Below are 230,686 nucleotides of genomic sequence, written 5' to 3' on the forward strand. Positions count from 1 at the left end.
AGCCAAGTTCCACCTTTGCCACATCCTTCAGATAGAGGGTCTCACCCGTCGTCTTGCTGGTCAAGATGATGTTCTCATACTCGGGAACCGTGCTCAGACGACCCTTGTAACGCAAGGTATACTCGTATGCCATATCGCTCTGCTCGCCGAGGGAACCTGGCGCGGCCTCGATATTCTGCGTTGCCAGTGCGGCCGTTACATCGGTGGGAATGAGGCCGTGCTGCTTCATCTTATCCGGCTGAAGCCAGATACGCATGGAATAGTTGGCAGTGGAAGGACTCATGACATCGCCCACACCGTTAATACGCTTGATGGCCGGAACGATGTTGATGTTGTTATAGTTGGTCAGGAACTGGGCGTCGTAGCGGCCGTCATCCGTGGTCAAGGAGTACATGACCACATTGGAAGTCTGGCGCTTCATCACGGTTACGCCCACCTGGTTAACCTCCGAAGGCAGCAGAGCCTGGGCCTGTGATACACGGTTCTGCACATTCACGGCTGCCATATTCGGGTCGGAGCCCTGCTTGAAATAGACCGTAATCATGGCCATGCCAGAGTTTGTGGCGGTGGAAGTCATGTAGGTCATGTTCTCCACGCCGTTGATACTCTCCTCCAACGGGGTTACCACGGAGTTCATCACCGTCCTGGCATCCGCTCCCTGATAGAAAGTCTGCACCGAAATGGTAGGAGGCGCAATGTCCGGATACTGCTCGATAGGCAGTGATATCAGTCCGATTGTGCCCAGCAGGACGAAGAACACGGAGATCACCGTCGACAATACCGGGCGTCTTATGAATCTTGAAAATGTCATATTTCTTATATTATATAATGTCTATGCCTGTTGCCGCACGGGCAACTTGCCAAGCTTTACTTGCCCATGGCCTTGGCGAAATCGCCGGCATTGTCCTGAGCCTGCCCGAGTTTCTCGGCTTCCTCTATCTTTTTCAGATACTGTTCCTCGGTGATCGGCTTGATTTCCATGCCGTCGGAAAGCTTCGTGATACCCTTGGTAACGATGCGGTCGCCCACGCTCAGCCCGCCGGTAACGATGTAGCTCTTGCCGTCGTTCTGCGGACTCACCTTGATTTCAGTATACTTCACCTTGTTGTCCTTGCCGACGAGATAGACAAACACCTTGTCCTGAACCTCTGAGGTGGCCTCCTGAGGAATGACGATGGCACTGCTCCTGACATTCGGCACGATAATCTGACCGGCACCGCCGCTCTTCAACAGCTTCTCCGGATTGGCAAAATGGGCAATGACAGAGTAAGCGCCCGTCGTCGCGTCGATGACCCCGCTTATCTTGACCACCTTTCCCGGATGGCTGTAGACCGTTCCGTCGGCCAGCTGGAGCTTGACCGCAGGCATGGCATTGATAGCCGCGGCCGAACTTCCCGAGTTGCGGGTCATCTGCAGAATCTCGCCTTCACTCATCGAGAAGAACACCTCCATGCTGGAGATATTGGATACGGTAGTCAGCGCGTTGGAAGCGCTCACCAGTGTTCCAACCTTATAGGGAAGGCTGCCCACGACTCCGGCAGCAGGACTCTTGACAGTGCACCAGCTCAAGGTCTCGCAGGCGGAAGCCAAGGCTGCCTGGGTCTGGGACACCGAAGCCTGAGCCGTGGCATAGCTGTTCTTCGCCGTGGAAAGCTCATATTCACCGATTATCTTTTGCTCATAGAGCGACTGATTGTTCTCATAGGTCAGCTTAGCCGTGTTGGCCTGTGCCCGAGCTGTATTCAGGGCAGCCTGCGCCTGGCGCACGGCAGCCTGATAAGTCTCGCTGTCGATGGTGAACATCACCTGCCCCGCGCTGACGGTTTGCCCCTCGTGCACATAGACTTTCGTGATAAATCCCGAAACCTTCGGACGCACCTCCACATCCTGAATACCCCGGATGGTTGCCGGATAAGTGATTTGCGTAGCGGCACTCTGCGAACCGATGGTGCGCACGGCAAACTCATTGTCGCCAAAACCAGGAGCTCCGCTGCCACCACTACACGAGATGATGAAGGCAGCAACAGAAACTACCAACAAAATACTTTTAATTTTCATACCTATATTTATTTATATAACTGACAAAAAAAACAAGTCTCAAAACTCCGGGGAAGCTGAAAACTTTTTAAAAAGGACAAGTTTTTAACGGGTGCAAATATAGCAATTATAATAAAAGGATGCAAACATATAAAGATACATTTAACAATCTTTATGCAAAGTAGGGTGAATTCGAGGAGGACAGCTTGACCAAAATCAAGCCGCTAAAGGCAGGAAAGCAGAAAAGCAGCAACGAACTGACCGACCCGGAAAAACAACCCTCCGTCCACGGTCTTACGGCTGCCGAAACGACACTCCGAGGCCTAAAGGAAAGTTACAGGCAGTGTGTAAGCCGATTACAAGCGGCGTGTAAACCAATTACAAACTGCGTGTAATCGCGTTACAAACAGCGTGTAACATGCTCCTTTGCCATATCAAGGATTCCCGGCAAGCCCCATTTCCCCGGCCTTTTGTATCAAAAGCCGCATCAAAGGGTCGCGTTCGTTGGCCACTTTATTGTCGAGCACCGCGTCTTTGAGACACTGTTTCAGTATCCCAACCTCCCTCGAAGGCCGCAGATGAAACATCTCCATGATCTCATTTCCATCTATACAGGGTTGTAGGAGACGCTTGTAATCTTTCTCCTCAAGCTCCTTCAACTTGGCGCGAACCATCTTGAAGTTGTTCAGGAAACGCTGTTTTCGCACCTCGTTCTTCGAGGTGATGTCAGCCTCGCACAGCAACATAAGATCTTCGATGTCGTCGCCGGCGTCGTTCATGAGCCTGCGCACGGCACTGTCTGTTACCTCCTCGTCGGATATGGCGATAGGGCGCATGTGCAGGTCCACGAGCTTCTGCACATATTTCATCTTGCTGTCCATGGGCAGTTTGAGGCGGCGGAATATCTGTGGAATCATCTTCGCCCCGATGAAATTATGGTTATGGAAGGTCCATCCGGCAATAGGATCCCAGCGTTTAGACCTCGGCTTGCCGATGTCATGAAATATAGCTGCCCAGCGGAGCCAGATATTATCAGAATGAGCAGCCACATTGTCCGCCACCTCCAGCGTGTGGTAAAAATTGTTCTTATGCCCCCGGCCGTTTCTTTTTTCCACCAAATCGAGGGCCGAAAGCTCGGGAAGGATGATCTGAAGAATGCCCGAACGATGCAAGTCGACAAACCCCTTACTGGGCTTGCGACAGGATATAATCTTGTTTAGTTCTCCAGCTATTCGCTCTCCACTGACAATCTTGATTCTTTCAGCATTGCGCAAGAGGGCTTCGAAGGTCTCATCGTCGATAAAGAAGTTTAGCTGCGCGGCGAATCTGATGCAGCGGAGCATGCGCAGGGGGTCGTCTGAGAAAGTGATATCGGGGTCGAGCGGCGTACGGATAATGCCGTCTTCCAGATCATAGACACCATCGAAAGGATCTATAAGTTCACCGAAACGATCGGTATTCAGGCACACTGCAAGGGCATTGATGGTGAAGTCGCGGCGATTCTGGTCGTCCTCCAGCGTTCCATCCTCCACATGCGGCTTGCGGCTGTCATGGCTGTAGCTCTCTTTCCGGGCACCCACGAATTCCACCTCCAAGTCCCTGGACTTCACCTGAGCGGTGCCGAAATTCCGGAAGACGGAGAGGTGAGCTTTCTTCCCGAGCATCTTCTTCAGCTCGTCGGCCACCGCTATCCCACTGCCTACCACCACGACATCGATGTCGCCGGACGGCCTTTCGAGGAACAAATCCCTCACATATCCTCCTACGACATAGCACTCCATATGCAGTTTGTCGGCAGCCTGACTAATCTTGTGGAATATATCCTGATCGAGCAATTGTGCCAGTTCGGCATCTGAAAGATTTCTCATTCTTATCGGGAGTTTGGCTGCAAAGTTACTCATTTTTCCTGAAAATCAGGAAGCGAGGGTTGATATTTTGAGCGAGAAAGATGTTTTCACGAGTTTTTTTCGTAATTTTGCAACCTATATGAGACAACTATTTTTCGCGCTGTTACTGGCAAGTCTGCTCGTAGCTTGCAGGCAATCAGAGGATAAGAGGGCACAGCCCCTCATGCAAGAAATCGAGCGCCTCTACGAGGAGGGCAACTACCAGACTGCCCTCGACTCAATCCGGAAGTTGAGAACCGACTTCCCTGGAGCCGTGGAGAGCCGCCGGAAAGCTCTCGGGCTGTGGCAGGAAGCCTCACTGAAGCTCGCCCAGCAGGACATTGCCCGCACCGACTCCGCCCTGCAGGCGGTAACTGTCCTGTATAATCAGGCCAAGACCCTCCGCGAACGCAATTTCATCGGCATCAAGAAAGACTCGCTGCAAATACGCTACGACGCGCTCTGCGGCACGGTGAGGGTCATCCATCGCCGCCAGCAGGAGACCGCAGAAAAGAAAATCAAGAAATAGTCCGCCCGGCGAGGCGGCAATTCTCACCAAGCCTCAGGACCGCTTCCGAAAGACGGAGAGAGCGTTTTTCATATTTGAAAAGTGGGAAAAAAGGATGAAAAAAAGCCAAATATTCGGTCGCGGAGATTCGTTTCTCACATATTTTATATAATTTTGCAATGATTATGGCAAACGAGAAAACAGACCAGGAATTTAAGAGCGTGATGCGGGAATGCCGGTCGCTCTTCGAGAAAAAGCTCCACGATTATGGGGCTTCGTGGCGCATCCTGCGCCCCTCGTCGCTCACCGACCAGCTATTCATCAAGGCCAAGCGCATCCGCTCGCTTGAGCTCCAGAAAGAGTCGCTGGTGGGAGAAGGCATCCGGCCAGAGTTCATAGCCCTCATCAACTACGGCATCGTGGGGCTCATCCAACTCGAGAAAGGCTTTGTCGACGCCGTGGACATGACCTCCGAGGAGGCTCTGGCGCTCTACGACCGGCATGCACGGGAAGCCTACGAACTGATGCTGAAGAAGAATCACGACTATGGAGAAGCGTGGCGCGACATGCGGGTGAGCTCGTATACCGACTTCATTCTCACCAAGGTAGAACGCGTGAAGGAGATAGAAGACCTGCAGGGACAGACTCTCGTGAGCGAGGGCATCGACGCCAATTATATGGACATCATCAATTACTCTGTGTTCGGAGCCATCAAGCTGAAGGAGAGTGAATAGGCTGAAGACGATACTGACCAATGTGTGCCGCCTGGTGCTTGCCCTGACCTTCATCTTCTCGGGATATGTAAAGGCCATCGACCCGCTGGGCACCCAATACAAGATTCAAGACTATCTCGAAGCCATGGGGCTTGTGGGCGCACTCCCCGACTGGGGTGCGCTCGGCATATCGGTGGCTCTGGCAGCCTTGGAATTCTGTCTGGGCATATTCGTGCTCTTCAATATCCGTCGCCGTGCTACCTCAAGGGTAATGCTCGCCTTCATGGTGGTCATGACCCTGATAACGGTCTGGGGCGCCATCTGGAACCCCGTGAAAGACTGCGGCTGTTTCGGCGATGCCATTAAACTCACCAACACAGAGACTCTCCTGAAGAACCTCGTGCTCCTGGCGTGCGCCGCCGTGATATTCACATGGCCGCTGCGCATGACAAGGTTTATCTCCGAGAGCAACCAATGGATCGTCATCAACTTCACGATACTCTATATCCTACTGTCGAGCGCCTACAGCCTCTATAAGCTGCCGCGATTCGATTTCCGTCCCTACCACATCGGGGCAAGCATCAAACAGGGAATGGAAATCCCCAAAGGAGCGGCATCGCCGCGGTTTGAGACCACCTTTCTGATGAGGAAAGACGGCAAGACAAGGGAGTTTACGCTTGAAAACTACCCTGATTCCACCTGGGAATTCATAGATTCCAAGACCGTGCAAACGGCAGAAGGCTACACGCCGCCCATCCACGACTTTTCCATTCAGGAATATCAGAGCGGAAAGGATATCACCCAGAAGGTGCTCAACGACAAGGGATATACCTTCCTGCTCATATCACCCCATCTGGAAAATGCCGACGACACCAACTTCGGCGATATCGACCAACTCTACGAATACGCGCAGGAACAGGGCATTCCGTTCTATTGTCTGACAGCAAGCGACAAGGATGCCATGCAACGGTGGATTGACCTGACAGGAGCCGAATACCCTTTCTGTATCACAGACGAGACCACGCTGAAAACCATCATACGGAGCAATCCGGGACTGCTGCTGCTGAAAGACGGTACCGTCATCAACAAGTGGAGCCACAACTTCCTGCCAAAGAACAGCGAACTGACCACCCCACTGCAGCAGTCAAGCATCGGACAGATGCCCCGGGATGCCGTCGCGGAAAAGATTGCCAAAGTGTTCCTGTGGTTTGTCCTGCCACTCCTGCTGCTGACATTTGCCGACCGCATGTGGGCTTGGAGCAAGTGGATACGCAAGAAACAAGAGAAACTGAAACATGATATATCAACTTTAACAAAAGAAAAAAATGAGAAAGAAAATTGTAGCCGGTAACTGGAAGATGAACAAGAACCTCCAGGAAGGCGTCGCTCTGGCAAAAGAGCTTACGGAAGTAGTTAAGAATCCTAACTGCGGAGTCATCATCTGCACACCCTTCATTCATCTTGCCAGCGTGGCAGACATCGTGAAAGGCAGCCCCATCGAACTGGGTGCGGAGAACTGCGCGGACAAGGCAAGCGGTGCTTATACGGGTGAGGTATCCGCAGAAATGGTGAAGTCTACAGGTGCGGAATATGTCATCCTCGGCCACTCAGAGCGCCGCGAGTATTATAAAGAGACTCCGGCCATCCTCAAAGGGAAAGTGGAACTGGCGCTGGCAAACGGCCTGAAGGTCATCTTCTGCATCGGAGAGTCGCTCGCACAGCGTGAGGCCAACGAGCAGAATGCCGTCGTAAAGGCAGAGCTTAAGGGCTCAGTATTCCATCTCACGGCAGAGCAGTGGAAGAACATCGTGATTGCTTACGAGCCCATCTGGGCCATCGGTACCGGTAAGACGGCAACAGCCGAGCAAGCAGAAGAAATCCACGCCTACATCCGCTCTTGCGTAGCAGAGGTGTACGGAGCTGAAGTTGCCGACGGCACAACCATTCTCTATGGCGGCAGCTGCAAGGCAAGCAATGCGCCCGAACTGTTTTCAAAGCCTGATATTGACGGCGGCTTAATTGGCGGTGCTTCGCTGAAAGCAGCCGACTTCAAAGGTATCATCGATGCCTGGAATAAATAAAGCAATATCAAGAGCCCGCTGCTTCCCGTGCTAAAACGGGAAGCACGGGCCTATTTTCCTAACTACGACAAGATGAAACATTTCGTCATATTATTAATATGTATCATATGCTCAGCGGCTGCCGCCGACGCACAGACCTATCTTGACCATCTCCGACAGAAGAACAAGGGACAGGGAACTGTAACGGTTATCCAGAGCAAGGAGATCGACGAATTAGTGAACGGCAGCCAGACGAAAGTGAATCAGGATGTAAAGACCGGCGAGAAGCCGGACACGAAGAAAATAGAGGGAACCCCAGCTGTCGCAACAAACAAGAAAGAGGAACCCAAAGAAGAAGACCATACAACGGAAAAGCTCCACGAAAAGGAAGCTCTCATTCCTCCCAGAAAGATAGAAGGAAAGGAGGGCGAGACGGAACTTGCCACCGTCGACATGCGCAAGAAGGTGATGCTCAAGAGCTATAAGGTTACCGGATACAGGGTCCAGGCCTTTGCCGGAGGCAACACCCGTGCCGATCGCCAGATGGCAGAAGGTATCCGGACTGCCATCAAAACAAAGTTCCCCGACCAGCCCGTATATGTACATTTCTATTCTCCCAGATGGATATGCCGCGTAGGAAACTACCGCAGTTACGAGCAAGCCAGCTGGATGTTGAAGGAAATCCAGAAGATGGGATATAAGGCGGCCACCATCGTCAAGGGCAAGATTACCGTCCAGTATTAACTATGAACCCAGAAACAGAACTGCGCGAGGGACTCGAGGAACTCGCCGCTCATTATAGAGATATCCTCCGCCTGCTCGGAGAAGACGCGACCCGTGAAGGATTGGAGAAAACTCCCATGCGCGTGGCAAAGGCCATGCAAATCCTCACCCGCGGCTATACGCAAGACCCCAAGAAGGTTCTCACCGACGCGCTCTTTAAGGAAGAGTACAGCCAGATGGTCATCGTGAAAGACATAGACTTCTTCTCCATGTGCGAACACCACATGTTGCCATTCTATGGAAAGGCACATGTTGCCTATATTCCCAATGGATACATCACGGGGTTGAGCAAGGTTGTCCGGGTTGTCGACATCTTCAGCCACCGGCTTCAGGTACAGGAGCGGATGACGCAGCAAATCAAGGACTGCATCCAAGAGACCCTGAAGCCTCTCGGGGTGATGGTGGTCATCGAGGCAAAGCACATGTGCATGCAGATGCGCGGCGTGGAGAAGCAGAACTCCATCACGACAACGAGCGACTTCAGCGGTGCCTTTAATCAGGCCAAGACCCGCGAGGAGTTCATGAACCTACTGCGGGGAGAGTCCAAGAGAATCTAAGGAAAGCCACCGCGGGAGAATGTCTAATGATATAAAAAAATAAGATATGAAGTTCATTTCATGGAATGTAAACGGCTTGCGGGCCTGTGTGGGAAAAGGATTTAAGGAGAGTTTCGAAGCCTTGGACGCAGATTTCTTCTGCCTTCAGGAAACCAAGATGCAGGCCGGACAGCTCGACCTGCAGTTTCCCGGATATGAGTCTTATTGGAACTATGCCGACAAGAAAGGCTATTCCGGCACTGCCATCTACACCCGCCACAAGCCCCTGGGCGTAACCTGCGGCATCGGTATCGACCAGCACGACCACGAGGGACGCGTCATCACACTGGAGATGCCCGAGTTCTATTTAGTTACGGTCTACACACCCAACTCTCAGGACGAGTTGCGCCGACTGGACTACCGCATGCAATGGGAGACCGACTTCCAGAACTTTCTCCACAAACTGGACGAGAAAAAGCCGGTGATTGTCTGCGGAGACATGAATGTAGCTCATGAGGAAATCGACATCAAGAACCCCAAGAGCAATCGTCGCAACGCCGGATTCACCGACGAGGAGCGCGAAAAGATGACCACCATCCTGAACAATGGCTTCATCGACACCTTCCGCACGCTGCATCCGGAGCAGGTAACCTATTCTTGGTGGAGCTATCGCTTCCATGCCCGTGAAAAGAACGCGGGCTGGCGCATCGACTACTTCCTGACATCAGAACGCCTGAGAGACAAGATTTCAGAGGCCAGAATTCATACAGACATCTTCGGAAGCGACCATTGCCCCGTAGAATTAGACATGAGATAGAGCCATCTCCCCTCACACAGGGGAGAAGGGCCTACCGGCTATCCTGACACCTGCCGCGGTCCGTTCATCATGAAAAAATAAGGAGGGCAGCTCTCGCGAGTTGCCCTCTTCTCCATTAAGATTAGTAGTTATATTATTGTAAGAGAGATCTGATTTCTGAAACCGGGCGCTTCTCCATCTGCCCGTCCTTGCCGGTTATGACGAAATAATCGTGCTTCGACTGGCCGTTGGCAAACTCTATGACCGCAATGCTGCCGTCGTTCATCTGAACCGTAAAGTGCCCCTGGCGCTTTCCATTCACATACTTGCCGTGAACTTTCTGCATGCCGTCAGGATAATAGGTGGTAACCTCGCCTTCGAAAATCGTATTGTTATCATTGCCGAGGTCTACGAAATTGTAACCCCCTTCGGCCTTCAGAGTCCCATTCAGATAGAAGTCCTGGAAGACATCACGCTTGTTGGCGCCCGTACCCTGGGTCATGAGGAGGCGATAATAGTCGGCCTCACTGCGCCCGGAGACGCTCATCTTGTCAGCGGAATAATAAATTGTGTCAGAAGCAATTACTGCATCCGGACTCACATGCTTGCGGCCGTAGCTTGCCACGGTCATCAAAGCCATCATTGAAAATAGAATAATCTTCTTCATTTTATACAGTACTTTAGGTTTTTATCTTTATTTTCGGCTGCAAAGATATACATTTTATTTCATACGACAAAAACTCATTAACAATATTTTATAAGTTTTTTTTATCTATAAGAACCTTTAAAACACAAAGATTGCCTAAGATCTTAAACCTATATATACCGCCCGCAAAACTGACAAAAAGAAATATTGATAGCAAAAACAGGGGATAAAACGCCTAAAAAATAACATATTGACACTTCTTTTCAGCAAAACATTGTCTTTGCGACAACCAACAGAAGCCTTTTCTGCAACTCGTGGTTTGTAAACATTTATACAAATCTCAATGTTCTTAATATAACAATTTGCAAAGCATTTAGCAAGGCAACACATTACTTTAGCTTACACTTTGAGAAGTGAAAGCCTTGTCTTACTTATCAAAGAAAAAAACTATTGACTTATCAGAAGGTCGGCCAGGGTTGTCCCCTGAGCAAAAATATCCAAATCCACCTCTGTCTTGATACCATTGATATAGCCTTGGTCGGTATGCTGCCAGATATTATGCTCTCCTGCTCCTTCCACCATGGGCTCCTCTCCATTATAGCGGGCAAGAAAGATATTGAAATGGTTGAAACGCGGGGCGAGCCACTCATTATAGAACTTGGCATAACTGTAGATTATCGGGTAAACACCGTAGTGCTTCTTGACATACCAGCAGAACAAGGCCAGACTGTCCTGAAGGGCTTTCTTCCCCCACCCTTTCACGCCTTCAGGCTCCACATCTATCATCGGGCGCAGCTTCTGCTCCTTGGGCTTCACATGCCGCCTGAAGTGGGAAAACTGGTCGGTGATGGCGCTTGAGGAGGTCAGATAGTGATACGAACCCACATTCAGACCCACCAAATTGGCCTCCCGGATATTCCGCTCATACATGGAGTCAAGATGGGTGGAGCCCTCCGTCGCCTTGACATAGACAAACTGGATGGCCGTGTCTTGCGCCACCGCCATCCAGTCGATGATGCCCTGATGATGAGAGACATCGATGCCGTCGTATCGCTGTTCTATAAACTCGCGCCTCTCCACCTGACCGCCCACCAGGAAATGAGCGGCCTCGTCATTGAACAATAGCACCACCGCTAAAAAGACGAAGAAAACGGCGGCCACGCCCGCAAGAAGCCATCCAAACGCCTTTTTGCGCCGTGAGTGGCGGTGGTGATGATGGTGATGTCTATGTGCCATAACCGTTATTCCAATCGAAAGCCCAAGGGCAGGTCCAGGATCGTGGCCACCGGCTCGCCCCTTTGCTCACCCGGAATCCACTTCGGCATGAGTTTTACCACGCGCACAGCTTCCCGGTCAAGTGCCGGGTCTACGGGAGAGACCACCTTCACATTCCCCACTTCGCCGGTCTTGCTAATCACGAATTCCACCATCACCGTGCCGCCCACCTTCCGGGCAGCCACCTCGGCCGGATAGTTCACATTCGCCTTGAGAAACTTTGCAAGTCCATCAGCGCCTCCCCTGAACTCCGGGGCCTTGTCCACCTTATTATATATAGGCTCTCCCTGCCACAGCGAATCCTCGCGAATCGTCGACATCGGCCCTGGGGGAGCCTCCTTTTCCAGAATGCCGCGAGCCTCCCTGGTAAGCAGCGAGCGATAATCTTTCACGCTGAGGCGTGTGGTAAACGGCAGATATTCCTCCTCCGTCATATACAGCATGTCGAAACAGAAGTCGCTGTCCGCCAGATATCCGTCAAGGAAAGTTATCCCCAGCATGTCGTCGCCGAAGTCAATAGAGGCGTTGCGTGCCAGCTCGAGGAGCATGCCCGCCCCGTAATAGCCGTTCTCAAGGCGTTGCGTTCTAATCAGGTCTTTCATCCTCAGCACTCGCTGCTGCTGCAGGTCGTAGGTGATATAGTGCCTCACCGTGTCTCCCCTCTGTGTCGAGAGCCTCTCCGGAGTACACCGATAGCTCAGCTCATAGGAGATGTAGCGGTTCGCAAGATGCCCCTTCTGCCTCAGGCTCACCTCCACATAACAGAACTTCCGGTCGTCGGGAATGGTCTTGAACTGCTGCACTACGGGGTCTCCGAAGCGCTGCAGGAAAGCCGCATAGCTTTTCTCGAAACCGCTGAACTCGCCTTGCGACCCGAAGAGCATACCGGCTAAATAGGCCTGCAGGTTCTTTACATGGAAACCGTCTACATATTCCGGCCACTCCAGGTCTACATCGATGACATTCATTTCCTCTCCTCTATGATAGAAGAAATGGTCTTTCTGATAGCGAATACAGCTGTTCTTGGGCGCGGCATGGGCGTTTGCGGCCATCAGCAGCAAGGCCATGAGCAGAAGTTTCTTCATCGGCGCTCCTCCAAGTCCATGGCTCCCGTGAAGCGAATGCCATCGCGCTCGTGGGCATACACCACGATAGAGGCGCTCCCATTGGCAAACAGCTCGATGTTATAGACAAACTCATCCTCCTCGTTGCGTGCCTTTATCTGCACCTGATAACTGCCTTTCTTGCCCTTGGCCACCTGATAATCGGTCGCCAGAGCCGTGAAGTTCAGCCCCTTGCCACCGCCGTAGGGCACATTGTAGGCACGGCCGAAATAAGGCAGATACGAAATCAGGGTGTCGCCGTGCAGGGTGAGCGCATAGTTGGGAGTAAGCTGTTTCACCGGACCGCGCATCGGCTGCATGTAGTTCACATGAATCGTGAAATGACGGTCGTTGAGGTTCGCTGCCAGCTGCTGCTGTTCGCGGGCTTCCTTCGCGGCTTTCTCCTCGGGCGTCAGGCGCATGGTGGAGCAGGCAGCCACGGCCAGCGCCATAAGGGTCAGTAATATAAGTTTCTTCATCTTACCTCTGTTTTTACGGGCTAATTTACGATTTTTATTTCATACTTGCAATAGTTGTATGTTTTTTTAACCTTGGTTCCGCCAGTCAGCCATCAAGACCGTTACTGAGAAAGAGGGCTTCCCGTCTGACAAAATCGGCGATTTCGTCCGACGATTTCGGCGATTTCGTCAGACAATCTCGGCGAAATTGTCATTCAGGAGATGGCTTCCGGGATTACAGGAGTTTCAGGCGGAGACTGTTCAGAACGACGCTGACGCTGGAGAATGCCATCAATGCCGACGCCCACATGGGCGTAATCTGGAAGTCGACGCCGAAAAGACGAAGCACGCCTGCCGCCAACGGGATGCACACAAGATTGTAGATAAACGCCCAGAAAAGATTCTCCCAGATCATCCTGACGGTTTTCTTAGAGAGGCGGACGGCCTCCGGGATGCTCCTGAGGTCGTCGCCCATCAAGGTAACCTGCGCCACATCCATAGCGACATCCGTTCCCCGGCCCATGGCGATACTGACATCGGCAAGGGCGAGAGCCTGCGTGTCGTTGATCCCATCACCCACCATGGCCACCTTTCTGCCCTCGGCTTGGAGCGTGCGCACGAGATTCTCCTTGTCCTGAGGCAAGGCCTCGCTCTGATAACGGCTGATTCCGGCCTGTCCGGCCCAATACTTTGCCGCCGCTTCCTTGTCGCCACTCATCATATAGACCTCAATGCCCGCATCCTGTAAGGCAGCCATGGCCTCACGGGCATGCGGTTTCAGCGTCTCGCGCTCTTCAAGAGGCAGGTCGTCGGCCTTGGTGAAGTCGATGTTCCGGTTAGGCACCGTGAGGGTGCCGGTTTTATCTACGACCACGGCATCCACCGCTCTCAGGCTTTCCAAAGCCGTCGCGTCCTTGATGAGTACCTGCTTCTCCGCGGCCTTTCCGATACCTACCATCAGGGCCGTCGGCGTGGCCAGTCCCATGGCACAGGGACAGGCTATGACCAGAACGGCGACCGACGAAAGAATGGCATGCGGCAATCCGGCATTTCCGCCGACAGCCCACCAGAGCAGGAATGTGAGCAAAGCAACCCCCGCAACCGATGGCACGAACACCAAGGCCACCTTGTCCACGGCACGCTGCACAGGAGCCTTAGAGCCCTGAGCCTGCTGCACGATGCGGATGATATGGGCAAGAGCGGTATTCTCGCCTATCTGACGGGCCCGAAAACGAAACTTGCCCTGTGAGGGAATAGTTCCCGCCATGACCTTCGAGCCCTTCCTCTTCTCGGCGGGAGTCGGTTCGCCGGTTATCATACTCTCGTCGACATAGGCGGCGTCCTCGGTCATAAAGCTTGTTGCCCATATCACCTCGCCGTCCACGGGAACCTTCTCGCCGGGGCCGACCTCAAGCACATCGCCGACCTCTATGGTTGAAATCGGCACCTCCTCCACCTTGTCGTCAACCACGATGTGTGCCGTCTTCGGGGCCAATCCCATCAGCTGGCGGATGGAAGAGGCCGTTCCGTTCTTGGCCTTTTCCTCGATCAGGCGCCCGGTCAGCACAAAAGTGATGATCATGATGCTGGCATCGAAGTAAGTGTGCCATTCTATCCCACGGGCACTCCACGCCTCGTCGCCGAAGAATGTGTTGAACGCGCTGAAAAGAAAGGCTATCGCCGTAGACAGGGCCACTAAGGTGTCCATGTTAGCTGAGCCATGACGAATCTGCCTCCAGGCCGAAAGATAGAAGTCGCGCCCACAATAGAAAAGGTTCGCAAGTGAGAGAAGGAGCGAACACTGATTGGCAACATCTCTGTCTCCAAGCCGTATCCACTCCATGGAAACGGACATCACGAGAAGGGCGATGGCCCATGAGAAAAGCGTCTTTCGCCGCAGAAGCTGATACTCGCGGCGCTCTATCTCGACCGCAGAACGGTCGGATTCTATCACAAGGTCATAGCCAATGCCGTTGATTTCCTTTTTCATGGTCTCCAGGGAAATCGTCTCCGGATCGTAGTCCACCAACGCCGAGCGGCCGGGGAGAGAGACGGAGGCCTCCCTGATACCCTCCAGCGAGTTGAGCTTCCTCTCCACATTGGCGGAACAGGAAGCGCAGGCCATACCGATAACGGGAATCGTCTTCTTCATCTTCTACAGCTCCATTTCGTAACGACCGCTCGCCTCCACGGCAGTCTTAATTGTCTCGGGATTCACGATAGGCGCATCGTATTCCACGGTAACATTCTTATTCTCGAGGCTCGCCTCGGCGGAAACCACGCCACTCAATGCCCTTATCGCGCTTTCTACATTGGCCTTGCAATGCACGCACTTCATTCCGTTTACGGTAAATACATTCTTTTCCATCATCTTTCTACTTTAAATTCCTGCCGCAAAGATAATGGAAAATCGGGAGATAAACATTACAGAATTCCGGATAAAGATTATAACTTTTTGCCGGACCACGACCTCCCTAAACCTTGTCAAGCGGCTTCCGGGGCTTACTTTTCAACGCCTTGAACCGTGAAGGGGTCATTCCCGTAACGCTCTTGAACTGGCTCGACAGGTAGGCCACACTCGAATAATTCATCTGAAAGGCAATCTGAGTGAGCGAAAGTTCATCATAGAAAATGAGTTCTTTCACTCTTTCAATGCGCTGCTCGATATAATAACGCTCAATGGTCTTTCCTACAAACTCACTGAAAAGCCGACTCAAGCCACTGTAGTCGCAATGGAGTTCATTCGAAAGATAGTCGCTCAGATTCACGGAAGACTGGTTGTCGCGATAATGCACAAGCCGGATGATGGCACTCCTGATTTGTTCTATCATCTGCTGATGCCTGTCATCGAGCAACTCAAAACCCATCGCGGCGAGGTCGGAAGCCAAACGGTCGTGCATGAGGACATTGACTTCTCCCTCTATACGGACCATTCCAAGCTCTATATCCACCGGCGTAAGACCCGCGTCGCGCAGTATCTTGCCGACGGCCATCTTGCATCGGTCGCACACCATATTCTTTATATACAGGGTCGTTTGCATCGTGCTCTACAAATGTTAAAGTTTCACGGGATAACTTACCACCAGCTCCGTGAAGTCGGCCTTCGTCAGATGGGCCTTTACATTGATGCCCACCGTCAGATTACGAAGTGCCTGAAGGCTGTAATGAAGCCCGACATGTTCATAGTAAGGCTTCTCCAAAGCCTTTGCGCTCGTTCCCATCTCACGATACAGATAATAGCCCAACGCCATATCCAACGAGAAATTGTGATAGAAAACGGCGTGCTTGGCCGACAATCCGAAAGACCAAGGGCTGTGCCTGACGCCCGCGGCGGCATCCATTTCAGCTATATGAGCGGAATAAGTCCCATAAAAAAAGTCGGCGCCAATACCGCTTGCCCACCTACGGGCATATCTATACATCAAGTCGGCCCGCACGGAATAGGCCGTATAGACATGGAATCTGGAACGGCGATAATCCGCCTCCTGCGGAGAGGTCTGGAACTGGGTGCGCTGCCAGTCTTCGTCCAAAGTCTTAGCTCCCACACCAAGCGTGAGATTCATGTACCAATACTTTCGAAAGCAGGGGTTGTACCTGATTCCATGATCAAGCAGTTTCCCGTAATAAGGATAATACACCAAGGCTAACGACGGACCCAGATAATTGGCTCCTTTATTCGGCCGATTGAGTGCCCCATTGCTATGATGGAAGAATTCCATGCCGACCTTCAGCCCCCACTTTTGCGCTATCCGATAGGTGGCATGGAGACCCGCTCCAAAATAAATCAGCCACCTCGAACCGATAAATTCATCGTCGGCATTGTCGCCAAGGGCATACTTACGATGTGCATAAGCCAGCCCAAAGGATAGCGTATAGTCGGTTTCCCAATGACCAGTCCGGAAGAATGGCCGTGCAAAAGAACCATAGACACTGAGAATATTGCCCAGACGGGACTCGTAGTCTACAGGCTCCAACATGCCCCATTCCTGATTCTCTCCACGGTGCATGGTAACTCGGTTGATGCCATATTTCATTCCCAGGCTTAATGTCGGATATCCATAATCAGCCGCATAGGCATCGCTGTCTGTGGGAAGTGAGACATGCAGAAGCTGTCCCTCTAATGAAAATGAGTGTTTCCGTTTAAGCCACATGCGCACATAGCGGTCTAATCCCACCACGGTGGTGGGCTGTATGCTCACGCTCCCACCCCAACGGGATGCCGTATCTCTCTCTTCTGCATATATCGGTAATCCCACGAAAAGAAGGAACACGAGTGCAATGCGCATGCTACAAATATCAATTAATGTGTCGCAGAATGACTAAATTCCAACAAAATCTGAACGATACGCTCGGCAGAACGGCCGTCCCAACGGTCGGGGATGGCACTTTTCTTCCAATGATCAGCCACCATGTCAGCAACGGCAGCTCCCAATTTGTCGGCATCTTCGCCCACAAGAACATTCGAACCAATCTTGACCGTCTCGATATGCTCCGTGTAGCTGTTCAGCGTAATACAGGGAACGGAATTAAAGGTTGCCTCTTCCGCCACATTCCCGGAATCCGTAATGATGCCTTTTGCGTTAGCAGTCAGATAGCCAAACTCCAGATAACCAAGGGGAGCTATCAAATGGAAGTTGGGGGCTTTGACGCGAAGCGCCCGTACCGCGGCCTCCACTTGTCCCCGTAATGGGGCGACAATGGGCATACCATGGGCATTGGCTGTCAGACTTTCCAGCATTCTCCGCAGGTTGTCTGTATCTGTAATCAACGCCTTCCGGTTTAAGGTAAAGACCAGATAGCCCCTTTCTTTCAGGTTCAAGGCATCGAATGCAAGCGGTTTCTTCAAACGATTGTAATTGAAACGAAGGGTATCCATGAGGATATTGCCCACAAGATAAATCTTGGAAAGCTCCGCCCCTTCACGGGTAGCGATGCTCTGGCTGCCCATCCCTGCCGTGAACAGCAAGTCGGAAAGTCCGTCTATCACCAAGCGGTTGATCTCCTTTGGCATCTTGATATCGAAACTTCTCGTTCCCGCAACCAAATGTGCCAACAATATTCCCTGCTTCTTGGTAACGATTGCAGCTGCCATCGTGGATGCCAAATCATCTACGACAATCACAGCATCCGTGGGATTTTGCCGGAGATAGAGCTCAAACGCGGACATCACTTGCCCCGTGAGCTCATTCAAATTTCCGCATTCCACGCCCAAGAATACATCCGGACGACGAATCCGGAGGTCTTCAAACAAGGATGGCTCAAGGGTGGAATCATCAGGGGTGCCAGTATATACCAGCTTGAAGTCTATATTTCTTCCCTGCTCCTTAGCCTTGTCAATAGCTCGAATAATGGGAGCCACCTTCATAAAATTAGGGCGCGCTCCCGCCACAATACATATATTCATCCCGCTACAACCTACTCTCCCTTGAAGAGTTCCTTAATACCGCCAATTGAGCCCATCAGGTTGCTTGCTTCATAAGGCAGGAATACGGTCTTGGTCTTGTCGCCTTGGGCAACTTGATTCAACATTTGAATATACTTCTGTGCCAACAAATAGTTTGCAGGATTGGTGCTCTGGCCCACGGCCTCCGTAATCTTCTGGATGGCAACAGCCTCGGCCTCGGCCTTACGGATACGGGCCGTAGCCTCACCTTCAGCCTTCAGAATAGATTGCTGCTTGTTGGCTTCCGCACGATTGATCGTAGCGGCCTTATCGCCTTCCGACTGAAGAATCTGCGCCTGCTTTTCTCCTTCACTGGTCAAGATGGTTGCACGCTTGTTTCGCTCTGCCTGCATCTGCTTCTCCATCGCCGTAAGAACACTCTCAGGAGGAATAATATCCTGAAGCTCGACACGGTTTACCTTGATGCCCCATTTATTTGTGGCATCATCAAGGACACCGCGAAGTTTTGTATTAATGGTGTCTCTGGAAGTCAGCGTCTGGTCAAGCTCCATCTCACCGATGATATTACGAAGGGTAGTTTGGGTTAACTTCTCAATGGCATTCGGCAAATTATTGATTTCATACACGGCCTTAAACGGGTCTACAATCTGGAAATAAAGCAATGCATTGATCTGCATCTGGATGTTATCCTTGGTAATTACATTCTGACGATCAAAATCGTATACCTGTTCCCGAAGGTCAATGGAATTGCTGTAGACATAGCGCCCACGATTCAAGGCAACAATTGACTTTGGTTTATCAATAATCGGAATGATAATATTGATACCAGGCTTGAGGGTCGCATAATATTTTCCAAGGCGTTCGATAATCTTGGTTTCCGACTGTGGAATAATAACTACAGACATCTTGACAAAGATAATTGCCAAGACTACAATGGCTACTAAAGCATAAGTTGCAATCATGATTCTATATGGTTTAAAGTTTTTCTACTGTTATAATAATACTGTCGCGAGCAACCACCCTTACCTTTTCGCCCTCATCTATGCCGTCCACCCCATGGGCAACAGCCTTCCACTCATCCCCGTCTATGCGGACATAGCCACTCGAGCCGACTCCTATCTTCTCTATGACAACCCCGATCCTGCCTATCAAGGCATCGGCATTGCTCAGGCGTTCTCTGTGCTTACCATGCAAATATTTTACCAACGAGGGCCTCACAAAGAGAATGGATAATACTGAAAAAACAGCAAAAACTAAGACTTGGGCCCAGAATGGAATTCCCAGAATTGTTGAAAACGCAGCACAAAGCGCACCGATTGCAAAGCTGGTAACGAAGAAATCACCGGAGCTTAGTTCCAGAATCAAACATATCGTGGCGATGATGGTCCATAACAACCATAGATTTTCCGACAGGTATTGTATCATTATTGTATATTTAATCTGTTGATTTCTGTCGGTAAAGATAAGTAAATTTTCTGAAACGGCAAAAGATTGTCTGCGAATTTTGAAATCATCCGGCTTTCAGGAAAATATTCACTTCTCTACTGTAAAAAACCGCCCGAGACACAAGGCCTCAGCATAAGCTGCCCCATGAACAGCCGGATTATTTATTCAGGTTTGCCACGGGATTCGCATATATGCCCAAGAAGAAATCCTTGAGCACATCCGGCTCGCTAATGTCGTAATCATTCAGGCGCTGCATATACTTCACGAAAGTTCGCTTTTCTTCCTCCGTATAAAAGTTCTTGTATGTAGTCTGCCCATATCGGAGATCATGCGCGATGTAGTTATTGGGATAGAGCCGGTAGGCAGAATTAATGCGATCGTCAAGTAACTGGGCTACATGCTTATGATACTCATTATTCGTGCAACTGTCAAATTGCATAAGATCTTCTTCCGTTAACTCTTTGCACAAAGTAAAATTCACTTGACCTTTATACTGGACTATACCTGTCAGGATGCTGTTCAGGTCTTCTCCCGGTTTCTTAATATATCTCGCGTATCGACTTTCATACAATTCAATGGCTTTCAATATATCACAACTCTCCCGCTCGTAGCTCACGCTTACCGGAACTATATGCAACTCACTGAGAGCCTTGATTTTGTCTTCCGGTTTACTCATGCAGAACATCTTGATGATGCCTTGGTCTGTCCTGTCGTTCCCATCTTTCGTTCGGCCGTTCCTCTGAGCTATCCAGACACTCTGCTTCTTATTAAGGAGGGTATAGCGGATATAATCACTAAGATGCCTTGACGACATATAGAAATCCTTCATCTTCCCACCTCGCTCAACACGAAACATCTTATTCGACCTGCCAATATCCGTAATCAAGCCAGGACTCATCAGATTAGCCCCAAATGTTATCTCTGTTGTGTCTCTCCCGTTTTCCACCAGCAGATACTGCAAAATGGAAGCATCCAACATGATATCACGGTGATTGCTAACGAATAAATACTGTTCCGCCGGATCCAGCTGTTCAAAACCACTATAAGTAAGCTGTGTTATCGAACGCTTTACAACTTGCTCGTTTACCGGGAGCATCACCTTCACCTGAAATTCACGGATGGTCTTAAGCGATAAGACCATTTGCTTTACATCGTCTAAATCGCGAGTTGGAAATATCCAGGAGGCTAATAGTGGGAAGGCATCACTTGCTACGATTCGCCGCATTGCCGCAGGAATTTCCTCGTCCCAGTAAGGTCTGATATCATCAAAATCCATCATATCTATGCGCAAAATTAGGAATTCTAAAGGAGATATACAAGTTTATTCCGCTTTTTAATGAATAATTTCCTTCAACCAACGAAGAAATAACCTCTTCCAAGAGATAGCAGATGTCGAGGTTCTTCTCGCATTCACACCGAATCCATGTCCTCCCGTCTTAAACTGGTGATAAAAATGGGGCTTGTTATTTACGGCAAGGGCACTATCCATCAATTCTGAATTATGCTTCTTGACAATCGGGTCGTCTTCACAATTTATCAAGAATACCGGACATGTAATCCTGTCTGCATGCTTTTCCATGGATAGAGAATCGCAAATTTTCCTGTCCTTCCATCTTCTTTCACCTAATAATCCTCTTCGGGAACGACGATGAACATCAGGATGAGACAGGGTTACCACAGGATAAATGGCAGCCACAAAATCGGGTGCGATGTCCTTGGCGGTATATTCCGCAGCATTCAGAACAAGATGCCCACCTGCAGAAAATCCCATTGCTCCTACACTTCGATGACCTTTAGAGCGAACCATTTTCAATGTTTTTTCTAAAGCCCTTATTTGATCTGGATATTGATTCCCACGAAAAAAATATCGTGTATGCCATGCATATGCCGCCCAGCCTGCGGTCGGATAGTAAAGTACATAGGCAGCGATACCATTTTCTTTTAGCCACTCTGCCACTTCTGTGCCTTCATACTTCTTACTCAGCCAGCAATAACTTCCCCCAGGACATATAACCACTGCTGTCTTTACGGGCTTTTCCGGTAAGAATTCCAAGACTTTCTGGGAGTTCCCCGATTCACTGAGAAAGAAAAGAAGTAATAAAACAATATATCTACCCCCCATTATTATAACCGTTAATCTTATTCACAATTGTATGAAGGCCCACGACAGCCTCTGCGGTATTAATCGCCGTCAGGGGGACTCCACAGAAACCATGCAGGTTCACATTCTGACCGGTCATATAAAGATTGTGTACTTTCGTATATACGGAAACCTGACTTTCCGCTATGTTGTTGCAATCTTTATGAAGACCATAGAGAGCCCCCTCGGGTTCATTGTAGAAATCACGAATTGTTAAAGGTGAAGACGCAAAGACCCTCTCGCACTTAGCCCGGAAACCAGAATACAGCAATTCCATCTTGTCAAGGATTTTTTCTATATGCTCACGCTTCCATTCCTCATATTCCTTAGAACGATGACCTGTTGTCGTGCCCGCCCATTTTTCACAGGCAGAATATGGCATTATAGAATTAATAATCATCTTGCTGGCATAGGCTCCTTGATTTTTCTCACATGGAGTAATATACATGAAACCACGAGGAAAGGTTTTTGAATCATATCTGTCATAATGCCATACCATGCCATAGTCGTTCTGATAATAACATGTGTGATTTATATAAGGGAAGACTTTGGGCTTGAAAATCACATAGACGCAAAATGAACTGTAGCTGTTAGGAGCTTCATTTATCCTGTTCCTATATGCCTTCGGAAACGCCTTAGAGTCGGTCAACTTCAACAAGGCGGAAGGATGAATGGCCGCAATATATCTATCTGCAACATAGAGTTTTCCTTTCCGCGTGTGAACGGCTTTCAACATCCTGTCTTCTATGTCGATCCGCACGACAGGATCTCCCCCGATTACCTTCCCTCCATTTGATTCTATAATCCCTTTTAAGGCCTCGGCCATCTGTTGACTATTACCGACAAAGCGACTGGGGCCATTAATATAAAGTACATTTATCAAAGCGTGGATATATGTTGGGGTATGGCCTTCATACCCCCCGAACATAGGATTCATATATGAAAGGAGGTCGCGAAGCTTCTGATGATGGATATAATGAGCCACAAACTTGTCAGCAGGCCACATGAATTCCTCCCGATGAGCATAGAGATAAGAGTCTCCTGAGCGTAGATAGAAGAAGTCTATTTCATCAACAATTCCATATAAAGCCTCAACATAGGCACGAATACCTTCTGCTTCTTCGGGAAATTCCTGCTGGAAATATGCAATGAAGTTTTCCTTTCCTTCCGGAACGCGATAGGTCTTGCCATCCGAAAGATAGGTAATCTGATCCATGCAATCATGATCGACATCCCGAAGACTTATCTTATCCATAATACCAAGATAATTACACAACTTATAAATAGAGCCACCCTTGCGTATTCCACCTAAGAGATGCATGCCCGTTTCAAAGCCTGTCCCCTTTCGATAGAAAGTCTGCAGCCCTCCTCCTATTTGTGCATTCTTCTCTAAAACAACAACCTCACAGCCCTCCTTCGAGAGTAAGGCACCCGTAAAGAGACCTCCCAAACCACCACCTATGATAACAATCTTATCCATTCACAACCTGATTAAATATCTCTTCACTAGTCAGAAGCTCTCCACAGGTAACCATCGTGCCGACAAGAACACCCAATATTCCATGAGAGTTTATATTCTGCCCGGTCAATAAAAGATTTGGAATTCTTGTGCGATGGTGTACCCTTGCCATAGGACCGAGATTAATATCCTTGGCTATTCCATACATAGAACCGCCTTCGGTACCCGTATAATCATAATAGGTGAGCGGCGTACTGGTATAATATTCATCTACAGACTCCCTCAAACCCGGAAACTCTTTTGCCACATTCTGTATCAGCCGTAACGCATGATGACGCTTGAATTCTTCATAATCCGCCCCCCTCTTGCCAACTTCCGTTCCCTTCCATTGCTCTACATCAGTCATGCGCATATACGAAAGAATGACTCCACTCCGCGCATACTGCTGATTTTCCTCATCGCAGAAGTGCATATAGAGATAGCCCTTAGGCCAGTCTTGCGGTGTATAGTTCTCGCAATTCCATGGTGTCTCTTGGTTATAGCTATAGAAATTATAATTCATATAGGGCACTTTATTTTCCTTGAAACGGAGATAAACGGAGAAACCACCAATGGTATTAGGAAGTCTCCCGATACGCTTTCGATACACCGGACGCAATAAAGGGGAGTCTACCATTTCAACGGTTCGTGCCGGATGGGTATCGGAAATCACGATATCAGCATCGTAATAGCTCCCATCCATACAGGTTACCCCTGTCGCACGGGTGGCATCACAATCTATTCTGACAACCTTCTTGTGCGTGAACACCCGTGCTCCATATTTAGAAAGTGTCCTTAGCAGTGATTTTGCGATATTGTCGCTGCCGCCAACTACGCGATAGGCACTCTGATTATAGAAGTCCATAACAAACGCATAGGTCGAAAAGGGCGTCTTATCTCTTTCTGCGGCATAGAGCGGAAGATTACCGACCACAACCTTTTGGAGGATTGGATCCGTTATCGTTTCTTCCACAACATCATTGATACTGCGCAGTTGATATTGGGTGTCTATGGCCGCATCTGTCTCCGTGTGCTTCAAGGAATGGAGGGAAGATGCACTCGCAACATGCTCTATAATTTCCCATAGACGCTCTAAATTATCTCTTTGGGAAGGGAAAGAGCTAGCCAGCCGGTCTATAAACCCTTCTTTTCCTGATGCGAAGGAATATTTCTTGCCATTCAAAGATATCACCTCATAGCCTGCGGGGTTCAGCTGAGATAGTTTTACTTCAACCTCCAGATAGTGAAGAAGTCGCTGCAAGGTCTGCCCTTCCGAGGCCGAGCCTATAAAATGCATCCCCGTCTCAAACTTTGCTCCTTTACGGGTAAAGCATTGCAGGCATCCGCCCACTTGCGCGTCTTGCTCCAGAACCATAACATCATATCCGTTCTTCGCGAGAACCACTCCACAAGAGAGCCCCCCCAGCCCGCTCCCCACAATAACCACTTTCTTCATAAACCTTTCATTTTATAATAGTCGCGAAGCCTATAGAACCGGCCTAAGTATTCTGGAGTTTCTATTCTTTCTCGTATCTTGGCATAGTGCTCCTGATAATGGTGTCGCATCTTACGGGTAAATTCCCGAATTGACGCATTGCTTTCAAGCTCGCTCCCGTCATAATTATCCAAACGAACACGCTTTCCCACCTCTATATAAGCTTCTCCTTCGCGCAACATGAAATCCTTCTTGGGAAGTGCATAGCCCTGCCCATGGATATACATGGGCAAGATATCAGCCTGCAGTTCATGAGCCAGATAGAAGGCTCCCTTATGAAAACGCTTGATAGTGCAGTCCTCGCTACGAGTAGCCTCGGGATAGATCACGATGCTATACCCCTTTGCATAAAGTTCTCTAAGCCGAGGCATATTTGCCTCCAGACCGGCATCCACAGGCAAAAAGTCGCCATGATGAAGTACAGAGCCATAGAAAGGATTGTTCCAAGTCCAACTGTTTGTCATGATAATCATCTTCGGAGTAAACTGCAACAAACTCAATATGTCGAAGTGGCTCTGATGATTACAGATCACGATAGCAGGCTTTTCAAAGGTCTCTCCCACTAAATTATTGCTCTTGAATCTTACCCCGGGAATGACTTTCATCATAAACTTCACCGTCTTCTGGATGATTTTATGATAAAGATCATGTTTTTTCTCCGTATTCTTTCCGATATGAAAACGCAACCATGTATACGGCAGGGCGAACAAAAACATGAAAACAAGAAACATCAGGAGCGTCCAAGTTGAATACAACAGCCGTTTTAATGTATATGGCAAGGGGCGTGTTATGAAAGTCTCGTGCTTCATACATCTGTCTTTGCTGCTTGCCCGTGTCATCCATCGGAACACCAGAGGAGGCAGGAAGTAAGCCATAAACACGACGGTGGCCATTCCTATGACCGTAACCGCTCCCAAAGAACGCAACGCGGGATGGCGAGCAAATATCAGGCACCCGATTCCGATGAACATCAAAACAGCTGAAAATACCACGGAATTCTTATAAGAGGCCAACCTCTTCTTCCCCGTCGTATATTCATAAACCAGCCCCTCTGTGATGAATATGGTGTAGTCATCGCCCTGACCGAAAATGAAAGTGGCGAGAATAATATTCACGATATTGAACTGGATGCCCAAAAGCTGCATCAAACCAAGAATCCAAATCCACGAAACGGCCAGGGGGAGAAATGCCATCAGCGACAATTCTATCCTCCCGAAGGAAATCCAAAGGAAAAAGAAAACCACGAATCCACAAACGAATCCCACATAATTAAAAGAGTCGTTGAGCACCTTCACTAACTGGTTCCCAATATCCTTGCCGCTAAAAGCCAAATCGACGGATCTCTTGACGCTGTCTTCTGGAGCGCCATAGACATAGTCCACGATCTTCACGCTGCCTTTATCTCTGATCATGAAATTCGATTCCGTCAACCCGAGAATAGGTTCAAAATAGGAAATGGGTTTAGGCAAGAACTTTGTCTGCAGCTGGTCCGTGAAAGGCTTAAAGGCTTCCTCCGAGAAACCTTGCGCCTTGCATGCCGCCCGAAACGCCGTAAGCAGCGAGTCCGACTTGTAGTCTATAAACAGACCCCAGTCTGTCAGCGTTTCTGTTTGCTCTCGGTAGGGCATGAGACCACCTATGCCCACGATCGTTCCCTTCGGATTCGAGATGCTCAACTCTCTCATCGTCGCCCGATTCTTTTGCAGTGCCTCCTCCAGATTACGACCTTCCGTAACCACATAGACGGGCGCTTCCTTTACGGACGACATCAGAAGCTTCATGTCTTCCCGCTGATTCTCAGTCATGTAATTAATATGCTGTAAATCCGAATCAAACGAAGTATGGAGTGAGAAGTATCCCAATACGAGGGTGATAACGGTTAAAAGGACTGTAAATAGCGGCTTCCTGCCCTGTAAAAGGCCGCTTTTCAGCTCTCTCTTAGCGGCTTTTTTCAACGGCCTTCCGTTCTTCGCATAAAGCGGGAGGAATATCAAGACGAAAAGGATGGTTCCCGTAAGCATCAGGGCCCCGAACAATCCGAGGTCGCGCATGGCCCGTGCATCCAGCCATATCAGGCAGAGAAAAGCGGCAACAGTGGTGATGTTTCCGATGAGTAATGGCGGAATCATCTCCCTAAGAGCCTCTCTGCGGTCATAAACCTCACGGATATGGTCCAGGAAATGCAAGGGATAGTTCACCGCGATGCCGATAATCACAGAGCCGATTCCCAATACGATGATCGATACCGACTCATGGAAGAGCGACATCCCGGCAAGGGCAAACAACCACCCAAACGCCAACGACACACCGATCCACAAAATATCCGATAGACGCCGATAATGTCTTACCAGAAGCAGAAGAATCAACACGCCCGCGACCGATACCGCGATGAGGGCATCGCTCTTGATTTGCCGGGCATTGGTAACCGCGATCAACGGAGCGCCAATAGCCGAGACACGGAGTGTGGGATATTCTTTTTCCGCCTTTACGATGATACTGTCCAGCGTTGCCGCCAATAGTTCATTCTGATGGGTCTCACTGGAACCGTAAGTGGAATCGAAGGTGAGCATCGAGTGTTGCCCATCCTTCGTGAATATATAACCATCTATCAGCTGAAAGCCATTGTTTTGGCCTAATCCCTGAAGCCGCCGTATCACAGGCATATAGAGAAGCAGAGGGTCGTATTTAAGCATCTGCGTCAGATCCCTTCCCATCGGCATCAGCAGCAGATTGCGATTGCGCTGCATCTGAGTCATTACATAATCAGGCTGCCGCAACAGCGAATCAATGCGCTCATAGTCCTCGTCTCTCAGGAAATAGGGAATGTTCTGATAGATAAATTTCATCAGTTTCTCTATCTTCTCGTCATCAACCCTTACCTGTAAATGGCTGACTCCCTCCTGCTTAGAAAGTTCCCGCCCTACAAAATCCATTGCCATTTCAAGCGAATCTTCATTTGCGGCAGTCCCCTTTGCTCTCGGCGTGAACAGGACAGCAATCCTGTTCTGCGACGAGGTGTGCTCGTAAATCGCCTGAAACTTCTCATTTTGCTCGCTTTGAGGTAGGAATTTTGCAATATCTTCCTCATAATGCACTCCAGAAGCAAGCGCTATAAAGAAGGCGAAAAGCAGTATAAGAAAAGCCGAGGCGACAACCTTATGAGTGCTCAGGAAATCATATATCGACAAGAAAAGCTTCGTCATCCGTGGATTCTCCTTATAAATTTAAGGGGCAAATAATAACAGATGGCCCCCGTCGTGAGGACTATGTTGAGCAGGGTGATGCGTGCGAAATCCCAGAAAGGACGGAAATGGCTCACCCGCTCGGCCTTCGGAGGATAATAGACCCGTATCGGGATATTCCGCACCTCGATGCCTTTCCATGCCGAATAGACCAGGAATTCGAGTTCCGACTCATATCGCGAGGTGATGATCCAACGGGGATTCATTCGGGTGATCGGGTACAGACGGTATCCGCTTTGAGTATCCCCAAGACGCAAACCCGTCTGAAGATTGAACCAGAAATTAGAAAACTTATTGGCAAAACTACTGCCTCGCCGCATATTGTCAGGGTTCAATTCTCTTGCCCCTACCAGTAATGCGCCTTTATGAAGCCTATAAGCCTCCAGGAAAAGAGGAATGTCCTCGGGGAAGTGCTGCCCGTCGGAATCTATGGTAATGGCATATTCATATCCCAGTTCGACCGCTTTCCGGAATCCCTGTCGAAGCGCATGGCCCTTTCCCCTATTCTTCGCATATTCCACCAAACCGACCTCTATTCCCGATTCCAGTATTCTCTGGCGCGTATCGTCAGTACACCCGTCATTCACGACGATGATATTACGGGTTATCCTCTCTATACGCCGCAAGACATCGACAATGGTTCCCGCATTGTTGAATGTAGGAACTATCACGCAGATATGCTCTTTGTCCATCCTGTCTTGCAGTTCGTTCATGCCTTTCTAAATATCAATGAAAACTTGGTGTATATCTTTCCCGAATTCAAAATGGTGCCCCTTGCCCTCACTTCCGGTCCATCTTGAGCAATGTCTTGAAAGATAACATCCACCTTCGGGTCGTCTATCGGAGAGATGGGATTGACAAATTTCAGGTTCTTCACTTCCCGGAGAGACAGGGACTGCCGTGTCCTTCGCTCCAGGAGCTCACCCAGTATCTTAATGATGCACACTCCGGGCGTAATAGGTTTCCCGGGGAAGTGAGCCTTGTAGATTACATGCTCCGGACAGAAGGCTATCGACACGAGACGGTCTTCTTCCCTTTTGATCTGATACATCTCATCAAGCAGTCTCATCGGCGATAAGTTGTTTGGATGTTCGACAATGTAATCTTGATGTTATCTCCATTATTTGAAATCATCTCAACCTGCTGCACCCTGCGTTCCTGCTGATTGAAATGCAATCTGACAGACTTGAACATCTTCCTGAAATCAGGCTTCAGAGGGGTCAGCCAGGCTATCCACTCACTTCCGGAGACATACATTTCCACTGCAAAATTCCGCCCGTTGCCAAGACTCTTGCCCGAAACGCTGTTCATCATCATCTCCACGATGTTCTGATACATCTTGTTGTTGCTGATGTCTATGCTGTGCGTCTTGCCACCGCTCTTTGTCGTTACCTTCCCTTTGTCTATGGAAAAGGTATAGTGCGTGGGGCTCGTGTATTGCCAGACAAGGCTCCCCGGAGCCGTAAACGACATCCTGCCCTTTGCCGTGGCCTTGTCTTCCAGGAACGACAATTCGCTCACCTGCGTGAAGTCGCACTGTATGGTATGAATCTTTGTAGAAGTCTGATTGATGGTCGCAATCATCTGCCGCTTCTGTTTCTCCGTTGCCTTCTTCAGGCGCTGGGCATTTGCCTTCTGGCAGAAACTTACCGCCAGGAATGCAATCATCAGATATTTTATCAGTTTCATCTTGTTCGTTTTTGCTTATTTAGCGACAAATAGACAACCCAGCATGATCAATAAGACTCCCAGCCAGCGACTTGCGGGAATGGTTTCCTGAAAGAAAAGCATGGCGGCAAACATCCCGAAGACATAACTCAGAGAAATCATGGGATAGGCCATCGAGAACGGAAAGTTCTTGATGATATACATCCATAGCACCGTGGCGGCGGCATAACACAGGCCGCAGCCTAACCACCACCAGTTGGTCAGTTGGCTCTGGAAAAAGCCCCAGGTCCATGAGAAGGCCCCCATCTTATTGAGTGCGAACTTCAGGAGAACCTGTCCTCCACACAGGAGGATGGACTGAAGGACGGATGTGAGTATCAGTCGCATAGCCTAACGGTTTCTATTTTTGCGGTATCTTCCGCTCCTTTCCGATGGGAAATCCGCACATTCACAAGCTCACAGAGCGGACTTTCACCCCGCTCCGTGGACAGCATGACGGCCACACTGCGGTCAAGAGTCCCGTCGACCGCCATCCCGACCTCCTCCATCTTTCTCCGCAACAAAGGAGTTATGGCGTCATTTGCGGTTACGAGGGCAGACTTTATCCTGCCCAGTCTAAGCTGGATGAAAGCATCGAGAAGGGCACTTTCGAAGGACACTCGCCCTTGGCTGTAGGTCGAGTTGTAGCCATGATTCCGTGTATAGATGCCGATGAGGGAAGCCACGGAGTTGTGCGTGCAGAGCATAAACTGGGTGGGCATGCTCATGTCCTCGTCTTCCCGCACGAGCCCGTCCAGTATATTTTCCGTCTCCTCGATACTTCCGAGAGCCGTCCCATTAATGATTGCGTCAGGATGAGAAATCCCACTGTCCCGCAGACACTTAAGAGCCGTAACCAGGGCACGCTTCAACAGCTTGCCATATCGGCGTGTCTTCAGCGGACTGATATAGTCGCGATATTCCTCTTCGGGAACATCCCTGACCACTGCCAACACATAGACCCTATTCTCCATACGCCCCGATAACGATTGAGGAGTCGTTACCTCCAAATCCAAAACTATTGCAAAGCACATTCCGAAGCGGTTGGTCGAGGGAACCGCCCATATAGGGAGTCAGGCATTCGGCATCCGCGGTCGCGAATCCTTGGTTCCGCGGAATGAACTGGTGCCCCAAGGCCAACAGACAGAAAACGGCCTCTATGCTTCCCGATGCGCTCGTGGTATGTCCCGTCAAGCCTTTCGTTGACGAAACCGGAGGCAGCTCCTGCCCGAAAATCCGCCTCAATGCTGCAGTCTCGCTGGCATCGTTATTAGGAGTTCCCGTACCATGCGCATTCACATACTGAATTTCCGAGGGGGCAAGGTCTGCCTCCTCTAATGCTTCCTCCATAGCCCGAAAGGCACCCTCGCCCTCGGGTGAGGAGGCCGTCTGATGGAAGGCATCGCAGGCGTTTCCCGTTCCCTTAAGCTCCCCTATCGGGCGCACGCCCCGCTTCTGGGCAGACGCCTCGCTCTCAAGAACGAGATAGGCCGCTCCTTCACCCAGGTTCAATCCCGCCCGGGTGGCATCGAAAGGACGGCAGGGGGCCTCGTCGAGAATCATGAGCGACTTGAAACCGTTGAGATGGAAACGGGAAAGGGCTTCCGTACCACCGACAACCACGATGTCGCGAAACCCTGCCTCTATGAGCCGCGCACCATAGATGGCGGCATTCAGAGCCGAGCTGCAAGCCGTGGATAGGGTAGAAGTGAAATCGAAACATCCGAAATAGTCGGCTATGAGGTTGGTGTTGCTTCCGCAGTCGTGCCCTCCGAGAATGTCTCTTGACAACCTGTCGGGATAAGCCTCCTCGGTTATGTCCATACCAGCAACGGTAGTTCCTGAAATCAGAGCCAGATCCCGCCGGTTGAGCTGAGCCGCGGCCAAAGCCTCTCTCAGGGCAAGAATGCCCAGCAGGGCCGTTCGTGAATATGCTCTTTTGCCGGATATGCCGAGCATACGGCCCATTTCCCCGTTGCCCATCTTCACCTCGCCCACAGGAAATTCCTTGTGGCCCGTCTTCAGATATTGCACGGAGGAGATGCCCGAATGCCCTTCCAAAAGGGCATCGAGACACTCCTGGCTATTGTTTCCGATGGCCGAGACAACGCCTGTTCCCGTGATAAGAATCCGCTTCTTCAATGTTTATTTCTTACGGTTTGCCTTTACATAGTCGGCCATCACATGGATGCTCTTGAAAATCTCCTTGCCAGCCTTGGGATCCTTGATTCTTATACCGTAGTCTTTCTCCAGCAAGACGATGAGCTCAAGGGCGTCGATGGAGTCGAGCCCGATGCCCTCTTCGCCGAAGAGAGGCGCGTCGTCGTCAACATCCTCCGGCCTGATCTCCTCAAGGTTCAATGCCTTGAGAATCTTCGTTTTAAGTTCTTCTTGTAATTCCATATTCTTGTCTTTACTTTGATCTATATTTAGCAACTTTCTGAAAAGCCGCCTTTCAATTTCCTTTCAACGGCTTCTTGTCTGACAAAATCGGCGAGATTGAAGGACGAAATCGGCGAAATTGAAGGACAAAATCGGCGATTTTGTCAAGCCGCCGACAGCCTCTTACTTTTCCGCCAAATACATCTCCGCCTCGAAGGCGTGCTCTCCCGGATAGTCCACCCATCCCCAAAGGGCACTCTGCGTGGACTGATCCGCGAACGATTCACCGACCATCCGCTCCATCAGCACAAGGTCTTTCTCAGGCAGCACATAGAAACTCGACTCGCCGCAATAGCCGTTACGGAGGCAGATTTCGCCCGTTACGATATTTGCCAGCGTGTAGACGAAGAGGGCCGGACTTGGATAGTAACCGCCCGCGGCATCTATCGTCTCTTGATATTGTCGGTCGGTCTTCAGCGAGCCTCCACTGTTGAACAGGATGACAGCCCTGTCTTCCCGGAGCTCCCCTTCCCGCACATGGCCGCTTCCGTCGAAACTTCTGTCGCCTTCAGCCTGCAACAGCAGGTCGGAAGCTACGAAGCCCAGCTGACAAAGGGCGTCCATCTTATGGAACTTGGGGTATCCCTTGATCCGCGTCTGATAGGCATTCTTCAAGAGGGAAAGGCCTTCGCCCTCCACCTTGACCAGCTTCCCGTCGAGCATGAGCTCCCGAGGAGTGATGCGGATATGGTGGAGCAACCTCATAGCATTCCTCCTTTCCTGAAAAGCATGGCCGCATTACTGCCCCCGAAGCCGGATATGAGCTTGACGAACGCCTGCTTGTCCGTGGGACGGTTGTCCCTGGAGATATTCACCCCGCACGACACGCCCATCTCCTCAAACCCCTTCGTGCCCAACACGGTGCGGTCGTCTATGGCACGCATCGTGAGAATCGTCTCGAGGATTCCTGCCGCGCCCATCGTGTGGCCGTAGTATCCTTTCAGTGAGTTGACGGGGACCTCGGAAAGCCGCGCCCGCTTCAAGGCCATCGCTTCCATCTCGTCGTTATACAAAGTGGAAGTCCCGTGGGCATTCACGAGGGCTAACTCTTCTTTTTCGCAGTATTCCATGACCTGTCTCAAAGCTCTGAAACATCCTTCCGCTGTCTTCGAGGGATTGGAGATATGGAAGGCGTCGTTGCGCACGGCACCGGCCTCCGCCAGCCAGGACTCTCCTTCCGGGGCCTCCGGGAGCCTGCCGTATATAAGCGTTGCGCCGGCCTCTCCGAGATTGAGCCCGCACCGATCGATGTCGAACGGACGGCAGGGCTCCTGAGAAACTGCCTTGAGCGACTGGAAGCCCGATATGATGAAGCGCGACTGGACATCAGTTCCCGACACGACAACCGTGTCGTAACGGCCACTCTCGATAGCCCGCAGGGCGGCAATCTGTGCGCTAACGCCCGAGATGCAGGCGTTGCTAGCCACCACGGGCGCATTCTCGTTATGGAAATATCGGCTCACCTGCCGGGCCGCATTGCCTAATTCCAGAGCCTTCCGCAAATCCCTCTCCCGGAGAGACGGGGCTCTTGAGTCGAGCAACTCTACATTCCCCTTTGTAGTGGACACGACAAACAATACCCTTGGAGAAGATGCGTCGATATCCGTCTGGGAAAGGGCTTGGGCAATGGAGTGGATCAGCAACCGCTCGAATCGGGTATATTCGCCTTCCAGCGAGAGATCCTCCCACTGGGAATCCGTGAACAACGAGGCACAGAAAGGCTCGGGAAGACCCCAAAGCCCTTCGTATCTGGCGAGGCGGGAATCACCCTTCTTCACGGCCAGATAGTTTTCCTCCGTCGTCATTCCCAAAGGAGAGATGATGTTATCGGCTATCTTTCCTATCATTCAACAACCTTCCATTTCTTCTTCCAAGCCTCATAGAAAGGCGGGTTTTCCCACAGCAACCGGTAGTCGCGGTCGAGAAAGACCTGCACGCTGCGGCCTGTAGCTATCAGCGACTTATCCTCCGTATCATAAATCTCATAGTTGAAGATAATCTTCGCGGCCTCCGTAGGCTCATAGGAGATGTCTATCCGCGGACGCATCCGGTAGCGCAGGGGCTTCTTATACTGAAAGTTCAGCTCCACGAGAGGGGCATAGCATCCGGCATTGAAGATCGTCATGTAGTCCAACCCGTAGTTCGCGCCAAAGGCCTCACGGGCATCTTCGAAGTAAAGAGGATAGGATCCATGCCACACAAAATCCATGGAATCGACTTCGCTGAACCTTATTTCAAACTCCTTGCTTGCCTTCAACTCGCTCATTGCATCACCTCCTCCGCCAGGGCTATCTTCATTTCCGCCGTCGTAATCATCTTGTCGCCCACTTTCACGATGGCATTTACCAGCGTAAGATCCATAATCTGCTCGACGATTTCTATGGATGTCTCGAGCACATCGCCTACTTTTGGCGTGCTAAAGACCTTCATTCCGCGAATGGCACCTATGAAGCCGATCTGAATGGCACGCTTCAGAATATACTTGTTGACATACCCCAGCCGTGCCGCACATGTCTGCGCCACATTCTCGGCAAGGGCACAAGCGTCCAGGCGGCCCTCCTCGATGAAGAGATTATCTTGCCTGACGGCAAACCGAGTGCAGGTCTTCTTTTCATCGAAGTGCGTCAGCTTGTCCACCATCACAAAGGGTTCTTGTTGCGGGAGCAGCTCATGGATGTCTATATCGTTCAAGTCTGTCATACCGTTTTAATTCTCGTCCCAGAATTCATAGTAGTTGAACCACTGGGTCGGATAATTCTCTATCGTTCTTTCCAGATTCGTCGCATACTGGCGCGCGAGGCTCTCGGAGCGTTCCTTGAGGGTCGGTCCGTCGGCCTTCAGCTGCCGGATATAGATGTGATACTTTCTGGCACTCTCTTTCATCACATGAATTGTAATGACGGGAACTTCCCGCTGGGCAGCAATGGAAAAGGGTCCCAAAGGCAACCTTGCCTCCTTTCCGAAGAGCCGGCACTCCACATAGCGGGGACTTCCGAAGATTCTGTCGGCGGGAATGCTGACTGATTCCCCGTCGGCCAGCGCATTGCTCATGGCAAAAAGATGGCTCATGTCTTCCTGAATAGGAATCATCCGGATATTGTTCTGCGTGAGAATGCGCTTCCGGTTTTGCATAACTGTCTGCGCTTCACCGCCATAGACGAGCGCATTAAAACGCTTCGTCTTCGCCACGAGCATATATCCCGCCGCCTCATAATTACCGATGTGGGCACTCAGGATGACAAATCCTTCCTTTCCTGCCGCCAGACGCTGATAGAGGTCGTCGTTCTCAATCTCGAAATCAAACTTTCCTCCTCCATAGATATAAAACCTATCAATAATCACCTGAGCAAATCTGCAATGGTTGATGTAGGTATTCCTGAATGCCCTCAACGGTTTCTGCCCCAGCCTCCTGCGGAAGAAGTGGTACATCGAGATATACCCTTTGTGGGCAAAGAGCATACAGAATGGAATGACGAAAACGGCAGCTCCCGCATAGACCACTCGCAACGGGAGGATGCGCAGGCTATGGATGAGCCAGCGGTGCATCCATGTCATCCCGGCCGTGTTGCCCTTCCATTCTCTTTCCGGCATATTATTGATTTCCCACTTTACTTTCTATATAGTCGCAGAACTGGCCGAGCGTCTTCACTCCTGCCATCTCCTCGGGCTTGATCTTGAAGCCGAACTTCTTCTCTACGATCACCACGATGTCTACGAAGTCGAGTGAATCGATGCCCAGATCGTCCTTCAGCTGAGCTTCGGGAGCAATCTTTTCTTCATCGATCTCAAGGTCGTCGATGAGGAATTCGCGTACTTTTTCTTCTATTTCCTGTCTTGTCATAATTCTTTTTACTGATTGATTTCGCTTTATCTTAGTTTCTTTATCTCCAGAATGGAATGCCCCTGGCCAAGGTCGTCATGGATTTTCACTACCTGCAACCCGGCCTTTTCTACAATCCGCATCAAGTCCTCACTATGATACATCTTGCTGTTGCCATTGGCTATAGCTGTGAAATAGAGGCTTGTCTGCGTCAGGCAGAAAGCCGCCGGCTCAAAACGCTGGCGATCCCAAAGGGTTTCCATGATATAAAGAGTCGTCTTCCCGTTCATGACCTCGGCAGTCCGCACGAGGATGCTCTCTATCTCTTCCTCCGCAAAACAATCCAGGAACTGGCTCATCCAGATGGCATCATAATGCTTGTCGGCAGGAAACCGGTTGTCGCGGTCGAGCATATTGATGGCAAAGCCGTCAATACGGTCAGCACCCGGCTTGCCCTCCGTGGCCTCTCGCATCAACTCCAACTGCTGCGGAAGATCCATGATGGTAACCCTCACATCAGCGTCGTGCTCCACACACCACAGTGCCCAGCGCCCCGTATTGCCGCCCACATCGAGCAGGGTCTTCGGCTTTTGGGCAAACACGATACGCAACGCCTCCTCAAAAGAGCTGTCGCTGTAGAAATGGTCGAAAGCAAACCAACTGCTTCGGGCGTCCTCCGGCAATCGGGAAAGCCCTTCGTAGACCGTAGCCCAATTGCCAAAGTGCTCCAGTCCGATGGGTTTCCCCGCTTTCAAGGCTTCTTCGAGACGGAACATTCCCTCATAGTTGACATCATGATTGAAGTTGAGATTCACACGGGTAGCAGGGTCGTTGAGCAGGAACCAGCCCGTCTTGGAGAGGGAAAAACGATTCGTAGCGGGGTCGACAAGCACCGTGCCTATCGTAAGGGATGCCTCCAAGAGACACTTTGACGCATAGACCGAACAGCCCACACGCTCTGCGATCTCCTCGATTGTCAGTTGATCGTCGCGGAGCCTATCGAGAATGCCCCACTTGAGCATGACTCTCGAGACCTCGAAAACGATCGGGCCGAAGGCTATGAACTCTGCCGCCCGTTGTGCATCACGGGCAGACAGCGTCTCCTTGGTATATTTCTCTTGCAGAGATTCGGATAGGTTCATCTCTTACCTTCCCGTCATCACCTTCAACAGCAGCTTTCCCAACTTCTTGCCGGAGGAGCGGAAACCATCGCCCCAAAGGTTGGACATGGAGCCGAATACACCGCCGTCACCGTCAACTTTGAAACTGGCAACCTCCTTGCCGGTAGCGGTTTCGCGAACGATACACTTCACAAGCTGATTTCCCTTCTTGTCAATAGCCAGAGGGGCTATCACCAATGTATATTTCAATTCGGGCTCCTGGGTGAGGTAAATGCGCTTCTTGTTCAGTTTGCTGTTAGCCTCCGGGAGCATATCCTCACGCAAACGGGGCTGCAATTCTTCGGCAAGCTCTTTCTCCGCGTCATAGTCCGGCTGCTCCGAGTTGCGGTATTTCACCCATGCGGCCCTATCCATATCACAGATTTTCAGCCGGCTCCAGTCTTCAACAACATTCAGTCTCGACTGTCCTTTCAATACATCCAGACTGCCTTTTACTTCCTGTGCGCCCATCGTAAGAGTTACGAACAAGGCCGCCATTATCATCATATACTTCTTCATATCTATCCCTATTTTTGCTTTTGAGCAAATTCCAAAATCAACTGTGCCATCTTCTTATAGGTAAGTCCACGACGACGGGTCTCTGAACTTGCCACCTCAAAGGCACGAGTAGCTACTCCACGCAGCTTGCTAATTTCAAAAACACAGACCGTTTTCCCTGTTTTCTGGTCGATGACATCCACTGTTCCACTCACTTCGCAGGCACCTGTCTTGCGGGAAAAGGTGGGAACGAACATGGCTACAGCCGTACTTCCAAGGTCTAATTTATCAACATGCACGATCACTTTATAGTCGGCCGTACCGCTTTTAACAAGTGTGATGCTCTTCTTGCTCTCGTCGTTCCAGCGCTCCATAAAATAGTTATCTTCTGTCTCCTGGCACTCCTGGGGCCAGTCCTTTACATTTTTCTCACCCCGGTCGGCCAGATATTTCTGTAAAGGTTTCCCCTCACAGATCGTATTCGTGTAATCGAAGGTGAAGACCGCCGTTTTCCCTGGCTGATTCAATACCGTGGGATCACCACTCTTCAGGGTAACCTCCTTGTTCTTGGCACTTGCCGTCATGACCGACAACAGCATGACCGACATAAATAAAACAACTTTCTTCATAGTTTTCAATGCTTAATTTTATACTTGTAATGATGTTAAACTTTCTTGATAATCAACGCCGAGTTGGTGCCTCCGAAACCGAAGCTGTTGCTGAGAACGGTGCTGAGCTCGGCCTCACGGGTCGTCGTGGCGAGACGCAGGGGCTCGCTGTACTCGTCGGGATTACGGAAGTTGATGTTCGGCGCAATGAAGTTGTTCTGCATCATAAGGACGCTATAGACCACCTCCGAGGCACCGGCCATCCAGCATTCATGACCTGTCATTCCCTTCGTAGACGATATCCAGGCATGCTTGCCACGGAAAAGCCGGTCGAGGGCGATGGCCTCAAACATGTCGCCCTGATGCGTACTCGTTGCATGGGCGTTGATATAGTCAATGTCGTCAGCCTCTACTCCCGCCATCTGCATGGCCCGGCTCATGGCGATCACGCTGCCGTCGTCGGAAGGCTGGCTGATTCCGCCTCCGTTGGAAGAAAACCCGTAGCCCGCCACCTCGGCCAGGATCGGAGCTCCGCGCCTGACCGCACTCTCATATTCCTCAAGCATCACGGCCGCCGCGCCACCGCTCGGCACCAGCCCGTCGCGGTCTCTGTCGAACGGGCGGGACGCCTTCTCGGGCTCGTCCATGCGCTTGCTGAAAGCATTGAGGGCATCGAACGACGCCATGCTATAGAAGTTTGTCTCTTGGGCACCGCCGCAAAGCACCCTGTCTTGAAGGCCTTGCTTGATGAGCAGGAATCCCAGGCCGATGGAATGGCTGCCGCTGGCACAGGCGCTGCTGACCGAGAAATTCACCCCCCTAAGATGGAAGATGGCACTCAGGTTCATGTTCACCGTCGAGTTCATTGCCTGAAAGATGTAGCCCGAACCGAGGAGTTGCGTGTCGTGTTTCTCGGCCATGATGTTGGCCGCCTCTATCACCGGCTTCGCCGAAGAGTCGTTGCCGAAAATCACGCCGACCTCATTTTTCGCCAAGAAATCCTCGTCGATGCCGGCCTGGCCGAAAGCTTCCCTTGCAGCCATGAAGGCATACTCGCCCTCCTCCGGCAGTCCTATGCGCTCCCGGCGGGGAAGCAATCCCTTCAGGACGGGTTGTTCCACAAGCCCGGTAAGTGCCGACTGATAGCCGTATTCGATACGCTTTTCCTCGATTCCGATGCCGCATTTCCCCTCTCGCAGAGACTGCGCTACGGTTTCCTTATTTGTTCCCAGACACGACCAGATGCCCATGCCGGTTATCACTACTCGTCTTTCCATTGTCTAATTCATAATTCTTGACGCACTCCGCGCCATAAGAAATCATTAAGTATATAAGCCGCCATTTATCTGGATGACCTGCCCCGTGATGTATCCGGCCCTCTCGCTCGCGAGGAATCCCGCCAGCGCGGCCACCTCTCCGGGGGTGCCGAAGCGCCCCATGGGCACAAGCCTGTTGAGCTCCGCCTTGTCCAAATCTGCCGTCATATCGGTATCGATAAATCCCGGAGCGATGGCGTTCACCGTAACCTTTCGCTTCGCCACCTCCTGGGCCAGGGCCTTGGTGGCCCCGATGAGGGCTGCCTTGGCGGCACTATAGTTAGTCTGGCCCGGCAATCCCTTGATTCCGGAGAGCGAGGCAATGTTGATGATGCGCCCCCCGCGATGCGTGAGCATGTTCTTAAGCAGTCGGCGGGTGATGAGGAAGAAGCCGTTGAGCGGCGTGCGGAGCACCTCTTCCCATTCCTCGTTCTGCATGAAAATGAGCAGGTTGTCTCTGCGAATGCCGGCATTGTTCACCAGCACGGATACATAGTCCTCCGGATGGCGGCCTTCCCAGTCGGCAAGCGCCTGCTCCGTAACGGCGGCATCGGAGACATCAAACCGCAAGAGTTCAGCGTGGCCGCCGGCCGCGCCAATCTCCTCCGCCGTCTGGAGAGCCGCCGCGTCGTCGCGGCGATAGTTAATCACGACGGGCAGCCCCATCGACGCCAGTTCTTGGGCGATGGCTTTCCCGATGCCTCGGGAGCCTCCGGTTACGAGAGCATATTTCATGATCGTTTCCAATTTTGAATGCAAAAATACGAAAGTTTTATGAAATTCAAGAAGATTTCCTGGTATTATTTATATGCGCACCACGCATGGAAAGAAAAAGCCACATGAAAATGAGCGTGTTACCAAAGTGTGAAAACACGATTCCCCGGGAGGCCCCGAAACAGGTCTTCCCCTAAGGGGCCCGGCATCCAAGCGATGTCCCAAAAGTAAGACAGGAACAGAAAACCCGCTTGTTTTTTAACACAAAACAGCCGCCCGGGGACACCGAAACAGGTTCTGAAATTGAGGAAAACAAGCCCCAAAAGCCTTGTCTTCATCCCCTTTTTCAACAAAAGGTAGCTTTCCGCAGAATGGATAACAACCTTTTGCGCTGCTTTTAACGGCTAAAAGTCGTGCTTTTGGCCGCCTTTTGCAGACCTTTTGGCCGCCTTTTACCGATCGCAGAGCCAACGACGGAAAACGGCATTATTGCATTTCCCTGGGAATCAAGTGTTTACGCTCTTTCTCAAAAACCGAATATTTTACCCACTTTCAGGACTGTCAGAAAACTTGAAGAGAATTCCGGTATGAAATTTTAACAATAGAATGTTCTAAAAGTAAGATTTTCAAGCCGTCCCAGGAATGACTCTCCTGCCATGGGCCGTCCGTGTTTCCTCTTATTTTTCCTTAATTTCTTATGCAATCACAGAAAATATAAGTAACTTTGCCGAAATATTTTTAAGAAAATGATGGCAAGAAAAAGCTTTCTCTCTATATTGTTCTGCCTGACTGTATTGACCGCCCAGGCACAAACCACCTATGTGAAAGGGCAGGTGAAAGACAAGTCGGACGGTACGCTCTTGCAGCGCGCTAGCGTGAAATACCAAGGCAGCCACGGCTCCGTCCTCACCGATGAGCTCGGCAACTTCCGAATCACAAAGGAAGAAGGAAGAACCCTTCAGATTACTTGCGTGGGCTATAAGACCAAACTGGTGAGGGTCTCTCACGGAACGGAATTTATAGAAGCCCGCATGGAGAGCGACTCCAAGACCCTGAGCGAAGTGAGGGTGAAAGCCAAAAGGCGCAAGTACAGCCGAAAGGACAACCCCGCCGTGGAACTGATGAGGCGTGTCATCGCAAAGAAAAAACATAACAGGCTCGAGACGCACGACTATTATCGCTACGACAAGTACCAGAAGATTACTTTTGCGGTGAATGATATTGACAGAATCAAACACGACACCACACGGGTGCGCTGGTATACTGACCAGATAGAAATCTCTCCCCTGAACGACAAGAAAGTGATGCCCCTGACTGTAGACGAAACCATCTCTACCCGTCTGTTTCGCAAGAATCCGGAGAAGTCGCAGGACATTATCAAGGGCAAGAGAACCAAGGGCGTAAACACGATTTTCCAAACCGGAGAGATGGCAAACAGCATGCTGAAAGAGATGTTCAAGGATGTTGACATCTACGACGACTTCATCATGCTTCTGCAACATGAGTTTACCAGCCCCATCGGGCGCACCGCCATCAGCTTCTATCGCTTCTCCATCATGGACACGGTAACCGTAGACAACGACAGCTGCTATCATCTCCTCTTCTATCCGAACAATCATCAGGACTTCGGATTTCAAGGTGAACTGTGGGTGATGAAAGACTCATCGCTGCATGTGAGACGGTGCAAACTCCAAATTCCGAACAAGAGCGAGGTTAACTATGTGCGCAACATGCATATATTGCAGGAGTATCAGCCCGCACGAAACGGCGAATGGTGCCTCTCGCAAGACGACATGTGGGCCGAATTCCGCATGTATGATTTCCTGCCCGATGTGCTCGTAACGCGAAACACCCGCATCACCGATTACGACTTCACGGCATTCAATGACAAGGAGTTTCGCGGCAAGGCGAAAGAGTATACCTACTCCATGGCCAAGCAAAGAGACGAGAGCTTCTGGGAACAGAACCGCAAGACCGACCTCTCGAAGGGAGAACAGAACATGGACGGATTCGTAAATCGCATGCTCAAGACCCGGCATTTCGGGTGGGTCATGCTCGGATTGCGGGCCCTGATAGAGAACTTTGTGGAGACCAGCAAGAAAGGAGAGAAAAGCAAGTTCGACATCGGACCTGTCAATACGATTGCCTCCTATAACTTCGTCGACGGCCTCCGGCTGCGTGCAAGCGGACGGACAATGGCCGCATTGAATCCACACCTCTTCTGGAGCGGCTATGGGGCATACGGCCTGAAGTCCAAGAATTTCTATTACAGCTCGACCCTCACCTATTCTCTTAACAGGAAAGAGAACTCGCCCTTTGAGTTTCCCAAACGAAACATAGAAATAGGAAGCGAGAAAGATGTAATGTCGCCATCGGACAAATTCATACATAACAACAAGGATAACATGTTTATGGCCGTCCGTGCCAAGGATGTCCGTGAGATGTATTTCTATAACCGGCAGAGCATAAAGTTCGACTACGAGGCACGCTGGGGATTCCGCGTGAACCTCGGATTGAAGACGGAGAGCAACCAAGTGGCCGCCGACCTGCACTTTGCCCCCGTCAACGGGGCCGAGGAGGTGAGGAAGTTCCGCACGACGGAGCTCACCTTCGGCATTGGATACTGTGCCAATACGGCTTTCGTGAACACAAAGCAAAACCGCTTTGCCATCAACTATGACAAGCCCGACATCAGCATCCAGCACACCACGGGATTCAAGCATTTCCTCGGAGGGAACTACAGTCTTAACCTCACGGAGGCCAGCCTGTACAAGCGTCAGTGGCTGGGAAGCTGGGGACATGTGGACATGCTCTTGAAGACCGGCGCACAATGGAACAAGGTGCCGTATCCTCTACTGATCATGCCGCCTGTAAACCTCTCCTACTTCAATCACGACGAGACTTTCTCACTGATGAACAATATGGAGTTCCTGAACGACCGCTATGCTTTCTGGAGCATTGCATGGGACATGAACGGTAAACTGTTTAACCGCATTCCGCTGCTCCACTATCTCAAGTTCCGCGAATTTATTGCCGTCAAGGGAATGTGGGGGCATCTCACAAATAAGAACAATCCCCTTGAGCGCAGCAGCGATCCGATGCTCTTCAAATTCCCCACAAGAACCCGGATGATGAGCAACCAGCCTTATTGGGAGGCTATTGTCGGCATTCACAACATCTTGCGCATGTTCGGCATAGAGTATGTCAGAAGGCTCACCTACATCAACCACAGCGACATAGACAAGTGGGGCATCCGCTTCCACTTTACCATGGCTTTCTAAGCAGCCGGATCATACAAATATAGACGGGCTGATTCCTTTTTAGCGAAATCAACCCGTCTATATTTGCTCGATACCCGAATATTCCCCTAAAACAAGAGAACATACAGCAAATGGGCCACGATCGCAGCGGCAAGTCCGCCAAATGTATGCGAGATAATGGCCTTGGAGGTAAGCTCGCGATAACCCAGGGAGTCGAGCATCGCCGTATGGGTGCTCAAGAATCCGCTCCAGCACATGCCTATGGCGGTGAACACGGCGACGGCATTGCCGTCTATCCAACCCTGCCGGACAAAGTTGGGCACTAACCCTAAAGCGGCTCCTACGGCTCCTAACGCAGTGATCGGGAATGCTATCTGATGGGGGTCGGTAAACCCGAACAACCAGTTGAACAGCCAGTCGACCTTATTGGCCAGCCACGGCAGGAACTCCACGCCCTGATAGGCTGCGCCCGTAAACTGCCCGTGCGCATCAGGCCCGAAGGTGAGCACCATCACCAAGGTCGATATGATCAACACTCCCGGGATGATGGCCACGCCGATTTCCACGCCTCCCCTGCCGCCGTCAAGCAGTGCGTTCAGCGTACGAAGGAAGACCGACTTCTGCCTCCCTGACTTCTCTTCCAAAGAACCATCGACGGCATCCGCCTCTATAGCGGCCTCAGTCTTATAGTCCGGGTATGCCTTAACGATGAAATGCTGCATCAGGCGAGTAGACACGATACAGCCGAAAATTGCTCCTACCAAGCCTACCAAGGGCTCCAGGCCGAATCCCTGACTTGCCATGAAAATCATGACAATAAGCCCCATGCCAAACGCCGTCCCGAAATTAGTGAGGGATATATACTGATATTTCTTGAAGAAACTGCCGAAATGCTTGTCGTGGGCCAAGGATATAATCGCCGGGTTATCACTCAGGAATGTCATCACCGCACCCAACGCGGCAACACCCGGCAGATGGAACAACGGCTTCATCAAAGGCCGGAGCAGCCTTTCCAGCAGGTCTACCACGCCAAATTCCACAAAGAGCTTGCCCAGCGCACCCGTTATCACGCAGATACCCATCAGATAGAAGACGGTATTCAACAACAAATCGTGTGCCGTGTGCATAATGGTGTTCAGCATGTTGGCAGCTCCCATTTTGGCACCGATAGAAAAGAAAATCACAAGAACCGCACCTAAACATATAAGCGCAGACATCATCTTTGAATGAGTATTTTTCATCTTGCAACAAGGTTTTTAGTCATCAGATACTTATAACGAGACAAATTTACTGCTAATTCCTGAAACCCACAAGTATATTCATCCAAATTTCAGACCCGAAACGCAATTATCTCAAATAAGCAAGAATCTCTGAGAACCGATGGATCCTGCATAACTTGGAATGCTCATACTCGTCTACCACCTCGTGTTGCCACACCGCGTCAAAGGGTATATACATGGCATTGCCCCCCAATTCCAATACCGGAGCAATATCGCTCTTGAAGGAGTTTCCCACCATGAGCATTTCTTCCAACTCCACACCGTGCCTGACACAAAGCTTCTGATAACTTTCAGGTGTTTTATCAGACACTACTACGACATCATCAAAATACGGCAGAAGGCCAGAACGACGGAGCTTGTTTTCCTGATCGAGAATCTCGCCTTTGGTGAAAACCGCCAACCGGTACCTACGCAGGTCATGAAGCCCTTTGATTGTATCCTCTACTTCCTCCAATGGAGTCCCCGGGAGCTCCAGCAAGGTTTTCCCCAATTCAATGATTCCCGCCATCTCTGAGGCGGAAATCCTATGATGAGAATACTCTATGGCATTCTCCATGAGCGAGATGGTAAATGCCTTGCAGCCATAACCTAACAAGGACATGTTGCGGGTTTCAACATCAAAAAGAGCCTCACAAGGAGCCGACTGCCCTTCTGATCGATAGGGTTCCAGAATCCCGACATATTCTTTTTCTACCTTGTCAAAGTGGTTCTGGCAATCCCACAGGGTATCGTCGGCATCAAAAGCCACGAGTTTGATATATCTAAAGTCTATCATTTACTCATTCCTATCTATTGGAAAAAAAGATAGATGCCCGACAAGAAGCACCTATCCTTTTATTTTCCGATATTCAACCATTCCTGATTAAATGGCTAAAAACAATCCATTTATATTGCTACTGATATCCAGTTGTAAACGCCGCTGCAGACACCGAAGAGGATGACACCTGCCGTACAGATGGCAAGAGCCAACTTGGTTGACACGGCACTTTCAAATGCGGGCAACGGGTTATCGCTGTGCTTAATGAACATTGCCTTCACGATGAGCAGATAGTAGTAGAGAGAGATAACCGTATTAATCAACGCGATGAATACAGTGGCATAAGCCAGGGCGCCAACCGTTGTGGTGATTTCCGCTCCCTTTACAGCTGCCATGAACACGAAGAACTTAGAGAACATCCCGGCGAAAGGAGGAATACCTCCCAGAGAGAACAATGCCAAAGTCATCAAGAAGGCCAAGCGGGGATTGGTCTTATAAAACCCATTATAGCTATCAATCTCCACCGTCCCGTTATTATGCTCCTCAACGGAACTGATAATGGTGAAGACTGCCAGATTGGCAACGACATAGACCAATACATAATAAGACAGGGCTACCGTGCTCATCGTGTTGTCGCCGATAACGGCCAACATGATATATCCGGCCTGAGAGATTGAGCTGAAAGCCATGAAGCGTTTCAGATCACTCTGATGAATGGCAAAGAGGTTGGCAATCGTGATGGAAAGGACAACTACGATCATAAGCATGTACTGCCAATAAACCGTCATGGGGGCAAATACTTTCATCAAGATCGCACACAATGCAAATGCCGCGGCACCCTTGGAAACTACAGAAAGATAACCCGTAACGGTAGTAGGAGCCCCCTGATAGGTATCTGCTGTCCAGAAATGGAACGGTACCAAGGAAATCTTAAAGGCAAGTCCACTGAAGAAGAACACCATTCCGATGATTGTCAAGGGCGTTGCCGTAATCTGCATTGCCACATCATCGAAATAAAGAGTACCTACCGCACCATAAACAAAACTGATACCATAGAGCATCACGCCACTTGAGAATGTAGCTGTAAGGATAAACTTTGCGCCGGCCTCGGCGGAATGATGGCGATACTTATCAAGTGCCACAAGGCACGCCATCGGCACGGAAGCCAGTTCAAGTCCCAAGAAGAACAGAATGAAGTGATTGGCACTTATCATCATGTTCATACCAAGGAGTGTTGAAATCACAAGCATATAGAACTCACCCTCCTTGAATGTAGTATCCGGACGCTGTAACCACTCACGAGCCTGGATGAGCACAATAAGAGTACCCAGGGCCAGGATGGTCTTGACAACCCCGATAATCTCATTGGTAACATACATTCCTTCAAATGCGGAGACCTCTGCCGTCGGGAATATATTAATAACAAGATGGGCAGCCATCAACAATACAACAAGCGCATTGAAGAACGGCCGGGACTGGTCGGGAATGTTCCCGGCATTCTCTGCATTCGCCAAGAGGGGCTTGCGAGCAGTCATGAAGTCTGCAATGAAGACAATCACCAAGATAACAACCAATGTTACCTCGGGAACCATATTTAGAAATTGCGAGTAATTCATCGTTTCAAAACTTAAAATATTATTTCATTTACAGGCTTGCAACTGTTGCGAATTGACTAATATGCTCCATAAGAGGACCAACGGCATCATAGATAACCTCCTGTGCCCAGAAAGGCGCAAGACCAAGACCCGCAACACAGAAAATCAATCCCGCAACGGCAATCCGCTCATCCCAAGATGCATCGCGAAGCTTCAAGAACTCGGGGTTGGGAATCCTTTGATACAAGATCTTACCGCAGACACGAAGGATATAAACAGCCGTGATCACAATAGAAGTACAAGCTGCAATCGTAGCTACACGATGGAATGTGTCTGCATTCTCGAACGAACCCACGAAAATACTCATCTCGGCAATGAATCCCGAGAAACCCGGCAGCCCAAGATTGGCCAGACCTGCTATCATATAAGCTACGCCCAAGAATGGGACGACCTTCATCAAACCACCGAGATAGCGCACATCACGAGTTCCCGCACGATGATAGATCATTCCGATAACAGCAAAGAAAAGAGCCGTCATCAAACCATGGGAAAGCATCTGAAGAATAGCACCGGTAATGGCTGCCTGGGTCATCATAAGAAGAGCAAAAAGCACCATACCACAGTGAGAAACCGAAGAATAAGCATTGATATACTTTAAATCGGTCTGTACACACGCAGAAAGAGCGCCATAAACCACCGAGATGGTTGTCAGCACAAGGAATACGGGAGCCCAGGTATCAAGTGCCTCTGGCATCAAATACATGGCGATGCGGAAACAGCCATAACCTCCCAGCTTCATAAGTACACCTGCATGGAGCATAGACACTGCCGTAGGGGCACTGGCATGACCATCAGGCGACCATGTGTGGAACGGGAAAAGAGCTCCTAGAACTCCAAACCCGATGAACACAAACGGGAAGAATGTCTTCTGCACGACCACTGGAATATTGGCCATAGCGGCAATCTCATTTACATTCATGGTGGTAGCACCACTTCCAAAATAAATCGCGAGAATGCCGATGATGAGAAGGGCAGAACCACCCATCAGCATCAAAGTGAGCTTCATCGCCGAATACTCTTTGGCACCAGTACCCCAAACGCCAATGAGCAAGTACATGGGAATCAGGGCTACCTCGTAGAACATGAACATTGTGAACATGTCCGTAGAGATAAAGAAGCCAAACACACCCGAACTCAACAGCGTAAACCAAAGGAAAAACTCCTTATGGTTGGGAATCACCTGCCAAGAGGCGAAAGTGCCTGTAAACACAATAATAGCAGAGAGCAGTATCATCACAACCGAGATACCATCTACCCCTACACTATATGCGATATTGAGTGGAGCAAACCAAGGTATACTATATGTAAAGAGCATAGGATCGGTGTTGCCTGCATGACGCATCTGAATAAAAGCAACGGTAAGATAGATTGCCAGCATGAGCAACACACTGGAACCCGCCACCATCACGCCACGAACCTGATTTAAATTACGGGCCAGCCAAAGGCCAACCAACATCAGGACGGGAATTACTACAAATAATGTTAGTATACTCATCTTTTATAAAATACAAAGTAAGATTAATGTTAAGGCAACACTACCAGTGAGGAACCATACGGCATACTGGCGAACATCGCCACTCTGCCAAGGACGAATCGTCTCACCAGCCTCCTGGGTGCTCCAAGCCAAGAAGTTCATAGCACCATCAACAACATGACGGTCAAACCAGGCAATCGGCTTAGAGAACAAAGCAAATATTATCCTATGCGTAAAGAACTGCCAAGCGTCATCAACATAGAAACGGTTCAAGGCTGCCTTGTGCAAGCGAGGCAACTTTAGAGCAAGGGTATCGGCAAGAGGAGTCTTCTTGGGGGCATACATATAAGTAGCAAGGGCTATCCCGATAATAGCAACTATAATACTTGTAGTTGCTACTTGGGTATCCAGATGAATGTGATAAGCCTCACCCGTTGCGGATACAAAGCTGCCAAACGAGCCCCATGGATTCAACATCCAGCCTGCTATGATAGACACAACAGAAAGGAACACCAAAGGTCCCCACATAATGAACGGGACTTCACTCGGGCGGCGACGATTCTCTGGATCCAGCTCATAGTAAGACTGTCCCCAGAATATCACATAGTAGAGACGGAACATATAGAATGCGGTCATACCAGCAACCAAAGTCATGAAGTAACCCATAAATGGCGAGAACTGGAAGCATGCCGTAATAATCTCATCCTTTGAGAAAAATCCCGCGAATGGAGGAATGCCAGAGATGGCAAGACACCCTATAAGGAAGCAGATGTTAGTTATAGGCATATACTTATGAAGGCCACCCATATATTCCTTGGAATTTGAACCAATGATTACGATGATAGCACCAGAGCAAAGGAACAAAAGGGCCTTGAACATTGCATGAGTAAACAAATGGAACATTCCTGCCATGTAGCCTAATCCGCCTTCATGATTATCAAGGGCTGTGCAGACGCCAAGAGCAACCAGCATATAGGCTATCTGTGAAATAGTAGAGAATGCCAAACCGCGTTTGATATCACGCTGACAGCAAGCAACAGCAGCGGCATAAAATGCCGTGAACGCGGCGATATAGGCTACCCAGTGCAATGCATTAGGAGCATATTGAACCCAGATTGGGAACAAACTGGCAACCTGATAAACACCTGCGACAACCATCGTAGCCGCATGAATCAAGGCAGATACTGGAGTAGGACCTTCCATTGCGTCCGGCAACCAAATATGCAATGGGAACATCGCAGATTTACCAGCGCCACCAATAAACATAAAGAACAGCGCTGTCGGCAAAATCCACGCTGCACCTGGTAACTGACCAGCCAAAGCGGCATCAGCTGTAAGATCATAGTTGAATGTTCCTACATAGAAGCTGTAGAAAAGAATGCCTATCAAAAAGAACAAATCGGCGAAACGAGTAACTATGAAAGCCTTCTTAGAGGCATGGACTGCCTCATGCTTTGGATAGTAGAATCCTATCAGCAAATAAGAGCAGACACCCACAAGCTCCCAGAACAGGTACATCTGGAATATGTTAGTTGCTACAACCAAGCCAAGCATGGACATTGTGAAAAGGGAGAGGAAAGCGTAGAACCGCTGAAAACCTTTCTCATAACCTTCAAACTTATAGTTCTCATCGCGTTCTGCCATATAACCGAAAGAGTAGATGTGAACCATAAAGCTAACCGTAGTAATGACGATAAGCATCATCACACTGATAGGCGTGAGACGGAAACCGACATTAAAGGTCAGCAATTCCGTGAACTTCAGCCAGGTAAAGTTGAACACGGTAATCGTAGGATACAAGCCATCAGCACCTCTTCCTATCTCAAAGAAATACTTATAGGCTGTATAGCAAGAGAGTGCAAATACGACACCCAATACAATTGTGCCAATGGCACCCGCTACCGGTTTCTTCATCTTCATACCGCAGAGACCCAAGAGCAAGAAGCTTAGGAACGGTAGAAGGAGTATCAAAAACGAATAACTATATTCCATTGTCTTTTAGAATTTCATATTTTCAATACTGTTCACCTGATCACTATGGTAGTTGCGGTAAACATTAATTATAATTGCCAGAGCTACAGCCGTTTCAGCCGCGCTAACGCCAATAGAGAAAAGAGTAAAGAACATACCTTCAAGCTGTCCCGGATAAAGCAGGCGATTGAAGACTGCGAAGTTAAGGTCGACAGCGTTCAACACCAATTCTATGGAGATAAGCATAGCAATAAGGTTACGACGAGTAACGAAGCCGAACACTCCTATGAAGAACAACAATGCGCTAAGCGCGAGCAAACATTCTATAGGAATCATTTTTTATCCTCCTTTCTTGCAATCATTATACCACCGATAATACATGCCAGCAAGAATACCGAAATCAACTCGAATGGTAATACATATTGATATTTATCACTACCGACAAGAGCCGCACCGATCTGGCCCATAGGAACCTCTACATCTTCGACCGTTGTGAAACGGGTGATAAACTGAGATTTCACAAACACCATGACTACCGTTCCCAGACCTACGAGTGAAATCAAGGCTCCTTGGAAAACACGGGTCCCCTTGAATCTTTCCACGAGTCCCTGAAGAATATTCTTGGAAACCAGGTTGATAGCGAAGATATACATCATCGTGATTCCTCCTGCATAAATGCTGATCTGGGCAGCTCCAAGGAATGTATAGTCAAGCAGGATATAAATGCCGGCAATAGCGAACAACACGAACAGCAGGAATGTGGCTGCACGCATAATCCGTGTCGTCATCACCGACATAATTGCTGAGCCAAGAATGACTACAGCTAAAATACAAAATATTACGATATTTGCCATAATCGATTACTTGGTTTTAGTGTTAAACTTACCGATAACAAGGGGAGCTCCACCATCGATGAGGTCTGGAAGACTCCCTCCTTGATACACCTCCTTGTCGAGATGAAGCACCAGCTTCTCGCGATCGAATACAGAATTCTCGAAATCATTGGTGAATTCGATAGCGTCAAAGTTACAGGCATTCACGCAGAGCTGGCAGAACATGCAGTCGCCTAGATCGTACTGATAGTCGTCCAGTTGTTTCTTCTTGCGACCCGTTTCCGGATTGGTCTCCATGTGGGCAGTAATCTTAATGGTATCGTTAGGACAAGCCTTTTCACACATCGTGCAAGCAGTACACTTGTAAGAGCCGTCCTCGTTGCGCTTGAAAACCAAGCGACCACGATGGCGGGCACTGACATGAAGCGTGGTCTTGCGGTTCTCAGGATACTGTTCCGTTGACTTCGACGTGAAATACTCCTTTAGAGTTGTCTTCAGACCCACGGCAAGGGTCTTTACGCCGTCAGCAATACCCCGGAAATATGTTTTTTCGTTATTTGCCATTTCTATACCTTTTTATTAATGTATGTACAAACCGAAAGCTACACATACAGTCATCAAAATCAAATTAAGCAATGACAGGGGCATGAGATATTTCCACTCAAGCTTCAGAATCTGGTCGATACGAAGGCGAGGGAATGTCCAACGCACCCACATCAGCAACCAGACCACCGCAAAAGTCTTGGCAAAAAACCAGATGAGACCAGGAATATAGTTCATCACACTGTCAAATGCCGCAATACCAATGTTGAGCGGAGCCCATCCACCAAGAAACACAGTGGCTGCAATACCTGAAATCACAAAGAGGTTCAGATATTCTGCCAAATAGTAGAATCCAAACCCCATACCGGAATATTCAGTATGATAGCCTGCCGTTAACTCGCTCTCTGCCTCGGCCATATCGAAAGGGCCACGGTTGGCCTCTGCGTTACCCGCTACCAGGAAAACCAAGAAGGCTATGATAGCCGGAATATGGCCCTTGACGATAAGCCAGTTCCATGGCCCTGTCTGAGTTTCGACAATACCGCTGACCTGCATCGTGCCCGTCAGTACGACAGCAGCGATAAGACATAAGCCAAGCGACATCTCATAGGAAATCATCTGGACAGCACCACGCATGGCTGATACCACAGAATACTTATTGTTACTGGCCCATCCCGCAATGAAGATACCAAGTACTCCGATTGATGAAATGGCCGTAATCAGGAACAAGCCTACATTGAAGTCGAGCACTAAGGCGCCCTTGTTCCAAGGCAGGAACGAGAAGGTTCCTACCGATGCAATTATCACAAGGAATGGTGCCAGATAATAAAGAAACTTATCGGCTTTATCCACCGAGAAAATCTCCTTGATCAACATCTTCAACACATCGGCGAAAACCTGGAAGATGCCCCAAGGGCCTACACGCATGGGACCCAGGCGACATTGAAAATAAGCGCAGACTTTACGCTCCATGAAAATCAATGCGATTGCAATGAGGGCATACACCGTTAAGATGATAATGCCGACGGCAACGCACTCAATCAGAATCGACCAGAAGTCTCCCAAACCAAGAGTCTGGCGGAGGAGATTGTCGAACCATGTTGTTACTATACTAAAATCAAACATATTCTATTTTTTATTTTTATCGGATTAATTTTTGAATTTTAGTATTAGCGGTCCAAGTCGGGAATGACGAAGTCGATAGAAGCTCCCGCCGCAACAAGGTCGGCTATCTTCTGTCCTTTCAGCATCTTGTCGAACGCGCCGGCAAGAGTCAAGCCCATAGGACGCATCTTGACGCGATAGGGACTCTTGTCTCCACGACTTTCGAGATAGACGCCGAATTCGCCGGCACCGCCTTCCACGGAAAACCACCACTGTCCTTCCGGAAGCTTGATGATAGGCTTCTGCTTGATGTAGTATTCTCCCTCTGGGATATTGTCAATGAGTTGCTCGATAATGTCGAGGCTCTGATAGATCTCGTGGATATGAACCATATAACGAGCCATGGAATCGCAGTCCTCACCGACGATTTCCTTCCACTCCACCTTGTCATACATGGCATAAGGATGATTCTTACGAACATCGTTGTGCCAACCCGACGCGCGACCCGCAGGACCTGTAACACCGTAATTGATGCAGTCCTCCATGTTCATGGGAGCAACGCCCTCAAGACGCTGGTGAGTGATGACATTATCGCCGAACACATCCAGATATTCCTGAATCATCGGCCGCAGATACTTGCAGAGAGCCTTCGTGTTTTCTACGAAGTTAGGATCTATGTCATCCTGAAGGCCGCCGATGCGATAATAGTTTTGAATCAGTCGACCACCGGTGGTCTCCTCCATGACATTCAATACATGCTCGCGATCACGCATACAATAGAGGAAAGCGGTCAGGGCACTCAGGTCCTGGGCACAAGTTCCCAGGAACAACAAGTGGTTGTCGATACGCTGGAGCTCGTCCATAATGGTGCGGATATACTTGATACGATCGCTCAGCTCTACACCGAGGGCCTCTTCTATCACGCCGACGAGGGCATGACGATGATGCATAGCGCACAAATAGTTAAGGCGATCGGTTAAAGCAAGCGTCTGGGGATAGGTCATATCCTCCATCATTTTTTCCATTCCCCGGTGGATATAGCCAAGATGAGGATAGACATGCTTGATGGTTTCGCCGTCCACAACGGTCTGCAAGCGAAGCACGCCATGGGTCGACGGGTGGTTAGGACCGAAGTTTATCACGAAGTCGTCATCGTCAAAAAGGCGATGACGGGTCTCCACGAGCCTGCCTTCATCATCCAAGTTCCACTCCGAGGTCCAGTCGGATTCCGGCTCATCAGTCGTCGGGAACCTATTTGCCTCCGGACTCATGTCGAAGTCCTTGCGAAGAGGATAGCCTTCAAAATCACTCCGCATGAACAGGCGACGCATGTCCGGATGTCCCAGAAACTTGATTCCGAGGAAATCGAAAACCTCGCGTTCGAGCAAATCGGCATCATGCCACAACTTGATAACGGAAGGGATTACATGGTCCTCGCCCACTCTCTTGGCCAGCTGTTTGACCGATATGCGCTCATGGCTCTCTGTATTCTCAAGAATGTAGATACATCCCAATCCATCCTCGGGACCAAAGTCTTCACCTATGATCGTAACAAGGTAATCGAAATGCTCTTCATTCTTCAACTTCTCCATTGCGCTGGAAAAGTTGTCAAATCCGAATTCTTTATTTTCTAATTTCATAATTTCTGCTCACCTTGGTTAGTTATTACTGGGTTCGGTTGTCTCCGGCACCTCGGCCGATGCCGAAGTCCCTGATGCCTGCGGCGCCCCCGCAGGCTCGGCAGCAACCGGGGAAGCATTCTTCTGCAGCTCGTCGAGTTCTTGCTCAAGGGCCTCAATCTCTTCCTTGGCAGGAGCTCCGGCCACGATGATGGGCCGCGACTTGCCGATCTTGGCTGCGCTCAGGTTTCCATTACTGATACCATGGAGACCTCCGAGCCGCATGCTTTCTTCCTTCTCGGACTTGGTCATCTTGTGGTTGGCACCCCCAAAGAATTTCTCCACCTTGATCTTGCGTTGCAACTGCATCATGCCATAGAGGATAGCCTCCGGACGAGGGGGGCAACCCGGAATGTAGACATCCACGGGGACAAGCTCGTCGATGCCGCGAACCACGCAATAGCTCTTCTTGAAGGGGCCGCCCGAGATGGTGCAGCCACCTACGGCCACGACATATTTCGGCTCTGCCATTTCGTCGTACAAGCGCTTGAATACCGGTGCCATCTTATTGGTAATTGTACCGGCACACATAATCAAATCGGCCTGGCGGGGGGAATTTCGGGTTACCTCGAAACCGAAGCGCGAGAAGTCGTAACGGGCACAGCCTACGGCCATAAACTCGATTCCACAGCAAGATGTACCGAATGTCAACGACCAGGGAGAGTTAGAACGACCCCAGTTGATAGCCGCGTCGAGCGACCCAAGCAGCACACTCGCACCGCCGTCGTTCAGCTCTCGCGCGATCTGCTCAAGGGTGTCGTTGTCCTTGAATTCCTCAAAAGGAATGCTCTTGACAGAGGCTCTTTTTCTTACTTCCATTCCAAAGCTCCTTTCCGCCAGGCATAAGCCAAGCCAAATACTAATACCAACAGGAAGAAGCCGATGCTAACGAGAGCCATCGTTCCAAACTGCTTCACGACAACTGCCCATGGATAGAGGAACACGGTCTCGATGTCGAACATCAGGAAAAGGATGGCAAAGAGGTAGTAACCCACATGCACCGGCAGCCACGAACTGCCGCGCGTGGGGATGCCACACTCAAAGGCTTCACCTTTTACCGGATTGTAAGACCGAGGCCCGATGAGCTTGGCGATGACATAAGCCGCCAGCACCAAGGTTACAGCCGTCAGCAAAACGGTAATAAACAAAGTGAAATTCATAAAATTTTATATAAGTTATTAATTATATTTCTTAAACCTCTGTTCGTCTTTGAGGCAACGAAAAAAGTATTTTGCCATATTCAGTTTGCAAAATTACTACTTTTTTTTCGATATAAAGAATAGATTCCGTGTTTTTTTTCTCATATTAGTTGTGCGCACGCGCGATTTTCGTTTCCAGGCCCGAGGAGATCCGAAAACATCGTACCGACAAGCGAGCGCAGACCGAAAAGGCATATTGCGCTTTATACAGAACAAATTTTATTTACAAAACAAGGATTCTTCCCGAATAATTATGCAAAAGCGATACAGGGCTTCGGACAACTCGCCCCCTCACCCTGTGAAGGCTGAAAACAAAAGTCGTTTCTACGGCTTCTTAGAGGCCTTGTGGGCGATGTCGGTTTCCAAGAAAATCTTCCATCCCACAAATTGGTACTTTTTTCATGCATAAAAACCGGTCTTATACAATCAAAAGGCTGCAAACAGGAGGGAAAAAGACGGCTTTTAGCCTTGTTTTCAACGGCAAACAGACGAGTAAAAGGCGGCCTTTTACTTTAAAGAAAAGTACAAACTGTATAATTATTCAAAACCAGTGCATAAACAAAAAACCGCGAAACTCTGAATTATCTGAACAAAACAGAGTTTCGCATATCATGTTGCCCGCCTGGGAAAAACACTTCCGGAAGGTCTACTTCGTATACAAGAATCGCTTGATGCTCTTCTTCGGCGTCTTCTCAAACTCCTCGTCGCGGAGGCGAATCGCCGTAAGCTTGCAATAGGCAGGCAATTCCTTGTTTAACTCGATTCGGTTCTGCTCCATAATCTCCTCAAGGTCAGACTTGTTGAAGCCGAGCTTATAAGCTTCATCAAAGTCAGGGAACACGAGGCCGACGAGTTTCTCATCCTCCTGGATTACGACGCTCTCCATGACAAGAGTCATAGAGTTCAGCTTGTCTTCTATCTCTTCAGGATAGATGTTTTGCCCGCTGGCACCCAACAGCATGTTCTTGATACGACCACGGATAAACACATTTCCCTCCTTGTCCATCGTCCCGAGGTCGCCGGTATGGAACCATCCTTCCTCATCGATGGCTGCCCTCGTGGCCTCCTCATTCTTATAATAGCCGAGGAGAACATTCGGTCCTTTCGTGAGAATCTCGCCCGGAATATTCTCGGAATCCGTGCTGTCGATGCGCACCAGCTGGTGCAGGGCCGCCCTTCCGCAGCTTCCGGCGACAAAAGTGGAATAGTCCGAATAGCAGATGATCGGCGCACACTCGGTGGCACCATAGCCCACGGTGTATTTAAACCCGATCTTTTGGAGAAACCGCTCCACTTCCTGATTGAAGGCGGCACCGCCTATGATAACCTCGTAGAAGTTGCCGCCGAAAGCCTCTGATACCTGCTCACAGATACGCTCGTAGACTTTCTTGCTCACCACGGGCATGTTCATCAGTAGCCGAATCTTACTGTTCTGAATCTTGGGGAATACTTTCTTCTTGATAATCTTCTCTATAATGAGAGGCACGGCTATGATGACACGGGGCTTGACATCCGCGAAAGCCTGCGCAATGATGGCAGGGCTCGGCACCCGCGTCAGATAGAAGATGTGGCAGCCTGAAAGAAACTCATAGATGAACTCAAAAGCCATGCCATACATATGCGCCATCGGGAGGATGCTGATTATCTTATCGCCCTTATGGAGATGGTCGCCAAGTGCGTGCTTGGCAAAGTCGGTATTGCTCCACATCGCACGATAGGGAATCATCACGCCCTTTGAGAAACCCGTGGTCCCACTGGTATAGTTGATCATCGCCAGCTCATCAGGATTCTGCTCACGGTAATACTTCACATGCTCCTTGCGGAAATACTTGGGATATTTCTGCCCGAACATCTCATTCAGATGCTCACGAGCATAGGTCAGCTTGTCGGTTCTCGACACCATAAGTGAGTAGTCTGGAATATAGATAATGCCTTCCAGACCAGGCATCTTCGTCGCGTCGACCTGTGTAGCCACGATATCGCCTACAAAAAGGAATTTCGCTTCGCTGTGGTTCACGATATTGTGAATCTGGTCGGCAGTAAACTCATGAAGGATAGGGACGACAATCGCACCATAGGTAAGCGTCGCAAGGAAGGCACAAGCCCACGCCGAGGAGTTTCGCCCGCAAAGGGCAATCTTGTCTCCCTTGGCCACCCCGCCATTCTCAAACAGGATATGGAGCTTTTCAATCTTGCGAGCTACATCATGATATTGTAGCGTTGTTCCCTTGTAATCCGTCAGTGCATCATGATCCCAACAATCAATGATTGCCTTCTCAATCAACTCGTTGAAACTTGGAATTTCCATCATAGTGTCTAATATTTGGATTTTCAGACCGCATCCCGATAGAGATAGCGCTTGATGCTCTTCTTGGGAGTCTTCTCAAACTCCCTGTCGTGCAACTGTATCGCGGCTATCTTGCAGAATGACGGCAACATTTGGTTTAATTCTAAACGATTTTGGTTCATCACATCCATGAGGTCTTCTTCCGAGAAACCCATCTGATGAGCCTCCTCCATATCAGGATGGACGAGTGCCACAAGCTCTTCGCCTCTCTGCAAGACGAGGCTCTCGCTCACCATTGCCATCGAGTTGAGCTTGTCTTCTATCTCCTCCGGATACACATTCTGGCCGTTGGAACCCAGCAACATGTTCTTGATACGGCCTCGGATAAAGAGGTGTCCGTCAGAGCTCATCGAGGCCAGATCTCCCGTATGGAACCATCCCTCGTTGTCAAGGACGGCCTGTGTGGCTTGCTCGTTTTTATAGTATCCCTGCATGACATTAAGCCCGCGGGCCCATATCTCGCCCGGAACATTCTCCGGGTCCTCGCTCTTTATTTTTACTTCCATGTGCTTTGCCGGCGTTCCGCACGACCCTCTCTCGAAATCCGTGTAGTCGCTGTAGCTGATCATGGGAGCTGTCTCGGTGGTTCCATAGCCCACGGTTACGGGAAAATCTATCTCTCGCAGGAACTGTTCTATCTCTTTGTTCAAGCTCGCTCCTCCCACGAGAATCTCATAGAAGTTGCCGCCGAAGAGATCCTTGACCCGCCGGCAGAGAAGATCCCTTACCTTCTTGCCGATAACGGGCATGCTCATGAGTATCTTGTAGCGGCTGTCAAGCTCGGGAAAGACCTTCTTCCGGATGATCTTCTCTACCACCAGCGGCACAGAGACCACGATGGCAGGCTTGACTTCCATGCATGCTTCCTGGATCAGGGACGGACTCGGAAGCCGCGTAAGGAAGAACAAGTGGTTACCGGCGGTAAACTGAAGCAGGAATTCACAGGTCAGCCCATACATATGAGCCATCGGAAGGATACAGAGGCAGTTGCTGTCCTTGGGAATGTGGACGCCTATCGCCCCGCTCAGATAGTCGATATTGCTCCACAAGGCACGGTAAGGAATCATTACGCCCTTTGAGAATCCCGTTGTCCCGCTGGTGTAATTAATCATGGCAAGCTCGTCTGCCTTGTCGACATGATACTTCACATGCTCCTTCCGGAAGAACTTCGGGTAACGATGACCAAACATCTCGTTCAGGTGCTCACGGGCATAAGTGAGCTTTTCCGAGCGCGAGTTGATGAGCGAATTGTCGGGAAGATAGATCACGCCTTCCAACTGCGGCATCTCCGCTACATTGATCGTGGGAGCCACCACATCACCCACGAAGAGCAACTTGGCATCACTGTGATTTACGATATGATATAATTGTTCGGGGGTAAATTCGTGCTGAACAGGAACGATGACGGCTCCATAGGTTATCGTCGCAAGGAAAGCAACGGCCCACTGGGCACTGTTACGGCCACAGATAGCGACCTTGTCGCCGGCCTCTACCCCACTATTTTCAAACAGGATGTGGAGCTTTTCTATCTTGCGGGCTACATCATGATATTGCAGGGTGGCCCCCTTGTAGTCGGTCAGGGCATCCTTGTCCCAATTGTTGATGATGCTTTGTTCTATATATGAGTTAAAACTTCGTGTTGACTCCATTGCACAATCTTTAAAATTCTGTGCAAAGATACTGTCTTTTCTGCACATTTCAAAAAAACCTGTGCAATTTTTTACCTCAAAATAGAATATTTCCGCTTTTCCATGCAGATTGCACAAGCAAGCCAAGTGTGCAATGTTCTTTATGCCATTTATAGTATCCCGTTTGTCGGTTATCACTCGTAACGCATACTCCGGGCGGGATGTATGTGCGAAATAAGATAGCTCGGGGCTATCAGCACGAAGACGCTCACGAGCAGGGTGGCGATGTTCAGCAGGATGATAACCGGCAGATTGATCTCTACGGGAACGGTGGAGACATAATAGGTAGCGGCGTCGAGCTTCACGAATCCCGTGAATTTCTGGAGCAGGATCAGCCCTAAGCCAATGACATCGCCCAAGAGGAGTCCCTTGGCGATAATGAAGGACGCAAACCAGAGGAAAGTATGACGAATCGCGCGGTTGCGCGCTCCCAGCGCCTTGAGCACTCCGATCATCGTCGTGCGCTCCAGGATGATGATAAGCAGGCCGGAGACCATCGTTACGCCGGCCACGGCGATCATCAGCGCGAGGATGATCCAGACATTCAGGTCGAGCAGTTCGAGCCACTTGAAGATGCCCGGATTGATTTCCTGAATGGTTCGCGAGGAATAGGTTTCGCCATACCGGTCGATGGTGCGGTTCACCTTCTCGATCAGTATATCTTCGGTTTCCTGCAACCTCGTGAAATCGTTCACGGTGAGTTCTGCGCCCGAAACCTGGTCGTCTTCCCATCCATTGAGCTTCTTAACGGTATAGAGGTCGGTGAAACAAGTAACCTTGTCGTAGGCCGACAGATTGGTCTGATAGATGCCCGCAACGGTAAATCTGCGGGCACGGACGCCATTATGATCGATAAAATACGCAAAGACCTTGTCGCCAACCTTCATGCGAAGCTGATCGCTCATGATTTTCGAGACAAGGAGCTTGTTCTGTCCGGCCTTGTCGGAGAATCTCGGAATTGAGCCTTCCACCATGTTTTCGTGAATGAAAGAAGAGTCAAACTCCGGTCCCACGCCCTTGAAAACCACGCCGAGGAAGTCGGAATCGGTCTTCAGGATTCCCTGTTTGAAGGCAAAGCGCTGCACATGCTTCACTCCGGGGGTCCTCCTCAGCACCTCCATCATCGAGTCGTTCATCTGGATGGGATACTGCTCGCCTCCCTGAATGGTCATGAAATCACCTACCTGAATATGCCCCCCGAAGCCGATGACCTTGTCGCGAATGGTATGCTTGAAGCCAAATACCACACTTACCGACAGGAGCATGACCGCCAGTCCGATACCCACGCCGACGGTGGCAATGCGTACAGCAGGGCGCGAGACCTTGCGTCTGTCGCCCTGGGCACCATAGATTCTTCTTGCTATAAATAACGGCAGGTTCATATCTCTTTTCTCATTGATTTCCTTTTAACGGTCGTCTACTTGACAAAATCGGCGAGATTGAACGACGAAATCGCCGAAATTGTGCCACGAAATCGCCGAAATTGTCATCCTCCTGACGGCATTTCCATCTCTTGATGGCAGTCTCCACGCGTCTATTCCGAGCCTATCGTCCTGCCGGGATATTCTTCAAGGGCTTTCCGAAGTACGACGAGAGCCCGTTCGAGGTCGTCTTTCTTGAGCACATAAGCCATGCGCACTTGATTGCGCCCTAACCCTGGCGTGGTGTAGAAACCGGCAGCGGGAGCCATCATCACGGTCTCGCCCTCACAATTGAACTCCTCCAGGCACCAGCGGCAGAACTTCTCCGCGTCGTCCACGGGCAACTTCGCCACCGTATAGAATGCTCCCATCGGGATGGGGGAATAGACTCCCGGAATGCGGTTGAGGCCGTCGACGAGCACCTTGCGGCGTTCCACATATTCCTCGTAGACATCCCGATAATACTCTTCGGGGGCATCCAGCGAGGCCTCGGCCACGATCTGTCCCAAGAGCGGCGGCGAAAGGCGGGCCTGACAGAACTTCATCACAGCCCTCCTGACGGCCTCGTTTCTCGTAATCAAGGCTCCGATGCGGATTCCGCACTCGCTGTAGCGTTTCGACACGGAGTCTATCAGAAGCGTGTTCTGCTCGATTCCCCTCAGGTGCATGGCGCTGATATAGGGGCTCCCGGTATAGATATACTCTCGGTAGACCTCGTCGGAGAAGAGATAGAGGTCGTATTTCCTCACGAGATCGCGAATCTGGTTCATCTCCCGGCGCGTATAGAGGTAGCCCGTGGGATTGTTGGGATTACAGATCAGGATGGCCTTCGTGCGCTCGCTGATAAGCTCTTCGAACTTCTCCACATGAGGCAAGGCGAACCCTTGCTCTATCGTCGTGGTCAGCGTTCGTATCCGCACGCCCACCGACAAGGCAAAAGCCATGTAGTTGGCATAGGCCGGCTCCGGGATGATAATCTCGTCGCCGGGGTCCAGGGTGCTCATGAAAGCGAAGAGCACGGCCTCCGAACCGCCGGCCGTGATGATGATGTCGTCGGCAGTTACATCAATCCCATATCTTTTATAATAATGTGTAAGCTTCTCACGATAGCTCTCATACCCCTGCGAGGGGGAGTATTCCAGCACCCTGCGGTCTACGCGCCGCAGGGCGTCGAGCCCGCATTGGGGCGTCGGGAGGTCAGGTTGTCCGATATTCAGATGATATACCTTCACGCCCCGCGACTTGGCTGCCAGGGCCAGAGGAGCAAGCTTCCGGATGGGCGACTCGGGCATTTCCTGCCCTCTTAGTGATATCTGAGGCATTCGTCGATCGTTCTAATTCGCTCGCAAAGTTACTTATTTTTTTCTACATAGATACCTGTTTCAGAAAAAAAGAGTATCTTTGCAAGAGCAAAAATCAAAGACAAGACTATGAGAAGTAGAACATCAAAATGGTTCGAAGCGTCCGTCCGCTATGAGAAAACCATGGAAGACGGCATGCAGAAGAAAGTTACGGAACTCTATGTGGTCGACGCCTTCACCTTTGGGGAGGCCGAAGAGTCCATCACCCGAGAGATGTCTTCATATATCAGCGGCGAGTTTGAGGTAAAGAATCTCAACCCCGCCACCTACGGCGAGATATTTTTCAGCGACAGGGATAACGACGACCGCTGGTACAAGACGCGGCTGCAATTCATCACCATCGATGAAAAGACCGAGAAGGAGAAGCGCAGCGCGGTGAACTATCTCGTGCAGGCCGCCACCATCAACGGGGCCATCAAGAATGTAGACGAGGTCATGGGAGGCACCATGATAGACTATGTCATCGCGGGAATCACCGAGACCAAGATTATGGATATATTCGAGCACAAGGCGAAAACAGCGCAGAAAGAAGCCGACGACAAGCCTGAATACGAGGAGGGAAAATAATGGAAGTCGATGTCGCGAGGAATCTACACGGGGTGCTGGACAACCTGCCCGCAGGCGTCAGACTGGTTGCCATCAGCAAATTTCACCCCAAGGAATATATAGAGGCCGCCTACGGCGAGGGACAGCGCGTCTTCGGCGAGAGCCACGAGCAAGAGCTCAAAGGCAAGGCGGAGGCCCTTCCGAAAGACATCGAGTGGCATTTCATCGGCCATCTGCAAACCAACAAGGTGAAATATATAGCCCCCTACATCGCCATGATCGAGGCCGTGGACTCGCTGAAGCTACTGCGGGAAATCGAGAAGCAGGGCGCCAGGCACGACCGCGTCATCAAAGTGCTCCTGGAACTTCATATCGCAGAGGAGGAAACCAAGTATGGGCTCACGCTCGAGGCCTGTCGCCAACTGCTGGAAAACGGTGAATGGCGCGAGCTCAAGCATGTGCAGGTCTGCGGGCTCATGATGATGGCGTCGAATGTGGACGACGAAGGGCAGATATCGAAGGAGTTCGACAAGGCATCCGACTTCTTCCACGAGGTGAAAGAGCGGTATTTTTCCGATGACCCGGAGTTCAGGGAACGGTCGTGGGGAATGAGCAACGACTATCAGATTGCCGTCAGACACGGCTCGACAATGGTAAGAGTGGGAACCACAATCTTCGGTCCCCGCGTCTACTGAAGACAGGAATTAAAACATTGGAACCGAAACAGGAGCGGGCTATAGTCCGCTCCTGTTTCTATATTCAGCCTTTCAATGCCGCCGTACGGACACGGCTGAGTGTTTCCGGCGTCATCTGTAAGTAACTTGCGATGTAGACCAGCGGGGCACGCAGGATCACCTGCGGCATCAGCTTGCACAGCTTCTGGTAGCGTTCCTGGGCTGTTTCAAAACGCACGAGGTCGGCATGCACCTGCGAGAGGATCAGACTCTCCTCGAGGATCTTGCGATAGAGAATCTGAATGTTGCTATTGTGGAGAGCCACCTGCTCCAGCTTGTCTTTCGGCAAGGAGTAAATCCAGGTCTGCTCCAAGGCCTCCACCTGGATTTCCGTTGGCTTTTCCTTGAAGAGACTCTCAATGCACATCACGATGCCGCCTTCGGTCGCGATGTGCTCCGTGAGCTCCTTTCCATTCTTGAAATAGAACTGTCGGGTCATCCCCTTGGCTATATACATGATGTCCTTGTCGATGTCTCCTTCCGAAAGAATCATCTGTCCCTTGAGATACTTATGCGGCACGAGGACGCTCTCAAGCAGGTCGAGCTCATCATGAGTCATGGTACTGTACTTACGGGCCAACTCTCTTGCCACATCACGAGTGTTGTTTGTAATGGAATTCATGGTTATATTTTTCCTCCTTATATATAAGTCTATTGTCAGTCCAACTTCAATACAGCAAGGAATGCCTTTTGCGGAACCTCGACATTTCCGATTTGTTTCATGCGCTTCTTGCCGCGCTTTTGCTTCTCGAGGAGCTTGCGCTTACGAGAGACATCACCGCCATAGCACTTGGCCGTAACATCCTTGCGCACCTGCTTCACCGTCTCACGGGCCACGATCTTGGCGCCTATGGCTGCCTGAATGGCTATGTCGAACTGCTGCCGCGGGATGAGCTCCTTCAGCTTCTCGCACATCCTACGCCCCAACGCGACGGCATTGTCCTGATGCGTGAGCGTAGACAAGGCATCCACAGGCTCGCCGTTCAGAAGGATATCGAGCTTTGCCAGCTTCGAGAAACGGAATCCCGAGAGGTGATAATCAAACGAGGCATAGCCCTTGGAGATGCTCTTCAGCTTGTCGTAGAAGTCGATGACGATTTCTCCAAGCGGCAGCATGAAGTGCAGTTCGACACGGTTTCCGCTCACATACTCTTGCTTGATGAGTTCCCCGCGCTTGTCAAGGCAAAGCTTCATGATGGGGCCGATATAAGTAGAAGCCGTGATGATGGACGCCCGGATATAAGGTTCCTCGATATGCTCGATGAGTGTCTGGTCGGGCAGTCCCGACGGATTGTGCACCTCCTTGGCATCGCCATGCTTGTCATAGACCATGTAACTCACATTCGGCACCGTGGTAATGACATCCATATTGAACTCCCGGTCGAGGCGTTCTTGTATGATTTCCATATGCAGGAGCCCAAGGAAGCCGCAGCGAAAACCGAAGCCCAAAGCCACGGAAGACTCCGGAGAGAATGTCAGGGCGGCATCGTTGAGCTGTAGTTTCTCAAGACTGGCCCTCAGATTCTCATAATCATTGGGGTCAATAGGATATACTCCGGCAAACACCATGGGCTTCACCTCCTGAAATCCGGCAATGGCCTTGAGGCAAGGCGCATTCACATGGGTAACCGTATCGCCGACTTTTACCTCGGTGGCGGTCTTGATGCCGCTGATGATATATCCCACCTCACCGGTCTCAAGAACGGCCCGGGAAACCATATCCATCTTCAGCACGCCCACTTCATCAGCCGTATATTCCATCCCGGTGTTGAAGAACTTCACCTTGTCGCCCTTTCGGATACGCCCGTTAAGCACCTTACAAAGCGTGATGATACCGCGGAAGCTGTTGAAGACCGAGTCGAAGATAAGGGCCTGCAGGGGCGCCTCCGGGTTGCCTTCAGGAGCGGGGACGCGCCCCACCACGGCCTCAAGGATGTCCCGCACTCCTTCACCGGTCTTTCCCGAAGCCCGGATGATGTCCTTCCTGTCGCAGCCAATCAGGTCGATAATCTCATCCTCCACCTCGTCAGGCATGGCCGAAGGCATGTCGATCTTGTTGATTACGGGGATAATCTCGAGGTTATGGTCAATGGCCATATAGAGATTGCTGATGGTCTGAGCCTGAACGCCCTGGGTGGCATCCACCACGAGCAAGGCTCCTTCACACGCCGCGATACTGCGCGAAACCTCATAAGAAAAGTCTACATGCCCCGGAGTGTCTATCAGATTCAGGATATAGGTGTCTCCGTCGTCGGCTTTATACTCCATCTGAATGGCATGACTCTTGATGGTGATTCCCCGCTCACGCTCCAGATCCATGTTGTCGAGCATCTGGCCGGCCGTTACCTGGATGGTCTTGGTATATTCAAGCAGGCGGTCGGCAAGCGTAGACTTGCCATGGTCGATATGAGCTATGATGCAGAAATTCCTTATGTGGTTCATGAAAATTATGTTCTTTAAGTTGCAAAGATAATTATTTTTTCGCAGATTCTTGTTACCTTTGCAAAAATTAAACATGATTTTATGAAAAAAGGCATCATGCTTCTGCTCGCCGCTTTTCTCTTCGGAGCATGCCACGAGAGTCTGCAAGATCGGGCAGAGCGCGAGGCGAAGGAGTACACTCGCAAGAACTGCCCCACCCCGGTGAATAATTTCCAGCGCACGGACAGCATTTCTTTCGACCGCTCCACCAACACCTACCACTACTACTGCTCGTTTACCGGCAAGCTCGACGACAAGGCGGTCATCGAGAGAATACGCGGCGAGCTGCACGACGGGCTGCGAAAAGGCATCAAGGAGTCAACCTCCCTGAAGGCCTACAAGGAGGCCGGCTTCAGCTTCTCCTATACTTGCCGCTCGACAAAAGATCCTCGGGAAGTGCTCTACAAGGAGACATTCACGGCACGGGACTATCGGTAGGCTGCCTTTCCACCACCTTCCCCCTTCCCCTATAACGGACAGAAAACCGAAGAGCGGAAGCAGAAGGGTGGACCAGAGGCCGTTAACAAGAATACAAAATCGGCGATTTTGTCGGACGAAATCGCCGATTTCGTGGCACGATTTCGCCGATTTCGTCAAGTCAATGGTTGCTAAAAGGAAAACGGGAGGCATCTTTCCGGAAGCCGGCATCTTCTAAAAACAAACCGCGAGCTTCCTTTGAAACCCGCGGTTATACTTTGCCCGAAAGACTGCCCTTCAGCCCTCTTCCTCAACGGAAGGCTTCATATTGGTGTACACATTCTGCACATCGTCGAACTCCTCGAGTTTCTCCACCATCTTGTCGATGGTCTCACGCTGCTCCGGAGTTACATCCTTGAGGTCGTTGGGAATACGGGTAAACTCAGCGCTGACAATCTCATATCCGTTTTCCTCAAGATATTTCTGAATGTCGCCAAAGCTCGTCGGCCCACCGTAAATGGTGATTTCTCCAGCCTCCTCGTCATCATCATACTCGTCGTCCACCTCAAAGTCTATCAATTCGAGAATCAGTTCGTCCATATCCATGCCTTCTTTCTTCTTAAAAGTGAACACGCATTTATGGTCGAAAAGAAAACTCAAGGAGCCTTGTGTGCCGAGGCTGCCGCTGAACTTATTGAAAACCGAGCGGACATCAGCTACCGTACGGGTCGTGTTATCCGTAAGCGTATCGACGAAGACAGCAATTCCGTGAGGGCCGTATCCCTCATAAGGCACTTCCTTATATTCGCTGGTATCCTTGCCCATCGCATTCTTGATGGCACGCTCGATATTGTCCTTTGGCATGTTCTCGCGCTTTGCGGTCGCGATGACGGCACGCAGGGTAGGATTGTTTTCTGGCTCCGGGCCGCCTGACTTGACGGCAATGGCAATCTGTTTGCCCAGTTTGGTAAATGTCTTGGCCATGTGGCCCCATCGTTTCAGCTTTGCCGCTTTGCGGTATTCAAATGCTCTTCCCATAATCTGAAAGGTTATTAAGAAGCCTTGCCATGCCCCTCTCCCGGGAGGATTCCTGATTTCAGGAACAGCTTCGGCAAGACTTTCTTCCTGTTTTTATTTTATTGTTATTTTATCTTTCATTAAATCCTAAAAGAACCTTAGCCCTCTCGCGGTAAAGCAGAGGTCGCAGGGCCCTGACCTATCTGAGTTCTGCGTTCAGCTGGGTGGTGAGGTTCTTGATGAGCTTCTGCATGATGGCATCGATGGCCTTGTCGTTAAGGGTCTTGCTGTCATCCTGAAGGATGAAGTTAACGGCATAGCTCTTCTTGCCTTCCGGCAGGTTCTTGCCCTGATAGACATCAAAGAGCTCCACTTTTTTCAGGAACTTCTTCTCCGTCTGGCGGGCTATCTGCTCAATCTGGGCAAACTCTACGCCACTGTCTAAAAGCAAGGCAAGGTCGCGGCTGACGGCAGGATACTTGGAGATTTCAGTGTACTCGAGCTTGTTCTTGCGCACCGACCTCATCAGCTGGGTCCAGTCGATTTCCGCATAGTAGACTTCGTTGTCGAGGCCGAACATCTTCAGTATCTTTCGGCTCAGAATGCCCATCTGGGCAATGATCTTCCCTCCACGATTCTTGACCGTCAGCCCCTTGGCATAGATGTTGTTGTCGCTCTTCTCCTGGACGGCCATATTCGGAACAAGACCCACACGGGCGAGGATATTCTCTACATAAGCCTTGAGTTCATAGAAGCTGCTTGCCTCGTCGGGATGCGTCCATGATCCCTGGACGCGCTTGCCCGTAACCCAGAGCCCCAGGCGATAGTCTTCGCTGTAAGCCTTGGCCGGATTCTCCACATCATGCTTCTCCGGCGAGAACTGGTAACAATTGCCCACCTCAAAGAACTTCAGGTTTGCATTCTTACGATTCACATTCCTCAGGATACTTTCAAGTCCTCCGAAGAGCAAAGTCTGGCGCATCATGCCGAGATCGGCACTCAACGGATTCATCACCCTCACGCTTTTCTCCCAGGGATAATGGTTGAGAGCGGTACTCTCATAATAGGAAACCTTGGTAAGGGAGTTGTTCATAATCTCGTTGAAGCCACATCCCACAAGCTGTTCGCCGATGAGATTCTGCAAGTGATACTGCATATCCTCTTCACCCTGGACGGTCAGAGAGGACTTCAGCTGCATGGGAATCTCTACATTATTGTACCCGTAGATGCGCAGGATGTCCTCCACAACATCACAGGGGCGGCGAACATCCACCCGATAGGTCGGTATTTCGAGGTCCAGCCCTTGCTTGTCTTCAGCCAGCACCTTCATTTCAAGGTTCTCGGCAATATTCTTAATGGTGTCGTGTCCTATCTCCTTGCCGATGAGCACATCGCAGTAGTCATAGTCCAGGCGAACCCTTGCCGGCTCGACAGGCCGTGGGTAGACATCGTTGACCTTCATGCTCACCTTCCCACCGGCAAGTTGCCCGCAGAGGATGGCGGCCTGCTTGAGTGCATAGACCACGCCGTTAGGGTCGATGCCACGCTCAAAACGAAAGCTGGAATCGGTGGAAAGGCCATGGCGACGCGCACTTTTGCGAATCCATGTGGGATGGAAATAAGCACTTTCGAGAATCACATTCCTCGTGGTCTCATAGGTTCCTGAGCCCTTGCCGCCAAAGATACCCGCGATGCACATAGGTTCCTCGGCATTGCAAATGCTCAAATCGTGCTCACCAAGTTCATGCTCCTCCCCGTCGAGGGTAACAAACCGGGTACCTTCAGGCTGTGTGCGAACGACTATCTTGTGGCCTTTCACCATGTCGGCGTCAAAGCAGTGCATGGGCTGTCCATAGGCCATCATGATATAGTTGGTGATGTCCACGATGTTGTTGATGGGGCGCAGACCGACCACGGAGAGCCTGTCTTTCAACCACTGCGGGCTTTCCTTGACCTCACAGTCCGTGATGCTCAGGCAGGCATAGCGTCCGCAGGCCTCCTCATTCTCTATTTCTACCGTGACGGGAAGGCTCTCGTTGTCTACCTTGAAATCATCGCAGGAAGGGCGATGCAGACTCGTCTGATAGCCGTTCTGCTTCAGCCAGGCGTACAGGTCGCGGGCAACGCCATAGTGAGAGAGGGCATCTGATCGGTTGGCAGTGATGTCTATCTCTATCAGCCAGTCGCTCTCAAGATGATAGTATTCGGCAGCGGGGGTCCCTACTATTGCATCCTGTGGAAGCACAATGATTCCGGCATGATCGGTACCGACACCTATTTCGTCTTCGGCACATATCATCCCGAAGCTGTCTACGCCACGAAGCTTAGACTTCTTGATGGTGAACTCATTGTCGCCCTCATAGAGTATACAGCCAAGATCGGCAACGATAACCTTCTGCCCGGCAGCAACATTCGGTGCCCCGCACACTATCTGTTGCGGCTCACCCTTGCCCAAATCCACGGTCGTTACATGCAGATGGTCGCTGTTAGGATGTATCTCACAGGTGAGCACCTTGCCCACATAGAGGCCCTTCAGCCCTCCCTTGACGGACTGCACTTCTTCCAGCGATCCAACCTCAAGCCCTGTGGAGGTCAGCGCATCCGCCACCTCCTGCGGTGTCAGGCTGAAATCAACATACTCTTTAAGCCACTTATAAGAGATATTCATTACAATGAAGTTTTATATTGGTTCCAAAAACTCCGCAAAATTACAAAAAAATCCGCTAACGGCAAAGCACATCTTTATATTTTTTGTATAAACCTTTATCAGTCATTATTGCCCATTATGAATATGATTGGCAAAATACAGAGAAACTCAACACGAACATTGAGATTCTTAAAAATAAAACCGCTCCCATCTGCCGCCTCGCCGAAACTCACCTGAGGATTGCCATCGAGCAGGTTGCGGGCTTTCTTGATTTTAAGGCACAGGATAGAAGCTGAGGGTGCATTGCCTGTCAAGGCGCTGATCTTGCGGTAGAACTGCCGGGCGCTCATACTCACGCTTGGGGCGATGAACGAAACTTCGATTTCCTTGTTCCGGCCGAACTGCATATAGACGACACTTGACACCTTGGAGAGGAAGCGCATATCGGCACCATCATCCCCCATTTCCGTCCCGCGTCTCTCGACTGTGAGGAGTGCGGGACGATTGTTTCTCTTTATAATTTATGTTAAAAGAACACGATTGTTGAAAATAATCCATATTTTTGTATCATACATTTAAACATTAACATTATGACTAAGAGAAACGAGATTTACAAGTGCAAAGATTGTAACTACATGGTAGAAGTTGTCATTGAGGGCGATTGCACGCCTGAATGCTGCGGAAAGCCGATGCGGCTCTTGAAGGAAAATGACACCGACGGAGCCAAAGAAAAGCATGTTCCCGTCGTAGAGAAGACCGCTGACGGATATCGTGTTACGGTGGGAGAAGTAGAGCACCCCATGACCGAAGCCCACTATATACAATGGATAGAGCTGATTACCGAAGACGGTGTGCTCCGCAAACATCTCACTCCAAATGACAAGCCTGTAGCTGAATTCAAGACCGACGCCAAGAAAATATATGCCCGCGAGTACTGCAACCTCCACGGATTGTGGCGTTCCTAATTTGCAGGGTAATGACAAAATAAGGCAGAGGATTTTCCTCTGCCTTATTTATGACAGTATACAGAACTGCCTTTCCCAAGTTTTTCCTGCCTGTACTCTCAAAAAGAGGTAGACAATTTATCGGTCTGAAGCTCAAGGAAATGGGACAAGAATCAAAGTTCCCTCAGTTTTTTCATCACTTTGGTCATTTGTTGATCTTCATCCCCTGTCAACTTTAGATAGTCTGCCAAATCCTGCAACAGGTTCTTTGCCTCATCCACCTGCCCCAAATCCACAAGTTTATCTGCAATTGGCAAGGCTAAATCTGCATTGCGCCAAGTGGCATAAAGATGCTTGAGCCAGGCCACGGCCGTAGCCTTTTGAGCATCATCAAGATCCCTGTCGCCCCAATAATAGTCCCACGAGCTAAAGAGCGAGCCTGCCTGCAGCTGCGCGTTCACCGATGTCAGCAAATTCAGGAAGCCGTAGCCCTGCTCTTGTGATTTCTTCTCCTCCTCACTCACGGAGGGATCGTTCATGAAATCACGGTATGCCCGAGCCTCGGTATTGGAGCGCCGTAGGAGTGAGTCGGTGGGAGAATCATGCATGATTTGCTCCATATAGGCAGAATAATCATGGCGGAACTCGTCGACATCGTTGTTCTTCCGAAGGAAGGTGAGCCGGATGAGTTCTTTAGGCATATAGGACACCCCACCGCCCATAGATGCCAGCATACCGTTGTTCCTGTTAGAGGCATCGATATCATCAAGCCTTTCCTTGGCGGCAAACAGATGGTCGAACTGTGGGCGACGATTGTTGTCGATTGCGTCATTGAAATAATTGCTCAGTGTGGCCATCACCGTATTGTCAAACTTGAGGAAAGCTTTCTTGTCGCCGGCAACCTTCATGGCCTCCGTAAGCCTTACCAGCCTGTCGACAAGTTCCTTGTCGTAAATGGTGGAACTCTTCAGCCATTCGGCATACTCAGCATTGCTCAGTTCCTCATCGCTAAACTGCCGCAGAAGCTCGTTCAGCGGTTGCCCTCCTCTCTGTCCGAAATCTTTCCGCTTACCACAATAGGCTATCAGGAAGTTTTTATCACGCTTCCCTGTCTGATATTCTCTATCCATCTTCTCCAGATCGGGTAGTAACATCGTATTCTTAACCGCTTGTCTGCCCTGCTTAAGCAGCTGCTCTACGGTCTGGAATCCTAAGAAACTATGCACGAGCTTACCATCGGGAAGAACGAAGAGACAGGTTGGATAGGCCGTTATCTTGTACTGCCGGGCTATGGAAATGCCCTCACCCTTCTCTGCGTCGATCTGATAATTCACGAAATGCACATTGAAATAGTCGCCTACTTCTTTCTGGGTAAAGGTCTCCTTTGCCATTTTCTTACAAGGCATACACCAACTGGTGTACACATCGATGAAAACCGGTTTCCCGGTAGACTTGGCCTCCGCCACCACATCTTTCCAATTCCCACTAAAGAATTGGATCCCCTGTGCGCCGATCAACTGCACACCAAGGACACATATTATGCAAGTTAATAGAATTCGTTTCATCATTTACATAGTTTAGATACCTCCTTTTCGAGAGCCTCACCACGGGCATTGTTAGTAACAATCACCCCGTTTTCGTCAAGCAAGACCATAGCTGGCACAGAAGATACATTATAAAGCTTGGCTACCGGGCACTTCCAGCCTTTGAGGGAAGACAGCTGAAGCCAAGGCAACTGATGCTTCTTGATAGCTCCCACCCACTTGTCTCTATTATCATCAAGGGAGATCGAAACGACCTCAAAGCCCTTAGAATGATACTTGGCATAGACCTCCTTCACATTAGGAAGCTCCCTGATACATGGGCCGCACCATGAAGCCCAGAAGTCAATCAATACGCACTTGCCTTTCACAGAAGACAAAGAGACTTCCTTGCCGTCCGGCGTAGGCAGACTGAAATCTGGAGCCTTGGCTCCCGTCAATACGCTTTTCTTTTTCTCAAGCGTAGCCTGAAGCTCCTTGCCGATCGAAGAATTCTTCACGCGGAGGCTCAACGAATCATAAAGAGCCTGCGTTTCCGAATAAGAAAGCTCCTTGCTCAAATAATTATTCAGAATCATTCCTGCCACATAACTATCCTTGCAATGAGTTACGATACTATCAAAGACAGCCTCCTTCATCTTCTTGGCAGCCACATACAACTGCACCAAGGTATCCTTTTCCGAGGCTGCCCCCTCCTTCTGAGTGAGCGAAATCGCCAACATGCTCATCATTTCCTGCGTGAGCGCACCATTCATCGTGGTGAGCAAAGCTTGATCTTCATCGCCCGAAACCTGCAGCATAGGCAGTTTCACTTTCTTACTCCCAAGGTCTCTCTCCTCCTCGGAATACTGCACGGATAGAGGCTTCTCGTCCAAGAAGATAATCCTACGAGCCTTCCCGACACTCACAAAAGCAGGCCCCACTTTGAGCAAGGGATTCTGCAACAGAAATTTACCATCCTTCACGATGGTCGAATCCAATGGTGCTTTCTTCTCGTCCGTAAGGGTTACCTTCATTCCATCACACCCCTTGGCCACACCTTCAATGCGATACTGCTCCTGCGCGGTTAGGGTCAAAGGAATGAACATGCACGCTACAATCAATATACTCCTTATCTTTTTCATCTTCATCCTCTTTTAAAAAATGACTCGACAGCCTTTCGAGCCTTCTCGTTTTCCTGCTGATAACGCTCCATCTGCTCCTTGGCCAATTGCTTATTGCCAAGTTTTTCATTGATTTCCGCCATTGTCTTATACATCTCAAATGCAAAATTTGCCTCCTTAGGTGTATTTAAGAATCGATTTAGAACGGCAAGATAGCTCTTAAGAACTTTCTTATCTCCTGTTCTAGATGCCATATAACGGATATATTTTTCAACATTCAAGGCATAGAAGCCAGTCATTTGAGCATTCATACCCACAAGAATTGCATCCCAAGCCTTGCCCAACTGGTCCTTCAACAACAGCTTGTGAACATAAAGACGCATGCGATAGTCATCGAGTCCTGGCAATGAGGCACGCGACATGAAGCCAACCAACTTCTCGGCTCTTATCGTATCCGTGGACAATGGGAGGAACTTTCCGTTCTCTTCATCATACTTAATATCGAAAATTCTTTTCAGTTCTCGAGTACAACTAGCCTCTAACTGTCTGGCAATTCGAAACCGATCACGGTTGAGTTTATAGCCATAGCGCGCAATATTATTCACCAGATATTCAAAGGCAGGGCTGTCCACATCAGTTACATAAGAGCCAAAAGCCTTCCAGATCTCATCCTTGTCAAGTTCCTCTGGCCGTGCCTTGGCCAAATACTCCTGAGCCACATGCGCCGCACTATCCTTCAAGAAGGCTCCTTCAAGGCTTGCCATATACTCACAGAGAAACTTAAAGTCGCGGTTTCCCTGGCGATATTCTTTGTCAAGCGTAAACAAATCGCGCCCCGTAAAAGCCTTCTTTGCCCCAGCTATGAGCTTTTCCACATCTTGGAATCCGGCCATTTGCTGAACCACCTTACCCGTCTTGTCTATAAATAACAAGGTAGGGAAGCCAATGATATTTTTCTTATAGCGGTCGTGCAGCATCTTTCCATCGCCCTTTTCCATATCGTAACGAACATTGATAAAATGCTCGTTAAAATAATCGCCAACAGCCTTCAAGGGAAAGACTTCCTTTGCCAAAGCCTTGCAAGGTCCACACCAGGTGGTATAGCAATCCACGAAGATCAACTTGTCTTGGTCGGATGCCAACTTCAAGATGCTGCTCCAAGATTCATTATCATGAAAATTGACACCTTGAGAAGGCTGTGCTTGTACCACGGAAGAGAAGCAGCACCAGATCAGCAGTGTGCCTATCCATTTCATGCGAGTCATCTCCCTAAATTATTTTTCCGTATAACTAAAGTCAGCCATAGTAACTTTATCATCCGGGAATGTAGCATTTTGGAGTTCTATAAGATTTTGTTTATTCTCTTTCAAGAAGAAATCCATAAACAAGGTAGCCCTTTTAGCTATTCTCCAATAAGCCTGCGTATATTTGCGGATATAACTGCCCGGGTTCTTGGTGATAAAAGTCAGATAGTCAGTATAGTCCTGCGCCGGAGTTGGCACCTTCACCTTCGTCAGCGAATATCCCCTTATATACCCGCAGACATTCGCCTTATGATTCTTGTCAGCCCACTCTGGTTTGGTCTTGAACTCCTCTGCGATGGAATTATCTACCGGCACGGTCACCAAGTTATACTTGCATTCCACGCGACTATTAACAAACTTCTCTGGCTTTACAGGAAGATTACCATAGAAGACATTACCAAAGACATTTCCCAACTCCGTTTCATAAGTCGAGCTAGGGAACATCTTTCCATTCTTCTGCTGATAGCCAATCATAAAGGCATCTTGGTCATTACCCAAGGCCGAAGCCCAAGTAGAAGACAGCTTCGAGTCTGCATTAGAAGTGGTACGCAGCACCTTTACGAGAAACACCTTATAAGGAAGGTTGTTCTTCAAGAAGTCCTCATCATAAAGAGCAAGGAAGTTCTTCTCTATGACAGTCAGGAGTTTGACCACGGCAGCCTTGTCGTCGTCATTGGTCATATCAAACTTCGTATAGGCATTCTTGAACTTTCCAGCCCATTGCCAAGAGAAATCGACATCCCTAAAATCATACAAAAAGGCCGTTCCGTACTTCTGATACCACTCATAAATCTTGGCATCTGCATCAGATTTGGCTGCATTAGCCTTCAACATTTCTGCATATTCTGGTGTCGTATCTATTGCAGGAACAATCTCCTCTTCTGAGCAAGAAGCCAGAAATGCAAGAACTCCTATTAAACTGAAATATATTATCTTTTTCATTTTCTTATCCTTTCTATTATTATTCAGACTTTATAGTTCTCCTATTCGTGCGCTCCACGACTTGATTATAGCCTAGTTCGCTTTGCGGCAACTCCAACGTATAGTTCTTATCCCTCTGCTCCAACACATAAGTCTCGGGCGTTGAATTCTTCGTTGAATAGAATTTATGCTCTATGCGAGGCATGCCATAACGCCTAAGGTCATTCCATCGATGAGTCTCTTCAAAACAGAGTTCTCTACGACGCTCTTCCCTTACATATTTCAGCAAATCTTCCTGAGTAGAAAAGTCGCTGACGTTCAATGCTTGGTAAGAAGCTGCAGTAAACCTCTTCTTATGCAAAAGATTCATCAGTTCAACAGCCTCGGTCTGTTTTCCTGTCTGCACATAGGCTTCTGCCATATTCAGTAATATTTCTGACGTGCGTAATGCTTGAGAGTACTCGCTCATGGAATAATGCTTGTAGGGTAGATAGCGATAATCCTCATATGCCTCATAGTAATTAAGCACCGGGTCATAATTTATATTGTTCTGGCAGAAGAAAGCATAGATACGATTATCTCCATTCTCATAACTGGTCATAAGGTCGCCCGCATTCGTCTGGGATGGTGCATATGCTGCACCATTAATAAAGGCGAGGTTATCCATATAAGACTGACGTGTGAACGATCTGCCTCCAAACATAAATACGACTTCTGGATTCTTAGCCTTCAAGAACACATATTCCTTTTGATGCGACATCTGCTCTTTCGTCAATGCAGAAATATCATAGAGACTAAATCCGGCTTCCGTGAATCGGCTTCCGTATTTGATGACATCTTCCCAGTTCTGAGTATACAAAGCCACACGGCATTTCAAGAAATCCACGGCCTTTTCATTCATAAGATAGATATTCGTAGACTTCTTGGCCTTTTTAAATAGGGCCGAAGCTTTATCCAAATCAGAAATAATCTGAGCATAGACTTGGGCTACCGTAGACCTTTGCGGCTGGTCTCTCACCATCTCACTTTTCAGGCGTATGATCACTCCCATGTCCTTTTCTGCCGTAGCAGGGTTGTAAGGCTGTCCATACCAATTGACGAGATAGAGATAACTCATCGCACGCAAGGCATAAGCCTGAGCCACGCATGAGTTGACTTCCATACTGTCGCCTTGCATTGTATTGGCATTTTCAATAATGATATTGCATGCCATGATATTCTTATATCGGTTCAGATAGGTCTTCCCGTACGATGTATCATAGTACTCTATGTCCTGTGCCCATGTAAAAGCGCCGCGTCCTACGGGCAGGTAGACGTTATCATCTCCATCAGCCTGCGTACTGTTAGGATTGGCCGAGGGCGAAACTTCTGCATCATCGGTCATCAAGTCCATCCACTCTATGTCCTCGGTAAGCGTATTAGGGTATCCGTCGCCCTGCAAAACCGATGCAAACTCATCTACCTTCTTAGGAATGAGCAAGTCGTCTGAGCTCTCCTTCAGATAGTCATTGCACGAAGTCAAGACACCTATCAGCAGTATGACCCCTATGGAAGATAGCAAATTATATTTTCTCATGATCTTCTTTTATATTTAGAATAAAACATTAACTCCAAAGTTGAAGCTCGGCATCAAAGGCATGTTGGCATACACAGATTCGGGATCCATGCCGCCCCACTTCTTCGATTTCCATACTTTCAGATTGCTAGCCGTAGCCCTCAAGGTGAGGCCTTTGATATGTAGGGGCGTCAGGAACTTCTGCGGCAGTCTGTAACTAAGCATGATATTCCTTAGGCGCAGAAAGTCACTACTTACCACACGAACATCACTATAGTCATACATTCTTACCATTCTCACGTCTACGTCCCGTCCTGTATCATAGAGACCTTTCAGCTCCTCGGGGAAATCATCAGCTATTCTCGTATCATATAGGGCGGGAATAACCGTATTTAGCTCATCGCCCGGCTGCTTCCAGCGATTGACAAAGGCCGAAGATACGTTCTGCGTAGGATCGAAGGCCTTGCTCACATTATTATAAATAGCTGGGAGACGCTTCTTTCCACCCATCTGGTAAGAGAATCCTATCGTCAGAGACAGGTTCTTCTTATAGGTAAGACGGGTGTCGAAGCCACCGGAAACACTCGGATAGATACTACCCGAAGCCACCAGATCCATTACCTCAAAGTCGCCTTCATGCACCTTGCGGCCATCTTTCGTATAGAACAAAGGATAACCGTTCTCGGCAGAAAGTCCCGCGAAACGGAACGAATAGAATGTACCCAACGGTTGGCCGATGGTGGCCACATTGCCTTGCAGCATCTGCTCATAGGTTTCCTTGGCAGACAAACTGGCATTATAGGCATACTCTATCTCATTGGTATTATGACTGGCATTGCAGGATATGTTCCATTCCAAGTTCTTGCCGCGAAGCACATCTACGCTGACCACGCCCTCAATTCCTTTATTGACGGCCTTGCCTGCATTCATGAACATATACAGCTGGCCCGTCGAGGGAGACACCTGCAAATCGGTGATAAGGTCGGAAGTGTGCTTCTGATAGTAATCCAGCGTCAAGGAAAGACGATGGTCGAAGAACGACGCGTCAAGGCCCAGATTATAAGAGTGGGTCTTCTCCCAGCGTAAGTCGGGGTTCGGCAGCCGATAGACGGACCCCGGACGCAGTCCCGTGATATCGTCGATTCTGTCCAACTTTACCAACAGATAGGGAGTAGCGTCGTCGTGGATGTTCCCCTGCAGCCCATAAGAAGCCCTTATCGACAGATTGTTCACGAAGCTCACCTTCTTCATGAACTCTTCACTGGAGATGAACCACTTGCCGGCCAATGACCATGTCGGCAGCCAGCGGTATTTCGGATTGCTACCGAACTTATTGGCCCCGTCAGAGCGTATGTTGGCATTCAGCACATAACGATTGTCATAGGTATAGCTGGCTGTGGCAAAATAGGAAGCCACCTGCGTCGTCTTCTCCGTAATCGTGGGATTAAACATCCCGCTCGCAAGCAAAGTCTTATAACGGGTCGTATAAGCCGGGGAGACGGATTGACCGTAAGTGGGATCCCAACCATAAAGGAACTGCGAGAAACCACTATACTTCTCGGACCGGATTTCCATGCCTCCGAAAAGATTCACCTCGTGCTTCTCCGACAAAACCTGCTTATATTCCAGTGCATTGCGCCATGAGTAAGAGCGCCCGGAAGTATCAGAAGCCCTGTAGGTTCCTCCTATCGGCAATGCGGAAGCCTCATATTGGGCGGAGCCCCGCTCATAGGCGCCATAGTTATAGCCCCTTATGCTTCCCACCTCATAGGAGTGATCGGTTGCCCAAGTGCGGGTCCGGGTATTGCTCCAGTAGTAAGAAAGAATGGAAGAAAACTTGAGCCCGTCCAGAATAAAGGCATTCAGGTTGAAGATGCCGCCCATTTTGCGCACATTGGCTTTCATGCCCGTAGTGTTAAGTTCGTTAAGCACATTGAAGTTAACCTCGTTCGCCAGTATGCTTCGCGAATAGTAATAAAGCTCGCCATTACTATAGGCAGGAATGGCTCTTGAGGTATTAAACGCATAAGAGAAGGGATTCACGGAGGAGTATCCGTGATTATTCTGGTTGCTCATGTCAAGCTTCACTTCCGCGTTGAATATCCGATTGATTCTCACGAATATCTTGCCCAAAGCCGTGAACCGGTCGCTCTTGGAACCCTCGGCGATACCCGGGCTGTCGTTATAGTTCAGAGAGGTATAATATCTCACCTTGTTCGTACCCCCATTAAGCGAGACACCATGACTCTGGCTTACTGTCTCACGGAACAGAAGCTTGAACCAGTCCGTATTCATGGTCTCATAGTTGCGCACCAACGAGGCAAACTCGTCGGCCGAGATTTTCTTGCCGATATAGCTCTGCAAGGCTCCCTCATAGCTCTCTCCCGTAGGAACCCTGGGATATTGCAGGCGGGCATCGTAGATGTCCTTCGACAACTGCACTCGCTCCTGTGAATTCATGCGGTCGAACAGGCCGTAAGTAGGACGGGTATGCAGGTTCAGGTTCATGTCATAAGTTATCTCCGGAGCCGTAACCTTACCCTTTTTCGTCGTTACAACGATGACACCGTTGGCAGCCTTCACGCCATAGATGGCCGTGGCGGAGGCATCCTTCAGCACGCTGATAGACTCTATATCCTGCGGACTGAGACCGGAGATACTGTTGCCTATCAGATAGGAGGCGTCCGGACTGTTCAGGTCAGAGGCCGAGAAAGGAACAGTCTCCGACATGATGACACCATCCACCACCCACACGGGAGCCTTGTTCCCGTTTATCGTGGAGTTGCCGCGAATGCGGATGACGGGCGTGCTGCTCGGCTCGCCGGACTGGATCATGACGCCCATGCCGGCAATCCTTCCCTGCAGCATCTGATCCACATTCATCGCGCTCGGATTATAGACATCCGCCATCTTCACCGTCGAGATGGCTGCTGCCGACTCTCGGCGGCTCATCGTCTGATAACCCGTTACCACCACTTCGTCCAGTTTCTCGGCGTCATCTTCCATCGTAATGGTCGCCAGGAAGCCCGACCGCAGGGTCCTCGTAACGCTTTTCATGCCCAGATAGGAGAAAACGAAAGTGCGCGACTCCTGCCCCTTGTCATCATAGCGGAATTCTCCGTCGGCATTCGTGATAACGCCCGTCTTTCCGCCGTCGGGCCTCACGGTAACGCCAATCATAGGGTTCCCCTGCTGATCGACCACCTTGCCGGAGAAAGTTCCTCTGACCTGAGCTTGCAATACAAGACTTGACGACAAGAACCAGAGCATAAACAATATGCTCTTTAATCCCTTTCCTTTTGTTTTTTTCATGCTATAACTATCTTAAAATTAATAAAATCAACTCTCTCATAACTACTATATCTAACCAGATTGCCATCCGTCTCCTCCTATGGCAGACGCCAGAAATCATACAGATACTCGAAAATGCAAAAATAATTAATTATGCGTAAAACTACAAAAAATGACAGAAAGAATCATAATTCCCCCTTTGTTTTAACATAAATTAGGACTACTTTGTGTTAAAACTTGTAATTTTAACAACTGTATTGCTGCCTCGCCGAAAAAACATTCGTCAATACCCAAAGTTGCCAACGCCATGAGAAAGGTAGAGGCGAGTCGTAAACAGGAATTCTTTCCACGACTTCCGGAACCCGCAGGAACAAAGTTTCAATTGCGTAAGAACGATTTTCCATCCATCCCAGAAAAGGCATTCCAATGGCAGGGAAACCACTCCCTGGCCATAGGCAGGCATGCTCTTCACGGTGCAAGGGTCGTCGTCAAGTAGGGCATGGATGAAATTAAGATAACACAGAAGCAACGCTCAATATTGGCTTCAATAACTGAAACTAATCCGAAGGAGAACACCAAAAAGCCTTACACGCAGCAAGTAATGGCCTTACACGCTGCTTGTAACACCGTTACACACAGCTTGTAAAACTACTGCCAACTACTTTCGGACACGCCGGAGATCGTTTGCCTTCCATCCTACCCTTGTCAGGAATAAGAACAGAGACTATTCACGGCCGAGATATTCGGCACACATCTCGGCGCAACGCTCGCCGTCCATGCCCGCCGAAACGATGCCCCCCGCATATCCGGCACCCTCGCCACAGGGGAAGAGACCTTCGAGCCGCACATGCTGAAGCGTCTCCCTGTCGCGCAGGATGCGTACGGGCGAACTGGTGCGGGTCTCCACGGCGATGAGCACCGCCTCGTTGGTGAGGAAGCCACGGGCATGCCTCCCGAAGGTATTGAAACCCTCCTGCAGGCGGGCGACTATCTGCCCGGGCATCCAAAAGTGAAGCGGCGACGAGATAAGACCCGGTGCATAGCTCGACTCCGGAAGGTCATAAGAAAGCCGGTTGTTCACAAAGTCGGCCATCCGCTGCGCCGGGGCGGTCTGCCGCATGTTACCCTGCTGCCAGCAGTCGTGCTCCAGTCGCTCCTGAAAACGCATCACCTTCAGCACATCATCATCCTGCCCGATGTCCTCGGGACGGACTTCCACTACCATGCCCGAATTGCTCCACCTGGTGCCGCGGTTGGCGGGGCTCATGCCGTTGACCACTATCTGCTCCGCCCCCGTGGCTGCCGGGATGACAAATCCTCCCGGACACATGCAGAAACTGTAGACGCCACGACCGCCGACCTGGGTTACGAAGCTGTATTCCGCTGCCGGAAGATACTTGCCGCGACCCTCCCGACGATGGTATTGTATCTGGTCTATGAGTTGCGAGGGATGCTCAAGGCGCACGCCCACGGCGATGCCCTTCGGCTCGATCTCAATTTTCGAGGCGGCCAGATACTGATAGATATCGCGGGCACTATGACCGGTAGCGAGGATGACGGGGCCCCGGAAAGAGACCTCCCGCCCGTCGGGAATACGCACGGCCTCAACGCCCGCAACCTTATCGTTATCCAGAATGAACCCCGTCATCCTGGTCTGGAAGTGCACCTCGCCGCCGTTCTTCAGGATGGTGTTGCGCATGTTCTCGATGACACGCGGCAGCTTGTCGGTGCCGATGTGCGGGTGGGCATCGGCAAGAATGCTCGCCGAGGCTCCGTGCTGGCAGAATACATTCAGGATTTTATCCACCGAGCCACGCTTCTTGCTGCGTGTATAGAGCTTTCCGTCGGAATAAGCCCCTGCTCCTCCTTCCCCGAAGCAGTAGTTGGACTCGCTGTCTATCTTGTGGGTCTTCGTGATGAGGGCGAGGTCTTTCTTGCGCTCATGCACATCCTTGCCCCGCTCAATGACGACGGGACAATACCCGAGTTCTATCAGCCGCAGCGAGGCGAAGAGGCCGCCGGGGCCCTCGCCCACCACAACGACCTTTGGACGGTCGCCCACGAAGGGATACTCGGTTTTCTCATAAGGATCGTCCTGGGGAAACTCATTGATGTAGACACGCACCTTCAGATTCTCGTAGATGGTGCGCTGACGAGCGTCGATGGAGCGTCTCAGCACGCGCACATGCCGGATGGTGCGCACATCGAAGCCCTTCTCATCGGCAATGAAACGGGCAATAGCCTCCTCGCCGGAAGCCTGCTCCGGCAACAGGCGGAGCTGATATTCTTGAATCATGTTGCAAAAGTACAAAAAAAACATATTCCCTTGCAGGAATCAGGAAAAAATATTATTTTTGCCGACGGTACATCCGGACATGAGAATACCGATGCCATGAAACATACCTTATATTATATAGCACTCCTGCTGGCGGCTTGCCGACCGCTTGGCAGCCATGCGCAACAGGCCGACGACATCGTGAGGGGATTCCTGAACCCGCCGCATGAGGCCCGCCCCTATGTGTGGTGGCACTGGATGGACGGCAATGTGAGCAAGGAGGGCATCCGAAAAGACCTCTTGTGGATGAAGGGCCAGGACATCGGAGGCCTGCATCAGTTTGATGCCGGAGGCGTCAACATGCCCAGGGCGGCAAAGGTCAGACTGCCCTATATGTCGGAGGAATGGAAAGACGCCTTCCGCTATGCGCTCCAACTGGCCGACTCCCTGGGGCTCGAAGTGGGCATTGCCAGTGCCCCGGGGTGGAGTTCCACCGGTGGATTCTGGGTGAAACCGGAAGATGCGATGAAGAAACTGGAATGGCGCTCCATCACCGTAAAGGGCGGCAAGATGCTCAAGATGCAACTGCCCGACCTGTATCGCACGGTAGGCTCCTATCAAGACTACTACCAGCCCAACGACCGCATAGAGATAAAGCCCTATGGCGAAGACCTCTGCGTGATTGCCATCCGGCTGCCTTTCGAGGAACTCACGATGCAGGAGATGGGCGCCCGGACAGATGCCAGCGACAGCATCATCACCGTTACATTCCCGCAACGGCATACCATCAAGGCACTCACGCTCAAGTCGATGCAGATGGGCTCACGGCCTCGCGGACGAAAGCCCGAAAGCTGGAATTTCCTGGAATGCAGCGACGACGGCAAGACATGGCGGCCCGTGAGCGAGATATATCCGGCTCGCATACCCTATGCCACTATCGACATTCCCCCTACCACGGCGCGTTTCTTCCGTGTGCGAGGCAAGAAACTCGAAGGGCTGACACTCTATAATATCAGCAAGATAAACCATGCGGAGGAACAGGGGGGATTCGCCCTCAACCCGGATTACAAGAACTATAAGACACCCACCACGCTGCATGCCGTAAACCCAGCCGACATCATCGACCTCACCCCTCGGATGAATGCCGACGGGACACTGCGCTGCCGACTGCCTAAAGGCAAATGGCGCATCTATCGCTTCGGCTGGTCGATTATCGGGAGGGTGAACCATCCGGCCTCTCCGGAGAACACCGGACTTGAGGTAGACAAGATAGACTCGGCCGCATGGACACGATACTTCCGCCATTATTTCGACATTTACAAAGAAGCCGGCGGCGGAATGCTGGGCAAGAAAGGCATCACCCATATCCTCACCGACAGCTATGAGGCCGGCTCCTATACATGGACACCCCGACTGCCGGAAATATTCCTGAAGCGCAGGGGATACGGACTGAAGCCATGGCTGCCCGTGCTGGCGGGCGAGATCATCGGGAGCAGCGAAGAGAGCATGCGCTTCCTGTGGGACTGGCGCAAGACCCTCGGGGAACTGACGGCAGAGAACTATGACCGACTGGACACCATCGCAAGGGAATACGGACTGCAGGGAAGGTATTCGGAATCGCACGAAGGCGAGCGGGCCTACATCGTCGACGGAATGGATGTGAAGCGCCATGCCACCAATCCCATGGCAGCCTTCTGGATGGAAGATACTCCCACGGGCTCATCGATAACGAGTGCTATCGCCGATATCCGCGAGTCGGCATCGGTCGCCCACATCTACGGGCAGAATCGTGTGTCGGCAGAATCGTTCACGGTGAACGGCGACGACCGACACGCCTACACCTATTGTCCGGAAAACATGAAGTATATGGCGGATGTAGCGATGAGTGCGGGCGTAACACGCTTCTTCATTCACGAGTCAGCCTCACAACCCAACGACAACTATTTGCCCGGACTGCAACTATACCGCTATGGCCAATGGTTCCACCGCAATGAGACCTGGGCACATCTGGCCCATACACTCACCGACTATCTGGCCCGCAGCAGCTATCTGCTCGGCAAAGGACATGCCATGGCGGACATCCTGCTCTACTACGGAGAAGACAACAATATCACGAGCCTCTATGGAGGAAGCTTTCGGGAACTCCCGCAGATTCCGCAAGGCTACGAATACGACTTTGCAAGCGCATCGGTACTACGCGGTGAGGTAGCAGCCGTGAACGGGCAGTTGACGACCCGCTCGGGCATGCGCTACAAGATACTGTGGATGGAGAAGAACTGCGAGACGATGTCGCTGGATGTCCTGCAACGCATCTCCGACTTTGCCGATGCGGGCGTAGTGATATGCGGCAAGGAACCGACACAATGTGCTGGCATGAAGGCCGACCGGAATGCCTTCCACAAACTCGTGGACAACATCTGGCATTCCGGGAAGCTGAATGTAACCGACAACCTCGCAGCAGCCATCCGGCTGGCAGGCATAAAGCCTGACTTTGAAAGCAATGTCGCCGCCCGGAATGAGGATGGCCAAGGCATGTGCTATGTGCACCGCCAACAGGACGACAAGTTAGAAATCTATTGGATGAGAAACTTCTCCGGAAAGGATAGAGAAGTAGTGATGAGCTTTCGGCACGGGGGCCGACACGCGACGATATTCGACCCCGCGACGGGACATATACAGCCCATTCAATACAAAAAAGAGAACGGGAGATTCATCGTCAGCCTCAAGATGCTCTCCACCGACGCCCTCTTCGTAGTCTTCTCTCAAGAGCCGCTCGCTATGGGAGAGCCCTTGGAGACCTTTATCGATAACAAGCATCTGAAACATGAACCGCAAAGCGTAAAAGATATCGACACCCCTTGGAACATCCACTTCCGCCAAAAGGGCGGCGGAGAGGCCGATGAATGTTTCGGCACACTGCACTCTTGGACGGAATGCGAGAACCCCATCGTGAAGTATTTTGCGGGAACGGCCGACTACACGACCATTTTCACACTCCAAAAGAATGAACTGAAAGGAACCGAACCCATCTATCTCGACCTGGGAAGCGTGAAGAACATCGCCGAAATATGGATCAACGGCAAGCACGCAGGAACGGAATGGAAGGCTCCGTTCCGCACCGAAAACATCCGGAAACTTCTCCGGAAAGGTGAGAACAAACTTGAAATAAAGGTTACGAACCTATGGGCTAACCGACAGATTGGTGATGTACAGAAAGGTGAAAAGCATCCCGTAACTCAGATCCGAAGATTCTACAAAGCCACCGACCCGTTGCTCCCATCAGGACTGATAGGGCCCATAAGACTGATAAAATGAGGATAGAAGCCTCGTCTTCCATGAGAATCCGGAGAGAGAGGCTCTTATTCAGGCTTTAAAAAAAATCGCTTTTTTTCTTTCATCTTTTCATTTTTTATTATCTTTGCCACCAAGTTCCAGCATGACCCTCTCGTACTGGGGATGATGGAATAATAACCGAAAAAGAAAAGACATGAAAGTGATGAAATTCGGCGGAACATCTGTAGGTTCCGTTTCAAGCATATTGAGCTTGAAGAATATTGTAGAAAAAGAAGTAAAGCAGCAACCTGTAATCGTGGTAGTTAGCGCACTTGGCGGAATTACCGACCAGTTGATTACAACGGCGCAGACAGCCCTCAAAGGTGATGAACGCTGGCATGACAGCTTTGATGTCATGAGGGAACGGCACCAAAAGATGATAGACACGATCATCACCGACAATCTGGACAGAGAAATGTTATTTAATAAGGTGGACCAGTTGTTCGAGCAACTGCGCTCCATCTACTATGGCGTGTATCTCATCCACGACCTGAGCGAGAAGACCCTGGATGCCATCGTAAGCTACGGCGAGCGCCTATCCGCCAACATCGTGGGCACGCTGATTCGCGGATCAAAGAGAATGGACGCCATGGAATTCATCAAGACCGATCGCAAGAACGGGAAACACATGCTCGACTCCGAACTCACCAACCGGCTCATCCACGAAACTTTCAAGGAGCCGCACCGCGTGTGCGTCGTGCCGGGATTCATCGCCACCGACAAGAACACCGGCGAAATCACGAACCTGGGGCGTGGAGGAAGCGACTATACCGCCTCGCTCATCGCCGCGGAACTGGGTGCTGAGGTTCTCGAGATATGGACGGATGTCGACGGATTCATGACCGCCGACCCCAAAGTCATCAAGGGCGCGTACACCATCAACGAGCTGAGCTACATAGAAGCCATGGAGCTCTGCAACTTCGGAGCAAAGGTGATCTATCCCCCCACGATATATCCCGTATGCGTAAAGAATATTCCCATCAGCGTAAAGAACACCTTCAACCCTAAGGGAACGGGCACCGTGATCAAGAGCGAGATAGGCAACGACGGGAAATCCATTAAGGGAATCTCGAGCATCTCCGACACGGCGATCATCCATGTGGCAGGTCTCTCGATGGTAGGAGTAATTGGCGTCAACCGCCGCATCTTCACCGCACTGACCAATGGAGGAATATCAGCCTTCATGGTGGCGCAAGCCTCCTCGGAGAACTCTACCTCCATCGGCGTGCGCGAAGAAGATGCCGATAAGGCGAGGAAGGTGCTCGACGAGGAGTTCGCCCATGAGATCGAGACGGGCGCGATGTTCTCGATGCAGGTGCAGAAAAACCTTTCCACCGTGGCCATCGTAGGCGAGAACATGCGCCACATGCCGGGCATCACGGGAAAGCTCTTCGGAACGCTCGGCAGGAGCGGCATCAGCGTGATTGCCTTTGCGCAAGGAGCCTCCGAGACCAATATCTCGTTCGTCATCGAACGGGAGTATCTGAAGAAGTCGCTGAATGTATTGCACGACTCCTTCTTCCTCTCCGAATATAAGGTGCTCAACCTCTTCATCTGCGGAGTGGGAACAGTGGGCGGCAAACTCATCGAACAGATCCGCTCGCAATACGACGAGCTGAAAGAGCATTCCCGGCTGAAGCTCAATGTAGTAGGCGTCGCCAGTTCCAAGAACGCCATCTTCGACCGTGAGGGGCTCGACCTCACGGACTATCACGAGAAGCTGAGGAACTCGGAGCCAAGCAATCCCGAGCGCCTGCGCGACAGCATCATCCGGATGAACATTTTCAACTCGGTATTCGTAGACTGTACTGCCAACAAAGACATTGCCTGCCTCTACCAGAGCCTGCTGGAACATAATGTGAGCGTGGTGGCAGCCAACAAGATTGCCGCCTCTTCGCAATACGAGAACTATGCGTGCTTGAAAGAGACCGCCCTGAAGCGTGGCGTGAAGTTTCTCTTCGAGACGAATGTTGGGGCGGGACTGCCTATCATCGGTACCATCAACGACCTTCGAAACTCGGGAGACAAGATTCTGAAGATAGAGGCCGTCCTGAGCGGCACCCTGAACTTCATCTTCAACACCCTCTCGGAAGAGGTTCCCTTCTCTGAAACCGTGAAGAGAGCCAAGGAGCAGGGCTACTCCGAGCCCGACCCCCGCATCGACCTGAGCGGCACCGATGTAGTCCGCAAGCTCGTCATCCTTACGCGCGAAGCCGGATATAGAGTGGAACAGGCCGATGTGGAGAAACACCTCTTCGTGCCCGACGCTTACCTCAAGGGCAGCCAAGATGACTTCTGGGAACTATTGCCCAAGCTCGACGCAGGATTCGAGACCGAACGGAAAAAGCTGGAGAAGGAAGGAAAGCGATGGCGTTTCGTGGCAACAATGGAAAACGGAAAGACCCGCGTGGGCCTCGAGGCCGTAGGCCCGACACACCCATTCTATCACCTTGAAGGCTCCAACAACATTCTCCTGCTCACCACGGAACGCTACAAGGAATATCCGATGCAGATAAAGGGATACGGCGCAGGTGCCAGCGTTACGGCTGCCGGCGTATTTGCCAACATCATGTCGATAGCGAATATTTAGCAAAACGGAATCCATTGATTCCCAAAGGAATACAGCCGCGAAAGTAAAAGGCCATCTTTTACTCGCCTTTTAACCGTTAGAAGCACTCCTTCTAACGGCCTTTTACTCGCCTTTTAGCCGCCTTTTACAATTCTGTTTCTCGCACCCCGCATTCAACAAGGATGACGAAGAGCATCGACTAAGAATTCTTAACAAATAAAAATCGACTTTTTCCTTGCAGGGTTCCACAAAAAATTAGTATATTTGCAAGAAATAACAACTTAAAACCATGCTATGATATACATTGACCTGCCCGACAAGCAAGTACGCCGTTTGAGTTTCTACCTATCCATGGAAGAGTTTGCCGCACGCAACCTAAGTTTCGACGAGGATTTGTTCTTCATGTGGCAAGTAAATCCCACCGTCATCTTCGGACGCAACCAAGTCATCGAGAACGAGGTGAACATCGAGTATTGCACGAAGCATGGCATCGAGATGTATCGCCGCAAAAGCGGTGGCGGATGCGTCTATGCCGACATGAGCAATGTGATGCTGTCCTACATCACCAGCGACGCGAACGTGGACGAAACCTTCGGCCGCTATCTCGACATGGTGACGGCAGCCCTCCGGAGCCTCGGCATCGAGGCCGTGAAGAGCGACCACAACGACATCATGATCGGCGAAAAGAAGGTTTCGGGCAACGCCATCTATCACCTCCCAGGAAAGAACATCGCCCACGGAACCCTGCTTTACGACACCGACATGGAGAATATGCTCCAAGCAATAACACCATCGAAGCAGAAACTCTCGAAGCACGGAGTGGAAAGCGTCAGGCAGCGCATCTGTCTCCTCAAGGACTACACACCCTTCTCCTTCCCCGAAATCAGGAAGCGGCTCAGGGAACATCTCTGCTCCACGCAGTATACCCTGACACCCGCAGACATCAGGATGACCGAGGAAATAGAGAAAGAGTATCTCGACAGAGACTTCATTTTTGGAACGAAACAACTTTAACTACTGATCATATGGAAAATAAAAGGACTTGTCTATACGACAAACATGTGGCTTTAGGCGCCCTGATCTCTCCGTTCGGAGGATTCGACATGCCTATCCAGTACTCTTCTATCATCGAGGAGCACAACGCGGTAAGGCAGCATTGCGGGGTCTTCGATGTGTCTCACATGGGAGAAGTCATCGTGAGCGGCCGTGAAGCAGAGAAGTTCGTCAACTACATCTTCACCAACGATGTTACCAATATGCCCGTCGGCAAGGTCATGTATGGCATGATGTGCTATCCCGACGGCGGCACCGTCGACGACACCTGCATCTGCAAGCTCGACAAAAACCTATTCCTCATGACCATCAATGCCTCGAATATCGACAAGGATAATGAGTGGATCAAAGAGCACTCCGAAAGGTTCGATGCCGTAATCTGCTATAAGAGCGACTACTTTGGCCAGCTGGCCATCCAGGGCCCGGAGGCCGAGAAAGTTGTGGAAACGGTGCTGAGCATCCCTTGCAAAGACCTTGGCTTCTATGAGGTGAAGACGCTCGACCGTTTCGACGAGAACATCATCATCTCGCGAACAGGCTATACAGGCGAAGACGGCTTCGAGATTTACGGCACCCATGACTTTATCCGCAACTGTTGGGACAAACTGATGGAAGCCGGCATAGCTCCCTGCGGACTCGGCTGCCGCGACACCCTTCGCTTCGAAGTGGGCCTGCCGCTCTATGGCGACGAGCTTTCCAAGGAGATTTCTCCTATCATGGCAGGACTGAGCATGTTCGTCAAACTCGACAAACCTGAATTCATCGGCAGAGAAGCACTCCTCGAGCAGAAGACCAATGGCGTGGCAAAACGCCTGCGCGGCATCGAACTCCACGACAAAGCCATCCCTCGCCATGGATACAAAGTGCTAAAAGACGGAAAGGAAGTGGGGGAAATCACCACAGGCTATCGCCTCATCTCCACAGAGAAGAGCTGTGCCGTGGCACTCGTCGACAGCGACATCAAGCTGGGCGACGAAGTAGAAATCCAGATTCGCAAGAAGACATTCCCTGGCACCATCGTCAAAAAGAAGTTCTACGAAAAACATTATAAAAAATAAATAAGAACTATGGCTAAAGTTATTGAAGGACTCTATTACAGTGAGTCGCACGAGTTTGTAAAGGTTGAAGGCAACTTCGGCTATGTAGGAATCACCGACTATGCTCAGCACGAACTGGGCAATGTGGTATATGTCGATATGCCGGAAATAGATGATGAGGTTACCGCCGGCGAAGAATTTGGTGCCGTAGAGAGCGTAAAGGCTGCCTCTGATTTGGTGTCGCCCATTTCCGGTACCGTCGTTGAAATCAACGAAGCACTCGAAGATACCCCCGAACTCATCAATCAGGACGCTTTCGGAAACTGGATTATGAAAGTAGAATTCTCCGACAAAAGCGAGCTTGACGGTCTGATGGACGCGGCAGCTTATAAGGCTCTCACTGAGAAATAGACTAAAAACCAAAAACCGAAGGACATGAAGGATTGAATGAAAGTTGCGTTTCTTCATTCCTTCATTCCTTATTTTCAGCAAACTATGGCATACAAATATTTCCCACATACCGAGGAAAACATCAAGGAAATGCTCGCCAAGATTGGTGCTGGCTCTCTGGAAGACCTCTATGCAGAACTGCCAGACAGCGTAAAACTGAAGCGCGACTACAAATTGCCCGAAGCTTTGAGCGAGGTGGAAATCCGCTGTCTGTTCGACAAACTGGGCAAGAAAAATAAACAACTCACCTGCTTCGCGGGTGCCGGCACTTACGACCACTATACCCCTTCTGCCATCCCGCAGTTGGTGGAGCGGTCGGAATTCCTGACAAGCTATACTCCCTATCAGGCCGAGATATCCCAAGGCACACTCCACTACATCTTTGAATATCAAAGCATGATGGCCGAACTCACGGGCATGGAGGTCTCCAATGCATCCATGTATGAGGGAAGCACCGCAACCGCAGAGGCCGTCCTGATGGCTAAAGCCGCCGCAAAGAAGGCCGAGAAGGTACTCATCTCAGAAACCGTAGACCCGAAGATTCTTGCCGTCATCAAAACCTATGCCCATTATCATGGCGTAGGAATCGAGATGGTAAAGGCCCGCGACGGGGCCACCGACAAGCAGGATCTGAAGGTAAAGCTGGCAGAAGGAGGAGTTGCAGGAGTTGTATTACAACAGCCCAACCGCTACGGCATCGTTGAAGACTTCACGGGAGTGGCCGATCTTTGCCACGAGCAGAAAGCTCTCTTCATCCTGAACAGCAACCCAGCCGACCTCGCCTTGCTGAAGACTCCCGGTGAATGGGGAGCAGACATCGCTGTCGGCGACGGCCAGTCGCTCGGTATCCCCATGAATTTTGGTGGTGTTTCCGTAGGTTACATGTGCTGCACAGAGAAGCTGACGCGCAAGATGCCGGGACGCATCGTGGGCAAGACGCTCGATCAGGACGGTAAGCGCTGCTTCGTATTGACCCTTCAGGCACGCGAACAGCACATCCGTAGACAGAAGGCCACCTCCAATATCTGCTCCAATGAATCCCTCATGGCACTATGGGTAACCATGTACATGAGCTTCATGGGCAAGGAAGGGCTTAAGGAGGCTGCCCAGATTTCCTATGATGGAGCCCACTATCTCTATGACGAGCTCCTCAAGACCGGCCGCTTCAAGCCGGCGTTCAATCAGCCGTTCTTCAATGAATTCTGCGTGAAATACGACGGTGATGTCGACGCTTTGCTGAAGAAACTGGAAGAGAATGGTATCCTTGGCGGCATCAAAGTAGGTGGCGACACCCTGATGATGGCCGTTACCGAGAAGCGAACCAAGGACGAAGTTGACAACTTAATTGCATTGTGTCATGAATAATAAGCTATATGGAAATCTGATTTTCGAGTTATCCCAGAAAGGACGCCGCGGCTATTCACTTCCCAAGAATCAGTTCGGGCATCACGAGATGCCTGCCGACGAGAAGAGGTCTGCCGACGCAGAGCTTCCCGAATGCGATGAGATGACCGTGGTCCGCCATTACACCAACCTAAGCGAGAACAACTTTGGTGTGAACAATGGCTTCTATCCCCTCGGCTCGTGTACGATGAAATACAATCCCACTATCAACGAGGAGATCTGCAACCTACCCGCGTTTACCAACCTGCATCCCCTCCAACCGCTCGGCACTTGTCAGGGAGCCCTCGAGATTGAGTATAACCTACAACAGGCTCTTGCCGAGATTTCAGGGCTGAGCGACTTTACCCTTAACCCCTGCGCAGGTGCCCATGGAGAGCTTACGGGCCTGATGATCATCCGCAGCTATCATCAGGCGCGCCACGACAACAAGCGCACGAAGGTGATCGTGCCCGATTCAGCTCACGGTACCAACCCTGCCTCGGCAGCCGTATGCGGACTGGAGATCGTGGAAGTGAAGAGCACGGTCGACGGCCTTGTCGATGTGGAAGACCTAAAGCCATTGCTCGGCGACGATATTGCCGCCATCATGATGACGAACCCCAACACCCTCGGACTGTTCGAGACAAAGATTCCGGAAATAGAAAAACTTGTCCACGGATGCGGTGCCCTGATGTATTACGACGGGGCCAACCTGAATCCGATGCTCGGAGCAGCCCGCCCCGGCGACATGGGATTCGATGTCATGCACATCAATCTCCACAAGACCTTCTCGACTCCTCATGGCGGAGGAGGACCTGGCAGCGGTCCTGTCGGTGTGCGCGAGGGGCTGGAAGAGTTCCTTCCCTCGCCCCATGTGGTAAAGGAAGGCGACAAATTCACCCTGGTGGAAAACCATTTCAACCATGTAGGACCTTATTTGGGCAACTTCAGCGTCATCGTCCGTGCTTATACCTATATATTAACTCTCGGGTATGAGCACCTGAAGAGGGTCGGCCCGCTGGCCACCCTCAACGCCAACTACATCAAGGAATGCCTGAAGGATGCCTACGAGCTCCCGATCAAAGGCCTCTGCAAGCACGAATTTGTCTTCAACGGACTGAAGGACAAGTCAACCGGCGTTACCACGATGGATATTGCCAAGCGCCTGCTCGACTTCGGGTATCACGCTCCGACCATCTATTTCCCCCTGCTTTTCCATGAGGCAATGATGATTGAGCCTACTGAGAATGAGAGCAAAGAAACCATCGACGGATTCATCGATGTGATGCACCGGATTGCCAAGGAGGCCATCGAGACCCCCGACATCGTAAAGAGCGCACCACACGACGCTCCTATCAGGCGTGTCGACGATGTGCTTGCCGCAAAGAATCCAATACTAACCTATAAGCAATTGGTAAATGACGAAAACTGATTTGATTATCATCGGTAGTGGCCCGGGGGGCTATCGGGCCGCCCAATATGCCGCGAAGAACGGTCTTCAGGTCATTATCTTTGAAGACAAACATGCGGGGGGAGTATGCCTGAACGAAGGCTGCATCCCCACAAAATCGCTCGTCCACGACTCTCTGAAAGGCACTCTGTTTGCCGAGGCCATGGAGCGCAAAGCCCAAATCAGCGACCAGCTCCGCAACGGAGTAGAGCTGCTGATGAAGTCGCCGGGCATTCAGATGATCCATGCTCACGCCTCTTTCAAGGATGCAAAGACCGTGGTAACGCCTGAAGGAGAAGAGTACGAGGCCGACAACATCATTATAGCGACGGGTTCTCATTCCAAGATGCCCCCCATTCCGGACATCAACCGCCCGGAAGTAATGACATCCACCGAGCTCCTTGGGCTCAAGGAACTGCCAAGGCGACTGGCCATCGTCGGCGCCGGGGTCATCGGCATGGAGTTTGCCTCCACCTTCCATCGCATGGGAGCGGAGGTGGAAGTCTATGAATTCCTGAAGGAATGCCTTCCCGCGATGGACAAGGATCTTGCCAAGCGACTGCGCAAGTCGATGGAGAAGTCGGGAATCAAGTTTAACATGGGCTTCAGCGTGAGCTCCATCGAGGCCTTGCATGCCGATGCCGTGCTGGTGGCTACCGGCCGTGGTGCCAATACCGAAGGCCTGAATCTTGAGGCTGCCGGAGTGGCGTTCGACCGTCGCGGCATCCCCGTAGACGACAACATGCAGAGCTCCGTGCCCCATATTTATGCCATCGGCGATGTCAACGCCCGCATGATGCTTGCCCACGCAGCCACCTTCCAAGGCTTCCGTGCCGTCAACCATATTCTCGGCAAGGAGGACAGGATTCGTCTGGACATTGTCCCCGCGGCGGTGTTTACAAGCCCGGAGATGGCCTCTGTAGGCATTACCGAGGAGCAGGCCAAGGCCGAAGGGCTGGAATACAGGTCCAAGAAAGGCTTCTACCGCGCCAACGGAAAGGCCTTGGCGGAAGAGGCCGCCGAAGGCATTGCCAAGATTCTGGTGGATGGAAACGGAAAGATCATAGGCTGCCATGTGCTCGGCGCGCATGCCGCCGACCTCGTGCAGGAGATTACCGCGCTGATGAACTTCAACGCCACGCTCGACGATCTGAAGCACATCATCCACATTCACCCCACCCTGAGCGAGATTCTTCAGGACATCGCCATCGACGAGTGATACAGCGCAAAGGAGCTATCTGCTAATAGACAGCTCCTTTTTTATAGCCCCAAACGAGCCTAAAAAGCAATCCCCTTCCCTTTATAAGGAAAGAGGATTGTGCCTTTTGCTTGAGAGAGACTCGCCTTAAGCAGCTTTCTTAACTGTTTCAGACGCCTTCTTGGTAGCCTTTTTCCTCATCGTGGCAAGCTGCTTGGTTACCTCCTTTTCGGCGTCCTTGGTTTCGTCGGCGATCTTTCCGGCAGCTTCTTTAGCCGTGGCATTTCTTCATTTCCGCTTGTTTCTCTTGAAATCCAGCGAACAAATATATAGTAATTTATTTGAAAAACAAGCTATTTCGCCAGAAAGACAAACATGCTCATTGAAAGTAATTGAAATAAATGAACAACAAGGCTCCCACGAGCAACATCAGGATAAGGGTCTTGACGAGGCAACTGGCAATCTTCTTCACTACGATGAAACCCACCACGACGGCGATGAGCACAAAGATATAATAGGCAAAATTATGTTCCATAGCGGTTTATTTGAATAGTTTTCTAAATGCGGAGGGTATCGGCGTCTCGAATTCCACGCGCCGATGGGTTACGGGATGCACGAAGCAGAGCAGATAGGCATGCAGGCAGAGACGCCCTACGGGGTCGTCGCCATTGCCATATTTGGTATCTCCGCACACGGGATGCCCCATGTCGGCACTGTGCACGCGAATCTGGTTCTTGCGCCCTGTCTCCAGCCGGAACTCCACCAAGGAATGCTCTGTGGTGCGGTCGAGGACATGGAAGTGGGTAACGGCGTATTTTCCTCCGTTGTCGACCGGCGACGAGAAGGTTACATAAGCCTTGTTATCCTTCAGCCAATTGGCTATCGTTCCCTCGTCGTCCTCCACCTCACCCGAGACGACGGCCACATAGCGACGGTCGTAAACGATGTTGTGCCAGTCGCTTTCGAACATCTGCCCGGTCTGCATATCCTTGGCGTAAATCATCAAACCGGATGTATCGCGGTCGAGGCGGTGCACCACATGCGCCGTACATTTCTGCCTCGTCTGGCGGAAATAGTCGTCAAGAATCGATTTCACATTCATCGAACCGTGCCCCGCCGCCATGCTCAAGACCCCGACATTCTTCTCGACGACCACCAGATAGCGGTCTTCGTAGACGAGTTTCAGATGACGGCTGCGAAACCTCTCGTTGTTTTTCTTCGAACGGCTGACGCTCAGTTTATCACCTTTTTTCAACAGATGGTCGAACTGTGTCGTCTTCTTGCCATTCACAAGGATGCCATGCCCTTTGAGCGTGGCCTTTATCTTCGACTTGCTCTCTCCCTTCAGGTTCTCCAGGAGCCATTCCAGAAGGGGCTTGTCATCGGCTACGACGAAGTGGTCGTAGTCGCCTTGCTTCCCGTTATCGTTGTTTTTTATCATCTTGTCGGCAAAGGTACATAAAACTCGGAGAAACGAGGCGTTTTACCCGAAATTTCATTCTTTATTCCGTTTTTTCCACTTGCATGTCAAGAAGATCGGCCTGTGATCGCTGGCAACGGGCTCAACGGCGACGCCGCGGGCCTGCACCTTCACCTTCCGAAACTGCCGCCCCTGCAGCACATAGTCAAGCGTCTCCGTGGGAGCGTCGGCAGGAAAAGTCTTGCTGACCGCGGCGGAGAGGATGCGGAAGTCCTTGTCCAGCCTCTTTGTAAAGGCCGGCGTGGAATCCTCGTTCAGGTCGCCGAGCACGAATACGGGCTTGTCCTTCACATCGCTCACGGCCTCCTGAATCTTCCGGAGCGAGGTCCATCGGTCGGCATCCGTCAGCGAGAGGTGGGTGCAGCAGACCACATAGTCCCTGAAATCGGCACGCAGCAGCACGCGGGGCTCTTCCGTTCCCGGCAAGGGGTATATGGAAACGGCGCAAGGTTCCTCCCTGGAGAGGATTCCCACGCCATATTTGCCCCCATCGAAATGAATGGCCGGTGCGAAGATGGCCTTCATGGCCGTGCGCGAAGCCAGCTCCTCGAGCACATAGCGGCCTCCCGAACGCCGCGTGGCACTGTCCACCTCCTGAAGGGCCACCACATCGGGATGGCAATGATCAATAACCCCGGCGGTGCGGCCATAGTCAATCTTCTCATCCATTCCCTGGCAATGACGGATGTTATAACTCATCAGCGTGAGTTGCTGGGCGTGCAGCCCAAGGGCACAGGACAATGTGCACAGCAACGATAGGATTCTCTTCATGGCAATCGGTTTTTGTTGCAAAGATACATTATTTTTCCGAGAACGGTTTCTTTTCCCATCATTTTTGGGATATGTAGCCAACTCCCTTCTTAACATTTTTAACTTAACAAAGAATGGGAAGAAGTCTTCTGGAAAAACGCAAACCAGCCTTTGAACCTCATCTCTTTACGGCCGAAAAGACGAGAAATTGCCGCTGAAAAAGCAGGAAGCGGTCTCTTACCGGGTCGTTAACGGCCCTTTGCAAGGTCGGGAGCGGTCAGCTGCCAAGCTGTTTGCCGCTAAAAGGAAGCCCGAAAGCAACCCTTTAGGCACCAAAAAGCCGACATTCTAATGAGAAAACTCATCATCGGATAATTAAACAATTGGTTATCAGGTTGTTAGAGAATAGAAAATTCAAAGCCGTTTTGCCGTCAGACCACCATCTCGTGGATTCCGAGGCCTGTTTTGGGAGCCTTTATTTTAACAATTCCCGGATTTTAGTTGCAAATTCGCAAGCAAATTCCGCAGAGTGCCTTCTCGTTTTCCCGCTCCTGTTTTGCACTTTTCAGGATAATTCGTACCTTTGCTCCCAATATCATAAAAAATACGACATGCAACGAATCCTTACGCAGCTTGCTTTGGCGTTGGCATGCACGGGTGCCGGTGCCCAGAATCCCAAGTTGTTCCAACTGGGCAAGGCGCCTGTAAAAGAGATAGTGGCCGCCATGACGCTTGAGCAGAAAGCGCGGCTGCTCGTGGGCAGCAACGACGACCGAAAGTTTGCCTTCATGGCCACCAGTGCAGGGGCTACGGCCCGGCTGCCGCAGTTCGGCATCGCCGTCACCATCCTTAACGACGGGGCCACGGGACTGCACATCGACTCTGTCAGGCAGGGTAGCGACAAGAAATATTTCGCCACCGGATTCCCCATCTCCACCCTGATGGCCTCCAGCTGGAACACCGACATGATGTCGAAAGTGGCCCATGCCATCGCTGAAGAGATGGTTGCCTACGGCACGGATGTGATTCTGGCACCGAGCCTCAACATCCAACGCAACCCGCTCTGCGGCCGCAACTTCGAATATTATTCAGAAGACCCACTGCTATCGGGTAAGATGGCGGCGGCATATGTAAACGGAATTCAGAGCCTGGGCGTAGGAGCCACCATCAAACACTTTGCTTGCAACAATCAGCAGACCATGCGCATGTTCAACGACAGCCGTGTCTCACAGCGTGCCTTGCGCGAAATCTACCTGCGCAACTTCGAGATCGCCGTCAGGGAAAGCCAGCCCTGGGCGGTGATGTCATCGTATAACCAACTGAACGGAACGCCCGCCCAGTATTCCGCCACCTTGCTCACGCAGGTGCTCAGAGACGAGTGGAAGTTCGGCGGAATTGTCATGACCGACTGGGGGGAGCCCCGCGAGACCGCGAGACAAATTCATGCCGGCAACGACCTCCTCATGGGCGGCAACCCGAAGCAGGTGCAGGATATCATCGATGGGGTAAGGCGTGGCGCGCTCACCATCGAGGATGTAGACCGCAGCGTAGGCCGCGTGCTCAACTATATCCTGAAGACGAGGTCGCAAAAGGGGCTGAAAGGAAATGCCACCCCCGACCTGAAAGCCCACGCACGGCTGGCCAAAGAGGCTGCCATCGAGGGCATGGTGCTACTGAAGAACGAAGATACTGCGCTCCCGCTGCAGCCTCGGGACACCATCGCCCTCTTCGGTATCGGCAACTACAACTATTTTGCCAACGGCTTAGGGTCGGCCGAAGTCAACAAGGCTTACACCGTCAACCTTCCTCAAGGCCTGAAGAAGCTGGGCGTAGCCACGCAGCCCACGGTCGATAAGTTCTATGCCGAATACCTCAAAGCCTGCAATGTGCAGCTCGACGAGATCAACAAGAAAACCTGGAAGAACTGGTTTTTCGGTTTCAAGAAGCCTACGGAGCCCTACATGGAACCTGACTTCATCGATCATCGAGCCAAAGACTGCACGAAAGCCGTCATCACCCTGTCGAGAAACGGCGGCGAAGGAGAAGACCGCGACTACAAAAAGGGCGACTACCTGCTCACCGACAGGGAACAGGAACTCATCGAGAGCGTGAGCCGGAGCTTCCACAGGCAGGGCAAACAGGTCATCGTGGTGCTCAACACCGGCGGTGCCATCGATGTGGCAAGCTGGAAAGACAAGGTAGACGCCATACTCCTGGCCTGGCAGCCGGGACAGGAAGGTGGCAACGCCATTGCCGAAGTGCTCACCGGAAAGGTCTCTCCGTCAGGTAAACTGACAATGACCCTCGCCAACGACTACTTCGACCTTCCCTCAGCCAAGAACTTCCCGCTGCACTATGTATTCTCCTGGGACGAACTGCTCCGCCCCTGCAAGAAGGTGCTTGAGACGAAAAACCTCGGATACACCGATTACGACGAGGACATCTGGGTGGGCTACCGCTACTTCAACACCCAGCACAAAGCCGTGGCATATCCCTTCGGATACGGACTCTCCTACACCACTTTCGAGTATTCCGACGCACGGGTGAAAAGGTCGGGAAGCCTGATTACCGTAACCGTGAAAGTCAAGAACACCGGCGAGATGGCAGGAAAAGAGGCCGTGCAACTCTATGCGACGGCGCCCGAAGGTAGGATCTCAAAACCGCTCAGGGAACTCAAGGCCTTCGCAAAGACCCGTCAACTACGACCCGGAGAGAGTCAGCAGGTGAGCATGACACTTCACCTCCGCGACCTTGCGTCTTACAACGAGAGCCTTGCAAGTTGGGTGGCCGACGCCGGCAACTACACACTTTCCGTAGGGGCATCCGTAGAAGACATCCGCTGCAGGGCCAGCCTGAAATTGGGAAGGCCATTCAGAGAGAAAGCCCCTGCCCGAATCGGTTCTCCGTTTCATGGTGGCACTTAGAAGAAAGTAGGGGCATCCTGCCGATATTTGAATTATTTTTCGTACCTTTGCAGCCGATTTTAAAAATAGATAAGGTACAAAAGATGATTACACTTAGCAATCTCGCTATCCAGTTTGGCAAGCGGGTTCTTTACAAGGATGTAAATATAAAGTTCACTCCGGGCAACATCTATGGTGTCATCGGGGCCAATGGCGCAGGCAAGTCGACCCTGCTGCGCGCCATCAGCGGCGACCTCGAGCCCAACAAGGGAACCGTGGAGCTGGGACCGGGAGAACGCCTCTCCGTGCTGGAACAGGACCACTTCAAATACGACGAATACCTCGTGATGGACACCGTCCTCATGGGCCATGAGCCCCTTTGGAAAAACATGAAGGAGCGCGAACGCCTCTATGCGAAGCCCGAGATGACGGAGGACGACGGCAACAGAGCCGCCGAACTGGAACTGAAGTTCTCCGAGATGAACGGCTGGGAGGCTGAGTCGGATGCCGCACAGCTCCTGCAGCACCTCGGCATCAAGGAAAACCTGCACCAGAAGACGATGGCAGAGCTTTCCAACAACGAGAAAGTGCGCGTCATGCTGGCAAAGGCTCTCTTCGGAAAACCCGAGAACCTGCTGCTCGACGAGCCCACCAATGACCTCGACTTGGACACCGTGGAGTGGCTTGAAGACTATCTATCGGAAATCGACGAGCGGCAGACGGTGCTCGTGGTGAGCCACGACCGCCACTTCCTCGACTCCGTTTCCACGCAGACCATAGACATCGACTTCGGCAAGGTTACCGTGTTCTCCGGAAACTACAGTTTCTGGTATGAGAGCTCACAACTGGCTCTCCGTCAGGCTCAGAACCAGAAGATGAAGGCCGAGGAGAAGCGTAAACAGCTGGAAGAGTTTATCCGCCGCTTTTCTGCCAATGTGGCAAAGAGCCGCCAGACCACATCGAGAAAGAAGATGCTGGAAAAGCTGAATGTAGAGGAAATACGCCCGTCCAGCCGCAAATATCCGGGTATCATCTTCCAGATGGAGCGCGAACCGGGCAACCAGATTCTCGAAGTAGAGGGACTGAAGGCCGTGGAGCCGGACGGAACGGTGCTCTTCGACAATGTGAACTTCGTCATCGAGAAGGGACAGAAGACCGTGTTCCTCTCGCATAACCCCAAGGCCATGACCGCACTCTTCGAAATCATCAACGGCAACCGGCAGCCCGACGCAGGCACTTTCAATTGGGGCGTAACCATCACCACGGCCTATCTGCCGCTCGACAACACGGAGTTTTTCAAGAGCGACATGAACCTCGTGGACTGGCTCTCGCAGTATGGCAAGGGCAACGAAGTGCAGATGAAGGCCTATCTCGGCCGCATGCTCTTCTCCGGTGAGGATGTGCTGAAGAAAGTGAATGTGCTCTCCGGAGGCGAGAGAATGCGCTGCATGATTGCCAAGATGCAGCTCAACAATGCCAACTGCCTGATTCTCGACACGCCTACCAACCACCTCGACCTGGAATCCATACAAGCTTTCAACAACAACCTGATAAGCTTCAAGGGCAACATTCTCTTTGCCTCGCATGACCACGAGTTCATCAAGACCGTGGCCGACCGCATCATCGAGCTGACTCCGGCAGGCACCTTAGACAAGCTGATGAGCTACGACGACTATATCCACGACGAAAACATCAAGACGCAGAAGGCCGGAATGTATGGCGAAGCATAGCCTTCGTTTGGCACGGTTTTTGCTTAAAGGCAGGTAAGAAAACGAATCGACATGACGAAAAAGGAACAGAAGATAGACATCGAAGACCGCAACGCTCCGAAGGGAGAGGAGCAGGAAGAGATAAAGGACACAGTGGAAAACGAGACGCAGGCTCCCGCCGACAACGAAGAAACACCTGCTGACAAAAAGGCAGGAGAACCGGAAACGGAAGAGGGACTCCTTGCCAAGGCACAGGAAGAAAACGCCAGACTGAAAGATCAGTTGCTCCGCACGGCGGCAGAATTCGAGAATTACAAGAAGCGCACGCTGAAAGAGAAGACGGAACTCATCCTGAACGGTGGCGAAAAGACCATCACCGCCATCCTGCCCGTGCTCGACGATATGGAGCGGGCCGTGGCAAATGCCGACAAGGCAGAAAGCATCGAGGCTGTGGAAGAAGGCTGGGAACTCATTTTCAAGAAACTCCTGAAGACTCTCGAAAGCATGGGAGTAAAGAAAATGGATACCCAGGGCAAAGACTTCGATGTAGACTATCATGAAGCCATTGCCATGGTTCCCGGCATGGGCGACGACAAGAAAGGGAAGGTGGTCGACTGTGTGCAGACAGGATACATGCTCAACGACAAGGTAATCAGGCACGCTAAAGTAGCAGTAGGACAATAATGGCGAAGAGAGATTACTATGAGGTGCTGGGCATCGGCAAAGGTGCCTCGGAAGAAGAGATCAAGAAGGCGTATCGGAAGATAGCCATCAAATACCACCCCGACCGCAACCCCGGCAACAAGCAAGCGGAGGAAAAATTCAAGGAGGCCGCAGAGGCCTATGAGGTTCTGCACGACCCGCAGAAACGACAGCAGTATGACCAGTTCGGATTCGACGCTCCCGGAGGTTTCGGAAGCAGCGGGTTCGGCGGCCAAGGCTTTGACATGGACGACATCTTCTCCATGTTCGGTGATATTTTCGGCGGTCATTCGGGCTTCGGAGGGTTCGGCGGATTCAGCGGAAGCGGCCGTGGCCAGCATGCTCAGTATCGCGGAGCCGACCTCCGGCTGAAAGTCCGACTGAGCCTTCAGGAGATCGCCACGGGTGTTACCAAAAAGTTCAAGGTGCGCAAGGATATCACCTGCTCGCACTGTCATGGCTCCGGTGCCGAGGCGGGAAGCGGCTCTGAGACCTGTCCGACATGCGGAGGGCGCGGCGTCGTCGTAAAGACCGTGCGCACCATGCTGGGCATGATGCAGACACAAACGGAGTGCCCCACCTGTCATGGTGAAGGCACCGTTATCAAAAATAAATGCCACGCATGTAACGGAACAGGTGTCGTGAAAGGAGAAGAGGTGGTTGAAATACAGATTCCGGCCGGCGTTGCCGATGGCATGGTTGTAAATGTGCCGGGTAAAGGAAATACCGGTCCGCACAACGGAATCAACGGAAACATCCAAGTCTACATAGAAGAGGAAGAGAACGACACTTTCGTGCGCGACGGTCAGGATGTCATCTATAACCTGTTGCTTGACTTCCCGACGGCAGCCTTGGGTGGTGAGGTCGAGATTCCTACCATCGAGGGAACGAAGGTCAAAATAAAGATAGAGCCTGGAACACAGCCCGGAAAAACCCTCCGACTGCGCGGCAAAGGACTTCCCGCGGTGCAAGGCTACGGATCGGGCAAGGGCGACTTGGTAGTAAACATCAGTGTCTATATACCCAAGACGCTCATCCGGGAAGAACGGGAAGCCATCGAGAAGTTTCGTGAGAGCGAGAACTTCAAGGGCGACCTCTCAACGAAGAAATCCATCTTCGACAAATTCAAGAACTATTTCAGTTAAGGATGACTTACGAGGAAACCGTACAGTACCTATACGATAGCACCCCTGTCTTCGAACATGTGGGTGCTTCTGCTTATAAGGAGGGCCTGCAGAACACGCTGGCCATGGACGAACACTTCGGTCATCCACATCGCCAATATAAGACCATCCATATTGCGGGAACCAATGGAAAAGGCTCCTGCTCGCACACCCTGGCCGCAATCCTCCAAGCAAAAGGACTGAAAGTCGGGCTGTATACCTCACCTCACCTCGTAGACTTTCGTGAGCGTATCCGCATCAACGGGGAAATGATTTCCAAGGAAGAAGTTGTCAAATTCGTCGAAACCGAGCGTCCTTTCTTCGAGCCGCTCCACCCCTCTTTCTTTGAACTGACCACCGCGTTGGCATTCAAATACTTTGCGGAACAGAAAGTGGACATAGCCGTGATAGAGGTCGGGCTCGGAGGTCGCCTGGACTGTACCAATATCATCACCCCCATCTTATCAGTCATCACAAACATCAGCCTCGATCACACGCAATTTCTCGGCAACACGCTGGCTAAGATTGCTGGAGAAAAAGCAGGGATCATCAAAAGAGACATTCCCGTAGTTATCGGAGAGGCCACCTTGGAGACCAAACCCATATTCTTGCGCAAGGCCGAAGAAATGAATGCGCCCGTCTGTTTTGCGGAAGAAGAGCAAGAGGTGATTTCCTCCAAACCAACTGCCAATGGCGGCAGAGACTATCAGACTCGAAGCTTCGGCACGCTGCATGGAGAACTTGGGGGACTTTATCAAGAGAAAAATACCAACACCATTCTCTGCGTACTGAAATATTTGAACATTAACTCTATAGAAGATATATCCGAAGGTTTTGACAAAGTATCGGAACTCACGGGGCTTATGGGGCGCTGGCAACAGCTGAAAAGCCATCCGCAAGTCATCTGCGATACGGGACACAATGTCGGCGGATGGCAGTATCTTGCCCCCCAAATCAAGGCTCAGAGGTGCAGGACACTACGCATCGTCTTCGGAATGGTAGACGACAAGGATATCGACACCGTGATGAGTCTTCTGCCGAAGGAGGCCGTCTATTATTGGACACAGTCCTCGTCAAAACGATCCATCTCGGTTGAAAAAGTCGCCGAAAAAGCAAAACGGCATGAACTAAAGGGGAAAAGCTATCCTTCCGTTATAGAAGCATACGGTAACGCTTTGGACGAATCGGGGCAGGATGACTTTATTTTTGTCGGTGGAAGCAGCTATATCGTTGCCGATTTGCTCGCTTCCATTTAATTGTTTTTAACGATAACACCAATACATTTTATTCATAGAAATTTGTAATATTCATTTTTTTTGAGTTACTTTGCATGAAAGTAGACAACTAAAAACTTTGAATATTATGAGTACTGTTGAGACAGAAAGCCTCTGTGGTCTGAAAAGAGAGGACTTTCAGACCACGATAAACGGCAAGAACACAGACCTCTACATTCTTAAGAATCAACAAGGGAACGAAGTTGCAATTACGAATTACGGCGGTGCCATCGTAGCCATTATGGTTCCCGACAAGAACGGAAACTTAGCCAATGTAATCCAAGGCCATGACAATATTCAAGATGTCATCAACAGTCCTGAACCCTATCTTTCTACTTTGATCGGGCGTTATGGCAATCGTATAGCAAAGGGTCGCTTCCAGCTACATGGAAAAGAGTATCATCTGGCCATAAACAATGGTCCTAACAGTCTGCATGGCGGCAAACAAGGCTTCAACGCAAAGGTGTGGGACGCCAATCAGGTAAGCACCCAGGCGCTCGTCCTGAAGTATGTCAGTCCCTATGGCGAAGAAGGCTTCTCCGGCGAAGTTACCGTGTGGGTGGCCTATACTTTTACTGATGACAACGAATTGGTCATTAAATATCAGGCAACAGCCAACAAGAAAACCATTCTGAACCTCACCAGCCACGGTTTCTTCTCACTGTCAGGCATTGCTAATCCGACCCCTACTATCGAGAATTTACTCTGTGAGGTCAATGCCGACTATTATCTTCCCATTGACGAAACAAGCATCCCCACTGGCGAGATTCGCTTCGTAAAGGACACTCCATTCGACTTCCGTACCCCGAAGCCAGTAGGCCAGGATATTAACGCCGACGACGAACAGATCAAAAATGGGGCAGGCTATGACCATTGCTTCGTACTTAACAAGAAGGAAGAGGGCGATCTCAGCTTCGCCGCAAAGGTAACAGAACCTATCAGCGGACGCAGCATGGAGGTCTACACCACAGAGCCTGGAGTACAGATGTATACCGACAACTGGGCCGATGGCTACAAGGGACAGAACGGGGCCACTTTCCCCCGTCGCAGCGGAATATGCTTTGAATGCCAGCACTTCCCTGACAGTCCTAACCATCCTTATTTCCCTTCCGTGGTTTTAGAACCGGGACAGACTTACAGCCAGAAGACCGTCTACAAATTCGGAACCGAAAAATAATCGTAAATAAAACATATCACTAAAATGAAAAATCAGACTAAACAAAACGCGAGCATCATTGCAATTATCACAATGATGTTCCTCTATGCGATGATCTCGTTCGTAACCAACCTTGCCGCCCCAATCGGTGTCATCTGGAAGAGCCAGTTTGCTGGCGACAGCGCCAACACCGTGGGCATGTTGGGTAATGCCATGAACTTCTTGGCTTACCTCTTCATGGGCATTCCCGCAGGTAAGCTTCTGACGAAGATCGGCTATAAGAAAACCGCCATGATCGGTATCGCCGTTGGCTTTATCGGCGTATTCACCCAGTTTTGCTCAGGGCTTTTCGATCCTGCAACAGCTAAGGTTACAGGATTCGTCGTTTATCTGCTTGGAGCTTTCATCTCCGGTTTCAGCGTATGCATCCTGAACACCGTGGTAAACCCAATGCTGAACCTTATCGGTGGAGGTGGGAACCGTGGCAACCAGCTGAACATGATCGGCGGAACACTGAACTCATTGTCTGGCACATTGACTCCTCTCTTCGTGGGTGCCCTGATCGGTACGGTTACGGCATCCACCAAAATGGTCGATGTAAACCTCGTTCTCTATATTGCCATGGCTGTGTTTGCAGCAGCATTTATCATCCTCTGTTTCATCAAGATTGAGGATCCGGAAATGGGTAAGGTTACCAAAGATACCGTATTTGAACATAGCCCCTGGTCGTTCCGCCATTTCGTTCTGGGCGTTATCGCAATCTTCGTCTATGTTGGCGTCGAGGTTGGCATCCCGGGAACCTTGATCTACTACTTAAGCGACCAAACTGATGCCGGTGCAGGCCTTACAGGTAATGCCGTCGCAATTGCAGGTTCCGTAGCAGCCACCTATTGGTTCCTCATGCTGGTAGGGCGTTTCTGCACATCGTTTATTGCCAGCAAGATTTCCAGCAAACAACTGATGACCATTGCCACTTTTGCAGGCATGCTCCTCGTGTTTGGCGCAATTCTTCTCGGCAGATCTTCAACGGTAGCCATGCCTGTATTCACCGGCGCCTCGTTCGACACCGTTACGGTACCTGTCGCCGCCTTGTTGCTCGTACTCTGCGGACTTTGCACCTCCATCATGTGGACCAGTATCTTCAACCTTGCCACGGAAGGGCTCGGGAAGTATACCGCTGCGGCATCCGGCATCTTCATGATGATGGTAGTGGGCGGAGGTCTGCTCCCACTGCTCCAGAGCTTCATTGCCGATAAGGCCACTTATATGACCTCCTACTTCGTTCCGCTGATTGCGCTGGCTTACATGTTCTTCTATGCTGTCATCGGCTGCAAGAATGTCAACAAGGATATTCCTGTTGAATAAGTATAATTTAATAAACCACATTTGACTATGGATATCGAAAGAGTAAGAAGTCGCTTCATCAAGCACTTTGACGGAAAGACAGGTAACATCTATATGGCTCCAGGCCGCATCAACCTCATCGGCGAGCATACTGACTATAACGGTGGATTCGTTTTCCCGGGAGCAGTAAACAAGGGAATCATGGCAGAAGTCCGCCCCAACGGACTTGAGACCATCATCCTCTATGCCATCGACCTGAAAGACAAGGTTGAGTTCAAGATTAATGACACCGTGGGGCCCCGTGCCTCCTGGGCACGCTATATATACGGCATCGTACAAGAAATGAAGGCACTCGGCGTTCCTGTAAAAGGATTCAACGCAGCTTTCTATGGAGATGTGCCGCTCGGAGCCGGAATGTCTTCATCTGCAGCCTTGGAAAGCTGCTTTGCCTATGCACTAAACGACCTCTTCGGCGACAACAAGGTCTCCAAGTGGGACATGGCCTTGGCAGGACAAGCTACTGAGCATAAGTATGTAGGTGTCAACTGCGGCATCATGGATCAGTTTGCATCCGTATTCGGAGAAGAAGGAAAACTCATGCGCCTCGACTGCCGCAGCCGCGAGTTTGAGTATTATCCGTTCAACCCACAGGGATACAAGCTTGTTCTCGTCAACTCCAAAGTGAAGCACGAGCTTGTAGGGTCGCCTTACAACGACCGCCGCAATTCCTGCGAGAATGTTGTCAAGGCTCTCTGTGCGCACTTCCCCACGAAGAAATTTGAAACCCTACGCGATGCCGAATGGGACGAACTCGAAGCTGTCAAGGCCGAGGTTTCCGTGGAAGACTATACTCGCGCCCATTTCGTGTTAGGCGAGAAAGATCGTGTGCTGGCTGTGTGCGATGCCCTCGAGAAAGGCGACTACGAGACCGTAGGACAGAAGATGTACGAGACTCACAAGGGGCTGAGCAAGGAATACGAGGTATCGTGTGAGGAACTCGACTTCCTGAATGAACTGGCTAAAGAGAACGGAGTAACCGGCAGTCGCATCATGGGCGGAGGCTTTGGCGGCTGCACCATCAACCTGGTAAAGGACGATCTCTACGACCGCTTCATCGCTGTCGCCAAGGAGAAGTTCAATGCCAAGTATGGGCACGAGCCAGAAGTCTACGATGTAGTGATTAGTCAGGGCGCACACAAAGTGTGCTAATGCCTTGCGATTTAAAACACAGAGGCAAATCTCGCCTAAGAGGATATTATAGGAATACTTTTACAACTCCCCGTTCTCTCTATGAAGAGAACGGGGAGTTTCTTTATCCTCCACCATTATAGATTGGGCATTATAAATCTTCAAAGTAAAAGGCCGTCAAAAAGAAGACGGGAAGCCGTTAAAAGGAAGATAGGAAGCCGTTAAAAGCTTTCCTTTTAACGGCCTTTTAGCACAACCTGTGAATACTCCGTTCCTTGAGCTTCTTCCATAGAGATAAAAAGACTCCCGCTGTTTTTTCAAAAGCAGCGGGAGTAAATATAAAGAAAACGAATTCTTACTTGAATAAGCGCACCTCATTGAGGAATATCTGGGATTCACCACTGATAGAAGAGATGAAGCGAATCCAGATGTGGCGCACATTCTGCGAACCATAGAACACGATGTTCCACTTATCGGCGGGTCCGGCGGGAGCGGTCTGGCAAGTTGCGAAGCCCAGACGGGTGAACTCTTCTTCCGCAACCTCATACATCGGCTTCTCGGATGTAGAGCCTAAAATCTCTATTTTCTTTGGGAAAAACTCGCTCAAATTCGATCCCCAAAGAAAGCCGCAGGGAGTAAACTGAATAGCGGAAAATGCCGTGGTCGACCTCAAATCTATCTTCATGAACTGGTTAGACTCGTCGGAAACGAAATATCTCGTATAGGTATCATCGCTCCCATCACTCAATTCTAATCCGATTCCACCATAACTACCAGCATTCACATCATAGTCCGAGGTATTCAGTTGCGTGAGTCCGTCAATCGTTCCGTTGACATCTACCCAGCGCACTTCCTTTGCAAGTTCCCAGAGATAGGAATTATACTTATCGCTAATCTTTACCTCGTCGGAGCTGATAATGGTGAAAGCCGCGATACCGGTCTCGCTCTCCGCGAGTGTGAGAAGCTCCTGCGATGCATCATCAAGAGCCACCTTGAAGACCTCAGTGCTTTCCAGTTCACCCTTCTTTACCGTAACGGTAGTATTCTCCAGTTTAAATGCAGCAGCGCTCAAAGCCTTATGATCCTCCGCATTGGCAGCGGGAATCCGGCCGTTGTCTATCTTGAGACTGAAAGTAAGATCCTTATCGGATACCGTGGTGAGCTGCACCTTGAAGCAGAGCGTATCTGCCGGAATTTCCAATTCGTTAGAAGAACCCTTTTGAGCATAGGTCGTAGACTTGAAGTTCTTCGGCACATAGGCTCGGTTATCGATGTAAGCCACGGGCGAAAAATCCTCTCCTACCGACGGATAGAGCGTTGCCCCCACCTCCTGCTCACTCTGGCAGGCTGCCAGCAAAAGGAATGCCGGCATTGCCATAAAAGTTGATTTGATGATATTCTTAATCATTTTTCTTGAATTCTTTTAATGTTTTACTTTCCGTCAATTCTCACATCTGGCGTCCAAACAATATCCCTATAAAGCAAAGGCTGCGGTACGAGCGCAGTATTACCATTCTTTCGGACATCGCTGAAACTATTCCCTGAACCTTCGTCCATCTTGAAATAAGCATACAATCCCTCTGAGTTCGGATCAGCCGCATACATATTGTTCGCAATCTGAGGCTGCGACAGAGCCTTGGTCCAAACACGGATCTCGCTCATCATCACATTACCCTTTAAATAAGTGAAACGCTCATCGTCAGAGTTGCCGGCATGCCAGTTATCCTTGTCAATGTTCACGGCCTTACCTGGCAGAGCTACTGTGTTGTCAAGAACTCCGTTCACATAAAGACTCAAAGATGTACCCGTACAAACTATGGCTATGTGATACCAAGTATTGATGGCAAACTTCATATTGCTGTTCATCTGGCTGCCTTGCGTCTTTATGTTCATGCGATTGCCCTCGATGGGCGCGTCGCCGAAGCGTGTGAATATCTCGCCTCCGTCGCTGCCCCATCCGCTGAAAAGCTGCTGGTTGTTCATTTCACCCACCTTGGTGCCGAGCTTATCAATGTTGACACAAAACTCGACGGTCCATTGAGTGGCGTTGAAATCCTCTTTCATGTGGAAGACAATAGGATTATTGGCACTATAGGAGGGCACGGCCTGGCGCACTACCTTGTCGAGCAGGTAGATCATGGAGCCTCCGGAGTTGAGTACGCTCTGCCTGCCGTCCTTGCTTACTAACTTCAAAGGTAAGGCGAACTTTTCGGCATTCGCTTTCTGCTCCTCCGTAAAAGGCTTTACCGTGATGTTGACTGCCTCCGACAGCGTCTGTCCAGCCTCTATATTTAGTTCCTTAGAGGTCATGGCATAACCACTGGTTGGCAACATCTTATAGGTAGTGAAGTTCTCGGTATTATATCGATCGAGAGCTTCCTGATCGAGCTGTATCTCGAATTTGGCTGCCGTCTCGGCAGGAGAAGACAGCTGCACATTGAAGCTGGTCTCGGTAACTCCCTCGTCCTCCACGATCAACTTCTGCGTCGTGTTGGCATTGGTCTTCGTCTGCGCGAAGAAAGCTTGGTTCTCAAGCACGGAGTACTCGGCGTCCTCACACGAACAGAAAGCCATAAACACAAGTCCTACGAGTGCCAGTAGTATGGATTTTCTCTTATACTGATACATATTATTTACTTTATTGATTTGTAGATTATTTATTGGTGGGGTTCATTAACTGAATGGCCATACGCAGATTAGGATAGGTATTGATGGTACCTGCAGCCTTGTATTCATATTCCATATGATAGGTTCCCATACCTCCTTTGCGATAAGTTTGTCCGTCAAATTCTGGATTGAAAAGGGCAAAAGCTGCAGAGACCCGGGCAAGCCATCTTTTCGAATCTTTCTTCCATGTCATGAATTCCTCGGGAAGCAGCCCATCATACAGATGCTGATTCTCTATTCCCTCTGCCATAATATAAGAATGATTCGTAATGTTGTTACCATTCTCATAATTACAAGTTATGATAATCTTGCGAGCCAGCTGTTCCGGAGTCAACACTTCCTTCCAGTGGTTCAGCTGTCTGTCGAAACGAGCCTGGGTGTTTGACGGTCTGGCCAAATGATAATCAGAATCATAGGCCTGCAAGATGAAATAGTCAAAGTAATCAGCATACTTGGTTGGTATGTCCTCGGGCTTTCCATCTACTACGAGCATCTTAGCAGTACCAGAATGCGGGCCAAGTTCCGTGGCAAGCGTCTCGATAAACTTGTCCATGCAACCCTCGTTTCTCCATAACTCCTCCTCCGGGGTAAAGCCTATCTGTGGCAAGCCATACTCCGCATCAATGTCGAAGCCGTCGTAGTTATACTTGCTGATGGTGTCGAGAATGGCCTTAGCATACTTCTCGGTTGCGGCAAGCTTCTCCTCTGATGTCTCACCCCAGCCCCAGAACTCATGCCGCCAGTTCTTGTCAGGGTTCTGCTCCGTCCAACCATCAGGGGCATCTGGAGTCAACTGGTCGCCGATGTCGTGCACCTGCCAACAGATGAGTACTTTAGTACCCTTTACCTTCTGTACATATTCAAGGTCTTCTTTCTGTGCCGGAGTGAGGTTCTTAAAGTTGCCCCACAGCGATACGAAGTCCACACTGTCAGGGAGCCCTGACAACGACTTCTCCAAAGAGGCATCACGTCCTGCCCAGCCACCAAACCAGCCAAAGGCTACGGGATGGTCGCTTTTCTTGTAATTGCGGAGTTGCGCATAATAGGCCTCGCTCCTGATATTCGCCGTAAGGTCGGTCGGATTCTGTATCTCCGTATCAGTCCAGTCACTACAGGAGGCCATCGCCATTACGGCTCCTGTCGCTAAAAGAATCGATTTTACTATTTTCTTCATCTTCTTAAAGGTCTTTTAATTGTTGATAGATTGATGCCTACTTTAGTTCCACCACTTCTTCTGCCACCACATCGGGGTCGCATAGTCGTCCGCTCCGCCCAGCATCTGGCGGGCTTTCTCCAGATTGACAGGATTTTCGGTCATCTCCGTGTCGGCAAATGGTATGCGGTTCGGCACCTTGATGGAGTAAGCCGTGGTCTGGTCTACGGCAAAAACTTGTGGATAACCCGTACGACGCAGTTCACTCCAGCCCTCTTGTCCACAGGGGAAAAGAGCTATCCATTTCTGCGTGATGAGCCGTTCCATTTTCTGCTCGGTCGTAGCCGAATCATCCCACTTCACGGTGATGTTGCTCATGTGCGTGGCAGAATGACTGAAACCGCCTTGCGCATCTTGATAATCAGCTTGCACGCTCCAGGCGTTGTTGAGATAGGAGCTGGCGTCGCCGGCCTCCCATTGCTTGAAAGAGGTGGATATGGCTTTATTGTAAAGGCTCTCCACAGAGTTCTCACCCATGTTCCGCCAACCGATAAGAAGTCCCTCCGCACGACAGAACCACATCTCAGCCGCAGTAAGCCAGACTCCCTTGGTAGTATTGGTCACATTAGCCGCCGAATAAAGCGGATCAGCCACCGACTTATTACCGATCTTGGCACCAGCACGGCAACCGATAATAGCTCGCGAACCAGACGGGCGCTCTGCTACCTCCTTAAAATACTTGGCGATACGAGGATCGTCATAACCGTTCATAAAACTCTCCAAATCGGCACAGGCACGACTGTCGCCCCACTCCACAGAGGTCTTATAAAGACCGTGCGGTGTGTAGCTGATAGCCAGGTTGTCCTCATTCTCCTCAATGACTCCTGCCGCCACGGCTTCCTCACCCACTCTCTGGGCGGTCTCTGGGTCTACGCCACTCATTCGGATGGCCATGCGCAGCTTCAGAGAGTTGGCAAACTTCATCCACTTCACGAACTTGCCGTCATAGACCTTGTCAAAAGTCTGGTTTGCAGTATAAGCCGGTTCGCTCACCAGAGGCTTCAAGATGGCAAGAGCCTCGTCCAAATCGGCAATGATATGGGCATACACCTCTTGCTGTGAGGAATAGGCATTGACATCATCCTGCACGGCACCAATGGGAAACGGGCCATACAAATCGGTCATCGTCAGATAACCCTGCGCACGCAGAATGAGAGCCCAGGCATAATTGAGGTCCTTTTTCCCGTTACAGAGACGCACGATCTCATTGAAGGCCGAAGTAAACTTCGGAGTGAGCGATTTGAATGGATAACGCACCCAGTTTACGGGAGCATTCATCGTGGCGAAGTTGGCCCCGTTCCATCCATTATTGGCATAAGTCATGTAACGAGCCAGGTAATTGCCAATGAGATCATGGTCCATCTGGAAGTCGTTCTCCTGTTCAGGGAACACGGCGTTCTGCATCTGCACGAGGAAGGATCCTATGGTGTAGTTGTCTCTTCCCAGTTCTTCCGCCGACGCGGAACTGCCCGGGCGGTTGGCATCCTCAAAGCCCGCGGTGCATGACACAAGCCCGAACAAGCTTATCATGACAACTCCCATCAAGGTTGCCTTGGAAAAATATTTCTTAATCATTTGTTCGTATTATTATTTTAGATGTAACTGTTAGAATTTCAAATTCACATTGAAGCCCATGGAACGCAGGCTCGGCTGCATGAAATAGTCGAAGCCTTGATAATAAGTGCCCGTAGACGCCGTAGCCTCGGGGTCAAACGGAGCCTTGTTGTAAATCATGAAGAGGTTGTGTGCCGTAAGGCCGAGCGTGAGTTGCACTTTCTTCAACAAAGTCTTGGGGAAAGTATAACTCAGATGAGCTTCCTGCAAACGGGCGTTGGTGGCACTATAGATGTACTCAGACCATATAGGATTGCTACCGCCAACCACCGAATAATAGCCTTCGGCGTCTACTTTACCACTATTAACGGGAACACCTCCATTGTCGCGTGCATCAGCCGAAGCCTTCGATACACCGTACTGGTCAAGAATGGCTTGAGTCTGGCTCATTACGATTCCGCCAAAACGAGCCGTAATAAGGAATCCCAGATTGAAGCCCTTGTAAGTAAAATCATTAGAGAAACCAATATTGCCCTTTGGCAATACCGAGCCACGGTAAACAGGATTAGAGAGGGTTTCCCGCATGACATTGTTACTTCCACTCAAAGCAATATTACCGTCAGCATCACGCTTGAAGTCGCTTGTCGTATAGACATCACCCATCGTACCGCCTTTCTTCAGAATGATATCGATGCCGTTCAGGCCACCCATGTTGAGCACCTCATTCGGGTTATCGAGCAGGTTAATGATCTTATTACGGTTTGCACTATAAGTAAAAGAGGTGTACCAGCCAAAGTCGCCCCAGTTATGGTGATAGCCGAGCGACAGCTCTAAACCTCGGTTGCGTACATTACCAGTCTGGATATATTCCTGATTATAGCCACCGCCTGCCGTGATTGAGCGCAGGAAGGTTTGATTCTTCGTGTTACTCTGGTAAATCGTTACATCCAAACTCAATGCATTGTTGAAGAAACGGGCCGTAAGACCGGCTTCCCAAGAATTGGTACGCTCAGGATAGAAAGTGTCCGGAAACTTATAAGTAACCGTGCTATATGTACCTGAAGACGGGTTATATTTATAACGCCACAGGGAAGAAATGTTTGGCTTGATGGCCGAACCTACGCTTGCCCAAGAGCCGCGCACCTTCAGGTAGTTGATGAACTTAGGCAGTTGCGTCATCTGTGAAATCACTGCCGACAGACCTACCGAGGGATAGAAAAATGAGCTTTTGGCTGTATTGTCGAGAGCAGAGTCCCAGTCGTTGCGCCCGGTCAATGTCAGATAGAGCATACTCTTCCACCCCAACTCCACATTGGCAAACAGAGAATTGATATAGTGCTTGTTCAAGTCGAAGAGCGGACGGTTGTCGTTAGTTACCTGGCTATAGTCGATAGCATTTGGAGTAAACAAGTTCGAAGGAGCCTTCAAGCCACCTTGAAAGCCGGTAACATCATATTTTGTGCGCGAGAAAGAAGCACCGATATTGGCACCGACGCTGAAATCCTCCCACGATTTATTAATATTGGCCATCAGGTCGCCATAGAGACTCTGATCGTTAATTTTATCGTAGCCATAGAATCCGTAGGGAGAGTGTGAGAATAGGTTGATGGTCGACGCATATCGCTTGTCCTCCTGCTTAGTGGCAGCGTCGTCCCAGCGCAGACGACCGGTAACATCAAGCCAATCGAGCACTTGATATTTCAGACTGGCGTTTACCATATAACGACCTTTCTTGTTCGTGCGATTCATGCGATGAGCCACCCAATAAGGATTCTGCATACTCAAAGCGTCGCCGAAATTCCAGTTCTGAACATAGATAAGACGCGTGGGATCCCACAGCTCATAAGTGCGTACAGCATCAAAGCTCTCGCCGCGAGGGAAGAGGTAGACAGCTGTGAGCGGATTGAAATATTCTCCTTGAGCCGTAAGGTTGCGGTCTTTCTCGATGATATAGTTGAATCCGAAATCGAAAGTCAACTTGTCATCCAAGAAGTGAGTTGTATTTCTGAATGTGAAGTTATACCGGTTATAAGCATTGTTCGGAATGATACCCTTGGCGTTGGTAGTGCCCACGGAGAGATAAGTCTGGTTTTTTCCGGAGCCTACAGTCAGTGAGATGTTGTTCTGGATGTTAGTTCCCGTGTTAAAAAAGTTTTTCGGTTCGTAGTCGCCAAACTGTGAGGCTGTCTTCGAGCCCCAGGAGCTTACCTCGTTCCTGCGGTTCACATAGGAGTTCTGAAATTCCGGCATCACGAATGGACGACTGAATTGCGAGCTATTAGAGACGCTTACCTGTATACGCCCTTCTTTGCCCTTCTTGGTGGTTATCATGATGACACCCTGTGCGGCAGCCGATCCGTAGAGAGCCGCGGCTGCCGGGCCGCTGAGTACCGAGATGCTTTCGATGTCCTCGGGGTTCACATCGGCAATGCCCTCAGAGCCCGGCTGAACGGAGTAACGACCGCCGTTCACCTCACCCTGGCTGGTATTCGTAACGGGAACACCATCTATTACATAGAGTGCGCCGTTGCTTTGCGTGATCGACTTGGGACCGCGCATTACTACCCGAGCCGCACCACCCATGCCCGCTGCGGAAGCATTGATGTTAACGCCTGCTACTTTACCGGACAGCGAATTCATGAAGTTAGCGTTTTTCACGGTATTTACATCCTCGCCGCCTATTTTCTGTACATTATAGCTCAATGCCTTTTCAGAACGCTTGATACCAAGGGCGGTAACCACGACATCATTCAGCGTGAGAGCTTCCTCGCGCATCACGAGATCGATCTTGCTGCGACCCTGCATGGCGACTTCTTGCGTGCCGTAGCCCACATAAGAGTAGACCAGGATGGGATTGGCCGCCTCGGTCGTAAAGGAATAATGACCGTCGATGTCGGTAACGGCACCGTGAGAGGTCCCCTTCACCATCACGCTCACGCCAATGAGCGGCTCGCCGCTGGCATCGGTAACGGTTCCCGCAACGGTATGCGGTCCTGAAGACTTCTGGTTTGTAGACTTCCTGACCTGAGCAGGGGAGCCTTCCTTGGAGAGGTAGACCACATTGTCTACGATGTTGTAGGAGATGCCCGTGCCGGCAAAGAGCTTGTCGAGCACGCTTCTCAACGACTCGTTCTTGGCCTGAACTTCGTTCACTTCCACCTTCGCCAAGTCGTCGTTGTAGAAGAAGCGGTACTTGGATTTTGCCTTAAGCTGGTTGATCACCGTCTCTAACTTGGCGCGCTTGGTCGACAGATTCACCTGCGCAAAGGTTCCGTGAACCGGAACACACAGGAGAAAGAGTACCATAAAGGCCTTGCATAGCACCAAGCCGTGCTCATAGTGTTTCTTGTCCATGATTTGGAGTAAAATAGTTTAATGTTTAAGTTATTAATTTAGCAAGTTTTAGGTTGCCATTCATAAGAAATACAAATCAGCCTTAAAAATTACTTATAGCTATTTTCAATTTTATTCATAAGGTCTACCAATAAATATTGTCGCTGACAGTATTTGAGTAAACTGACGCAGACTTATATCAGGCTACAAATAGTCTGACACAAGCCTGCAAAACGCAATAAAGAATGTTTTTTAATACAACTCCGCAGGCTCATTCGTCTCTGCGAAATCTTTCAGGAACTCCGCATACTTAGATACGACGGCCTGAGCAAACTTGCGTCCCTTCTCTTCGGTAGAAAAACGGGGATTCCCAATACCCGTATCCTCTGTTACCTTGTTCCAGTCTCTCGGTATCCAAACCGTTCCGCTTTTCAAGGCGGGAATCTTGAAGCCACGCCCATTGCCTGCTCCGGCCTCGTCTAAACATACCAGTTCTGGATGGTAATACATCATCGTGGATGTCTCTACCTCGTCAGCGTGGTCGCCCGGACATTCAAAATAATCCTTTGCCGGCAGCATTTTAAACCACTCACTGGAAGCTATCATAAAGTCGGGATAATCCACTGACAAATCCCTAATCATGTTCTTGAACGAGTTTCCACCATGCCCATTCACGATAAGGCACCGTCGATAACCCTGATGATAAAGCGACGACACGATGTCCCTCAGTATCGCATATTGTGTCTCCAACCGTGAGTGTATGCAGAAGGAGAGATCCCGCTGTCCAGGATTCTGCGCTCCCATGGGTATAGGGGGCAGCACCATGCAACGTTTATCATAAAGTTCATAGACTTTCCGTGCGGCATCCACCGCTATATCATGCGACAATATGCAGTCCGTCAGATAAGGCAGATGCAGATTATGGGGCTCCGTAGCACCCCACGGAAGAATCGCCACATCATATCGATACTGGCGTACCACCCCATAAGCAGACACAGAAAGGTCGAATTCTCGGTCTTTTATCATTTTGTATCTCCTCCCTTTATAACATGTCTTGACACAATAAATAACTCTTGATCATCATACGCGGGATATGAAACGGTCCCTTGAAGACATTACCCTTGGCTGATTGAGCCACGGTGCCATCCCTATGAAGATAACCATACCACTCCCCATATTCCCTGTCGGGGAAGTGGGCGTATGTCCAGTCGCTCACTTCCTTATGGCAGTCCAGATATTTCCCGTCGCCCGTTGCCAAGTAGGCATAAAGGCTAGCGATAATAGCCTCGGTCTGGGGCCACCAGAACTTCATGTCTTGCGAATAATCTTGAGCGGGAAAGTTCCGGCAATCTTTAAAATTGATAATGCCTCCATACTCCTTATCCCAGCCCCACTTCCAAGACCAATCAAATATCTTCAAGCCCAGTTTTGTCAGTTCTTTGTCCCAACCTCTGTGCCTTGCTTCTTCCAAGATAAACCAGGAAGTTTCGATACAGTGGCCCGGATTGATGGTACGCCCCATGATAGTATCGATAAACTCGCCGTTCATTCCTACGGTCTCCAAAATTGCTTTGTATTCTGGATGCACAAAATATTTCTGCAATGCAGTGATAGATCTGTCTATCTGTTGCGTCAATTCGGATGCGTCTATAGCTTCTCGCAAGCGTGAGGCCGTATTGATGAGAATCATGGTGAGCGAGTGTCCCTGACATTTCAGAGCAGGCAAGTATTTTGGTTCGAGCAGTCCAGGGGTCTCCGCATAGTGCCGTATCAGCCTAAAAAGATCCAAGGCTTTCTCCGCATATGCATGGTTACCCGAGGCTATGGAATACTCCGACATGGCTATTGTGGCAAAGCACTCTGAAAAGAGATAGCGGCGCATACGCAAAGGAGTACCGTCTTCCGACACTTCAAAATACATTCTGCCGTTCTCATCCATACAATGGGCAAGGATGAAGTCTATACAACTCTTTGATGCAGCAAGCCATTCCTCGTTCTTCTCAATATTGTTATAGGCGAACGCCGCAATAAAACCAAAGCGCCCCTGAAACCATACCGACTTCGTGGTGTCCATCAAATTTCCCTTCCGGTCGATACAAGTATACACTCCGCCATGCTTCCGATCCAACCCATGCTGCATCCAGAAAGGCAGAATGTCATGCGTGAGGTCGTTCCGATAGGACGCTGCCCACCGTCTTAAATATTCTTTTCTGTCCATTTCTTCATCCCTTAAAACTGGTTGCAACGCGCAAAGAAGCCTATCTCCTCCAACTCTTTTTTCATATGCTGTTCCTCCTCATCCGTCATATTTTGGAAAGGAATGCGGTTGGAACCAAGATTGAAACCCATCAGTTTCATGATTCGCTTCCCTGCTACAATATTCCCCCTAAAGTGGCAGATTACATTAATCACAGCTTGGGAAAAGTTCTGCTTCTCCCGTGCGGTCTCTATGTCGCCGCTATTCCATGCATCAATGATGCCCGTAAGTTCCCGACCGTTGTAGTTGGTGGTGCCTCCGATACCACCCTGTGCCCCTCCTTGGGCAAGACATGGCAATATAGTTTCATCTTGTCCATGGAGCATATCGAACTTTCCATCCTTGTAGAGACGACATTGATTATATTCGTACAGGCTCTCATAGGTATACTTGATTCCTGCAAAATTGCCTATCCGACCGTCCACGGCTTTTAATAAGTCGAGCATGGGCAGATAGGCACCGTTGAAGACAGGAATGTGATAATAATAAAAAGGTAGGTCGGGAGCATTAGAGGCAATAGCTTCACAGTATTTCACCAGTTCCTCTATCCGCCCTATCTTCGGGAAAGGAGGTGCCATAGCTCCTATCCCCCATGCTCTTATCGACTGGGCATGCCGAGCCAGACACTGACTTTCGCGTAGGCAGCAGCTGCCCACATGAACTATAACTTTAAATCCCTTGGGAGCCACCGATACCCATTTTTCTGCCAACGCCATGCGCTCTTCGGTGGTCAGCATGTATCCTTCTCCGGAAGATCCGTTGATAAAGACCCCCTGAAGTCCGTTTTTCATAAGCATAGCCGTATAGGCTGCTATCGGTTCCAAGTTCAAATCCCCGTTCTCATGGAATGGAGTAAAGGGAGCATTAATAAGTCCTTTAATTTTTTCCATCATCATAAAATTGTTATATCGTCATTATTCTTTATTATCTGTCGTAGGCCTGAGGAATGTCAGTTGAAGCACCAATGCCGCTATCACAATGCCACCCAGCAAGGCGAAACCTTCCCCAAGACTGCCCCCGTCGGTCCATTTTCCAAGCAGCTGGGTTACTGCTGCGCCCGCAAAAACACCTGTCATGTTCATAATGCCATAGGCTGTTCCCCTGTACTTGGAGGAGACAAACTGGCAGAGGATGGGCATATTGTTGGCATCGAACATGCCATAACCGATGCCGAAAAGCAAGCCCGCACCAACGACATCGGTAAGACTGTGCCCGAATCCCAGCAGACACAAAGCGGGCACAGTCATGCCCAGACCGATGGCACTGGTATAAATCCGCCCCCTGATATTACGCTGCACCCAATAGTCGGAGAGTGCGCCACCGCCAAGCACCCCAATCAACGACGATACAGCAATGGTAATCGTGGAAATCGGTCCGGCGCTCGACATCGGTATCCCCAGATTCTCCGAGAAGAGCGTGGGCATCCAGTTCTTCGTGGCCCAACCAGAAAGGCTGGGCACGGCAAAGTAGAATAGGATAATCCAGAATGCCCAGTTGGAGCACACCATACCAAAGCCCTTGAAGGGATTCGCACGCTTGGTAGTTGCAGTAGCGTCCTGCACGGCGTGGCACGGATTCTCATGGAGCAATACGATGAGCACCAATGAATAGGCGATGCCAATGATACCGAACCAATGGAAGGTGGAGTGCCAAGATAAGGCGGCGGCAATGGTTGCCCCGAAACCGCCCACAGCCTGCCCCACATAGAGCCCTGTCATGTGTACGCCGATGGCCAAGGAGCGCGACTTCCCCTCGTGCCAGTCGGCTATGAGCGACAAAGCCGACGGTATATACAAGGCTTCGCTGATACCCATGAATGCCCGTAGCCAATACAACTGCTCGAAAGTCTCGGCATATCCCATCAGGAATGTTACTGCCGACCATACAAAGATACTGCCCACCACCAGCCATTTACGGCTCATATGGTCGGCCACGATGCCGGCAAAAGGGCTTACGAGACCATATATCCACAGGAATACAGCCATCAGCGCACCGAAAGCCTCGGCGCGATTGAGTTCTGAGATGTCTGCTTTCATGGCCTCCTGCATCGTGGAGAGCATCTGTCGATCCATATAGTTAAGCAAGGCCACCAGCCACAGCAGGGTCACTAATAACCACGGATAGAATTTCTTATTTTCCATAACTTTTTTTTCATGACTTTATTGCAACTCTCTAGAAGAGAAACGTAGCCGGAAGATGTCCGGTGTGCGGATACCGGGCTTCAATTCACCACCTATTATATATAGGTCGCCCGATACCGGTACGAGGATTGCACCGGCACGCGCCGCTACCTTCTCCTTACCCATCACGCGCCATGAGCCATCTCCATAGACCAACACAAGAGGATTAAACTTATACCATTCGGGTTCATGGGTCATGTAGCCTGGCTGCGGATGGTTGAGCGCCGACAAAAAGACCTCCTTGTTCACCCCGCCTACGGCAACTACCATCTCTGTCCCGAGATTCGCTGCCGTACCTCCGCCCAAAAACACCTCCGAACCTTCCATGTCAACCGGTGCCGGTAAATGTCGCCATGTTCGAGTGTCGGTATCATAGGCCCATCCGTCAAAAGAGAGGGCGGCAGCCTCAAGTTCGCTCTTCGGGCGGAATCCACCCCACACGCAAAAGGCACCCTTAGTCGTCATTCCCGAAACGGGCTGCACCCGCACATCGCCTGGCAGGTCTGGCAACCTATACCATCCCTTGTCCGCAGAGGCTAAATCCATGCAGTAGGCCTTTCGCGAGGCCCGTCCTTCCACATTACCTCCGGCTACATAGAGCAGGTTACCCACTAAGCAACCCGTCATATTGTCCATAGTTACAGGCAGGCTCGGCAGGGACGACACGAGGGCCTTCTCGCCTTTCAGCGTTACGGCGCAGACACCCTTTAAGCTTCCCTGCTCGTTATTTCCACCCACCATGATTACCTGATCATGCCAAGAAACGCTCACACCATAGGCTGAGGCAGTAGGCAATTCACCCACCTTACGCCACAAGAGCTGGTCGCCATTGCCCGTTATGGCGGCATAAATCCCATTATAGTATTTCTTCCGTCCTCCTTCGCAGGCTGGCTTCCCAGGGAAATTGCAACCTCCTGCGACAAGGAGCGTTCTCCCTATATAACCGGCAAAGCAAGCTGAGACTCCTTTTTCATAGCCTGCTTCCTGAAAGGGGAACCCATACATGCGTTGGAGAACATAGCTTTCTCCCATGCAACAGCTTGTTATACTTAGACCCATGATTACAAAAAGTATTATCTTCAATTTCATACCCACCTTACGGGAGATGCCCTTAACCACATATTCTAACTGTTCAGCGTATCTCATATTGCCCATTGGTTATCCTCCAAAGTGGGAGACTACTGAATGCAATATCGTAGCCATCATCCTTGCCCCTTACCTCGTAGAGTACTCCCAGACAACGATTATCCATCAACACCATCGTGGAATAGCACGACGATTCGCCCGTCAGGCAAAATCCCTTCCGCCATCCGCGACCTAACCGTTCGGCAGTGGCATAGTCATCCGCCGACGCTATTTCCTTAAAGAAGAAGCCCAAACTATCTCGGCGTGGACTGAGGGGCACCGACTGAAGGGCTACATGCATGGGCTTACCATCAGTCCGGCGCGTTGCGGAGACTATGAGAAGATCGCCGTTGCAAGCGTTTACCTCTCTGCTTGTCATGTTATACGGCATCACTTCAGTACCCCAGCTTCCCTTGGTTTTCCTCGCATTGCTGTAGGTAAACACATTATAACGACGGCCACCCTCCATATCACGACAACTTAAAAGAACGCTTCCATCCGGCAATTCGTCCACCTTGCCTTCATCCTGGGCTATAGAGGGAGCCTTGCTCGGATTGCCGAGCACCTGCCATGTGCGCCCGAAATCGTCGGAGTAGATAACGAATGTACCGCATCGGGACATGTTCTTCTGCCTCACGGGGTGTGCGATGTAGAGGCGATAGTATCTTCCTTTCCTGATATATCGGCTTTGCGTTATTTTGCCCGAGGTCAGGAAAATGCCATCGGCTTGTCCCCCGTTGGGCAGCTTGCCGTCGTAGAGGGCATAGATAAGCTCCGTCAGATCGGTTCCATGATCCCAAGTGTACCCTCCATCGGCACTGCGAAAGAAGACGGCATGCTGTGGATCTCGCCGTGTTGCCCTCTGGTAGCCCACCTTGCCCGCCACGCAATGGAGCAGTACCTCATCTGATGTTCGGTCGGCTACAAGGCTGGCATCCCCGAAAGCAGTGCGTACAGTATCAGCTGCATGCTCGTCCCCACAAGCCACACAGGCCGAGTCGACCCATGTGAGGCCACGGTCGCAGCTCTGCTTCATCACTATATCTACCTCCCAAAGACCGTTGCGATGATTCCATCCTACATCCGCCCTGTTTATGCGGTAGTCGCAAGCGGCAAGTAGCCGACCGTCACGCGTTGCGGTCAAGGCCGGAATGCGAAACGGCACCGGACTATGGGCATTGTCGAATACTACGGTAGTATAGGGGAAGTCGTTCGGAAGTATCACTTGGAGCTGTCTGATATAGGCTCGGGCATAGGCCTCGTTACCGATATCGCTGGGATGCGTACCCTCTATCATGCCTTCTTCCGGCAGAGCAATGGCCTCGCTCGACTGATAATATAAATTCTCTACCCCCTCTTTCCGCAGACTATCAAAAGCTCTGCGCAAGGCCTTGTTGGCAGCCCGCATGCTATTTTCTGCCGCAGGATAGAAGTATCGGTCGACCTGCGGATAACTCTCAGAGAGCAGAATGGGAACTTGGCTCCGCTGCCGCAGGATACGCACCCCCTCCCTGACACGCCCGATAATTTCCTCTTCAGTAAGCCGGTAACTGTTGGGGACGGGATCTATAATGAAACATCGGGCATTCACCTCTGCCATCGCCTTGAATACTTCGGGCTCCATCAGGCACGCTCCCGAGAAGCCCAAATTCACCATAGGCAGACCACTCATCCGTCCCAACAGGTTCGTCCACATCAGGCCTGGACGCGATGGCGACGCTCCTTGCACGATAGAGGAGCCATAGATAACGACAGGACGCTCCTCTCCTGGCTTCAGGAAACGGAAAGAGGCGTTCTGGCTAATGCCTATACGCAGGGATGTAACGACGCTATAAGGGGGCAGATAAAGTTCGAAATTCAGTTCTCCTCCCGGGTGTATCGCAGTGTTCAGAGCATCATAGCTGATGATAATCGTATCTTTGTCGAATTTCCATTGCATGTGGTTGCCGATCCAGCGTTTCCGCCCCGTGGCATCCGTGGCATAGAGGTCTATCCCCGCTTGGTTGAGTAGCGACAGGTTGGGCAGGTTGGACTTCTCCGCAAAGGTATACTTCACTTGGATTACGGGTGATGAACTTACAAAGCGCACGCTAAGACCCGCGACATTTTTAGACCGTTTCTTCACATTGACGGGCATCAGGGCGCACAGACGCTCAGGAAGCCGCGCATACTCTTTCCCTATTTCCTCATTCCAGGCCCTCCCCCATATTCGGAAATCACCGCCCTGCATAGGGTCATGCCATGACAAGGCCTGAGCCCGGGTCGCCATATTAAAGAGAACGAGAAGGAATATCACGAAAATTGCTTTTTTCAGAATACTCATAGTCGTAAGATGAAAAGTATAGGTTTTAGAAAGTGCAGACAGAGAAACCCGCAAGATCTCTTCTGCCTGCACTTAAATATTAGTCAGTTAGCATAGACAAGGCGTTTATAAAACCACCTTGACTGTCTTGCCACCATTCAGTCTAACCAAGTAAACGCCCTTTACCATACCCTTGCCCGCAACGATGTTAGGACGGGCCAGCGACTTTACCATAAGGCCGTTTGGCGTATAGATCTCGGCTTTCTTGGTGTTCGTGAACATGAAGTTGCCGCCCTCTACGCGTACGGAGGCCTTTATGCCCTCATCCTTATTCACATCGGTGATGTCTGTAATGACAGTCCAGTCGTCGACTTCACCCGTATCGTGCAAGTCCTTGCTGCCACGCTCGTTGTCGTTGTCGCCTACGATTACCACATCGATATCGAGGGTATAGCCCTTATTAGTCTTACCCACAGGTCCGAAAGCACCAGCAAACCAAGCATCGGAATAAACGATGCGCAGACGGCTCGGGCCACGGCGAGCGTCGTCAGGAATCTCAATCTTGCCATGCAGACCATCCACCTTCACCAAGCAAGGATTTCCCTTGCGCAGAGTACCTGCACGGAACACGCGCTCGCCGTATTTCTCCGTACCGTCCATAGTGCTGTTATCAAACGGGAAGTTCTCCTCACCGTCTATACCATTGGCGTAAACCTTGCCGTTCACCATCACATTATTGTTTAGCCAGAAAGGCTGCTCCTTCATACCTTTACCATAGTTGAAAGTACCGCTGCCGTCAAGGTCCATCCAACCTCCAACAAAGCAATAGCGGAAGTCGTCGTCAGAACCGATGAGAGAGTTGTCGCCATCAAAGCCCTTGAGCCAGAAGTCGATGGTAGTACCTTGTCTTACCTTGAGGGTCTTGCCCTTCACCTTATGATATTGCAAGCCACCCGTAGCGTCGCGCTCGGCCTTGAACTCCTCGTAGGTCTGTGAGAAGTTGATGTTCTCCTCGGCATTTTCCGTCCTGAAGCTTTCCACCGCACGGCATTTCAGCGCGGTCTGGTAACCCTCGGCATTCTTGTCCGCGGTAGATTCTCCGTAAGTTCCAAACGGATCCTCTTCTACATTCGGGTCTTTATCCACAGCCTTCCATAAAGGCTCGCCCACGGTCTTGAGGTCAGTAGATACGGCTACTACGCCAATATAAGGGTGCTGCATAGCAGCCACTTCAACGGCGGGAACGAATGCGGCCCACTGCGATGTGCGACCCACCTCACGGACGATACCCGACTCACCGTCCTTGACAAGAATCTCAAAGTGGTCGATGTTGGCGGTGCTGTTGAGACCAAGACCGTAGGCATTGGGAACTACATTGACATCCCAGCACAGTTTCAAATCCATGGTAGAGGGTGTCTCACCCTTTTTCTCGGCCGTGAGGTTCGCAAGAGTTACAGGCATAGCCTTGTGGCCGTCGTTCAACTCTATCTTACCTACATACATATCGTACTTGTCGTCGCCGCCCTGCACACGAAGACCAATTTTCTCCACCTTGTCGGTAGCCTTGAGATTGAGGGCGATGCGATGCTCCTGCCATGACTTGCCATTATTGTTGGGAATCTGATATTCCTTCCATGCATTGTTCACGAAGAGTATCAGCGAGAGATGGCTTTCTACGACACCTTCGCCACGGTCACCGGCACCTTTGATGGCCACGAGGGCATAGGTAGCGGCATCGTTAGGTGTGATGTCAGTATTGTAGAGCACGATATCGGTAGGCTGTGAGGCATCACCCGTAAGGCGCAGACATGAGCCTCCGATGAAAGCATCCTCATGACTGAAGGCCGCGTTGATACTGGTGCTCTTCTCCGCGGTGGAGCTCACAGTCTGATTGGCTTTGAGCACGAGCCAGCGATAAGTAGGTACCACATCCTGTGCGGAAATGTTATACCAACCTCCGGCGGTCTTCTTTCCACGATAGTTGTAGCGTTCGCCGTTACCAAGGTTGAAATTAGTATAGAACGGGAACTTTCCGGTTACGGTAGAGCGCTCGGGAATCCAATTGGAGAAACCGGCGAAAGTTTTCAGCGGAGGCGTGGCACCGTCCCACTCCATCTTATTGCCGGAACTGCTTACTGCAGGACGCCAGATCGGGTTGCGGTTACCGCCGCTGAAAGCACGCTCCAAGAAGCTCTGGTAATTCTCCTGCTGGTTCATGGCGCCCGCGCCGGAGTTGTAGCTCCAGAAACGGCTGTCCTTATGCTCACCCCAAAGACAGAAGTTCACCTCCTTACCGTCGCCATCATTCATGTAAGACCAAGATTTATCCAAGTCCTTGATCCAGAAGCCCTGCCATACACCGGAAGCTCCGAGCCCGGCATTGGCATTCTTGGCTGTCTGGGCAGATTGCTTGACACTATATTCACCGCCATAGTTCAGCATGATGTCAGCTACCTGACCGTCTCTCTCCGTATAGAGATAGTCAACATTCAGATGTGTCAAATAGGCTTGAACAGTATAGAGACCCAGGTGGAAATTCTTGAAGCCTATCTCCTTGGCATAGCTGTAGAGAGCCTTGTGAAAACTCTTGGTCTCGGAGGGAGAGCCGAGCTCCCAGTTGATGTTCACCCCATCCACGCCGAAATAGAGCAGCATGTGGATAAGCGGCTTCACATATTTATAGCCCTTGTAGTTTGCCGGTGTCTGATCGTTTACGGAGTTGGCACGAGTTGTCCACTGGGTCTTGGCATATAATGTGGAGTAGCCGTCGAAGAATATCGTTCCGCCCAGCATGTCGCAGCCGTTCTTGTGAGCCGCGTCGGTCCATGCGCCTGGAATCTGGCAGATACTGTGGTTCCAACTGCCCCAAAGCGATACATAGTTCCAGAGAGAGAACACATCGCTGTGGAAAACGCCCGTCGGATAGCCGGCATCGCCACCGCTACCGCTGCCCATAGGCGTGTTCATCCAGAGCTTGCGTCCTGCATAGGTGTCGCCGATGAGGCGATTGTCGTCGCTGACGGTAGTGCGCTTGTCCACATGCGACTTGATAAACTGAAGATCGGCGTGCGGAATGCCCAAGGCTTCGATTTCTGCGTCCGTAGGATACGGCTTGTTGTTGGCGAGAGCCTTGTAGAACACTTCCAGCATGTCGGTCCAGTTAACTTTACTGAAGTCGTAGTTTTGAGCTGTGGCCGTTACGGGCTTACCCATTAACATCGCGACCATGGCCAGCATTACCAAAGTAATTTTTTTCTTCATGATTAATAATGTTTTTTAGTCCATCTAATCCTCTCTTCCCTCCTCGTTCGAGGCATTTGTGGGGAAACGGATTGTCATGGGTGTTTGAGGTTTGTTATTAAATTGTTGTTAGTTGTTAGTTTTTTCTTCTTTGTTTTTGTCTCCTTCTCTAAAATTATTACTGATTATGAGCCTTTTGTTGATATATAGTTTCTCCGCCCGTAATCCCTATTCCCCTTTTGGGAGGACCGGAGGCAAAGAACCTCACCAGCCCTCCCGAAAGACCGGAACAGGTTTTAGAAATTATCCTTATTCACATCCCACCAGAGGCGTGTAGCCTGCTCGTCAGCTCCGCCAAGGGCTTTAAGTCCTGTGGTGGTAACATCCAGGAGTACCGACTGGTCGGAAGTGTCGGGAAATGGCAGACGACGGATGATGTCCCCCTCGTCCAATGAGCCATCACCGTCCTCAGGGTTCAGCACATCGAAGAGACGGGGGTATCCTGTGCGTCGCAAGTCAACCCATGCCTCAAAGCTGACGGGGAAGCCCGTAATCCATTTCTGGGTGATGATCTTCTCAAGCTTCACCTCCTTAGAATCTCCCTCATTCCATTTCACGCCGATAGTAATCTCGCTCTGTATGGGGTCGGTCTCGCCCGTGGGGTCGACATAAGTAAAGGGCGTGGCGCTCTCCTGTGCCATATATGTATCCAAAGCTTCCTCATATTTCCCCTTGAGCAATCCCGTCACACGGTCTTGTATATCGCCCGCGCGGATACCCTGCTCATAGAAGTCTTTGGCCGAACCGCCCATATTCCATCCTCTCACGGCACCCTCGGCACGCAGGAAACACACCTCGGAAAGCTTCATCAGATAGAGCGGAGCTTGCATGATATAGAGCTGGTTAATCTTTGAGAAGCCGTTATAAGGATTGGTAGGTCCGTTCTGTTCCTTCTCCACATATGTTCCGGTGCGTATTCCCTTATAGTCTGTACCAGGCTTAAGTTCATAGTTGGGATTGTCGGAAGGTACATTATTATTCCAAATGCGCTCGTTCTTCTCAAAAAGCAGGTTGAGGAAGGGATGGTTGAGACCCTTGAGCACCTGCTCCATGCCTGCGCTCATGCGCATATCGCCCCAAGAGTTCCATCCCTCTATGAGCGGCGACTGGAATCCGAGCATCGAGCCATAGAGTGCCATCTCGTGAGCCTCAGTCTCTACGACTCCGCCGGCCACGGCCTCTTCGGCCCACCGTTTAGCCTTGCCGGGATCCACCTTCACGATGTGCATGGCCATGCGCAGCTTCAGCGAGTTGGCAAAGCGCACGAAGACATCCAAGTCGGTGTAGCCCTTGTTTATGCCCTCCATGTTGATAGGCACAAGGCGCACCAGCCGCTCGAGAATGGGCTTGCGATACCATTCCTCCTTCTGGGGGAAATAGCGCAGACAGTTGACGATGGTGTCGATGTTGGCCTCTACGGTGTTGTATATGGTTTCGAGATCATTGTAGATATAGGGATGAGCCTGCCTGTTGGTCTTGATGTCCTGATAAGGCAGCGGCCCATAGATATCGGCAACCTCAAGGGCAGCGTAGTCGTAGATCAGCAGGAATATCGCCTTAATCTCGGGCAACTTGTCTATCGCTTCCATATTCAATAGGGGTACTATGGGTGCCTCCACAAAGTGGAACGCGCCATAGGCACCACCGTAAGCCTTCTGGTGGATAGAATAAGAAGTCTCTATATCAATACCCGAATAAGGGAAGTTGACATGAGGTATTACACCATACTGGGCATACTGATCCGCGCCCAGCATAAACTGGTACTGATACTGATGCGTACCGGGCAACTCTCCCTTTTTTCCGCCGCGCAAGGCGTACACTCCACCCGTAGCCACGCCAAAGTTTGTCTCACAGGCCTTCATGGCCGCTTCGAAATCGTCCTTGGTAATGGTGCCCCGATAGCCGATGGAGTCTACCTGTCCTCGGCGCGTAACTTTCTCCACATTCGACTGGGTCTGGTTAAACTCCGCGCCAGTAACATCGAAATCGAGACAGGAACCGAGCATGAGTCCCGCAAAGGAGAACGCCATGAATTTTCCTATATTTTCAAGTTTCATAGTCATTTGCTTTAAATAAGTCATTTAGAAATTCATTTTTACCGAGAATCCGTAGGAGCGTGTAGAGGGCATGTTGTAAAGCTCAAAGGCACCGAGACCGTTCTGCGTGGAAAGAGACACATCCGGATCGGTCGGTGAGTCCTTGTAGATAAAGAACAAGTTGCGCGCGATGAACGAACAGTTAAGATTCCGGTTGAGTCCGAAAAGATTGCGGAAAGTATAGCCTAACGACAACTCACGCATACGGAAATTGGTTGCGCTGTAGATATAGTCGATGGGGCTGTTTGCCGAACCGATAGCCTCATAGTAAGTCTTTATGGGCACAATGCGTCCGCTGCCGTCGGGAAGCTCCATTCCCGGGGCGTTACGATATTTCGTAGCCACGATGTTGTTCTGCTCCGCATAGAGACGGGCATCGGCCGAACGCTGTGAGAAGCCATATTTGTCGAACTGCTGCTCAGTGAGTGAGATCACCTTGCCACCGATGCGCCCGTTGATAAGGAACGAGAGGCTTAGCTCCTTCCAGTTGAAGGTGTTGCTCCAGCCCATCTGCCAATTGGCATTCATATTGCCGATATACATCAGCTTACCGCTCTTGTCCATCCTCGGCTTCCCCTTGGAATTGAGCTTGATATGCCCCTTGTCATCACGAGCGAAGTCTGCGATGTACATATCGCCGATGGATCCGCCCTTCTTGTAGATGACATGCGTTCCGGCCACACGCTGCTCAATGAGACGCTCGTGGCCTTCCGGGTCGAGGGCAGTATTGAGAATTCTGTTATGGTTATAAGACACATTGTAGCTCGTACGCCAACGCAGCCACTTGAAAGGCTTGAAGTCGTAGCCAATGGTTGCCTCTATTCCCTGGTTGCGTACCTTGGCGGAGTTGAGAGCCTGGGTAAGTCCGGTGCCGGTTCCCACAGTCATGTAAAGATGGCTCATGACAGCATTATAGTAAGTAAGGTCGAAGCTCAGTCGGTTATTCAACCACAAACTCTCAATACCGGTCTCGAAAGAGCGGGTCTTCTCTGGACGCGGATCGGCGAACTGCGCATACTGGCTGCCCTGTGTGGCACCGGTCTGCAGATTTTTCTCCACGGCATTATAAGCGATATTGGGAATCGAGTTACCCACCTCGGAATACGATACACGGTACTTCAGGTAGTTGATGGGCTTCGGCAATTTGAATACCTTACTGAGAATGGTATTGGCTCCGATGCCGAAATAGCCATAGTTGTCAGTCTTGGCAATGCCTCCAAGTTTGAAGAAGCGGAAGGGGCGATACCAGTCGCGGCGATAGGAGCCGTCGAAGTATACCATGTCCTTCCACCCCAGCTGTGCGGTAAAGAGCCAGGCGCGATCCCAGTTGGAACTCTTGGAAGCCGTGGTGGCTCCCATGCCTCCGGCACTCACATCAAAGTAGTTGACAATAGTGGGCAGCTCCTGCATATTTCGGTCGAAGAAAGAGGCTACGACATCGGTACCCTTATACTCGCCCTTCACGGTGTGTCCTACCCATCCTGCCGTAGCCGATACAGCGTAGTCGCCGAAAGTCTTGTTATAGTTGAGCAGATAGTCGATATATATATCGGTGGTCTTGCTGTCGCTATTCCAATAGCGTCCGTAGTCCTGCATCGTCGAGGGAAGGAAGGTGGTGGCATACTGGCGGCTGTCGTTGTTGTAGCGGGTATAGTCATAATTGACGCGTGCCTGGAACGAGAGACCGTCGTAAATATCCAGATTTCCCGATATGGTACCCCATATACGGTCTTCCTTCTGGCGGGATCTATTCATGTTTATAAGCCAGTAGGGGTTGTTCTGAGCAGAGCTCATGAAGACCCAGTCCTGGCGCGGGCCAGTAAGCGGCGTAGTTCCCGCAGTATAGACATAGTTTCCGTTCAGCTGTTTGTAGTATCCCCGTACATTGCTGATCCATCCGGCATTGTTCGTTACATAGTTGTTTCGATAGTAGTTCATGTCGACATTGCGCGGGGTAAGGTAAAGATGATAGATCGGGTTGCCTACCGTGCCGCCGCCCGGACGGTTGCGGGTAATGGTCTGCGCATAGTTAAGCGACACCTCCACCTTCAGCCGGTCAAAGAACTTATAGCTCTGGCGCAGACTGACCGTGTTTCGGTTATAGTTATTGTTACGCATGAGCCCCTTGGCATGGCTGTTGGCCATGGAGAAATAGATGGTCATCTTCTCCGTGCCGCCCGACAGCGAGAGCGAGTTATTGGTGGTAACGCCCGTGCGGAAAAACTTGTCCACTTCGTTCTGCGCATAGTTGCGTAAATGGATATCATGGCTGGCATCAGCACCGAAATTAGTGGTGTTGAGCGGTGCGCTGAAAGTCAACTGATTCTCGGGAAGAGTGCCGATTTTAGGCCCCCATCCATCGGGAGTAAGACCATTGGACGACACCGTCCCTCCATAGACATTCTGTATCTTCGGTGTCATGAGCGGAGTATCAAATGTGATGTTGGAAGTAACATTGATATCGAGACGCCCCTCACGACCTTTCTTGGTAGTAATCATCACCACGCCGTTGGCAGCCACCGAACCATAGAGGGCCGCGGCGTTGGCTCCCTTGAGCACATTGATCGACTCAATATCGTCGGGGTTGAGGAGCGAGAGGGGATCAGAGCCCTCGGACATACCGCTATAAGTGAATCCCTCGCCATTCATATCACGGCGTCCACGAGCACCGTTGCTCATAGGCACGCCGTCGACCACAATCAGCGGAGAGCTATTCCCCAAAATAGACTTGGCGCCGCGAAGCACGATTTTCGTACCACCGCCGGCACCGCCGGCACTCGGCGTGATGGTCAGGCCGGACACCTTTCCCTCGAGCGAGTTGGCGATATTGGGGTCCTGCACCTTCATGAAGTCTTCCGCCTTCACCCTCTGGGTAGCGTAGGTGAGCGACTCTTCCTTGCGCTGGATACCCATGGCGGTAACCACGACATCGTTCAGCGTGAGGGCCTCCTCGCGCATCACGAGGTCGATCTTGGTACGACCCTGCATGGCCACCTCCTGCGTGCCGTAGCCCACATAAGAGTAGACCAGAACGGGATTGGCCTCCTCCGTCGTGAAGGAATAATGGCCATCGATGTCGGTAACGGCACCGTGAGAGGTACCCTTCACCATCACGCTAACGCCGATGAGAGGCTCGCCGTTCGCATCGGTAACCGTTCCCGCGATGGTGCGAGGCTCTCCCGGTTTCTGGCTCGCAGACTTCTTGGGCTGTGCCTGGGAACCTTCCCTGGAGAGGTAGACCACATTGTCTATGATCTTGTAGGAAATGCCCGTACCGGCAAAGAGCTTGTCGAGTACGCTCTTCAGCGGCTCGTTCTTGGCCTGGATTTCGTTGACTTCCAGCTTAGCCAAGTCGTCGTTGTAGAAGAAACGATACTTCGAGTTCGTCTTAAGCTGGTTGATCACTGTCTCTAACTTGGCGCGCTTGGTAGACAGATTCACCTGCGCAGAGACCCGGGAAACCGGCACGCACAGGAGAAAAAGCACGATAAAGGCCTTGCATAGCACCAAGCCGCGTTCATAGTTTTTCTTGTCCATGATTGGAGTAAAATAGTTTAATGTTTAAGTTATTAATTCAACAAGTTTAGATTACCGTTCTTTAGAAATAACAAACCAATGCACAAAATTGCTTAGCACAAATCGTTTTTTCTGAAAAATATTTTTCTCATACCTTGATTTTATTACTGCCAATATCCGGAATCGGCATGAAGGCGATGTTAAATAAATTAAAATCAAATGCCACCTTATTGCGAATATGACTTTAAAAGTGTAAATTTGGCAATTAGATTCACAGAAGACGAATTCCACGGAACTTGCCGCTTGATTTTGCCTTTACCTTAAAAAGAAAAGCATGAACGGCCGTGGAAGTGAACTTTTTGTTAACAGAAAGCGATATAGATGAGCATTACTGAAGATGAATTTAGGCTGATATTCAGGGAGCTATATCCCCAGATGGCCTATTATGCACTGCAGTTGGTGGACGAGGACGAAATGAAAGACATTGTCCAGGAGGCTTTCGTGGAGCTATGGAAACACCGAAACTCCATAGCCGACGACAGCCACCTCAAGGCTTTCCTGTATCGCACCGTCTACAATCGAGCCCTGAACAGCCTGAAGCATCAGACCATTGTCAAGGGACATTCAGGGATATTAGAGGACATAGAGGCCCGCAGGATGAGATTCTACAGCCCCGACCATAACGATGTGATGCAAGCCATAGAAAACCAGGAGCTGCACGGCCAGATAGAGACGGCCATCCGGAGGCTGCCCGACAAATGCCGCCAGGCCTTCGTCATGAGCTACCTCCACGAGATGAAGAACAAGGAGATTGCCGATGTCATGGAAGTATCGGTGCGCACGGTGGACGCACATATCTACAAGGCACTTAAGCTCCTGCGCAACGACTTATCTTATCTGAAACACAAATAAACATATTTTATATTTTCAGGAGTAAGCTATTTTGGGCCGACAATTGTTTCTCTAATAACGAGACAAGGAAAAAATACAACTAACAAGACACGAATGAAGGATATCAATCATAAGCTCATCAAGGACTATATATTGGGGAAATGCTCTGACAGGGAGCTCAGCCAGCTGCACGAATGGCTCTCGGAGACGCCCGAAAACGAAGACGCGCTCTTCAGGGCGGAGCTCCTCTATCGCCAAGGCAAAGGTCGCCGGCCTCTTTCCGGAAAAGCCCTTGACAAGGCGGAGGCAGAGCTATTTGGTGAAATACACCGCTACGAGACACGCCGTACTACGACCCGCCACCTGAGCATCCTGCGCTATGCCGCCGTCGGACTGCTTGTTCTGGTCGGAGGCGTCGTCGCCCTATGGAACTACTACGGCCGCACCGAGATGATTCATATAACGGCGTCTGCCACGAAAGCGATGGAGCTCACGCTGCCCGATCATTCCAAGGTATGGCTCAACAAGAACGGTTCTATCAGCTATCCGAAGGCATTCAATGGTAAGGAGCGTCGCATAGAACTTTCGGGCGAAGCCCTGTTCAGCGTAACCAAGAACCCCGCCAGGCCGTTCATCGTAAGCAGCCATGGCGTCAGCGCGCGTGTCCTGGGCACCGTCTTTAATTTCAATACACTCTGCAAGAACAACCACGAGGAAGTGAGCCTGCTGGAAGGAAGCCTTGAGATAACAGGCAACCACGGCGAGGGAAAAATCGTCATACAGCCCAATCAGAAAGCCATTATCGACAAGGCGCGGCACACCATGGAGGTGAAGGATGTCTATGCGCCCCTCGAGGCAGTATGGCACGACGGCATGATACCGTTTCGCAACATGTCGGTCAGGGACATCGCCCATGTGCTGGAAAACCTGTATGGCGTAGAGATAGACCTCTCCGCGGGGCTTGACCGCCGCTCCACCTATTCCGGATACATACGCCGCGGCGACAAGATTGACGATGTGCTCGACGCACTCTCCTACTCCGTGCCCTTCACCTACAAGCGCAGAGGCAACGCCGTAACGCTCTACGGACGACGGAAAGGCGCGGCGCAATAACGCTCTCCGATGTCGCTGGCCGCGAGGATAGCCGCCGGCCGCAACGGAAGAAACTACCCCCACCCGCATCGCAAACGGCAAACGATAGAATTACAAGCCGCGTGTAACACGATTACACGCGGCTTGTAATGTCATTACTAACGGTTAGTAACGATATTACCAGCCGTTGGCAAGCCTTTGGTCTACCTTCCCCGCCTTTCCTGCCAACCATTGCCCGTCGGGCCCGCCGGCAGTGGAAAATCGGCAGGAATGCACATGCTTGACTGACAGAAATAGGCCTTATGACCACACGCCACGATTTTTTCCCGTCAAAACCTTCCTTTTCTTCAAAAAAATGAGTAAATTTACAGCGAAAAAGAAAAATGCCCTATCAATACATATCTATATATGAAAAACTTGAAAGGCCTGCTCCTCTGTGAAGTCGTGGGCATGCCCGCAGCCTGCTCGGGCAACAAGACCGTATCCGGGCTCGACCCTGCAAGATTCGACTCCATCATCAATGGCAAGCCCGTCAGCCTCTACATCCTGACAAACCGACTGGGAATGGAAGCCTGCATCACCAACTTCGGCGGGCGCGTCGTCTCGCTCATGGTGCCCGACAGACAAGGGAAGCTCCCGGAATTCAAGGACGCCAAACAGAAGAAAAATATCCTCCAGGGCAAATTACAACGGAAATCCATCGTCATTTTAGATTTAAAATAGTATATTTGCAAATAAAACAAAATCAAAGAACAATATATGAACGACAAGAAATTGATGAACCATGCAGCCGATAACATCAGGATTCTGGCTGCCTCTATGGTTGAGAAAGCCAAGTCAGGCCATCCCGGTGGGGCCATGGGCGGCGCTGACTTCATCAATGTGCTCTTCTCTGAATTCCTGGTTTACGACCCCTCCGACCCCACTTGGACTGGCAGAGACCGCTTCTTCCTCGACCCCGGGCACATGTCGCCCATGCTGTATTCGGCTCTGGCAATGCAGAGAAAGTTTACGCTCGACGAGCTCCAGCAGTTCCGCCAGTGGGGTTCTCCCACCCCGGGGCACCCCGAGCGCGACATCATGCACGGCATCGAGAACACCTCAGGCCCGCTCGGACAGGGACACACCTTCGCTGCCGGCGCCGCAGTAGCCGAGAAATTCCTCGAGGCGCGCTTAGGGCATGAGGTGATGCAACACAAAGTCTATGCCTATATCAGCGACGGCGGCATCCAAGAGGAGATATCTCAGGGCACAGGGCGCATTGCCGGTTTGCTCGGTCTGAACAACCTCATCATGTTCTATGACTCTAATGACATCCAACTATCCACGGAGTGCGGCGAGGTCATGAAGGAAGATACCGAGGCCAAATACAAGGCCTGGGGATGGAATGTCATCAACATCGACGGCAACAACCCCGATCAGATTCGACAGGCACTGACGGCTGCCAACGCCGAGACGACACGCCCGACCCTCATCATCGGCAAGACCATTATGGGCAAGGGAGCCCTCAAGGACGACGGCACAAGCTACGAGCACAGCATCAAGACGCATGGCGCACCCTTAGGGGGAGAGGCCTATCGCAAGACCATCGAGCATCTCGGCGGCAATCCCGACAACGCGTTCGTCATCTTCGACGATGTGAAAAATCTCTATGAAGAGCGGCGTGAGACCCTGAAGAAAATCGTTGCCGAGCGCCGCCGGGAGGAAGAGAAATGGGCCAGGCAAAATCCGGAAAAGGCGGCGCAGAAGGCAGAATGGTTCTCGGGCAAAGCCCCGAAGATAGATTGGGGCGTGCTTACGCAGAAGGCCGACATTGCCACCCGGGCCGCTTCCGCAGCCTGCCTGGGCATACTGGCGCAGCAGGTCCCCAATATGGTGTGCGCCTCGGCCGACCTTTCCAATTCCGACAAGACCGACGGTTTCCTGAAACAAACCCACTCTTTCCAAAGGAATGACTTCAGCGGAGCATTCTTCCAGGCCGGCGTCGCAGAGCTCACCATGGCCTGCATGTGCATCGGCATGTACCTGCATGGTGGCGTTATCCCCGCATGCGGCACCTTCTTCGTCTTCTCAGACTATATGAAACCGGCTGCCCGGCTCGCTGCCTTGATGGAAGTCCCCATTAAGTTCATCTGGACACACGACGCTTTCCGGGTCGGCGAGGACGGCCCTACCCACGAGCCCGTGGAACAGGAAGCCCAGATACGCCTGATGGAAAGGCTGAAGAATCATCATGGCAAGGACAGCATCCGAGTATTCCGGCCCGCAGACGCAGAGGAAACCACGGTGTGCTGGGCTATGGCTATGGAAAACATGGAAACGCCTACAGCGCTGATTCTTTCCCGTCAGAACATCACGAACCTACCTCAAGGCAACGACTGCGAGCAAGCTCGCAAAGGCGCCTATATCGTTGCGGGCTCGGACACCGACTATGATGTTATCCTCACGGCGAGTGGGTCAGAAGTCTCAACATTGGTTGAAGCCGCGTCCCTGCTCCGTAAGGAAGACTGCAAGGTGCGTGTGGTAAGCGTCCCTTCAGAGGGCCTTTTCCGCCGCCAGAGTAAGGAATATCAGGAAGAAGTGCTGCCTAAGGGTGCCAGGATATTCGGCCTTACGGCCGGTCTGCCCGTAACTCTTGAAGGACTGGTAGGCGCCAACGGCACCGTCTATGGCTTGGAAAGCTTCGGCTTCTCTGCCCCCTATAAGGTATTGGACGAGAAATTAGGCTTCACGGCCGAGAACATATACCAACAAGTTAAACGATTCCTAAACAACTGAAAGCGTATGGAAGTGAAAACTGTCGGAGTGGCTTGCGATCACGCAGGCTTCCCATTGAAACAATTCGTACTGGATTATCTTGAGAAAAAAGGTTATCCCTGCAAGGACTATGGCACATATAGTGACCAGAGTGTTGACTATCCTGACTTTGCACATGCCCTCGCTGAGGGCATCGAAAGCGGAGATGTATACCCCGGAATTGCCATCTGCGGCAGCGGCGAGGGCATGGCCATCACGCTCAACAAGCATCAAGGCGTTCGTGCCGGACTGGCTTGGAACAAGGACATCGCCGAGCTGATTCGCCAGCATAACGATGCCAATGTGCTCGTCATGCCTGGTCGGTTCATCGACAATAAGACGGCAGAAAAAATCATGGACGAGTTTTTCAAGGCAACCTTTGAGGGTGGCCGCCATGAACGCCGCGTACAAAAGATACCAGTTCAGAAATAATTCTATCAGATAGGGGAATGCCTCTGCATTTCCCCTTTTTAATGTCTCACTAACTATGAAGAATATATTTTTAATGATTACGATGGTCCTGTGGTCGGCGACAGGCCTTGCCAACGACCATTTCATCACGGACGCAGCGTTTCGGCAGACGGTGGAAAACACCTTTCAGGCTAAGCTGAACCTTATCGGGAAACAATTCTACGAACTTAAGGGACTCACCCCAACCACCGAAGAACGGGAGGCTCTGCAATTCCTCTATGCCTATATGCCGCTGGCTGATGCCACGGACTATACCACAGCCTTCTATCTCGGCAATGTGCGCATGTCTTTCAAGGCACGGCAGGAAATGCCTTGGGGCCAGAAGACCCCAGAACTCCTGTTCCGCCACTTCGTGCTCCCGATGCGCGTGAACAACGAAAATCTGGACAGTGCCCGCATCGTGCTCTACGAAGAACTCAAGCAGCGCGTGAAGGGAATGAGCATGAAAGATGCTATCCTCGAGATAAACCACTGGTGCCATGAGCATGTAACCTACCACCCGTCAGACGCGCGAACCCTCTCTCCGCTGGCCTGCATGAAGAATGCGCTGGGCCGCTGTGGCGAAGAGAGCACCTTCACCGTGGCCATGCTGCGCACGGTCGGCATCCCCGCGCAGCAGGTCTATACGCCCCGATGGGCTCATACCGACGACAACCACGCATGGGTAGAGGCATGGGCAGACGGCACCTGGTACTTCCTCGGAGCCTGCGAACCAGAGGCCGTTCTGAACCTCGGCTGGTTCAACGCGCCCGCTTCACGCGCCATGCTGATGCACACCCGTGCCTTCGGCGACTATCGCGGCCCGGAAGAAGTGGTGCTGAAGACCAGCAACTTCACCGAAATCAACCTCATTGACAACTATGCCAAGACGGCCCTGGTGAACTTCACCGTCCTCGATCAAGCGGGAAAACCCGTCGAGGGAGCCCGCGTGGACTTCAAGATATACAACTATGCAGAGTTCTACACGGCGGTGAGCAAATATACCGACAAACAGGGCAAGACTTTCCTGACTTCAGGATTGGGCGACCTCCTCGTATGGGCCTCTAAGGACGGCCACTACGGCTATGCCAAGGCCTCATTCGGAAAAGACCGGGAGGTAACCATTCAGATCAATCGCTCTCACGCCACGGATGTAAAGGAAAATGCCTTCCCCATCGACATGCTCACCATCGTTCCGCCCCCGGAGAATGTGAAACTGCCTGAGGTTACCGACGAGCAGAACGCCCGCAACAAGGCTCGGTTCGCGGAAGAAGACTCCATCCGGAAGGCCTATGAGCACACCTTCTGGCCCTATCAGAAAGACAGGGAGGTCTCGGAAGAGGTCAACAAGCTGCTCACCACCGCAAGGGGCAACTGGCGCACCATCCTCGCCTTCCTCCAGAAGCACGAAGACCGGCAGCAACGGGCCATAGAACTGCTGAAGAGCTTGAGCGACAAAGACCTGCGCGACATCAAGATGGAGATACTGGAAGACAACATGAACGCGCCGAGCAACCAACTCTGCCCACGCGTAGAGGCGGAAATGATCATCGCGCCATTCAAGCAATACTTCGCAAAAGCCTTCTCCAAAACCGAAGAAAAGAAATTCCAGGCCAATCCCGCAGAACTGGTAAGATGGACTCGCGACCATATCCGCCTGAACCCCGACAACAAGGCGCTCCGCATTCCACAGACCCCCATAGGCGTATGGCGCAGCCGCATGACCGACAGCCGATCGCGCGACATTTTCTTCGTCGACCTTGCACGCAGCCTTAACATTGAGGCACGGGAGGATGTGATTACAGGAAAAGTGCAGTACAAACAAGGCGGCAAGTGGATAGATGTAGACTTCGAGGCGACAGAACAGCTGTCAGCCCCGCAGGGAACGCTCGTTCTCAACTACGAGCCCACCAAGCTCTTGGACAACCCCAAGTATTACAGCCACTTCTCCATCAGCGAGATTAACAACGGACGCACCTATCTCCTCAACTTCGAGGAAGGACAGGTGGACATGGGCGGCGGCACCAGCTGGGCAAACACCTTCAAGAACGGTGCCAAGCTTGACGAAGGAACCTATATGCTCACGACGGGCACACGCCTTGCCAACGGCAGCGTACTGGTGAACAACCAGATATTCAACATCCGCCGGGAACAGACCACCACCCTCGACCTCAAGATGCGGGCAGCCGACCATGAGGTGGCCATCATCGGCAACTTCGACAGCGAGTCGAAATTCGTCAAGGACGGAAAAGAGGTAAGCCTCCTTTCCCAGACCGGGCGCGGTTATTTTGTCTTAGGCATCCTCGGCGTAGGCCAAGAGCCCACCAACCATGCCCTCAATGACATCGCCAAGGTGAAGAAGGAATTCGATGAATGGGGGCGCCCATTCGTGTTGCTCTTCGAGAGCGAGGCCGACGCCCGCAAATTCAACCTGAAAGAGTTCGGAGAACTGCCCAAGAACACTCTCTTCGGCATCGACCGCGACGGCAGCATCAAGAAGCAGATAGTCTCGCAGATGAAACTTTCCAACGACCGGCTGCTCCCGATCTTTATCATTGGCGACACCTTCAACCGAGTGGTATTCTCCTCGCAGGGCTACACCATCGGACTGGGAGAACAGCTCCGGAAGGTGATCAACAAGCTTTAAGACTTTCCTATAATGATAAGTGAGAAGTGCCACAAGCTCTCTGCCCCCTGTTACAAGCAGCTTGTAACGACATTACACACGGCGTGTAACAACCTTACAAACTGCTTGTAACATAGCCGGAAACAACCGGTTGCGGGACGAAAGGCTTGAGGCACTTCTCCTCTTGGCTTCTATTGCGTCTTCGTATAGTCGGGCAGATGGAAGCTATAGCTTCTGTCGAACACCTGACTCACTTTGTTTATCTCCAGCAGCGTGGTGCCTCCGTTCTGGCCGAAGCTGCCGCTCAGATAGGCAATCTTATCCTCCTGCCGGATGTATTTCTTCTGGAGCAGCATGCGCAGGGCGGCCGTAAACAGATACTGGGGCGTGAGATGCTCTTTCTGGTGGATGGGAATGACGCCATAGCTAAGGTTCAGCCAGCGCTGCGTCTTCTCGTGATAGCAGATGGCGAGCACGGGGACAGGGCCTCGGAAAGCAGCCAGGTCGCGGGCGGTCTGCCCCGTCTCGCTGGCGGTGATGATTCCCTTTACGCCCAACTTGATCGTAGCGTCGATGGCGGCATGTGCCAGAAACTCCTTCTGCGTGCAGTCGTCGCTCAGCGGAAGCCTCATGCCGCTTCCGCCCATCCTGTCCTGCTCGGCCTGCTCGGCGATGGTGGCCATGGTCCGCACGGCCTCAAGGGGATACTTGCCCGACGCCGTCTCTCCGCTCAGCATTAGGGCATCGGTGCGATAATAGATAGCATTTGCGATGTCGGTAACTTCCGCGCGTGTAGGACGGGGATCTTTAATCATGGAATGCAGCATCTGCGTGGCCACGATGACGGGCCGCTTCTTCAAGATGCACTTACGGATAATCTGCCGCTGGATGCCCGGAATGCGCTCTATCGGGACCTCTATTCCCAGGTCGCCGCGGGCAATCATGATGCCGTAGGAGGCGTCGATGATCTCGTCGATATTGTCCACGCCTTCCTGATTTTCTATCTTGGAGATGATCTTGATGTCGCTGCCGTGAGCGTCAAGAATGTCCTGCACGGCCTTCACATCGGCCACGCTGCGGACGAAGGAGTGTGCGATGAAGTCGATATCCTGCTCTATGGCAAGCTCAATGTTCGTCTTGTCTTTCGGCGTGAGCGCCGGCAGATCGATGTGCTCGCCCGGCACATTCACGCTTTTGTGGGCTCCGAGGAGTCCGTCGTTCTGCACCTGGGCCACAACCATCGGGCCTTGGATGTCGAGAACCCTCATGTTGAGGGCTCCGTCATCAAAGAGAATGTCGTCCCCGACCTTGATATCTTGCGCGAAATCAGGATAGGAAACATTCACGATGTCGTGGGTGGAGTCTATCTCCGGGCGGCCGAAAATCTTCACGGTGTCGCCCGTCTTGTAGGAAATGGGCGACACGACACCGGTCGTGCGAACCTCCGGCCCCTTGGTGTCAATGAGCAAGGCGATGTGCGGCGATACTTCACGCGTGTTACGGATGATGTTCTTAATTCCTTCAGGAGTGGCATGAGCGGTGTTCATGCGCACCACATTCATCCCCGCGAAGAACAGCTTGCGCAGGAAATCAACCTCACAGTGGCGGTCGCTGATGGAGCATACAATCTTGGTTTGTTTCATTCCTTTATTATTATTTGGCCCATCCGATGGGATGGTTGAGTTTCATTATCATGCGTGGCGGCGAGATTCTGTTCTGCAAAGATACTGTTTTTAGCCGAGAAAACATAATGGCTCTCGCTCTTTTTATTCCACCCGGCGTCGTGGAAAACCGGCCGGAGTGCTTCAGTCCTCGAATGGCAGGCTACCCTCTATCCACTCGGGATGCCTCACGAGCTCATCCTCGGTGTGCGGGTTGCTCACGCTCAAGCCCATCAACCGTATCGGATGACTGCCGGAATACTCCACCTCGGCGAGCAGTTTCTTGGCCAATGGCAGGATGTCGGCTTTCGTCTTCAAAGGCTTATGGGCCGTCAGGCTCCGCGTAATCTGGGTAAAGTCGGCGTATTTCACCTTCAGCGTGAGCGTCTTCCCTATGAATTCCGACCGCTTCAGACGGCCTACCAGCTCGAGGACGGTGTGGTAAAGTTCGATGAGAACGGCCGATTTCAGGCTGATATCCTGCGTGAAAGTCTGTTCGCAACCCACCGACTTCCGGATATATTCAGTCTCCACGGGGCGGGGATCGATGCCCCTCGCAAAGTCGTAATAGACTGCTCCCACTTTTCCGAACACGGTTATCAAATGATGCTTGCTCACTTCGCGAAGCTGTTCGCCCGTGAAGATACCCATGGAGTGCATGCGCACGGCGGTCTTGGGGCCCACCCCCCAGAACTTCTCGACCCTCAACCGTGAGACAAAGGCCATCGCCTTGTCCGGGTGAATAACAAAGAGGCCGTCTGGTTTACGGTAATCAGAGGCAATCTTTGCCAGAAACTTGTTGTAGGAAACGCCTGCCGAAGCTGTCAGATGCAGTTCCTCTCGGATTCGGCGGCGGATATCCTCTGCTATGTCGACGGCCAAGGGCATGCCTTTCTTATTGTGCGTTACATCCAGAAAGGCCTCGTCGATGGAGACGGGCTCTATCAGGTCAGTATAGTCGAGAAAGATGCGGTGCACCTGTTCGGAAACAGCCTTGTAGTGATGAAAGTCGGGCAGCACGATCATCAGTTGCGGGCAGAGCCGCTTGGCCACCTGTATCGACTGAGCGGAGTGGACTCCGAACTTGCGCGCCTCATAGCTTGCCGTCGACACGACACCGCGCTCGCCGTCGAAGCCTACGGCCACCGGCTTGCCCCTAAGCTCCGGCTTATCCCGCTGCTCCACGGCAGCGAAGAAAGCATCCATGTCTACATGTATGATTTTGCGTTCCTCCATCATCGTGCAAAGATAACAAAATATCCACAAAGGTGGCGTGAAGGAGAGCAAAAAAAACTGTAGAAAAGACGGTCTGCGAGCATCTTTTACACTCCGTAAGACCGCAGGAAACAGGAGTGCAGGTCTGTTGCGCCTCTGCCTCCGACAAACTGTAACTTTTCCCGAAAACACTTGGACGATTGCCGGATAATGATTATCTTTGCACCATCTGAAACTTTCTATCATGAAACACTGGGCTATCCTTTTCCTCCTCTGCCTCTCCCTTATGGCACATGCGCAATGGCGCATCCATCCTGAAGACTACGACATATCGCAAAAAGACATTGCCCGGGCCCGACAACTCATAGAAACCCCACTGGCGGAACCCGTCGTCTTCCCGAATCCGAGTGCGGGGGCCCAATGGTTTCCGACGGCAGGACTGGGACTCTTCATGCACTGGGGAATCCATAGTGTGGAGGGAGTGCAGCCCTCATGGAACATGATTAAGGGATTCCGCTATGCCGGCCGCAACCCCCACAGCCGCAAGACTTACTATGCCATGGCAAGGAAATTCAAGCCGAAAAACTATCTGCCGGCAAGGTATCTCAAAGCTTGCAAGGAGGCGGGATTCACCTATGCCGTGCTTACCTCCCGCCATCACGACGGATATGCCTTATGGCCCTCTAAATACGGGATAGGCACCAAGCAGTATCTTAACGGACGCGATCTGATCAGGGAATATGTGGACGCCTGCCGGAAAACAGGACTGCGGGTAGGCATCTACTATTCGCCGCGCGACTGGCACTATCCCGGACAGATGCGCGATGAGGAGTTTGTGGAGAAGACTCGCAAGAACCTGTTCCCCATTACCGACTCAACACAGAACGAAAAAGACTATGTGAAGTTCCTCGGCTATGTCATGGCACAACTTGAGGAACTCCTGACGAACTACGGAAAAATTGACCTTCTGTGGCTTGACGGCATGGGATGGCGAGGAGTTCAGGAAAAGAATACCGAGAAAATCTATGCTTGGATTCGCTCTCTGCAACCTCATATTGTCATCAATGACCGATGGGCCAACCTCGTAGATCCTGATAATCCTGACGGCACAAGCGTGAGTATCGGCGACTTCACCACGCCGTTTGAATGCACAACTCCAACCTACCTGCCCTATAAATGGTGGGAATACGAGGACCTCTGGACATCAGGGGGCGGATGGGGATACGACAAGAAGGGAAAGTTTCGCAGCATGGGGTGGTTCTTCAGGTCGTTGACCGCCGCCCGCTCCTTAGGAGGAAACTTTCTGGTAAACATCGGCCCGGACAGGAACGGCAACATGCACCCGAACTTCTATCACATGATGGACTCGCTGACAACATGGATGATATACGGTAAGGAGTCGGTTGCGGGAACCCAAATGACGCCGGGACCCGAACTGGCAAATGTCCCGCTCACCAGCAGAGGGCAGGACACCTTATACGCACACATCCTGCCGAACTCAAAAGCGCAGATTTCCATAAAGACCGGAAGAAAGCCGAAAGAAGTGCTCTTGCTACGCACCCTGAAATCCCTGCCATTTATTTATCGCGAAGGCTATCTGCATTTCACCGTTCCCAAGCAGCAACGCACCAAGATGGACGATGTAACGAGAATTATCCTTTGAGGTTTTCCTGACGAGCAACCATGCGCGGCCAGCCCCGTGCTACAGGCCGGACAGATGGCTGACAAGAATCTTTATGCCTATAAAAACGAGAATAATTCCTCCAAAAAGCTCGGGCTTCACGCGTCTCGACATCGTAACACCAAAATGAATTCCCAAAAGACAGCCAGCCACACCGAGGACTATTGACGCTATGCCGATGGCAAGCAACGGAAACAAAAGGCTCCCAAGGGTGGTATAGCCAACGCAGACAAACGATATCCCAACAGCCAAAGCATCGATGCTCGTAGCCAAAGCCAAGGCTATCTGGCTATTCAGCTTGGCTGGATTAAACGGATGCTGTTCCCTTTCCTGAAACGACTCGACGATCATCTTGCCGCCAATCAAGACCAGCAACGCAAACGCAATCCAGTGGTCATAAGCCTCTATGTAACGGGAGAAACGCGCTGTAAGCGACCATCCTATCAAGGGCATGGAAGCCTGGAAGAACCCAAAAAGGAAACCGAGCCGAACCATCACCCCCCAATCTGGTTTCTTAAGGATTACGCCACTGACAATAGCCATCGTGAAACTATCCATCGCCAAGGCCACGGCAAGAACGAGTATGTCAAGAAAACTCATCATAACGCTTCGTACGACAGCGGCAAAGTTACGAAAAAATATTCACATGCCACTATGATATCCATCATTTTTAAAAATAAAACGAACGGTAAATAAAAAACAAAAAAATACTTGATTTGTATTACGATTTTATTATATTTGCAAAAATAAAACCATCGATGAACCATAAACCTAAAACAAAAAATTATGATTCCAGAAGAAAACAATGTAATTGAGGAGACCCAGCAGGAGGTTAAGGAAACCACAGCTGAAGTCCAGGAGAATGTTGAAGAGGCTGCCAATAGCGAGAAACCTCAGAGTTCACTTGAAGATATTGTCGATCAGGCAAAGGATAAAGTCGGGAATGTGCTCAACGACCTGAAGGAAAACGAGCATGTGAAAGCCGTACAGGAAAAAGTAGAAGGGGTCATCAAAGACCTCAAAGAGAATGAGAGTGTGAAGGCTGCCCAGCAGAAAATGGAAGACACGATCAACGACTTGAAGAACAATGAGAGCGTGAAAGAAGCCGTCGACTTCGTCAAGGAGCATGCTGACAAGGCCGGCGACGCCATTCAGGATGCCGTGGAAGAGGTACAGAAGTGTAGCTTCTGGCAGAAACTCAAGGGACTCTTCAGCAAATAACGCCCGCTAAGGCAATTGCCATTCCCCGCCCCTGACTTCCCTTGTTTCGATAAGGAAAATCAGGGGCGGGAATGGTTTTTAAGGACAACTGACCACATGGACCTTAGTCTGGCTTCGGTCATTGTTTTGATTTCAGACTCTTCTTAACAAACCTGCTGTTATAGTCGAGCGAATAGCTGTCGCTCTGGGTGTTTACCGTAATCTTGAACATCGTGTCCGTGGCCTCAAGCCGCATCTGCGAGCCACCGGGCAACAGGGCCTTGTCGGCGTCGCCAAGGCCGAAGTCGGCTATCCGCTGAAGATACCTGCCATTTTTCTCCTTGGCCTCGACCTGTGCGTAATACATGGCCCACATCAGTCTATAGACATTCATGTCGTGCGGCCAGATCACCTCCTCCTGTCCCTCGCCCACGGTTTTTCCCGAGAAATAGAGATAGCCCCAGCGCTCCGGCATGTGCATGTTTATGGCCCCCGTTGCGCTCCACACCCAGTTTTCCTCCGGCTTTGAGAGCCACTCTACGCGCGAGAAATTGATTCTCCAACAGTTTCCCGCCTTGAGCAAATGCTCAAAACTGGTCTTCACGGCGTTCTTCGGAATCGCCATCTCCACGGTCCACGCCCGGTCTTTATCCTTACTGTTGTTCAGCGTTCCGTCGATATAGACGGCGGTCTTGATGCCCGGACAGTCCCATTGATCGAAGAAATTGCCCTCATTCCGGTAAGGGCGATTGAGCAACAACTCAAACAGCGTGTTGAACGCATTCAGCTCTATCTCATAGTAAGACTCGCAATCATCGTCCGGATCGATGAACACCTCGAAGTCATTATCACGATAGATGATGTCGTCATGACGAGTCAGCGTGGCCTTAATATCGGGCTCTTCAAGTTCCGCGGCGATGTAGAGGCAATCGTCATCCCACATCATTTTCGCCCGGGTGAGATACTTAGGCTTGGCGAATCCCTCGCCACTGATATCCTCAAAGTCTTCCGTCCATACCGCCTTCTGCCAGTCGGCCTCCGTCAGATGTCCGTCGATGACGGGCTTGGCAGTAGCGCGATAGGCCACATAACTGCGCGGAGTGGTGAGCCACCGCTCGTATTTCCGAATAAGCGACTGCGCCGGAGCCTGCGTGCACAGCATGGCTGCCATGAGAGCGGCAAGACCTTTTATGATTCTGCGATTTTCCATATAAACTCTAATTTGTTGTAACTGCTTGTCTGCAAATTTAAGACTTTTTCCCGAAAAGCCAGGATTTTCTGCCTGAAAATGTTTACTTTTGCCGTATGAATCAGAAGACAAACCCCAAATACAGGCTGCTGTTCGTCTGTCTCGGAAACATCTGCCGCAGTCCCGCTGCCGACGGCGTGATGCATGCCCTCGTGCAGAAGGCCGGGCGCGAACAGGAGTTCCACATCGACTCTGCCGGCATCGGCGACTGGCATATGGGTCAGCTGCCCGACCCGAGGATGCGCCGCCACGGCACTGCCCGCGGCTACGATTTCTCGCATCATGCCCGCCAGTTCCGACAGGAAGACTTCAGCCGGTTCGACCACATCTATGTAATGGACGAGGCCAACTACAAGGCCATCACACGAATGGCGCGCGACGAAGAGGAGAAAGCAAAGGTGCATATGCTGCCCGACTTCCTCCACGCACATGTCGCCGCCACCATTCCCGACCCCTATTATGGCGGCGACCCCGACTTCGAGTATGCGCTCGACCTGATAGAAGACGCCTGTGCCACGCTGCTGGCTGCCTTCTAACTGTCCGTGGGCGGCAGGCTCTGGCAAGTTTTTCTCGTAATTCAGATGACTCGCCGAAGCGATTTTCCTTGTAAAAAAGCCTGATGGAAAGGATCAGGACGAGGCTGGATTTGGCACTTTTTAAGTTAAAAAACAAGACGGAAAACAGCTGCGGAAATCCTGAAAATAGAAGTCGGAAAGACCGTGAAAGACCCTTTTTTCATCCAAAAACGGCTGCCAGAAAAGTAAAAGACGGCTAAAAGGCTTGCTGAAAACGGCTTTCTGCCCCGCCATTTGCCGCTTTTCACAAGGTCGGAAGCCGTCAACTGCGTAACAGAACGCGGCCTTTTGCCCCGAAAATCGTCATTTTTCCTAAACTCTCTCACCCCTTTCCATCTTAACTCCCTATATATCAGCAGCTTGCAAAAACCGCTCAAAACTCGCTCATTTGCCGACAACTTTCCTTTCGCCGGATGCGAGGGCACTCTCGCAAGCCCAATTTTAACATTCCTGCCATTTTTAGTTCCAAATATGAAACCATCTTTTTTCCCAGCCGAAACTTGCATATCGGCCGAAGATTTCGTAACTTTGTAGCCGACAGAATCAAATCAGGGACAAGACATGCACCTATTGCTATCCATCCTGGTCAGCATCCTGACCTTCGGTGCCGTCGGCGACGGAAAGACCGACAACACGCAGGCCATCAACGAGGCTGTCGCGGAGTGCGCCCGCCAAGGCGGTGGCGTGGTCAGCGTGCCGCGGGGAGAATTCCTCTCGGGCACCATCCACATGAAGAACCGCGTGGTGCTCCGGCTGGAGCGGGGAGCCGTCTTGCGGGGCATCGACAACCTCGCCTCCTACGACTGTCTGCGCCCCATGAGCGACCTGACAAGATATGAGAGCGGGCGCGGGACCGTCAACTTCAACAGTGCCACCGACCCTGTCTGGTCGCAGGCCCTCGTCCATTTCGTGGGCATCAGTCATGGCGGCATTGAAGGCGAGGGCACCATAGACGGCGGACAAGTGTTCAACCCCCGGGGCGAGGAACATCAGCGAGGTCCGCACACCATACTCATAGCCAACTCCAAAAACCTATGTTTCAAGGACTTCAAGATAGTAAGAGCCTCTAACTATGCCATTCTCGGATACGAGGTCGACAAGAGCTCGTTCACCGGCATCCGCATCACAGGAGGCTGGGACGGCATCCACATCCGGGGCTGCAACCATGTGAAGATAGACCGCTGCGAAATGCACACCGGCGACGATGGTATCGCGGGGGGATACTGGAACCACATCCGCATCACGAACTGCACGCTCAACTCGTCGTGCAACGGCATCCGCATGATTCAGCCCTCACGGAATATGCTCGTCGAAGACTGCACCATCTACGGCCCGGGAGCGGAGAAGCACATTACTTCGGGCAACCGCAACTCGGCCTATGCCATCAGTCTGGAACCCGGGGGATGGGGCTCCGCACCCGGAAGACTCGACAACATCACGCTCAGGAGAATCAAGGCCACGACCGTGCTCGCCCCCCTCTCCGTAACGCTGAGCGAGGAGAACACCCTCGGACGGCTGGTCGTCGAAGACCTCACGGCGCGCGACATCACCCGCATGGCACTCTCCGTGAAGAGCTGGGGCACGGCGCGGAGCGAGCAAGTCATCATCCGCAAGGCCGATCTGGAGTTCCGCGGCATCGACGACCCGAAGGTCCCGGAGTGGTTCGAGGGCCGCCCCACGAGCGAATGGCCTTATTTTCCCAGCTATGCCATGTATTTCCGCAATGTCGACAAAGTGAGCATCCGCGACTCTAAGTGCCGCTTCACCGGTAAGGACTATCGAAAAGCCGTAATTTATGATCATGTAAAAAACTATGAGGAGAAAAACTTATTGCACAATAGCATCCATGCTGGCGCTGCTCTTCCTGTCATGTCAGACAAACGGGCAAAACAGCAGGGCCAATAGTATGGACGACAGCAAGACGGAGAAAGTGGTAGCGGCCGACACCCACCACTATGCCAAACCCTCGGAGGAGGAGCTCCGGAGGAAACTCACGCCCGAGCAGTTTGAGGTAACGCAGCACGCCGCCACCGAGCGCCCCTACACCAACTCCTACGACCAGGAGTTCCGCAAGGGCATCTATGTCGACATCACGACGGGGCAACCCCTCTTCCTCTCCACCGACAAATACGACTCCGGATGCGGGTGGCCCGCCTTCTCGAAGCCCATCGACGAGAGCCTCGTCAAGAGCAGAACCGACCGCTCGCACGGCATGACGCGCACCGAAGTGCGCAGCAGCCTCAGCGATTCGCACCTCGGCCATGTATTCAACGACGGCCCGAAGCAACTGGGCGGTCTGCGCTACTGCGTCAACAGCGCGTCGCTGCGCTTCATCCCCGAGGAAGAAATGGCCGAGAAGGGATATGGCGCTTATTTGAAACTATTAAACAAACAGAACATGAAAGAGATTTATTTGGCCGGAGGATGCTTCTGGGGAACCGAGCATTACTTCAAACAGATAGAAGGAGTAGAGAATACTGAGGTGGGCTATGCCAACGGCATCACCAAGAACCCGACCTATGAGGAGGTGTGCACAGACCGCACGCAATTTGCCGAGACCGTGCACATCAAGTACAACCCAGCTGTCATCAGCCTCGAGTTTCTGCTCAATATGTACTTCCAGGCAATAGATCCGACGAGCCTCAACCAGCAGGGGCACGACCGCGGAACGCAGTACCGCACGGGCATCTACTACACCGACGACGCTGATCTGCCCACGATCCGCAAGGTAATGGCCGAGCAGCAGAAAAAGCAAGCCAGCCCCATCGCCGTAGAGGTGAAACCCCTCACCAACTTCTATCATGCCGAAGAGTATCACCAAGACTATCTCGAGAAAAACCCCGCAGGCTACTGCCACCTGCCACAGTCGCTTTTCGAGTATGCCCGCAAGGCGAAGATGAAGAAATAGGCCAGACAAGAAAGAATCTTCGAGGCTTGCCGCAAATTGCCGAAATCAAAAAAAGACTTGCTCCTGAAGAGCAAGTCTTCTTGCGGAAAGGGAGGGATTCGAACCCCCGGTACCTCTCGGTACGACGGTTTTCAAGACCGTTGTAATCGACCACTCTACCACCTTTCCTTACGATTCGGGGAACTGGCTCTGGCCGAAAAGCGAGTGCAAAGGTATGGATTTTATGCGAGAAAGCAGAAATGAAGGGAGAAAATCGCCGCCTCATTAACTATTATTAACAAACGCGATTGGCGGACATTCTCGCAAAAGGAGTAATTTTGCAAAGCCTCATGGCAAGAAGACCCTGCCAGAAAGAGGAAATGCCCGTCATAACACGCCATAGACAGAACGATGATATATCCAAGAAACTTTGAACAAAAGATAGGATTCAGCGAGGTGCGGGATCTGCTGAACACCCGTTGCCTGACAACATTGGGAAAGGCGCGCGTCGCCCAGATGGACTTCTCAACCGACACGGAGCTTATCAACCGGCAGATGGAACAGACACGCGAACTCCGCCGCATACGACAGGGAGAGGAAGACCTGCTCCTCGGAACATTCTCCGACATCCGCGAAAGCATGAAACGGCTGCGCCTCGCGGGCACTTATCTTGAGGAAGAAGAGCTCTTCGACCTTCAACGAACGCTCCAGACAATACATGATCTGGTGAAGTTTCTGAGCCATGGAGAGGAGACCCCCGACGGCCGGACGGTCTATGACTACCCTGCCCTGGCAGAACTCACCGACGGCGTCATCCCCATGCCTACTGTCATCCAGCGTATCATGCAGGTGCTGGACAAGTTCGGACATATCCGCGACAGCGCCTCGCCCGAGCTGGCCGACATCCGCCGGGAACTGACCCGGACACAGAATTCCCTATCGGGCATCCTGAACAACATCCTCCTGTCGGCACAGAAAGATGGACTCGTGGATAAGGAGGTGGTGCCCACCCTGCGCGACGGACGCCTGGTATTGCCCGTGGCACCTGGGCTGAAACGCAAGATTCGGGGAATCGTCCACGACGAGAGTGCCAGCGGTCGCACGGTCTACATAGAACCGGCGGAAGTCGTCGAGACCAACAACCGCATCCGCGAACTCAAGAGCGAAGAGAGGCACGAGGTGTTGCGCATCCTCCGCGAGACAGCCAACTTTGTCCGCCCGCATTGCGAGGAAATCCTCTTCTCACTCGAATTCCTTGCGCAGGTAGACTTCATACAGGCCAAGGCCGACCTTGCCGAAAGCATGCGGGGCATGGAACCGGAGGTGGAAGACCACCCCCACATCGACTGGGTTCGTGCCGAGCACCCGCTCCTGAAGCGGTCGCTCGAAAAACACGGAGACAAATCGCTCGTCCCCCTCGACATCATGCTGACAGCCGAAAAACATATCCTGATTATCTCAGGACCTAACGCCGGAGGAAAGTCGGTCTGCCTGAAAACCGTGGGACTGCTGCAGTATATGCTCCAGTGCGGCCTGAGCATTCCCGTAGGCGACCGCTCGAAGGTGGGCGTCTTCCACGACATCATGATCGACATCGGCGACGAGCAGAGCCTCGAGAACGACCTTTCCACTTACTCCTCTCACCTGCTCAACATGAAGAACATGATGAGGCAGGCCGGCAAAGACACCCTCATCCTCATCGACGAATTCGGAACAGGCACGGAACCGGCCATCGGAGGAGCCATCGCCGAAGCCGTGCTTGACCATCTGCTGAACGACGGAGCATGGGGCGTGATTACCACCCACTACCAGAATCTGAAGCACTTTGCCGACAATCACGAAGGAGTGGCCAACGGAGCCATGCTCTACGACCGGGGCGAAATGCGCCCGCTCTTCCAGTTGGCCATAGGAAGACCGGGAAGTTCGTTTGCCATCGAGATTGCCCGGAAGATCGGCCTGCCGGAAGATGTCATCCGTGAAGCCTCCGAAATCGTGGGCACCGACTATATCCAAAGCGACAAATACCTGCAGGACATCGTGCGGGACAAACGCTACTGGGAAAACAAACGACAGAGCATTCACCAGCGGGAAAAGGAACTGGAACAGCGCATCGCGCACTATGAGGCCGATATCACCCGTATCAACGAGGAACGCAAGGAAATCTTGAGGAAAGCCAAGCAGCAAGCCGAGGATCTCCTCGGCGAGACCAACCGCAAGATAGAGAACGCCATCCGGGAAATCCGGGAGAACCAGGCACACAAGGAGGAGACGCGCCGCATCCGTGAGGAACTGGAACAATTCAAGGAAGATGTGGCGGAAATAGATGCCCGGGAGAACGACGACAAGATTGCCCGCAAGATAGCCCAGATACAACAGCGAAAGGAAAGAAAGGCCCAGCGCAAGGCAGAAAAAGCCGAACGCGACGAGAAAGCAACAGAAAGCCTGCGCAAGGCGGGCATGAAAAACGCAGGGGCGAACGGCCCGGTCGCCTTACAGGAAGGCGATTCCGTCCGCATCAAAGGCACGAAGTCGATAGGCACCCTGGAGAGCATGGACGGCAAGATGGGCACCGCCATCTTCGGAGGAATGAGAACCCGCATCCGCCTTGACAGGCTGGAACGCACGGAAGGGCAAGTCGCCCGGGAAACGGAAGATGAGCCCAAGACAAAGGCCGACGAACTCAAGGAAAGTCTGCAGGCCTTTCATATTTCTCACATGACCCAGAATATCATCGACGACCACCGCAGGAATTTCCGTCAGGACTTGGATGTAAGAGGCATGAGGGGCGACGAGGCTCTGGATGCCGTGCAGTATTTCATCGACGACGCCATACTCGTGGGCATCCCGAGGGTAAGGGTTCTCCACGGCAAGGGAAACGGCATCCTCCGCCAGCTCATACGCCAGTATCTGACAACAATTCCCAATGTAACGCATTTTGCCGACGAGCATGTACAGTTTGGAGGGTCAGGAATAACGGTAGTCGACCTGTAAGGCGAAAACAGGAAAAGGAGCCAGGCAAAAGCCTTGCTCCTTTCCTTCGAAGAGCCTCTTGTCGGATTCGAACCAACGACCCCGAGATTACAAATCACGTGCTCTGGCCAACTGAGCTAAAGAGGCGGGTGGGCAAGCGATTCTTATCGCGCCGCTACGACCTTCTGCCCTTGCTATGTTCCCATCCTGGGGGATTCAAAGGGAGCTGGCCGTAAGAGACTTGCCCGTTTTGCGGATGCAAAGATATACAATTAAAATGAGAAATGAAAAACGAGAAATGAAAAACAGGCCTTCTTTAACTTATTTTATAAAATAACTAAAAAATCGAAAGATTATATCTTATGTATAAGATAAAATGCGTATTTTTGCACTTGATATGACTTTTGCAGAAGCATTGACACAGGTAAGGGCCTTTGCCCGTCAGGACGGACTTATACTGACTCTCGTATGGATTGGCAGTTTTGTCTCGGTTCTCTATATTCCACAGTCGGTAATAGGGTCGCTTCTGGCCATGGCAACGCCTTTCGTCGTCATATGGAGACTGACAAAATTTCGCAATAACGCCCTAAATGGGATCATCTCGTTCCGCCGTGGCCTTGCCTATTCATGGCTCACCTTTTTCTATGCGAGCTTGCTCTTCTGCCTCGCCCAATACATCTACTTCCGCTTTCTTGACCACGGACTGTTCAATTCCATATTGATTACCGCCACTCAAGTCGTGTCGGAAACCTACCAGACACAAGGATTTGACACACGGGATTTCAAGGATGCCATCGAGAGATTCATGACCCTAAAGCCCATCCAGCTGTCATTGATATTCATGATGCAGAACATATTCATGGGCACCATCATGTCTCTGCTCATCGCGACACTGTGTATGCGACGAGGGCCCTATAAGAAAAACTTCAGACAATAAACCATATTAAAAATGCACAAATGGACATTTCTGTTGTAATACCGCTTTTCAATGAAGAGGATTCTATACCGGAACTCTACCATTGGATAGAGCGCGTCATGAAAGCCAACGGCTTCAGTTTCGAAGTGATTTTCGTGAATGACGGCTCTACGGATGCCTCATGGCAGGTGATAGAAGACCTCTGTAAGGAATCGGAAGTAGTGAAAGGCATCAAGTTTCGCCGCAACTATGGCAAGAGCCCAGCCCTCTATTGCGGATTCAATGAAGCCCAGGGAGATGTCGTCATCACGATGGATGCCGACCTGCAGGACTCTCCTGGTGAGATTCCCGGGCTTTACAAGATGATCAAGGAAGGCGGATACGACCTTGTGAGCGGATATAAGCAGAAGCGCTACGATCCTCTCTCGAAAACCATCCCTACCAAAATATTCAACTGGACGGTGCGTAAGGTAAGCGGCATCCACAACCTCCACGATTTCAACTGCGGCCTGAAAGCTTACCGAAAGGATGTCGTAAAAAACATAGAGGTATATGGCGAGATGCACCGCTTCATCCCCTATCTGGCTAAGAATGCCGGCTTCGACAAGATCGGAGAGAAGGTGGTGCATCATCAGGCACGCAAATACGGCCAATCGAAATTTATGAAAATCAACCGCTTCGTCAACGGATACCTCGACTTGATGACACTCTGGTTCTTGGGAACATTCGGCAAAAAACCCATGCATGTCTTCGGATTCCTCGGCAGCGTGATGTTCTTCATCAGCTTCATAGCCCTTGCCGTATTGGGCATCAACAAAATCATAGAGCTCAACAATGGCACTTATGGAAACCTGGTTACAGATTCTGCCTGGTTTTACATCTTCCTCACCACGATGCTGATAGGCACGCAGATGTTCCTTTCAGGATTCCTCGGCGACCTCATAAGCCGATCCAACCCCAGTCGAAACGACTACCAAATCGAAGAGAAACTGAAATGCGAAGAATAATCCGAACCTTATCCCTAAGCCTCGTATTGCTGGCGATGGTGTCATGCGCAAGCATCGACTGCCCGTTGAACAACACGGTACACGCAAAGTTCAAGTTTTCCGCCACCGTGCCCTATACGCTCACGGTATCCGCGAAAATCTCGGAAGACAGCGACAGCATATTATTCAATAGAGGCGAAAAGGTTGACAGTATCCTGTTACCGATGAGCTACAGCCGCGCACAAGATGTTTACTACTTTGAGTTCACTGATGAAAACGGCACGAAAACCGACACGATTACGGTCTCGAAGGAAGACCGGCCTCACTTCGAATCCGTGGACTGCAGCCCTTCTATCTTCCACACCATCATGGGAGTGTCAAGCACAAACCTTGTAATAGATTCTATCGCCATCAACAATAAAGATGTAACCTATGACGAACGTAAGCCACACTTCATCATATATCTCAAGAGCAATACTAATTAACCTGATGCTGGTGCTGTCTTTGGGCGCCTTGGCACAGGGACGAAAGAAAATCATTGAACAGCCCGACACCATCTCCTTGTTTCGAGGCGTTGCCGTATCTTTCGATCTTGTCGGGGCAGGACAGTTGATATTCAGCAGCTACGGTCAGTATGAGGCTGCCCTCCGGATCAACCTGAAGGACCAATATTTCCCCGTCATAGAAGTCGGCTTGGGCAAGGCCGACGAGGATGATGTCTCCACGAAGCTCCACTATCAGACCTCGGCACCCTACGGAAGAGTGGGCATAGACTTCAATGTGATGAAGAACAAGCACGACGACTACCGCGTCTATGTAGGCGGCCGCTATGCCTTCAGCAGCTTCAAATACGACATCTTTTCGCCCGGCATGACCGACCCCGTATGGGGCGACCACATCGAATACAATCATCCGGGCAACAAAGGATCCTATCACTGGCTCGAGTTCGTGGGCGGCATCGATGCCAAAATCTGGAAATTCGTCCGCTTGGGATGGAGCATACGCTACAAGCGCCGCCTCTTCCACTCCGAAGCCGACATCGGCAACCCATGGTATGTGCCGGGATTCGGAAAACAGGGGGGCACGAGACTCGGGGCAACTTTCAATGTAATCTTCGAACTGTAATCGCATGAAATCCCGGAAAAGATTGTTCTGGCAGATTCCATTCCTGCTCTTCCTCATCATAGGCTCTGTCGCCATCATCCGGCAACAGCGCCCTCTTCCGTATCAACACGACGAGGGATTCATCTTCGGCACGGTCTACCACATTACTTACCAGAGCGACCGCAATTATCAGAAGGAATATATCGAGAATGTGGGCGAGCTCAACTGGGTCAATTATGAGTTCTCCATGTTCGACAAGAACTCCACCGTCTCGCGCATCAACGCCAACACCCCTTCCGTCAATATCAGCGACCGCTTCCTTGAGGTGTACCGCCTCGCGCAAGAGGTAAGCCGCGAAACCGAAGGGGCTTTCGACATTACCGTAGCCCCGTTGGTGAACGCGTGGGGGTTCGGATTCAAGCATCAGAAGTTTCCGGACAAGAAACAGGTAGACAGTCTGCTGCAATTCGTGGGCATGGACAAGTTTCGCATCACTCCTGACCGCCGCTACGAGAAGTCTGATCCGCGGGTGATGCTTGACTTCAGTGCCATCGCGAAAGGCTACGGGGCAGATGTCGTGGCCCGGTTCCTGAAGACAAAAGGAATCAAGAACTTCATGGTAGAGATTGGCGGAGAGGTGGTGACGAGCGGCATCAGCGAGAAACGGGCGCCCTGGAAAATCGGCGTTACGAAGCCTGCCGACGACTCCACCAGCACCGAGATGCAGTTGCAGACCGTCCTGAATGTTACCGACATTGCCATGGCCACCAGCGGTAACTATCGCAACTTCTACTATAAAGGCGGCCGGAAATATGCTCACACCATTGACCCTCGTACAGGCCGCCCCGTGCAACACAACATCCTGTCGGCCACGGTGCTAGCTGACCGGTGCGCGAAAGCCGACGCCTATGCCACGAGTTTCATGGTACTGGGACTTAAAGAGACTAAGAAAGTTCTCGAGAAACATCCAGAACTGATGGCCTATCTCATCTATTCTGATGCCAACGGCAACAACGCCATCTGGTATTCACCTTCCTTGAAAGACAAAATCATAGAGTAACTGCCGATTCCTGACATGCCAGACCTTCACCTGTACGACAAGCTCCTGCAATTTCCGCTATTTCAGGGAATGAACCGAAACGACCTTGACGATATCGTGGCTTACACCCGACTGGGATTCCATAAGTTCAGGACGGGAGACGACATCGTCAGGGAAGGTTACGACGGCAACCATCTGTATTTCCTTGTTGATGGAAAAATCAAAATCATCACTTCGGCCGCCGACCGCAGCTTCACTTTCGCCGAGTATCGCCTTTCGCCTGAAACATTCCAGATGGAAGCCCTCTTCGGACTCAGCCACCGTTTCTCCCACACCTATCAAGCGTCCTCTGACTGCAACCTCATCTCCATCGCCAAAGAGGATGTGAGGAAATTCTACAACACTTTTCTGGTATTCCGCATCAACTATATCAACCTGATTACCTCGCGCTTGCAAAAGTCGGACGACAACATGTGGAGAACCACTCCCCCCGACACCCGACACCAGATCGTCAACTTCTTCCGCTCCCACTGTCTCTATATGTCGGGAGAAAAGGATATCGACATCAAAATGGCGAAGCTGGCCGAAGAGCTTCGCGAGGCGCGCAGCCACATCTCCCGGACACTAAACGAGATGGCTGAGGAGGAACTCATCCAGCTGTCCCGTGGCAAAATACACATTCCCGCCCTCGAGAAACTGCTGATGTAAAATATAAGTTAAAAATCAATTTATTAATAAGGTGTATCTAATATTTTTGCTATTTTTGCAGGAAATATAAGCAACGAGGTTAGTATGAATGGAAATAAGCCGGAGAAAGAGAAGCATATAAATCCCTTTTTCGTCCCCTATAACACGCCGCACGACACGGTGCCTTTCAATCGCATCCAGACAGCCGACTATGAGGAGGCCTTCATGGAAGGCATCCGCCGCGACGACGAGGAAATCGACAAGATTGTCAACGACCCAGAGACACCCACCTTCGAGAATACCGTCATCCGCGTGGACACTTCGAAAGGCGAGCATTACTACGATCTGCTCGACCGGGTGTCGAATGTATTCTCGTGCATGCTCAGTGCGGAGACCAACGACGACCTCGACGCACTGGCCCAGAAAATGAGCCCCATCCTCACCAAGCATGCCAATGATGTAACCCTGAACAAGCGTCTCTTTGAACGCTACAAGTATGTCTACGAACACCACCGTGAGCTTACTCCCGAGGAGCATACTCTTTTGGAGAAAGGCTACGAGGGCTTTGTGCGCAGCGGAGCCTTACTGGACGACGAAGGGAAAGCACGATTACGCAAGCTCACAGAAGAAGCTGGCGTGCTCGCATTGCGGTTCTCGCAGAACCTGCTGAAGGAAAACAAGGCTTTCGAACTTCTTCTTAGCGATGAGCGGCAACTCGAAGGGCTCCCCCCCACGGCCGTTGAAGCGGCAAGGAAATCCGCCAAGGACAACGGGAAGGAAGGATGGCTCTTCACGCTTGATTTCCCGAGCTACAATCCTTTCATGACCTATTCCACCCAGCGCGACCTCCGGAAAAAGATGTACATGGCACGCAACACGGAGTGCACACACGACAACGACCGGAACAACCTTGAGATTTGCAAGCGTCTCATAAATCTCCGCCGCGAGACGGCACAGCTCCTCGGCTACGCCACCTATGCAGACTATGTACTCAAGGAGCGCATGGCAAGCAACACGGCAAATGTCTACAAGCTGCTGAACGACCTGATTGCCGCTTACAAACCGACAGCCATCGAGGAGGTCGACGAGATAGAGCAACTGGCCAGAAAGCTGGAAGGCGACGACTTCAAGGTCCAGCCGTGGGACTTCAGCTATTATTCCCATAAGCTCCAAATGGAGCGTTTCAACCTCGACGCAGAGATGTTGCGCCCCTATTTCAAGCTCGAGAATGTTATCAAGGGCGTGTTCGGGCTCGCCACTCGCCTCTATGGCATCACCTTCAGTGAAAACAAGAACATCCCCGTCTATCATCCCGATGTGAAGGCCTATGAGGTCTTCGACGGCGATGGAAGCTATCTGGCTGTGCTCTATGCCGACTTCCATCCCCGCAAGGGGAAGCAGGGAGGCGCCTGGATGACGGAGTTCCGAGGACAGTGGATCGACCACAAGGGCAACAACATCCGTCCACAGGTGAGCCTTGTGATGAACCTCACCAAACCCACGGAAGACAAGCCGGCCCTCCTGACGCTCGGAGAAGTGGAGACATTTCTCCACGAATTCGGCCATTCTCTCCACGGCATGTTCGCCAATACGCGTTTCGCGAGCCTCTCGGGCACCAATGTGTGGTGGGATTTCGTTGAGCTCCCATCGCAGTTCATGGAGAACTATGCCGTAGAGAAAGACTTCCTGCGCACCTTCGCTTTCCACTATCAGACCGGCGAGCCGCTGCCCGACGAGCTCATCGGGCGTATCGTCAGGAGCCGCAACTTTATGGCTGCCTATGCCTGTATGCGGCAGGTGAGCTTCGGACTGCTCGACATGGCCTACTACACCAAGAGCGACGAGTTCAAGGAAGACATCATCCCGTTTGAGAAAAAGGCCTGGCAGGAGGCCATGGTTACCCGCCAGTTGCCTGACACCTGTATGACCACCCAGTTCTCACATATCATGGCTGGCGGCTATGCCGCAGGCTACTACAGCTACAAATGGGCAGAGGTGCTCGACGCGGATGTCTTCAGCGTATTCAAGACAAACGGCATCTTCGACCGCAAGACCGCACAGAGTTTCCGTGATAACATCCTCTCCAAGGGGGGCACAGAGCACCCGATGACACTCTACAAGCGGTTCCGCGGACAAGAACCCACCATCGACGCACTCCTGGAACGCAACGGAATCAGGAAAACAACATAACCGCAACATAACGCGCACAAACCTATGGAACAAGGAATCAAGCAACGCGACCTCGACTACAGATACCTTCGTATGGCACGCATCTGGTCTGAAAACAGCTATTGCGAGCGCCGCCATGTGGGAGCCTTGGTGGTGAAAGACAAGATGATCATCAGCGACGGCTACAACGGGACGCCCAGCGGGTTCGAGAATATATGCGAAGACCCCAACGGCATTACCAAGCCCTATGTGCTCCACGCCGAGGCCAATGCCATCACGAAGCTTGCCCGCAGCAGCAACAACAGCGACGGCAGTACGCTCTATGTTACCGCCTCGCCCTGCATAGAATGCTCCAAACTCATCATACAGGCCGGCATCAAGCGAGTGGTCTACGGCGAGAAATACCGACTCGAAGACGGCATCAACCTCCTCAAGAGAGCCCATATAGAAGTTGTCTATCTAAATCCGGAAGAAAATGAATCCAAATAAGAATAATCGCTATACCCCGCTGTTTATTGCCGTCGCCGTGGTGGTCGGCATCGTCATCGGCACTTTCTTTGCCAACCACTTCTCTGGCAACCGTCTCAACATCATCAACAGCGGCAGCAACCGTCTCAACAACCTGCTCCACTTCATAGACGACCAATATGTGGACGAAGTGAACATCGACTCCCTCGTCGACAAGGCCATCCCGCAAATCCTGTCGCAACTGGACCCCCACTCGGTCTATATCAGCGCGGAGGACGCCCAGGTGGCTGCCGACGACCTGAAAGGCTCGTTCTCGGGAGTGGGCATTGAGTTCACCATCCGTCAGGATACCATCCATGTGCAGAATGTAGTCAAGAACGGACCAGCCGAGAAATCAGGCATCCTGGCCGGCGATAAGATCGTCAGCGTGGATGGAAAACCGTTCGTGGGAAAGCAGGTTACCAACGAGGAAGCCATGCACCGGCTGAAAGGCCCGAAAGACACGAAGGTCAAGATTGGCGTCGTGCGCTATGGCGCCAAGGACATCAAGTATTTCACCGTAACGCGCGGAGAGATCCCGCAGCACAGCATTGCCGCCACCTATATGCTCGATGAGACCACCGGATATGTGCGTATCAAGAACTTCGGAGAGACCACCTATGCCGAGATGCTCATCTCGCTGGCCAAGCTCTCGCGGCAAGGCTTCAAGAATCTGGTCATCGACCTGCGCGACAACACGGGCGGCATCCTCACCTCGGCCACCCAGATGGTCAATGAATTCCTACCCAAAAACAAACTCATCGTCTATACGCAGGGCCGCAAGTCGCCGCGCCAGGAATACCTTTCCAACGGCCACGGCAGCTATCAGGACATTCCTCTGGTGGTGCTCATCAACGAAGGATCAGCCTCCGCGGCCGAGATTTTCGCGGGCGCGATACAAGACAACGACCGGGGCACCATCATTGGCCGCCGCTCGTTTGGCAAGGGATTGGTGCAGCAACAGGTGGAGTTTCCCGACCACAGTCTGCTCCGCCTCACCATCGCGCGCTACTACACGCCCTCCGGCCGCTGCATCCAGAAGCCTTACAAGATGGGCGACGAGGCCGACTACGCGCAGGATATGCTCACCCGCTATCAGCGGGGCGAGATGTTCTCGCAAGATTCCATCAGGCACACAGGCCCCCAATATCACACGGGCATCGGCCGCGTGGTTTACGGAGGAGGAGGTATCACTCCCGATATCTTCATCCCCGAGGACACGCTCGGCATGACTTCTTACTACAAGAGGGCCGCCATGAGCGGTCTCATCCTGCAGTTTGCCTTCACCTATACCGACGACAACAGGCTAAAACTCAACAATTTCACGGAGATGCAGCAGCTGGCCGACTATCTGGTGAAGCAGAACACGGTGGAGAAATTCGCCTCCTATGCCGACAAGCACGGGCTGCAACGGCGCAATCTGATGATTCGGAAATCGCACAAACTGCTCGAACAATACATCAATAGCCGCATTATCTACAATATGCTCGACGAGGAAGCCTGGAACGAATACCTCAATCTCGGCGACCCCGCCATATCTGCGGCGAAGAAACTGTTCGATAGCCATTCGGCCTGGCCTGAAAAGATGGTCAGGAAAACAGACGCAAAACAACCGGGGCGAACGGCTCGCCTGGAGCCGAGGAGCTTCGACTACGCGCCCACCCACAACCGTTATACGACACTGGCACATGCCTAAGAAGGAACTCAGAGAGGAAATCAGGCGGCGCAAGCATCGCTTCACGCGGGAGCAGTTGCGTGAACGCTCACTTCCGATCGTGGCCCGGCTGCTCGCGCATCCCCGCCTCATGGAGGCGGAGACCGTGCTGCTCTATTACTCGCTGCCCGACGAGGTGGACACCCACGGCATGGTCGACGAGCTCCTGCGGCAAGGAAAGACCGTGTTGCTGCCCGTCGTCATGCCCGACCGAGGCATGCAGCTCTGCCGCTATGAGGGGCCGGAAACCATGCGGGAAGACGAGTTCCACATCCTTGAGCCCACGGGAGAGCCTTTCACTGACTACGAACAGATTGGCGTGGCCGTGATTCCCGGCATGAGCTTCGATGCCCGCGGCAACCGCCTCGGGCGCGGAAAGGGCTATTATGACCGTTTTCTCAAACTACTTCCCCACGCCTACAAGATAGGCGTTTGCTTCGATTTCCAGCGGTCGGAACAGGTGCCCGTCGGAGCAAACGATATCCCCGTGGACGAGGTCATCAGCTAAGAGGCCGCGGCCCAACCGCGAATCCTGAAAAAAGAAATTGTTATCCGTGATGTTACAAACGGCTTGTAACACGATTACACGCTGCTTGTAATGCGATTACACACTGCGTGTAATCGGATGGGAAACCGTCAGAAGAATCGTATATCGGTAATGATCATGCCGCCCACCTGCGTGTTTAGCCGCTTCAGCAGCTGCGTGCGCATCATGCTTAAGTCCTGTCGCAAGGCCGGGTTGGTGATTTTCACGAAGAGCGTCTGGTTCTTGATAAACTTCTCGCCGGTATATTTCGCCACGGTCTTTCCGGCAACCAGCTCCCAGGAATCTATCAGCCGCTTCTGCTTCAGCGGCGTTTCCAAGCCCTCGTCGCGGAGCAACTTGTTGATGACATCCGCCAGCGACTCCACCTTACGCCTGAACATACAACTCCTCCTTCCGCTCGCGGATCTCCCCGCCATCGACCTCAAACAACCTGTAATCAAAGCCGTTGTGGGCAAGAATTTGGTCGAGATGGTCGCGATTGGTATCCGTAATGAAGATTTGTCCATAATTTTCGCCCGAGACAAGCTTCACGATCTGCTCCACGCGACGGGCATCGAGTTTGTCGAAGATGTCGTCCAGCAGGAGCAGCGGCACCGTCGTAGAGGCCGTGCGCTTGAGAAAGTCAAACTGGGCGAGCTTCAGCGCAAGGACAAAAGTCTTGCTCTGTCCCTGACTTCCCTCACGACGCATGGGATATCCGTCTATCAGCATCTCCAGGTCATCACGGTGAATGCCGTGAAGACTGTAGCCCACGGCACGGTCTTTCAGTCTGTCGCGGCGTATGACCTCCAGCAGAGGCCCCCGCTGACAATGGGAGACATAGCTCAGCGAGACCACCTCGCTCCCGCAGGAAACTGTCTGATAAATTGACTGGAATATCGGTATCAACTCCTGCACGAAAGCCTCCCGTTTCCGGAAAATCAACTCCCCCTGCGACGCCATCTCCTCCTCCCATATCTCGAGGAGGGCCTGGTCGGGCTCTTCCTCCATCCTCAATAGTGCATTGCGCTGCTGCAAGGCCTTGTTATAGCGGCTGAGAGCCTCGATATAAGGGTTGTCGTACTGGGAAATCACCACATCCATCAGGCGGCGGCGTTCCTCGGAGCCTCCCTCGATGAGGACAGAATCGGACGGCGAGACGAAGATGAGCGGAATCAGACCTATGTGCTGGGAAAGCCGGCGATACTCCTTCTTGTTGCGTTTGAAGTGCTTTTTCACCCCCCGCTTCATCCCGCAGTAAATCCGCTCGCTGTCGCCGCTTTCATTCTCGTAGGTTCCCTCGAGAACGAAGAAGTCCTGATCGTGGGTGATCACCTGGGAGTCGACAGGATTGAAGGCGCTCCGACAGAACGACAGATAATAGACGGCATCGAGGAAATTGGTCTTCCCCACACCGTTCTGCCCGATGAGGCAATTCATCTTGGACGATAAATCGAGCGTTGCCTCACGGATATTCCTGTAGTTGAGAATCGAGATTTTCTTAAGAATCATATGCCTGGAATCCTACAAGCAGCTGTCTTTCTGCCTGCGTTGTGATTGCAAAGTTACGCCTTTTATCATTGAAAAACGAAAAAAGTAAGGAATAAATTTCAATATGTGAGATAATTTGAGTAAATTTGCTGCGCCATTATAGGCCTGTCGGTCGATGACGATGGCAAACGATTCAGACACAAAATAAAAAACAATCAATAAAATGGCAAAAAAACAAGAGCAAGCGCCCGCGGCAGAGGCGTTCACCATCTCTGAGGCTTTTATCACCAAATACAAGAAGCCTCTCATCATCGCAGTCGTTGCACTGCTCGTAATCATCGCCGGCATCTTCAGCTACAAGTACTTTGTTTCCGCCCCCCGGGAGGAGAAGGCAAGTACGGCTCTCGGTCTGGGACAGCAGTATTTCAACCAGGAGAGCTTTGACAAAGCCCTCAACGGAGACGGCGCTTCCTATGCGGGTTTCGCCAAGATTGCCTCCGACTACAGCGGTACGGATGCCGGCAATCTTGCCAACCTCTATGCCGGCCTTTGCTATGCCAACCTGGGCAAGTGGCAGGAAGCCGTGAAATATCTGGATGAATATTCGCCTTCCGATGATGCCATGGTCAGCCCGGCAGCGGTAGCCGCACTCGGAAACGCCTATGCCCATGTAAACCAACTCGACAAGGCGGTAAGCAATCTGAAGAAAGCAGCCGACATGGCAGACTCCGAAACCCGTAGCGGCGTCAACAACAGCCTCGCCCCTACTTTCCTCCTGCAGGCAGCCATCATCCTCGAAAGTCAGAACAAGACCGGCGAGGCTCTCGGCATCTACAAGGATATCAAGGAAAAATATGTGAACTCCGCCCTCGTCCAGAGCCAGGAGATCGACAAGTATATCGAACGCGCACAGGACAAGTAATGGCCACCGCACTACATCATCTGTCAGACTACGACCCGGCCAAAGTGCCTGATGCCAGCAACATGTGCTTCGGCATCGTGGTCGCGGAATGGAATCAGGAGATCACGGGAGCCCTGCTTGACGGTGCCGTCAAGACACTGGAGAAGCACGGATGCCTGCCCGAGAACATTCATGTGAAAACCGTTCCGGGAAGCTTTGAGCTCATCTACGGTGCCCAGCAGATGACGAAAAACGACGGATTCGACGCCGTCATCATCCTCGGCAGCGTCATCCGGGGTGAAACGCCGCATTTCGACTATATCTGCGAGGGCGTTACCTACGGCATAGCCCGCCTCAACGCCAGCCAGAATATCCCCGTTATCTATGGACTTCTCACCACCGACAACCTGGAACAAGCCAGGGAGCGCAGTGGCGGAAGGTTAGGTAACAAGGGCGACGAGTGTGCCGTGGACGCCATCAAGATGGCTAAATTCTAATCAGGAAAACAGACAATCGGGAAAGAGGTTGTTGAAAGATTTCGCAGCGATAGACTTTGAAACGGCAAACGGCTGTAGGACCAGTGTTTGCAGCGCGGGTGCGGTGATAGTAGAGAATGGTAGAATTACCGATTCATACTATCACCTCATTCGTCCTATTCCCAATTATTACACCCAATTCACGACGGCCGTCCATGGCCTCGTTTACAAAGACACCGAGGACGCGCCGCCCTTCCCGGAAGTATGGGCGGAGATTGTTCCCAAAATCAGACACTTGCCTCTGGTGGCTCACAACAAGGCTTTCGACGAGAACTGCTTGAAGGCCGTGTTTCTGGCTTACGGCATGGAATATCCGGATTACCGGTTTTATTGCACGCTGATTGGTGCACGGAAAGCCTTTCCGCGAGGCACCATTGAGAACTATCAGCTGCAGACCGTAGCCATGCGGTGCGGTTTCGACCTGACGAGACACCACCATGCGCTGGCCGACGCGGAAGCTTGTGCCCACATAGCCATGAAGATTTTATGACCAAAGGAATACACTGTCCCGAGAAGCTGATATTTCTCGTGGAAGAAATGGGGTGTCGCGAGATACCGCACACATGAGGATTTCTCCGACGAGGAAAACTTCCGGAAGAACGGAAGAGCGCCCAAGCAATCGGCCGGGCGCGGCTCCGACCACCTGCGCCGCCTGTCTCCTCGAGCTACGGAAACGCGAATTTAAAAAATTATAGAATAGAATATGAAACTGACACATTTACTTCAGGCTTACGGCTTTGATGAACTTATGCCCATCATTAATGAAATGTTCCCCGGAACAAACAGGTTCCGATCACAATTACAGGTGGCTTACGACATCATGGTCAACATGCGTCCAGTGCCCTCAAAGAAGGTCATCCGGTTTCAGACCCTTCGCGATGAGAAAGGCTCGTTGTCATATATGGGAGCCGAAGACAGCTGCTTTGACTCAACCTGGGAGGTGTGCCTCGGGAAAGAAGTAACGCGAGAAAAAGGCGTTGACCTAAGCGAAGTGGAGCTTGCGGCCAACTGCCTTGTAAACCTGTGTCTGCAAGGGCATTACCCAAAAACCTTTGAAAGTGCCCATCAGCAGCTCATGAAGGGTTAATATTATCTATGTCCGTTGCCGAAACTACCGCCTGAAGGGGTGCTCTGACGCTGGGGGGCACTCGTCGACGGGCTACTGTTCCCGAAAGTGGAAGAACGGGTTACAGTGGATGGAGGTGTCGTGGAGCGACTTCCGAAGTTGCGGTTACCACTTCCTTCCGTATGTCTCTGAGCAGGCGTATTGATACTTCCGCCGGCCCTGTCCTGGGTTGTGTTCGCCTGCTGACGGGCATTGCCGCCGCCAAAACTGCCATTGCCGTTTACGCGCCCGGTAGATACCCTGCGGTCATTGCCTACCCTGCCGCCGAACACGCGCTCATTCCCGTTGCCCAAACCACCGTTATATTGTGGGGCAGTTCTTTCCGCAGAACCTCTCACCGGGTTGTTGCGACGGATGTTGTCGGTTCTTCCGCCGAAGCTGCGATTTGCATAATAGCTGCTGCCCGTGCGGTTATGGCCACCCCGATAGGACGCATAGTTGTTCGGCCGCTCATAATAATAATAGCCCGGATCGTGATACCTATTATATATATTGTATACCACGGTGTTGTTATAATATCCCAGCGGACGATAGAAATAGCCGGCATCCGTATAGTAATTGTACTGGTAACGGGAGAGCACATACCGCAAATCGGAGTTACGGCGAGCCCAATAGGAACCATAAAAGTCATTGTAACTGCGCACATTGAGCAGATAGTCGAGGTTGATTTCATAGACTGCCGCATACTGGGCCGCGTTCAATCCCATCTCGTAAGCCATCTTATCCGACAAGTAAAGGGCCTGATTCCGGGCGTCGCTGTAGCTGAACAAGCCATAACTGCTATAGTCATCGTAGTAATAAGAGTCGTCATAAGCCGAAACTCCCGCACCCACACTCAAGAACGAGCCACATGATGAAAGACTCACCATCATCGCCGTAAGACCTGCTATTGCCAATATATTCTTTTTCATAATAGCACTCCTTTAATCGTTATACATCTTGTTTTATACCGCAAAGATAGAAGAAAAATCCATACGGCAACGGGGGATTATCCCTAAATCGCAGGTGTTTTTCCCTATTGTTGAGTGTATTCAGGATGTCAGGGAGCAGAGTGCTTCAAGACTATACGCCGTCTTCCTCCGATTCATCGGACACTCCCTCCGGAGAGATGGTGTCCAGTTGGGTGTCCTTGCTGATGGTGATGCTGCCCGTGCGGTCGACCTTTACCACCAGCGGGATATACTCATCGCTCGACTTGTCGGGTGAGCCCACGCTTGCCGCAAAAATCAGCTTGTCGCCTTCAGCCTTGTCGAAGACTACACCGAGAAAGGCTCCGTTCTTCGCGAAGGAGGCGCTGATGTATGGCTGGAAATCGCTCTTCGCAAATTCACGCTTCAGGAATTCCGAGCCGTCCTTCCGCAAAATGCGGAGCGTGGTGCGGTTGTCATAATACCGCTGTTCCCCTTCGGAGATTACCGGCAGCGAGAAGTCGGCATGGAAATAGAGGTCAATCGTATACTCCGAGCCCGCCCATGCCACCTTTGTCTGCTGGCGATAGTCGCCCATCTTGCGGACGGCGGAAGGCTTCACGACCTTGGGTTTATGGGTGATAATCTCATTCTCATTCTTTTTCTTGCCGCACGAGGCGAGCAACAGGGCCGACAGGAGCAACAAGACAAGGGAAAGTCTACTCTTCATTTTATGGCTAAGTTTTATTCGTTACAAAGATAATCAAAAATCCCGAGAACACAAAAAAGGCGCCCCCGATTTACGGAGACGCCCCAATCAAATGACCTTTATAACCTATTGAATCTCTCAACTATATACGCAATTCTCTTATTTTTTCTCGCTCTTGTCCGCACGACAGTTGCCACAGCATGGCTTTCCGTCCATCCCGTCCTGACGACGAGGCCCGCGATTCATGAACTGCTTGCAGTCGCGCTGATATTCAGAGAACTTCTCGCTGCCGAGAATTTTCTCCAGCTCTTTGTCGTAAGCCTCACGAGCCAGCTTCCTCTCATTGCGCTTCTTGTCCTTCTCTTCCTTGCTCAGGGAGCATTTCTGGACTGTCGCCCCCGTCGTACCATCGGCCTGAGGCTGCTTGGCATCATCTTTATTCATGTGATGATGGGGGCACACATGGCCCTTCCCGCCAGGCCGGAGACCACCCGGCATGGGCAGCTTGTCGGCATATTCCTCGTTCAGCTTCTTCAGTTTCTTGGCCTGCTGGTCGTTCAGGTCATATCGCTTGACCATCCGGTCGGTGTGGCGCTGAACCATCTCGGCCTTGTCGGGTTTCTTTCCGTCCTTATTATCTACATCCTGTGCCAGGACTGCACCTGACATTGCGAATACGGCTACGATAGCCAGAATCAGTCTTTTCATCTTTTTTCGATTTTAAATTGATAATCTCTTTTCTTAAACACAATTGCTTATTTGACGACGGAGGCCGGCAAAAGTTTAATCGATTAAGATTTTTTCAGGTTTACCGTCATCATTTTATCGCTTTTTTGTTACCTTTGTCTCGATATTAACTATTTATTAGGGATGAAACCACCAGTATTATACCTCACCTTGTTCATCATACTGCTGTCCTCCTGCTCGGGAAGGAAGACAGAGCCAGACGCCTCTGCCCTCGACACCATTCCCATGATGGTGATGCAGATACAGCGGTGCTCGCGCCTCTACACGGCCGAATACCAGCTCCACAAAATCATCACGCACGATGACACGAAGAAACTGGAAGGCTCGTTCATGAACAAGGATTTCAGCATCGACCTCCCGCTGGGCAAGCGCAAGATAGCTCTCCCGCTGGACGCGACGGTAAAAGCCTACATCGACTTCAGCGACTTTTCGGAGAAGAACATACGCAAGCAGGGCAACCGAATCGAGGTGATACTGCCCGACCCGAAGGTGGTGCTCACGAGCACGAGGATAAACCATGAGGACGCAAAACAGTATGTGGCGTTCACAAGGAGCAACTTCACCGACGAGGAGCTGACGAGCTATGAGCAGCAGGGACGCGACCAGATCGTGAAGGTCATCCCGAGGCTCGGCATCATAGAGACGGCCCGCTCCAACGCGGCGAGCATCCTCATCCCCATGATGGAGCAGATGGGCTACAAGCGGGAAAACATCAGGATCACCTTCCGCAAGGACTTCACGCTCAAGGACATCCGGCGGCTGATTGATAAAACGACGATAGAAAATGGAAAGACAATCCAATAATCTCCGAGATACACTCAAGCGGCTGACTGCGCGCATCTCGATCACGGCATGGATGATCATAGCCTCGGCCATCCTCGTCGTCCTCATGGCAGTCTTCTCACTGGCATGGCTCAACCGCGACAACCACCTTTCCTTGAGCACGAACGACAGAATCAACATCACCCCGACGCAAGTGAAATCGATAGAAAACATCGGTGAATGGGAGTTTCTCTCCATCAGCGACGAGGAGCTGGTGGATACTGTGAGCCACGGTTTCTTTGGCGACAGCGAGCTCGTCAGAATCTATTACGGCACCCTGCGGCTGGGCGTGAACCTCCACAAGGTGATGCCGGGCTGGATTGCCACCGACAAGGACACTGTCGTGGCGACGCTTCCCCCGATAGAATTGCTCGACAACGATTTCATCGACGAGGCCAGGACCCTGTCGTTCCATGAGTCAGGATCATGGTCGCAAGCCGACCGGAAAGCGCTCTACGAGAAAGCCTACAGGGTCATGAAACAGCGCTGCATGAACCGGAAGAATATCGAGATAGCCGAGAAGAACGCCGCCCTGCAGTTCGACAATCTGCTCCGATCGATGGGATTTGAGTTTACAAGAATAAAATTTGACAAGACCGGGAGAAAATAAAGATCAGGAACAGGGTCCTTACCTGCATCGCACGGTTCTCCACAGGATGCCACCCGCCCTGCTCCGAAAGGCCCGCCATGATGGTGAAGCCCAAGATATTCTATCCCAATCACTTCTCCGAGACCCCCCTCGAGGAAATGAGAATGGCACTCGAAAGGCTCGACATCGACATCCGGACGCATCCCTTTACATAACGACAAAAGCCCTCCAAGAGCACGGGGCACGCAAGACCGCAAGCCAGGAGGTGGCCACCCCGTTCGCCGACAGATGCTCCCCCGAATGTTACAAGCGGTGTGTAACGGTGTTACAAGCAGCGTGTAATCCTGTTACAAACTGCTTGTAACACCCTTATATACGGCAGAGAAAAATTCTCCCCACGACCATTGTCTCCCTCGTTTGTCCCTTGCACCGCCGGCGCAGACAGCAACAACCCGGTCTATGGGCAATGGCAGCCCTTCAAAGAAAGGAGAAACAGACCGACCTCCACGATCCTTTCCTGTAGTGGGGGAACTCCCTCCCTATGGGAAAGGACTGCGGAGAAAATCTCTTTTAGTTCTTTTCCCCTTACTTCCTACTCCTCCCTAAAAGGGAGAACTACATGGAAAGCAATTGCTCGTCTTCCACTTCGCAATGGGTGAAACCCATCTCCCGCGCCTTTTCCTGGCTCATCGCATAGTACACCACATCAGCCTCCACGCAGATCTCGGCATTGCTGTTGGCTATCGTCGCATGCATGAAGACGAGGTTGCGCTTCTGGTCGGTGAGGCGAGCCTTCACCGTGAGGAGTGAGTCGGTCGATTTCACGGGCACCCGGTATCGCAAGTCGAGTCGGCTCGTAACGCCCGTAGTCTGGAGCTTCCGCATAACCACCCATCCACAGGTCTCGTCGATGAGGGTGGAAAGGATGCCTCCGTGCAGTGTCTCCACCCATCCCTGATAGTGCTCCGAGGGGTGCCAGAAAGAGATGATGTCGTCTCCGTCCTCGAAGAATTCCATATGAAGTCCTATCGGATTGCCCGGCGCACAGCCGAAGCAGTCATACCCCTCCCTGTCCAACCACGGGTTCCTGATCTTTCGCATAGTCTTGTCGTTTTCTGCAAAAATAGGAAAAAATATTGATACATGCCGCAAGAGATGCCTGTTTTTTCACCTTAAAGACGATGTTTTTATCTTGTTTTTACAGATTCCCAATCCTGTAACCTATTTCCTTTCGCAATAATCATGGGTACTGTCAGCCTCCCATCAGAATCTTTAGCATCGCCGCTTGATGTCTCTTCACATCTTCGAAATTCCATTCATGGCCTGCTTCTCTATTCCCACTATTCACATTATCTTGACACATTTGCATCATAATCATAAACTTCAGCGAAGCCACACCCACTCTTGATATTTTTCCGGACGAATCCAAATAACGAATAAGTTTTGCTTTGGGACTCCAGCATGAACCAGAGCTGTTAACTTCGCTGCCTATCATGGCATAATTGCCGAAGCTGTTGATTTCGTTTTCGTTCATGATACTTCCGACATTAGCTTGCGGAAAGAAGTGTTCTAATGAACGGCGAGTGCGCGAGAAATAGAATTGATCGAATACCTTTTGCCCAAAGTCTGAGCAGCCCAGTTGACGGAAAAAAGCCTGACGCATATAATCACTTTCCCGCAGTTTCTTTCCCGATAGGGTTTCAGCATACATCTCCCATAACCGATAGTCCATGTAATTGAAAACAAACAACGGAATACCTTTCGATTTCTCACTACCATCGCCATAGATGCTAACAAAGTCAGAGATGGCATTATGTGCCTCCACATCTATTCTCCCCTTTTTGAGTACAACACTGTCAAAGGATCCCGGCAATGGGGTATTGATCTCGTTTAGATACATTTTATTCAGATAGATGTCAAAGAAATACTTATCTGCCAATCTCGACAGGAAAGTACAATAATGCCGAAGGTCTCTATCGCTAAAAAGATGAAGCAAGCAGTAGAACAAATAGTTCTTGCGCTGACGAGGGGTGAAAGACACCTCAAACATCGATAGCAGCTGGACCAGCCTTTCCTGCAAATTCTTGTCTTCAGAAAGATTTCTGGAATAATAGGACTTACCCTCATGCTGCCAATGCTCCAACTGCCACGGATTACTGTCAGGGGTATCTGCTTCATCGGCATGGTGTACAACATAGTTATCAAGAAGATACTTCGCCCTAAGAAGATTAAAGCCAAAGCGTTTGACAAAGTCTCTGTCCGGCTTAGCATTCTCAAAAGCATTGATAAGTTCCTTGTCGTCAAGGATAAAACTTCCCGGCTCAAAACCAGATTCACTCATACGAGTGATCTTCAGTACGATAAGCAAGAAGTTTGGAAAGTCGATAATAGGCTGGAATACCTCCGTTCTACCAAACCCATCGTCCGAAACATTAGTGCCAGAAACTCCTTTGATAAACTCCTCCAGAGTATGCACCTTATGATTTCCCCCAATATCAGGAAGATCATCAAATGATACTTCAAAATACTTGAATGTCCGCAAATCTTGCCCGAAGACAGATTCGGCCTGAGGATATCTCATCTGTACATATACATTCATTTCGCTACATGCCTGCCATATCATGGCAAACTTATTCCGATCACTTTCGTCAAGATACGCAATAAGTTTCGCTTTTACTATCTCATGCTTCTCCAACTGCTCCCCACGCGAGTTCATCACCTCAAAATAATGGTTTAGGTCTACATCTCTTGGCACATTATAATGTATAATATGTACCTGCTCAAGCAAATAGTTTGCAAAACATTTCTTTTGTGTATCACCAACAACCTCATTGATTGCATGTTTCACTATATAATATCCTTGTTGGATTCCAAAGTCGACATCATCACTATCCATACCGGACAATGTGCCTATAGTACGATTAGACTTTTCTCGTGCCCGATAAGTCAGTTTGCTACCAGTCTTCTCACCTAATGCCTTCATAATAAGGTAAAGTGTTGTCAAGCGTTGCTGGCCATCTATGACCTCATATTTATTTTCACCTTTATCGTAGGATACCAGAGTACCTATGAAATAAGTTTCCTTCTTCATTTTGCAGGCATCCCATACATCATTTACCAATGCTGTTATTTCTTCGTTTTCCCATGCATAATTACGCTGATAGATAGGTATCTCGTATGTAATATTTTCTGGACTATTGAAGATACTATTTATAGACAGTTCTTGGAGAGGCAGATTATCATTCATATTCTATTTGATATAAAACTTGTATTCAACAAAATAATGTAGGTAATTCTGATAGATATTCTTGTCATTCTCGTCAATATCTTCAGTATTAGCTTTGACCACAGCCTTGGTCAAAGGATGAATACGGCCAGCAAGTTCACTGAGCAAAATTGTCGGCGACGATGCCTCCGCAATACATTTGTAAAGATTAAACGAGTTGATACGACCATTACCCATGATATAGTTTTGAGCTGACAACCAACCCAAATTACTGTATTGCGCCCTCAATGAGTATGCCCAAATAAAATCCATGACGACAAACTGTTCAAAGATATCAATATCTAATCTTGTCGGTTTATCAGGGCAGAAACGGTCGACATAGAGCAATGCCGCCAAATCAAAGAGATTGCGGATAATTCGGTTTCCTATACCATTTTTATATTTTCTCAGATCCCGCGTTTCCACAATTTTGTTGCCATTAATGAAATAACCCATATATTTGTCGTTATTCTGAATATCCTTCAGAATATTGAAATAATGATTCGTGTAATCAAAGAATGGTTTTCCTGATATAATGGGCGCGTCAATCTGGAAAGGGTTCAATTCTCTCATTCCAGAGACAAAGGGCATAGCAGATTGATTCAACATTTCTGCATAAGCATATGCCCCCTTATAAAATTGGGCATAAGGTAAGTTATCATGTCTGCTGATTCCCTTGAATTTGTCAATATTGTGCTCATTAAGCCCCCATGCCTTATTACCATGTACCCATTCTCTTACTCTATATAAATATTCAGCAAAAAGACTTGCAAGATCCTTTTGATCGATGTTTTCCCATCGCTTTACAATTCTCTCGGTCTCTGTTTCTTCTATTCCATCCATCTCTCTAAGGTGATATGCCTTTAGTAGGTCGTGCGGATAGAGCTTTTTTCCACGAGCGTTCTGGGAATCAAAAAACTGAAAAGCCTCTGATATGTTATTAGTGATGACTACAATAAGTTCGCATTGCTGTTCGACAAAGTCACGAAGTTCTGTTATTGCACGGTCTTTGCGCAAAGCCTCCTGGTGATCCTTAAAGATATTCGTCCTTGTGTGCTCGTCTACCATGGCATCACATCGGCGTTCAAACGCTCTGAAATTATTAGCAATATTCTCCCGGGTAGATGGATTATCTGGCAATTTCTCCTTCAGAAAATCGATATGGTTTTCACAAAGTGTCGTAAGCAAAAGGACAAAAGTCATTATGCGCTGCTGACCATCCACGATATTGTAACACCTGTCGTTCTCGTTGTAATGCAGGATAAGTGTACCGACGCGATAAACTTCCTTGTTCGAATTCTTGGCATCGATAATGTCGTCAAGTAGCTGGATGGCATTCTTGGCTGTCCACTTATATGGGCGTTGGTAGTTCGGTATCTTCAAATTAATACCTTTCAATGCCTCTCCTCCACGCACTCGCGAAATCTCATTCTTTATCAGCAGTTCACCTATCTTGGCAATGCCTAACTGCAAATTTATATTGTTTGCCATTCCCCTTTTATATTCCCCTTCTTAAATATATTCTCTATCACCCCATACAGCGGCACATTCTCCATCCAGCCCTGATCCACATATCCTTTCATTGAAATACGAAGGCCCTTCAAACGGGCCTCAGGATGGTTGTCGATATAAGTTTTCATGGAACGGGCACGGACATTCTCTTCGGCTTTCACCTCAATGGGAATTACTCGGTCATCTGCCTGGATAACAAAGTCTATCTCGGCAGGGGTTGTGTCGTTACTCCAGTAATAAGGCGTGAAGTCTTGGGCAACGAGCAGTTGCAATACATATTGCTCTGTGAAAGAACCCTTGAACTCCTTAAACACATTATCACCAATGAGCATTTGCTTGGCAGGAGCATTAGCCATACAGGCAAACAAACCGCAATCGACCAAGAAGAGTTTAAAAGCGCTCAGATCTTCATAAAACTTAACGGGCAACTGGATTTCTTTTACCCTGCTCACCTTGTGAATGATTCCTGCATCAATGAGCCATTGAATGGCAAGCTCATACTCCTTGGCACGCGCGCCCTGCTTGATGACACCATAGAAAAACTTCTTGTTTTCCTTTGCCAGTTGCGAGGGCAAACTATCCAACACCTGTCCAATGCGTACGCTCTCTGTCTTGGAACTATGCTTGGAAATATCATTGCGATAAGCTTCTAAGATATTCTGCTGAAGTCTGCGCACTTCTGCAAAATCGTGATTCTGAATAAAGTGCGAAACCACTTCAGGCATACCGCCAACAAAATAATGATAGCGTAACTGCTCTATGAATTTTGGTGCAAATGCGTCTATCATCTTCCAATCGCCCTGATGATGGAGCTGTAACAAGGCATCTTCGCCATTTGCTTCTAAGAACTCTTCATAATCCATCGGGTGAATAGAGAGCATATCCACCTTGCCTACAGGAAACGAATCTCCCTGATGAAGGGTGATACCTAACAAAGAACCTGCCGCCATCACATGGTATTTAGGCGCATTCTCCTGAAAATATTTTAAGCTATGAAGGCCACGCGGCGCCTCCTGTATCTCATCAAAGATAATCAAAGTCTTTCCAGGTTCAGGCTTGACGCCCGAAATAGCCTGGACTGCAAACAATATCCGCTCTATGTTATAATCATCGACAAACAATTTCTTTGCCAATGGTTCAGCATCGCAGTTAATATAAGCCACTGACTCATAGCACGCCTTACCGAACTCTCTCATGAGCCATGTTTTGCCCACCTGCCGGGCACCAAGAAGTATGAGCGGTTTCCTATCCTTGCTCCCCTTCCATGTCTTAAGCTGCTTAAACGCTTTTCTCTTCATAATCGATTATTTTCCGCAAATATACACTTTTTCGATGATACAGACAAGGAAGCCATACACTTTTTCAATGAATACGCCATGAATTAATTGCATTTTCTCATGATAATGTATTTTTATTGTAGCAATCTTTGTAGGAGCCTCATTTTAGTAGACAGGAATAATTGTCTTTTTGTTGTTTATTTCTAAAAGTAAGCATCTCTATTGTCTTTTATGCTATTTCCTTATTATAAAAGTAGACATTTATGGTATTTTTACAGATTTTATTCGTAATATTGCAATTGTGCGATTAACCCTCCAAACAAGCAATAACATTCACAACTATCGATAAAACACTATGGACTGGAAAAAACTACAGAACGGATCGGACATTCGGGGCATTGCTCTCGAGGGTGTGGAAGGTGAAGGCGTGAACCTCACGGCGGAGGTGGCGAGAACCCTTGCAAGGGCTTTCGCCACATGGCTCACAGGAAGAAACGGAAAAAAGAAGCAGACAATAGCCGTGGGCTGCGACTCACGCCTTTCAAGTCCGGCTCTCGCGAAAGCGTTTGCCGAGGGAGCGGCTACCGCAGGCTGCAAGGTACTCGACTTCGGCATGGCGTCGACACCGGCCATGTTCGTGTCGACCATAGACGAGGGGCAGCCCGCAGATGGCGCAGTAATGATAACGGCCAGCCACCTCCCGTGGAACCGCAACGGACTGAAGTTCTTCACGGCAGCCGGCGGACTCGACAAGGGCGACATTCAGAAGATGCTCGAACTGGCACCGCAATTTCATGAAACGACAGGAAAACAGGAAGGCGGCAGCATCGAACGGACTGACTTCATGCAGAAATATTGTGAATTCCTGGTAGATTATATCCGTCGGGGAACCGGCATCGGCCCCCAGCCGCTCAAGGGGATGAAGATCATCGTAGACGCCGGAAACGGGGCAGGCGGCTTCTTTGCCAACAAGGTGCTTGAGCCCCTGGGGGCGGACACGGCAGGGAGCCAGTTCCTCAATCCTGACGGCCGATTCCCCAACCACATACCCAACCCGGAAAACAAGGAAGCCATGGCCTCCGTCTGCAAGGCCGTCCAAAACAACAGAGCTGACCTCGGAATCATCTTCGACACCGATGTAGACCGCTCCGCCATCGTAGACCGCAGCGGCTCGCCCATCAACCGCAACGCGCTCATTGCCCTCATCGCGGCCATCATCCTGCGCGAGCATCCGGGCAGTACCATCATTACCGACTCGGTAACCTCCGACGGACTGGCGGAATTCATCAGCCGCCGTCAAGGCAGGCATCATCGTTTCCGCCGCGGATACAAGAATGTCATCAACGAGGCTATCCGCCTGAATAACAGTGGAGAAGAGTCGTGGCTCGCCATAGAGACCTCCGGGCACGCCGCCCTGCGCGAGAACCACTTCCTCGACGACGGTGCCTATCTCGTGGCGAAGCTCATCATCGAGGCGGCACGGCTAAGGGTGGAGGACAAGGAACTGCAAGACCTCATCGCCGATCTGCGGCAGCCCCGCGAGAGCAAGGAGATAAGGTTCGGCATCGGCAATGCTGACTTCAAGGGCTACGGGCAGACCGTGCTTGACCACCTGAAGGGCTCCTGTACCACACAACCCGACTGGCAACTGGTTTCGCCGAACTATGAGGGAGTGCGCATCGCCTGCACCAGTCCCGACGAACGGGGATGGCTGTTGCTACGCCAGTCGCTGCACGACCCTGTGCTGCCGCTCAACATCGAGTCGGATGTCGACGGCGGCGTTGCCCGCATCGAGCATCGGGTGATGAAGCTCCTCGCCGAATTCAGGGATCTGAAGAGATAAAGGCAGGGCTGACGGCCGCCAGCCCTGATGGTCAGGTTATGCTAAAGAGGGTTGCTGTTCGTGAATTCATACCGCAGTCGCTCGCTCTTCTTGATGGTTTCCAGGGTGAGGTCGTTGCCTTCCCTGGCTACAATCTCAAAGACATAGCTGTTGCCATTCGCAGGACTCATCTCGATTCGCCCGCCAAAGCGTGAGTTGTCGGGGATGAGCACGCAGTTTCCCTCTTCAACCACTTCGGGCTCTTTCCGTCCGTTCCGGTCGGTGAAAGTAAAGGTGTATTTGCCTTTCCGGAAGTCAAGCGACATCTCCCCCCAGTAGTAATTGGCTTTGTCGATGACAGCTGTAGCCCCACCATACACCCTGATGTGCAGCAATTGCCAATTCGACCCATTGACGATTAGCTCCGCCGTGGTTTTTCCGCTGCCAGCCGGTTCTTCCTCATCAGTCTTGCTGCATGACATTACAGCCAGCGCGCTGGCGGCAAGGATTAGGAATGAAATTAACTTAGGCATTCTCATCTGGTTATACTATTTTATCTTTCTAAGGTTGATTACATTTACAGGATTTCCCTTTTCGTCGGTCTCCGTGGAAACAAGCCTGCATACGCTTTTGGTCAATTCCTCAACAAAATATGCATGATGCTCGGTCTGTCCTTTTCCATTCTTATATTCAATATACAATTCTTTTTGTTTAATAGAGCTAGAACCATATAGCCAACGGAAAGGAACGGTGCTGTCGCCTGCGGAAACATCATGCACAAACATTGTTCCCGTAAATGTACCGTTTACATACTCCTTCGCCTGGAACTCATATTCCACGCTCCCTTCTGCTACGGCACCTGCATCATACACCTTCTCCCACTTCCCATCCAGCATATGGATGTCGAACTCATCATCATCCTTACAACTTGTCAGGAAGCCTGCAAGGACGCACACAATCAAGGTAAATAAGACTTTTGCTTTCATATTTCTTTTTTATTTAAATAATTTGATACATGCTTTAATTTCATGTTTCGAAACGGGAATCATAGATACAGCCTTCTTTCTCCTCCCTCAACTTAACCCCTTCTAAACCTCGGCTATCCCATCAAACAGTAATGGCGACAACCCTTCCAACGCTTTCCGAATCCGGTCTACACCCTCTTTTGTATTTAAGTCGATATCGCTGAACGGCGCACGGTCTTTATGCAAAACAAGATAATAGATGCCACCGATCAACAGCGCGGAGATTGCCGGGAGATCCAAGCCTTTCTCCTGAAAACGCTCCTCGCTATTCCGGACAAGAGGAAGCGTGGAAAATTCTCGCAACATCGCCGTGCGCCGGGTCGTGTCATTACCTGTACTGATTTCCCACCGCAATAGTTCCGTCATGATCGGATTCTGCAATAGAGAGCCCAATAATCCTTTGAGTATTGAAGAATAGCTCTCCTTATCCAGTTTCAAATTCTTCTCCCCATTTACGATTTCGTGAAGCCAATAATCGTAGTCGCGAACGAATTCATCATAAAATTCATCCAAATTGTTGTATCGGTTATAAAAAACGGATGGTTCTATCTTAGCTCTCGTCATGATGTTTGTAACAAACACATTCGAGAAACCATGCCGTTTAATTTCCTCAGCCGCGGCATTTTTGATGGCAAGCTCTACCTCCGCTTTGGTACGCCTAACGCGTATTTTGTTTGCATTTTCCCCTGGCATGCAATATACACAATCCTAATTGTTTATTTATTCACAAAGATATGGATAAATTCTTAAATACTTGAATAGAAAAGCTAATAATTAAAATATTTTAACCAATACATATCGTATAAACGAAAACACGACTTATCTATTGATCATAGATTGTTTATAATCACCGGAATGGCTTAATCCATGACTTCCGAAAGGTGCAAGATGATCTTGTCGGGAATGCTTTCATCGTAAGACTCGTCCGTCCAACCTTCCCCTTTCAACCAGAAAGCATGACATCCTAACTTCTTCGCAGGCAGGATGTCGTTGCGGAAACTGTCGCCAACCACTACAACCTCATCGGGCCTGAGCCCCAAAGCGTCCACTCCCAACTGGTAGATGCGGGGATCGGGCTTACGCATGCCCACCGACGCGGACTCTATCACCTCACGAAAAATACCGTCAAGATGAAACTCTGCAAGAACAGTGGAGAGATTCCCATAGAAATTACTCACCAGCACGAGAGGGTATTCGCATCTGATTTTCTCCAGTATAGCACGGTTTTCCCGGGTTGTAAACTTCACCTTATTATATAAGTCGTCGAAAATGGCAGCATATTTCTCCTCCGCCGTTTCTGTCGAAACTTGCCACACGCCGTTCTCGACAAGGTGCTGCATCTCGATACGAAGCTTCCAGTCGAGAGTCTGATGGAAGGTATGGTCGGACCGAATGGCAGCATTCGCACCCAAGGCACGCTCCCCATAGACATACGCCTCGCGGAAATCCGCCTCACTGACGGCCACCCCTGCCCTTTCGAAAGCATGCCAAATCATCCGCCCCCAATGACATCCACCGGTATCGAGGGTACCGCCGTAGTCGAAAACAAATCCCTTGATCATTTCATTTCCTCCATCATTCTCGCACACAAAGTTTCATGCTTGCGGTGCATATACAGGTAAAGAACACCCAGCACCACGATCTCAATCAGGAAATATGCCCAGGGCTGGTCAAGCAGACAGGCGGCGTAGAGACAAATGGCACGAAGGTTAAACGATAACAGATTGGTGTATTTCATCAACGGACGGCTGCCGTCCAGAAACCTCTCTCTCAGCTCCCGAGGCATCGCCTCCACCTCCCCATAGGTCGACTTAAATTCAGCATAGAAGCGTTGGAAAGCCGGCGTCCTTATTTCCTGGCCCTTACAATAATTCGCATAATTATAATAAAAGGCCCTGCCGAGCCACCTCCGCTTGGGAAGCGACTCATAGATAGCCCGCTGGCGGGCAGAACTGTCAAGCTCACTACCCGATTTTCCCAACAGGAAATACAGGTGAATCTGGCGATAATAGTCGCTCAGGGAGGCCTGACGGGAATGGCAGACAAGACCCGCAACGGCTGCAAGCAGCCAGATTCCTATGCCCCAGCGCACCTCGGTGCCCGGAACGGGCTGTCCCATCATCCTCAAGCAGAGGGCAAAATAGATGCAGAAAAACCACACATCACCTGAAAAACCGTCGAGAACCCTGCCCAGAAGTGTCTTCTTAGCCGTCAGCCGGGCCATCTGTCCGTCGGTGGAATCGCAGAAATTGGCCAGCATCAGAAACATAACCCCCAGCAGGTTATGCCGTAAATCCGTGAAATAGAACATATAGCCAGCAGCCATTCCCAGAAAGATTGACAAAATCGTAATGACATTGGGATGGATGCCAAGCCGGTTCCATAGGAGTGCAAAAACCAGTCCTATGGGTCGCGTGAAATAGACATCGAGCCACTCTTCGGTATCTTTTGACTTCAGCGAAGCCCTTAATAATTCCTGAAATCTATTCATTCTTCCACCAGTTTAGCTATCTCAACGGCAGCCTCATCCCGACAAAGAACGAAACTGGGCCAATCGTTGAAGTCGATGATATAGTAGTGGCCTCGCTCATCTACGATGGCATCGCCGCCATAAACCTGAATTCCGACAAGGCGCGCCACCTTGTTGACATCCGACTGAAGCGCCTTCGTGTCAAAAAGATAATGATGAGGAATACCGTTCAGAGCCTCGTTGCCAAACTTCGAGGGCAGTCCGTCGTCGGAGTAATAGAACCGGAAAAACGCATCGCCCACCGCATAGAACTTCACCAAGTCGCCCCTGATATGGCTACTCACCACGCAATCATAGATTCCCCGGTCAGCAAATTGTCGTTTCCGAGCCTCCAAAATGCTGAGGTCAGCGCAGTAGACCACATCGTCCCTCTCCTGCGCCGCCGCGTCTCCGCGCTTCAGCCAATAGCCGTCGTGTCCGCTGGGAGGGGGCATCGGTATCTTATTTTTCCGCATCAAGGTCTCAAGACTGCTGCGACGGCAACGCTCCACGGCATACCCGCTGTTGATAACCTTACAGCCTCCCGCCTCCGCTTCTTTCAGCAATTCGAGTGTTCGAGGCAGTCGGCCCATCGACAAGATGACATCATAATTCCCCAAATGCCCCAGCGAGGATTCGCTGGTAAGCTCGACATCACCCTCCAGCCGACGGACTACCGACTCCAGAACAGCTCTGTCCCTGTCTACATAACCAGGTGAGAAACGGGCTTCCCGAAAAACTGCAAGCACCTTCTTCATCGTAAAAATTCTTCAGCTTTCTTTATATCTGAGGCATGGTCGATGTCCAGAACCTTTGAGAAGGGATATGCCCTGAGCTTCATTCCGTGCCCTATCAATGCTCTCTGGAAGTTACGCATGCGGCTTTCTCCCCGACAGATGCAATCACGGAGCACGCGAAGGGTGGCTGGAGTAAGCCCGTAAATGCCGCCCGAGACATACCTATAGCCTGAAAGATTCTCGTCATGGAACCCCCATATATTCAGTTCTTTATCCAAGTCTACATATAGGGGGCACTCGTCATCGATGTAGTCCGTTACACCCATGAGGCCGTCGAAGCCCTCCGAAACCGATATCCGGAACTTCTTGAGATATCCCTCGAATTCTTCTTCACGAAAGACCGTATCAACTGTCGTCAGTATGAATGGCTCCTCTTCCAGATATTCGCTGATTTCATAGAAACTATGCATGGAGCTCGGGGTCGACTTTACCACAAACTGTAAAGGAATGCGGCCCCCATTCAGCCCATCCCGCTGTATATTCTTGAGATGTTCCGACACCAAGGGAGTCCTGTCATTGCAGATCACGACAATCTCCTCCGCGTCATGCCGCAGGAAAATCCGCAGAAGTCGGTCGATCAGAGACTCGCCACAGACTCTTACAAAAGGCTTGGGCTCCCGAATGCCTTCTTGCGACAATCGGGAGCCTTCACCAGCGGCTATCATTGCATATTTCATTTCTCCCTGCGAATTTAATTCCTCGCAAAGTTAAACAATTTATGCAAGAAAAGAGAAACTTATGGTTGCTTTTTTATTTTCCTACGGTCAGATTCTTACTATCAATATCGCCTGAGCCCTTAAGGAGTTTGTCTAGATGATTCACATTTCCCGAGAGCGTGATGTCTCCCACCCCATACAGACGACAGCTCACACGGTCGCAATGATCGTAGTTCACATCGATATCACCAACCCCTTTCAGCAGGATGGTCGAGTGCTGGCACTTCACTTTCTCGACATCGATATCGCCCGTGCCCCTCATCGTAACATTGAGCACATCGCAGAGCACATTCTCCAGATGGATGTCGCCCGCGCCTTTAAGGCTGATATCAAGCACATCCGTATCCAGAAGTCCCTCGATGTCCACATCTCCGGCCCCTTCTACGGAGACTCCTGTAAGGTCGGGACTGGTGATATAGACATCCACCTGGTCGTGACCGGAGAGGCCCAGCAGCCTCCGCGGCTGCGTATTGTCTATCTTCAGCACCCCGTTTTCCAGCTTAAGAACAACATTTTTTACAGCACTCTCGCGGCCCACGATCCGCACCGAGGTGGTGTCAGCCTGCCGATAATGCACACTCTGATAGGTTCTGAGCTCTATTTTTTCGAACTCTCCGACCTTGTATCTGCGCTGGACGGTGTTCGACGCGCCGCGCCTCAGGCCGCTACCGCACGATACGACTACAAGTGATGCAAGGGCTATCATCAGAAAAATGGGTATTCGTTTCATTTTTTTCAACTTTTATTTGATTTATCTTTTTGACGAGGAAGATGCTCAAAAAGTTGCATAACCGCACAAAAAAAGCCGAATATTTTTTCCGTTCTGAAAAAACTTCGTAAATTTGCAGCATAATTAGGGGAGGCTATAATGCGTAACAAGAGTTGTAAAGTAGGACTGGATATAGGTTCTACAACTGCCAAGATTGTCGTCATCGACGGTCAGGACAAGCCCATTTTCTCACGATACAAGCGACATAATGCCCGTGTAGGACAACTTATATCCTCCTATTTCAATGAAATTATTGACAAGTTTGGCGACCTTGAGGTAAACCTCTGCGTTACCGGGAGTGTCGGCATGTCCACCGCCGAGCAGCTGAAGGCCGAGTTCATTCAGGAAGTCGTAGCCGCGACTGCCTTTGCCAATACCCGTTATCCGGAAGCCAAGGCATTGATAGACATCGGCGGGGAAGACGCCAAGGTGGTCTTCTTTAACGACGGAAACGCGGAACTGCGCATGAACGGAAACTGTGCCGGTGGCACAGGAGCCTTCCTCGATCAGATGTCGGTGCTCATGGGCATAGACAACAACACGATGAGCAACCTTGCCATGCAGGCCGAGCGCACCTATCCGATGGCTGCCCGATGCGGTGTCTTTGCCAAGACCGACATCCAAAACCTCATGTCGCGCAACCTGCCCGAAAGCGACATCGCAGCCTCCATCTTCCACTCCATTGCCGTCCAGACCGTTACCACCCTTTCTCACGGGTGCGACTTCCAGCCTCCCATCCTGCTCTGCGGAGGGCCGCTGACTTTCCTGCCGGCCTTGAGAAAGGCTTTTGCCCACTATCTCAAACTCGGCGAGAGCGACTTTATCGTCATTCCGGAGAGTAATCTCATACCCGCCTTAGGCTGTGCCATCCGCGGAAAGGGCGACACCGTGAAAATTTCGGAACTGCAGAAACGGCTCGCTACACAGGAGAAACAGGTATGGCACAGCGACCTCCAGCCTCTCTTCAAAGACGAGATAGAACACGAGAAATGGCTCGAGCGCAAGAATGCTTTTGCCACGGAAATCCATCCGCTGCGCAAGGGACCGATGCAGGTAGTGCTCGGAATCGACAGCGGATCGACCACCACCAAGGTCATCGCCCTCGACACGGAGAGCTCCGACATCGTGTTTTCCTTCTATACCCTCAATCTTGGCAACCCCATCAAGGCCGTAAGAGAAGGCCTCGAGAGGCTCCGAAGCGAGGCTGCCATGATGAACTGCGACCTCAGAATAACGGGGGCATGCTCCACGGGATACGGCGAAGAGCTCATCAAGGCCGCCTTCAACCTCGACGAGGGTATCATCGAGACCATTGCCCATTACCAGGCCGCGGAGAGCCTGATGCCGGATGTAAGCTTCATCCTCGACATCGGCGGGCAAGACATGAAGGCCATCTTCGTGGAAAACGGGGCCGTGGTGCGCATGGAACTCAACGAGGCATGCTCCTCCGGGTGCGGAACCTTCATTCAAACATTCGCTAACAACCTGAACTATGAGGTGCAAAACTTTGCCAAGATTGCCTGTACCGCCTCCGCCCCCTGCGACCTCGGCACCCGCTGTACGGTGTTCATGAACTCGAAAGTGAAACAAGTATTACGCGAGGGGGCGACGGTGGCCGATATCTCAGCGGGCCTCTCCTATTCCGTGGTGAAGAACTGCCTCTACAAAGTGTTGAAGCTCCGGGGCAACGATTCGCTGGGCGACAACATCGTCGTACAGGGCGGAACCATGCGCAACGACTCCGTGGTGCGCGCCTTCGAACTACTCACGGGAACGGAGGTGGCCCGCAACAACATGCCCGAGATGATGGGAGCCTACGGCTGTGCGCTCCACCTGAAGGCCGGGCTCGACGCCGCGGCCACCACGAACACCCGTACCCTGGACCAGCTGCTGGCAGGAGCGGAATACGAAACCCGCATGCTCCAGTGCCGGGGATGCGAGAACCATTGCTTCGTGTCGATGTATCAATTTCAGGGCGGACGCAAGTTTTATTCGGGCAACAAGTGCGAGCGTGTCTTCAACAACAAGGGTGATCATGCGCGGAAAGGCGAGAACATCTATACCTATAAATACCAGAGGCTTTTCCGAGAGCCGGGCATCAAGCCCAAGGAGGGCAGCCGCCGCATCGGCATTCCCCGCGTGCTGAACATGTATGAAGACTATCCTTTCTGGAGCACGCTTCTCCGCAAGGCCGGCTTCGACACCGTGCTCAGCGCCGAGTCGACCTTCACCAGATACGAGGGAGCCTTGGGCAGCGTGATGAGCGACAACATCTGCTTCCCCGCAAAGCTCGTGCACTCCCACATCCACGAACTGGAAAACCTGGGCGTGGAACGCATCCTGATGCCCTATGTGGTGTATGAGCACAACGAGGATGCACGCACGCTGAACAGCTACAACTGCCCCATCGTGTCGGCCTATTCGGATGTCGTGCGCAGCGCCATGGAGCCCAAGGTCCCCGTAGACTCTCCCGTCATCAACTTCTCGAACCTGAAACTTCTCACAAAGCAAATCGAAAAGTATCTCCACGGCATCGGCGTAAGCAAGAAGAAGGCGTCATTGGCCTTACATGCGGCCCTTGAGGCGCAGCGGTCCTACATCCATGATATCAAGGCGGAGAACGCCGTGATACTCCGCAAGAGCAGAGAGGAGGGGAAACTCACCATCCTGCTTGCCGGACGGCCTTACCACACCGACCCGCTCATCCAGCACAAACTCTCGGAGATGGTGGCGTCATTGGGCGTAAATGTCATCAGCGACGACATTGTCAGGGGCGACGACTCGGTGGACTCGGGCGAGACTTATCTCGTGAAGCAGTGGGCCTATATGAACCGCATCATCAAGTCGGGACAGTGGGCGGCGGGGCAACCCGACAACCTGCACTTCGTCCAGATGACTTCTTTCGGCTGCGGGCCCGATGCCTTCATACAAGACGAGATACGCGACATACTCAAGCGGCACGGAAAGCCGTTCACCCTCCTGAAGATAGACGATGTGAGCAACATCGGCTCGCTGAAGCTGCGCGTGCGCAGCCTGATCGAGAGTCTGAAGGCCAAGAACGACGATTACCAGCACCGCACCAGGCAGTTTGAGACCACGCGCGTCTTCCGCCAGGCCGACACGAGACGCAAGATCCTGGCTCCATACATGACCGCCTATCTCACTCCCCTGCTCTCCCCTCTGCTCGATCTCATGGGATATGATGTGGAAGTCCTGCCCATGAGCGACGACGAGAGCGCACAGCTGGGTCTCACCTATGCCAACAACGAGATCTGTTATCCTGCCACCCTCATCGTGGGCGACATCGTGAAAGCGCTCAAGTCGGGAAAATACGACCTCAAGAACACGGCCATCGTCATGACGCAGACAGGTGGACAGTGCCGCGCCACCAGCTATGCCGGGCTCATCAAGCGGGCCATGATCGCCAACGGATTTAAGGATGTGCCGCTCATTACGCTGGGCGTAGCGGCCAACGCAGAAGGCGGAAACGAGCAAGAAGGCTTCGCCATCCCATGGATGAAGTTTGCTAACATCATCACCACATCCATCCTTTACGGCGACACCATCTCCAAGATGTATCACGCCGCGGCAGTGAGAGAGCGCAAGCCGGGCGTGGCGGTCTTGCTGAGAGACAAGTTCATGCGAGAGGCCGACCCGCTTATCCGCCGCAACGACGCCAACGGACTACTCAAGATCATCGGCAACGCGGCCGCCGAATTCGATGCTGTCTGCGTGAATAAGGATACTCAGAAGGTGGGCATCGTCGGTGAGATATTCCTGAAGTTCAACCCCTTCTCCCACCAGTTCCTCGCCGACAAGATCATCAGCCGGGGCATCGAGGTGGTGCCGCCACTGCTTTCACCGTTCTTCCTACAGGAGTTCGTGAATGTCATCGCCCAGAAACACCTCGGCCTCTCGTGCTCGCGGGTGCCCGACTTCGTCGTCAAGGGCATTTACGGACTTATCCTCCGGCGTGAGAAAAAAATCAACCGGATAGCCGCGCGGTTCCGCTATTTCCGCCCGTTCACCAACATTTTCGACGAGGCCAAGGCCGTGAACGGCACCGTGTCGCTGGCCGCCCAGTTCGGCGAGGGATGGCTCCTGCCGGCCGACATCATCAGCCTGATACACGGCGGAGTGAACAACATCGTGAGCCTGCAGCCTTTTGGCTGCATCGCCAACCATGTGGTGTCGAAGGGCATCGAGAAGCGGCTGCACCGAGACTATCCGCAGCTGAACCTCGTGAGCCTCGACTTCGACTCGGGCGTGAGTGCCGTGAATGTTACCAACCGGCTGCTGCTCTTCCTCGACAACATCGCCGTCTGACCTGCCACCGACAACCCGCAACTCGTCGCAAAACCCTTCCCCGCAGGATTACAAGCCGTGTGTAACCATGTTACAAGCCGTGTGTAATCGTGTTACAAACAGCGTGTAATCGCATTACACACGGCTTGTAACAACAGCGCATGGGGCTGCCCCGGATCCCGACTGCCGTCTGCCGCCTGGGCGGCAGACATTCCAACCCTCCTGATCTCCCACTCCGGCGAGAGACGGAAAATATAAATATTTCCGGCTTTACATGTTAGTGTCTCAATTATATTTACTAATTTTGTACACGAAATAAAACCAACAATTGAAAATGGAATTTGAACTCATCGCCAAAACCTTTATGGGCCTGGAGCCCGTTTTGGCTCAAGAGCTTACCCTGCTGGGGGCAAACAATGTGCAGATAGGCCGGCGCGTGGTGTCTTTCACAGGCGACAAGGAAATGATGTATCGTGCTAACTTCCAGTTGCACACGGCCATCCGCATCCTGAAACCCATCAAGCACTTCAAGGCCCGATCGGCAGAAGATGTGTATGAAGAAGTAAAGAAAATCGACTGGAGCCAGTATATCCTCGAGGGGAAGACTTTCTCCGTAGACTCCGTGGTCTACTCCGAGGAATTCCGCAACTCCCGGTTCGTAACCTACAAGGTGAAGGACGCCATCGTAGACCAGTTTCGCGACAACACCGGCAACCGCCCCAACATCTCCATCTCCAATCCCGACCTCCGGCTCCACATCCACATCTCCGACGAGGATGCCACCCTCTGCCTCGACTCCAGCGGCGAGTCGCTGCACCGGCGCGGATATCGGCAGGAGAGCGTGGAGGCTCCCCTGAACGAGGTTCTTGCCGCCGGCATGATCCTGATGACGGGATGGAAGGGCGAAACCGACTTCATCGACCCCATGTGCGGCTCCGGCACCCTGCCCATAGAAGCCGCCCTCATAGCCCGAAACATATCGCCGGGCGTGTTCCGCAAGGGCTACGCCTTCGAAAAATGGCCCGACTTCGACGCCGGGCTCTTCGACGCCATCTACAACGACGACTCGCAGGAGCGCGAGTTCGAGCACCACATCTACGGATACGATGTGGACATGAAGGCCGTGAACCGCGCCCTCCAGAATGTAAGGGCGGCAGGCCTGACCAAGGATATCACCATCCGGATGCAGGACTTCAAGGACTTCCAGCAGCCCGGCGAGAAGAGTATCATCGTGATGAACCCGCCCTACGGCGAGCGCATCTCTACCCCTAACCTCCTGGCCACCTATAAGATGATCGGCGAAAGGCTGAAGCATGCCTTCACGGGCAACGAGGCCTGGATACTCTCCTACCGCGAGGAGTGCTTCGACCAGATAGGCCTGAAGCCCTCGATCAAGATTCCCGTATTCAATGGCAGCCTCGAATGCGAGTTCCGGCGCTACCAGCTCTTCGACGGCAAGATGAAGGAGTTCCGCTCGGAAGGCGGCATCGTGCAGACCGAGGAGGAACGCAAGGAAATGGCCGAGAAGCACCGCTTCAAGAAAGAGCGTGAGTTCAAGAAGCGTCTCGAGGAAAACGAAGAGAATGAAGAGGGCGACATCCGCTCCTTCAAGTTCCACTCCCTGGAGCACAACCTGGATCGAGACCGCCGCCGATTCCGCGATGACAGGGGAGACCGCGACGGCTGGCACAACGACCGGGGAGAAAGAAGAGACGAACGCAGAGGATGGAGAGACGACCGTGGAGACCGCAGGTTCGATCGCGGAGACCGGCCTTTCGGCCGCAACGAGCGGCGTGGCGACAGGCCATTTGACCGCGACAGGAGACGCGACGACAAGCCTTTCTTCGGCAAGGGCGACCGCCGCGGCGGCAGGAATTTCGGCCGCAACCACGACAACCGGGACTTCGGAAACAACAAGAGGAGATATGACGATGATGAAGATTAAGGCATTCTTGTTCTGCTTAGCCGTTACAATGACAGCCTCCGCACAGAAATCATTCACGCTCGAAGACCTCAACTTCGGCGGAAAAAACTATCGCAACATGGTTCCCCGGACGCAATACCACGCCTGGTGGGGCGATGAACTCGTGCGGCTGGACAAGGAGGAGTGCCGCCTCGTGAACAAGAAAACGGGCAAGGAGACCCCGCTCTTCAACATAGACGACATCAACCATCAGGCCGGCTATGTAGTAGTGCCGGAGCCCGTAACCGTCAGCAGCCTTTACAACGCCTCCTTCCCCTATGCCGGCAAACCCCTTGTGTTGCTCGACAACGGCACGGAACGCTTCCTCTGCGACTTCAGGAAGAAAGAAATCGTGTGGCTCCTGAAGAAGCATCGGGAGACATCGGCGGAATGGAACGCCGACAGCCGGGCCTTAGCCTATGTGCAGGACGACCAACTTTTCGTGAACGACGGACAGGAAGCCCGCCGCCTCACCACCGACGGAAGCCGGGAAATCGTCTACGGGCAGAGCGTCCACCGCGACGAGTTCGGCATCAGCAAGGGACTCTTCTGGAGCCCCGACGGCATGCGACTGGCCTTCTACCGAATGGACCAGAGCATGGTGAAGGACTATCCGCAGGTGAACATCTTCACCCGTGAGGCCGACTATGAACCCGACAAATACCCGATGGCAGGCGAGACATCGCATAAGGTTACCGTCGGCGTATACGACCTGAAGACCCGAAAGACCCTATACCTGCAGGCCGGAGACCCCACCGACCGCTACTTCACGAACATCAGCTGGAGCCCCGACAACCAGACAATCTACATGTTTGAGCTGAACCGCGACCAGAACGACTGTTGCCTCGTGAGCTACGATGCCACGACCGGAGCCAAGATAAAAGAACTCTATCGGGAGACCCACGACAAGTATGTGGAGCCTATGCACCCCATCGTGTTCCTGCCGTGGGATGCCTCACGCTTCATCATGCAGAGCCAGAAAGACGGTTACAACCACCTCTACCTCTTCGATCGGCAAGGTAAGCAGCTCAGGCAGATTACCAGCGGCAAGTGGGAGGTGGAGAATCTGCTCGGCTTCGACCGGCAACACAAGGCCGCCATCATCGAGTCGAACGAGCTCAGTCCCATCCAGAAGAACCTCTTCTCGGTGAACATCGCCACCGGAAAGCGCACCCTGATCGACGAGACGGGCGACGGATGGCACGCCGGACAGCTGAGTGCCAGCGGACGATATATCCGCGACAGCTACTCCGCGCCCGAGGTTCCCCACAACATCAGCGTAGCCGAGACGGGCCGGAAAGCCCACACCCGACTGCTCACCGCCGACGACCCATGGAAGGGATACACCGTTCCGGAGTATTCCATGGGCACCCTGAAAGCGGCCGACGGCACCACCGACCTCTACTATCGCATGGTGAAGCCGGTGGGATTCGACCCCTCGAAGAAGTATCCCACCGTGGTCTATGTCTACGGCGGACCGCACGCGCACAATGTGGATGCCCGCTGGCACTACGCCTCACGCTCCTGGGAGACCTACATGGCACAGAAGGGATACCTGCTGTTCATACTCGACAACCGAGGCAGCGAGAACCGCGGGCGCGCCTTCGAGCAAGCCACATTCCGCCAATTGGGGACGGTAGAGACCGAAGACCAGATGCAGGGAGTGAAGTTCCTGCAGAGCCTTCCCTATGTGGACAGCGACCGCATCGGCGTGCACGGGTGGAGTTTCGGCGGATTCATGACCATCACCCTGATGACGCATCACCCCGAAGTGTTCAAGGTGGGCGTGGCCGGAGGTCCCGTCATCGACTGGAAATACTACGAGGTAATGTACGGCGAACGCTACATGGACACCCCGCAGAGCAATCCCGAGGGCTACGAACAGGCCTCGCTGCTTCGTCAGGCCAAAAACCTGAAAGGCAAGCTGCAGGTCATCATCGGCTACAACGACAAGACCTGCGTGCCGCAGCACAGTCTGGCCTTCCTCGCCGAATGCATCAAGGCCGGCACACAGCCCGACTTCTTCGCCTATCCCGGCGAGCCCCACAACATGCGCGGCCATCAGAGCGTGCACCTGCATGAGCGCATCACGCAGTATTTCGAAGACTATCTGAAACCCCTCAAGAAATAAACAGCCAACTATGAGAATCCTATTATTAGGCAGTGGCGGGCGCGAGCATGCGCTGGCATGGAAGATTGCCCAAAGCCCCAAATGCGAGAAACTCTACATCGCCCCGGGCAACGCCGGGACAGCGAACACGGGCGAGAATGTAGCCATCGGCGTAAACGAGTTCGACAAACTGAAGGACTTCGTCTCGGAAAACCATGTCGACATGGTCGTGGTTGGCCCCGAAGACCCTTTGGTAAAAGGCATCCAAGACGAGTTCAAGGCCGACCCGCGCACAGCCGCCGTTCCCGTCATCGGCCCTTCCAGGAAGGGTGCCGTGCTTGAGGGGAGCAAGGATTTTGCCAAGGGATTCATGAAGCGACACGGCATCCCGACCGCCCGCTATGAGACTTTCGACGGCACCACGGTCGAGAAAGGCCTCCGGTTTCTCGGCACCCTGCAGCCTCCCTATGTGCTGAAAGCCGACGGACTGGCAGCCGGCAAGGGCGTGCTCATCGTACCCACACTCGAGGAGGCCCGCCGAGAGCTGCGCCTGATGCTGGACGGCATGTTCGGAAACGCCTCCGCCAAGGTGGTCGTAGAGGAGTTCCTGAGCGGCACGGAGTGCTCTGTGTTCGTGCTGACAGATGGAAAACACTACCAGATCCTGCCCGAGGCCAAGGACTACAAGCGCATCGGCGAGCACGACACCGGGCTCAACACGGGCGGAATGGGCAGCGTGAGCCCCGTGCCCTTTGCCACCAAGGAGTGGATGCGGAAAGTGGAAGACCGCATCATACGCCCCACCGTCGAGGGACTCAGCGACGAGGGCATCGACTACAAGGGCTTCATCTTCTTCGGGCTCATCAATGTGGGGGGCAATCCGATGGTCATTGAATACAACTGCCGCATGGGAGACCCCGAGACCGAGAGCGTAATGCTCCGCCTGAAGAGCGACATCGTAGATCTCTTCGAGGGCGTGGCCCGGGGCACGCTCGACCGGTATTCCGTGGAATTCGACCCGCGTGCGGCCGTCAGCGTGATGCTCGTGAGCGGAGGATACCCGCAGGCCTACCAGAAAGGCTACCCCATCGAGGGACTCCAAGAGGTGAAAGACAGCATCGTGTTCCATGCCGGAACGGCAATCAAGGACGGTCGTGTGGTGAGCGACGGAGGCCGCGTCATCGCCGTCTCCTCGTATGGCAGCGATAAGGAAGAGGCCCTGAAGAAGAGCTTTGAGCAAGCACAGAAAATCCGGTTTACCAACAAATATTTCCGCCGCGACATCGGACAGGACCTGTAAGGCTGGCCGACCGCCGGACAGAAAGCCGCCGGAAGGAAACATCCCATCCGCCACAGAAAAAGCTTCCGGCCGTTGGAAGAATGACAAAATCGGCGATTTCGTCCTACAATTTCGGCGATTTTGTCCGACAATCTCGCTGATTTCGTCCCACTATCTCGCCGATTTTGAAAAACCGGCGGATGCCGAAAGAGAAACCAGAGACAACGAAGAGAGAACCAACCCGTTAGAAAACGACAAAAAGCTTGCCTCCGAGCAAGTCCCCATAGATGCAGAAAAGACTACAAAACAAGATTGCCAAGAGCAGGATGGCGCTGCCGATGACACTGGCTTACACAACCGCCGTCTACCTGGCGGGCGGACTGGTGGAACACCGGCTGTGGCTGCCGTTCGGCTGTTTGATGCTGGCCGTATTCCTGTTCGTTCAGCTCAACAACGCCAACGCCCTCATCCGCATCTACAGTCGCATGGTGTCGTGCTCGTTTGCCGTACTCTCCACGGCGGCCTTCTTCCTCTCTCCACGCGTTGAGAGGAGCGTGGTCTCGCTCTGCGTGATTGCCGCCTACCTCTCCCTCTTCAGCACCTATCAGGACCGCCAGTCGATGGGACGCGTGTTCTATGCCTTCCTCTTCCTCGGCATCGCCTCCACCCTGTTCGTGCAGATGCTCTTCTTCGTTCCGGTCCTGTGGATTCTGATGGCCGTGAACATCCTCTCGCTGAGCTGGCGCAATTTCTGGGCCTCGATTCTCGGACTGGCCTTCCCTTACTGGTTTGTGGGCGGATTCCATGCCTACACGGGACAAATGGATGTGTTTTTAAACTACTTTCTGCAACTCGCTGATTTCGAATGGTTCATGAACTATGAGCATTTAACCTGGGCTCAACTCATCACCTTTGCCTATGTGGCCATTCTCGGACTGACAGGTTCCATACACTTCCTGCGCAACAGCTTCCTTGACAAGATTCGCACCCGCATGCTTTTTGAGTTCTTCATCACGATGGAAGTCCTCACCGTGGCGTTCCTGATTATCAACCCCGTGCACTACGATTTCCTGCTTGAAATCCTGATCGTCAACACCGCACCTCTTATCGGCCACTTCATCGCCCTCTCGAAAACCCGTCTCACCAACATCGCCTTCTGCCTCATCTGCGCCTCAGCAGTGGTACTCACGGCCTGCAACCTGTCTGGAATATGGAATTTCTCGTTGACATCCTGACCGGCTACGGCTACTGGGGCATGCTCCTTGCGGCCTTTCTGGCCGGCAGCTTCATTCCCTTCTCCAGCGAGGCCGTCATGATCGGGCTCATGGCGGCAGGACTGAACCCCACCGCTCTACTTGTCTACGGCAGCATCGGCAATGTGTCGGGGTCGCTCCTCAACTACTTCGTAGGGCGCATGGGCAAGGCCGAATGGATAGAGCGCTACCTACATGTAACGGACAAGAACATGCAGAAAGCACAGAGATTTCTCGCCGGACACGGAGCCTGGATGGGATTCTTTGCCTTTATCCCCATCATCGGCAACGCCATCACTATTGCCCTCGGGCTCATGCGCGCCAACTTCCCCATCACCCTCACGAGCATCGCCGCTGGAAAAATTCTGCGCTATCTGCTGCTCCTCGCCGGACTGACTCTGATATTTTAAATTAATTTTGATTTTCTAATAGTTATTAGAGAGTTATTTCGGTGAAAAACATTAACTTTGCAAGGTATTTCGAAATATACATAATCAAAATAGAATGAAACAGTACAAATTAGTGGACAATGTGCTGGGATGGTTTGCGTTTGTCGTCGCGGCCATCGTATATTGTTCTACCATTGAGCCCACGGCATCGTTCTGGGACTGCCCGGAATTCATATCCACCGCTTTCAAGCTTGAGGTCGGACACCCCCCCGGGGCACCTTTCTTCATGCTTACGGGCAATCTGTTTTCGCAGTTCGTGAGCGATCCCTCGCAAGTGGCCCGCATGGTGAACACCATGAGCGCGCTCCTGAGCGCGACAACCATCATGTTCCTCTTCTGGAGCATCACCCATCTCACGCGTAAGCTGATCCTGAAAGACTGGGGCTCGCTCACTACGAGCAAGCTCATCACCATCGAGGCTTCCGGCTTGGTAGGCGCTCTGATCTACACTTTCAGCGACACCTTCTGGTTTTCTGCCGTCGAGGGCGAGGTCTATGCCTACTCCTCGGCCTTCACGGCCATCGTGTTCTGGCTCATCCTGAAATGGGAAGACCATGCCGACGAGCCTCACAGCGACCGCTGGCTGGTACTGATAGCTTATATGACCGGTCTGAGCATCGGCGTCCATTTGCTGAACCTGCTCTGCATTCCGGCCATCGTACTGGTGTTCGTCTACAAGAAATTCCCGAATGTGGAGCTCAAGGGGTCGCTGGTGGCATTGGTGATTTCGTTCGTCATCGTGGCTGCCGTGCTCTACGGCGTGGTGCCCGGCATCATCACGGTGGGCGGCTGGTTCGAGCTGTTCTTCGTCAACACGCTCGGCATGCCGTTCAATACGGGAGAGATAGTCTATATTTCCCTGCTCGTGGCCACCGTTATCTGGGCCATCTACGAGACCTATACCGACAGGAGCGAGAAGCGAGAGAACTTCGCGTTCCTGCTCTCCGTGGCCATGCTCGGCATCCCGTTCTACGGCTATGGATGGAAAGCCTTCATCACGGGAGTGGTGGTGCTCGTCATCCTATGGTTTGCCCTGAAGTATAACCACACCGTCAACAAGCGGAGGGAGCTCCTCGTCTCTGCCCGTGTGAAGAACACCATGCTGCTCTGCATGCTGATGCTGATGATCGGATACTCCAGCTATGCGCTCATCGTAATCCGCTCCTCGGCCAACCCCCCGATGGACCAGAACTCCCCGGAGGACATCTTCACCCTGGGCAACTACCTCAGCCGCGACCAGTACGGCGACCGTCCGCTGCTCTACGGACAGGCCTACGGCTCGCAGGTGAAGCTCAAGACCGAGGGCAACACATGCATCCCCGTCCTGGAGAAGGGCGCGCCCATCTATGCGCGCAAGGAGAAGAGCAGCAAGGACGAGCGAGACTCCTACTTCGTGGTGAACACCAAGGACAAGTATGTATATGCCCAGAACATGCTCTTCCCCCGCATGTACAGCAGCGCGCACGCACAAGCCTACAACGACTGGCTCGGCGGAATAGAAGGGCGCGATGTGCCCTATGACCGCTGCGGAGAGCCTATCACGGTAAAGATGCCCACTCAGATGGAGAATATCAAGTTCTTCCTGTCGTACCAGTGCAACTGGATGTACTGGCGATACTTCATGTGGAACTTCGCCGGCAGACAGAACGATATCCAAGGATCAGGTGAACTCGAGCACGGAAACTGGCTCACCGGCATCCCGTTCATCGACAACGCACGGCTGGGGAACCAGAATCTGCTCCCCCAGGAACTGAAGGACAACAAGGGCCACAATGTCTATTATTGCCTCCCGCTGCTGCTCGGACTGCTCGGACTCTTCTGGCAAGCCTTCCGCGGCCGCCGCGGAATCCGCCAGTTCTGGGTGGTATTCTTCCTGTTCTTCATGACAGGCCTTGCCATCGTCATCTATCTGAACCAGACTCCGATGCAGCCTCGTGAGCGCGACTATGCCTATGCCGGTTCGTTCTATGCTTTCGCCATCTGGTGCGGCATGGGTGTTGCGGCCATCGTCGACCAGCTGAAAAAGCGCCTGAAGACCGACAATGCCATCGTGGCTGTCGCCGTGGCCACGGCCTGCCTGCTGGTGCCCATACAGATGGCATCGCAGAACTGGGACGACCATGACCGCTCCGGGCGCTACACCTGCAGAGACTTCGGGCAGAACTATTTGATGACCCTTCAGGATCAAGGCAATCCTATCATATTTACCAACGGCGATAACGACACCTTCCCCCTGTGGTATAACATGGATGTAGAGGGCGTGCGCACTGACGCCCGCGTCTGCAACCTGAGCTATCTGCAGACCGACTGGTATATCGACCAGATGAAACGCCCAGCCTACGAGTCTCCCTCTGTGCCCATCTCGTGGCCCCGCCTCGACTATTGCACGGGCACCAACGAGTATGTGGAGGTCATCCCTTCGGCCAAGCAGCAGATTCTCGACTACTACAAGGAGCATCCCGAGGCCGCTCGAAAGCAGTTCGGCGACGATCCGTTCGAACTGAAGAATGTGATGAAATACTGGGTGCTGTCGAAGAAGAGCGACATGCACTGCATCCCCAGCGACACGCTCTATGTAACCATTGATAAGGATGCCGTCAGGAAAAGTGGCATGCTCATGGCCTCTGACACCATCCCCGACAAGATGGTGATCTCGCTGGCAGGAAAGCGCGCGCTGTATAAAGGCGACCTGATGATGCTCGAGATGATTGCCAACTGCAACTGGACTCGCCCGCTGTATGTGGCCATCACCGTGGGGAACGAGAACTTTATGAACCTTGGCGATAACTTCGTACAGGAGGGTCTGGCCAATCGCATCACCCCGTTCCGTACCAACACGGCAGGAGCCAAGCGCTTTGACACAACAAAAGTCTACAATAATGTGATGAATCGCTATAAGTGGGGAGGACTGGACGCAGGTAAGAACATCTACCTCGACGAGACCGTGCGCCGCATGTGCTATACCCACCGTCAGCTGATGGCCGACCTTGCTATGAACCTCATCCGAGAGAAGCAACCCGAAAAGGCCCGAAAGGTACTGGAAAAGGCAGAGAAAGTGTTGCCTCCAAGCCTCGTTCCGATGAAGTATATCGGAGGCGGAGCCGACCTTGCCCGTGCCTATGCCCTCGTGGGCGAGAAGGAAAAGGCCAAGAAGACCATACAGATCATGTGGAACGACGCCGCCCAGTACATGCGCTTCTACCTGAGTCTGTCGGGCAACAACTTCAGTCTCTCCCAGCAAGACTGCATGACCCAGATGTATATCATGCAGCAGCTGAACGAGATCACGAATATGACGGATAAGAATCTTGCCAAACGGCAGCTTGATGAAATGAGCCATTACTATGCCGCCTATCGCACGAAAGGAGGTATAGATCCTCAGGTCGAGACCGGCGAGCATACGCAATTTGAAGAATAAGAAACCATAGCCGATGTTCATAGAACAACCCTCGTTCTGGCTGCGCTGGCTCTATCCGGCAGCCACATGGCGGATGGACAAGAACGACCATTCGGTCTATCTCACTTTCGACGACGGACCGATACCGGAGTCTACACCCTTCATCCTCCAGACGCTGAGGGAGTTCAAGGCTAAGGGCACTTTCTTCATGGTCGGCGAGAATGTGCTCCGCTACCACGACCTCTATAATCAGATCGTGGCGGAAGGCCATCAAGTGGGCAACCACACCTTTAATCACCTCGGCTCGCTGAAGCATATGCCCATCACTTATGCGGCCAATGTCCACAAGGCCAACGAACTCATCCACGCCCATCTGTTCCGCCCGCCCCACGGATGGATGAAGCGAACGGTCTACTGGTGGATGAACCGTCACTACCGCATCATCATGTGGGACCTCGTAACGCGCGATTATTCCAAGTGGATGACTGCCGACGATGTGCTCGACAATGTGAAGAAGTATGCCCGCAACGGCTCCATCATCACCTTCCACGACTCACTGAAGAGCATCGACAAACTGCACTATGCGTTGCCCCAGGCCCTGAAGTGGCTCAAGGAACAGGGTTATGAATTCAAGATTTTCGACTGATAACGATAAGGCAGGGGCGCTTGTCCCCGGCCTTATCACTTCTGAGGTATCCTAACAGGCCATGACAAACGCAGAACGGAAGAAACGCTTGACCGAGAGTCGCCTGTATCTGTGCATGCAGAAGATTTCCACCTACCTCGACCGCTACTACCTCGATGCCATCACAGGATTAGTGCCCGGTGGCATCGGCGACGCGGCGACTGCGTTGTTTTCGCTCATCCATGTCTATTTCGCCTTGTTCCGGCTCCGCTCCGTGCCCCTCACCCTCGCCATCCTGAACAACACGCTCCGCGATGTCTTGCTCGGGCTCATTCCCTTTTATGTGGGCGATGTGCTCGACTTCTTCCATCGCGCCAACTCCAGAAACATGGCACTTATCGACGGATTCCTCAACGACGATCAGGCTATCATCCACAAAATCAACCGAAAGGCCCTGCAAAGCCTCGCCATGGTCATAGCCTTCGTACTCGCCATCTTCATCATGCTGTATGCCCTGATAAGGATAGCCTCCGCATTGGGCACCGTCATTTTCAGCTGACCAAGCCCCATATACCTATTTATATTATTTAAACTTACTTTTCTCCGGAATTCTTTCTTGTTTCAAAGAAATGTGTTATATTTGCATGGAATTCTACTAATTAATTAAGTTACTATGAAAGTTCATGAATATCAGGCAAAAGGTTTCTTTGCCCAGTATGGGTTACCGGTTGACAGGAGCATTCTCTGCCATTCCGTCGACGAGGCCGTGGAGGCTTACCGCAAGCTCGGTCTCGAAAAGGTAGTCGTCAAAGCACAGGTTCACACGGGTGGCCGCGGAAAGGCCGGAGGCGTGAAGCTCGCAGCCTCGGAGGACGAGGTTCGCCGGCACGCCGGCAACATCCTCGGGATGAATATCAAAGGCTTCACCGTCGACCGCATCCTCATCGGCGAAGCCGTGGACATCGCGTCGGAATACTATGTGAGCATCCTCGTAGACCGTCGCACGAAATCTCCCATCCTCATGCTCAGCCGCGAGGGCGGCATGGAAATAGAGAAGGTGGCCAAAGAGACCCCCGAGAAGATCATCAAGATTGCCATCGACCCCCTCGTGGGACTGCCTGTCTATAAGGCCCGAGAAGCCGCCTTCGCCCTGTTCGACGACATGGCGCAGGTGAAACAGGCCATCCCGCTGTTCCAAAATCTATACCGCCTCTTTGTGGAGAAGGATGCCTCGCTGGCGGAGATCAACCCGCTCATCGTGGACAAGAGCGGCGACTTGAAAGCCATCGACGCCAAGATGACCTTCGACAACAATGCCCTCTTCCGCCATCCGGATGTGGCCGAGCTCAACGAGCCCACCGAAGAAGAGAAAAAGGAGCTCTATGCCAAGGAGAAAGGATTCAGCTATGTGAACCTTGGCGGCAACATCGGGTGCATGGTCAATGGCGCAGGACTGGCCATGGCTACTATGGACATGATCAAGCTCTACGGCGGCGATCCTGCCAACTTCCTCGATATCGGCGGAAGCTCTAATCCCCAAAAGATCGTAGAAGCCATGAAGCTGCTCCTGAGCGACCGGCATGTGAAAGTGGTGCTCATCAACATCTTCGGGGGCATTACCCGTTGCGACGATGTGGCAAAAGGACTGATAGAAGCCTTCAAAGAACTCGACACCAGCATGCCCATCGTCATCCGCCTCACGGGCACCAACGAATCCGAGGGCCGCGCATTGCTGCAGGGCACCAAGTTCACCGTTGGCACCACCATGGCCGACGCCGGCCACAAGGCTGTGGAGATAGCCGCAAAGCTTTAAGGAAGAATATATCAAGAACCGTTTAAAATCCAGAAGAAATGAGTATTTTAGTCCATAAGAATACAAGAGTTATCGTACAGGGTATCACGGGGCGCGACGGCGGCTTCCATGCATCGAAGATGAAGGCCTACGGCACCCACATCGTGGGCGGCACCTCGCCGGGAAAAGCCGGACAGGAAGTAGACGGAATCCCCGTCTTCAACACCGTCAAGGACGCCGTGGCAGCCACGGGAGCCGACACCTCCATCATCTTCGTGCCGGCAGCCTTTGCCAAGGATGCCATGCTCGAGGCTGCCGATGGAGGCATCAAACTCATCGTCTGCATCACCGAAGGCGTGCCCGTAGAGGACGCCGTCTATGCTCACCGGTACATCCACGACAAGGGAGCCAACCTCATCGGGCCAAACTGTCCCGGGCTCATCACCCCTGAGGAATGCCTCGTGGGTATCATGCCCACGAACATCTTCAAGCGCGGAGGCACCGGAGTCATCAGCCGCAGCGGGACACTGACCTATGAGGTGGTCTACAACCTCACGCAAGCGGGGCTCGGACAGTCTACCGCCATCGGCGTGGGAGGCGATCCCGTGGTGGGCCTTTACTTCGAAGACCTGCTCCAGATGTTCCAGGACGACCCCGAGACCGACAGTATCGCCCTCATCGGTGAGATAGGCGGCGATGCCGAGGAGCGTGCGGCCCGCTTCATCAAAGAGCATGTAACGAAGCCCGTCGCCGTGTTCATCTCCGGCCGTCAGGCACCTCCGGGCAAGCAGATGGGCCATGCCGGAGCCATCATCTCAAGCACATCGGGCTCCGCTGAGGACAAGGTGGCTGCCTTCGAAGCCGTGGGCGTGCCTGTGGCCAAGGAAACCAGCGAGATTCCGGAACTGCTCAAGAAGCAGATGGGAAAGTAAGGCGAAAGCCCTTACATCCCTCTCCCCAACCTCTTCCCAATCCCTCCCAAAAGGGGAGAAAGGGACAGTCTCTTTTACCCCTTCTGCAGAGGGGGCAGTAAAAAGCCGTTAAAAGCGTTGCTTCTAACGGCTTTTTGCCTTTCTTTTAACCGTTAGAAGCCTTCCTTTTAACGGCCTTTTACTTTTCTTTTAACGGCCAGCCATCTCCCTCGCCTATAAAGGGGGTTGAGAAGAGAGATTTCTCCTCCCTCTCCTCTGGAGGAAGCTCGAGGAAAAACTTGTCGTATCGCAACACGGCGGAGGGCGGCGAAGGCATGCTTGCAAATCGCCCTCCATGCGCAAACAGAGGGATTCCAGAAGGCCCGAAAATTGCCTGTACAACTGTTAAAAACGACTTCCGGACACATCGCAAGGGCAATTCCTCACCAAAACATTGCCTGATATGAGGAAAAAAGGCTACCTTTGCCGAGAATATACATCAAGGATCGCTCCAACACGGACTCCTCAAACCAAGAACCATCTTACATGTCGAAAGAATACACGCAGATAATGAAAGGCATAGCCATCATGATGATGGTGTGGCTCCACCTGTTCAACAACATCTCCGCAGCGCAATATTACGCCGATCTCACCATTGGCACGAGACCTCTCGCATGGTTGCTTGCGGGAGCCTGCAACCCTGTAGGCATCTTCATCGCACTCGGAGGATATGGCTTATACTGTGTTTACCTCAAGGAAAAAGACGAGCACCATGTCTCGCGCATCATCAAGCTGTATGGACACTATTGGCTGATTACAGCCACTTTCATTGCCGTGGGATCCATAGGGGGGGGTATAACATATCTATCTGATTTACAGACTATTATATACAACATAACCGGATTGAGAACTACATGGAACGGCGAATGCTGGTTCTTGCTTCCCTATTCCATCCTATCTCTTTCCTATCCGATAATATTCAGAGTCATCGGTAGATGCCGGCCATGGCTTGTGGTCGGCGCAACATTCATTGGCTCGTTCCTCATGATGGCCCTGCTGCATTTCTATCACGCCACGATCTCGCCAAATCCACTATTGTTTCTACCGGTGGCGCTCGTCGAATTCCTGTTCTGCTTCTGCTGTGGAGCCCTCGCCAAAAAGTACGCTGTCATAGAGCGGTTCAATGGCTGGCTCCGGCGAAGTGGCATCGGCAACAAAAGCCTGCTTTCCATCCTTTGCGTCCTCATCCTCGTTCGCATCCTAATCCCCCACTCCTCGTGGGGAGGAATATTCTCACTGACACTATTGCTGTTGCTCTCCGCCATTAAATATCAAACATGGACAAGAACGGGACTGGCGTTCTTAGGAGCTCACTCCATGAACATCTGGATGATACACACATGGTTTTGCTACTATCTGTTCCACGACTTCTTCTACGGTTTTAACTATCCTATACTCATCTTTGCGGCCACATTGGGGGCTTCGATTCTGGCATCCATGCTTGTAAATGCCATCTTCGTCTTTGTGGAGAAACGACCACGAAAAAGGGTGAATTAGACTCCTTTCTCTTACCTTCACGATTTTTCAGCCTCTACTCTGCGGTTCTCTCCGCTTTTTTCCCTATCTTTGTCCAGATATGAAATTCGACGACGAAGACATGAAATGGAGGGTTCTCTCGAAAGAGGAACTTTTCCGGCGACCCTGGCTTACCGTGCGCCGCGACAAGGTGGAGCTGCCCGACGGCCGTGTCCACTCCGAATACTATGTGCTCCACTATCCCACCTGGGTTAATGTCATTGCCGAAACCGATGACGGCAGGCTCATCCTCGAACGCCAATACCGGCATGGACTCGGCATCATGTCGACCGAAATCTGCGCTGGGGTCGCTGAAAAAGGGGAGGAACCACTTGCGGCGGCCAAACGGGAGCTGCAAGAGGAGACAGGCTTCGGCGGAGGGGAATGGGAGCTTCTGATGAAGACCGCTCCCAACTCGGGAGCCATGGACAATCTCTGCTATTCCTATCTTGCCCGCGGGGTGAGACGGATTTCAGACCAACACCTCGACCACACCGAGGACATCAAAGTCCACTTCTTAGAGAAAGAGGAAGTGCTCCGCATGCTGAAAGCCGGCGAACTCCTTCAGGCTATGATGGTCGCACCGCTATGGAAGTACTTCTGCCTGTATACCGACCTGATAAAATAGGATTGTCATGAGAATCATCAAGATCATCACCATGTTGCCCCTCTACCTCAACATCACAACCACCGAGACACAGAGGGCCCTGTCCGACCTGTGGAAACTCAAACTGCGCATGTACTGGGGCAGGTAATCGGTCCCCTCCAAAGCGGAGACGAAACCAACAACGAAAAAGCATCATTGACATATGAAGAAGTTCATGAGATTCATCCTTATATTTCTACTGCTGTACCTGGCCGGTTCCCTGTGCCTCGATAGGTTTGTCTTTCCTAAAGACATCATCGGCACCTATTATGAAGTTCCTCTTCCCAACCACCATCAGTTGGAAGCATTCGATGTGAAATACGGATGCATCGTCGACACGGAAATTGACGAGACGATGGTGGACGAGATAGACTCCCTGCAGATAATCGGCAACTATGTAATCGGCTCCATCCCCAAATATACTGAAAGCGGAGCAAAAGGAATAAACTTCTTCGTCTACGATACCACGACCGACAAGACCACTCTCTATGAGACCTTGGAGCAACTAAGCAAGGCCGAGGCCATCCCAGAGATTTCGTTCACCACCACGATAGACTATTACTGGAAACATCGTCGACCAGCCGACATCTTCCTCGCCCTTGCCTGCGTCATGGTTTCCTTCGCATACTCCTCTTTCAGGAATCACAAATAGACACCCGCAGACTTTCCCCCTACGATCATGAACATAGAAGATTTGAGAAGTTTCTTCCTGTCTCTGTCCGGGAATGTCGTGGAGAAATTCCCCTTCCAGCAGTTCAAGACTGCGCGGAATGCGCTTGCTTTCTACACTGGCGGACACATCTTCTGCTATTCCGACATCAACGAACTGCGCCATGTTACCGTGAAATACCGCAAGGAAGATATGTCCGCATCACTGGAGGAGTACGACTGCCTGGAGCTTCCTTACTACGGTAACCTCAAATACTGGATAGGCACCGATGCCACACGGGCGGAGATGGCACTCCTTAAGCGGCTCATCACAGACTCCTTCCGTCTCACAGGAAAGAAGAAATGACACGACCGGAAGCGACTGACGATAAAAATCGCAAAGGTCTTTTTATCCACAATCTATTAGGAATGTATGGTTGCCAACAGCAAAGATCAAGTCTTAACCAATTCCGTTTTACTAATCAATAGTAAAGCAAATATCAGAATAAGTCTCGACTATTACAATTCAATTTACACTACTGCCGATGCTGCTATATATCTTCTTTCTACATCAAACCGCAACTTGATATAATAACTATTTATTTCAATCATGTTGCTATATATCCTCTTTCTACATCAAACCGCAACTTAGGAATGAATGCTTCTGCAACAAGTCTAGTTGCTATATATCCTCTTTCTACATCAAACCGCAACTTACTTCATGGAGATATTTATAACGATGAGGTTGCTATATATCCTCTTTCTACATCAAACCGCAACATTTGAAATTCTACTGCCTTTGCCATCTTGGTTGCTATATATCTTCTTTCTACATCAAACCGCAACTCGCAAACTGTTGTTACTAATTCTTCGGTTGTTGCTATATATCTTCTTTCTACATCAAACCGCAACCGCCCGAAAGGGTCGTGTGACCGCCTCTGAGTTGCTATATATCTTCTTTCTACATCAAACCGCAACGATAAGATGGCTCATATTTCCGGTCGTGCTGTTGCTATATATCTTCTTTCTACATCAAACCGCAACAATTCTGCTGCTAATCCGTATGAAGAGTATGTTGCTATATATCTTCTTTCTACATCAAACCGCAACCCCTCTTCCTCGTTCCAAAATGGATGTTTTGTTGCTATATATCTTCTTTCTACATCAAACCGCAACCAACGGCAGGCATTCGCTTGAGAGAGGCAGTTGCTATATATCTTCTTTCTACATCAAACCGCAACCCCGCAATCTTAATTACGAGTGAATACAAGTTGCTATATATCTTCTTTCTACATCAAACCGCAACTATAACCGCCTTAGTGGTGTTAGGTGGTAGGTTGCTATATATCTTCTTTCTACATCAAACCGCAACTGGTGCTTTGCTACATACGGATTAAATAAGTTGCTATATATCTTCTTTCTACATCAAACCGCAACATGCACGACTGGATTATGCGCGCAAGCGCAGTTGCTATATATCTTCTTTCTACATCAAACCGCAACTTTCGGTTTTTAAGGTTTTTGATGAAATTGTTGCTATATATCTTCTTTCTACATCAAACCGCAACATATATCTTCTATTCTTCTGCATATCAATCAATTAGGCAGTATTCTTTCAATATGAAGCGGCTATTCTGATGTTTCTTTCTACAAATTTATTAAAAAAATTCGAGCTGCATAGGCTGCGGCTCTTTTTTAACCTTTATTTCACCCCATATATTTATAATATTCGAATATTGCTTATCCGTTATTGTCAGAATGCTCACCATACCGCGCGAAGGCGTAAGCGATTTCACTCTTTTTATATGCACATGTGCACTCTCCAAAGAACCGCAATAGCGTATATAAACACTAAATTGATGCATGACAAAGCCATCTTTTTCCAATTCCGTACGGAACTTAGCCGATATATGCTTGTCCTTTTTAGTTACTGTCGGTAAATCGAACATGACAAACAACCACATAATATGATAACTATTCAACCGGTTCTCACTCATTTCAACACAGGTAGGCTTAAACTCTTTTGTTCTTTTGCTAAGCATTTGGCCAGTGATGCCATTGTCATCGACAGGCCGATGTCAAGGGGTCTCGTCGTCTTAGGAAAACAAGTATCGCTATACAGCACACGGATAAGCCGTCCCTTGGTCTCCTTATCCAGGTTTTCTTTACCATTCTCAAGAAGTTGGAAGACGATCTCGTCAACAAAAGGCCGATAGGGCTCCATCATATCATCGGCCAGAGGGAAAGCATTGCTCCGGTTATGGTGAAAGAGTCCCAATGCGGGAAAGAGTCCCGAGCTCATGACAGCCCTTGCCGTAGCAGCCCGCAACACCGTATACCCATAATTGAGCAAGGCGTTGACTCCCGGCAGATCGCGATTGCGGACAAAGCTCTTCCCGAACAATTCCTGGAAATAAATCCGCGCCGCGATACCCTCATTATTATTCGAATCGCCGGAAGCCACATTCTTGTAATAGGGTTTCAACTGCTCTCCGTTCTTACCATACTTGATTAGCAGGTTGCTTTGATTCCGTATCTTGGCCTCTACAACTTGCTTCCACAGGTTTTTCTTGAGAGGTTCCGTGGCGTTCATTTGGTTTTGAAGAACCTCTCCTTGGGTATTGTTGGTGTCTAAATTCTGCAACATGGAGGCAGGCATACCCTTTTCATTGCAGAACACTACCGCTATATTATTATCCGACAGGGCGTTCAGCAACGGTATCGTGATGGATACCAAGGCATTATCTATCATCACAAAGCCCAAATCCTCTATGGGAATCGTCCGCTTCTCATCGGGAAAGTCCTTCAGCCTGACAACCAACTGCCTGTCCTTCAGGGACAGCATGGCGGGATTCTGGAATACAACGCTTCGCTTCAACATAGGCTATATATTAATAGGTGTGATTTTCCCAAGCTCTGATATACGGAAGTCCTTGCCCTCGACAAGGGCTTTCAATTGAGTATGAAGCATTATGATTGCCGCTCGATGCTCTTCCCCGTTCTTATATGCACCATTTTTTGCCTTAACATCTTTTGAGGCTCTTGCTTCTTGATGGTATCGCAAGTTTATCACGGCATATTTGCTACCAGATATAGTCATCGACGACATGCCGGAAACCTTATAGAGCCGCTTGTCCAAATCCTTATAGTTCGCAAAGTCTATTTCGGCAGCCGTCTTCTCATAAAGCAGGACATGGGTACCAGTCTTTAACTTGCAATAAAGCGGGAAACCGTTTTTCGTACTTCTTTCAGGAACGATGTCTGGCCAGTCTCCCCTGTCCATACTCTGTTTATAATAATCGGCAGCTTCCAGATTATTCACGATCTCAAATTCGCGCTTCGGTTTTCCCTTCACCTCGCCCTCATAGATTGCCAACATATAGTTTAAGTCGTTCGCTACAAGGAACTGCTGCTTGTAGTCCTTCCGGGAAACATCTCTCTGCTTGCGGATATGCAACGGATTGGTTACCGAAGGCACAAACACCCTCACCTTGTTAATGCGGATGCCCTTCTCCTTATTCATATAGATGGGTTCTTTGATGGCTTCGGCAAACTTTTTGCCCGCAACGGCATCCTTCACGACTTGCTTAACGGTCTCGTCGACAATCTGATCAAGGTCTTTCTCACTGGTAAAGCTGCTCAACGGCTTGCGCACCACATAGCGAACCTTGCCCTCTCGCTCTATGGCCCCATAATAGGTATCGAGATGCAGACTGCCGCGAGCACTGTCGCCCGTGGCAAGAAACTTGCCGCGAGGTGTGCGCACCGTCTTCCGCGCATGTTTCTTCATGTTATCCGGAGTATCGTGAGCCACGAGCAAGCTTTGCTCTATGCCAAGCACATCTTCCGTGAAGGTAGGCCACGGCTTCGGAAACTGCGGCCGCTTTGCCCTACCCGCATCATAGGCCTCCTCTTCCCTGTAATAGCGTGCGCACTTATCATACTCCGCCTTACCAATACAAGCAATGGTGATGGCATCGATGCAATGATGGATATGGTTGTCGCGGCTCTTCTTCTCATACTGGCTCTGAAGTCCCCACATCTGCCGGAACTCGGCGGTAGACGAACCTTTCACCACATAGACATTGCTCTTGTTGCGGTCGCCTTTCTTATGAAAGAGCGATTTCAGATAGAGTCCGGCATACTTCGACACGAGTCCGATGCCCGCACCCTGCCTGCGGGAAAAGCCTTCCGGCTCTTCCGTCATGGTGAAACGCTCATATTTTCCCCGCCAGTAATCACGCTTCAGACGCAGCAAATGCTTTTTCTGGAGAATGCGGTCTTTCTGCGCCTTGTCCATGCCACCGTTGGTATGCAGCCGATCGATTTGCGCAGAGAGCTCCTCATACTTCTCCTTCCAAGGTTCCAGGCGAACGAGGATTTCATCGTGATTGGCCAATGCAGACGGCAGCTGCGCCTTCTTCTCCTCACGGTTGAAGCGACTCTCGCAAAGGGTGAGGTTCTCCATCGTACTTTCTCCACCCACGCTTCGCGGCACGGTGTGCTCAATGTCAAACTTGGGGTTCGCCCCTATGAAGTCGGCTATGCCTATCCGCTTTCCCGTATAGAGGCATATATGCTCCTGCTCCTCCCAGAACTGGAACTTCTGCACCTCCGCCTCGGTGGGCACGATATCCTTGCCCGTCTCTTCTTTATAAAGCTTCTTTATTTCTTCCTCATACTGCTTGTGCCGGTTCTCCAGTTCTTTGTTATAGCGCATGATGGACTGGCGCTTGTTGGAGTCGTTCAGTTCACGGGCATACTCGATATGCACTTCGGTGTTTTCATCGATTGTCCCGGCCTTGAGCAATGCGTTCACCACCTTCCTTAGCTCATGGAGCGAGCGCATGGCCATGGGGTTCCGCACGGAAGAGGTGCGCGGCGAGCCCAGCTGATAGACGCCCGCCTCATTTCTTCGGGCGTCCTGATAGGTCTCGATCATCGAGGGATGGTAGAGCCTCTCCGCCGCTCCGGGATCCAGACTGAAGTTGTCCTGCAGGAATCCCTTGATGCAAAAGTCCTTTGTGGCAAGGTCTTTATCCTCAAGATAGGTCTTCACATTCTCAAGGATGAAGTCCTTCTTCTCCTCCCACGCATACTCACCGACGATGGAGGGAATGTTCGCCATCGCCACGGCATGGGAGTAAATCATTCCCTCACGCAGGAAAGGCAGTATCTTGCGGATGGCCTTCAGGCTCAAGGAGGCGAAATTGTGCGTGAGCCGGATCTTCGAGAACTTCTCGGCCTTTTCGTCGTCGAGCTGCAGCTTGTCTTTCGCGAAAGCCACGAGATGCTCCTTGTCGGCAAACGAATAGAGCACATTCCATATATCATCGGCCATTTCCCGGGCGGTCTTCAGTGTCCCGTCCTTCCTCGTATTGAGCGTATAGGTCTCGGCAATGCCCTGGCGCCAGTCGTCGCCGAATACCTTTTTCAGTTGCGCCGTGGTCGGACAGTCCGCGACACCCTGCGTCATACGGAAGTTAAACTTATAGGGCTTGTTCCCCTTATCCCGCATATGCTGATAATTATTCTTGCCCGCAATGGCCTTGGCTATGTCTTCGAAATCGAAGTTCGACTTGCTCTTGCGATAGAAGAAATGGCCGATATACCGAATCTCGTCGGCATCCAGAGGGCGTGGAGAGAAGTCGTAAGGCCCCTGCACCCTCACCGAATTGAGGAAGCAGAGCCTCCTGAACTCCTCAAAGTCAGGATGGGAGTCGGCACAGCGGGGACAGCGAGGCTCGAAGGTGCATTTCCCCACGCCTTGCCGCTGCGACTTCAGCGGCCGCTGGAAATAGAGGGCACGCTCCAGTTCCTTCGTCAACTGCTCGTCAAGACCTTGTTTCCGGCAGATGGCATGGAACTCTCTCTTGTAATGCTCCTCACGGTCGGTATACCGGCTGCGCAGCCTGACACGGTTACCCTGCTCACTATAGAGCCTGAAGAAGTAGTCGCCCAGATATTCGCACCCAGCCGCCCTCATCTCGTCGGAAAGCCCCGTGATGGCATCTTTCACCTTGCCGGTCTCCTTCTCATCGGTCTGCTCAAGGCGATTACTCAAGAATCCGCGTCGCTGTGCCAGATGATAGAGTGCCCGACCAAGGATATACCGATCTCCGATATCATGCAAGTCGAGCTGCCTGTGGAGGCAGAGGTGGCGATAATAATAGGGATTCTTGTCCTCATTGTCGCTCGTGCGCTGCCAGAGCATGAAGTCGTCGTTTCTCGGATACCTCTTGTGCACATGCCACTCGTGCAGCTCCTCGTCGGAGAGGTGGGGACAGAGATTGTGGGCCACGAGCACCCGCAGCACCTCTATCTTGCGCAGACGGCGGCGGAAATATTGCCGGCGCAAGGCCCGATGGGCGGTGCGCTCGGCAGCCCTCGACGACTCGATGCCCTTCTCTATCTTCACGCCTTCCTGAAAGATAATTACTCCATGATCAACGAGCGCATACTCGCCACTCTCCTCATCACGGTCCACGACAGCCCATCCAAGGCTGTTCGTACCCGTATCCAATCCAAGAATCCGCTTCTTCATATTGAATATTATTTAAAGATTTACAAGAAAAAAGTTTGTCGTTTCAAATATTATGCCTATATTTGCACCATAAGATTTTCTACATCTTATCGCAATAAGGCTATATGCCGAAGGTTGTAAAACCTATGACCCTTCCTCGGAGGGGTTTTCTATTGTCGCAAATATACAGATTTTTATTTATATTTACAAAATATTCATGCGGTTTTTCCATTGTATGCCGGAAATCTTGTCTTTGGCGAGAGGATGCCCTCTGCGCAGACAGCAGTCGGAAGAGGCCGATTCCCAGATTGCGAGACGACCGGCTAACGGGAACCGCAGGCAGCGCAAGAAGCTGCTGCCGGAATCCTCAGCCACTCTCGCCCGTGGGATTACAAGCCGTGTGTAATCGTGTTACAAACGGTGTGTAATCGTGTTACAAGCAGCTTGTAATGCTGTTACAAGCAGCTTGTAAGATTGCAGACAACGGCCGATAGCGGCATGACCGGCCGTTGCCGCAGCCCCTGCCCACGGAAAAGAGCGGGAATGACAGGAGCCCACAAGACACGAAGAAGCCGGAACTAAGGTTCCGGCTTCTTGTTTTTCCTCGCAAGAGGATTTATAACGATTGGTTAAAAAGGTCGTCCTTATGCCTCGCCCGCATCCTCGTCGGACTCAGCTTTCTTGGCGGTCTTGCGCACGGCGCGCTTGCGCTTCGGTTTCTCCTCGGCAGTCTCCACAGGCTTGACGCCTGCCAGTTCCGGATCGATGAGGATGCGGCCACAATACTCGCAGACGAGGATTTTCTTATGCATCTTGACATCAAGCTGACGCTGGGGCGGAATCTTGTTGAAGCATCCGCCGCATGAGCCACGCTGCACCACGGTAAGCCCGAGGCCATTGCGGGCACCCTTGCGGATGCGCTTGAAGCTGCGGAGCAGTCCTGCCTCGATTTTCTCTTCCAGGTCGCGTGCCCTGTTCTTGAGCTTTTCTTCCTCGTCGCGGGTCTCCTGCATGATGTCGTCGAGCTCTGTGCGCTTCTCCTTGAGGGCAGCCTCACGGTCGGCGATGAGTGCCTGAGCCTCTTCCAGCTCCTTCTGCTTTTCCTCCACCCTCACGCCGGCCTCCTTGATTTTCTTGTTGCAGAGCTCCACTTCGAGGCTCTGAAACTCGATTTCCTTGCTCAGCGTGTCGTATTCACGATTATTCTTTACCTCCTCGAGCTGGGCTTTGTACCGGGCGATGCTGGCCTCGGCCGTTGCTATCTCGCCCTTTTTCTGGACTACCGCCACACGGAAATCTTCTATTTCGCCGTTGATTTTCTCAAGACGAGTGTTCAAACCAGCAAGCTCGTCCTCAAGGTCCTGCACCTCCAAGGGGAGCTCGCCGCGCAAGGCGCGCTTCTCGTCAATGGCGCTGAGATAGGTCTGCAACTGATAGAGAGCCTTCAGCTTCTCTTCTACTGTCAAGTCTGTAGGATTCTTTTTTGCCATAATTTAGAAATAAATTATCGGATTGGTGCATATCTCAGTGAGACAACATCTCACTCCCGGGCACCGTTCCTCTATGATTGATTGGAATATTTCGCCTGTATATTGCTCGCTCTGAAAGTGCCCGATGATGGCTATCTGTATCTCCTGCTCGTGGCCGAAGTAGTCGTGGTAGTGCATTTCGCCCGTAACGAAAGCATCCGCTCCTTGCCCTATGGCCTCCGGAAGGAGGAATGAGCCGGCACCGCCGCAAAGGGCCACTTTCCTGATGGGACGGCGCAGCAGCTCGTTGGCCTGCACGCACTCCACGCCGAAGGTACGCTTGATCATCAGGATAAAGTCGTCGGCAGCCATCGGATGGGGCAGCATGCCGATGACGCCCTCGCCTCCCTGCACGCCGTCGGCGACCTTCTCGGTGCCGAAGAACGCCAGTTCCTGAAGGTTCATCTTCTCGGCTATCTTATGGTTTACGCCTCCCTGGGCACTGTCCATGTTGGTATGCATGGAGACAATGACCACATTGTTCTTTATCGCCTTCATCACCGCACGCTGCACATAATCCTCACCCGTGATGCGGCGGAGCTTGTGGAAGATGAGTGGATGATGGGAAACGATGAGATTACAACCCTTCCCGACAGCCTCGTCGACAACGGCCTCGGTAACATCAAGACACAATAAAGCCCCTGAGACATCCGCATCTGTCAATCCGATTTGCAGGCCGGCATTATCAAAGTCTTCCTGCAAGGGCAGAGGCGCGAATCGTTCAAGGGCGCTAACCACTTCTTTTATTTTCACGCTAACATGAATTAATATGCAAAGATACGCATTTTATTCGGAACAGGAAAAGATTTCAAGGAAAATTAAGAGTTATTCCCCGAATTTCCTTCAAATTCTTCTTGGCAGCATGCCAACGGCGAGCTTTAGTGCCGGCGTTCGGAATAATCGGGGCTCCAGCTCTTCATATGGGCCTCTGCCTCCACTCTTTTCTCCGTGTTATCGACGAGAACCGGGAAGAAGTCGATGTCGCCAATCAGCGGCTTATGCGGCCTCCCGCCGGTGCAACTCGCGCGGAAATGCGGCGTCAGGAGCAGGGTGAGCGAATGCCCGAGCTTCATTTCCCGAGCTTCAATTTATCATATTCATCGAACGAATACCTGCGTGCGGCATAAAGGGTGATGAGCAGAGAACTCAGCGAGGTGGCAAACATCAGGATCACGATGAGCATCTGATAGGCCAGGGCCTCAAGGACGCCGATTCCCGTCAAGACCATCACCCAGAGGATGACCGGCGAAACGCCCACCACCATATAGCCCATCTGATGAATCCAAGGCAGCGTCGCTCGCTCAAGGGCACGGCGGAAGAAATGCTTCACGGCCTCGTCGTGAGTAGCTCCGTTACCCACGAGGTAATAGTAGAGCTGATTGTGATACTCGAGACCGGTGTAATAAGCCGACAGTGCCTTTGCGTTCGTCTCTATCATTCCTCCCGTCATCATTCCCAGGACGGGCACGAAATAACGGGCGTCAAAGGGATTCTGCAGCCCCATCACAAAGAAGAGGAAATAGAGACCGATAATGCTCACGCTCACGATGACGCCCACGGAGACCGGCACTATATAGTGCCAGTCCGCCAACCGCGACCGGCGCACTGTCATTCCCGAAGTTACGAAAACCATGAGAAGGAGCCAAAGGAGGTTTACGAACAGGCTGTTCCACTCCATGACAAAGTAGAGACAAAGCCCCGTCAATACTAAATAAGCCGCCATCTTGCCTGCGCCCGCAAGCACTTTCCTCAGGGTTTTCACCTGGAAGGCATAGAGTATGTAAAGCGGGAGAACAATAAGTGCCAGTCCCAAAAGGGTTCCGAATATGGTCATAGTCTGATGATTTTTTCAAAGTTCGTGGCCACCCGTTCGTCGCAGGTCGTTATCACGGCCGATACATGATGCTTGTTGAGCGTGGTGATATAGTCCATCCATCGGATGTTCCGCAGGTTGTCAATGAGCAAGATGCGCCGTTTCAGAATGCCCTCAGCGGCAAGCATCACGCCCTGAAGGCTCTCGGCGTCAAGGTTTCGGAGCTGCATGCTGTAGACTTCCGGCGCTAACCCAAGAAAGGAAAACTCTTTCACCATAGCCTCCCTGCTTACTTCCACGCCGCGATTTACACTCAGACTGAAAACATCCTCCAGCAGATCGCTCACCGTCTCGTAGGGCAGTTGCGGGGCGTCGGGCACAAAGGCCATCCAGCGACGGAAGTAAGGGGCCGAGAGGCGACTGAAACGCTCGCCGTCGAGGGTGAGGAATCCTCTTCCCACTGGCAGCAGTCCCTGCAGCGCAAGGAGCACGCTGGTCTTGCCGCTCCCCGCTGCTCCGAGCACGCAGAGGTTCTCGCCGGCGGTCAGCGCGAGGCTCACATGGTCGAGAATCACCTGTCCCCCATGCTCCAAATATACATCTTTCAGTTCAAGCATCGTGCTGTTTCCACTTCTTTTTGCAAAAATACAAATAAATATTTAAAGTTATAAGTTTTATTCATTATCTTTGCCTAAAATATTCCCGCAGATGAAAACAGAGTGTCCTTACCTGCCCGCAGAGTGGGCGCGGCAAAGCGGAGTGCAATTGACATGGCCTCACGCCGGGAGCGACTGGATGCCATATCTCGACGAAATCACGCACACCTATGTCGAGCTGGCCGCTGCCATCGCCGCCCGCGAGCCCTTGCTCGTCGTCGCCCCACACCCTGGGAAGGTGGAAACCTTGCTCCGCAGAAGCCTGGATGCAGAGATGCAGAGAAACATCAGCTACTTCGAGTGCGACACCGACGACACCTGGGCGCGCGACCATGCCTTCCTCACGCTGAAAGACAGCGACGAGCGCATCCTGCTCGACTTCAAGTTCAACGGATGGGGAGAGAAGTTCGCATGGGAGAAAGACAACGCTATCAACCGCAAACTCCATGCGGCGGGCATGGTGAAAGGAGACTATGAAGACCATGGCGACTTCGTGCTCGAGGGCGGGTCGATAGAGAGCGACGGCAAGGGCACTGTCTTCACCACCTCGCAATGCCTCATGGCACCGCGCCGCAACCAGCCGCTCACACAGGCAGACATAGAGAGCCGACTCAAGGACAGCCTCCGTGCCAAACGCATCGTGTGGCTCGATCACGGAAACCTGACCGGCGACGACACCGACGGGCACATCGACACCATCGTGCGTACGGCCCCCCACGACACCTTATTATATATAAGGTGTCATGACAAGGACAACCCCCAATATGCCGATTTCAAGGCGCTCGAAGACCAGCTGACGGCCCTGCGCACCCTGGAAGGCAAGCCCTATCGCCTGCTGCCGCTGCCCATGCCGGATCCCATAACCTTCGACGGCGAACAGCTACCTGCCACTTATGCCAACTTTCTGGTGATCAACGGGGCCGTCATCGTGCCCACCTACGACCAGCCCGATAACGACAAAGCTGCCTGCAAGACCATCCGGGAGGCTTTTCCCGACCGTAAAATCATCGGCATCGATGCCCGCATTATCATCCGACAACATGGGAGCATCCACTGCATCACCATGCAATATCCCCGATAAAACCGAAAACGACATGAACATATTGCGCATAGGACTGTTACAACAGCACAACACTGCCTCGCGGACCGACAACATGCGCCGGATCGCGGAAGGCATCTCCGACCTCGCCCGGCGTGGGGCGGAACTCATCATACTGCAGGAACTGCACAACGGGCTCTACTTCTGCCAGGAGGAAAGGGTAGACTATTTCGACCAGGCAGAACCCATTCCCGGGCCCTCCACCCAATTCTACGGTGAGTTAGCGAAGTCGCTCGGAGTGGTCATCGTTACCTCGCTCTTCGAGAAACGAGCCCCAGGACTCTATCACAACACAGCCGTAGTGATAGAAAAAGACGGTAGCATTGCCGGAAAATACCGCAAGATGCACATCCCCGACGATCCTGCCTATTACGAAAAATTCTACTTCACGCCCGGAGATCTCGGCTTCCACCCCATCGATACATCCGTAGGACGCCTCGGCGTGCTCGTCTGCTGGGATCAGTGGTACCCCGAGGCAGCACGCCTGATGGCCATGCAGGGAGCACAGCTGCTCATCTATCCCACCGCCATCGGATACGACAGCCACGACACCCCGGAAGAGCAACAGCGACAACGGGAAGCATGGACTACCGTGATGCGCGGCCATGCCGTGGCCAACGGACTGCCCGTAGTGGCCGTGAACCGCGTGGGATTCGAGACCGTGAGCGGCGAAGACAAACCCTATTCGCCCAAGGAGCCGGGCATCCGGTTCTGGGGAAGCAGCTTCGTAGCCGGTCCACAGGGCGAATGGTACCATCGCGCCTCGGAGAGCGAAGAGGAGAGCCCCGTCGTGGAGGTCGACCTCGACCATGGCGAGCAGGTGCGCCGATGGTGGCCTTTCCTGCGCGACCGCCGCATAGACAGCTACGGCGGCATCACCCGCAGGTTCCTCGACGAAGACTCATCAGCCCCCTCTCCCGCCCACAGGACCCCTGAAGACAGCACAGGTTAATCTGTGTTAATCCCGTAGGCAGCAGTCCGCCTTTCCGCCCAATTCCTACATTCGTGTAAGTAGCTTACGCAAAAGTATCCTCTTGCACAAGCCGTTTTTTCTGCCTATCTTTGCGTCCGTAAACATCAACAACCAAAAACATTAGGAATATGAAAGAGATCAAGACCCTCGCGGAGGGCAAGGAATTCAAGGCGGTAGATTTCGGAAAGTTTAGCGGACTGGGCGACTTCGCGTTGCCGCTGGGGCCCGGCGTGGAGCTGAAAGGCAAGGCATTCGGCGGTCAGGCCGTCGGCGCGAACGGCTCGGAGTTCTCGTTCCAGGTATTCGAGCCAGGCCAGGAGGGCGGCTTCTACCACACCCACAAGCGCCACGAAGAGCTCTACTTCTTCCTCAGCGGCACGGGCGAGTATCAGGTAGACGGCCGGAACATCCCCGTTAGTCAAGGAACAGTAATCAGGGTATCGCCCGCCGGCAAGCGCGCCGTGCGCAACAACGGAACGGAACCACTCGTGATGCTCTGCGTGCAGTATCGTGGCAACGCCTTCACGACAGAGGATGCTGCCGACGCCGACATCCTACAGGAAGAGGTGAAGTGGTAGGCAGATGACCTGAAAGCGGCTGACAGCCCGACAAAATCGGCGAAATCGTGGGACGAAATCGGCGAAATTGTCGCACGAAATCGCCGAAATCGTCAATCTCCCGACGGCTAAAAGACTCATAAGGGACGGCTTCCGAAAAAATCGGCGGTCGTCCCTGGTTTTCCAAGACACTCCCCTTGCCGTTTCCGAGAATTATCATTACCTTTGCAGAAGGCGTGAACGCATACATCCACAAGCCATAAAGACAACGACCACATGACAACTACCGCATCAAATTCCATCATCGACCCCATCTTTCCGGAGTGCCCCGTGCGCAACATCCTCGCACGCATAGCCGAGAAATGGGCCCTCCTCGTCCTCCTCACCCTCAACGGCAAGGAGCACGGCATGCGATTCAGCCAGCTGGCCAAGGCCATCCCCGACATCTCGCAACGCATGCTCACTGCCACCCTGCGCGCGCTCGAAGCCGACGGACTGGTGAGCCGCAAGGCCTATCCCGAGGTGCCGCCACGCGTGGAATACACCCTCACGGGGCGGGCCCTCACGCTCATACCGCTCGTCGGCACGCTCGTAGACTGGTCGCTCGAGAACTATAAAGACATCATTGAAGACCGGCAGAGGTTTGAAGAAAACAAGTAGAAAGCCCGCGCACGACCCCGAGTCGCCCCTGATGACGGGAGCCCTCAAACCCACCGACCTTATCCTCCCCCTGCGACAAGAGAGCTTCCTCGATAAGGAGCCACGCCTCTTCTGACCCCACCCCGTCGCCTACCGAAGTCCTCCCCGCCGCCCTGAGCGGGAGAAGCAAGCGTGCCGACATCACCCGAAGCTCCATCGGTATGCACTGTTAAAATAAGTCAAGCATTTGCATTTACGAGAAAAAATCAGTACGTTTGCAAAAGGAAACCAATGAAAGGATGAATGAATATGACCACCATGCAACTCAATGAAGAGCTTTTCCACCAACTTGCCATCATCGCCAAGGATGAAGGACTTATGCGAAAGGCTGTCAAGGCGCTGAAACGCATCGCCGGAAAAGAGACTCTCGAAACGCCTCGGATGAGTCGCGAGGAGTTTTTTGCACGCATCGAAAAGGCCTCGCAGGGTGAAAGCAGGTCGTTTGCCGATGTGAACGAGCTTAACAATTATGTGAGCTCTCTATGAGATTTGAGGTCAGATTCAAGCAGCAAGCACTCGAAGACTTAAAGTTATTGCAACGCAGCGAGCCGGCTGCCTATAAGAAAGCACTAAGGCTGATAGCCGAACTCTACGACCATCCTACCAACGGCACGGGGCATCCCGAACTGCTGCGAGGTGCTTCGACTGGCTGGTGGAGCCGCCGTATCACCCAGAAACACCGCTTGGTGTACAAGATTCATGATGCAGAAGTCATGGTAATGGTGCTTACGGCCTATGGCCATTACGACGACAAGTAGCAAGCAAGCATTCTTTTTTACCCGCATATAGAAGCTGCACCCGAAGTAAGTCCCTTTCCTTCTGACCCCACCCCATCGCCTACCGAAGTCCTCCCCGTCGCCCTGAGCGGGAGAAATCGCACTCTTTTGTTGGCCTATTGAACTTTTTTAGCTATATTTGCACAAACATCCGAAAAAGAAATCATTATTAACAGATATGGCAACAGTAGACGATAAGAAGATCATCTTCTCCATGGTGGGCGTGTCGAAGACAATTTCACAAAACCAGAAACAGATTCTGAAGAACATTTATCTCTCGTTCTTCTACGGAGCGAAAATAGGCATCATCGGCCTCAACGGCGCGGGCAAGTCTACGCTGATGAAGATTATAGCCGGCCTGGAACAGCCCACGCTGGGCGAGGTGGTATGGAGCCCGGGATACTCCGTGGGGTATTTGCCCCAGGATCCGCCGCTCGACGACGACAAGACGGTGAAGGAGAATGTGCAGGAAGGCGTGCGAAAGGTATACGACGCGCTGAAGGAATACGACGAAATCAACGCAAAGTTCGGCATGGAAGAGTACTACGGCGACCCCGACAAGATGGATATGCTCATGAAGCGACAGGCCGAAGTGCAAGACATCATCGACGCTACGGACGCATGGAACATGGATTCCAAGCTCGAGAGAGCCATGGCCGCCCTGCGCTGCCCACAGGGAGACGCCCCGGTGAAGAACCTCTCGGGAGGTGAGCGGAGGCGCGTGGCACTCTGCAAACTGCTCCTCCAGAAGCCCGACGTGCTGCTCCTCGACGAGCCTACCAACCACCTCGACGCCGAAAGCATCGACTGGCTGGAACAGCATCTGCAGCAGTATGAGGGCACGGTGATCGCCGTTACCCACGACCGCTACTTCCTCGACGATGTGAGCGAATGGATTCTCGAACTCGACCGGGGCGAAGGCATCCCATGGAAGGGTAACTACTCCTCGTGGCTCGAGCAGAAGACCAGTCGCATGGAGCAGGAGGAGAAGACGGTGTCGAAGCGCCGCAAGACCCTCGAACGAGAGCTGGAATGGGTGCGCATGGCTCCCAAGGCACGGCAGGCTAAGGGCAAGGCCCGCCTGAACTCCTATGAGCAGATGCTCAACGAGGAGCAGAAAGAGCGCGACGAGAAACTCGAAATCTTCATACCCAACGGTCCCCGGCTGGGCAACAAGGTCATCGAGGCGCAGCATGTGAACAAGGCCTTTGGCGAAAAAACGCTCTTCGGCGACCTCAATTTCAACCTGCCGCCCAACGGAATCGTGGGTGTGATAGGCCCCAATGGAGCCGGGAAGACCACCCTCTTCCGGCTCATCATGGGACTGGAGCAGCCCGATGGCGGCACCTTCGAGGTGGGCGAGACGGTGAAACTGGCCTATGTAGACCAGCAGCACAAGGATATAGACCCCGCGAAGAGCGTCTATGAGGTGGTATCGCAGGGTAATGAGACTTTCCGCATGGGAGGCCGCGATGTGAACTCCCGGGCCTACCTCGCACGCTTCAACTTCAGCGGAACCGACCAGAACAAGCTCTGCGGCGTGCTCTCCGGCGGCGAACGCAACCGCCTGCAGCTGGCTCTGGCCCTGAAGCAGGAAGGCAATGTGCTGCTGCTCGACGAGCCTACCAACGACATTGATGTCAACACGCTCCGCGCGCTGGAAGAAGGACTGGAGAGTTTCGCGGGCTGCGCCGTCGTCATCAGCCACGACCGATGGTTCCTCGACCGCATCTGCACCCACATCCTTGCCTTTGAGGGCGAAGGCGAAGTGGTCTATTTCGAGGGCGACTATTCGGAATACGAGATCAACAAGGCGCGCCGCCTCGGCAACGAGGACATCAGGAAGACCCGCTATCGCAAGCTGATGGAGGACTAAAGGGCGGACGCCGCCCCATCCTTCCCCTGCCGGGAGGAACACCGGAAGCCGCTTGCGACAGGATTACAAGCAGCGTGTAATAGGATTACAGGCAGCGTGTAACACGATTACACGCTGCCTGTAACATTTCTGTCGACTGCCCTCCGTCGGTCCTCCGGTATCGGGAAAAATGCCTCCCTGTAGTCCGAAATTGCCGGACAGATTGCCGGCGGAACGAGCGGAAAGAAGAAAAAACGCACAAAAGGAATATTTTCGTGCAAATCTCACTTGGTTTTCTGATTTCTTTTTTTTATCTTTGAGGCAGGTTAGAGGCACATTCCGCCTCTGCGCAACACAAGAGAAATACCTGCCAGCAATATGAGGAAAACGATTTTCAGCTGTTGTCTGCTTCTCCTGGGAGCCCTGCCCTCGACGGGACAAGGAGCCTACAACATCAGGATCAACGAGGTGATGACCTCCAACACGCAAAGTATCGTGGACGAATATGATCAGCACCTGCCTTGGATAGAGCTCGTGAACATCTCCTATTCCACCTACAATGTGCGGGGAATGTTTATCACCACCAACCGTAAAGTGCTCGACAAGCACCTGACCGCGCCGCAGCGCATCAAGCTCATGAGCATCATCCCCAACGAAACAGAGGAAAGCAACCTGAAGGCACGGCAGCACCTCGTGCTCTACCTTGCCTCTCATCCCGTCAAAGGCAGCACCCACCTGTCGGCTCCCGTGGAGTCGCCGCTCTGGCTGGCCCTCTATGATGCCAACGGCGTAGACCTCATCGACTCAGTCTCGGTGCCGCCCCTCGCCCCTAACACGACCTACGCCCGCTATAACGACGGCGCGCGGAAGTGGGTGGTCAAGGCACCGGACGCCGTAACGCCGAACACGGAGAACTTCATCCAGGTTACCGAGACCAAGGTAGCCAAGTGGAAACGCGACGATCCGCACGGGCTTGCGCTCTCGCTGCTCTCCATGGGCATCGTGTTCGCCTGCCTCTCCCTGCTCTATTTCGTATTCCGATTGTCGGGCTCCTATATGGAGCACAGGCACCGCATCAGCGAGGCCACACGCAGCCACCCGCACTTCATGTCGCTGCTCAAGGCGGGCAAAAAAGTGGTTCAGACGGCCCACAAGACTACCGTCATTCTGAAAGAAGGCTCCCAGACGGCCGGTATCGACAAGGAAGTATACATCGCCGTAATCTCCATGGCGCTGCACGAATACCTCGAGAAGGCCCACGACATGGAGAGCAACATCATCACCATCAGGCCCAAGTGCACCAGATGGAGCAACATAGGACAGTAAACAAGGTAAACCAAAACGATTTTCGACTATGAAATATCAATATAGAGTTCAGGGTGTAGACTATGAGGTAGACATCAAGGAAATAGAGGGCAACATTGCCCGGGTGAGCGTGAACGGCGCAGACTTCGAGGTGGAGTTGCAGACTCCGGTAAAGTCCGTGAAGAAGACTGTCGTCATCGCGGCTCCGAAACCCGTGGATAACCATGCCAACGACGGACTGGTGGACATGAAGCGAGACACTGGGGCACGCCAGAGCGCCCCCATATCGGGCACACCGGTGCTGGCTCCGCTCCCCGGGACGGTAACCGCCATCAAGATCAGAATGGGCCAGGCAGTGAGGAAAGGCGACACCGTCGTGGTGCTCGAGGCCATGAAGATGCAGAACAACATCGAGGCTGAGGCCGACGGGGTCATCACTTCCATCCCCGTCGCGGAAGGTGAAGCCGTGATGGAAGGCAATGTGCTCGTAACCATCGGATAAAATTATTCATCATCAAAAACAAGACCTGCCTATGGGTTTCTGGGATTTAATAGTAAACAACTTCAACGACTTTCTCACCTACACAGGCTTTGCCAACGCCACGGCGGGAAACCTCATCATGATATTGGTGGGCAGTCTCTTCATCTGGCTGGCCATCAGACACGACTTCGAGCCGCTGCTCCTCGTCCCGATAGGCCTCGGCATCATCCTGGGCAACATTCCCTTCCGGACCGACGCGGGACTTGAAATCGGACTGTATGAGGACAACTCCGTGCTGAATATCTTCTATCAAGGAGTCAGGCAGGGGTGGTATCCGCCCCTTGTGTTCCTCGGCATCGGAGCCATGACCGACTTCTCGGCCCTGATCAGCAATCCGAAGCTGATTCTGATAGGAGCCGCGGCCCAATTCGGAATATTCGGAGCCTACATGATAGCCTTGCTCTTGGGCTTTGAGCCGAACCAGGCGGCGGGCATCGCCATCATTGGCGGAGCAGACGGCCCCACTGCCATTTTCCTCTCGTCGAAGCTGAGCCCTAACCTCATGGGAGCCATCGCCGTGTGCGCCTATTCCTACATGGCCTTGGTGCCGGTAATCCAACCGCCCCTGATGCGCCTGCTCACCACGAGGAAAGAGCGCGTCATCAAGATGAAACCCTCAAGGACAGTGAGCCAGACCGAAAGGATCATCTTTCCTATTGCCGGCCTGTTGCTCACCACTTTCATCGTGCCTTCCGGACTGCCGCTGCTCGGCATGCTCTTCCTGGGCAACCTGCTGAAGGAAAGCGGGAAGACCACGCGACTGGCCAAGACAGCCGGCTCGGCCCTCAACGACATCGTCGTCATCCTATTGGGGCTCACCGTGGGTTGCTCCACGCAGGCCTCCGAGTTTCTCACCCTCGACACCATCAAGATATTCCTGCTGGGGGCCCTGGCCTTCATCATCGCCACTTGCAGCGGCGTGCTCTTCGTGAAGTTCATGAACCTGTTCCTTGCCAAGGGCAAGAAGATGAACCCGCTGATCGGAAACGCCGGCGTGAGCGCCGTACCGATGGCAGCGCGCATCTCCAACAACCTTGGCTTGCGATACGACCGCCACAACTTCCTGCTCATGCATGCCATGGGACCGAATGTGGCAGGAGTCATCGGATCGGCCGTAGCGGCCGGTGCCCTGCTGGGATTCCTGAGCTAAACAAAGACATGAAAACACGCTTGCCTTCCCTGGACGCATGTTCTGGAGAAGGCCCATAATAGGCTCGCGGATAAGGGGAAAGGCACTACGCCTCCCTCTGCCGCCTACACATTCTTGCGGTATTGATTGGGCGTAATGCCCACGCTCTGCTTGAAAATGCGGCTGAAATAGGCTTGATCGGTGAAACCGCAGCGCATGGCGACCTCGTTGATGGTGAATTCCGGGCGACACTTGAGCTGCTGCTGCGCATAATCTATGCGAATCTTCATGATATAATTGTTCAGCGTCTCGCCCGTCAGGTCCACTATCTTACGGCGCAGGGTACGCTGACTCATGAAGAGTTTCCGCGCCAGCTCCTCCTGGTTTATCTCGTTGTTGCGCATCTGATCGTAGATTACATTCGTGAAGCGGGATATAAAGTCGATATCCCCCCTTGAGATATCGGACTTCACTTCGCTGAGCTCATGCGAGGCAAGGATGAATTTTTCCTGCAGCATGCGCCGCTCGTTGAGCAGCCCGTCGATACGCAGACGCAGCTCGTTGGCACTAAATGGCTTGAGGATATAGGCATTCGCGCCCGCCTGCAGACCCTCCTCCAGATCGCTCTGAGAAGTCTTTGCCGTGATGATAATGATCGGGATGGTGTTCGTAGCCTCATTGGAACGGACGCGACGGCACAGCTCCAGCCCGTCGATACCCGGCATCATCAGGTCAGTAAGAATCAGATCGGGCAACAAGTCGGTAGCTTTCCGCAACCCCTCCTCGCCATTGGCGGCATAAGCCACGCTATACTCCTTGGGAACCAACTCCCCTATATAGCGCGCCACATCGGCATTGTCCTCCACGACGAGAATCTGAGTAGGCAGGTTGCCATCTTGTTTCCTGGCCTCGGGAAAGTCTGGTTCCTCCACCCCGACAGTCAATACCGACTTGACCATGGGTCGCCCTCTTTCCAGCGGCTTCCAGTCGCCCTCCCCGTGCTTACGGGGAAGAAGGATGGTGAATATCGTGCCCTTGCCGAACTCGCTATCCACCTTGATGCTTCCTTTCAAGGCCTTCACGAGCTGGTAGACCAGCGAGAGCCCCACGCCCGTGCCAATGTGCTCGATTCCGGCATTGCCCTCGTAGAACGGTTCGAATACATGTTTCTTCACCTCTTCCGTCATGCCGATGCCGTTGTCGGCCACCGTAATCTGAAAGTCAGAATCCTGCATCTTGCACGAAACGACGATGGTACCCTGCGGATTGGTAAACTTCACGGCATTGGAAATCAGGTTGCGCACTATCTTTTTCAGATAATCAGGCACGAAATCCATCTTCACCTCGTTCTCGTTCGGCAAGAAGAGCATCGATATTTTCTTGGCTCGGGCGAGCTGGAGGTTCTCCTCCACAATCATGTGGAGATACGGCACGGCGTTGCCCGTATGCCAGTCGGCCTCCCCGATCTCTGATTTCACCTTACTGATATCAAGCAGCTGGTTGGCCAGCGTCAGCAGCGATCGCCCCTGCCGCACAATCATTTCCCCTGATTTGTGCAGCATGCCGAGGTCGGCTGTCCGTGCATCGGCCATCCGCTCTCCTTCGCTGAGAATCACGGTGAGCGGCGTTCGGAACTCATGGGTTATGTTCGTGAAGAATTGCTCGCGGGTTTCTATTACATGGCGCACGAACTCCGCTTTCTGCCGGCGTACCTTCAAGAGATACCACTGCTGCAGGATGACGGCCACCAACAGCACGAGAATGATGAGAAATCCTCCCAAAACGAGGTCCTTGACCTTACTCCGAGCCTGGATGGCGGCCGTGGCCAGCTTGACCTCCTGCAGCCTCCTGCTCTTCTCAAAGCCGACGCGCAGGTTCTGGATGCGGTTCAGGTTGGCCACATTCACCACGCTGTCCTTATATAGATGAGAGAGACGCTGCTCCTCGAAAGCTTTCTTATAGTTGTTCTGGCGGACATACAGCTTACTGTACAGTTCGTGCACGGCCTGCAGGTGCTCGCTGGAATGAATCTGCTCGGCCACACTGCATGCCTTGGTCAGATAGTAGCTGGCCAAGGCGAGGTCGCCTTTGCGCAGATAAATGCGTCCGAGGGCCACACAGGGCTCCAGCCAATGCCACTTGTCCGGCTCGTCTTTCATGATGGCATATGATTGCCTGTACTCCCGGATAGCCTTGTCCAGCTTCATCTCTTTCTCGTAGAGCTGCCCGAAGGAGTTATGGTTGAGCGAGATTCCCATCTTCGAACCGGCCTGCGTGTTGTGCTCCAACGACTTACGATAGTAAAACCATGCCGAGTCCACCTGTCCCCTCACCTCCTTGATGGAGCCGATATTGGCATAGTTGATGGCCTGTCCCAAGGCACTTCCGAGCATCTTCTCACCTGCCAGCGAGAGGCGGAACACGCTGTCGGCCGACTCCAGGTTACCCGCCGTGAGATACACATTGCCCAGTCCGTTGAGCGAAACCACGCG

General features: G+C 51.6%; 197 protein-coding genes, 2 tRNA genes, 1 pseudogene and 1 CRISPR repeat array (2 of these 201 only partly in view). Of the genes and pseudogenes, 84 read left to right on the forward strand and 116 right to left on the reverse strand.

What is annotated here, in order from left to right:
* The 3 genes from C7120_RS00245 to C7120_RS00255 all read right to left on the reverse strand — a co-directional run.
* A protein-coding gene (locus C7120_RS00245; RefSeq protein WP_107619850.1) for an efflux RND transporter permease subunit crosses the window boundary here: on the reverse strand, positions 1 to 811 show its 5' end (the start). 2,474 nt of this gene lie to the left of the window's left edge; only the first 811 of its 3,285 coding nucleotides appear in the window; the start codon lies at positions 809 to 811; the stop codon falls past the left edge of the window.
* Between the two features lie 56 nt (positions 812 to 867).
* Positions 868 to 2,058 (reverse strand): efflux RND transporter periplasmic adaptor subunit, encoded by a 1,191-nt coding sequence (locus C7120_RS00250; protein WP_107619851.1) that lies wholly within the window; start codon positions 2,056 to 2,058, stop codon positions 868 to 870.
* Between the two features lie 413 nt (positions 2,059 to 2,471).
* A complete protein-coding gene (locus tag C7120_RS00255) occupies positions 2,472 to 3,905 on the reverse strand; it encodes a CCA tRNA nucleotidyltransferase (protein WP_107619852.1) in 1,434 nt (477 codons plus the stop codon).
* Between the two features lie 118 nt (positions 3,906 to 4,023).
* Between C7120_RS00255 and C7120_RS00260 the strand changes: the two genes are divergently transcribed.
* From C7120_RS00260 to C7120_RS00290, 7 genes are all read left to right on the forward strand, one after another.
* Complete coding sequence (locus C7120_RS00260) at positions 4,024 to 4,452, forward strand: hypothetical protein (RefSeq protein ID WP_107619853.1); 429 nt, start codon at positions 4,024 to 4,026, stop codon at positions 4,450 to 4,452.
* Positions 4,453 to 4,616: 164 nt separating this feature from the next.
* Positions 4,617 to 5,165, forward strand: a complete 549-nt coding sequence (locus C7120_RS00265; RefSeq protein ID WP_107619854.1) for a DUF1599 domain-containing protein — start codon at positions 4,617 to 4,619, stop codon at positions 5,163 to 5,165.
* Positions 5,158 to 6,495, forward strand: coding sequence for a BT_3928 family protein (locus C7120_RS14310; RefSeq protein ID WP_107619855.1), 1,338 nt, complete (start codon positions 5,158 to 5,160; stop codon positions 6,493 to 6,495). Before C7120_RS00265 ends, C7120_RS14310 begins: the two co-directional genes overlap by 8 nt.
* A complete protein-coding gene (gene tpiA, locus C7120_RS14315) occupies positions 6,470 to 7,225 on the forward strand; it encodes a triose-phosphate isomerase (protein WP_107619856.1) in 756 nt (251 codons plus the stop codon). The genes C7120_RS14310 and tpiA overlap by 26 nt, the downstream gene beginning before the upstream one ends.
* A gap of 72 nt (positions 7,226 to 7,297) precedes the next feature.
* Positions 7,298 to 7,948, forward strand: coding sequence for an SPOR domain-containing protein (locus C7120_RS00280; protein ID WP_107619857.1), 651 nt, complete (start codon positions 7,298 to 7,300; stop codon positions 7,946 to 7,948).
* 2 nt (positions 7,949 to 7,950) lie between these two features.
* A complete protein-coding gene (folE, locus tag C7120_RS00285) occupies positions 7,951 to 8,544 on the forward strand; it encodes a GTP cyclohydrolase I FolE (RefSeq protein WP_107619858.1) in 594 nt (197 codons plus the stop codon).
* A 46-nt stretch (positions 8,545 to 8,590) separates the two neighbouring features.
* Positions 8,591 to 9,340, forward strand: coding sequence for an exodeoxyribonuclease III (locus C7120_RS00290; protein ID WP_107619859.1), 750 nt, complete (start codon positions 8,591 to 8,593; stop codon positions 9,338 to 9,340).
* Positions 9,341 to 9,473: 133 nt separating this feature from the next.
* Here C7120_RS00290 and C7120_RS00295 read toward each other — a convergent pair whose 3' ends face one another.
* From C7120_RS00295 to fabG, 34 genes are all read right to left on the reverse strand, one after another.
* Positions 9,474 to 9,986, reverse strand: a complete 513-nt coding sequence (locus C7120_RS00295) for a VCBS domain-containing protein (protein WP_107619860.1) — start codon at positions 9,984 to 9,986, stop codon at positions 9,474 to 9,476.
* A gap of 426 nt (positions 9,987 to 10,412) precedes the next feature.
* Positions 10,413 to 11,201 (reverse strand): glycoside hydrolase family 25 protein, encoded by a 789-nt coding sequence (locus C7120_RS00300; RefSeq protein ID WP_107619861.1) that lies wholly within the window; start codon positions 11,199 to 11,201, stop codon positions 10,413 to 10,415.
* 5 nt (positions 11,202 to 11,206) lie between these two features.
* Entirely contained in the window at positions 11,207 to 12,325 is a 1,119-nt protein-coding gene (locus tag C7120_RS00305; RefSeq protein ID WP_107619862.1) for an energy transducer TonB, read from the reverse strand.
* The gene (locus C7120_RS00310; protein WP_107619863.1) at positions 12,322 to 12,822 is read right to left on the reverse strand and encodes a DUF4251 domain-containing protein; all 501 of its coding nucleotides are present in this window, start codon (positions 12,820 to 12,822) and stop codon (positions 12,322 to 12,324) included. Before C7120_RS00310 ends, C7120_RS00305 begins: the two co-directional genes overlap by 4 nt.
* 214 nt (positions 12,823 to 13,036) lie before the next feature.
* Entirely contained in the window at positions 13,037 to 14,953 is a 1,917-nt protein-coding gene (locus tag C7120_RS00315; RefSeq protein ID WP_107619864.1) for a cation-translocating P-type ATPase, read from the reverse strand.
* 3 nt (positions 14,954 to 14,956) lie between these two features.
* Positions 14,957 to 15,169 carry a heavy-metal-associated domain-containing protein gene (locus C7120_RS00320; RefSeq protein WP_107621322.1) on the reverse strand — a complete coding sequence of 71 codons (213 nt, stop codon included), beginning with the start codon at positions 15,167 to 15,169 and terminating at the stop codon, positions 14,957 to 14,959.
* Between the two features lie 106 nt (positions 15,170 to 15,275).
* A complete protein-coding gene (locus C7120_RS00325; protein ID WP_107619865.1) occupies positions 15,276 to 15,842 on the reverse strand; it encodes an AraC family transcriptional regulator in 567 nt (188 codons plus the stop codon).
* A 15-nt stretch (positions 15,843 to 15,857) separates the two neighbouring features.
* A complete protein-coding gene (locus C7120_RS00330) occupies positions 15,858 to 17,087 on the reverse strand; it encodes an acyloxyacyl hydrolase (RefSeq protein ID WP_107619866.1) in 1,230 nt (409 codons plus the stop codon).
* A 14-nt stretch (positions 17,088 to 17,101) separates the two neighbouring features.
* The gene (locus C7120_RS00335; RefSeq protein WP_107619867.1) at positions 17,102 to 18,205 is read right to left on the reverse strand and encodes a UDP-N-acetyl glucosamine 2-epimerase; all 1,104 of its coding nucleotides are present in this window, start codon (positions 18,203 to 18,205) and stop codon (positions 17,102 to 17,104) included.
* A gap of 11 nt (positions 18,206 to 18,216) precedes the next feature.
* The gene (locus tag C7120_RS00340; protein WP_107619868.1) at positions 18,217 to 19,167 is read right to left on the reverse strand and encodes an SPFH domain-containing protein; all 951 of its coding nucleotides are present in this window, start codon (positions 19,165 to 19,167) and stop codon (positions 18,217 to 18,219) included.
* A 13-nt stretch (positions 19,168 to 19,180) separates the two neighbouring features.
* Positions 19,181 to 19,630 (reverse strand): NfeD family protein, encoded by a 450-nt coding sequence (locus C7120_RS00345; protein ID WP_107619869.1) that lies wholly within the window; start codon positions 19,628 to 19,630, stop codon positions 19,181 to 19,183.
* Between the two features lie 178 nt (positions 19,631 to 19,808).
* The gene (locus C7120_RS00350; RefSeq protein WP_107619870.1) at positions 19,809 to 20,930 is read right to left on the reverse strand and encodes a 1-acyl-sn-glycerol-3-phosphate acyltransferase; all 1,122 of its coding nucleotides are present in this window, start codon (positions 20,928 to 20,930) and stop codon (positions 19,809 to 19,811) included.
* 54 nt (positions 20,931 to 20,984) lie between these two features.
* On the reverse strand, positions 20,985 to 21,704 hold the full coding sequence (locus tag C7120_RS00355; protein ID WP_233246984.1) for an alpha/beta hydrolase: 720 nt from the start codon (positions 21,702 to 21,704) through the stop codon (positions 20,985 to 20,987).
* A 58-nt stretch (positions 21,705 to 21,762) separates the two neighbouring features.
* Entirely contained in the window at positions 21,763 to 23,271 is a 1,509-nt protein-coding gene (locus C7120_RS00360; protein WP_107619872.1) for an NAD(P)/FAD-dependent oxidoreductase, read from the reverse strand.
* The gene (locus tag C7120_RS00365; RefSeq protein ID WP_107619873.1) at positions 23,264 to 24,745 is read right to left on the reverse strand and encodes an NAD(P)/FAD-dependent oxidoreductase; all 1,482 of its coding nucleotides are present in this window, start codon (positions 24,743 to 24,745) and stop codon (positions 23,264 to 23,266) included. The genes C7120_RS00360 and C7120_RS00365 overlap by 8 nt, the downstream gene beginning before the upstream one ends.
* Positions 24,742 to 27,987 carry a 1-acyl-sn-glycerol-3-phosphate acyltransferase gene (locus tag C7120_RS00370; RefSeq protein ID WP_107619874.1) on the reverse strand — a complete coding sequence of 1,082 codons (3,246 nt, stop codon included), beginning with the start codon at positions 27,985 to 27,987 and terminating at the stop codon, positions 24,742 to 24,744. The genes C7120_RS00365 and C7120_RS00370 overlap by 4 nt, the downstream gene beginning before the upstream one ends.
* The gene (locus C7120_RS00375; protein ID WP_107619875.1) at positions 27,984 to 28,739 is read right to left on the reverse strand and encodes a glycosyltransferase family 2 protein; all 756 of its coding nucleotides are present in this window, start codon (positions 28,737 to 28,739) and stop codon (positions 27,984 to 27,986) included. The genes C7120_RS00370 and C7120_RS00375 overlap by 4 nt, the downstream gene beginning before the upstream one ends.
* Positions 28,736 to 29,095, reverse strand: a complete 360-nt coding sequence (locus C7120_RS00380; RefSeq protein ID WP_107619876.1) for a beta-hydroxyacyl-ACP dehydratase — start codon at positions 29,093 to 29,095, stop codon at positions 28,736 to 28,738. The genes C7120_RS00375 and C7120_RS00380 overlap by 4 nt, the downstream gene beginning before the upstream one ends.
* Positions 29,092 to 29,715: an outer membrane lipoprotein carrier protein LolA gene (locus C7120_RS00385; protein WP_107619877.1), complete on the reverse strand. Its 624-nt coding sequence runs from the start codon at positions 29,713 to 29,715 to the stop codon at positions 29,092 to 29,094. The genes C7120_RS00380 and C7120_RS00385 overlap by 4 nt, the downstream gene beginning before the upstream one ends.
* A 15-nt stretch (positions 29,716 to 29,730) precedes the next feature.
* Positions 29,731 to 30,081 (reverse strand): EamA family transporter, encoded by a 351-nt coding sequence (locus C7120_RS00390; RefSeq protein WP_107619878.1) that lies wholly within the window; start codon positions 30,079 to 30,081, stop codon positions 29,731 to 29,733.
* Positions 30,072 to 30,707: a beta-ketoacyl synthase chain length factor gene (locus C7120_RS00395; RefSeq protein ID WP_107619879.1), complete on the reverse strand. Its 636-nt coding sequence runs from the start codon at positions 30,705 to 30,707 to the stop codon at positions 30,072 to 30,074. The genes C7120_RS00390 and C7120_RS00395 overlap by 10 nt, the downstream gene beginning before the upstream one ends.
* A complete protein-coding gene (locus C7120_RS00400; RefSeq protein WP_107619880.1) occupies positions 30,697 to 31,875 on the reverse strand; it encodes a beta-ketoacyl synthase in 1,179 nt (392 codons plus the stop codon). The genes C7120_RS00395 and C7120_RS00400 overlap by 11 nt, the downstream gene beginning before the upstream one ends.
* Before the next feature lie 3 nt (positions 31,876 to 31,878).
* On the reverse strand, positions 31,879 to 32,136 hold the full coding sequence (locus tag C7120_RS00405) for a phosphopantetheine-binding protein (protein ID WP_107621323.1): 258 nt from the start codon (positions 32,134 to 32,136) through the stop codon (positions 31,879 to 31,881).
* Between the two features lie 162 nt (positions 32,137 to 32,298).
* On the reverse strand, positions 32,299 to 32,880 hold the full coding sequence (locus tag C7120_RS00410; RefSeq protein WP_107619881.1) for a hypothetical protein: 582 nt from the start codon (positions 32,878 to 32,880) through the stop codon (positions 32,299 to 32,301).
* Entirely contained in the window at positions 32,877 to 34,022 is a 1,146-nt protein-coding gene (locus C7120_RS00415; protein WP_107619882.1) for a beta-ketoacyl synthase N-terminal-like domain-containing protein, read from the reverse strand. The genes C7120_RS00410 and C7120_RS00415 overlap by 4 nt, the downstream gene beginning before the upstream one ends.
* A complete protein-coding gene (locus C7120_RS00420; RefSeq protein ID WP_107619883.1) occupies positions 34,019 to 34,441 on the reverse strand; it encodes a thioesterase family protein in 423 nt (140 codons plus the stop codon). The genes C7120_RS00415 and C7120_RS00420 overlap by 4 nt, the downstream gene beginning before the upstream one ends.
* The gene (locus C7120_RS00425) at positions 34,438 to 34,875 is read right to left on the reverse strand and encodes a pseudouridylate synthase (RefSeq protein WP_107619884.1); all 438 of its coding nucleotides are present in this window, start codon (positions 34,873 to 34,875) and stop codon (positions 34,438 to 34,440) included. The genes C7120_RS00420 and C7120_RS00425 overlap by 4 nt, the downstream gene beginning before the upstream one ends.
* 6 nt (positions 34,876 to 34,881) lie before the next feature.
* Positions 34,882 to 35,766 carry a lysophospholipid acyltransferase family protein gene (locus C7120_RS00430; RefSeq protein WP_107619885.1) on the reverse strand — a complete coding sequence of 295 codons (885 nt, stop codon included), beginning with the start codon at positions 35,764 to 35,766 and terminating at the stop codon, positions 34,882 to 34,884.
* Between the two features lies 1 nt (position 35,767).
* Entirely contained in the window at positions 35,768 to 36,016 is a 249-nt protein-coding gene (locus C7120_RS00435; protein ID WP_107619886.1) for an acyl carrier protein, read from the reverse strand.
* Positions 36,017 to 36,042: 26 nt separating this feature from the next.
* Entirely contained in the window at positions 36,043 to 37,137 is a 1,095-nt protein-coding gene (locus tag C7120_RS00440) for a class I SAM-dependent methyltransferase (protein WP_107619887.1), read from the reverse strand.
* A gap of 3 nt (positions 37,138 to 37,140) precedes the next feature.
* A complete protein-coding gene (locus C7120_RS00445; protein WP_107619888.1) occupies positions 37,141 to 37,674 on the reverse strand; it encodes a hypothetical protein in 534 nt (177 codons plus the stop codon).
* Positions 37,675 to 37,682: 8 nt separating this feature from the next.
* Complete coding sequence (locus C7120_RS00450) at positions 37,683 to 38,282, reverse strand: hypothetical protein (RefSeq protein ID WP_146154179.1); 600 nt, start codon at positions 38,280 to 38,282, stop codon at positions 37,683 to 37,685.
* A 35-nt stretch (positions 38,283 to 38,317) separates the two neighbouring features.
* Positions 38,318 to 39,538, reverse strand: a complete 1,221-nt coding sequence (locus tag C7120_RS00455) for a beta-ketoacyl synthase (RefSeq protein ID WP_107619890.1) — start codon at positions 39,536 to 39,538, stop codon at positions 38,318 to 38,320.
* A gap of 45 nt (positions 39,539 to 39,583) precedes the next feature.
* On the reverse strand, positions 39,584 to 40,312 hold the full coding sequence (gene fabG / locus C7120_RS00460; protein WP_107619891.1) for a 3-oxoacyl-ACP reductase FabG: 729 nt from the start codon (positions 40,310 to 40,312) through the stop codon (positions 39,584 to 39,586).
* 725 nt (positions 40,313 to 41,037) lie between these two features.
* Here fabG and C7120_RS00470 point away from each other — a divergent pair.
* Positions 41,038 to 43,572 carry a DUF5686 family protein gene (locus C7120_RS00470; protein WP_107619893.1) on the forward strand — a complete coding sequence of 845 codons (2,535 nt, stop codon included), beginning with the start codon at positions 41,038 to 41,040 and terminating at the stop codon, positions 43,570 to 43,572.
* Positions 43,573 to 43,658: 86 nt separating this feature from the next.
* Here the strand turns inward: C7120_RS00470 and C7120_RS00475 are convergent, their stop codons facing one another.
* From C7120_RS00475 to C7120_RS00555, 16 genes are all read right to left on the reverse strand, one after another.
* Positions 43,659 to 44,792: a nucleoside recognition domain-containing protein gene (locus tag C7120_RS00475; RefSeq protein WP_107619894.1), complete on the reverse strand. Its 1,134-nt coding sequence runs from the start codon at positions 44,790 to 44,792 to the stop codon at positions 43,659 to 43,661.
* 106 nt (positions 44,793 to 44,898) lie between these two features.
* On the reverse strand, positions 44,899 to 45,606 hold the full coding sequence (locus C7120_RS00480; RefSeq protein WP_107619895.1) for an HAD family hydrolase: 708 nt from the start codon (positions 45,604 to 45,606) through the stop codon (positions 44,899 to 44,901).
* Between the two features lie 110 nt (positions 45,607 to 45,716).
* The gene (locus tag C7120_RS00485) at positions 45,717 to 47,204 is read right to left on the reverse strand and encodes an NADH-quinone oxidoreductase subunit N (RefSeq protein WP_107619896.1); all 1,488 of its coding nucleotides are present in this window, start codon (positions 47,202 to 47,204) and stop codon (positions 45,717 to 45,719) included.
* A gap of 28 nt (positions 47,205 to 47,232) precedes the next feature.
* The gene (locus C7120_RS00490) at positions 47,233 to 48,738 is read right to left on the reverse strand and encodes a NuoM family protein (RefSeq protein WP_107619897.1); all 1,506 of its coding nucleotides are present in this window, start codon (positions 48,736 to 48,738) and stop codon (positions 47,233 to 47,235) included.
* A gap of 3 nt (positions 48,739 to 48,741) precedes the next feature.
* Positions 48,742 to 50,709: an NADH-quinone oxidoreductase subunit L gene (gene nuoL, locus C7120_RS00495; protein ID WP_107619898.1), complete on the reverse strand. Its 1,968-nt coding sequence runs from the start codon at positions 50,707 to 50,709 to the stop codon at positions 48,742 to 48,744.
* Positions 50,710 to 50,715: 6 nt separating this feature from the next.
* Positions 50,716 to 51,024, reverse strand: coding sequence for an NADH-quinone oxidoreductase subunit NuoK (gene nuoK, locus C7120_RS00500; RefSeq protein WP_107619899.1), 309 nt, complete (start codon positions 51,022 to 51,024; stop codon positions 50,716 to 50,718).
* A complete protein-coding gene (locus C7120_RS00505) occupies positions 51,021 to 51,542 on the reverse strand; it encodes an NADH-quinone oxidoreductase subunit J (RefSeq protein ID WP_107619900.1) in 522 nt (173 codons plus the stop codon). Before C7120_RS00505 ends, nuoK begins: the two co-directional genes overlap by 4 nt.
* Positions 51,543 to 51,548: 6 nt before the next feature.
* On the reverse strand, positions 51,549 to 52,085 hold the full coding sequence (locus C7120_RS00510) for an NADH-quinone oxidoreductase subunit I (RefSeq protein WP_107619901.1): 537 nt from the start codon (positions 52,083 to 52,085) through the stop codon (positions 51,549 to 51,551).
* Between the two features lie 15 nt (positions 52,086 to 52,100).
* Positions 52,101 to 53,189, reverse strand: coding sequence for an NADH-quinone oxidoreductase subunit NuoH (nuoH, locus tag C7120_RS00515; protein WP_107619902.1), 1,089 nt, complete (start codon positions 53,187 to 53,189; stop codon positions 52,101 to 52,103).
* Between the two features lie 44 nt (positions 53,190 to 53,233).
* Positions 53,234 to 54,808 (reverse strand): NADH-quinone oxidoreductase subunit C, encoded by a 1,575-nt coding sequence (locus C7120_RS00520; protein ID WP_107619903.1) that lies wholly within the window; start codon positions 54,806 to 54,808, stop codon positions 53,234 to 53,236.
* An 18-nt stretch (positions 54,809 to 54,826) separates the two neighbouring features.
* Positions 54,827 to 55,666, reverse strand: a complete 840-nt coding sequence (locus C7120_RS00525) for an NADH-quinone oxidoreductase subunit B (protein ID WP_107619904.1) — start codon at positions 55,664 to 55,666, stop codon at positions 54,827 to 54,829.
* Positions 55,657 to 56,007, reverse strand: coding sequence for an NADH-quinone oxidoreductase subunit A (locus tag C7120_RS00530; RefSeq protein WP_107619905.1), 351 nt, complete (start codon positions 56,005 to 56,007; stop codon positions 55,657 to 55,659). Before C7120_RS00530 ends, C7120_RS00525 begins: the two co-directional genes overlap by 10 nt.
* Positions 56,008 to 56,692: 685 nt before the next feature.
* A complete protein-coding gene (locus C7120_RS00540) occupies positions 56,693 to 58,357 on the reverse strand; it encodes an AMP-binding protein (protein WP_107619907.1) in 1,665 nt (554 codons plus the stop codon).
* A 20-nt stretch (positions 58,358 to 58,377) separates the two neighbouring features.
* Positions 58,378 to 60,042, reverse strand: coding sequence for an AMP-binding protein (locus C7120_RS00545; protein ID WP_107619908.1), 1,665 nt, complete (start codon positions 60,040 to 60,042; stop codon positions 58,378 to 58,380).
* A 173-nt stretch (positions 60,043 to 60,215) separates the two neighbouring features.
* Positions 60,216 to 61,463: an FtsX-like permease family protein gene (locus tag C7120_RS00550; protein ID WP_107619909.1), complete on the reverse strand. Its 1,248-nt coding sequence runs from the start codon at positions 61,461 to 61,463 to the stop codon at positions 60,216 to 60,218.
* A gap of 152 nt (positions 61,464 to 61,615) precedes the next feature.
* Entirely contained in the window at positions 61,616 to 62,824 is a 1,209-nt protein-coding gene (locus tag C7120_RS00555; RefSeq protein ID WP_107619910.1) for a pyridoxal phosphate-dependent aminotransferase, read from the reverse strand.
* A gap of 108 nt (positions 62,825 to 62,932) precedes the next feature.
* On the opposite strand from C7120_RS00555, the gene C7120_RS00560 reads away from it, so the two are divergent.
* On the forward strand, positions 62,933 to 63,430 hold the full coding sequence (locus C7120_RS00560) for a DUF4494 domain-containing protein (protein ID WP_107619911.1): 498 nt from the start codon (positions 62,933 to 62,935) through the stop codon (positions 63,428 to 63,430).
* Positions 63,430 to 64,104: a YggS family pyridoxal phosphate-dependent enzyme gene (locus tag C7120_RS00565; RefSeq protein WP_107619912.1), complete on the forward strand. Its 675-nt coding sequence runs from the start codon at positions 63,430 to 63,432 to the stop codon at positions 64,102 to 64,104. The genes C7120_RS00560 and C7120_RS00565 overlap by 1 nt, the downstream gene beginning before the upstream one ends.
* Positions 64,105 to 64,168: 64 nt before the next feature.
* Here C7120_RS00565 and C7120_RS00570 read toward each other — a convergent pair whose 3' ends face one another.
* Together C7120_RS00570 and lepA are read right to left on the reverse strand one after the other, a co-directional pair.
* Entirely contained in the window at positions 64,169 to 64,765 is a 597-nt protein-coding gene (locus C7120_RS00570) for a Crp/Fnr family transcriptional regulator (RefSeq protein ID WP_107619913.1), read from the reverse strand.
* A 35-nt stretch (positions 64,766 to 64,800) separates the two neighbouring features.
* Positions 64,801 to 66,585 carry a translation elongation factor 4 gene (lepA, locus tag C7120_RS00575; protein ID WP_107619914.1) on the reverse strand — a complete coding sequence of 595 codons (1,785 nt, stop codon included), beginning with the start codon at positions 66,583 to 66,585 and terminating at the stop codon, positions 64,801 to 64,803.
* A gap of 81 nt (positions 66,586 to 66,666) precedes the next feature.
* Between lepA and C7120_RS00580 the strand changes: the two genes are divergently transcribed.
* Positions 66,667 to 67,062, forward strand: coding sequence for a hypothetical protein (locus C7120_RS00580; protein ID WP_107619915.1), 396 nt, complete (start codon positions 66,667 to 66,669; stop codon positions 67,060 to 67,062).
* 276 nt (positions 67,063 to 67,338) lie between these two features.
* Here C7120_RS00580 and C7120_RS00585 read toward each other — a convergent pair whose 3' ends face one another.
* The 3 genes from C7120_RS00585 to C7120_RS00595 all read right to left on the reverse strand — a co-directional run bounded on the left by C7120_RS00585 (position 67,339) and on the right by C7120_RS00595 (position 71,169).
* Positions 67,339 to 68,079 (reverse strand): YebC/PmpR family DNA-binding transcriptional regulator, encoded by a 741-nt coding sequence (locus C7120_RS00585; protein WP_107619916.1) that lies wholly within the window; start codon positions 68,077 to 68,079, stop codon positions 67,339 to 67,341.
* 178 nt (positions 68,080 to 68,257) lie between these two features.
* Positions 68,258 to 70,726 carry a phenylalanine--tRNA ligase subunit beta gene (gene pheT, locus C7120_RS00590; RefSeq protein ID WP_107619917.1) on the reverse strand — a complete coding sequence of 823 codons (2,469 nt, stop codon included), beginning with the start codon at positions 70,724 to 70,726 and terminating at the stop codon, positions 68,258 to 68,260.
* 98 nt (positions 70,727 to 70,824) lie between these two features.
* The gene (locus C7120_RS00595; protein WP_107619918.1) at positions 70,825 to 71,169 is read right to left on the reverse strand and encodes an AraC family transcriptional regulator; all 345 of its coding nucleotides are present in this window, start codon (positions 71,167 to 71,169) and stop codon (positions 70,825 to 70,827) included.
* Between the two features lie 126 nt (positions 71,170 to 71,295).
* On the opposite strand from C7120_RS00595, the gene C7120_RS00600 reads away from it, so the two are divergent.
* Positions 71,296 to 71,670 (forward strand): desulfoferrodoxin, encoded by a 375-nt coding sequence (locus C7120_RS00600; RefSeq protein WP_107619919.1) that lies wholly within the window; start codon positions 71,296 to 71,298, stop codon positions 71,668 to 71,670.
* 152 nt (positions 71,671 to 71,822) lie between these two features.
* On the opposite strand, the gene C7120_RS00605 is transcribed toward C7120_RS00600, so the two are convergent.
* Genes C7120_RS00605 through C7120_RS00630 form a run of 6 tightly spaced genes read right to left on the reverse strand, consistent with a single transcriptional unit; the run spans position 71,823 to position 81,385 of the window.
* Positions 71,823 to 73,217 (reverse strand): thioredoxin family protein, encoded by a 1,395-nt coding sequence (locus C7120_RS00605; protein WP_107619920.1) that lies wholly within the window; start codon positions 73,215 to 73,217, stop codon positions 71,823 to 71,825.
* A complete protein-coding gene (locus tag C7120_RS00610) occupies positions 73,214 to 74,314 on the reverse strand; it encodes a TlpA disulfide reductase family protein (protein WP_158267329.1) in 1,101 nt (366 codons plus the stop codon). The genes C7120_RS00605 and C7120_RS00610 overlap by 4 nt, the downstream gene beginning before the upstream one ends.
* Positions 74,315 to 74,316: 2 nt before the next feature.
* Positions 74,317 to 75,558, reverse strand: coding sequence for a thioredoxin family protein (locus tag C7120_RS00615; protein ID WP_107619922.1), 1,242 nt, complete (start codon positions 75,556 to 75,558; stop codon positions 74,317 to 74,319).
* A 9-nt stretch (positions 75,559 to 75,567) separates the two neighbouring features.
* Complete coding sequence (locus C7120_RS00620; protein ID WP_146154180.1) at positions 75,568 to 76,539, reverse strand: hypothetical protein; 972 nt, start codon at positions 76,537 to 76,539, stop codon at positions 75,568 to 75,570.
* 19 nt (positions 76,540 to 76,558) lie between these two features.
* Entirely contained in the window at positions 76,559 to 78,094 is a 1,536-nt protein-coding gene (locus C7120_RS00625) for a RagB/SusD family nutrient uptake outer membrane protein (protein ID WP_107619924.1), read from the reverse strand.
* Positions 78,095 to 78,109: 15 nt separating this feature from the next.
* The gene (locus tag C7120_RS00630) at positions 78,110 to 81,385 is read right to left on the reverse strand and encodes a SusC/RagA family TonB-linked outer membrane protein (protein ID WP_107619925.1); all 3,276 of its coding nucleotides are present in this window, start codon (positions 81,383 to 81,385) and stop codon (positions 78,110 to 78,112) included.
* Between the two features lie 286 nt (positions 81,386 to 81,671).
* On the opposite strand from C7120_RS00630, the gene C7120_RS13840 reads away from it, so the two are divergent.
* Positions 81,672 to 81,860 carry a hypothetical protein gene (locus tag C7120_RS13840; RefSeq protein WP_107619926.1) on the forward strand — a complete coding sequence of 63 codons (189 nt, stop codon included), beginning with the start codon at positions 81,672 to 81,674 and terminating at the stop codon, positions 81,858 to 81,860.
* 228 nt (positions 81,861 to 82,088) lie between these two features.
* Here the strand turns inward: C7120_RS13840 and C7120_RS00640 are convergent, their stop codons facing one another.
* Positions 82,089 to 83,660, reverse strand: coding sequence for an NAD(P)/FAD-dependent oxidoreductase (locus C7120_RS00640; protein ID WP_107619927.1), 1,572 nt, complete (start codon positions 83,658 to 83,660; stop codon positions 82,089 to 82,091).
* Positions 83,661 to 83,756: 96 nt separating this feature from the next.
* Between C7120_RS00640 and C7120_RS00645 the strand changes: the two genes are divergently transcribed.
* The 8 genes from C7120_RS00645 to lpdA all read left to right on the forward strand — a co-directional run bounded on the left by C7120_RS00645 (position 83,757) and on the right by lpdA (position 96,133).
* Complete coding sequence (locus C7120_RS00645) at positions 83,757 to 86,954, forward strand: glycosyl hydrolase (protein ID WP_107621324.1); 3,198 nt, start codon at positions 83,757 to 83,759, stop codon at positions 86,952 to 86,954.
* 172 nt (positions 86,955 to 87,126) lie between these two features.
* Entirely contained in the window at positions 87,127 to 89,562 is a 2,436-nt protein-coding gene (thrA, locus tag C7120_RS00650; RefSeq protein WP_107619928.1) for a bifunctional aspartate kinase/homoserine dehydrogenase I, read from the forward strand.
* 273 nt (positions 89,563 to 89,835) lie between these two features.
* The gene (locus tag C7120_RS00655) at positions 89,836 to 90,555 is read left to right on the forward strand and encodes a biotin/lipoate A/B protein ligase family protein (RefSeq protein WP_107619929.1); all 720 of its coding nucleotides are present in this window, start codon (positions 89,836 to 89,838) and stop codon (positions 90,553 to 90,555) included.
* An 11-nt stretch (positions 90,556 to 90,566) separates the two neighbouring features.
* Complete coding sequence (gene gcvT, locus C7120_RS00660; protein ID WP_107619930.1) at positions 90,567 to 91,652, forward strand: glycine cleavage system aminomethyltransferase GcvT; 1,086 nt, start codon at positions 90,567 to 90,569, stop codon at positions 91,650 to 91,652.
* 9 nt (positions 91,653 to 91,661) lie between these two features.
* The gene (gene gcvH / locus C7120_RS00665) at positions 91,662 to 92,042 is read left to right on the forward strand and encodes a glycine cleavage system protein GcvH (RefSeq protein ID WP_107619931.1); all 381 of its coding nucleotides are present in this window, start codon (positions 91,662 to 91,664) and stop codon (positions 92,040 to 92,042) included.
* Between the two features lie 84 nt (positions 92,043 to 92,126).
* Positions 92,127 to 93,446, forward strand: coding sequence for an aminomethyl-transferring glycine dehydrogenase subunit GcvPA (gene gcvPA / locus C7120_RS00670; protein ID WP_107619932.1), 1,320 nt, complete (start codon positions 92,127 to 92,129; stop codon positions 93,444 to 93,446).
* Positions 93,439 to 94,896, forward strand: coding sequence for an aminomethyl-transferring glycine dehydrogenase subunit GcvPB (gene gcvPB / locus C7120_RS00675; protein ID WP_107619933.1), 1,458 nt, complete (start codon positions 93,439 to 93,441; stop codon positions 94,894 to 94,896). Before gcvPA ends, gcvPB begins: the two co-directional genes overlap by 8 nt.
* On the forward strand, positions 94,883 to 96,133 hold the full coding sequence (gene lpdA, locus C7120_RS00680) for a dihydrolipoyl dehydrogenase (RefSeq protein WP_107619934.1): 1,251 nt from the start codon (positions 94,883 to 94,885) through the stop codon (positions 96,131 to 96,133). The genes gcvPB and lpdA overlap by 14 nt, the downstream gene beginning before the upstream one ends.
* 358 nt (positions 96,134 to 96,491) lie before the next feature.
* On the opposite strand, the gene C7120_RS13995 is transcribed toward lpdA, so the two are convergent.
* The 3 genes from C7120_RS13995 to C7120_RS00690 are packed head-to-tail and all read right to left on the reverse strand — an operon-like array spanning position 96,492 to position 98,363.
* Entirely contained in the window at positions 96,492 to 96,647 is a 156-nt protein-coding gene (locus C7120_RS13995) for a hypothetical protein (RefSeq protein ID WP_199220662.1), read from the reverse strand.
* A gap of 6 nt (positions 96,648 to 96,653) precedes the next feature.
* Positions 96,654 to 97,553: an RluA family pseudouridine synthase gene (locus C7120_RS00685; protein ID WP_107619935.1), complete on the reverse strand. Its 900-nt coding sequence runs from the start codon at positions 97,551 to 97,553 to the stop codon at positions 96,654 to 96,656.
* Positions 97,554 to 97,607: 54 nt separating this feature from the next.
* Positions 97,608 to 98,363: an endonuclease/exonuclease/phosphatase family protein gene (locus C7120_RS00690; RefSeq protein ID WP_107619936.1), complete on the reverse strand. Its 756-nt coding sequence runs from the start codon at positions 98,361 to 98,363 to the stop codon at positions 97,608 to 97,610.
* 590 nt (positions 98,364 to 98,953) lie between these two features.
* On the opposite strand from C7120_RS00690, the gene C7120_RS00695 reads away from it, so the two are divergent.
* The 8 genes from C7120_RS00695 to galK all read left to right on the forward strand — a co-directional run bounded on the left by C7120_RS00695 (position 98,954) and on the right by galK (position 109,802).
* Positions 98,954 to 101,266 carry a glycoside hydrolase family 3 protein gene (locus C7120_RS00695; protein ID WP_233246985.1) on the forward strand — a complete coding sequence of 771 codons (2,313 nt, stop codon included), beginning with the start codon at positions 98,954 to 98,956 and terminating at the stop codon, positions 101,264 to 101,266.
* 83 nt (positions 101,267 to 101,349) lie between these two features.
* On the forward strand, positions 101,350 to 102,975 hold the full coding sequence (locus C7120_RS00700) for an ABC-F family ATP-binding cassette domain-containing protein (RefSeq protein ID WP_107619937.1): 1,626 nt from the start codon (positions 101,350 to 101,352) through the stop codon (positions 102,973 to 102,975).
* Positions 102,976 to 103,026: 51 nt separating this feature from the next.
* A complete protein-coding gene (locus C7120_RS00705) occupies positions 103,027 to 103,638 on the forward strand; it encodes a nucleotide exchange factor GrpE (protein ID WP_107619938.1) in 612 nt (203 codons plus the stop codon).
* Complete coding sequence (gene dnaJ / locus C7120_RS00710) at positions 103,638 to 104,801, forward strand: molecular chaperone DnaJ (protein WP_199220663.1); 1,164 nt, start codon at positions 103,638 to 103,640, stop codon at positions 104,799 to 104,801. Before C7120_RS00705 ends, dnaJ begins: the two co-directional genes overlap by 1 nt.
* Before the next feature lie 2 nt (positions 104,802 to 104,803).
* A complete protein-coding gene (locus C7120_RS00715) occupies positions 104,804 to 106,075 on the forward strand; it encodes a folylpolyglutamate synthase/dihydrofolate synthase family protein (RefSeq protein WP_107619940.1) in 1,272 nt (423 codons plus the stop codon).
* Positions 106,076 to 106,181: 106 nt separating this feature from the next.
* The gene (locus C7120_RS00720) at positions 106,182 to 107,270 is read left to right on the forward strand and encodes an aldose epimerase family protein (RefSeq protein ID WP_369916823.1); all 1,089 of its coding nucleotides are present in this window, start codon (positions 106,182 to 106,184) and stop codon (positions 107,268 to 107,270) included.
* Positions 107,271 to 107,294: 24 nt separating this feature from the next.
* On the forward strand, positions 107,295 to 108,614 hold the full coding sequence (locus tag C7120_RS00725; protein WP_107619941.1) for an MFS transporter: 1,320 nt from the start codon (positions 107,295 to 107,297) through the stop codon (positions 108,612 to 108,614).
* A gap of 27 nt (positions 108,615 to 108,641) precedes the next feature.
* Positions 108,642 to 109,802: a galactokinase gene (gene galK, locus C7120_RS00730; RefSeq protein ID WP_107619942.1), complete on the forward strand. Its 1,161-nt coding sequence runs from the start codon at positions 108,642 to 108,644 to the stop codon at positions 109,800 to 109,802.
* Between the two features lie 334 nt (positions 109,803 to 110,136).
* Here the strand turns inward: galK and C7120_RS00735 are convergent, their stop codons facing one another.
* The 15 genes and pseudogenes from C7120_RS00735 to C7120_RS00800 all read right to left on the reverse strand — a co-directional run bounded on the left by C7120_RS00735 (position 110,137) and on the right by C7120_RS00800 (position 135,345).
* Entirely contained in the window at positions 110,137 to 111,189 is a 1,053-nt protein-coding gene (locus C7120_RS00735; protein ID WP_107619943.1) for a DUF1735 domain-containing protein, read from the reverse strand.
* A 23-nt stretch (positions 111,190 to 111,212) separates the two neighbouring features.
* On the reverse strand, positions 111,213 to 112,409 hold the full coding sequence (locus C7120_RS00740; RefSeq protein WP_233246986.1) for a DUF1735 and LamG domain-containing protein: 1,197 nt from the start codon (positions 112,407 to 112,409) through the stop codon (positions 111,213 to 111,215).
* A 25-nt stretch (positions 112,410 to 112,434) separates the two neighbouring features.
* On the reverse strand, positions 112,435 to 113,622 hold the full coding sequence (locus tag C7120_RS00745) for a glycoside hydrolase family 18 (protein ID WP_107619944.1): 1,188 nt from the start codon (positions 113,620 to 113,622) through the stop codon (positions 112,435 to 112,437).
* 42 nt (positions 113,623 to 113,664) lie between these two features.
* The gene (locus C7120_RS00750) at positions 113,665 to 115,236 is read right to left on the reverse strand and encodes a SusD/RagB family nutrient-binding outer membrane lipoprotein (protein ID WP_107619945.1); all 1,572 of its coding nucleotides are present in this window, start codon (positions 115,234 to 115,236) and stop codon (positions 113,665 to 113,667) included.
* 30 nt (positions 115,237 to 115,266) lie between these two features.
* Positions 115,267 to 118,569, reverse strand: coding sequence for a SusC/RagA family TonB-linked outer membrane protein (locus C7120_RS00755; protein WP_233246987.1), 3,303 nt, complete (start codon positions 118,567 to 118,569; stop codon positions 115,267 to 115,269).
* A 231-nt stretch (positions 118,570 to 118,800) separates the two neighbouring features.
* Positions 118,801 to 119,574 carry a creatininase family protein gene (locus C7120_RS00760; protein WP_107619946.1) on the reverse strand — a complete coding sequence of 258 codons (774 nt, stop codon included), beginning with the start codon at positions 119,572 to 119,574 and terminating at the stop codon, positions 118,801 to 118,803.
* A gap of 16 nt (positions 119,575 to 119,590) precedes the next feature.
* A complete protein-coding gene (locus tag C7120_RS00765) occupies positions 119,591 to 120,766 on the reverse strand; it encodes an AGE family epimerase/isomerase (protein ID WP_107619947.1) in 1,176 nt (391 codons plus the stop codon).
* Positions 120,767 to 120,777: 11 nt separating this feature from the next.
* A complete protein-coding gene (locus C7120_RS00770) occupies positions 120,778 to 121,695 on the reverse strand; it encodes a dihydrodipicolinate synthase family protein (RefSeq protein WP_107621329.1) in 918 nt (305 codons plus the stop codon).
* A 24-nt stretch (positions 121,696 to 121,719) separates the two neighbouring features.
* Complete coding sequence (locus C7120_RS00775; RefSeq protein WP_107619948.1) at positions 121,720 to 122,946, reverse strand: MFS transporter; 1,227 nt, start codon at positions 122,944 to 122,946, stop codon at positions 121,720 to 121,722.
* 18 nt (positions 122,947 to 122,964) lie between these two features.
* On the reverse strand, positions 122,965 to 124,131 hold the full coding sequence (locus C7120_RS00780; protein ID WP_158267330.1) for a cyclically-permuted mutarotase family protein: 1,167 nt from the start codon (positions 124,129 to 124,131) through the stop codon (positions 122,965 to 122,967).
* Complete coding sequence (locus C7120_RS14000; protein ID WP_233247059.1) at positions 124,118 to 125,350, reverse strand: sialidase family protein; 1,233 nt, start codon at positions 125,348 to 125,350, stop codon at positions 124,118 to 124,120. The genes C7120_RS00780 and C7120_RS14000 overlap by 14 nt, the downstream gene beginning before the upstream one ends.
* Positions 125,351 to 126,433 (reverse strand): annotated as a pseudogene (locus tag C7120_RS14100) (SGNH/GDSL hydrolase family protein); the annotation flags it as partial.
* Positions 126,434 to 126,538: 105 nt separating this feature from the next.
* Positions 126,539 to 129,673 (reverse strand): glycosyl hydrolase family 85, encoded by a 3,135-nt coding sequence (locus C7120_RS00790; protein WP_107619950.1) that lies wholly within the window; start codon positions 129,671 to 129,673, stop codon positions 126,539 to 126,541.
* Positions 129,674 to 129,948: 275 nt separating this feature from the next.
* Entirely contained in the window at positions 129,949 to 131,769 is a 1,821-nt protein-coding gene (locus tag C7120_RS00795; protein ID WP_107621331.1) for a SusD/RagB family nutrient-binding outer membrane lipoprotein, read from the reverse strand.
* A gap of 24 nt (positions 131,770 to 131,793) precedes the next feature.
* Entirely contained in the window at positions 131,794 to 135,345 is a 3,552-nt protein-coding gene (locus C7120_RS00800) for a SusC/RagA family TonB-linked outer membrane protein (protein WP_107619951.1), read from the reverse strand.
* 360 nt (positions 135,346 to 135,705) lie between these two features.
* Between C7120_RS00800 and C7120_RS00805 the strand changes: the two genes are divergently transcribed.
* The 6 genes from C7120_RS00805 to C7120_RS00830 all read left to right on the forward strand — a co-directional run bounded on the left by C7120_RS00805 (position 135,706) and on the right by C7120_RS00830 (position 143,200).
* On the forward strand, positions 135,706 to 136,236 hold the full coding sequence (locus C7120_RS00805) for an RNA polymerase sigma-70 factor (RefSeq protein ID WP_107619952.1): 531 nt from the start codon (positions 135,706 to 135,708) through the stop codon (positions 136,234 to 136,236).
* A 93-nt stretch (positions 136,237 to 136,329) separates the two neighbouring features.
* Positions 136,330 to 137,328, forward strand: coding sequence for a FecR family protein (locus C7120_RS00810; RefSeq protein ID WP_107619953.1), 999 nt, complete (start codon positions 136,330 to 136,332; stop codon positions 137,326 to 137,328).
* Positions 137,329 to 137,715: 387 nt separating this feature from the next.
* Positions 137,716 to 138,030, forward strand: coding sequence for a hypothetical protein (locus C7120_RS00815; RefSeq protein WP_107619954.1), 315 nt, complete (start codon positions 137,716 to 137,718; stop codon positions 138,028 to 138,030).
* Between the two features lie 36 nt (positions 138,031 to 138,066).
* Entirely contained in the window at positions 138,067 to 140,085 is a 2,019-nt protein-coding gene (locus tag C7120_RS00820) for a transketolase (RefSeq protein ID WP_107619955.1), read from the forward strand.
* A 6-nt stretch (positions 140,086 to 140,091) separates the two neighbouring features.
* Positions 140,092 to 140,535 (forward strand): ribose 5-phosphate isomerase B, encoded by a 444-nt coding sequence (gene rpiB / locus C7120_RS00825; RefSeq protein WP_107619956.1) that lies wholly within the window; start codon positions 140,092 to 140,094, stop codon positions 140,533 to 140,535.
* A gap of 55 nt (positions 140,536 to 140,590) precedes the next feature.
* The gene (locus C7120_RS00830) at positions 140,591 to 143,200 is read left to right on the forward strand and encodes a transglutaminase family protein (protein WP_107619957.1); all 2,610 of its coding nucleotides are present in this window, start codon (positions 140,591 to 140,593) and stop codon (positions 143,198 to 143,200) included.
* A gap of 170 nt (positions 143,201 to 143,370) precedes the next feature.
* Here C7120_RS00830 and pyk read toward each other — a convergent pair whose 3' ends face one another.
* Both pyk and dinB read right to left on the reverse strand, forming a co-directional pair.
* Positions 143,371 to 144,822 carry a pyruvate kinase gene (gene pyk / locus C7120_RS00835; RefSeq protein WP_107619958.1) on the reverse strand — a complete coding sequence of 484 codons (1,452 nt, stop codon included), beginning with the start codon at positions 144,820 to 144,822 and terminating at the stop codon, positions 143,371 to 143,373.
* A gap of 162 nt (positions 144,823 to 144,984) precedes the next feature.
* A complete protein-coding gene (gene dinB, locus C7120_RS00840) occupies positions 144,985 to 146,079 on the reverse strand; it encodes a DNA polymerase IV (protein ID WP_107619959.1) in 1,095 nt (364 codons plus the stop codon).
* Between the two features lie 220 nt (positions 146,080 to 146,299).
* Between dinB and C7120_RS00845 the strand changes: the two genes are divergently transcribed.
* A complete protein-coding gene (locus C7120_RS00845; RefSeq protein ID WP_107619960.1) occupies positions 146,300 to 147,718 on the forward strand; it encodes an alpha-L-fucosidase in 1,419 nt (472 codons plus the stop codon).
* A 39-nt stretch (positions 147,719 to 147,757) separates the two neighbouring features.
* Here C7120_RS00845 and C7120_RS00850 read toward each other — a convergent pair whose 3' ends face one another.
* A complete protein-coding gene (locus tag C7120_RS00850) occupies positions 147,758 to 148,336 on the reverse strand; it encodes a manganese efflux pump MntP family protein (RefSeq protein WP_107621332.1) in 579 nt (192 codons plus the stop codon).
* 186 nt (positions 148,337 to 148,522) lie between these two features.
* On the opposite strand from C7120_RS00850, the gene C7120_RS00855 reads away from it, so the two are divergent.
* On the forward strand, positions 148,523 to 148,957 hold the full coding sequence (locus C7120_RS00855) for a hypothetical protein (RefSeq protein WP_107619961.1): 435 nt from the start codon (positions 148,523 to 148,525) through the stop codon (positions 148,955 to 148,957).
* A gap of 118 nt (positions 148,958 to 149,075) precedes the next feature.
* Here the strand turns inward: C7120_RS00855 and C7120_RS00860 are convergent, their stop codons facing one another.
* On the reverse strand, positions 149,076 to 150,146 hold the full coding sequence (locus tag C7120_RS00860; RefSeq protein ID WP_233246988.1) for a carbohydrate-binding family 9-like protein: 1,071 nt from the start codon (positions 150,144 to 150,146) through the stop codon (positions 149,076 to 149,078).
* Positions 150,147 to 150,241: 95 nt separating this feature from the next.
* On the opposite strand from C7120_RS00860, the gene C7120_RS00865 reads away from it, so the two are divergent.
* On the forward strand, positions 150,242 to 150,721 hold the full coding sequence (locus C7120_RS00865) for a low molecular weight protein-tyrosine-phosphatase (protein WP_107619962.1): 480 nt from the start codon (positions 150,242 to 150,244) through the stop codon (positions 150,719 to 150,721).
* A 125-nt stretch (positions 150,722 to 150,846) separates the two neighbouring features.
* Here C7120_RS00865 and C7120_RS00870 read toward each other — a convergent pair whose 3' ends face one another.
* Complete coding sequence (locus tag C7120_RS00870) at positions 150,847 to 151,266, reverse strand: hypothetical protein (protein WP_107619963.1); 420 nt, start codon at positions 151,264 to 151,266, stop codon at positions 150,847 to 150,849.
* A 55-nt stretch (positions 151,267 to 151,321) separates the two neighbouring features.
* Between C7120_RS00870 and C7120_RS00875 the strand changes: the two genes are divergently transcribed.
* Complete coding sequence (locus C7120_RS00875) at positions 151,322 to 152,665, forward strand: glycoside hydrolase family 28 protein (RefSeq protein WP_107619964.1); 1,344 nt, start codon at positions 151,322 to 151,324, stop codon at positions 152,663 to 152,665.
* Position 152,666: 1 nt separating this feature from the next.
* Complete coding sequence (locus tag C7120_RS00880; RefSeq protein ID WP_233246989.1) at positions 152,667 to 153,668, forward strand: bifunctional methionine sulfoxide reductase B/A protein; 1,002 nt, start codon at positions 152,667 to 152,669, stop codon at positions 153,666 to 153,668.
* Positions 153,669 to 153,751: 83 nt separating this feature from the next.
* Here C7120_RS00880 and C7120_RS00885 read toward each other — a convergent pair.
* Positions 153,752 to 153,836: transfer RNA gene (locus C7120_RS00885), tRNA-Ser, on the reverse strand.
* A gap of 222 nt (positions 153,837 to 154,058) precedes the next feature.
* Between C7120_RS00885 and C7120_RS00890 the strand changes: the two genes are divergently transcribed.
* Complete coding sequence (locus tag C7120_RS00890) at positions 154,059 to 156,638, forward strand: endonuclease MutS2 (protein WP_107619966.1); 2,580 nt, start codon at positions 154,059 to 154,061, stop codon at positions 156,636 to 156,638.
* Positions 156,639 to 156,690: 52 nt separating this feature from the next.
* Here the strand turns inward: C7120_RS00890 and C7120_RS00895 are convergent.
* Positions 156,691 to 156,764: transfer RNA gene (locus tag C7120_RS00895), tRNA-Thr, on the reverse strand.
* Between the two features lie 229 nt (positions 156,765 to 156,993).
* Between C7120_RS00895 and C7120_RS00900 the strand changes: the two genes are divergently transcribed.
* The 10 genes from C7120_RS00900 (at position 156,994) to C7120_RS00945 (ending at position 166,247) form a co-directional block, all read left to right on the forward strand.
* On the forward strand, positions 156,994 to 157,554 hold the full coding sequence (locus C7120_RS00900) for a DUF4199 domain-containing protein (protein ID WP_107619967.1): 561 nt from the start codon (positions 156,994 to 156,996) through the stop codon (positions 157,552 to 157,554).
* 20 nt (positions 157,555 to 157,574) lie between these two features.
* Positions 157,575 to 158,540: a glycosyltransferase family 2 protein gene (locus C7120_RS00905; RefSeq protein ID WP_107619968.1), complete on the forward strand. Its 966-nt coding sequence runs from the start codon at positions 157,575 to 157,577 to the stop codon at positions 158,538 to 158,540.
* Positions 158,528 to 159,004: a DUF6452 family protein gene (locus tag C7120_RS00910; protein WP_107619969.1), complete on the forward strand. Its 477-nt coding sequence runs from the start codon at positions 158,528 to 158,530 to the stop codon at positions 159,002 to 159,004. The genes C7120_RS00905 and C7120_RS00910 overlap by 13 nt, the downstream gene beginning before the upstream one ends.
* Positions 158,952 to 159,644 carry a DUF6048 family protein gene (locus tag C7120_RS00915; protein ID WP_233246990.1) on the forward strand — a complete coding sequence of 231 codons (693 nt, stop codon included), beginning with the start codon at positions 158,952 to 158,954 and terminating at the stop codon, positions 159,642 to 159,644. Before C7120_RS00910 ends, C7120_RS00915 begins: the two co-directional genes overlap by 53 nt.
* Before the next feature lie 4 nt (positions 159,645 to 159,648).
* Positions 159,649 to 160,683, forward strand: coding sequence for an FAD:protein FMN transferase (locus C7120_RS00920; protein ID WP_107619971.1), 1,035 nt, complete (start codon positions 159,649 to 159,651; stop codon positions 160,681 to 160,683).
* A 15-nt stretch (positions 160,684 to 160,698) separates the two neighbouring features.
* Positions 160,699 to 161,370: a Crp/Fnr family transcriptional regulator gene (locus tag C7120_RS00925; RefSeq protein WP_107619972.1), complete on the forward strand. Its 672-nt coding sequence runs from the start codon at positions 160,699 to 160,701 to the stop codon at positions 161,368 to 161,370.
* 84 nt (positions 161,371 to 161,454) lie between these two features.
* Complete coding sequence (locus tag C7120_RS00930; RefSeq protein WP_107619973.1) at positions 161,455 to 163,539, forward strand: M3 family metallopeptidase; 2,085 nt, start codon at positions 161,455 to 161,457, stop codon at positions 163,537 to 163,539.
* A gap of 24 nt (positions 163,540 to 163,563) precedes the next feature.
* Complete coding sequence (locus C7120_RS00935; RefSeq protein ID WP_107619974.1) at positions 163,564 to 164,007, forward strand: dCMP deaminase family protein; 444 nt, start codon at positions 163,564 to 163,566, stop codon at positions 164,005 to 164,007.
* Positions 163,994 to 165,721 (forward strand): S41 family peptidase, encoded by a 1,728-nt coding sequence (locus tag C7120_RS00940; RefSeq protein ID WP_107619975.1) that lies wholly within the window; start codon positions 163,994 to 163,996, stop codon positions 165,719 to 165,721. The genes C7120_RS00935 and C7120_RS00940 overlap by 14 nt, the downstream gene beginning before the upstream one ends.
* Complete coding sequence (locus tag C7120_RS00945) at positions 165,714 to 166,247, forward strand: 5-formyltetrahydrofolate cyclo-ligase (RefSeq protein ID WP_107619976.1); 534 nt, start codon at positions 165,714 to 165,716, stop codon at positions 166,245 to 166,247. Before C7120_RS00940 ends, C7120_RS00945 begins: the two co-directional genes overlap by 8 nt.
* Before the next feature lie 128 nt (positions 166,248 to 166,375).
* Here the strand turns inward: C7120_RS00945 and C7120_RS00950 are convergent, their stop codons facing one another.
* Complete coding sequence (locus C7120_RS00950) at positions 166,376 to 166,666, reverse strand: DUF721 domain-containing protein (RefSeq protein WP_107619977.1); 291 nt, start codon at positions 166,664 to 166,666, stop codon at positions 166,376 to 166,378.
* A complete protein-coding gene (locus C7120_RS00955; protein ID WP_107619978.1) occupies positions 166,653 to 167,777 on the reverse strand; it encodes a DNA replication/repair protein RecF in 1,125 nt (374 codons plus the stop codon). The genes C7120_RS00950 and C7120_RS00955 overlap by 14 nt, the downstream gene beginning before the upstream one ends.
* Positions 167,778 to 167,979: 202 nt before the next feature.
* Here C7120_RS00955 and C7120_RS00960 point away from each other — a divergent pair, with 202 nt between their 5' ends.
* The 4 genes from C7120_RS00960 to C7120_RS00975 all read left to right on the forward strand — a co-directional run bounded on the left by C7120_RS00960 (position 167,980) and on the right by C7120_RS00975 (position 170,280).
* Positions 167,980 to 168,678, forward strand: coding sequence for a tetratricopeptide repeat protein (locus tag C7120_RS00960; protein WP_107619979.1), 699 nt, complete (start codon positions 167,980 to 167,982; stop codon positions 168,676 to 168,678).
* The gene (ribH, locus tag C7120_RS00965) at positions 168,678 to 169,154 is read left to right on the forward strand and encodes a 6,7-dimethyl-8-ribityllumazine synthase (protein WP_107619980.1); all 477 of its coding nucleotides are present in this window, start codon (positions 168,678 to 168,680) and stop codon (positions 169,152 to 169,154) included. The genes C7120_RS00960 and ribH overlap by 1 nt, the downstream gene beginning before the upstream one ends.
* A 31-nt stretch (positions 169,155 to 169,185) precedes the next feature.
* Complete coding sequence (locus tag C7120_RS00970) at positions 169,186 to 169,683, forward strand: 3'-5' exonuclease (RefSeq protein WP_107619981.1); 498 nt, start codon at positions 169,186 to 169,188, stop codon at positions 169,681 to 169,683.
* A 213-nt stretch (positions 169,684 to 169,896) separates the two neighbouring features.
* Positions 169,897 to 170,280, forward strand: coding sequence for a hypothetical protein (locus tag C7120_RS00975; RefSeq protein ID WP_107619982.1), 384 nt, complete (start codon positions 169,897 to 169,899; stop codon positions 170,278 to 170,280).
* 2 nt (positions 170,281 to 170,282) lie between these two features.
* Here the strand turns inward: C7120_RS00975 and C7120_RS00980 are convergent, their stop codons facing one another.
* The 3 genes from C7120_RS00980 to C7120_RS00990 all read right to left on the reverse strand — a co-directional run bounded on the left by C7120_RS00980 (position 170,283) and on the right by C7120_RS00990 (position 172,644).
* Positions 170,283 to 171,230, reverse strand: coding sequence for a hypothetical protein (locus C7120_RS00980; RefSeq protein WP_146154182.1), 948 nt, complete (start codon positions 171,228 to 171,230; stop codon positions 170,283 to 170,285).
* Positions 171,231 to 171,381: 151 nt separating this feature from the next.
* Entirely contained in the window at positions 171,382 to 171,957 is a 576-nt protein-coding gene (locus C7120_RS00985) for a DUF4738 domain-containing protein (protein ID WP_107619984.1), read from the reverse strand.
* A gap of 138 nt (positions 171,958 to 172,095) precedes the next feature.
* Entirely contained in the window at positions 172,096 to 172,644 is a 549-nt protein-coding gene (locus tag C7120_RS00990) for a DUF4890 domain-containing protein (protein ID WP_107619985.1), read from the reverse strand.
* Positions 172,645 to 172,806: 162 nt separating this feature from the next.
* Here C7120_RS00990 and C7120_RS00995 point away from each other — a divergent pair, with 162 nt between their 5' ends.
* Together C7120_RS00995 and C7120_RS01000 are read left to right on the forward strand one after the other, a co-directional pair.
* On the forward strand, positions 172,807 to 173,487 hold the full coding sequence (locus tag C7120_RS00995) for a DUF4230 domain-containing protein (protein WP_107619986.1): 681 nt from the start codon (positions 172,807 to 172,809) through the stop codon (positions 173,485 to 173,487).
* On the forward strand, positions 173,468 to 174,115 hold the full coding sequence (locus C7120_RS01000; RefSeq protein WP_107619987.1) for a DUF4230 domain-containing protein: 648 nt from the start codon (positions 173,468 to 173,470) through the stop codon (positions 174,113 to 174,115). The genes C7120_RS00995 and C7120_RS01000 overlap by 20 nt, the downstream gene beginning before the upstream one ends.
* A gap of 594 nt (positions 174,116 to 174,709) precedes the next feature.
* Here C7120_RS01000 and C7120_RS01005 read toward each other — a convergent pair.
* The 4 genes from C7120_RS01005 to C7120_RS01020 all read right to left on the reverse strand — a co-directional run bounded on the left by C7120_RS01005 (position 174,710) and on the right by C7120_RS01020 (position 180,169).
* Complete coding sequence (locus tag C7120_RS01005; RefSeq protein ID WP_107619988.1) at positions 174,710 to 175,195, reverse strand: PaaI family thioesterase; 486 nt, start codon at positions 175,193 to 175,195, stop codon at positions 174,710 to 174,712.
* Between the two features lie 151 nt (positions 175,196 to 175,346).
* Positions 175,347 to 177,341, reverse strand: a complete 1,995-nt coding sequence (locus tag C7120_RS01010) for a DUF262 domain-containing protein (protein WP_107619989.1) — start codon at positions 177,339 to 177,341, stop codon at positions 175,347 to 175,349.
* A gap of 3 nt (positions 177,342 to 177,344) precedes the next feature.
* Entirely contained in the window at positions 177,345 to 178,850 is a 1,506-nt protein-coding gene (locus C7120_RS01015; RefSeq protein ID WP_107619990.1) for a DUF262 domain-containing protein, read from the reverse strand.
* Positions 178,835 to 180,169 carry an ATP-binding protein gene (locus tag C7120_RS01020; protein WP_107619991.1) on the reverse strand — a complete coding sequence of 445 codons (1,335 nt, stop codon included), beginning with the start codon at positions 180,167 to 180,169 and terminating at the stop codon, positions 178,835 to 178,837. The genes C7120_RS01015 and C7120_RS01020 overlap by 16 nt, the downstream gene beginning before the upstream one ends.
* 334 nt (positions 180,170 to 180,503) lie before the next feature.
* Between C7120_RS01020 and C7120_RS01025 the strand changes: the two genes are divergently transcribed.
* Positions 180,504 to 181,991 (forward strand): phosphomannomutase/phosphoglucomutase, encoded by a 1,488-nt coding sequence (locus C7120_RS01025; RefSeq protein ID WP_107619992.1) that lies wholly within the window; start codon positions 180,504 to 180,506, stop codon positions 181,989 to 181,991.
* Between the two features lie 41 nt (positions 181,992 to 182,032).
* Here the strand turns inward: C7120_RS01025 and C7120_RS01030 are convergent, their stop codons facing one another.
* The 8 genes from C7120_RS01030 to C7120_RS01065 form a co-directional block, all read right to left on the reverse strand.
* Complete coding sequence (locus C7120_RS01030) at positions 182,033 to 182,503, reverse strand: hypothetical protein (RefSeq protein ID WP_146154183.1); 471 nt, start codon at positions 182,501 to 182,503, stop codon at positions 182,033 to 182,035.
* A gap of 15 nt (positions 182,504 to 182,518) precedes the next feature.
* The gene (locus C7120_RS01035) at positions 182,519 to 182,956 is read right to left on the reverse strand and encodes a hypothetical protein (protein ID WP_107619994.1); all 438 of its coding nucleotides are present in this window, start codon (positions 182,954 to 182,956) and stop codon (positions 182,519 to 182,521) included.
* Between the two features lie 102 nt (positions 182,957 to 183,058).
* Positions 183,059 to 183,559: a hypothetical protein gene (locus tag C7120_RS01040; RefSeq protein ID WP_233246991.1), complete on the reverse strand. Its 501-nt coding sequence runs from the start codon at positions 183,557 to 183,559 to the stop codon at positions 183,059 to 183,061.
* Positions 183,560 to 183,855: 296 nt separating this feature from the next.
* On the reverse strand, positions 183,856 to 184,557 hold the full coding sequence (locus tag C7120_RS01045; protein ID WP_107619996.1) for an HAD family hydrolase: 702 nt from the start codon (positions 184,555 to 184,557) through the stop codon (positions 183,856 to 183,858).
* Positions 184,554 to 185,486 carry a CDP-alcohol phosphatidyltransferase family protein gene (locus C7120_RS01050; RefSeq protein ID WP_107619997.1) on the reverse strand — a complete coding sequence of 311 codons (933 nt, stop codon included), beginning with the start codon at positions 185,484 to 185,486 and terminating at the stop codon, positions 184,554 to 184,556. The genes C7120_RS01045 and C7120_RS01050 overlap by 4 nt, the downstream gene beginning before the upstream one ends.
* Entirely contained in the window at positions 185,483 to 186,262 is a 780-nt protein-coding gene (locus C7120_RS01055) for a hypothetical protein (RefSeq protein ID WP_107619998.1), read from the reverse strand. The genes C7120_RS01050 and C7120_RS01055 overlap by 4 nt, the downstream gene beginning before the upstream one ends.
* Complete coding sequence (locus C7120_RS01060; RefSeq protein WP_107619999.1) at positions 186,259 to 186,978, reverse strand: NTP transferase domain-containing protein; 720 nt, start codon at positions 186,976 to 186,978, stop codon at positions 186,259 to 186,261. The genes C7120_RS01055 and C7120_RS01060 overlap by 4 nt, the downstream gene beginning before the upstream one ends.
* A 73-nt stretch (positions 186,979 to 187,051) precedes the next feature.
* Positions 187,052 to 187,747 carry a GIN domain-containing protein gene (locus tag C7120_RS01065; protein WP_146154184.1) on the reverse strand — a complete coding sequence of 232 codons (696 nt, stop codon included), beginning with the start codon at positions 187,745 to 187,747 and terminating at the stop codon, positions 187,052 to 187,054.
* Between the two features lie 138 nt (positions 187,748 to 187,885).
* Between C7120_RS01065 and C7120_RS01070 the strand changes: the two genes are divergently transcribed.
* From C7120_RS01070 to C7120_RS01140, 15 genes are all read left to right on the forward strand, one after another.
* Positions 187,886 to 192,112 carry an acyl-CoA dehydratase activase-related protein gene (locus C7120_RS01070; RefSeq protein WP_107620001.1) on the forward strand — a complete coding sequence of 1,409 codons (4,227 nt, stop codon included), beginning with the start codon at positions 187,886 to 187,888 and terminating at the stop codon, positions 192,110 to 192,112.
* A gap of 313 nt (positions 192,113 to 192,425) precedes the next feature.
* On the forward strand, positions 192,426 to 194,036 hold the full coding sequence (locus C7120_RS01075) for a class I SAM-dependent RNA methyltransferase (protein WP_107620002.1): 1,611 nt from the start codon (positions 192,426 to 192,428) through the stop codon (positions 194,034 to 194,036).
* The gene (locus C7120_RS01080) at positions 194,026 to 196,185 is read left to right on the forward strand and encodes a DPP IV N-terminal domain-containing protein (protein WP_369916859.1); all 2,160 of its coding nucleotides are present in this window, start codon (positions 194,026 to 194,028) and stop codon (positions 196,183 to 196,185) included. The genes C7120_RS01075 and C7120_RS01080 overlap by 11 nt, the downstream gene beginning before the upstream one ends.
* Before the next feature lie 10 nt (positions 196,186 to 196,195).
* Complete coding sequence (gene purD / locus C7120_RS01085) at positions 196,196 to 197,464, forward strand: phosphoribosylamine--glycine ligase (RefSeq protein ID WP_107620004.1); 1,269 nt, start codon at positions 196,196 to 196,198, stop codon at positions 197,462 to 197,464.
* Between the two features lie 266 nt (positions 197,465 to 197,730).
* Positions 197,731 to 198,678, forward strand: a complete 948-nt coding sequence (locus C7120_RS01090; RefSeq protein ID WP_107620005.1) for a hypothetical protein — start codon at positions 197,731 to 197,733, stop codon at positions 198,676 to 198,678.
* Complete coding sequence (locus C7120_RS01095; RefSeq protein WP_107620006.1) at positions 198,654 to 199,106, forward strand: YqaA family protein; 453 nt, start codon at positions 198,654 to 198,656, stop codon at positions 199,104 to 199,106. Before C7120_RS01090 ends, C7120_RS01095 begins: the two co-directional genes overlap by 25 nt.
* Positions 199,107 to 199,200: 94 nt before the next feature.
* On the forward strand, positions 199,201 to 202,563 hold the full coding sequence (locus C7120_RS01100; protein WP_107620007.1) for a DUF2723 domain-containing protein: 3,363 nt from the start codon (positions 199,201 to 199,203) through the stop codon (positions 202,561 to 202,563).
* Between the two features lie 13 nt (positions 202,564 to 202,576).
* Complete coding sequence (locus C7120_RS01105) at positions 202,577 to 203,188, forward strand: polysaccharide deacetylase family protein (protein WP_107620008.1); 612 nt, start codon at positions 202,577 to 202,579, stop codon at positions 203,186 to 203,188.
* A gap of 61 nt (positions 203,189 to 203,249) precedes the next feature.
* Entirely contained in the window at positions 203,250 to 203,726 is a 477-nt protein-coding gene (locus C7120_RS01110) for a DUF4112 domain-containing protein (protein ID WP_107620009.1), read from the forward strand.
* Positions 203,727 to 203,840: 114 nt separating this feature from the next.
* Positions 203,841 to 204,980, forward strand: a complete 1,140-nt coding sequence (gene sucC / locus C7120_RS01115) for an ADP-forming succinate--CoA ligase subunit beta (RefSeq protein ID WP_107620010.1) — start codon at positions 203,841 to 203,843, stop codon at positions 204,978 to 204,980.
* Positions 204,981 to 205,018: 38 nt separating this feature from the next.
* Positions 205,019 to 205,891, forward strand: coding sequence for a succinate--CoA ligase subunit alpha (gene sucD, locus C7120_RS01120; protein WP_107620011.1), 873 nt, complete (start codon positions 205,019 to 205,021; stop codon positions 205,889 to 205,891).
* A gap of 462 nt (positions 205,892 to 206,353) precedes the next feature.
* A complete protein-coding gene (locus C7120_RS01125) occupies positions 206,354 to 207,427 on the forward strand; it encodes an acyltransferase (RefSeq protein WP_107620012.1) in 1,074 nt (357 codons plus the stop codon).
* 79 nt (positions 207,428 to 207,506) lie between these two features.
* Positions 207,507 to 208,073, forward strand: a complete 567-nt coding sequence (locus tag C7120_RS01130; protein WP_107620013.1) for an NUDIX hydrolase — start codon at positions 207,507 to 207,509, stop codon at positions 208,071 to 208,073.
* A gap of 181 nt (positions 208,074 to 208,254) precedes the next feature.
* Entirely contained in the window at positions 208,255 to 208,743 is a 489-nt protein-coding gene (locus tag C7120_RS01135) for a hypothetical protein (RefSeq protein ID WP_107620014.1), read from the forward strand.
* Positions 208,744 to 208,770: 27 nt separating this feature from the next.
* The gene (locus tag C7120_RS01140; protein WP_107620015.1) at positions 208,771 to 209,106 is read left to right on the forward strand and encodes an MmcQ/YjbR family DNA-binding protein; all 336 of its coding nucleotides are present in this window, start codon (positions 208,771 to 208,773) and stop codon (positions 209,104 to 209,106) included.
* 180 nt (positions 209,107 to 209,286) lie between these two features.
* Positions 209,287 to 210,307: direct repeats of the CRISPR family, unit length 36 nt; unit sequence GTTGCTATATATCTTCTTTCTACATCAAACCGCAAC.
* A 90-nt stretch (positions 210,308 to 210,397) separates the two neighbouring features.
* Here C7120_RS01140 and cas2 read toward each other — a convergent pair.
* The 8 genes from cas2 to C7120_RS01180 all read right to left on the reverse strand — a co-directional run bounded on the left by cas2 (position 210,398) and on the right by C7120_RS01180 (position 219,221).
* Positions 210,398 to 210,736 (reverse strand): CRISPR-associated endonuclease Cas2, encoded by a 339-nt coding sequence (cas2, locus tag C7120_RS01145; RefSeq protein ID WP_107620016.1) that lies wholly within the window; start codon positions 210,734 to 210,736, stop codon positions 210,398 to 210,400.
* Complete coding sequence (gene cas1, locus C7120_RS01150) at positions 210,733 to 211,620, reverse strand: type II CRISPR-associated endonuclease Cas1 (RefSeq protein WP_107620017.1); 888 nt, start codon at positions 211,618 to 211,620, stop codon at positions 210,733 to 210,735. Before cas1 ends, cas2 begins: the two co-directional genes overlap by 4 nt.
* 3 nt (positions 211,621 to 211,623) lie before the next feature.
* Entirely contained in the window at positions 211,624 to 215,283 is a 3,660-nt protein-coding gene (cas9, locus tag C7120_RS01155; RefSeq protein WP_107620018.1) for a type II CRISPR RNA-guided endonuclease Cas9, read from the reverse strand.
* Between the two features lie 623 nt (positions 215,284 to 215,906).
* Positions 215,907 to 216,752, reverse strand: coding sequence for a zinc ribbon domain-containing protein (locus C7120_RS01160; RefSeq protein ID WP_107620019.1), 846 nt, complete (start codon positions 216,750 to 216,752; stop codon positions 215,907 to 215,909).
* A 3-nt stretch (positions 216,753 to 216,755) separates the two neighbouring features.
* A complete protein-coding gene (locus C7120_RS01165; protein ID WP_107620020.1) occupies positions 216,756 to 217,544 on the reverse strand; it encodes a Nif3-like dinuclear metal center hexameric protein in 789 nt (262 codons plus the stop codon).
* Between the two features lie 125 nt (positions 217,545 to 217,669).
* Positions 217,670 to 217,864: a hypothetical protein gene (locus tag C7120_RS01170; protein ID WP_107620021.1), complete on the reverse strand. Its 195-nt coding sequence runs from the start codon at positions 217,862 to 217,864 to the stop codon at positions 217,670 to 217,672.
* Positions 217,861 to 218,625, reverse strand: coding sequence for an ABC transporter permease (locus C7120_RS01175; protein WP_107620022.1), 765 nt, complete (start codon positions 218,623 to 218,625; stop codon positions 217,861 to 217,863). The genes C7120_RS01170 and C7120_RS01175 overlap by 4 nt, the downstream gene beginning before the upstream one ends.
* Complete coding sequence (locus C7120_RS01180) at positions 218,622 to 219,221, reverse strand: ATP-binding cassette domain-containing protein (protein ID WP_107620023.1); 600 nt, start codon at positions 219,219 to 219,221, stop codon at positions 218,622 to 218,624. Before C7120_RS01180 ends, C7120_RS01175 begins: the two co-directional genes overlap by 4 nt.
* Positions 219,222 to 219,312: 91 nt before the next feature.
* Between C7120_RS01180 and C7120_RS01185 the strand changes: the two genes are divergently transcribed.
* From C7120_RS01185 to C7120_RS01235, 11 genes are all read left to right on the forward strand, one after another.
* A complete protein-coding gene (locus C7120_RS01185; protein ID WP_107620024.1) occupies positions 219,313 to 220,341 on the forward strand; it encodes an agmatine deiminase family protein in 1,029 nt (342 codons plus the stop codon).
* A gap of 13 nt (positions 220,342 to 220,354) precedes the next feature.
* The gene (locus C7120_RS01190; RefSeq protein ID WP_107620025.1) at positions 220,355 to 221,311 is read left to right on the forward strand and encodes a carbon-nitrogen hydrolase; all 957 of its coding nucleotides are present in this window, start codon (positions 220,355 to 220,357) and stop codon (positions 221,309 to 221,311) included.
* A 149-nt stretch (positions 221,312 to 221,460) separates the two neighbouring features.
* A complete protein-coding gene (locus C7120_RS01195; RefSeq protein WP_107620026.1) occupies positions 221,461 to 221,910 on the forward strand; it encodes a cupin domain-containing protein in 450 nt (149 codons plus the stop codon).
* A gap of 255 nt (positions 221,911 to 222,165) precedes the next feature.
* Positions 222,166 to 222,549: a helix-turn-helix domain-containing protein gene (locus tag C7120_RS01200; RefSeq protein ID WP_107620027.1), complete on the forward strand. Its 384-nt coding sequence runs from the start codon at positions 222,166 to 222,168 to the stop codon at positions 222,547 to 222,549.
* Positions 222,533 to 222,664: a hypothetical protein gene (locus tag C7120_RS14270; RefSeq protein ID WP_255413131.1), complete on the forward strand. Its 132-nt coding sequence runs from the start codon at positions 222,533 to 222,535 to the stop codon at positions 222,662 to 222,664. Before C7120_RS01200 ends, C7120_RS14270 begins: the two co-directional genes overlap by 17 nt.
* A gap of 167 nt (positions 222,665 to 222,831) precedes the next feature.
* Positions 222,832 to 223,074 carry a hypothetical protein gene (locus C7120_RS01210; RefSeq protein ID WP_233246992.1) on the forward strand — a complete coding sequence of 81 codons (243 nt, stop codon included), beginning with the start codon at positions 222,832 to 222,834 and terminating at the stop codon, positions 223,072 to 223,074.
* Positions 223,071 to 223,346, forward strand: a complete 276-nt coding sequence (locus C7120_RS01215; protein ID WP_107620028.1) for a Txe/YoeB family addiction module toxin — start codon at positions 223,071 to 223,073, stop codon at positions 223,344 to 223,346. The genes C7120_RS01210 and C7120_RS01215 overlap by 4 nt, the downstream gene beginning before the upstream one ends.
* A gap of 196 nt (positions 223,347 to 223,542) precedes the next feature.
* Positions 223,543 to 225,240 carry an energy-dependent translational throttle protein EttA gene (gene ettA, locus C7120_RS01220; RefSeq protein ID WP_107620029.1) on the forward strand — a complete coding sequence of 566 codons (1,698 nt, stop codon included), beginning with the start codon at positions 223,543 to 223,545 and terminating at the stop codon, positions 225,238 to 225,240.
* A gap of 357 nt (positions 225,241 to 225,597) precedes the next feature.
* Positions 225,598 to 226,545: an OadG family protein gene (locus C7120_RS01225; protein ID WP_107620030.1), complete on the forward strand. Its 948-nt coding sequence runs from the start codon at positions 225,598 to 225,600 to the stop codon at positions 226,543 to 226,545.
* A gap of 28 nt (positions 226,546 to 226,573) precedes the next feature.
* Positions 226,574 to 227,026 (forward strand): biotin/lipoyl-containing protein, encoded by a 453-nt coding sequence (locus tag C7120_RS01230; RefSeq protein ID WP_107620031.1) that lies wholly within the window; start codon positions 226,574 to 226,576, stop codon positions 227,024 to 227,026.
* Between the two features lie 31 nt (positions 227,027 to 227,057).
* Complete coding sequence (locus tag C7120_RS01235) at positions 227,058 to 228,215, forward strand: sodium ion-translocating decarboxylase subunit beta (RefSeq protein ID WP_107620032.1); 1,158 nt, start codon at positions 227,058 to 227,060, stop codon at positions 228,213 to 228,215.
* Positions 228,216 to 228,319: 104 nt separating this feature from the next.
* On the opposite strand, the gene C7120_RS01240 is transcribed toward C7120_RS01235, so the two are convergent.
* Positions 228,320 to 230,686 carry the 3' portion of an ATP-binding protein gene (locus tag C7120_RS01240; RefSeq protein WP_107620033.1) on the reverse strand. It continues 471 nt past the right edge of the window, so only the last 2,367 of its 2,838 coding nucleotides appear in the window; its start codon lies off the right edge, out of view; its stop codon occupies positions 228,320 to 228,322.

It is taken from the genome of Prevotella sp. oral taxon 376, assembly GCF_003043945.1.
Taxonomy (GTDB): domain Bacteria; phylum Bacteroidota; class Bacteroidia; order Bacteroidales; family Bacteroidaceae; genus Prevotella.

Excerpts from the sequence above, each read along its gene's own strand:
- C7120_RS00250 (WP_107619851.1), bottom strand. The coding sequence starts at position 2,058 with ATGAAAATTAAAAGTATTTTGTTGGTAGTTTCTGTTGCTGCCTTCATC.
- C7120_RS00255 (WP_107619852.1), bottom strand. The coding sequence starts at position 3,905 with ATGAGAAATCTTTCAGATGCCGAACTGGCACAATTGCTCGATCAGGAT.
- C7120_RS00260 (WP_107619853.1), top strand. The coding sequence starts at position 4,024 with ATGAGACAACTATTTTTCGCGCTGTTACTGGCAAGTCTGCTCGTAGCT.
- C7120_RS00265 (WP_107619854.1), top strand. The coding sequence starts at position 4,617 with ATGGCAAACGAGAAAACAGACCAGGAATTTAAGAGCGTGATGCGGGAA.
- tpiA (WP_107619856.1), top strand. The coding sequence starts at position 6,470 with ATGAGAAAGAAAATTGTAGCCGGTAACTGGAAGATGAACAAGAACCTC.
- C7120_RS00280 (WP_107619857.1), top strand. The coding sequence starts at position 7,298 with ATGAAACATTTCGTCATATTATTAATATGTATCATATGCTCAGCGGCT.
- folE (WP_107619858.1), top strand. The coding sequence starts at position 7,951 with ATGAACCCAGAAACAGAACTGCGCGAGGGACTCGAGGAACTCGCCGCT.
- C7120_RS00290 (WP_107619859.1), top strand. The coding sequence starts at position 8,591 with ATGAAGTTCATTTCATGGAATGTAAACGGCTTGCGGGCCTGTGTGGGA.
- C7120_RS00295 (WP_107619860.1), bottom strand. The coding sequence starts at position 9,986 with ATGAAGAAGATTATTCTATTTTCAATGATGGCTTTGATGACCGTGGCA.
- C7120_RS00300 (WP_107619861.1), bottom strand. The coding sequence starts at position 11,201 with ATGGCACATAGACATCACCATCATCACCACCGCCACTCACGGCGCAAA.
- C7120_RS00305 (WP_107619862.1), bottom strand. The coding sequence starts at position 12,325 with ATGAAGAAACTTCTGCTCATGGCCTTGCTGCTGATGGCCGCAAACGCC.
- C7120_RS00310 (WP_107619863.1), bottom strand. The coding sequence starts at position 12,822 with ATGAAGAAACTTATATTACTGACCCTTATGGCGCTGGCCGTGGCTGCC.
- C7120_RS00315 (WP_107619864.1), bottom strand. The coding sequence starts at position 14,953 with ATGAAGAAGACGATTCCCGTTATCGGTATGGCCTGCGCTTCCTGTTCC.
- C7120_RS00320 (WP_107621322.1), bottom strand. The coding sequence starts at position 15,169 with ATGGAAAAGAATGTATTTACCGTAAACGGAATGAAGTGCGTGCATTGC.
- C7120_RS00325 (WP_107619865.1), bottom strand. The coding sequence starts at position 15,842 with ATGCAAACGACCCTGTATATAAAGAATATGGTGTGCGACCGATGCAAG.
- C7120_RS00330 (WP_107619866.1), bottom strand. The coding sequence starts at position 17,087 with ATGCGCATTGCACTCGTGTTCCTTCTTTTCGTGGGATTACCGATATAT.
- C7120_RS00335 (WP_107619867.1), bottom strand. The coding sequence starts at position 18,205 with ATGAATATATGTATTGTGGCGGGAGCGCGCCCTAATTTTATGAAGGTG.
- C7120_RS00340 (WP_107619868.1), bottom strand. The coding sequence starts at position 19,167 with ATGATTGCAACTTATGCTTTAGTAGCCATTGTAGTCTTGGCAATTATC.
- C7120_RS00345 (WP_107619869.1), bottom strand. The coding sequence starts at position 19,630 with ATGATACAATACCTGTCGGAAAATCTATGGTTGTTATGGACCATCATC.
- C7120_RS00350 (WP_107619870.1), bottom strand. The coding sequence starts at position 20,930 with ATGATGGATTTTGATGATATCAGACCTTACTGGGACGAGGAAATTCCT.
- C7120_RS00360 (WP_107619872.1), bottom strand. The coding sequence starts at position 23,271 with ATGGATAAGATTGTTATCATAGGTGGTGGTTTGGGAGGTCTCTTTACG.
- C7120_RS00365 (WP_107619873.1), bottom strand. The coding sequence starts at position 24,745 with ATGAAGAAAGTGGTTATTGTGGGGAGCGGGCTGGGGGGGCTCTCTTGT.
- C7120_RS00370 (WP_107619874.1), bottom strand. The coding sequence starts at position 27,987 with ATGACGAAGCTTTTCTTGTCGATATATGATTTCCTGAGCACTCATAAG.
- C7120_RS00375 (WP_107619875.1), bottom strand. The coding sequence starts at position 28,739 with ATGAACGAACTGCAAGACAGGATGGACAAAGAGCATATCTGCGTGATA.
- C7120_RS00380 (WP_107619876.1), bottom strand. The coding sequence starts at position 29,095 with ATGAGACTGCTTGATGAGATGTATCAGATCAAAAGGGAAGAAGACCGT.
- C7120_RS00385 (WP_107619877.1), bottom strand. The coding sequence starts at position 29,715 with ATGAAACTGATAAAATATCTGATGATTGCATTCCTGGCGGTAAGTTTC.
- C7120_RS00390 (WP_107619878.1), bottom strand. The coding sequence starts at position 30,081 with ATGCGACTGATACTCACATCCGTCCTTCAGTCCATCCTCCTGTGTGGA.
- C7120_RS00395 (WP_107619879.1), bottom strand. The coding sequence starts at position 30,707 with ATGGAGAATAGGGTCTATGTGTTGGCAGTGGTCAGGGATGTTCCCGAA.
- C7120_RS00405 (WP_107621323.1), bottom strand. The coding sequence starts at position 32,136 with ATGGAATTACAAGAAGAACTTAAAACGAAGATTCTCAAGGCATTGAAC.
- C7120_RS00410 (WP_107619881.1), bottom strand. The coding sequence starts at position 32,880 with ATGAGGTTGCTCCACCATATCCGCATCACTCCTCGGGAGCTCATGCTC.
- C7120_RS00415 (WP_107619882.1), bottom strand. The coding sequence starts at position 34,022 with ATGATAGGAAAGATAGCCGATAACATCATCTCTCCTTTGGGAATGACG.
- C7120_RS00420 (WP_107619883.1), bottom strand. The coding sequence starts at position 34,441 with ATGAGCGAGTTGAAGGCAAGCAAGGAGTTTGAAATAAGGTTCAGCGAA.
- C7120_RS00425 (WP_107619884.1), bottom strand. The coding sequence starts at position 34,875 with ATGACAGACTTGAACGATATAGACATCCATGAGCTGCTCCCGCAACAA.
- C7120_RS00430 (WP_107619885.1), bottom strand. The coding sequence starts at position 35,766 with ATGCCGGAAAGAGAATGGAAGGGCAACACGGCCGGGATGACATGGATG.
- C7120_RS00435 (WP_107619886.1), bottom strand. The coding sequence starts at position 36,016 with ATGACAAGACAGGAAATAGAAGAAAAAGTACGCGAATTCCTCATCGAC.
- C7120_RS00440 (WP_107619887.1), bottom strand. The coding sequence starts at position 37,137 with ATGAACCTATCCGAATCTCTGCAAGAGAAATATACCAAGGAGACGCTG.
- C7120_RS00445 (WP_107619888.1), bottom strand. The coding sequence starts at position 37,674 with ATGAAGAAGTATATGATGATAATGGCGGCCTTGTTCGTAACTCTTACG.
- C7120_RS00450 (WP_146154179.1), bottom strand. The coding sequence starts at position 38,282 with ATGAAGAAAGTTGTTTTATTTATGTCGGTCATGCTGTTGTCGGTCATG.
- C7120_RS00455 (WP_107619890.1), bottom strand. The coding sequence starts at position 39,538 with ATGGAAAGACGAGTAGTGATAACCGGCATGGGCATCTGGTCGTGTCTG.
- fabG (WP_107619891.1), bottom strand. The coding sequence starts at position 40,312 with ATGAAATATGCTCTCGTAACCGGAGGCTCCCGAGGCATCGGGAAAGCC.
- C7120_RS00470 (WP_107619893.1), top strand. The coding sequence starts at position 41,038 with ATGATGGCAAGAAAAAGCTTTCTCTCTATATTGTTCTGCCTGACTGTA.
- C7120_RS00475 (WP_107619894.1), bottom strand. The coding sequence starts at position 44,792 with ATGAAAAATACTCATTCAAAGATGATGTCTGCGCTTATATGTTTAGGT.
- C7120_RS00480 (WP_107619895.1), bottom strand. The coding sequence starts at position 45,606 with ATGATAGACTTTAGATATATCAAACTCGTGGCTTTTGATGCCGACGAT.
- C7120_RS00485 (WP_107619896.1), bottom strand. The coding sequence starts at position 47,204 with ATGAATTACTCGCAATTTCTAAATATGGTTCCCGAGGTAACATTGGTT.
- C7120_RS00490 (WP_107619897.1), bottom strand. The coding sequence starts at position 48,738 with ATGAGTATACTAACATTATTTGTAGTAATTCCCGTCCTGATGTTGGTT.
- nuoL (WP_107619898.1), bottom strand. The coding sequence starts at position 50,709 with ATGGAATATAGTTATTCGTTTTTGATACTCCTTCTACCGTTCCTAAGC.
- nuoK (WP_107619899.1), bottom strand. The coding sequence starts at position 51,024 with ATGATTCCTATAGAATGTTTGCTCGCGCTTAGCGCATTGTTGTTCTTC.
- C7120_RS00505 (WP_107619900.1), bottom strand. The coding sequence starts at position 51,542 with ATGGCAAATATCGTAATATTTTGTATTTTAGCTGTAGTCATTCTTGGC.
- C7120_RS00510 (WP_107619901.1), bottom strand. The coding sequence starts at position 52,085 with ATGGCAAATAACGAAAAAACATATTTCCGGGGTATTGCTGACGGCGTA.
- nuoH (WP_107619902.1), bottom strand. The coding sequence starts at position 53,189 with ATGTTTGATTTTAGTATAGTAACAACATGGTTCGACAATCTCCTCCGC.
- C7120_RS00520 (WP_107619903.1), bottom strand. The coding sequence starts at position 54,808 with ATGAAATTAGAAAATAAAGAATTCGGATTTGACAACTTTTCCAGCGCA.
- C7120_RS00525 (WP_107619904.1), bottom strand. The coding sequence starts at position 55,666 with ATGGAAGTAAGAAAAAGAGCCTCTGTCAAGAGCATTCCTTTTGAGGAA.
- C7120_RS00530 (WP_107619905.1), bottom strand. The coding sequence starts at position 56,007 with ATGAATTTCACTTTGTTTATTACCGTTTTGCTGACGGCTGTAACCTTG.
- C7120_RS00540 (WP_107619907.1), bottom strand. The coding sequence starts at position 58,357 with ATGATGGAAATTCCAAGTTTCAACGAGTTGATTGAGAAGGCAATCATT.
- C7120_RS00545 (WP_107619908.1), bottom strand. The coding sequence starts at position 60,042 with ATGGAGTCAACACGAAGTTTTAACTCATATATAGAACAAAGCATCATC.
- C7120_RS00550 (WP_107619909.1), bottom strand. The coding sequence starts at position 61,463 with ATGAACCTGCCGTTATTTATAGCAAGAAGAATCTATGGTGCCCAGGGC.
- C7120_RS00555 (WP_107619910.1), bottom strand. The coding sequence starts at position 62,824 with ATGCCTCAGATATCACTAAGAGGGCAGGAAATGCCCGAGTCGCCCATC.
- C7120_RS00560 (WP_107619911.1), top strand. The coding sequence starts at position 62,933 with ATGAGAAGTAGAACATCAAAATGGTTCGAAGCGTCCGTCCGCTATGAG.
- C7120_RS00565 (WP_107619912.1), top strand. The coding sequence starts at position 63,430 with ATGGAAGTCGATGTCGCGAGGAATCTACACGGGGTGCTGGACAACCTG.
- C7120_RS00570 (WP_107619913.1), bottom strand. The coding sequence starts at position 64,765 with ATGAATTCCATTACAAACAACACTCGTGATGTGGCAAGAGAGTTGGCC.
- lepA (WP_107619914.1), bottom strand. The coding sequence starts at position 66,585 with ATGAACCACATAAGGAATTTCTGCATCATAGCTCATATCGACCATGGC.
- C7120_RS00580 (WP_107619915.1), top strand. The coding sequence starts at position 66,667 with ATGAAAAAAGGCATCATGCTTCTGCTCGCCGCTTTTCTCTTCGGAGCA.
- C7120_RS00585 (WP_107619916.1), bottom strand. The coding sequence starts at position 68,079 with ATGGGAAGAGCATTTGAATACCGCAAAGCGGCAAAGCTGAAACGATGG.
- pheT (WP_107619917.1), bottom strand. The coding sequence starts at position 70,726 with ATGAATATCTCTTATAAGTGGCTTAAAGAGTATGTTGATTTCAGCCTG.
- C7120_RS00595 (WP_107619918.1), bottom strand. The coding sequence starts at position 71,169 with ATGGGGGATGATGGTGCCGATATGCGCTTCCTCTCCAAGGTGTCAAGT.
- C7120_RS00600 (WP_107619919.1), top strand. The coding sequence starts at position 71,296 with ATGACTAAGAGAAACGAGATTTACAAGTGCAAAGATTGTAACTACATG.
- C7120_RS00605 (WP_107619920.1), bottom strand. The coding sequence starts at position 73,217 with ATGATGAAACGAATTCTATTAACTTGCATAATATGTGTCCTTGGTGTG.
- C7120_RS00610 (WP_158267329.1), bottom strand. The coding sequence starts at position 74,314 with ATGAAAAAGATAAGGAGTATATTGATTGTAGCGTGCATGTTCATTCCT.
- C7120_RS00615 (WP_107619922.1), bottom strand. The coding sequence starts at position 75,558 with ATGACTCGCATGAAATGGATAGGCACACTGCTGATCTGGTGCTGCTTC.
- C7120_RS00620 (WP_146154180.1), bottom strand. The coding sequence starts at position 76,539 with ATGAAAAAGATAATATATTTCAGTTTAATAGGAGTTCTTGCATTTCTG.
- C7120_RS00625 (WP_107619924.1), bottom strand. The coding sequence starts at position 78,094 with ATGAGAAAATATAATTTGCTATCTTCCATAGGGGTCATACTGCTGATA.
- C7120_RS00630 (WP_107619925.1), bottom strand. The coding sequence starts at position 81,385 with ATGAAAAAAACAAAAGGAAAGGGATTAAAGAGCATATTGTTTATGCTC.
- C7120_RS13840 (WP_107619926.1), top strand. The coding sequence starts at position 81,672 with ATGAGAAAGGTAGAGGCGAGTCGTAAACAGGAATTCTTTCCACGACTT.
- C7120_RS00640 (WP_107619927.1), bottom strand. The coding sequence starts at position 83,660 with ATGATTCAAGAATATCAGCTCCGCCTGTTGCCGGAGCAGGCTTCCGGC.
- C7120_RS00645 (WP_107621324.1), top strand. The coding sequence starts at position 83,757 with ATGAAACATACCTTATATTATATAGCACTCCTGCTGGCGGCTTGCCGA.
- thrA (WP_107619928.1), top strand. The coding sequence starts at position 87,127 with ATGAAAGTGATGAAATTCGGCGGAACATCTGTAGGTTCCGTTTCAAGC.
- C7120_RS00655 (WP_107619929.1), top strand. The coding sequence starts at position 89,836 with ATGATATACATTGACCTGCCCGACAAGCAAGTACGCCGTTTGAGTTTC.
- gcvT (WP_107619930.1), top strand. The coding sequence starts at position 90,567 with ATGGAAAATAAAAGGACTTGTCTATACGACAAACATGTGGCTTTAGGC.
- gcvH (WP_107619931.1), top strand. The coding sequence starts at position 91,662 with ATGGCTAAAGTTATTGAAGGACTCTATTACAGTGAGTCGCACGAGTTT.
- gcvPA (WP_107619932.1), top strand. The coding sequence starts at position 92,127 with ATGGCATACAAATATTTCCCACATACCGAGGAAAACATCAAGGAAATG.
- gcvPB (WP_107619933.1), top strand. The coding sequence starts at position 93,439 with ATGAATAATAAGCTATATGGAAATCTGATTTTCGAGTTATCCCAGAAA.
- lpdA (WP_107619934.1), top strand. The coding sequence starts at position 94,883 with ATGACGAAAACTGATTTGATTATCATCGGTAGTGGCCCGGGGGGCTAT.
- C7120_RS13995 (WP_199220662.1), bottom strand. The coding sequence starts at position 96,647 with ATGGAACATAATTTTGCCTATTATATCTTTGTGCTCATCGCCGTCGTG.
- C7120_RS00685 (WP_107619935.1), bottom strand. The coding sequence starts at position 97,553 with ATGATAAAAAACAACGATAACGGGAAGCAAGGCGACTACGACCACTTC.
- C7120_RS00690 (WP_107619936.1), bottom strand. The coding sequence starts at position 98,363 with ATGAAGAGAATCCTATCGTTGCTGTGCACATTGTCCTGTGCCCTTGGG.
- C7120_RS00695 (WP_233246985.1), top strand. The coding sequence starts at position 98,954 with ATGCAACGAATCCTTACGCAGCTTGCTTTGGCGTTGGCATGCACGGGT.
- C7120_RS00700 (WP_107619937.1), top strand. The coding sequence starts at position 101,350 with ATGATTACACTTAGCAATCTCGCTATCCAGTTTGGCAAGCGGGTTCTT.
- C7120_RS00705 (WP_107619938.1), top strand. The coding sequence starts at position 103,027 with ATGACGAAAAAGGAACAGAAGATAGACATCGAAGACCGCAACGCTCCG.
- dnaJ (WP_199220663.1), top strand. The coding sequence starts at position 103,638 with ATGGCGAAGAGAGATTACTATGAGGTGCTGGGCATCGGCAAAGGTGCC.
- C7120_RS00715 (WP_107619940.1), top strand. The coding sequence starts at position 104,804 with ATGACTTACGAGGAAACCGTACAGTACCTATACGATAGCACCCCTGTC.
- C7120_RS00720 (WP_369916823.1), top strand. The coding sequence starts at position 106,182 with ATGAGTACTGTTGAGACAGAAAGCCTCTGTGGTCTGAAAAGAGAGGAC.
- C7120_RS00725 (WP_107619941.1), top strand. The coding sequence starts at position 107,295 with ATGAAAAATCAGACTAAACAAAACGCGAGCATCATTGCAATTATCACA.
- galK (WP_107619942.1), top strand. The coding sequence starts at position 108,642 with ATGGATATCGAAAGAGTAAGAAGTCGCTTCATCAAGCACTTTGACGGA.
- C7120_RS00735 (WP_107619943.1), bottom strand. The coding sequence starts at position 111,189 with ATGATTAAGAATATCATCAAATCAACTTTTATGGCAATGCCGGCATTC.
- C7120_RS00740 (WP_233246986.1), bottom strand. The coding sequence starts at position 112,409 with ATGTATCAGTATAAGAGAAAATCCATACTACTGGCACTCGTAGGACTT.
- C7120_RS00745 (WP_107619944.1), bottom strand. The coding sequence starts at position 113,622 with ATGAAGAAAATAGTAAAATCGATTCTTTTAGCGACAGGAGCCGTAATG.
- C7120_RS00750 (WP_107619945.1), bottom strand. The coding sequence starts at position 115,236 with ATGATTAAGAAATATTTTTCCAAGGCAACCTTGATGGGAGTTGTCATG.
- C7120_RS00755 (WP_233246987.1), bottom strand. The coding sequence starts at position 118,569 with ATGGACAAGAAACACTATGAGCACGGCTTGGTGCTATGCAAGGCCTTT.
- C7120_RS00760 (WP_107619946.1), bottom strand. The coding sequence starts at position 119,574 with ATGATAAAAGACCGAGAATTCGACCTTTCTGTGTCTGCTTATGGGGTG.
- C7120_RS00765 (WP_107619947.1), bottom strand. The coding sequence starts at position 120,766 with ATGGACAGAAAAGAATATTTAAGACGGTGGGCAGCGTCCTATCGGAAC.
- C7120_RS00770 (WP_107621329.1), bottom strand. The coding sequence starts at position 121,695 with ATGGAAAAAATTAAAGGACTTATTAATGCTCCCTTTACTCCATTCCAT.
- C7120_RS00775 (WP_107619948.1), bottom strand. The coding sequence starts at position 122,946 with ATGGAAAATAAGAAATTCTATCCGTGGTTATTAGTGACCCTGCTGTGG.
- C7120_RS00780 (WP_158267330.1), bottom strand. The coding sequence starts at position 124,131 with ATGAGATACGCTGAACAGTTAGAATATGTGGTTAAGGGCATCTCCCGT.
- C7120_RS00790 (WP_107619950.1), bottom strand. The coding sequence starts at position 129,673 with ATGAAGAAAAAAATTACTTTGGTAATGCTGGCCATGGTCGCGATGTTA.
- C7120_RS00795 (WP_107621331.1), bottom strand. The coding sequence starts at position 131,769 with ATGAAACTTGAAAATATAGGAAAATTCATGGCGTTCTCCTTTGCGGGA.
- C7120_RS00800 (WP_107619951.1), bottom strand. The coding sequence starts at position 135,345 with ATGGACAAGAAAAACTATGAACGCGGCTTGGTGCTATGCAAGGCCTTT.
- C7120_RS00805 (WP_107619952.1), top strand. The coding sequence starts at position 135,706 with ATGAGCATTACTGAAGATGAATTTAGGCTGATATTCAGGGAGCTATAT.
- C7120_RS00810 (WP_107619953.1), top strand. The coding sequence starts at position 136,330 with ATGAAGGATATCAATCATAAGCTCATCAAGGACTATATATTGGGGAAA.
- C7120_RS00815 (WP_107619954.1), top strand. The coding sequence starts at position 137,716 with ATGAAAAACTTGAAAGGCCTGCTCCTCTGTGAAGTCGTGGGCATGCCC.
- C7120_RS00820 (WP_107619955.1), top strand. The coding sequence starts at position 138,067 with ATGAACGACAAGAAATTGATGAACCATGCAGCCGATAACATCAGGATT.
- rpiB (WP_107619956.1), top strand. The coding sequence starts at position 140,092 with ATGGAAGTGAAAACTGTCGGAGTGGCTTGCGATCACGCAGGCTTCCCA.
- C7120_RS00830 (WP_107619957.1), top strand. The coding sequence starts at position 140,591 with ATGAAGAATATATTTTTAATGATTACGATGGTCCTGTGGTCGGCGACA.
- pyk (WP_107619958.1), bottom strand. The coding sequence starts at position 144,822 with ATGAAACAAACCAAGATTGTATGCTCCATCAGCGACCGCCACTGTGAG.
- dinB (WP_107619959.1), bottom strand. The coding sequence starts at position 146,079 with ATGATGGAGGAACGCAAAATCATACATGTAGACATGGATGCTTTCTTC.
- C7120_RS00845 (WP_107619960.1), top strand. The coding sequence starts at position 146,300 with ATGAAACACTGGGCTATCCTTTTCCTCCTCTGCCTCTCCCTTATGGCA.
- C7120_RS00850 (WP_107621332.1), bottom strand. The coding sequence starts at position 148,336 with ATGAGTTTTCTTGACATACTCGTTCTTGCCGTGGCCTTGGCGATGGAT.
- C7120_RS00855 (WP_107619961.1), top strand. The coding sequence starts at position 148,523 with ATGATTCCAGAAGAAAACAATGTAATTGAGGAGACCCAGCAGGAGGTT.
- C7120_RS00860 (WP_233246988.1), bottom strand. The coding sequence starts at position 150,146 with ATGGAAAATCGCAGAATCATAAAAGGTCTTGCCGCTCTCATGGCAGCC.
- C7120_RS00865 (WP_107619962.1), top strand. The coding sequence starts at position 150,242 with ATGAATCAGAAGACAAACCCCAAATACAGGCTGCTGTTCGTCTGTCTC.
- C7120_RS00870 (WP_107619963.1), bottom strand. The coding sequence starts at position 151,266 with ATGCAAGTTTCGGCTGGGAAAAAAGATGGTTTCATATTTGGAACTAAA.
- C7120_RS00875 (WP_107619964.1), top strand. The coding sequence starts at position 151,322 with ATGCACCTATTGCTATCCATCCTGGTCAGCATCCTGACCTTCGGTGCC.
- C7120_RS00880 (WP_233246989.1), top strand. The coding sequence starts at position 152,667 with ATGGACGACAGCAAGACGGAGAAAGTGGTAGCGGCCGACACCCACCAC.
- C7120_RS00890 (WP_107619966.1), top strand. The coding sequence starts at position 154,059 with ATGATATATCCAAGAAACTTTGAACAAAAGATAGGATTCAGCGAGGTG.
- C7120_RS00900 (WP_107619967.1), top strand. The coding sequence starts at position 156,994 with ATGCGTATTTTTGCACTTGATATGACTTTTGCAGAAGCATTGACACAG.
- C7120_RS00905 (WP_107619968.1), top strand. The coding sequence starts at position 157,575 with ATGGACATTTCTGTTGTAATACCGCTTTTCAATGAAGAGGATTCTATA.
- C7120_RS00910 (WP_107619969.1), top strand. The coding sequence starts at position 158,528 with ATGCGAAGAATAATCCGAACCTTATCCCTAAGCCTCGTATTGCTGGCG.
- C7120_RS00915 (WP_233246990.1), top strand. The coding sequence starts at position 158,952 with ATGACGAACGTAAGCCACACTTCATCATATATCTCAAGAGCAATACTA.
- C7120_RS00920 (WP_107619971.1), top strand. The coding sequence starts at position 159,649 with ATGAAATCCCGGAAAAGATTGTTCTGGCAGATTCCATTCCTGCTCTTC.
- C7120_RS00925 (WP_107619972.1), top strand. The coding sequence starts at position 160,699 with ATGCCAGACCTTCACCTGTACGACAAGCTCCTGCAATTTCCGCTATTT.
- C7120_RS00930 (WP_107619973.1), top strand. The coding sequence starts at position 161,455 with ATGAATGGAAATAAGCCGGAGAAAGAGAAGCATATAAATCCCTTTTTC.
- C7120_RS00935 (WP_107619974.1), top strand. The coding sequence starts at position 163,564 with ATGGAACAAGGAATCAAGCAACGCGACCTCGACTACAGATACCTTCGT.
- C7120_RS00940 (WP_107619975.1), top strand. The coding sequence starts at position 163,994 with ATGAATCCAAATAAGAATAATCGCTATACCCCGCTGTTTATTGCCGTC.
- C7120_RS00945 (WP_107619976.1), top strand. The coding sequence starts at position 165,714 with ATGCCTAAGAAGGAACTCAGAGAGGAAATCAGGCGGCGCAAGCATCGC.
- C7120_RS00950 (WP_107619977.1), bottom strand. The coding sequence starts at position 166,666 with ATGTTCAGGCGTAAGGTGGAGTCGCTGGCGGATGTCATCAACAAGTTG.
- C7120_RS00955 (WP_107619978.1), bottom strand. The coding sequence starts at position 167,777 with ATGATTCTTAAGAAAATCTCGATTCTCAACTACAGGAATATCCGTGAG.
- C7120_RS00960 (WP_107619979.1), top strand. The coding sequence starts at position 167,980 with ATGGCAAAAAAACAAGAGCAAGCGCCCGCGGCAGAGGCGTTCACCATC.
- ribH (WP_107619980.1), top strand. The coding sequence starts at position 168,678 with ATGGCCACCGCACTACATCATCTGTCAGACTACGACCCGGCCAAAGTG.
- C7120_RS00975 (WP_107619982.1), top strand. The coding sequence starts at position 169,897 with ATGAAACTGACACATTTACTTCAGGCTTACGGCTTTGATGAACTTATG.
- C7120_RS00980 (WP_146154182.1), bottom strand. The coding sequence starts at position 171,230 with ATGAAAAAGAATATATTGGCAATAGCAGGTCTTACGGCGATGATGGTG.
- C7120_RS00985 (WP_107619984.1), bottom strand. The coding sequence starts at position 171,957 with ATGAAGAGTAGACTTTCCCTTGTCTTGTTGCTCCTGTCGGCCCTGTTG.
- C7120_RS00990 (WP_107619985.1), bottom strand. The coding sequence starts at position 172,644 with ATGAAAAGACTGATTCTGGCTATCGTAGCCGTATTCGCAATGTCAGGT.
- C7120_RS00995 (WP_107619986.1), top strand. The coding sequence starts at position 172,807 with ATGAAACCACCAGTATTATACCTCACCTTGTTCATCATACTGCTGTCC.
- C7120_RS01000 (WP_107619987.1), top strand. The coding sequence starts at position 173,468 with ATGGAAAGACAATCCAATAATCTCCGAGATACACTCAAGCGGCTGACT.
- C7120_RS01005 (WP_107619988.1), bottom strand. The coding sequence starts at position 175,195 with ATGCGAAAGATCAGGAACCCGTGGTTGGACAGGGAGGGGTATGACTGC.
- C7120_RS01010 (WP_107619989.1), bottom strand. The coding sequence starts at position 177,341 with ATGAATGATAATCTGCCTCTCCAAGAACTGTCTATAAATAGTATCTTC.
- C7120_RS01015 (WP_107619990.1), bottom strand. The coding sequence starts at position 178,850 with ATGGCAAACAATATAAATTTGCAGTTAGGCATTGCCAAGATAGGTGAA.
- C7120_RS01020 (WP_107619991.1), bottom strand. The coding sequence starts at position 180,169 with ATGAAGAGAAAAGCGTTTAAGCAGCTTAAGACATGGAAGGGGAGCAAG.
- C7120_RS01025 (WP_107619992.1), top strand. The coding sequence starts at position 180,504 with ATGGACTGGAAAAAACTACAGAACGGATCGGACATTCGGGGCATTGCT.
- C7120_RS01030 (WP_146154183.1), bottom strand. The coding sequence starts at position 182,503 with ATGCCTAAGTTAATTTCATTCCTAATCCTTGCCGCCAGCGCGCTGGCT.
- C7120_RS01035 (WP_107619994.1), bottom strand. The coding sequence starts at position 182,956 with ATGAAAGCAAAAGTCTTATTTACCTTGATTGTGTGCGTCCTTGCAGGC.
- C7120_RS01040 (WP_233246991.1), bottom strand. The coding sequence starts at position 183,559 with ATGACGAGAGCTAAGATAGAACCATCCGTTTTTTATAACCGATACAAC.
- C7120_RS01045 (WP_107619996.1), bottom strand. The coding sequence starts at position 184,557 with ATGATCAAGGGATTTGTTTTCGACTACGGCGGTACCCTCGATACCGGT.
- C7120_RS01050 (WP_107619997.1), bottom strand. The coding sequence starts at position 185,486 with ATGAATAGATTTCAGGAATTATTAAGGGCTTCGCTGAAGTCAAAAGAT.
- C7120_RS01055 (WP_107619998.1), bottom strand. The coding sequence starts at position 186,262 with ATGAAGAAGGTGCTTGCAGTTTTTCGGGAAGCCCGTTTCTCACCTGGT.
- C7120_RS01060 (WP_107619999.1), bottom strand. The coding sequence starts at position 186,978 with ATGAAATATGCAATGATAGCCGCTGGTGAAGGCTCCCGATTGTCGCAA.
- C7120_RS01065 (WP_146154184.1), bottom strand. The coding sequence starts at position 187,747 with ATGAAACGAATACCCATTTTTCTGATGATAGCCCTTGCATCACTTGTA.
- C7120_RS01070 (WP_107620001.1), top strand. The coding sequence starts at position 187,886 with ATGCGTAACAAGAGTTGTAAAGTAGGACTGGATATAGGTTCTACAACT.
- C7120_RS01075 (WP_107620002.1), top strand. The coding sequence starts at position 192,426 with ATGGAATTTGAACTCATCGCCAAAACCTTTATGGGCCTGGAGCCCGTT.
- C7120_RS01080 (WP_369916859.1), top strand. The coding sequence starts at position 194,026 with ATGAAGATTAAGGCATTCTTGTTCTGCTTAGCCGTTACAATGACAGCC.
- purD (WP_107620004.1), top strand. The coding sequence starts at position 196,196 with ATGAGAATCCTATTATTAGGCAGTGGCGGGCGCGAGCATGCGCTGGCA.
- C7120_RS01090 (WP_107620005.1), top strand. The coding sequence starts at position 197,731 with ATGCAGAAAAGACTACAAAACAAGATTGCCAAGAGCAGGATGGCGCTG.
- C7120_RS01095 (WP_107620006.1), top strand. The coding sequence starts at position 198,654 with ATGGAATTTCTCGTTGACATCCTGACCGGCTACGGCTACTGGGGCATG.
- C7120_RS01100 (WP_107620007.1), top strand. The coding sequence starts at position 199,201 with ATGAAACAGTACAAATTAGTGGACAATGTGCTGGGATGGTTTGCGTTT.
- C7120_RS01105 (WP_107620008.1), top strand. The coding sequence starts at position 202,577 with ATGTTCATAGAACAACCCTCGTTCTGGCTGCGCTGGCTCTATCCGGCA.
- C7120_RS01110 (WP_107620009.1), top strand. The coding sequence starts at position 203,250 with ATGACAAACGCAGAACGGAAGAAACGCTTGACCGAGAGTCGCCTGTAT.
- sucC (WP_107620010.1), top strand. The coding sequence starts at position 203,841 with ATGAAAGTTCATGAATATCAGGCAAAAGGTTTCTTTGCCCAGTATGGG.
- sucD (WP_107620011.1), top strand. The coding sequence starts at position 205,019 with ATGAGTATTTTAGTCCATAAGAATACAAGAGTTATCGTACAGGGTATC.
- C7120_RS01130 (WP_107620013.1), top strand. The coding sequence starts at position 207,507 with ATGAAATTCGACGACGAAGACATGAAATGGAGGGTTCTCTCGAAAGAG.
- C7120_RS01135 (WP_107620014.1), top strand. The coding sequence starts at position 208,255 with ATGAAGAAGTTCATGAGATTCATCCTTATATTTCTACTGCTGTACCTG.
- C7120_RS01140 (WP_107620015.1), top strand. The coding sequence starts at position 208,771 with ATGAACATAGAAGATTTGAGAAGTTTCTTCCTGTCTCTGTCCGGGAAT.
- cas2 (WP_107620016.1), bottom strand. The coding sequence starts at position 210,736 with ATGAGTGAGAACCGGTTGAATAGTTATCATATTATGTGGTTGTTTGTC.
- cas1 (WP_107620017.1), bottom strand. The coding sequence starts at position 211,620 with ATGTTGAAGCGAAGCGTTGTATTCCAGAATCCCGCCATGCTGTCCCTG.
- cas9 (WP_107620018.1), bottom strand. The coding sequence starts at position 215,283 with ATGAAGAAGCGGATTCTTGGATTGGATACGGGTACGAACAGCCTTGGA.
- C7120_RS01160 (WP_107620019.1), bottom strand. The coding sequence starts at position 216,752 with ATGGCAAAAAAGAATCCTACAGACTTGACAGTAGAAGAGAAGCTGAAG.
- C7120_RS01170 (WP_107620021.1), bottom strand. The coding sequence starts at position 217,864 with ATGAAGCTCGGGCATTCGCTCACCCTGCTCCTGACGCCGCATTTCCGC.
- C7120_RS01175 (WP_107620022.1), bottom strand. The coding sequence starts at position 218,625 with ATGACCATATTCGGAACCCTTTTGGGACTGGCACTTATTGTTCTCCCG.
- C7120_RS01180 (WP_107620023.1), bottom strand. The coding sequence starts at position 219,221 with ATGCTTGAACTGAAAGATGTATATTTGGAGCATGGGGGACAGGTGATT.
- C7120_RS01185 (WP_107620024.1), top strand. The coding sequence starts at position 219,313 with ATGAAAACAGAGTGTCCTTACCTGCCCGCAGAGTGGGCGCGGCAAAGC.
- C7120_RS01190 (WP_107620025.1), top strand. The coding sequence starts at position 220,355 with ATGAACATATTGCGCATAGGACTGTTACAACAGCACAACACTGCCTCG.
- C7120_RS01195 (WP_107620026.1), top strand. The coding sequence starts at position 221,461 with ATGAAAGAGATCAAGACCCTCGCGGAGGGCAAGGAATTCAAGGCGGTA.
- C7120_RS01200 (WP_107620027.1), top strand. The coding sequence starts at position 222,166 with ATGACAACTACCGCATCAAATTCCATCATCGACCCCATCTTTCCGGAG.
- C7120_RS01210 (WP_233246992.1), top strand. The coding sequence starts at position 222,832 with ATGAATATGACCACCATGCAACTCAATGAAGAGCTTTTCCACCAACTT.
- C7120_RS01215 (WP_107620028.1), top strand. The coding sequence starts at position 223,071 with ATGAGATTTGAGGTCAGATTCAAGCAGCAAGCACTCGAAGACTTAAAG.
- ettA (WP_107620029.1), top strand. The coding sequence starts at position 223,543 with ATGGCAACAGTAGACGATAAGAAGATCATCTTCTCCATGGTGGGCGTG.
- C7120_RS01225 (WP_107620030.1), top strand. The coding sequence starts at position 225,598 with ATGAGGAAAACGATTTTCAGCTGTTGTCTGCTTCTCCTGGGAGCCCTG.
- C7120_RS01230 (WP_107620031.1), top strand. The coding sequence starts at position 226,574 with ATGAAATATCAATATAGAGTTCAGGGTGTAGACTATGAGGTAGACATC.
- C7120_RS01235 (WP_107620032.1), top strand. The coding sequence starts at position 227,058 with ATGGGTTTCTGGGATTTAATAGTAAACAACTTCAACGACTTTCTCACC.